General features: G+C 71.0%; 220 protein-coding genes, 3 rRNA genes and 2 pseudogenes (1 of these 225 only partly in view). 98 read left to right on the top strand and 127 right to left on the bottom strand.

From position 1 onward, the window contains the following. Positions 1-182 precede the first annotated feature (182 nt). Positions 183-1,166 carry an EamA family transporter RarD gene (gene rarD, locus OG276_RS14650; RefSeq protein WP_266905552.1) on the top strand — a complete coding sequence of 328 codons (984 nt, stop codon included), beginning with the start codon at positions 183-185 and terminating at the stop codon, positions 1,164-1,166. Positions 1,167-1,248: 82 nt separating this feature from the next. On the opposite strand, the gene OG276_RS14655 is transcribed toward rarD, so the two are convergent. Then, the gene (locus tag OG276_RS14655) at positions 1,249-1,647 is read right to left on the bottom strand and encodes a DUF6193 family natural product biosynthesis protein (RefSeq protein ID WP_266905554.1); all 399 of its coding nucleotides are present in this window, start codon (positions 1,645-1,647) and stop codon (positions 1,249-1,251) included. A 529-nt stretch (positions 1,648-2,176) separates the two neighbouring features. Here OG276_RS14655 and OG276_RS14660 point away from each other — a divergent pair. The 13 genes from OG276_RS14660 (at position 2,177) to OG276_RS14720 (ending at position 15,000) form a co-directional block, all read left to right on the top strand. Further along, on the top strand, positions 2,177-2,845 hold the full coding sequence (locus OG276_RS14660) for a hypothetical protein (RefSeq protein ID WP_266905556.1): 669 nt from the start codon (positions 2,177-2,179) through the stop codon (positions 2,843-2,845). 186 nt (positions 2,846-3,031) lie between these two features. Next, positions 3,032-3,655 carry an isochorismatase family protein gene (locus OG276_RS14665; protein WP_266905558.1) on the top strand — a complete coding sequence of 208 codons (624 nt, stop codon included), beginning with the start codon at positions 3,032-3,034 and terminating at the stop codon, positions 3,653-3,655. After that, positions 3,652-5,556, top strand: a complete 1,905-nt coding sequence (locus OG276_RS14670) for an anthranilate synthase family protein (RefSeq protein ID WP_266905560.1) — start codon at positions 3,652-3,654, stop codon at positions 5,554-5,556. The genes OG276_RS14665 and OG276_RS14670 overlap by 4 nt, the downstream gene beginning before the upstream one ends. Next, a complete protein-coding gene (locus OG276_RS14675) occupies positions 5,553-5,900 on the top strand; it encodes a hypothetical protein (protein ID WP_266905562.1) in 348 nt (115 codons plus the stop codon). Before OG276_RS14670 ends, OG276_RS14675 begins: the two co-directional genes overlap by 4 nt. Beyond that, entirely contained in the window at positions 5,897-6,517 is a 621-nt protein-coding gene (phzG, locus tag OG276_RS14680; protein ID WP_266905564.1) for a phenazine biosynthesis FMN-dependent oxidase PhzG, read from the top strand. The genes OG276_RS14675 and phzG overlap by 4 nt, the downstream gene beginning before the upstream one ends. Before the next feature lie 44 nt (positions 6,518-6,561). Next, the gene (asnB, locus tag OG276_RS14685; RefSeq protein WP_266905566.1) at positions 6,562-8,400 is read left to right on the top strand and encodes an asparagine synthase (glutamine-hydrolyzing); all 1,839 of its coding nucleotides are present in this window, start codon (positions 6,562-6,564) and stop codon (positions 8,398-8,400) included. A gap of 22 nt (positions 8,401-8,422) precedes the next feature. Further along, the gene (locus OG276_RS14690; protein WP_266905568.1) at positions 8,423-8,926 is read left to right on the top strand and encodes a PhzA/PhzB family protein; all 504 of its coding nucleotides are present in this window, start codon (positions 8,423-8,425) and stop codon (positions 8,924-8,926) included. 62 nt (positions 8,927-8,988) lie between these two features. Next, entirely contained in the window at positions 8,989-9,399 is a 411-nt protein-coding gene (locus OG276_RS14695) for a VOC family protein (protein WP_266905570.1), read from the top strand. 140 nt (positions 9,400-9,539) lie between these two features. Then, positions 9,540-10,565 (top strand): methyltransferase, encoded by a 1,026-nt coding sequence (locus OG276_RS14700; RefSeq protein ID WP_266905572.1) that lies wholly within the window; start codon positions 9,540-9,542, stop codon positions 10,563-10,565. A gap of 25 nt (positions 10,566-10,590) precedes the next feature. After that, positions 10,591-11,067: a DUF488 domain-containing protein gene (locus tag OG276_RS14705; RefSeq protein WP_266912812.1), complete on the top strand. Its 477-nt coding sequence runs from the start codon at positions 10,591-10,593 to the stop codon at positions 11,065-11,067. Then, entirely contained in the window at positions 11,067-12,740 is a 1,674-nt protein-coding gene (locus OG276_RS14710) for an asparaginase domain-containing protein (protein WP_266905574.1), read from the top strand. The genes OG276_RS14705 and OG276_RS14710 overlap by 1 nt, the downstream gene beginning before the upstream one ends. A 22-nt stretch (positions 12,741-12,762) precedes the next feature. After that, on the top strand, positions 12,763-13,614 hold the full coding sequence (locus tag OG276_RS14715) for a PhzF family phenazine biosynthesis protein (protein ID WP_266905576.1): 852 nt from the start codon (positions 12,763-12,765) through the stop codon (positions 13,612-13,614). 45 nt (positions 13,615-13,659) lie between these two features. Continuing rightward, positions 13,660-15,000 carry a replication-associated recombination protein A gene (locus OG276_RS14720; protein ID WP_266905578.1) on the top strand — a complete coding sequence of 447 codons (1,341 nt, stop codon included), beginning with the start codon at positions 13,660-13,662 and terminating at the stop codon, positions 14,998-15,000. 65 nt (positions 15,001-15,065) lie between these two features. Here the strand turns inward: OG276_RS14720 and OG276_RS14725 are convergent, their stop codons facing one another. After that, the gene (locus OG276_RS14725; RefSeq protein WP_266905580.1) at positions 15,066-15,461 is read right to left on the bottom strand and encodes a RidA family protein; all 396 of its coding nucleotides are present in this window, start codon (positions 15,459-15,461) and stop codon (positions 15,066-15,068) included. Between the two features lie 138 nt (positions 15,462-15,599). Between OG276_RS14725 and OG276_RS14730 the strand changes: the two genes are divergently transcribed. The 3 genes from OG276_RS14730 (at position 15,600) to OG276_RS14740 (ending at position 18,581) form a co-directional block, all read left to right on the top strand. Continuing rightward, positions 15,600-16,583: a YafY family protein gene (locus OG276_RS14730; protein WP_266905582.1), complete on the top strand. Its 984-nt coding sequence runs from the start codon at positions 15,600-15,602 to the stop codon at positions 16,581-16,583. 197 nt (positions 16,584-16,780) lie between these two features. Further along, positions 16,781-18,097 (top strand): M28 family metallopeptidase, encoded by a 1,317-nt coding sequence (locus tag OG276_RS14735; protein ID WP_266905584.1) that lies wholly within the window; start codon positions 16,781-16,783, stop codon positions 18,095-18,097. A 58-nt stretch (positions 18,098-18,155) separates the two neighbouring features. Continuing rightward, on the top strand, positions 18,156-18,581 hold the full coding sequence (locus OG276_RS14740) for a hypothetical protein (protein ID WP_266905586.1): 426 nt from the start codon (positions 18,156-18,158) through the stop codon (positions 18,579-18,581). On the opposite strand, the gene OG276_RS14745 is transcribed toward OG276_RS14740, so the two are convergent. From OG276_RS14745 to OG276_RS14760, 4 genes are all read right to left on the bottom strand, one after another. Continuing rightward, the gene (locus OG276_RS14745) at positions 18,555-18,971 is read right to left on the bottom strand and encodes a hypothetical protein (RefSeq protein WP_266905588.1); all 417 of its coding nucleotides are present in this window, start codon (positions 18,969-18,971) and stop codon (positions 18,555-18,557) included. The genes OG276_RS14740 and OG276_RS14745 overlap by 27 nt on opposite strands. Further along, complete coding sequence (locus OG276_RS14750) at positions 18,968-19,171, bottom strand: ribbon-helix-helix domain-containing protein (protein WP_239516343.1); 204 nt, start codon at positions 19,169-19,171, stop codon at positions 18,968-18,970. Before OG276_RS14750 ends, OG276_RS14745 begins: the two co-directional genes overlap by 4 nt. A gap of 118 nt (positions 19,172-19,289) precedes the next feature. Beyond that, on the bottom strand, positions 19,290-20,540 hold the full coding sequence (locus OG276_RS14755) for a DUF2092 domain-containing protein (RefSeq protein ID WP_266905594.1): 1,251 nt from the start codon (positions 20,538-20,540) through the stop codon (positions 19,290-19,292). 271 nt (positions 20,541-20,811) lie between these two features. Continuing rightward, positions 20,812-21,822 carry a polyprenyl synthetase family protein gene (locus tag OG276_RS14760; RefSeq protein WP_266905596.1) on the bottom strand — a complete coding sequence of 337 codons (1,011 nt, stop codon included), beginning with the start codon at positions 21,820-21,822 and terminating at the stop codon, positions 20,812-20,814. 201 nt (positions 21,823-22,023) lie between these two features. Between OG276_RS14760 and OG276_RS14765 the strand changes: the two genes are divergently transcribed. Both OG276_RS14765 and OG276_RS14770 read left to right on the top strand, forming a co-directional pair. Beyond that, positions 22,024-23,541, top strand: a complete 1,518-nt coding sequence (locus OG276_RS14765; RefSeq protein WP_266905598.1) for a peptide MFS transporter — start codon at positions 22,024-22,026, stop codon at positions 23,539-23,541. A gap of 65 nt (positions 23,542-23,606) precedes the next feature. Continuing rightward, positions 23,607-25,613 carry a CocE/NonD family hydrolase gene (locus OG276_RS14770; RefSeq protein ID WP_266912814.1) on the top strand — a complete coding sequence of 669 codons (2,007 nt, stop codon included), beginning with the start codon at positions 23,607-23,609 and terminating at the stop codon, positions 25,611-25,613. Between the two features lie 42 nt (positions 25,614-25,655). On the opposite strand, the gene OG276_RS14775 is transcribed toward OG276_RS14770, so the two are convergent. Together OG276_RS14775 and OG276_RS14780 are read right to left on the bottom strand one after the other, a co-directional pair. Next, on the bottom strand, positions 25,656-25,850 hold the full coding sequence (locus OG276_RS14775) for a DUF397 domain-containing protein (RefSeq protein WP_266905600.1): 195 nt from the start codon (positions 25,848-25,850) through the stop codon (positions 25,656-25,658). Further along, positions 25,847-26,674 carry a helix-turn-helix transcriptional regulator gene (locus OG276_RS14780; protein WP_266905602.1) on the bottom strand — a complete coding sequence of 276 codons (828 nt, stop codon included), beginning with the start codon at positions 26,672-26,674 and terminating at the stop codon, positions 25,847-25,849. The genes OG276_RS14775 and OG276_RS14780 overlap by 4 nt, the downstream gene beginning before the upstream one ends. A gap of 106 nt (positions 26,675-26,780) precedes the next feature. Here OG276_RS14780 and OG276_RS14785 point away from each other — a divergent pair, with 106 nt between their 5' ends. Genes OG276_RS14785 through OG276_RS14795 form a run of 3 tightly spaced genes read left to right on the top strand, consistent with a single transcriptional unit; the run spans position 26,781 to position 27,564 of the window. Further along, entirely contained in the window at positions 26,781-27,014 is a 234-nt protein-coding gene (locus OG276_RS14785; RefSeq protein WP_266905604.1) for a hypothetical protein, read from the top strand. Further along, the gene (locus tag OG276_RS14790; RefSeq protein ID WP_266905606.1) at positions 27,011-27,253 is read left to right on the top strand and encodes a hypothetical protein; all 243 of its coding nucleotides are present in this window, start codon (positions 27,011-27,013) and stop codon (positions 27,251-27,253) included. Before OG276_RS14785 ends, OG276_RS14790 begins: the two co-directional genes overlap by 4 nt. After that, positions 27,250-27,564: a hypothetical protein gene (locus tag OG276_RS14795; protein WP_266905608.1), complete on the top strand. Its 315-nt coding sequence runs from the start codon at positions 27,250-27,252 to the stop codon at positions 27,562-27,564. Before OG276_RS14790 ends, OG276_RS14795 begins: the two co-directional genes overlap by 4 nt. A gap of 20 nt (positions 27,565-27,584) precedes the next feature. Here OG276_RS14795 and OG276_RS14800 read toward each other — a convergent pair whose 3' ends face one another. Continuing rightward, entirely contained in the window at positions 27,585-28,034 is a 450-nt protein-coding gene (locus OG276_RS14800) for a hypothetical protein (protein ID WP_266905610.1), read from the bottom strand. 172 nt (positions 28,035-28,206) lie between these two features. Further along, positions 28,207-28,794 (bottom strand): TetR-like C-terminal domain-containing protein, encoded by a 588-nt coding sequence (locus OG276_RS14805; protein ID WP_266905612.1) that lies wholly within the window; start codon positions 28,792-28,794, stop codon positions 28,207-28,209. A 19-nt stretch (positions 28,795-28,813) separates the two neighbouring features. Here OG276_RS14805 and OG276_RS14810 point away from each other — a divergent pair, with 19 nt between their 5' ends. Next, the gene (locus tag OG276_RS14810) at positions 28,814-29,245 is read left to right on the top strand and encodes a DUF6463 family protein (protein WP_266905614.1); all 432 of its coding nucleotides are present in this window, start codon (positions 28,814-28,816) and stop codon (positions 29,243-29,245) included. A 296-nt stretch (positions 29,246-29,541) separates the two neighbouring features. On the opposite strand, the gene OG276_RS14815 is transcribed toward OG276_RS14810, so the two are convergent. Continuing rightward, complete coding sequence (locus OG276_RS14815) at positions 29,542-30,348, bottom strand: HAD family hydrolase (RefSeq protein WP_266905616.1); 807 nt, start codon at positions 30,346-30,348, stop codon at positions 29,542-29,544. Positions 30,349-30,488: 140 nt separating this feature from the next. Here OG276_RS14815 and fahA point away from each other — a divergent pair, with 140 nt between their 5' ends. The 8 genes from fahA (at position 30,489) to OG276_RS14855 (ending at position 40,462) form a co-directional block, all read left to right on the top strand. Beyond that, on the top strand, positions 30,489-31,724 hold the full coding sequence (gene fahA, locus OG276_RS14820) for a fumarylacetoacetase (protein WP_266905618.1): 1,236 nt from the start codon (positions 30,489-30,491) through the stop codon (positions 31,722-31,724). Between the two features lie 150 nt (positions 31,725-31,874). Beyond that, a complete protein-coding gene (locus OG276_RS14825; protein ID WP_266905620.1) occupies positions 31,875-32,645 on the top strand; it encodes a GntR family transcriptional regulator in 771 nt (256 codons plus the stop codon). A 40-nt stretch (positions 32,646-32,685) separates the two neighbouring features. After that, positions 32,686-32,913: a ferredoxin family protein gene (locus OG276_RS14830; protein WP_030710222.1), complete on the top strand. Its 228-nt coding sequence runs from the start codon at positions 32,686-32,688 to the stop codon at positions 32,911-32,913. 14 nt (positions 32,914-32,927) lie between these two features. Then, positions 32,928-34,319, top strand: coding sequence for an ABC transporter substrate-binding protein (locus OG276_RS14835; RefSeq protein ID WP_266905622.1), 1,392 nt, complete (start codon positions 32,928-32,930; stop codon positions 34,317-34,319). Continuing rightward, the gene (locus OG276_RS14840; RefSeq protein WP_266905624.1) at positions 34,316-35,137 is read left to right on the top strand and encodes an ABC transporter permease; all 822 of its coding nucleotides are present in this window, start codon (positions 34,316-34,318) and stop codon (positions 35,135-35,137) included. The genes OG276_RS14835 and OG276_RS14840 overlap by 4 nt, the downstream gene beginning before the upstream one ends. 696 nt (positions 35,138-35,833) lie before the next feature. Then, a complete protein-coding gene (locus tag OG276_RS14845; RefSeq protein ID WP_266905625.1) occupies positions 35,834-36,574 on the top strand; it encodes an ABC transporter ATP-binding protein in 741 nt (246 codons plus the stop codon). Between the two features lie 10 nt (positions 36,575-36,584). After that, complete coding sequence (locus OG276_RS14850) at positions 36,585-39,254, top strand: fumarate reductase/succinate dehydrogenase flavoprotein subunit (RefSeq protein ID WP_266905627.1); 2,670 nt, start codon at positions 36,585-36,587, stop codon at positions 39,252-39,254. 611 nt (positions 39,255-39,865) lie between these two features. After that, positions 39,866-40,462, top strand: coding sequence for a hypothetical protein (locus OG276_RS14855; RefSeq protein ID WP_266905629.1), 597 nt, complete (start codon positions 39,866-39,868; stop codon positions 40,460-40,462). A gap of 80 nt (positions 40,463-40,542) precedes the next feature. Here OG276_RS14855 and nuoN read toward each other — a convergent pair whose 3' ends face one another. Genes nuoN through OG276_RS14925 form a run of 14 tightly spaced genes read right to left on the bottom strand, consistent with a single transcriptional unit; the run spans position 40,543 to position 56,410 of the window. Beyond that, on the bottom strand, positions 40,543-42,162 hold the full coding sequence (gene nuoN, locus OG276_RS14860) for an NADH-quinone oxidoreductase subunit NuoN (RefSeq protein WP_266912816.1): 1,620 nt from the start codon (positions 42,160-42,162) through the stop codon (positions 40,543-40,545). Positions 42,163-42,197: 35 nt separating this feature from the next. Continuing rightward, positions 42,198-43,799 (bottom strand): NADH-quinone oxidoreductase subunit M, encoded by a 1,602-nt coding sequence (locus OG276_RS14865; RefSeq protein ID WP_266905631.1) that lies wholly within the window; start codon positions 43,797-43,799, stop codon positions 42,198-42,200. A gap of 1 nt (position 43,800) precedes the next feature. After that, entirely contained in the window at positions 43,801-45,696 is a 1,896-nt protein-coding gene (nuoL, locus tag OG276_RS14870; protein ID WP_266905633.1) for an NADH-quinone oxidoreductase subunit L, read from the bottom strand. 9 nt (positions 45,697-45,705) lie between these two features. Beyond that, positions 45,706-46,005 (bottom strand): NADH-quinone oxidoreductase subunit NuoK, encoded by a 300-nt coding sequence (gene nuoK, locus OG276_RS14875; RefSeq protein ID WP_112449176.1) that lies wholly within the window; start codon positions 46,003-46,005, stop codon positions 45,706-45,708. Further along, a complete protein-coding gene (locus OG276_RS14880; RefSeq protein WP_266905636.1) occupies positions 46,002-46,811 on the bottom strand; it encodes an NADH-quinone oxidoreductase subunit J in 810 nt (269 codons plus the stop codon). Before OG276_RS14880 ends, nuoK begins: the two co-directional genes overlap by 4 nt. Beyond that, the gene (nuoI, locus tag OG276_RS14885; protein WP_266905638.1) at positions 46,808-47,422 is read right to left on the bottom strand and encodes an NADH-quinone oxidoreductase subunit NuoI; all 615 of its coding nucleotides are present in this window, start codon (positions 47,420-47,422) and stop codon (positions 46,808-46,810) included. Before nuoI ends, OG276_RS14880 begins: the two co-directional genes overlap by 4 nt. After that, positions 47,415-48,785, bottom strand: coding sequence for an NADH-quinone oxidoreductase subunit NuoH (nuoH, locus tag OG276_RS14890; RefSeq protein WP_266905640.1), 1,371 nt, complete (start codon positions 48,783-48,785; stop codon positions 47,415-47,417). The genes nuoI and nuoH overlap by 8 nt, the downstream gene beginning before the upstream one ends. After that, on the bottom strand, positions 48,782-51,289 hold the full coding sequence (locus tag OG276_RS14895; protein WP_266905642.1) for an NADH-quinone oxidoreductase subunit G: 2,508 nt from the start codon (positions 51,287-51,289) through the stop codon (positions 48,782-48,784). The genes nuoH and OG276_RS14895 overlap by 4 nt, the downstream gene beginning before the upstream one ends. Continuing rightward, positions 51,286-52,653 carry an NADH-quinone oxidoreductase subunit NuoF gene (gene nuoF, locus OG276_RS14900; RefSeq protein ID WP_266905644.1) on the bottom strand — a complete coding sequence of 456 codons (1,368 nt, stop codon included), beginning with the start codon at positions 52,651-52,653 and terminating at the stop codon, positions 51,286-51,288. The genes OG276_RS14895 and nuoF overlap by 4 nt, the downstream gene beginning before the upstream one ends. Then, positions 52,653-53,369, bottom strand: a complete 717-nt coding sequence (gene nuoE / locus OG276_RS14905; RefSeq protein ID WP_266912818.1) for an NADH-quinone oxidoreductase subunit NuoE — start codon at positions 53,367-53,369, stop codon at positions 52,653-52,655. Before nuoE ends, nuoF begins: the two co-directional genes overlap by 1 nt. A gap of 35 nt (positions 53,370-53,404) precedes the next feature. After that, the gene (locus tag OG276_RS14910) at positions 53,405-54,745 is read right to left on the bottom strand and encodes an NADH-quinone oxidoreductase subunit D (RefSeq protein ID WP_266905647.1); all 1,341 of its coding nucleotides are present in this window, start codon (positions 54,743-54,745) and stop codon (positions 53,405-53,407) included. After that, positions 54,745-55,485, bottom strand: coding sequence for an NADH-quinone oxidoreductase subunit C (locus OG276_RS14915; RefSeq protein ID WP_266905649.1), 741 nt, complete (start codon positions 55,483-55,485; stop codon positions 54,745-54,747). The genes OG276_RS14910 and OG276_RS14915 overlap by 1 nt, the downstream gene beginning before the upstream one ends. Further along, a complete protein-coding gene (locus OG276_RS14920) occupies positions 55,482-56,036 on the bottom strand; it encodes an NADH-quinone oxidoreductase subunit B family protein (protein ID WP_243339941.1) in 555 nt (184 codons plus the stop codon). Before OG276_RS14920 ends, OG276_RS14915 begins: the two co-directional genes overlap by 4 nt. A 14-nt stretch (positions 56,037-56,050) precedes the next feature. Next, positions 56,051-56,410: an NADH-quinone oxidoreductase subunit A gene (locus OG276_RS14925; protein ID WP_030010013.1), complete on the bottom strand. Its 360-nt coding sequence runs from the start codon at positions 56,408-56,410 to the stop codon at positions 56,051-56,053. Between the two features lie 910 nt (positions 56,411-57,320). Here OG276_RS14925 and OG276_RS14930 point away from each other — a divergent pair. Beyond that, positions 57,321-58,184 carry a C40 family peptidase gene (locus OG276_RS14930; RefSeq protein WP_266905651.1) on the top strand — a complete coding sequence of 288 codons (864 nt, stop codon included), beginning with the start codon at positions 57,321-57,323 and terminating at the stop codon, positions 58,182-58,184. 234 nt (positions 58,185-58,418) lie between these two features. On the opposite strand, the gene OG276_RS14935 is transcribed toward OG276_RS14930, so the two are convergent. Continuing rightward, on the bottom strand, positions 58,419-58,832 hold the full coding sequence (locus tag OG276_RS14935) for a hypothetical protein (protein WP_266905653.1): 414 nt from the start codon (positions 58,830-58,832) through the stop codon (positions 58,419-58,421). Between the two features lie 410 nt (positions 58,833-59,242). On the opposite strand from OG276_RS14935, the gene OG276_RS14940 reads away from it, so the two are divergent. Continuing rightward, positions 59,243-59,569, top strand: a complete 327-nt coding sequence (locus OG276_RS14940) for a hypothetical protein (RefSeq protein ID WP_266905655.1) — start codon at positions 59,243-59,245, stop codon at positions 59,567-59,569. A gap of 52 nt (positions 59,570-59,621) precedes the next feature. On the opposite strand, the gene OG276_RS14945 is transcribed toward OG276_RS14940, so the two are convergent. Then, positions 59,622-60,623, bottom strand: a complete 1,002-nt coding sequence (locus tag OG276_RS14945; protein ID WP_266905657.1) for a hypothetical protein — start codon at positions 60,621-60,623, stop codon at positions 59,622-59,624. Between the two features lie 189 nt (positions 60,624-60,812). On the opposite strand from OG276_RS14945, the gene OG276_RS14950 reads away from it, so the two are divergent. Then, positions 60,813-61,094, top strand: a complete 282-nt coding sequence (locus OG276_RS14950; protein WP_266905659.1) for a hypothetical protein — start codon at positions 60,813-60,815, stop codon at positions 61,092-61,094. On the opposite strand, the gene OG276_RS14955 is transcribed toward OG276_RS14950, so the two are convergent. Next, a complete protein-coding gene (locus tag OG276_RS14955) occupies positions 61,060-62,343 on the bottom strand; it encodes a geranylgeranyl reductase family protein (protein ID WP_266905661.1) in 1,284 nt (427 codons plus the stop codon). The two genes, OG276_RS14950 and OG276_RS14955, sit on opposite strands and share 35 nt — an antisense overlap. Before the next feature lie 104 nt (positions 62,344-62,447). On the opposite strand from OG276_RS14955, the gene OG276_RS14960 reads away from it, so the two are divergent. Next, entirely contained in the window at positions 62,448-62,978 is a 531-nt protein-coding gene (locus OG276_RS14960) for a GNAT family N-acetyltransferase (protein WP_266905663.1), read from the top strand. 37 nt (positions 62,979-63,015) lie between these two features. Here the strand turns inward: OG276_RS14960 and OG276_RS14965 are convergent, their stop codons facing one another. The 6 genes from OG276_RS14965 to OG276_RS14990 all read right to left on the bottom strand — a co-directional run bounded on the left by OG276_RS14965 (position 63,016) and on the right by OG276_RS14990 (position 68,937). Next, positions 63,016-63,927 (bottom strand): glutaminase, encoded by a 912-nt coding sequence (locus OG276_RS14965; protein WP_266905665.1) that lies wholly within the window; start codon positions 63,925-63,927, stop codon positions 63,016-63,018. Positions 63,928-63,942: 15 nt separating this feature from the next. Beyond that, entirely contained in the window at positions 63,943-64,638 is a 696-nt protein-coding gene (locus OG276_RS14970; RefSeq protein ID WP_266905667.1) for a demethylmenaquinone methyltransferase, read from the bottom strand. Positions 64,639-64,896: 258 nt separating this feature from the next. Beyond that, entirely contained in the window at positions 64,897-66,144 is a 1,248-nt protein-coding gene (locus OG276_RS14975) for an ABC transporter permease (RefSeq protein WP_266912820.1), read from the bottom strand. A gap of 5 nt (positions 66,145-66,149) precedes the next feature. After that, positions 66,150-66,836, bottom strand: a complete 687-nt coding sequence (locus OG276_RS14980) for an ABC transporter ATP-binding protein (RefSeq protein WP_266912822.1) — start codon at positions 66,834-66,836, stop codon at positions 66,150-66,152. Positions 66,837-66,916: 80 nt separating this feature from the next. Next, positions 66,917-68,383, bottom strand: coding sequence for a peptidoglycan-binding protein (locus OG276_RS14985; RefSeq protein WP_266905669.1), 1,467 nt, complete (start codon positions 68,381-68,383; stop codon positions 66,917-66,919). Then, positions 68,380-68,937 carry a hypothetical protein gene (locus OG276_RS14990; RefSeq protein WP_266905671.1) on the bottom strand — a complete coding sequence of 186 codons (558 nt, stop codon included), beginning with the start codon at positions 68,935-68,937 and terminating at the stop codon, positions 68,380-68,382. The genes OG276_RS14985 and OG276_RS14990 overlap by 4 nt, the downstream gene beginning before the upstream one ends. Positions 68,938-69,196: 259 nt before the next feature. On the opposite strand from OG276_RS14990, the gene OG276_RS14995 reads away from it, so the two are divergent. The 4 genes from OG276_RS14995 (at position 69,197) to OG276_RS15010 (ending at position 71,951) form a co-directional block, all read left to right on the top strand. Then, on the top strand, positions 69,197-69,595 hold the full coding sequence (locus OG276_RS14995) for a hypothetical protein (RefSeq protein WP_266905673.1): 399 nt from the start codon (positions 69,197-69,199) through the stop codon (positions 69,593-69,595). 96 nt (positions 69,596-69,691) lie between these two features. Next, entirely contained in the window at positions 69,692-70,645 is a 954-nt protein-coding gene (locus OG276_RS15000; protein ID WP_266905675.1) for a hypothetical protein, read from the top strand. Positions 70,646-70,678: 33 nt separating this feature from the next. Beyond that, on the top strand, positions 70,679-71,521 hold the full coding sequence (locus tag OG276_RS15005) for a DUF3152 domain-containing protein (protein WP_266905677.1): 843 nt from the start codon (positions 70,679-70,681) through the stop codon (positions 71,519-71,521). Between the two features lie 106 nt (positions 71,522-71,627). After that, entirely contained in the window at positions 71,628-71,951 is a 324-nt protein-coding gene (locus OG276_RS15010; protein ID WP_266905679.1) for a response regulator transcription factor, read from the top strand. On the opposite strand, the gene OG276_RS15015 is transcribed toward OG276_RS15010, so the two are convergent. From OG276_RS15015 to OG276_RS15035, 5 genes are all read right to left on the bottom strand, one after another. Continuing rightward, complete coding sequence (locus tag OG276_RS15015; protein WP_266905681.1) at positions 71,917-72,579, bottom strand: hypothetical protein; 663 nt, start codon at positions 72,577-72,579, stop codon at positions 71,917-71,919. The genes OG276_RS15010 and OG276_RS15015 overlap by 35 nt on opposite strands. Positions 72,580-72,585: 6 nt before the next feature. Beyond that, positions 72,586-73,785: a cyclic dehypoxanthinyl futalosine synthase gene (gene mqnC, locus OG276_RS15020; protein WP_266905683.1), complete on the bottom strand. Its 1,200-nt coding sequence runs from the start codon at positions 73,783-73,785 to the stop codon at positions 72,586-72,588. A gap of 247 nt (positions 73,786-74,032) precedes the next feature. Further along, entirely contained in the window at positions 74,033-74,833 is an 801-nt protein-coding gene (locus OG276_RS15025; RefSeq protein ID WP_266905685.1) for an A24 family peptidase, read from the bottom strand. Positions 74,834-75,010: 177 nt separating this feature from the next. After that, positions 75,011-75,826 (bottom strand): MBL fold metallo-hydrolase, encoded by an 816-nt coding sequence (locus tag OG276_RS15030; protein WP_266905687.1) that lies wholly within the window; start codon positions 75,824-75,826, stop codon positions 75,011-75,013. 219 nt (positions 75,827-76,045) lie between these two features. Then, the gene (locus tag OG276_RS15035) at positions 76,046-76,909 is read right to left on the bottom strand and encodes a menaquinone biosynthetic enzyme MqnA/MqnD family protein (protein ID WP_266905689.1); all 864 of its coding nucleotides are present in this window, start codon (positions 76,907-76,909) and stop codon (positions 76,046-76,048) included. Positions 76,910-77,146: 237 nt separating this feature from the next. On the opposite strand from OG276_RS15035, the gene OG276_RS15040 reads away from it, so the two are divergent. The 3 genes from OG276_RS15040 to OG276_RS15050 all read left to right on the top strand — a co-directional run bounded on the left by OG276_RS15040 (position 77,147) and on the right by OG276_RS15050 (position 79,109). Further along, positions 77,147-77,350 carry a cold-shock protein gene (locus tag OG276_RS15040; protein ID WP_112451444.1) on the top strand — a complete coding sequence of 68 codons (204 nt, stop codon included), beginning with the start codon at positions 77,147-77,149 and terminating at the stop codon, positions 77,348-77,350. Positions 77,351-77,646: 296 nt separating this feature from the next. Next, positions 77,647-78,240: a TetR/AcrR family transcriptional regulator gene (locus OG276_RS15045; protein ID WP_266905691.1), complete on the top strand. Its 594-nt coding sequence runs from the start codon at positions 77,647-77,649 to the stop codon at positions 78,238-78,240. Next, complete coding sequence (locus OG276_RS15050; RefSeq protein WP_266905693.1) at positions 78,237-79,109, top strand: alpha/beta hydrolase; 873 nt, start codon at positions 78,237-78,239, stop codon at positions 79,107-79,109. The genes OG276_RS15045 and OG276_RS15050 overlap by 4 nt, the downstream gene beginning before the upstream one ends. Here OG276_RS15050 and OG276_RS15055 read toward each other — a convergent pair. Then, complete coding sequence (locus tag OG276_RS15055) at positions 79,106-80,803, bottom strand: lytic transglycosylase domain-containing protein (protein WP_266905695.1); 1,698 nt, start codon at positions 80,801-80,803, stop codon at positions 79,106-79,108. The genes OG276_RS15050 and OG276_RS15055 overlap by 4 nt on opposite strands. A 305-nt stretch (positions 80,804-81,108) precedes the next feature. Here OG276_RS15055 and OG276_RS15060 point away from each other — a divergent pair, with 305 nt between their 5' ends. The 3 genes from OG276_RS15060 to OG276_RS15070 all read left to right on the top strand — a co-directional run bounded on the left by OG276_RS15060 (position 81,109) and on the right by OG276_RS15070 (position 85,043). Beyond that, positions 81,109-81,918 (top strand): thioredoxin domain-containing protein, encoded by an 810-nt coding sequence (locus OG276_RS15060; protein ID WP_266905697.1) that lies wholly within the window; start codon positions 81,109-81,111, stop codon positions 81,916-81,918. 126 nt (positions 81,919-82,044) lie between these two features. Then, a complete protein-coding gene (locus tag OG276_RS15065) occupies positions 82,045-82,569 on the top strand; it encodes a hypothetical protein (protein ID WP_266905699.1) in 525 nt (174 codons plus the stop codon). Positions 82,570-82,640: 71 nt separating this feature from the next. Continuing rightward, complete coding sequence (locus tag OG276_RS15070) at positions 82,641-85,043, top strand: tetratricopeptide repeat protein (protein ID WP_266905701.1); 2,403 nt, start codon at positions 82,641-82,643, stop codon at positions 85,041-85,043. 70 nt (positions 85,044-85,113) lie between these two features. On the opposite strand, the gene OG276_RS15075 is transcribed toward OG276_RS15070, so the two are convergent. Further along, a complete protein-coding gene (locus OG276_RS15075) occupies positions 85,114-85,521 on the bottom strand; it encodes an ATP-binding protein (protein WP_266912824.1) in 408 nt (135 codons plus the stop codon). A gap of 139 nt (positions 85,522-85,660) precedes the next feature. Here OG276_RS15075 and OG276_RS15080 point away from each other — a divergent pair, with 139 nt between their 5' ends. Both OG276_RS15080 and OG276_RS15085 read left to right on the top strand, forming a co-directional pair. Next, positions 85,661-86,530, top strand: a complete 870-nt coding sequence (locus tag OG276_RS15080; protein WP_266905703.1) for a helix-turn-helix transcriptional regulator — start codon at positions 85,661-85,663, stop codon at positions 86,528-86,530. Further along, positions 86,527-86,775 carry a DUF397 domain-containing protein gene (locus tag OG276_RS15085; protein ID WP_266905705.1) on the top strand — a complete coding sequence of 83 codons (249 nt, stop codon included), beginning with the start codon at positions 86,527-86,529 and terminating at the stop codon, positions 86,773-86,775. Before OG276_RS15080 ends, OG276_RS15085 begins: the two co-directional genes overlap by 4 nt. A 50-nt stretch (positions 86,776-86,825) precedes the next feature. Here OG276_RS15085 and OG276_RS15090 read toward each other — a convergent pair whose 3' ends face one another. From OG276_RS15090 to OG276_RS15105, 4 genes are all read right to left on the bottom strand, one after another. Further along, positions 86,826-87,161, bottom strand: coding sequence for a hypothetical protein (locus OG276_RS15090; protein ID WP_266905707.1), 336 nt, complete (start codon positions 87,159-87,161; stop codon positions 86,826-86,828). Beyond that, the gene (locus tag OG276_RS15095; RefSeq protein ID WP_266905708.1) at positions 87,158-87,679 is read right to left on the bottom strand and encodes a DUF6232 family protein; all 522 of its coding nucleotides are present in this window, start codon (positions 87,677-87,679) and stop codon (positions 87,158-87,160) included. The genes OG276_RS15090 and OG276_RS15095 overlap by 4 nt, the downstream gene beginning before the upstream one ends. Before the next feature lie 764 nt (positions 87,680-88,443). Beyond that, the gene (locus OG276_RS15100) at positions 88,444-88,953 is read right to left on the bottom strand and encodes a hypothetical protein (RefSeq protein WP_266905710.1); all 510 of its coding nucleotides are present in this window, start codon (positions 88,951-88,953) and stop codon (positions 88,444-88,446) included. A gap of 105 nt (positions 88,954-89,058) precedes the next feature. Continuing rightward, positions 89,059-90,840 carry a long-chain fatty acid--CoA ligase gene (locus OG276_RS15105; protein ID WP_266905712.1) on the bottom strand — a complete coding sequence of 594 codons (1,782 nt, stop codon included), beginning with the start codon at positions 90,838-90,840 and terminating at the stop codon, positions 89,059-89,061. Positions 90,841-90,959: 119 nt separating this feature from the next. Here OG276_RS15105 and OG276_RS15110 point away from each other — a divergent pair, with 119 nt between their 5' ends. From OG276_RS15110 to OG276_RS15120, 3 genes are all read left to right on the top strand, one after another. After that, positions 90,960-92,039: an AraC family transcriptional regulator gene (locus tag OG276_RS15110; RefSeq protein ID WP_266905714.1), complete on the top strand. Its 1,080-nt coding sequence runs from the start codon at positions 90,960-90,962 to the stop codon at positions 92,037-92,039. Positions 92,040-92,112: 73 nt separating this feature from the next. After that, positions 92,113-93,747 carry a hypothetical protein gene (locus OG276_RS15115; protein WP_266905716.1) on the top strand — a complete coding sequence of 545 codons (1,635 nt, stop codon included), beginning with the start codon at positions 92,113-92,115 and terminating at the stop codon, positions 93,745-93,747. Between the two features lie 120 nt (positions 93,748-93,867). After that, on the top strand, positions 93,868-95,517 hold the full coding sequence (locus OG276_RS15120) for a hypothetical protein (protein ID WP_266905718.1): 1,650 nt from the start codon (positions 93,868-93,870) through the stop codon (positions 95,515-95,517). A 65-nt stretch (positions 95,518-95,582) separates the two neighbouring features. Here the strand turns inward: OG276_RS15120 and OG276_RS15125 are convergent, their stop codons facing one another. From OG276_RS15125 to OG276_RS15135, 3 genes are read right to left on the bottom strand one after another with little or no spacing between them, the layout of a single operon-like run. Then, positions 95,583-95,960: a hypothetical protein gene (locus tag OG276_RS15125; RefSeq protein ID WP_266905720.1), complete on the bottom strand. Its 378-nt coding sequence runs from the start codon at positions 95,958-95,960 to the stop codon at positions 95,583-95,585. Continuing rightward, on the bottom strand, positions 95,957-96,604 hold the full coding sequence (locus OG276_RS15130; protein WP_266905722.1) for a DUF6232 family protein: 648 nt from the start codon (positions 96,602-96,604) through the stop codon (positions 95,957-95,959). The genes OG276_RS15125 and OG276_RS15130 overlap by 4 nt, the downstream gene beginning before the upstream one ends. Then, positions 96,601-97,281, bottom strand: coding sequence for a DUF6232 family protein (locus tag OG276_RS15135; protein WP_266905724.1), 681 nt, complete (start codon positions 97,279-97,281; stop codon positions 96,601-96,603). The genes OG276_RS15130 and OG276_RS15135 overlap by 4 nt, the downstream gene beginning before the upstream one ends. 573 nt (positions 97,282-97,854) lie before the next feature. On the opposite strand from OG276_RS15135, the gene OG276_RS15140 reads away from it, so the two are divergent. Beyond that, the gene (locus OG276_RS15140) at positions 97,855-99,036 is read left to right on the top strand and encodes a lipase family protein (protein WP_266905726.1); all 1,182 of its coding nucleotides are present in this window, start codon (positions 97,855-97,857) and stop codon (positions 99,034-99,036) included. A gap of 67 nt (positions 99,037-99,103) precedes the next feature. Here OG276_RS15140 and OG276_RS15145 read toward each other — a convergent pair whose 3' ends face one another. Further along, a complete protein-coding gene (locus OG276_RS15145) occupies positions 99,104-100,726 on the bottom strand; it encodes an alpha/beta hydrolase (RefSeq protein ID WP_266905728.1) in 1,623 nt (540 codons plus the stop codon). A gap of 453 nt (positions 100,727-101,179) precedes the next feature. After that, positions 101,180-103,027: a long-chain fatty acid--CoA ligase gene (locus tag OG276_RS15150; RefSeq protein ID WP_266912826.1), complete on the bottom strand. Its 1,848-nt coding sequence runs from the start codon at positions 103,025-103,027 to the stop codon at positions 101,180-101,182. Positions 103,028-103,309: 282 nt separating this feature from the next. Here OG276_RS15150 and OG276_RS15155 point away from each other — a divergent pair, with 282 nt between their 5' ends. Next, entirely contained in the window at positions 103,310-103,957 is a 648-nt protein-coding gene (locus OG276_RS15155) for a DinB family protein (protein WP_266905729.1), read from the top strand. Between the two features lie 15 nt (positions 103,958-103,972). Here the strand turns inward: OG276_RS15155 and OG276_RS15160 are convergent, their stop codons facing one another. Together OG276_RS15160 and OG276_RS15165 are read right to left on the bottom strand one after the other, a co-directional pair. Beyond that, positions 103,973-104,605 (bottom strand): hypothetical protein, encoded by a 633-nt coding sequence (locus tag OG276_RS15160; protein WP_266905731.1) that lies wholly within the window; start codon positions 104,603-104,605, stop codon positions 103,973-103,975. A gap of 187 nt (positions 104,606-104,792) precedes the next feature. Next, positions 104,793-105,386 (bottom strand): CGNR zinc finger domain-containing protein, encoded by a 594-nt coding sequence (locus OG276_RS15165; RefSeq protein WP_266905733.1) that lies wholly within the window; start codon positions 105,384-105,386, stop codon positions 104,793-104,795. A gap of 139 nt (positions 105,387-105,525) precedes the next feature. On the opposite strand from OG276_RS15165, the gene OG276_RS15170 reads away from it, so the two are divergent. After that, on the top strand, positions 105,526-106,806 hold the full coding sequence (locus tag OG276_RS15170; protein WP_266905734.1) for an MFS transporter: 1,281 nt from the start codon (positions 105,526-105,528) through the stop codon (positions 106,804-106,806). Here OG276_RS15170 and OG276_RS15175 read toward each other — a convergent pair. Then, positions 106,803-107,207, bottom strand: coding sequence for an SgcJ/EcaC family oxidoreductase (locus tag OG276_RS15175; RefSeq protein WP_266905736.1), 405 nt, complete (start codon positions 107,205-107,207; stop codon positions 106,803-106,805). The two genes, OG276_RS15170 and OG276_RS15175, sit on opposite strands and share 4 nt — an antisense overlap. Positions 107,208-107,562: 355 nt before the next feature. Between OG276_RS15175 and OG276_RS15180 the strand changes: the two are divergent. Further along, positions 107,563-108,207: pseudogene (locus tag OG276_RS15180) on the top strand (MerR family DNA-binding transcriptional regulator). A gap of 79 nt (positions 108,208-108,286) precedes the next feature. Beyond that, on the top strand, positions 108,287-108,865 hold the full coding sequence (locus OG276_RS15185; RefSeq protein ID WP_266905738.1) for an O-methyltransferase: 579 nt from the start codon (positions 108,287-108,289) through the stop codon (positions 108,863-108,865). A gap of 105 nt (positions 108,866-108,970) precedes the next feature. Here the strand turns inward: OG276_RS15185 and OG276_RS15190 are convergent, their stop codons facing one another. The 6 genes from OG276_RS15190 to OG276_RS15210 form a co-directional block, all read right to left on the bottom strand. Next, positions 108,971-110,371 carry a dicarboxylate/amino acid:cation symporter gene (locus OG276_RS15190; RefSeq protein WP_266905740.1) on the bottom strand — a complete coding sequence of 467 codons (1,401 nt, stop codon included), beginning with the start codon at positions 110,369-110,371 and terminating at the stop codon, positions 108,971-108,973. Between the two features lie 115 nt (positions 110,372-110,486). Continuing rightward, positions 110,487-110,594, bottom strand: coding sequence for a putative leader peptide (locus OG276_RS40815; protein ID WP_323182336.1), 108 nt, complete (start codon positions 110,592-110,594; stop codon positions 110,487-110,489). 199 nt (positions 110,595-110,793) lie between these two features. Beyond that, on the bottom strand, positions 110,794-111,105 hold the full coding sequence (locus OG276_RS15195; protein ID WP_266905742.1) for a DUF4229 domain-containing protein: 312 nt from the start codon (positions 111,103-111,105) through the stop codon (positions 110,794-110,796). Between the two features lie 108 nt (positions 111,106-111,213). Further along, entirely contained in the window at positions 111,214-111,738 is a 525-nt protein-coding gene (locus OG276_RS15200; protein ID WP_266905744.1) for a GNAT family N-acetyltransferase, read from the bottom strand. Positions 111,739-111,857: 119 nt separating this feature from the next. Beyond that, the gene (gene mqnE, locus OG276_RS15205; protein WP_266905746.1) at positions 111,858-113,021 is read right to left on the bottom strand and encodes an aminofutalosine synthase MqnE; all 1,164 of its coding nucleotides are present in this window, start codon (positions 113,019-113,021) and stop codon (positions 111,858-111,860) included. Positions 113,022-113,117: 96 nt separating this feature from the next. After that, positions 113,118-113,573, bottom strand: a complete 456-nt coding sequence (locus OG276_RS15210; protein ID WP_243340137.1) for an Lrp/AsnC family transcriptional regulator — start codon at positions 113,571-113,573, stop codon at positions 113,118-113,120. Between the two features lie 130 nt (positions 113,574-113,703). Here OG276_RS15210 and OG276_RS15215 point away from each other — a divergent pair, with 130 nt between their 5' ends. Further along, on the top strand, positions 113,704-113,838 hold the full coding sequence (locus OG276_RS15215; RefSeq protein ID WP_266905748.1) for a hypothetical protein: 135 nt from the start codon (positions 113,704-113,706) through the stop codon (positions 113,836-113,838). On the opposite strand, the gene OG276_RS15220 is transcribed toward OG276_RS15215, so the two are convergent. Beyond that, on the bottom strand, positions 113,835-114,521 hold the full coding sequence (locus tag OG276_RS15220) for a UbiX family flavin prenyltransferase (protein WP_266905750.1): 687 nt from the start codon (positions 114,519-114,521) through the stop codon (positions 113,835-113,837). The two genes, OG276_RS15215 and OG276_RS15220, sit on opposite strands and share 4 nt — an antisense overlap. Before the next feature lie 94 nt (positions 114,522-114,615). Between OG276_RS15220 and OG276_RS15225 the strand changes: the two genes are divergently transcribed. Next, the gene (locus OG276_RS15225) at positions 114,616-115,248 is read left to right on the top strand and encodes a rhomboid family intramembrane serine protease (RefSeq protein WP_266905752.1); all 633 of its coding nucleotides are present in this window, start codon (positions 114,616-114,618) and stop codon (positions 115,246-115,248) included. Here the strand turns inward: OG276_RS15225 and OG276_RS15230 are convergent. The 4 genes from OG276_RS15230 to OG276_RS15245 all read right to left on the bottom strand — a co-directional run bounded on the left by OG276_RS15230 (position 115,245) and on the right by OG276_RS15245 (position 119,009). After that, positions 115,245-115,829: a Uma2 family endonuclease gene (locus OG276_RS15230; RefSeq protein WP_266905754.1), complete on the bottom strand. Its 585-nt coding sequence runs from the start codon at positions 115,827-115,829 to the stop codon at positions 115,245-115,247. The two genes, OG276_RS15225 and OG276_RS15230, sit on opposite strands and share 4 nt — an antisense overlap. Positions 115,830-115,907: 78 nt before the next feature. Beyond that, positions 115,908-116,828: a menaquinone biosynthesis prenyltransferase MqnP gene (gene mqnP / locus OG276_RS15235; protein ID WP_266912831.1), complete on the bottom strand. Its 921-nt coding sequence runs from the start codon at positions 116,826-116,828 to the stop codon at positions 115,908-115,910. Next, positions 116,828-117,295, bottom strand: coding sequence for a hypothetical protein (locus OG276_RS15240; protein ID WP_266905756.1), 468 nt, complete (start codon positions 117,293-117,295; stop codon positions 116,828-116,830). Before OG276_RS15240 ends, mqnP begins: the two co-directional genes overlap by 1 nt. 256 nt (positions 117,296-117,551) lie before the next feature. Further along, positions 117,552-119,009, bottom strand: a complete 1,458-nt coding sequence (locus OG276_RS15245) for a menaquinone biosynthesis decarboxylase (protein WP_266905758.1) — start codon at positions 119,007-119,009, stop codon at positions 117,552-117,554. 117 nt (positions 119,010-119,126) lie between these two features. Between OG276_RS15245 and OG276_RS15250 the strand changes: the two genes are divergently transcribed. After that, positions 119,127-119,426 (top strand): PLD nuclease N-terminal domain-containing protein, encoded by a 300-nt coding sequence (locus tag OG276_RS15250; protein WP_266905760.1) that lies wholly within the window; start codon positions 119,127-119,129, stop codon positions 119,424-119,426. A 9-nt stretch (positions 119,427-119,435) separates the two neighbouring features. On the opposite strand, the gene OG276_RS15255 is transcribed toward OG276_RS15250, so the two are convergent. Then, positions 119,436-120,359, bottom strand: a complete 924-nt coding sequence (locus OG276_RS15255; protein ID WP_266905762.1) for a LysR family transcriptional regulator — start codon at positions 120,357-120,359, stop codon at positions 119,436-119,438. 122 nt (positions 120,360-120,481) lie between these two features. Between OG276_RS15255 and OG276_RS15260 the strand changes: the two genes are divergently transcribed. Next, positions 120,482-121,948 carry an MFS transporter gene (locus tag OG276_RS15260; protein WP_266905764.1) on the top strand — a complete coding sequence of 489 codons (1,467 nt, stop codon included), beginning with the start codon at positions 120,482-120,484 and terminating at the stop codon, positions 121,946-121,948. A gap of 12 nt (positions 121,949-121,960) precedes the next feature. On the opposite strand, the pseudogene OG276_RS40820 reads toward OG276_RS15260, so the two are convergent. Further along, positions 121,961-122,137 (bottom strand): annotated as a pseudogene (locus OG276_RS40820) (cupin); the annotation flags it as partial. A 145-nt stretch (positions 122,138-122,282) separates the two neighbouring features. On the opposite strand from OG276_RS40820, the gene OG276_RS15265 reads away from it, so the two are divergent. Beyond that, the gene (locus OG276_RS15265; protein ID WP_266905766.1) at positions 122,283-122,759 is read left to right on the top strand and encodes a MarR family winged helix-turn-helix transcriptional regulator; all 477 of its coding nucleotides are present in this window, start codon (positions 122,283-122,285) and stop codon (positions 122,757-122,759) included. Positions 122,760-122,826: 67 nt separating this feature from the next. Here the strand turns inward: OG276_RS15265 and ccsB are convergent, their stop codons facing one another. From ccsB to hemL, 7 genes are all read right to left on the bottom strand, one after another. Next, on the bottom strand, positions 122,827-123,915 hold the full coding sequence (gene ccsB / locus OG276_RS15270; protein WP_266912833.1) for a c-type cytochrome biogenesis protein CcsB: 1,089 nt from the start codon (positions 123,913-123,915) through the stop codon (positions 122,827-122,829). Further along, positions 123,915-125,687, bottom strand: coding sequence for a cytochrome c biogenesis protein ResB (locus OG276_RS15275; protein ID WP_266905768.1), 1,773 nt, complete (start codon positions 125,685-125,687; stop codon positions 123,915-123,917). Before OG276_RS15275 ends, ccsB begins: the two co-directional genes overlap by 1 nt. Positions 125,688-125,700: 13 nt before the next feature. Then, complete coding sequence (locus tag OG276_RS15280) at positions 125,701-126,462, bottom strand: cytochrome c biogenesis CcdA family protein (protein WP_266912836.1); 762 nt, start codon at positions 126,460-126,462, stop codon at positions 125,701-125,703. 37 nt (positions 126,463-126,499) lie between these two features. Next, entirely contained in the window at positions 126,500-127,126 is a 627-nt protein-coding gene (locus OG276_RS15285) for a TlpA disulfide reductase family protein (protein ID WP_266905770.1), read from the bottom strand. Positions 127,127-127,193: 67 nt separating this feature from the next. Continuing rightward, positions 127,194-128,426 carry a hypothetical protein gene (locus tag OG276_RS15290; protein ID WP_266912838.1) on the bottom strand — a complete coding sequence of 411 codons (1,233 nt, stop codon included), beginning with the start codon at positions 128,424-128,426 and terminating at the stop codon, positions 127,194-127,196. Positions 128,427-128,640: 214 nt separating this feature from the next. Then, on the bottom strand, positions 128,641-129,363 hold the full coding sequence (locus tag OG276_RS15295) for a histidine phosphatase family protein (protein WP_266905772.1): 723 nt from the start codon (positions 129,361-129,363) through the stop codon (positions 128,641-128,643). Continuing rightward, positions 129,360-130,682, bottom strand: coding sequence for a glutamate-1-semialdehyde 2,1-aminomutase (gene hemL / locus OG276_RS15300; RefSeq protein WP_266905774.1), 1,323 nt, complete (start codon positions 130,680-130,682; stop codon positions 129,360-129,362). Before hemL ends, OG276_RS15295 begins: the two co-directional genes overlap by 4 nt. Before the next feature lie 293 nt (positions 130,683-130,975). On the opposite strand from hemL, the gene OG276_RS15305 reads away from it, so the two are divergent. Then, complete coding sequence (locus OG276_RS15305) at positions 130,976-131,413, top strand: hypothetical protein (RefSeq protein WP_243340142.1); 438 nt, start codon at positions 130,976-130,978, stop codon at positions 131,411-131,413. Between the two features lie 57 nt (positions 131,414-131,470). Here OG276_RS15305 and OG276_RS15310 read toward each other — a convergent pair whose 3' ends face one another. Then, entirely contained in the window at positions 131,471-132,370 is a 900-nt protein-coding gene (locus OG276_RS15310; protein ID WP_266912840.1) for an NADP-dependent oxidoreductase, read from the bottom strand. A gap of 183 nt (positions 132,371-132,553) precedes the next feature. On the opposite strand from OG276_RS15310, the gene OG276_RS15315 reads away from it, so the two are divergent. Continuing rightward, positions 132,554-132,979, top strand: coding sequence for a helix-turn-helix domain-containing protein (locus tag OG276_RS15315; RefSeq protein WP_266905776.1), 426 nt, complete (start codon positions 132,554-132,556; stop codon positions 132,977-132,979). A 125-nt stretch (positions 132,980-133,104) separates the two neighbouring features. Then, complete coding sequence (locus OG276_RS15320) at positions 133,105-133,854, top strand: Mut7-C RNAse domain-containing protein (RefSeq protein WP_266905778.1); 750 nt, start codon at positions 133,105-133,107, stop codon at positions 133,852-133,854. Positions 133,855-133,932: 78 nt separating this feature from the next. Here the strand turns inward: OG276_RS15320 and OG276_RS15325 are convergent, their stop codons facing one another. After that, a complete protein-coding gene (locus OG276_RS15325; protein WP_266905780.1) occupies positions 133,933-134,454 on the bottom strand; it encodes a hypothetical protein in 522 nt (173 codons plus the stop codon). 105 nt (positions 134,455-134,559) lie between these two features. Between OG276_RS15325 and OG276_RS15330 the strand changes: the two genes are divergently transcribed. Together OG276_RS15330 and OG276_RS15335 are read left to right on the top strand one after the other, a co-directional pair. Continuing rightward, entirely contained in the window at positions 134,560-134,895 is a 336-nt protein-coding gene (locus tag OG276_RS15330; protein WP_266905782.1) for a YnfA family protein, read from the top strand. Between the two features lie 62 nt (positions 134,896-134,957). Beyond that, complete coding sequence (locus OG276_RS15335; protein ID WP_266905784.1) at positions 134,958-135,719, top strand: SDR family NAD(P)-dependent oxidoreductase; 762 nt, start codon at positions 134,958-134,960, stop codon at positions 135,717-135,719. Between the two features lie 11 nt (positions 135,720-135,730). Here OG276_RS15335 and OG276_RS15340 read toward each other — a convergent pair whose 3' ends face one another. Together OG276_RS15340 and OG276_RS15345 are read right to left on the bottom strand one after the other, a co-directional pair. After that, positions 135,731-136,462: a polysaccharide deacetylase family protein gene (locus OG276_RS15340; protein WP_266905785.1), complete on the bottom strand. Its 732-nt coding sequence runs from the start codon at positions 136,460-136,462 to the stop codon at positions 135,731-135,733. A 41-nt stretch (positions 136,463-136,503) separates the two neighbouring features. Beyond that, entirely contained in the window at positions 136,504-137,460 is a 957-nt protein-coding gene (locus OG276_RS15345; RefSeq protein WP_266905787.1) for a hypothetical protein, read from the bottom strand. 394 nt (positions 137,461-137,854) lie between these two features. On the opposite strand from OG276_RS15345, the gene OG276_RS15350 reads away from it, so the two are divergent. Further along, on the top strand, positions 137,855-138,688 hold the full coding sequence (locus OG276_RS15350) for a hypothetical protein (protein ID WP_266905789.1): 834 nt from the start codon (positions 137,855-137,857) through the stop codon (positions 138,686-138,688). Positions 138,689-138,737: 49 nt separating this feature from the next. Here the strand turns inward: OG276_RS15350 and OG276_RS15355 are convergent, their stop codons facing one another. After that, complete coding sequence (locus OG276_RS15355) at positions 138,738-139,931, bottom strand: RtcB family protein (RefSeq protein ID WP_266905791.1); 1,194 nt, start codon at positions 139,929-139,931, stop codon at positions 138,738-138,740. Positions 139,932-140,101: 170 nt separating this feature from the next. On the opposite strand from OG276_RS15355, the gene OG276_RS15360 reads away from it, so the two are divergent. From OG276_RS15360 to OG276_RS15370, 3 genes are all read left to right on the top strand, one after another. Further along, positions 140,102-140,995: a DUF3558 domain-containing protein gene (locus OG276_RS15360; RefSeq protein WP_266905793.1), complete on the top strand. Its 894-nt coding sequence runs from the start codon at positions 140,102-140,104 to the stop codon at positions 140,993-140,995. A gap of 147 nt (positions 140,996-141,142) precedes the next feature. Further along, a complete protein-coding gene (locus OG276_RS15365; RefSeq protein WP_266905795.1) occupies positions 141,143-141,928 on the top strand; it encodes a DUF3558 family protein in 786 nt (261 codons plus the stop codon). A gap of 170 nt (positions 141,929-142,098) precedes the next feature. Continuing rightward, entirely contained in the window at positions 142,099-143,523 is a 1,425-nt protein-coding gene (locus OG276_RS15370) for a DUF2637 domain-containing protein (RefSeq protein WP_266905797.1), read from the top strand. A gap of 86 nt (positions 143,524-143,609) precedes the next feature. On the opposite strand, the gene lysS is transcribed toward OG276_RS15370, so the two are convergent. After that, the gene (gene lysS / locus OG276_RS15375; protein WP_266905799.1) at positions 143,610-145,349 is read right to left on the bottom strand and encodes a lysine--tRNA ligase; all 1,740 of its coding nucleotides are present in this window, start codon (positions 145,347-145,349) and stop codon (positions 143,610-143,612) included. A gap of 202 nt (positions 145,350-145,551) precedes the next feature. Here lysS and argS point away from each other — a divergent pair, with 202 nt between their 5' ends. The 5 genes from argS to OG276_RS15400 all read left to right on the top strand — a co-directional run bounded on the left by argS (position 145,552) and on the right by OG276_RS15400 (position 149,850). Then, entirely contained in the window at positions 145,552-147,336 is a 1,785-nt protein-coding gene (gene argS / locus OG276_RS15380) for an arginine--tRNA ligase (RefSeq protein WP_266905801.1), read from the top strand. 179 nt (positions 147,337-147,515) lie between these two features. Continuing rightward, positions 147,516-148,313: a VOC family protein gene (locus OG276_RS15385; protein WP_266912842.1), complete on the top strand. Its 798-nt coding sequence runs from the start codon at positions 147,516-147,518 to the stop codon at positions 148,311-148,313. 117 nt (positions 148,314-148,430) lie between these two features. Continuing rightward, complete coding sequence (locus OG276_RS15390; protein ID WP_266905803.1) at positions 148,431-148,862, top strand: DUF3995 domain-containing protein; 432 nt, start codon at positions 148,431-148,433, stop codon at positions 148,860-148,862. Positions 148,863-148,864: 2 nt separating this feature from the next. Next, positions 148,865-149,401, top strand: coding sequence for an RNA polymerase sigma factor (locus OG276_RS15395; RefSeq protein WP_266912844.1), 537 nt, complete (start codon positions 148,865-148,867; stop codon positions 149,399-149,401). Beyond that, positions 149,398-149,850: a hypothetical protein gene (locus tag OG276_RS15400; RefSeq protein ID WP_266905805.1), complete on the top strand. Its 453-nt coding sequence runs from the start codon at positions 149,398-149,400 to the stop codon at positions 149,848-149,850. Before OG276_RS15395 ends, OG276_RS15400 begins: the two co-directional genes overlap by 4 nt. On the opposite strand, the gene OG276_RS15405 is transcribed toward OG276_RS15400, so the two are convergent. The 3 genes from OG276_RS15405 to OG276_RS15415 are packed head-to-tail and all read right to left on the bottom strand — an operon-like array spanning position 149,840 to position 153,072. Next, complete coding sequence (locus tag OG276_RS15405) at positions 149,840-152,269, bottom strand: tetratricopeptide repeat protein (RefSeq protein ID WP_266905807.1); 2,430 nt, start codon at positions 152,267-152,269, stop codon at positions 149,840-149,842. The genes OG276_RS15400 and OG276_RS15405 overlap by 11 nt on opposite strands. After that, a complete protein-coding gene (locus tag OG276_RS15410) occupies positions 152,266-152,640 on the bottom strand; it encodes a hypothetical protein (protein ID WP_266905808.1) in 375 nt (124 codons plus the stop codon). Before OG276_RS15410 ends, OG276_RS15405 begins: the two co-directional genes overlap by 4 nt. Positions 152,641-152,676: 36 nt before the next feature. Next, entirely contained in the window at positions 152,677-153,072 is a 396-nt protein-coding gene (locus OG276_RS15415) for an ATP-binding protein (protein WP_266905809.1), read from the bottom strand. A 111-nt stretch (positions 153,073-153,183) separates the two neighbouring features. Between OG276_RS15415 and OG276_RS15420 the strand changes: the two genes are divergently transcribed. Together OG276_RS15420 and OG276_RS15425 are read left to right on the top strand one after the other, a co-directional pair. Beyond that, on the top strand, positions 153,184-154,008 hold the full coding sequence (locus OG276_RS15420; RefSeq protein ID WP_266905811.1) for a helix-turn-helix transcriptional regulator: 825 nt from the start codon (positions 153,184-153,186) through the stop codon (positions 154,006-154,008). Continuing rightward, positions 154,005-154,190 (top strand): DUF397 domain-containing protein, encoded by a 186-nt coding sequence (locus OG276_RS15425; RefSeq protein ID WP_266905813.1) that lies wholly within the window; start codon positions 154,005-154,007, stop codon positions 154,188-154,190. The genes OG276_RS15420 and OG276_RS15425 overlap by 4 nt, the downstream gene beginning before the upstream one ends. On the opposite strand, the gene OG276_RS15430 is transcribed toward OG276_RS15425, so the two are convergent. Next, positions 154,168-154,929, bottom strand: a complete 762-nt coding sequence (locus tag OG276_RS15430) for a TetR/AcrR family transcriptional regulator (RefSeq protein ID WP_266905815.1) — start codon at positions 154,927-154,929, stop codon at positions 154,168-154,170. The two genes, OG276_RS15425 and OG276_RS15430, sit on opposite strands and share 23 nt — an antisense overlap. A 113-nt stretch (positions 154,930-155,042) precedes the next feature. Between OG276_RS15430 and OG276_RS15435 the strand changes: the two genes are divergently transcribed. Together OG276_RS15435 and OG276_RS15440 are read left to right on the top strand one after the other, a co-directional pair. Beyond that, entirely contained in the window at positions 155,043-156,005 is a 963-nt protein-coding gene (locus OG276_RS15435) for an ATP-binding cassette domain-containing protein (RefSeq protein ID WP_266905817.1), read from the top strand. 89 nt (positions 156,006-156,094) lie between these two features. Further along, positions 156,095-156,838: an ABC transporter permease gene (locus tag OG276_RS15440; RefSeq protein WP_266912846.1), complete on the top strand. Its 744-nt coding sequence runs from the start codon at positions 156,095-156,097 to the stop codon at positions 156,836-156,838. Between the two features lie 68 nt (positions 156,839-156,906). Here the strand turns inward: OG276_RS15440 and OG276_RS15445 are convergent, their stop codons facing one another. The 8 genes from OG276_RS15445 to OG276_RS15480 form a co-directional block, all read right to left on the bottom strand. After that, positions 156,907-157,176, bottom strand: coding sequence for a DUF1876 domain-containing protein (locus OG276_RS15445; RefSeq protein ID WP_266905819.1), 270 nt, complete (start codon positions 157,174-157,176; stop codon positions 156,907-156,909). A 71-nt stretch (positions 157,177-157,247) separates the two neighbouring features. Continuing rightward, positions 157,248-158,438, bottom strand: coding sequence for an acyltransferase (locus tag OG276_RS15450; RefSeq protein ID WP_266905821.1), 1,191 nt, complete (start codon positions 158,436-158,438; stop codon positions 157,248-157,250). A gap of 182 nt (positions 158,439-158,620) precedes the next feature. After that, entirely contained in the window at positions 158,621-159,622 is a 1,002-nt protein-coding gene (hemB, locus tag OG276_RS15455) for a porphobilinogen synthase (protein WP_266905823.1), read from the bottom strand. Positions 159,623-159,777: 155 nt separating this feature from the next. Beyond that, the gene (locus OG276_RS15460) at positions 159,778-161,445 is read right to left on the bottom strand and encodes a bifunctional uroporphyrinogen-III C-methyltransferase/uroporphyrinogen-III synthase (protein WP_266905825.1); all 1,668 of its coding nucleotides are present in this window, start codon (positions 161,443-161,445) and stop codon (positions 159,778-159,780) included. After that, positions 161,442-162,410 (bottom strand): hydroxymethylbilane synthase, encoded by a 969-nt coding sequence (gene hemC / locus OG276_RS15465; RefSeq protein ID WP_266905827.1) that lies wholly within the window; start codon positions 162,408-162,410, stop codon positions 161,442-161,444. Before hemC ends, OG276_RS15460 begins: the two co-directional genes overlap by 4 nt. Beyond that, positions 162,407-164,248 carry a glutamyl-tRNA reductase gene (locus OG276_RS15470; protein ID WP_266905829.1) on the bottom strand — a complete coding sequence of 614 codons (1,842 nt, stop codon included), beginning with the start codon at positions 164,246-164,248 and terminating at the stop codon, positions 162,407-162,409. The genes hemC and OG276_RS15470 overlap by 4 nt, the downstream gene beginning before the upstream one ends. After that, positions 164,245-165,063, bottom strand: a complete 819-nt coding sequence (locus OG276_RS15475; protein ID WP_266905831.1) for a redox-sensing transcriptional repressor Rex — start codon at positions 165,061-165,063, stop codon at positions 164,245-164,247. The genes OG276_RS15470 and OG276_RS15475 overlap by 4 nt, the downstream gene beginning before the upstream one ends. 273 nt (positions 165,064-165,336) lie before the next feature. After that, complete coding sequence (locus tag OG276_RS15480) at positions 165,337-165,615, bottom strand: glutaredoxin family protein (protein ID WP_266905833.1); 279 nt, start codon at positions 165,613-165,615, stop codon at positions 165,337-165,339. Between the two features lie 95 nt (positions 165,616-165,710). Between OG276_RS15480 and OG276_RS15485 the strand changes: the two genes are divergently transcribed. From OG276_RS15485 to OG276_RS15500, 4 genes are all read left to right on the top strand, one after another. Beyond that, positions 165,711-166,946: a transposase gene (locus OG276_RS15485; protein WP_266905835.1), complete on the top strand. Its 1,236-nt coding sequence runs from the start codon at positions 165,711-165,713 to the stop codon at positions 166,944-166,946. A 123-nt stretch (positions 166,947-167,069) separates the two neighbouring features. Beyond that, the gene (locus OG276_RS15490) at positions 167,070-168,059 is read left to right on the top strand and encodes an HAD family phosphatase (RefSeq protein ID WP_266905837.1); all 990 of its coding nucleotides are present in this window, start codon (positions 167,070-167,072) and stop codon (positions 168,057-168,059) included. Between the two features lie 361 nt (positions 168,060-168,420). After that, positions 168,421-169,239, top strand: coding sequence for an ECF subfamily RNA polymerase sigma factor, BldN family (locus tag OG276_RS15495; RefSeq protein WP_266905839.1), 819 nt, complete (start codon positions 168,421-168,423; stop codon positions 169,237-169,239). A gap of 287 nt (positions 169,240-169,526) precedes the next feature. Then, positions 169,527-170,735 carry a DUF5667 domain-containing protein gene (locus OG276_RS15500; protein WP_266905841.1) on the top strand — a complete coding sequence of 403 codons (1,209 nt, stop codon included), beginning with the start codon at positions 169,527-169,529 and terminating at the stop codon, positions 170,733-170,735. A gap of 84 nt (positions 170,736-170,819) precedes the next feature. On the opposite strand, the gene OG276_RS15505 is transcribed toward OG276_RS15500, so the two are convergent. The 11 genes from OG276_RS15505 to OG276_RS15555 all read right to left on the bottom strand — a co-directional run bounded on the left by OG276_RS15505 (position 170,820) and on the right by OG276_RS15555 (position 183,103). After that, positions 170,820-171,818, bottom strand: coding sequence for a lysophospholipid acyltransferase family protein (locus tag OG276_RS15505; protein ID WP_266905843.1), 999 nt, complete (start codon positions 171,816-171,818; stop codon positions 170,820-170,822). Then, a complete protein-coding gene (locus tag OG276_RS15510; RefSeq protein WP_266912848.1) occupies positions 171,818-172,873 on the bottom strand; it encodes an NAD-dependent epimerase/dehydratase family protein in 1,056 nt (351 codons plus the stop codon). Before OG276_RS15510 ends, OG276_RS15505 begins: the two co-directional genes overlap by 1 nt. A gap of 95 nt (positions 172,874-172,968) precedes the next feature. Beyond that, positions 172,969-173,067 carry an AURKAIP1/COX24 domain-containing protein gene (locus OG276_RS15515; protein ID WP_003948845.1) on the bottom strand — a complete coding sequence of 33 codons (99 nt, stop codon included), beginning with the start codon at positions 173,065-173,067 and terminating at the stop codon, positions 172,969-172,971. A gap of 142 nt (positions 173,068-173,209) precedes the next feature. Beyond that, positions 173,210-173,419: a helix-turn-helix domain-containing protein gene (locus OG276_RS15520; protein ID WP_162688852.1), complete on the bottom strand. Its 210-nt coding sequence runs from the start codon at positions 173,417-173,419 to the stop codon at positions 173,210-173,212. Between the two features lie 114 nt (positions 173,420-173,533). Then, entirely contained in the window at positions 173,534-174,364 is an 831-nt protein-coding gene (locus OG276_RS15525) for a phosphatase (RefSeq protein WP_266905845.1), read from the bottom strand. A gap of 338 nt (positions 174,365-174,702) precedes the next feature. Beyond that, a complete protein-coding gene (locus tag OG276_RS15530; protein ID WP_266912850.1) occupies positions 174,703-175,854 on the bottom strand; it encodes an acetoin utilization protein AcuC in 1,152 nt (383 codons plus the stop codon). Next, complete coding sequence (locus OG276_RS15535) at positions 175,826-177,052, bottom strand: MFS transporter (RefSeq protein WP_266905847.1); 1,227 nt, start codon at positions 177,050-177,052, stop codon at positions 175,826-175,828. The genes OG276_RS15530 and OG276_RS15535 overlap by 29 nt, the downstream gene beginning before the upstream one ends. Positions 177,053-177,111: 59 nt before the next feature. Further along, a complete protein-coding gene (locus OG276_RS15540; RefSeq protein WP_266905849.1) occupies positions 177,112-177,810 on the bottom strand; it encodes an HAD family phosphatase in 699 nt (232 codons plus the stop codon). Between the two features lie 168 nt (positions 177,811-177,978). Continuing rightward, positions 177,979-178,096, bottom strand: a 5S ribosomal RNA gene (rrf, locus tag OG276_RS15545). Between the two features lie 74 nt (positions 178,097-178,170). Then, positions 178,171-181,294 (bottom strand): 23S ribosomal RNA (locus OG276_RS15550). A gap of 284 nt (positions 181,295-181,578) precedes the next feature. Next, positions 181,579-183,103 (bottom strand): 16S ribosomal RNA (locus tag OG276_RS15555). Together the 16S, 23S and 5S rRNA genes form the textbook arrangement of a ribosomal RNA operon. A 933-nt stretch (positions 183,104-184,036) precedes the next feature. Here OG276_RS15555 and trpS point away from each other — a divergent pair. Next, positions 184,037-185,035, top strand: a complete 999-nt coding sequence (gene trpS / locus OG276_RS15560) for a tryptophan--tRNA ligase (protein ID WP_266905851.1) — start codon at positions 184,037-184,039, stop codon at positions 185,033-185,035. Positions 185,036-185,106: 71 nt separating this feature from the next. On the opposite strand, the gene proC is transcribed toward trpS, so the two are convergent. The 6 genes from proC to OG276_RS15590 form a co-directional block, all read right to left on the bottom strand. After that, positions 185,107-185,916 carry a pyrroline-5-carboxylate reductase gene (proC, locus tag OG276_RS15565; protein ID WP_266905853.1) on the bottom strand — a complete coding sequence of 270 codons (810 nt, stop codon included), beginning with the start codon at positions 185,914-185,916 and terminating at the stop codon, positions 185,107-185,109. Between the two features lie 118 nt (positions 185,917-186,034). After that, complete coding sequence (locus tag OG276_RS15570; protein ID WP_266905855.1) at positions 186,035-186,772, bottom strand: ABC transporter permease; 738 nt, start codon at positions 186,770-186,772, stop codon at positions 186,035-186,037. Next, positions 186,769-187,569: an ABC transporter ATP-binding protein gene (locus OG276_RS15575; protein WP_266905857.1), complete on the bottom strand. Its 801-nt coding sequence runs from the start codon at positions 187,567-187,569 to the stop codon at positions 186,769-186,771. The genes OG276_RS15570 and OG276_RS15575 overlap by 4 nt, the downstream gene beginning before the upstream one ends. A 118-nt stretch (positions 187,570-187,687) precedes the next feature. Beyond that, positions 187,688-188,212: a hypothetical protein gene (locus tag OG276_RS15580; RefSeq protein ID WP_266905859.1), complete on the bottom strand. Its 525-nt coding sequence runs from the start codon at positions 188,210-188,212 to the stop codon at positions 187,688-187,690. A gap of 77 nt (positions 188,213-188,289) precedes the next feature. Then, a complete protein-coding gene (locus tag OG276_RS15585) occupies positions 188,290-188,583 on the bottom strand; it encodes a peptidase (RefSeq protein WP_266912852.1) in 294 nt (97 codons plus the stop codon). 83 nt (positions 188,584-188,666) lie between these two features. After that, positions 188,667-188,969, bottom strand: coding sequence for a peptidase (locus OG276_RS15590; RefSeq protein ID WP_266905861.1), 303 nt, complete (start codon positions 188,967-188,969; stop codon positions 188,667-188,669). Positions 188,970-189,075: 106 nt separating this feature from the next. Between OG276_RS15590 and OG276_RS15595 the strand changes: the two genes are divergently transcribed. Further along, positions 189,076-191,196, top strand: a complete 2,121-nt coding sequence (locus tag OG276_RS15595) for a serine/threonine-protein kinase (RefSeq protein ID WP_266905863.1) — start codon at positions 189,076-189,078, stop codon at positions 191,194-191,196. 60 nt (positions 191,197-191,256) lie between these two features. Here the strand turns inward: OG276_RS15595 and ilvD are convergent, their stop codons facing one another. From ilvD to OG276_RS15615, 4 genes are all read right to left on the bottom strand, one after another. Next, positions 191,257-193,110, bottom strand: a complete 1,854-nt coding sequence (gene ilvD / locus OG276_RS15600) for a dihydroxy-acid dehydratase (RefSeq protein WP_266905865.1) — start codon at positions 193,108-193,110, stop codon at positions 191,257-191,259. Positions 193,111-193,291: 181 nt separating this feature from the next. Beyond that, the gene (locus OG276_RS15605) at positions 193,292-193,933 is read right to left on the bottom strand and encodes a TetR family transcriptional regulator (protein WP_266905867.1); all 642 of its coding nucleotides are present in this window, start codon (positions 193,931-193,933) and stop codon (positions 193,292-193,294) included. Continuing rightward, a complete protein-coding gene (locus OG276_RS15610) occupies positions 193,930-194,763 on the bottom strand; it encodes a sugar phosphate isomerase/epimerase (protein WP_266905869.1) in 834 nt (277 codons plus the stop codon). Before OG276_RS15610 ends, OG276_RS15605 begins: the two co-directional genes overlap by 4 nt. 596 nt (positions 194,764-195,359) lie before the next feature. Beyond that, on the bottom strand, positions 195,360-196,307 hold the full coding sequence (locus tag OG276_RS15615; RefSeq protein ID WP_266905871.1) for a Ppx/GppA phosphatase family protein: 948 nt from the start codon (positions 196,305-196,307) through the stop codon (positions 195,360-195,362). Positions 196,308-196,370: 63 nt separating this feature from the next. On the opposite strand from OG276_RS15615, the gene OG276_RS15620 reads away from it, so the two are divergent. Further along, positions 196,371-197,207 carry a hypothetical protein gene (locus OG276_RS15620; RefSeq protein WP_266905873.1) on the top strand — a complete coding sequence of 279 codons (837 nt, stop codon included), beginning with the start codon at positions 196,371-196,373 and terminating at the stop codon, positions 197,205-197,207. 9 nt (positions 197,208-197,216) lie between these two features. On the opposite strand, the gene OG276_RS15625 is transcribed toward OG276_RS15620, so the two are convergent. After that, positions 197,217-199,043, bottom strand: coding sequence for a hypothetical protein (locus OG276_RS15625; RefSeq protein ID WP_266905875.1), 1,827 nt, complete (start codon positions 199,041-199,043; stop codon positions 197,217-197,219). 196 nt (positions 199,044-199,239) lie between these two features. On the opposite strand from OG276_RS15625, the gene radA reads away from it, so the two are divergent. Both radA and disA read left to right on the top strand, forming a co-directional pair. Further along, positions 199,240-200,655, top strand: coding sequence for a DNA repair protein RadA (radA, locus tag OG276_RS15630; RefSeq protein ID WP_266905877.1), 1,416 nt, complete (start codon positions 199,240-199,242; stop codon positions 200,653-200,655). A gap of 249 nt (positions 200,656-200,904) precedes the next feature. Continuing rightward, a complete protein-coding gene (gene disA / locus OG276_RS15635; RefSeq protein WP_266905879.1) occupies positions 200,905-202,029 on the top strand; it encodes a DNA integrity scanning diadenylate cyclase DisA in 1,125 nt (374 codons plus the stop codon). 132 nt (positions 202,030-202,161) lie between these two features. On the opposite strand, the gene OG276_RS15640 is transcribed toward disA, so the two are convergent. Beyond that, complete coding sequence (locus OG276_RS15640) at positions 202,162-202,992, bottom strand: hypothetical protein (protein WP_266905881.1); 831 nt, start codon at positions 202,990-202,992, stop codon at positions 202,162-202,164. A 168-nt stretch (positions 202,993-203,160) separates the two neighbouring features. Here OG276_RS15640 and OG276_RS15645 point away from each other — a divergent pair, with 168 nt between their 5' ends. From OG276_RS15645 to OG276_RS15675, 7 genes are all read left to right on the top strand, one after another. Next, positions 203,161-203,769, top strand: coding sequence for a phosphatase PAP2 family protein (locus OG276_RS15645; protein ID WP_266905883.1), 609 nt, complete (start codon positions 203,161-203,163; stop codon positions 203,767-203,769). 74 nt (positions 203,770-203,843) lie between these two features. Further along, positions 203,844-204,773, top strand: a complete 930-nt coding sequence (locus OG276_RS15650) for an A/G-specific adenine glycosylase (protein ID WP_266905885.1) — start codon at positions 203,844-203,846, stop codon at positions 204,771-204,773. A gap of 179 nt (positions 204,774-204,952) precedes the next feature. Beyond that, positions 204,953-205,513, top strand: coding sequence for a SigE family RNA polymerase sigma factor (locus tag OG276_RS15655; protein WP_053678383.1), 561 nt, complete (start codon positions 204,953-204,955; stop codon positions 205,511-205,513). Between the two features lie 38 nt (positions 205,514-205,551). Then, positions 205,552-206,208: a hypothetical protein gene (locus OG276_RS15660; RefSeq protein WP_266905890.1), complete on the top strand. Its 657-nt coding sequence runs from the start codon at positions 205,552-205,554 to the stop codon at positions 206,206-206,208. A gap of 123 nt (positions 206,209-206,331) precedes the next feature. After that, the gene (gene cseB, locus OG276_RS15665) at positions 206,332-207,033 is read left to right on the top strand and encodes a two-component system response regulator CseB (protein ID WP_266905892.1); all 702 of its coding nucleotides are present in this window, start codon (positions 206,332-206,334) and stop codon (positions 207,031-207,033) included. Between the two features lie 49 nt (positions 207,034-207,082). Beyond that, entirely contained in the window at positions 207,083-208,396 is a 1,314-nt protein-coding gene (cseC, locus tag OG276_RS15670) for a two-component system sensor histidine kinase CseC (protein WP_266905894.1), read from the top strand. A 154-nt stretch (positions 208,397-208,550) separates the two neighbouring features. Further along, on the top strand, positions 208,551-209,930 hold the full coding sequence (locus OG276_RS15675) for a LamG-like jellyroll fold domain-containing protein (RefSeq protein ID WP_266905896.1): 1,380 nt from the start codon (positions 208,551-208,553) through the stop codon (positions 209,928-209,930). Here the strand turns inward: OG276_RS15675 and OG276_RS15680 are convergent, their stop codons facing one another. Beyond that, on the bottom strand, positions 209,931-210,545 hold the full coding sequence (locus tag OG276_RS15680) for a M23 family metallopeptidase (protein ID WP_266905898.1): 615 nt from the start codon (positions 210,543-210,545) through the stop codon (positions 209,931-209,933). It abuts the gene before it with no gap. Between the two features lie 369 nt (positions 210,546-210,914). Between OG276_RS15680 and OG276_RS15685 the strand changes: the two genes are divergently transcribed. Continuing rightward, the gene (locus tag OG276_RS15685) at positions 210,915-213,923 is read left to right on the top strand and encodes an NACHT domain-containing NTPase (RefSeq protein WP_266905900.1); all 3,009 of its coding nucleotides are present in this window, start codon (positions 210,915-210,917) and stop codon (positions 213,921-213,923) included. An 81-nt stretch (positions 213,924-214,004) separates the two neighbouring features. Here the strand turns inward: OG276_RS15685 and OG276_RS15690 are convergent, their stop codons facing one another. Beyond that, the gene (locus OG276_RS15690) at positions 214,005-216,530 is read right to left on the bottom strand and encodes an ATP-dependent Clp protease ATP-binding subunit (protein ID WP_266905902.1); all 2,526 of its coding nucleotides are present in this window, start codon (positions 216,528-216,530) and stop codon (positions 214,005-214,007) included. Positions 216,531-217,017: 487 nt separating this feature from the next. Here OG276_RS15690 and OG276_RS15695 point away from each other — a divergent pair, with 487 nt between their 5' ends. Further along, entirely contained in the window at positions 217,018-217,689 is a 672-nt protein-coding gene (locus OG276_RS15695) for an SCO3374 family protein (RefSeq protein ID WP_266905904.1), read from the top strand. Here OG276_RS15695 and OG276_RS15700 read toward each other — a convergent pair. From OG276_RS15700 to OG276_RS15720, 5 genes are all read right to left on the bottom strand, one after another. Beyond that, positions 217,671-218,009 carry an Lsr2 family protein gene (locus tag OG276_RS15700; RefSeq protein WP_254385652.1) on the bottom strand — a complete coding sequence of 113 codons (339 nt, stop codon included), beginning with the start codon at positions 218,007-218,009 and terminating at the stop codon, positions 217,671-217,673. The genes OG276_RS15695 and OG276_RS15700 overlap by 19 nt on opposite strands. A 167-nt stretch (positions 218,010-218,176) precedes the next feature. Continuing rightward, entirely contained in the window at positions 218,177-218,707 is a 531-nt protein-coding gene (locus OG276_RS15705; protein WP_266905907.1) for an amino-acid N-acetyltransferase, read from the bottom strand. Positions 218,708-218,716: 9 nt separating this feature from the next. Further along, the gene (locus OG276_RS15710; RefSeq protein ID WP_266905909.1) at positions 218,717-219,172 is read right to left on the bottom strand and encodes a BlaI/MecI/CopY family transcriptional regulator; all 456 of its coding nucleotides are present in this window, start codon (positions 219,170-219,172) and stop codon (positions 218,717-218,719) included. A gap of 112 nt (positions 219,173-219,284) precedes the next feature. Next, entirely contained in the window at positions 219,285-219,458 is a 174-nt protein-coding gene (locus tag OG276_RS15715) for a hypothetical protein (protein ID WP_266905911.1), read from the bottom strand. 13 nt (positions 219,459-219,471) lie between these two features. Further along, complete coding sequence (locus OG276_RS15720) at positions 219,472-220,065, bottom strand: hypothetical protein (protein ID WP_266912854.1); 594 nt, start codon at positions 220,063-220,065, stop codon at positions 219,472-219,474. A gap of 168 nt (positions 220,066-220,233) precedes the next feature. Between OG276_RS15720 and OG276_RS15725 the strand changes: the two genes are divergently transcribed. Both OG276_RS15725 and OG276_RS15730 read left to right on the top strand, forming a co-directional pair. After that, the gene (locus OG276_RS15725; RefSeq protein ID WP_266905913.1) at positions 220,234-220,653 is read left to right on the top strand and encodes a hypothetical protein; all 420 of its coding nucleotides are present in this window, start codon (positions 220,234-220,236) and stop codon (positions 220,651-220,653) included. Further along, the gene (locus tag OG276_RS15730) at positions 220,650-220,961 is read left to right on the top strand and encodes a transcriptional regulator (RefSeq protein ID WP_266905915.1); all 312 of its coding nucleotides are present in this window, start codon (positions 220,650-220,652) and stop codon (positions 220,959-220,961) included. The genes OG276_RS15725 and OG276_RS15730 overlap by 4 nt, the downstream gene beginning before the upstream one ends. Before the next feature lie 29 nt (positions 220,962-220,990). Here the strand turns inward: OG276_RS15730 and OG276_RS15735 are convergent, their stop codons facing one another. From OG276_RS15735 to OG276_RS15760, 6 genes are all read right to left on the bottom strand, one after another. Beyond that, the gene (locus tag OG276_RS15735) at positions 220,991-221,185 is read right to left on the bottom strand and encodes a DUF397 domain-containing protein (protein WP_266905917.1); all 195 of its coding nucleotides are present in this window, start codon (positions 221,183-221,185) and stop codon (positions 220,991-220,993) included. Positions 221,186-221,460: 275 nt separating this feature from the next. Further along, on the bottom strand, positions 221,461-222,270 hold the full coding sequence (locus OG276_RS15740) for a type III pantothenate kinase (RefSeq protein WP_250752787.1): 810 nt from the start codon (positions 222,268-222,270) through the stop codon (positions 221,461-221,463). Between the two features lie 3 nt (positions 222,271-222,273). Beyond that, entirely contained in the window at positions 222,274-223,278 is a 1,005-nt protein-coding gene (nadC, locus tag OG276_RS15745; protein ID WP_266905920.1) for a carboxylating nicotinate-nucleotide diphosphorylase, read from the bottom strand. Between the two features lie 2 nt (positions 223,279-223,280). Continuing rightward, entirely contained in the window at positions 223,281-225,074 is a 1,794-nt protein-coding gene (locus OG276_RS15750; protein WP_266905922.1) for an L-aspartate oxidase, read from the bottom strand. Beyond that, the gene (gene panC / locus OG276_RS15755) at positions 225,071-226,057 is read right to left on the bottom strand and encodes a pantoate--beta-alanine ligase (RefSeq protein WP_266912856.1); all 987 of its coding nucleotides are present in this window, start codon (positions 226,055-226,057) and stop codon (positions 225,071-225,073) included. Before panC ends, OG276_RS15750 begins: the two co-directional genes overlap by 4 nt. A gap of 23 nt (positions 226,058-226,080) precedes the next feature. Next, on the bottom strand, positions 226,081-226,699 hold the 3' portion of the coding sequence (locus tag OG276_RS15760; protein ID WP_266905924.1) for a Rossmann-like and DUF2520 domain-containing protein. 386 nt of this gene lie beyond the right edge of the window; 619 of the gene's 1,005 nt are visible here — the last part of the coding sequence; the start codon falls outside the window, past its right edge — the gene reads right to left on this strand; it ends in the stop codon at positions 226,081-226,083.

Raw genomic sequence — 226,699 nt, forward strand, 5'->3', positions numbered from 1 at the left:
CATCCGCCGCGGCCCACCGCAGCTCACCGAAGCCCGGACCCGCAGGGAGGGTCCGGGCTTCGTCGCGTCCCGGCCGCCGGGCGGCCACCCAAGTGTCATGAGCATCTCGCCAGACACTAATGACTTTCGGCGCGTGCGGCGCTACCGTCGTCAGGTTGGCTTGAAGTAGCTCTGGAGGTCCCGTGAAGGCACAGAACGACCAGCGCACGGGGTTGCTCTACGGCTTCGCCTCGTACGGAATGTGGGGGATCGTGCCCCTCTTCTGGCCGCTCCTCCAGCCCGCCGGGGCGATCGAGATCCTCGCCCACCGCATGGTGTGGTCCCTGGCCGTGGTCGGTCTGGCGCTGCTGGTTCTGCGGCGCTGGGGATGGATGGCGGAGCTGCTGCGCCAGCCGCGCAAGCTCGCCCTCACCGCGGTGGCCGCCGCCCTGGTCACCGTGAACTGGGGCGTCTACATCTGGGCGGTCAACAACGGCGCGGTCGTCGAGGCGAGCCTCGGCTACTTCATCAACCCCCTGGTCACCATCGCCCTCGGCGTCCTGGTCCTCGGCGAGCGCCTGCGCCGCACGCAGTGGGCGGCGGTCGGGATCGCCGTCACCGCCGTACTGGTCCTCGCCGTCGGGTACGGGCGGCCGCCGTGGATCTCGCTGATCCTGGCCGTCTCCTTCGCCCTGTACGGGCTGATCAAGAAGCAGCTCGGCATGGGCGGCCTGGAGTCGCTGACCGCCGAGACCGTGATCATGTTCCTGCCCGCCCTCGGCTACCTGCTGTGGCTCGGCTCGCGGGGCGAGTCCACCTTCACCGCCCAGGGCCCGGGGCACGCCGCCCTGCTGGCCTCGGCCGGTCTGGTCACCGCGATCCCGCTGATCTGCTTCGGCGCGGCCGCGATCCGGGTCCCGCTGTCCACCCTCGGGCTGCTCCAGTACATGGCCCCGGTCTTCCAGTTCGGGCTCGGCGTCCTCTACTTCCACGAGGCCATGCCGCCCGCCCGCTGGGCCGGCTTCTCCCTGGTCTGGGTCGCCCTGTCGATCCTCACCTGGGACGCCCTGCGCACCGCTCGGCGCTCCCGGGCCCTGCGCCTGGATGCCCTGTCGGCGCACCTGCCGAGCTCGGTCCCGAGCCCCGTCCCGAGCCCCCTTCCGACCCCGGAGCGCGAGACCGCGTAACACCGCTCGGAGCATCGACGGGCGCGTCTTCGGACGCGCCCGTCCGCATGTCCACCCCTGTCGGCCGTACCCCCGCCCCGGCCTACGCGTCCATCGGCAGCCCCGTCGTGGCGAGCCGGAGGCTCGGCGGTGCGTGCGCGGCCACCAGGTCCACGGCCTCCCCGGCCGTGGCGACCTCGCCGACCTCCCCGAAGGGATCGCGCCGCACGACGCGGAACCGCCCGTCGGGCAGCGGGATCACGAAGGGGACCGCCACCTCGTAGGGGAAGCGGGTCGTGCTGCTGAAGTGCACGTGGCAATGGCTCGTGTACGGGTACAGCTGCCGCAGCAGCGGGTGCGCGTGGGCCGCCTCCAGCACCGCGATGGTGCCGAGGCGCCAGACCTTGGGCCCGAGGCGCTCCAGGCCGTCCGCCCATGTCCGCCGCCTGTCGATCCACTGCGCTTCGACGACCGCCGCACGGGTCTCTTCGTTCACGTTCATCCCCCCAGTGTGCTCTTGTACCGGCCCTGTGAGCGGCTCCGTACGCTTTCCGAACGGGTCTGACCGGGTTGAGGTCTTGACGGACTGTCATGCTCTTGCCGACCAGGCCGTCCTCCAGGGGCGCGACGCCGACTCCCGGCCCGTACGCCTCCCGCCTCCGGCCGCCCCGCCCACACCGGCCGCACGGCCGTACGGTCCGGCGGAATCCAGGTTTCCCTTTATTGCGTCGGTCACCTCCGCCCCCTCGGCCGCATCCCGCCGGCCGAGTTCCGAGACGAGCGATCGCCGCAGGTCATTACGGCCCGGCCGATATTCCACTTCCCGATCCGGCCGGACCGGCTTCCCGCCCCGGCCGCACTTAATTGCACACCAGCGACATAGGCATTTTTAGCCTCGTTGACAACCCCAAGTTCCTGACGGTTATATGAAGTCATCGAAGGGGGGGATGGCGAATGAGGGCCAGCCGAAAGACCCAATTCCGCAACCGAATTGCATTAACCCATTGCCATCTCCAATTTGAGGAGATGAAATGAGCATAATCAAGCACACGCTTCCGCTCGCCGCCGCCGCCATCGCGCTGACGGTCGGGAGCATCGCAGGGCCCAGCCTCATCCAGGCCCAGGCGGCCGCCTCGAGCACGTCGGCCGTCGCCGAGACGCCGGCAGCCGCCGCGGCTCCCGCGGCCACCGAGGCCCCGGCGGCCACCGAGGCTCCGGCCGACTCCGCGGGCCAGGCGGGCGGCATCTTCAACCCGCGGCCGGTCGCGCGAACCCCCGAACAGCTGCTCCAGCTCCTGGGCGAGCGGATCAAGGCCAAGGACATCGAGGGCATCATCGCCCTGCACGAGCCCGAAGCGGCGATCGTCGACTGGGACCTCTCGGTCATCAGGGGCCACGCCGCCATCAGGACCTTCTACGTCGGGTGGTTCAACCTGAACCCGGTGCTCACCGTCAACGCCCGCCAGACCGTGGCGACGGGGGGATGGCGCGGCTGGGACGGCGTGGTGCGCCAGCGCACGGCGTCCATCATGGGCGACTACAGCCTGGAGCAGGCCGGGACGGACGGCACCCGCGTGAGCTTCACCGGCAACTTCTGCGACACCGTGGAAGAGCAGCTGGACGGCACGTGGCTGTACGTCCTGGACAACCCGTACCCGCCCCACGGCGGGGGCACGCCGGCGGCTGCCTCCCACCACTGATCCGGGCATCTCAGCGGTCTCGGCCTTTTCTGCTCAGCCCGCCGGCCGGTGAATTCTTCCCGCGCATCGCGCGCTTTATCCACCGCACCGAAAAGCAAGCAGGGTGAGGAAATTCCGCCCACCCATGGGGGATCTGACCATCCCCATGGGTGGCCGGCCACCACTCAATCAACCCGAGGGGGAACCGTGCCGGGCATAGCCCCGATCTCGTCATACCAGCTGCCGACGGCGGCCGAACTGCCCGCCAGCAAGGCCCCGTGGAAACCCGACCCCGACCGAGCGGCCCTGCTCGTGCACGATATGCAGCGCTACTTCCTCGCACCGTTTCCCGCGGAGATCCGCGATCCGCTGGTACGCCACTGCGCGCTCCTGCGGGAGCGCTGCGCCGCCCTCGGGGTGCCGGTGTTCTACACCGCGCAACCCGGAGGCATGACCGACGGGGAACGCGGGCTGCTCAAGGACTTCTGGGGTCCGGGCATGAGGGTGGACCCCGTCGATCGTCAGATCGTCACGGAACTCGCGCCGCGGCCCGCGGACCAGGTGCTCACCAAGTGGCGCTACAGCGCGTTCTTCCGCTCGGACCTGCTGGCCCGGATGCGCGCCCAGGGCCGCGATCAGCTGATCGTCTGCGGGGTGTACGCGCACGTCGGCGTGCTGGCGACAGCCCTGGAGGCGTTCACCAACGACATCCAGCCGTTCCTGGTCGCCGACGCCGTCGGTGACTTCTCCGCCGAGTACCACCAGCTGGCCCTCGACTACGCGGCCGCCCGCTGCTCGGTGGTCACCACCACCGAGGAGGTCTTCCGATGAACCCGACGCAGCTGCTCGAACACGTGCTGGGCTCCGATCCGGGTCCCTTCGCCCTGCTGCACCGCCCCGAGTCGCTGGGCGCGGACCGCGTGGAGATCCTGCTGGGCGAGATCGGTACGCCGGCCCGGCTGGCCGACATCCCGCTCGCCGACGGGAGCGGGCGGCCCGGCGGGCCCCGGCACGAGGCGCTGGTCCTGGTGCCCCACCAGCAGATCACCGAGCGCGGCTTCATCGCCGCCGCGGACGGCTCACCGCTGATCGCGATGTCGGTGACCGACCAGGGGCAGATCGCCACGTCGCAGGCGCTGAGATCCCTGCCGGACGAGCCGATCACCCTGGACGGCGGGCATTTCGACACCGAGGACGAGGCCTACGCCGACACGGTCCGCGCGGTCCTCGACAACGAGATCGGCACCGGCGAGGGCTCCAACTTCGTCATCAAGCGCTCGTTCGTCACCACCATCACCGGGTACTCGACGCGCAGCGCGCTCAGCCTGTTCCGCCGGCTGCTCACCCGGGAGAGCGGCGCCTACTGGACCTTCATCGTGCACACCGGCACGCGGACCTTCGTGGGCGCCACTCCCGAGCGCCACGTCAGCCTGCGGGACGGCGTCGCGGCGATGACCCCGATCAGCGGCACCTACCGCTACCCGCCCACCGGACCGGTCCGCTCGGAGGTCATGGAGTTCCTCACCGACGGCAAGGAGACCGACGAGCTGTACATGGTGCTGGACGAGGAACTCAAGATGATGGCCCGGGTCTGCCGGGGCGGCGGCCGGGTGAGGGGACCGTTCCTGCGGGAGATGGCGCACCTCGCGCACACCGAGTACGTCATCGAGGGGCGCAGCGACCTCGACCCCCGGGACATCCTGCGGGAAACGATGTTCGCCCCGACGGTGACCGGCAGCCCGCTGGAGAACGCCTGCCGGGTGATAGCCCGCTACGAGCCGCGCGGCCGCGGGTACTACGGCGGAATCGCGGCCCTCATCGGCCGCGACGCCGACGGCGCGCGCACCCTGGACTCGGCCATCCTCATCCGCACCGCCGACATCCGTGCCTCGGACGCCGACGACAGCGCCCACGTGGAGGTCGGGGTGGGCGCGACCCTGGTCCGGCACTCCGACGCCGGCGCCGAGGTCGCGGAGACCCGTACCAAGGCCGCGGGCGTGCTCGCGGCGCTGGGCGCCGCGAACCGGCTCGTCGAGGACCCGCTGATCCAGAAGGCCCTGGGGAGCCGCAACGAGACGATCGCGCGCTTCTGGCTCAGCGACGCCGAATCGCGGGCGCGGCCCCACCCGATGCTCGCCGGCCGCCGGGCCCTGATCATCGATGCCGAGGACACCTTCAGCTCGATGCTGGCCCACCAGCTGAGCGCCATCGGACTGACCGTCGAGCTCGCCGCCTTCGACGCGGCCCACCGCTTCGACGACCACGACCTCGTCGTCATGGGCCCGGGACCCGGCGACCCGCGGGAGGCCGGCGACCGCCGGATGGCCCATCTCACCTCGGCGATCGAGGAGTTGCTCTCCCGGCGCATCCCCTTCCTGGCCGTGTGCCTGAGCCATCAGCTGCTGTCCCGGCACCTCGGGCTCGACCTGAGGCGCCGGGACGTCCCGAACCAGGGCACCCAGCGCGAGATCGACCTGTTCGGCTCGCGGGAGCGGGTCGGCTTCTACAACTCCTACGAGGCCCGGTCGCGGGCCGAGCACCTGGAGTGCCCCGGCGTCGGCGAGGTGAAGGTGAGCCTCGACCCCCGCACGGGAGAGGTGCACGCCCTGCGCGGAGCGCACTTCGGATCCGTGCAGTTCCACCTCGAATCCGTGCTCACCCAGGACAGCGAGCGCGTCCTGACCGAGCTCCTCGTCCCCCTGCTGGAAGCCGCGGAGGTGGTGAAGGTATGAAGGCCGCCGTCTCCTGGTGGGACCTCTCCGGGTCCCACCAGACCATCGACTCCTTGCGCGTCTACCTGCGCGACGAGGGAGTGGACCCGTGGACCGAGGTCCGCGGCATGCGACTGAAGTTCTGGATCTCCGACCGGCAGCTGAACCGGTGGGGCGCGGTGATGCTGTGGGACTCCGACGCCGACCTGACGCAGCCGATGCCCCCGAACCGGGCCACCGAGCTCATCGGGTACCCGCCGACCGACCGGATGATGACCGCGGTCGAGGCGATCGTCGAGGGCCTCCACTCGGGTGCGACGTCCGAGCGCGGCCTGGCCTTCGAGACCGCCGGGAACGCCTCGTGAGCGCCCCGGCCCGGCCCCTGACGGCCGATGAGTTCACCGCCCCGCCCGCCGAGCCGATGGACCTGCTGCGGACCTGGTTCGACAGCGCCGTCGCGAACGCCGTACGCGAACCGGGCGCACTGGCCCTGGCCACCGCCGATGCCCGCGGCCGCGCCTCCAACCGGATCGTGCAGGTGCTCTCGGTACGCGGTACGGGGCTGGTGTTCGCCAGCCACTCCGACAGCCGCAAGGCCCGGGACTTCGACGAGACGGGCTGGGCGTCGGGCGTCTTCTACTGGCGCGAGGCCGGCCGCCAGGTGAGCGTGAGCGGCCCGGCCCGCCCGCTGCCCGACGAGGAGTCCGACGCCCTGTGGGCCGCCCGGCCCGCCGCCGCGCACCCGATGTCGGTGGCCTCGTACCAGAGCGCACTGCTGCCGGACGAGGACGAGCTGCGCGAGCGGGCCAGGGAACTGGCCCGGAGCGGCACCGCACTGACCCGCCCGGACCGCTGGCTGGGCTACCTGCTGGAGCCGGCCTCGGTCGAGTTCTGGCAGGCCGACCAGGCGGACCGGCTGCACCGGAGGCTGCGCTACGAGCGCGACGGCTCCGGCTGGCGTACGGACCGGCTCCAACCTTGACCGTGCTCCGAACCCCTTAGACCAAGTGAGAGAAAGGCAAGCCGATGTGTGGAATTACGGGCTGGATCTCGTTCGACCGTGATCTGGAGCAGCAGCGCACCCAGCTGGACGCGATGACGCAGACCATGGCCTGCCGGGGACCGGACGCCGGCGGCGCCTGGATCGAGCGGCACGCGGCCTTCGGGCACCGGCGGCTGTCGGTCATCGACCTGGAGGGCGGCGCCCAGCCCATGGTGGTGCCGACCGACAACGGGCCGGTGTCGATCACCTACAGCGGTGAGGTCTACAACTTCAAGGAGCTGCGGGCCGAGCTGGTGCGCCGCGGCCACCGCTTCCGGACCGACAGCGACACCGAGGTGGTGCTCAACGGCTACGTCGAGTGGGGCGAGGCCCTCGCCGACCGGCTCAACGGCATCTACGCCTTCGCCATCTGGGACTCCCGCGTCGAGAAGCTCGTCCTGATCCGCGACCGGATGGGCGTCAAGCCCCTCTACTTCTACGAGACCGAGGACGGGGTGCTGTTCGGCTCCGAGCCGAAGGCGATCCTCGCCAACTCGCTGTCGGAGCGGGCGGTCGACCTCGCCGGGCTGCGGGAGCTGGTCAGCTTCACCCAGACGCCGGGAAGCTCGCTGTGGGTCGGGATGCGCGAGGTGGTGCCGGGGGGCATCGTCATCGTGGACCGCGCCGGCCTGCGCGAGCGCCGCTACTGGACGCTGCCCACCCGGCAGCACACCGATGACCTGAAGACCACCATCGGCAACGTGCGGGACCTGCTCGAGGACATCGTGAACCGCCAGGTCGTCTCCGACGTACCGCGGTGCACCCTGCTCTCCGGCGGTCTGGACTCCAGCGTGATCACCGCGCTGGCCGCCGCCAAGCTCGGCGAGTCCGGCGAGAAGGTGCGCAGCTTCGACGTCGACTTCGTCGGACGGGCGGACGACTTCGTCGCCGACGAGCTGCGCGGCACGACGGACGCCCCCTACGCCCGGGAGGTGGCCGCCCGCGCCGGAACGCAGCACCAGTCGATCGTGCTCGACCACGCCTCGATCGCCGACCCGGACATCCGGCGGAAGGTCATCACCGCGCGGGACAGTCCGCTCAGCCTCGGCGACATGGACACCTCGCTCTACCTGCTGTTCCAGGCCATTCGCCAGCACTCCACGGTGGCCCTGTCCGGGGAGTCCGCGGACGAGGTCTTCGGCGGGTACCGGTGGTTCCACCAGCCGGAGGTCCAGGCCGCGAAGACCTTCCCCTGGATGGCGGTCTTCGTCAGCGGTGCCAAGGCCCAGGTGTCCGACCGGTTCAACCCGGGCATCACCGCCGCCCTCGACCTGCCGACGTACATCGCCGACCAGTACTCCGCCGCGGTCGGGGAGGTCGAGCGGGCGGAGGGCGAGAGCGACCACGAGATGACCATGCGCACGATGAGCCACCTGCACCTGACCCGTTTCGTGCGGATGCTCCTGGAGCGCAAGGACCGGATCAGCATGGCGGTCGGGCTGGAGGTCCGGGTCCCGTTCTGCGACCACCGGCTCGTGGAGTACGTCTACAACGCGCCGTGGTCGATGAAGACCTTCGACGGCCGGGAGAAGAGCCTGCTGCGCGCCGCGACCGCCGACCTGCTGCCCCAGTCGGTGCTGGAGCGGACGAAGGCCCCCTACCCGGCGACGCTGGACCCGCAGTACACGAGCGCGCTGCTGCAGCAGTCCAAGGAACTGCTGACGACCGACGACCCGGTCTTCGACATGGTCGACCGCAGCTGGCTGCAGGACATCGTCCAGCAGGACTCGGCCAACATGCCGCTCGACGTCCGCAACGGCATGGAGCGCGTGCTCGACCTGAGCACCTGGCTGGACATCTACCGCCCCGAACTGCGCCTCTGACACGGGAATTGAGGAAATCGAGATGGGAACGAACCACGCTCGGCCCGAGGGGCTCGAGACCGACTCCGAGACCGACTCCGACCTGCGCGCCCGGCACCGTGCCGTCGTGGCCGACTACATGAGCCGCAAGGGCGAGACCCGCAAGACGCGCTACCTGCTCTTCGCCGAGGACGGCAGCGCCGGCCTGTGGACCAGCGACACGGGGCAGCCGATCACCTCCCAGGGGCACGAGAAGCTCAAGGCGCACGGCGAGTGGTCGCTGCGCATGTTCCCCGACTGGGAATGGTCGAACGTCCAGATCTTCGAGACGCAGGACCCCAACCAGTTCTGGGTCGAGTGCGACGGGGAGGGCCAGATCCTCTACCCCGAATACGAGCCCGGCCACTACACGAACCACTTCATCCACTCGTTCCTGCTCGAAGACGGAAAGATCAAGCAGAACCGCGAGTTCATGAACCCGCTCCAGCAGCTGCGAGCGCTGGGCATCGAGGTGCCGAAGGTCAACCGCGGCGGCATCCCCACCTAGGCCGTCGCCTTCGGCCCCCTTGCCGGATTCGGGCCGCCCACACTCACGACAAGGAGAATCCGATGGGATCTCAGCTCAACCCCTACATCGCCTTCGACGGGGATGCCCGGCAGGCGCTGGAGTTCTACCACGACATCCTCGGCGGAAAGCTGGAGCTGGGGACGTTCGGTGACTTCGGCAATCCGGAGTCGCCCGATGCCGACAAGATCATGCACGCCACGCTCAGCACCGCGGACGGTTTCACGGTGATGGCGTGGGACGTCCCGGAGCGGGTCCCCTTCAACCCGGGCACCAACGTCGCGCTCTACCTCGGCGGCGACGACGCCCGCCTCCGCGAGTACTTCGAGAAGCTCGCCGCCGGCGGCACCGTGGTGATGCCCCTCAAGCAGCAGAGCTGGGGCGACGAGGCGGGCACCCTCGTCGACAAGTTCGGGATCACCTGGATGTTCAACATCACCCAGGGCCGGTCCTGACCGGACCGCCGGGGTGCGGGGCGGGGCCGTCCGACGGCTCCGCCCCGCACCGGGAGCACGCAGCTTTATGTCCTGCCGCGGAAGACCGCGGCGAAGCGGTCCGGCCGGCAGTGGCCGGGAGTGGGGATGGTGAGGGATCCATGACAGTCGACGTCGACGTACAGGCCACCCGGAACGTGGTCGACCTGATCACCGGTGGGTGGAGGGCGCAGGCGCTCTACACCGCGGTCAAACTCGAACTGCCCGACCACATAGCGGCCGGCCGTGACTCCGGCGCCGAGCTCGCGAAGGCGACCGGGGCCAACGAGCAGGGCATCCACCGCCTGATGCGCCTCCTGGTGGCCATGGGCGTGTTCGAGGGCAGCGAGTCCACCGGCTACCGCGGTACCCCGGTGAGCGCGGCCCTGCTCGACGGCCCGCAGTCCCTGCGCGACATGTGCCTGCTGTACGGCGAGGAGTTCTACTCCGCGTGGAGCCACGCCCACCACGCCATCAGCACGGAGAGCTCGGGATTCGAGGTCGCCTACGGCCAGTCGCTCTACGAGTACCTCGGTCAGGACGCGGCCACCGCCCGGCGCTTCCAGCTCACCATGAACGCCGCGAGCATGTTCTTCCACCAGGTGCCCGAGGTCTTCGACTTCGCGGGCAAGACGGTCGTGGACGTGGGCGGGGGCGGCGGGCACCTGCTCGCCACGATCCTCGGCGCCGTCCCGGACGCCCGGGGCGTGCTCTTCGACCGCGAGCACATGATGCCGAAGGCGCGCGAGCACCTGGCCGCCACCGTCGGCCTGGACCGCGCCGAACTGGTCGGCGGCGACATGTTCGAGGACGTCCCGGCGGGCGGCGACGTCTACGTCCTGTGCCGCGTCCTGGCCGGCCACGACGACGAAGCCGTCGTCGGCCTCTTCGAGAGCATCCGCCGCGCCATGGCCGACTCCTCGTCGCGGGTGCTGATCCTCGACCGATTCGTCGAGGACGAGGACCCCACCGTGCTGCCCGCCCTGTGGGACCTGCACCTCCTGGTGACCACGGGCGGCGAACACCGCACCCTCGACCGGATCACGCGGCTGCTGCACCGGGCCGGCCTGGAGATCGACCGGGCCGCGGAGCTGCCCAGTGAGACGACCGCCCTGATCGTCGCGCCGCGCACCCCCGCGCACTCCTAGGGAAAGGAGACCTCCGGTGCTCACGATGGCCACCATCGGCGTCTACGGCTTCGACGCCGATTCCTACCTGCAACGACTTCAACAGGCCGGTGTGCGCCTGGTGCTCGACGTGCGCCAGCGCCGCGGCGTCCGCGGCCCGGACTACGCCTGGGCGAACTCACTGCGGCTGCAGGCCGCCCTCGCCGAGGCCGGGATCGCCTACGAGCACCACCGCGAACTCGCTCCGACCACCGAGCTGCGCCACCTCCAGTACGCCGAGGACGACCGCCAAGGCGTCGGAAAGCGCTCCCGCCACGAGCTCGCCGCCGAGTACACCCGCCGCTACACCAGCGAGATCCTCGACCCCGTCGACCTCGACCCGATCGTGTCGCGGCTGCCGGGCGACGGGACCGCCGCGCTGTTCTGCGTAGAGCGCGACGCGAAGGCCTGCCACCGGTCGCTGGTGGCCCGGCGCCTTGCCGAGGAGCACGACGTGGCGATCGAACACCTGGGGCCGCTGTGATGGACGAGATGCTTCCGCGCCCCGCGCGGCGACCGCGGATCGCGGTGTTCGCCGGACCGACGGCGACGATCCTGAACACACCGGACCTGGTCACGTCGAACAAGGCACGGGTGCGCCACGGTCTGCCGCTGCTCCCCTCCCGGTTCGACGTCCTGCGCTCCCAGCGCCTCGCGGCGCCCGTGACCCTGTACGTCGAGGCGTTCAGCGCGCACCCGCTCGAACGGGAGTCGGCCGACCTGTACGCCCCGCCGGACGGCTGGCTCGACAAGGAGGGAACGTTCCACCAGGAACGACCCTTCGACGACGCCACCCCGGTGTACGTCGTCGAACTCGATCCGGCCGACGGTCTCTACCCCCTCCCCTACATGGGCAGGCAGGCGGACGGGTCCGCCTGGGAGGAGACCTCGGCGGCACCCTTCGCACCGGCGGCGGCTTCCCGGCAGACCTTCTACCCCGATGCCGGGCGGCTGTACGAGGAGATCGAACGGTTCGCACTCGCCGACCTCGGAAAGCCCGTCGAGCTCGGTTCGCTCGCCGACTTCGACTTCTTCCGCGCCGCTCCGTCGGGCGGATACACCACGGGCCCCGACGGCGAACGCCTCGGGCAGGACTTCTTCGTCTACTACCCGTACCACCTCCAGAGCGAGCCGGGCCTGGCGAACCTGGCCGAGGCCACCAACCAGGTCCAGGCCGTCCTCGACACGGGAGGGTTCACCGGTGTCCAGTGGCTGGAAGGGAGCCCGACCGTCGACGAGACCCTGTACTGGCTCGGGCTGCTGATCGACACCACGGTGCCGCTCGTCGGGCACGCGGCCCAGCGCCGCCACCAGTCCGCGAGCGCCGACGGCGACCGCAACGTGGTGGACGGCGTGAAGTTCATCGCGTCGGGCGTCGCCCTGGACGAAACGGGCGTGGACCGCATCGGTGCCTGCGTGATCGTCGACGAACTCGTGTACTCGGCCCGCGACGTGACCAAGGTCGACGCCCGGCCCGGCGGGTACGAGGTCACCGGCGGGCACGGAGGCGTGGTCGCCGACATGGGCGGCTACGGTCCCCCGCAGCTCACCTACCTTCCGGCGCGCAGGCACACCCACCGCTCGGAGCTGCGCCTGAGCGTGCTCCCCGACCGGGTGAGCGGCGTCACCGGGGCCCTGGACACCGGCGTGTCCCTGGTCGACGTGGAGACGAAGGACGCCGGCGGGCTCGTCGCCGCCGCCATGCCGCACGTCTCGATCACCAAGTACAGCCGGTACGCGGCCACGGGCGCGGCCTGCGACCATCCGTCCCTCTCCGACGACGAGGTCGAGATCCTCGCCCGGATCGACGCCGGCCTCGCGGGCGCCCCGCTGACCGGATTCGTCTGTGAGGGCATGTCACCGTTCGGGATGGCCGACCCGGCGAAGAACGCGGCGCTGGGCGTCGCCGTCTTCGCCGGCATGCCGGTGGTCCGTACCGGTCGCGGCAACACCGGGGGCATGGCGTACCGGATGGATCCGGCGTTCATCTCGGGCAACAACCTCACGGCCACCAAGGCGCGCCTGCTCCTGATGGCGGCGCTGCTCAAGTTCGGTGCCCTGCCGCCGGCCGCGGACCCGTTCAACCCGACTCCCGCCGAGTACGCGGCCACCGTACGGGCGGTCGCCCGGTACCAGGTCCTGTTCGACACACACTGACACCACTTCTGGGACGGAACGCATGGATACGTACGAGTACGTGGTGGCCGACGTCTTCACCAAGGTCCCGCTGGAAGGAAATCCGACCGCTGTCTTCCTGGACTCCTCCGGCCTGTCCGGCGAGCGCATGCAGCAGATCGCGAAGGAGATGCACCTGTCCGAGACGGTCTTCGTCCTCCCCGCGGAGGACGACGGCGATGTGCGGGTCCGCATCTTCACCCCCGTCAACGAGCTGCCGTTCGCCGGGCATCCGACCCTGGGCACGGCCATCGTGCTCGGCGAGTCGCACGCCCCGAAGGAGCTCCGGATGGAGACCGCCATGGGCACCGTCGCGTTCGAACTCGAACGGAACGACGAGGGCCGGGCCGACGCGGCCGGCATGTGGCAGCCCGTCCCGACGTGGGAGGCCTACGACCGCGCGGACGAGCTGCTCGCCGCGCTCGACCTGACGGCCACCGGCAGCACGCTGCCGGTCGAGGTCTACTACAACGGGCCGCGGCACGTGTTCGTCGGCCTGGACGGCGTGCCCGCGCTCTCCGCCCTGAAACCGGACCACAGGAGTCTGTCGAGGCTGCCCGACATGGCCGCCAACTGCTTCGCCGGCTCGGGCACCCACTGGAGACTGCGGATGTTCTCGCCCGCCTACGGCGTGGTGGAGGACGCGGCCACGGGCTCGGCCGCCGGGTCGCTCGCCGTACACTTGGCCCGGCACGGCCTGATCCCCTTCGGGGAGTGGATCAGCATCCGCCAGGGGGTCGAAATGGGCCGCCCCTCGACGATGCACGCCCGGGCCATGGGGACGCCGGAGCGGATCGATTCGGTGCATGTGGCGGGATCCGCCGTGGTCATCGCACGGGGAACGCTGTACGCGTGACCGGTCCACAGAGGAAGGGCGCCGCACGTGTCCGATGGTGACGGGTTGTTCGAGTTACCGACGTACGAAGCCGCCCCGCCGCCCACGGAGACCGCGGGGGCCACCGCGCCGCTGGCGGCGCGGATGCGGCCCCGGACGCTCGCCGAGGTGGTCGGCCAGGCGCACCTGCTGGGTCCCGGCGCGCCGCTGCGGCGGCTGGCGGAGGGCGGCGAGGCCTCGTCCGTCCTGCTCTACGGGCCCCCCGGCACCGGGAAGACCACGATCGCGCGGCTGCTCGCCGCCGTCGACACCCGCCACTTCGTCGCCTTGTCGGCGCTGTCCAGCGGGGTCAAGGAACTGCGCGAGGTGATGAACGAGGCGCGCCTGCGCCGGGACCGCCAGAACCGGCGGACCGTGCTGTTCATCGACGAGGTGCACCGCTTCTCCAAGAACCAGCAGGACGCCCTGCTCGGGGCAGTCGAGGACCGGCTGGTGCTGCTGGTCGCCGCCACCACGGAGAACCCGTCGTTCTCGGTGGTGACGCCGCTGCTCTCGCGGATGCTGGTGCTCCAGCTCCAGTCCCTGGACGAGGAGGACCTCCGCGCCCTGGTGCGGCGGGCGGTGAAGGACGAGCGCGGCCTCGCCGGTTCGGTCTCGCTGTCCCCCGAGGCCGAGGACGCCCTGGTGCGCCTCGCGGCGGGCGATGCCCGCAGCGCGCTGACCGCGCTGGAGGCGAGTGCCGACGGGGTGAGCGACACCGGCGGCACCGTGATCGACGTACCGGCCGTTGAACGGGCCGTCGCCGGGACCATCGTGCGCTACGACCGGCAGGGCGATCAGCACTACGACGTCATCAGCGCGTTCATCAAGTCGATCCGCGGCTCGGACCCCGACGCCGCGCTGCACTACCTGGCCCGCATGCTCGTGGCCGGGGAGGATCCGCGGTTCATCGCGCGCCGGCTGCTGGTGCACGCCAGTGAGGACGTCGGACTGGCCGACCCCACGGCGCTGCAGGCGGCCGTCGCGGCGGCGCAGACGGTCCAGCTGATCGGCATGCCCGAAGCCCGCCTCGCCCTCGCGCAGGCCACCGTGCACCTGGCCACGGCACCGAAGTCGAACGCGGTGATCACCGCGATCGACGAGGCCATGGCGGACGTCCGGGCGGGTGCCGTCGGCGAGATCCCCGCCCACCTGCGGTACGGCCGCTACGCGGGCGCCCGGGAGCTGGGCAACGCCATCGGCTACCGCTACCCCCACAAGGCCCCGGACGGGGTCCAGGAGCAGCAGTACCCGCCGGACGGACTCGTGGGGAAGGACTACTACCGCCCCACGCGGCACGGCGGGGAGCACATCCTGCACGAGCGCCTCGCCAAGCTCCGCCGTGTGATCCGGGGGGACCGGGGGTAGACCGGGGATAGCCCACTGCCCGTGCCGGTTCGACGGGCGCGGGCAGCGGGACGGACGCGGTCGCGTTACGCGACGGCGGTGCCTTCGAGCTCGACCAGCTGGCCGGGGATCGCCAGACGCGACACACCGAGCATGGTGGTGGTCGGCGCGACCTGGGCGGCACCCAGCTTGCCCGCCAGCACGCCGTAGTGCTGGAAGAGCAGGTCGACGTCGGTCGTGTAGACGTTGAGACGGACGAGGTTGGCGAGGGTCATGCCGGCCTCGGCGAGCACGGCTTCGATGTTGGCGATGCTCAGCGCGAGCTGGGCGGCCATGTCACCGTCGTGCTCGGGCTTGCCCTCGCTGCTCATCGCGGTCTGTCCCGAGATGTACAGGGTGCGCGAGTGTCCGGAGACGACCTCGCCCTGGTTGAAGCCCATCTCTACCGACCACGACACCGGGTTGACCGCAGTTCGTTCCATGTCGCACAAGCTCCATTCGGTTCACGTGAATGTACGGACGCCCATCGGCTCGGCAGCCGCCCAGCTCTGACGTCGTGTGAGCGAGCCTTGCAACTAAATACGACACCCTCGGTCATGTATTTCAGTTAAAATTCCTATGTGCGCGCTGACCGATTAGTCTCCTTAGTGCTACTTCTGCGCCAGCGCGGCCGGATGACCGCCGACACCCTGGCCCGCGAGCTGCGCGTGTCCACCCGTACGGTGCTGCGCGACGTGGAGGCACTGTCCGCGGCCGGCCTGCCGGTCTATGCCGAACGCGGCCGGCACGGCGGTTTCTCGTTGTTGCCCGATTTCCAGACAGCGCTCACCGGGCTGAATCACGATGAGGCGCTCGCCCTGGTGGTCGCCGGATCGCGGCGCGGATCGCAGCTGTTCGGCCTCGGCTCGGCGCTCGCCTCGGCCATGCTCAAACTGGTCGACGCACTGCCCGAAGGCCTTCGGGACTCGGCGGCCGGCGCGGCACAGCGGTTGCTCATCGACCCGGAGACCGACCTCCTCTCGCGCCGGGTGGTCGCGGACGAGGTGTCCGACAGCATCGTGGCGGAGATCCGCCACGCGGTGTTCGCCGGACGCAAACTGAACCTCAGTTACGCGGCGCAGGGCCAGGTCCCCAATTGGCGCACGGTGGACCCGATCGGCCTGGTCACCGTGCGCGGCCAGGGCTATCTGCTGGCCACGAGGTACGGCGCGGACCGCACGTACCGGCTGTCCCGGGTGCTGGCCGCCAAGGCGCTCGACGAACCCGCGCAGCGCCCGGACACCGTCGACCTGGACCGGGCCTGGCAGGAGCGGAACGCGCAGTTGCGGACCGGGGGCGACCAGGTCACCGTGCTGGTCCGGGTGGACCCGGCGCGGCGGGACCACCTGGTGGACACCGCGCTGGCCGTCCGTGACGAGGAGGCCCATGCGGACGGCTGGCTGAGGATGAGCGTGGTGTTCCAGGACGTGCGGCACGCCGAATGGGCCCTGTGGCAGCACGCCACGTACGCCGAGGTCCTGGCCCCGCAGGGGCTGCGCACTTCCCTGCACCATCGCGCCGCCACGATCGCCATCCGCTACGGGGGCGGACACGCCCCCCAGTAGGGGCCCGTCCGGTTTTCGAACAGGGTTGACCGAATTACGTTCTTGACGGACAGTCACCCTCTCGCCCAACATCAGGGCTCGCACTGACGCACGACGCACTGCCGTACCCACGCAGTAGCGCCTGCGCGCAGGCATGCTCACCCGCGCCACCCGCACGTTCCGCACACATCCCCAGTACGGAATCTCGGAGCCCCCACATGAGCCTGTCCGTCTCCCGGCGCATCGCCACCGTGACCGCCCTCGCGGTCGCCGGCCTGTTCGCCGCCACCGCCCCCGCCGCGCTCGCCTCGCCGACCTCGGTCGCCGCCGCGCCCACGCCGCCCGACATCCCGCTGGCCAACGTCAAGGCGCACTTGACGCAGTTGCAGTCGATAGCCACCGCCAACGGCGGCAACCGCGCGCACGGCAAGGCCGGTTACAAGGCCTCGATCGACTACGTGAAGGCCAAGCTCGACGCGGCCGGCTTCACGACCACCCTGCAGACCTTCACCTCCAGCGGTGCCACCGGCTACAACCTGATCGCCGACTGGCCGGGCGGCGACCCCAATTCGGTCCTGATGTCCGGCGCCCACCTCGACTCGGTGTCCTCCGGCGCGGGCATCAACGACAACGGCTCCGGCAGCGCGGCCGTCCTGGAGACCGCGCTCGCCGTCTCCCGGGCCGGCCTCACGCCGACGAAGCACCTGCGCTTCGGCTGGTGGGGCGCGGAGGAGCTGGGCCTGGTCGGGTCGAAGTACTACGTCACCAACCTGCCGACGGCAGAGCGGGCGAAGTTCTCCGGCTACCTGAACTTCGACATGATCGGCTCGCCGAACCCGGGCTACTTCGTCTACGACGACGACCCCACGATCGAGCAGACCTTCAAGAACTACTACGCGGGCCTCGGTGTCCCCACCGAGATCGAGACCGAGGGCGACGGCCGCTCGGACCACGCGTCGTTCAAGAACGTCGGCATCCCCGTGGGCGGCCTGTTCACCGGCGCCAGCAACAGCAAGACGGCGGCGCAGGCGACGAAGTGGGGCGGCACCTCCGGTCAGGCCTTCGACCGCTGCTACCACTCCTCGTGCGACAACACGTCGAACATCAACGACACCGCCCTGGACCGCAACTCCGACGCCATCGCCTACGCGATCTGGAACCTCGGGTTCGCCGTCCCGGTCCCGCCGGGCCCGTCCTTCGAGAACACGGCCGACGTGAACATCCCGGACTCCCCGGCCGCCGCGGTGAACTCGCCGATCACGGTCTCGGGCGTCACGGGCAACGCGCCGGCCACCACCAAGGTCGACGTGAACATCGTCCACACCTACATCGGTGACCTGGTGGTCGACCTGGTCGCCCCCGACGGCACCCTGTACAACCTGCACAACCGCACCGGCGGCAGCGCGGACAACATCGTCAAGTCCGTCACGGTCAACGCCTCCTCCGAGGTCGCCAACGGCGTCTGGAACCTCCGGGTCAAGGACGTCGCGGCGCAGGACGTCGGCTACATCAACAGCTGGAAGATCACCTTCTAGGGCACCAACCCCTGAAGTGGTCTAGTCCTTTGGGGCTCCGGTGTGATCTCATCGGATCATGCCGGAGCTCCTCGCTGCCCTGTTCACCCTGATCGCCCAGGCTCTCGCGGCCCTCAACCCCGCACTGCTCGTGCGCAGGCGCCGCCGGCTGGCGCGGCTGGCGGACCACGCGCAGGGCCTCCCCGTCCTCGTCCCCTGCGATCTGCGCGACCGCGAACTGACGGGGAGCGCCTGGTCCGAGGGCCACCTGAAACTGCCGCTGGGCACCACGGGCGAGCCGGTCCGCTGGCTCGCCGAGGACACCGCAAGCACCGTGGGCTCCACCACGCCGGTGCCGGTGGACTTCCCGCCCCTGGAGGCCGTCTCCGCCGACGAGCTCAGCGTCGCGTTCCGCTCCGCCGACGGGGCCACCGAGCTGCGGCTGCACCCGGACGAGGCCCCGATGGTGCTGCGTGTCCTACGTGTCCTGCGCGAGGCCCCGTAGCGAGGCCGACAGCGGCTCCTGGATCCGGGCGCGCAGCTCCTCCGCGACCGCCTCGACATCCGCGCGGCCCAGCTTCGCGGCCTCGACCAGATCGCCGAGTTCCTCCGGCGAGGGCAGCTGCTTGGCCCCGGCGACCCGCAGGTACGAGCGGGTGGCGGCGGCGGCGTAGAACTCGTTCATCGGGGATTCCAGCGCCGGGCACACGGCGAGGGTGTGCAAAAACGCGGCGGCCCGCCACGCGGTGTCCGGGGCGGGCTGTTCGGGGACCAGGACGAGGTCGTTCTGGTGGCGGGCCACGGCGGCGGCCACTCCGGACGGATCCCATACGGCGGGATCGGACGGGAGATGGTGGGCCAGAGCGGTCCAGGCCCACTCCATGGTGATCTTCAATGCCCGAACCGCTCCTGGAAGTAGCCCCAGTGGTCGGCGAACTCCTCGATCCCGGACAGGAAGTTCTTCCGGTCCTCGTCGAGCTCGCGTTCCGTGACTTCGGTGATCAGCGCGGTGACCGTCGTGCCCAGGGCCGCCGCGCGCGCCTTCAGGCGTTCGTGGAACTCTTCTTCCAGGCGGATGGTGACGTGTCTCGACATGCTTTTCACGGTACAGCGGGGCTGCTGTACACAGGGCCGGAACGGCCCAAGGGTGGGCAGGGACACAGTCCCCGCCCACCCTTGGGTGCCGGTATCGCCTACGCGTCGGCGTCGGCCCCTACTTGTTGGCGTCGGCCGCCTTCACCAGCTCGGCCTTGGTGACCGCGCCGACGTAGACCTTGCCGTCGTCGGTGATCAGGGCGTTGACCACGCGGGTCTTCAGGACGCGGCCCTCGCCGAACTTCCCGGAGACCTTCTCCCCGAGCGAGTGGAGGAACTGCGAGGCACCCTTGGGGGCGTTCTTGTCCTTGGCCGCGTCGTCCAGACCCTTGAGGGTGTTGGTCGCGCCGGTCTCGATCCGTGCGATCGAGGTCCAGCCCTCGCCGAGGACCTTCGGCTCGCCCTTGGCACCCGCGGCGCCGCCGGTCAGGCCGTCCAGACCGGGGATGGCCCCCAGCGCGTCCAGGCCCTTGTCCTTGCCGTCCTTGCCGTCCTTGCCGTGCTCGCCGGCCGCGCCCTCGGTCACCTTGGCGTCCTTGGGCGGGGTGAAGGCGAAGGTGTCGGCGGCGGGCTTGGCGAAGTCCACCTTGGTGAAGCCGGCGTCCACGATCGGCTTGCCGCCGTCGGTGGAGAGCAGCTGCACGCGCAGCGGCATGCCGTTCTTCGCGTCCACCGCGATCTTCACCGAGGCGACCGTCGAACCGGTCCCCTTCGGCTTCAGGACCAGCTGGTAGGCGTCGCGCCCGGCCACCTGGGCCGTGTCGCCGACGCTGACGTCGGTGGTCGGTCCGGCGGCCTCCAGGATCTCCTGGGCGATCTCCTGCGGGGTGCCCGGGAGCCCCTCGCCGGTCTTGCGCTCGGAGCTCTTGCCGCCCTTGTCGGCGTCGGCCTTGTCGCCCTTGTCGGAGGGAGCCTTCTCGTGGAAGACCTCCTTCGACTTGGAGTCGTATCCCCAGACGTCGTCGCCGTTGTGGACGAGGCTGTACTCGTCCTTGCCGTCGACGAAGGTGAGCTTCTGGCGGTCCGGCCCGTCGGCGGCCACGCGGAAGGTGTGGGTGCCGCTCACCAGCTGGGAGAGCTTTTCCTGCGGGTCCGCGGAGCCGCCGGTCACGCCGCCACCGCCGCCCAGCAGGCCGGCCGGCAGGCTCGGCAGTCCCAGGTCCGTGCTGATCTTGGCGCTGCCGGACAGCTGCTGCACGTCCGAGGCCGCGATCTTCTCGATGAGCTGCTGGGCCGTCACCTTCGGAAGGTCCGGTCCCCCGGCGTTCGCGAAGGCCGGAACCATCGCGATCGTGCCGGCGACCACACCGAACACCGCGACCGGTACGGCGTACCGAGCGGCCTTGCGGGTCTTTGCGTTCGTTCCCATGTCTGTCTGCCCTACCTCTGTGTGTACGGCGGCGACCTACCCGTCTTGTATGTGGTCGACAAACGCGACCACGTCCACCCCTCGCCGCCACTCTCACCCGATCTGGTGGGGATGTGCCTCTATCTGACCAAAGAAGAGGGGGTCGGGGCGTCAGCCCCCGGAGCCAACTGTGCGTACGCCCCAGGGATGACATGACGAGGGCCCGGCCTCCCCCACCCGTAGGGGTTGCCGGGCCCTCGCCCCTGCTTTCTGCTTGCCCGGTGCCCCGCGATCAGCCCGCGCGGTGGACCACGGCGTCGCAGAGCTCCACCAGCGCCGACTTCGCGAAGCAGTCGGGCAGCGGGGCCAGCGTGGCCCGCGCCTCCTCCGCGTACCGCACGGTGTCCTTGCGGGCCCGTTCCAGGGCCGGGTGGACCCGCAGCCGGGCGAGCACCTCGGCGTGCCGGGCGTCGTCCGTCAGATCGCCGTCCAGGAGCCGTACGAGCTCCAGGTCGTCGGGGTCGCCGCCCTGGGCCGCCATCTCCCGCAGCCGCAGGACCGGCAGCGTCGGGATGCCCTCGCGCAGGTCGGTCCCGGGGGTCTTGCCGGACTCGTGCGAGTCGGAGGCGATGTCCAGGACGTCGTCGGCGAGCTGGAAGGCGGTGCCGAGCCGCTCGCCGTACTGGGTCAGGATGTCGACGACCGACTCGTCGGCGCCGGACATCATCGCGCCGAAGCGGCCGGAGACCGCGATCAGCGATCCGGTCTTGCCGGCGATGACGTCGAGGTAGTGCTCGACCGGGTCGCGGCCGTCGCGCGGGCCGGCCGTTTCCAGGATCTGGCCCGTCACCAGGCGCTCGAAGGCCTCGGCCTGGACCCGTACGGCCTCGGGACCGAGGTCCGCCAGGATGTGCGAGGCCCGGGCGAACAGGAAGTCACCCGTCAGGACGGCCACGGAGTTGCCCCAGCGGGCGTTGGAGCTCTCCACGCCGCGGCGCACGTCCGCCTCGTCCATGACGTCGTCGTGGTAGAGCGTCGCCAGGTGGGTGAGCTCCACGACCACGGCGGAGGGGACGATCCCGGGTGCGTAGGGATCGCCGAAGCGGGAGGCGAGCATCACCAGCAGCGGCCGGAACCGCTTGCCGCCGGCGCGGACCAGGTGCTGTGCGGCCTCGGTGATGAAGGGGACTTCGCTCTTGGTGGCTTCCAGCAGACCCGCCTCGACGGCGGCCAGTCCGGCCTGGACATCGGTCTCAAGAGCCTGGTCCCGCACGCTCAGTCCGAACGGCCCGACGACGGTCACGAGGGGTACTCCTGTCTGCTGACGATCACCTTGACGATCACACGGATTGTCGATGTGTCGCTGCCATCACTCAAGCCAGCGTATCGGGTCTGTTTTCGATCACCCAGGGCACCCGTCCGGCCACGTGCCGCGTACCGACCGGGCGGCGCCCCATGCGCCCCGGTATGTTCTAGAGCAGCCGAAACAACCGGAGAATGCGTTTTGTCCAGAACTTCTACCGAAATAGACGAGCCTTCCGACCCGGAGGCCGACCAGCCGCCGCCCGGCGACGACCACGCCTTCCTCGGGCACCCCAGGGGCCTGGCCACGCTCTCCGGACTGGAGGTCTGGGAGCGCTTCTCGTTCCTGGGCATGCAGGCCATCCTCGTCCTGTACTTCGCGGACACGGTGGCCAACGGCGGCCTGGGGATGAATCCGGGCACCGCGGCCTCCGTCTCGGCGGCCTACGGGACCATGGTCTACCTCGTCTCCGTCGCCGGCGGGTGGCTCGCCGACCGGATCCTCGGTTCGTACCGCGCCGTCCTCTGGGGCGGCATCCTGATCGCCTGCGGCCACTACGCGATGGCCGTGCCGACCGCCGCCATGACCTGGGTGGGCCTCGGCCTGATCAGCGCCGGCACCGGCCTGCTGAAGCCGAACGTGGCCAGCATGGTCGGCAAGCTGTACAAGACGGACGACGACCGGCGCGACGCCGGCTTCGCCCTCTACTACATGGGCATCAACATCGGCGCCTTCGCCGGCCCCCTGATCACCGCCTGGCTCGGCGAGCACCAGGGCTGGCACTGGGGCTTCTCGGCCGCCGCGATCGGCATGACCGCCGGCCTGATCCAGTACGTGGTCGGCCGCCGCCACCTGGCGGGACGCAAGCACTCCGCCGAGTTCGCGCTGGCGCCCGACGCGATGCGCTCGGCTGTGATGAAGATCATCGGCGGGATCCTGCTCTTCGCCGCGCTCGCCACTCTTCTGGCCCTGCTGGGCTGGCTGACGATGGACCGGTTCGTCGACCTGCTCACCCTGATCTCGGTGATCGCACCGATCGTGTACTTCGCGATCATGTTCCGCAGCGACCGGGTGACGCCCGCCGAGCGCGGCCGCCTGCGCCCCTACGTCGTGCTCTTCCTCGCCTCGGTGGCCTTCAACTTCATCCTCTTCCAGGCGTACTCGACGATGATGCTGCTCGCGTCGACGAACGCCCGCACCGAGATCCTCGGCTTCGCCTTCCCGGCCGGCTGGTACGCCTCCGCGCTCGGCGCGTTCGAGGTGCTCCTGGCCCCGGTCGTCGCCGCGCTGTGGGTCCGGATGGGCCACAAGCAGCCGCATGCCTCCAACAAGATCGCCATCGGCGTGATCCTGGGCGGCCTGTCCTTCCTCCTGATGGTCATCCCCACCTCGGGGCACACGGGCGACACGTACAAGATGGCCGCCTGGTGGATCGTCGGCTCCTACCTGCTGCTCGGACTCGGCGACGTCCTCCTCGAAACCTCCGGCATGTCGGCCACCACGAAGCTCGCCCCCAAGGCCTTCGCCAGCCAGACCATGGCCCTGTGGTTCCTCTCCCTCGCCCTGGCCAACGGCATCCAGGCGCAGGTGGTCAAGCTCTACGACCAGGTCTCCCACCCCGCCTACTTCGGCGTCAACGGCGCCATCGCCGTCGCGGTGGGACTGGCCGTGATCGCGCTCGCACCGTGGCTCAAGCGCACGATGCACCCGGTCCACTGACGCCCCTTGTTCGCCGACCCCGGTTGTCCACTGACCCTCCCGAGGAGATGGGCGAGATAACTCCGATGATCATCCGTACCGATTTCCCCTACGGGACCACCCACGAGGACGTCCGGATCCCCCTCCCGGACGGCACCGAGCTGTACGCCCGCATCTGGCGGCCGGTCACCGACGAGCCCGTCCCGGCGCTGCTGGAGTACCTCCCGTACCGCCTCACCGACTGGACCGCCCCGCGCGACTGGCAGCGCCACCCCTGGTACGCGGGCCACGGCTACGCCTCCGTACGGGTCGACGTGCGCGGCCACGGCAACAGCGGCGGCGACCCGGGCGACGAGTACGACGCCCAGGAACTCGCCGACGGCGTCGCGGTCGTCGAATGGCTGGCGGCCCAGCCCTGGTGCACGGGCTCGGTCGGCATGTTCGGCATCTCCTGGGGCGGCTTCAACAGCCTCCAGATCGCCGCCCTGGCCCCCGAACCCCTCAAGGCGATCGTCACCGTCTGCTCCACGGACGACCGCTTCGACAACGACGTGCACTACATGGGCGGCTCCCTCCTCGCCGTGGACATGCACGCGTGGGCGGCGACCATGCTCGCCTTCGCCTCCCGCCCGCCGGACCCGCTCTACGCGGGCGAGGGCTGGCGCGACCAGTGGCTCTCACGCCTGGGCGCGGTGGAACCCCTCCTCCACACCTGGCTCTCCCACCAGACCCGCGACGCGTACTGGCGCCACGGCTCCGTCTGCGAGGACTACGCCGCGATCGGCGCGGCCGTCCTGGCGGTCGGCGGCTGGCACGACCCGTACCGCGACACGGTGCTCCGCCTGGTCTCCGCCCTGCCCGCCGACCGGGTCCGCGGCCTGATCGGCCCCTGGTCGCACCAGTACCCCGACCGGGGACTGCCCCCGGGCCCCGCGATCGGCTTCCTCCAGGAGACCCTGCGCTGGTGGGACCACTGGCTCAAGGGCAAGGACACCGGCGTCATGTCCGAACCCCTCCTCCGCTCCTGGATCTCCGAGTCCCACCCACCGGCGACCACCTACCCGACCCTCCCCGGCCGCTGGGTCGGCGACCCGTCCTGGCCCTCGCCGAACGTCGACCCCGTCACCTACGCCTTCCAGGGCGCGCCGGTGGTCGTCGCCTCCCCCCAGCACACGGGCCTGGACGCGGGCCGCTTCTTCCCCTTCGGCAACGACGCCGACCTGCCGCCCGACCAGCGCGAGGAGGACGCGAAGTCGGCCTGCTTCGAGTTCCCCGTCGGTGACGGCTCCGCCCCGGTCGAGATCCTGGGCCGCCCGGTGGTCAGACTCCGCCTGCGCATGGACGTCCCGTACGGCCAGGTCGTGGCCCGCCTCTGCGACGTGGCCCCGGACGGCTCCTCGACCCTGGTCACCCGCGGCGCGCTCAACCTCTCCGCCCGCCAGGGCCGGGACAAGGCGGTCCCGTGGCCGGTCGGCTCGTACGAGGACGTCGTCTTCGACCTGAACGGCATCGGCCACTCCTTCCCGCCCGGCCACCGCATCCGCCTGGCCCTCTCCTCGGCCTACTGGCCCTGGATCTGGCCCCGCGCCGGCTCGGAGGCGGGCTGGACCCTGGACCCGGCGGGCAGCGCGGTGGAACTCCCGGTCCGCGACGCCTCTGCCGAGGGGGACGCCATCCTCTTCGAGGCGCCGGAACAGTCGGAGCCCTTGGGCGTCTCGTACCCGGCGACCCTGGACGCCCCCCGGCCGGAACGGCTGGTCGTACGGGACGTCGCGCGCGGGGTGTGGCGCCTGGAGGTCGACCCGCGCTACGGCGGCACCCGGGTCTACCCCGACGGACTGGAGTTCAGCGAGGACGCGCTGGAGATCTACGAGATCCAGGAGTCGGACCCCTTGTCCGCCCGGACCCACTCCACCTGGACGGTGCGACTGCACCGGCCGGAGCTGGCCTGGGACGTCTCGGTGGTGACCCGCTCGGAAATCACGTGCGACGAGGGCGGCTTCCTGACGTCGAACGAGGTGGTGTGCCGCGAGGGCGACGAGGTCCTCTTCCACCGCACGTGGGAACGCCGGCTGCCGCGGGCGGCGGTGTAGCCGACCTCGGGGCCCCGGCGGCTGCCCGGGGCCCGGCGGCCGTCAGACGGCCTTGACGCCGTCCACGAAGGCCGCGAAGGCGGCGGCGGAGACGTCCAGCACGGGGCTGTCCGAGAGCTTGGAGTCGCGGACCGGCACGACACCGCGCGAGGCGACGAGGTTGGTGGCGACCTCGACGCACGCGCCGCCGTTCTCGCTGTAGGAGGACTTGAACCAGCGGGGGGTTTCGGTCGTCACGAGGTGCCCTTTCGTAGCTGACGGATCAAGGCCACCGATTCGGCTTGCGACGTGGCCTCAGCCTGAAGCTGATGGTAGGCGGTCAGCAAGGGCACAACAGAGGCGCTGTCCCGCTCAAGTTGCCCCCGCTGGGCGGACTCCGCATAGGAAACCAGGGAGCGGTTCTGCATGGTCAGAATGTAGAGCGGCAAGCTGAGTGGACGGCGGTCCCCCATGCTGAACCGTGCGATCTGGAGCACGGTGTTCGGCAGCGCCGCGAAGTCGATCAACTTGGCCAACTGGGCATCCATGGTGGCCGGGTCACCCACGGGTCGAAGCAAGCAACTCTCGTCCAGCACCACGAAGACCAGCGGCAGGGGAGTCCGGAGAAGTGCCGCCTGCCTCGCCGCTACGAGCGAGATCCGTTCCTCCGCCTGCTCTGCAGTGCTCGCGCCGCGCTCGACGGCCCGTTCGTTGAGGGCTGTCGCGTACTGCGGGGTCTGAAGGATTCCCGGCATGACGCCGACCTCGTAGAGCCTGATCTCCGCCGCCCGCGCCTCGTGCGTGACGTACTCCGGGAACCCCTCCAGGAGCGCCGTACTGCGCACGGCCCGACTCTGACGTTCGAGCCGGTCTCCGGTCCCGAACACCCTGTCACCACTTGCCGCAAAGCGATGAGTTGGGGAACGCCGACCGGTTTCCACTGCGGAAATATGCGATCCGGAGCACCCCATCCGCTCCGCGAGCTCGTCCTGCGTCCAACCGCGCTCATCCCGCAGTGCGCGCAGGCGCTGGCCAAACGCCGCTCCTGGGGACTTCTCGGGGTCCAGCTCTTTCCGATTCAACGAAGATCACCCAACTCCCCGGACAGATTGCGCAAGTTGAAGACCGTCCGACTCTAAGTCACGCTGAACTCGCTTGGTAGTGGAACAGCTACGGAGAGGCACCGACATGCGCGAAGCGGACTACCCTCCTGCCCCCGGAACCCTCGTGGTGGACACCAGCCGCGGCGACCTGGTCGGGGAGTTCCGGGGCCTCGCCGGCCCCTATTGGGCGCTGCGGCCCGTGCGCGGCGGGCCGGAGTGGGAGGCGGAGCCTCGTGACGTACGGCCCGCCGACCCGATGGAGCGGCTCCGCGCGGAGACGGCCCGGCGCAACGCGCGGAGCGCGGAGGGGCTGTTGTGAGCGACGGCCCGCTGGGCGAACTGCGGCGGATCGAGTCGGACCCCGCCTACCGGGAGCGGTTCCGCGAGCTGCTGGACGCGGCGCTGGTACGGCGGGCCGTCGCGGATGCCGTACGGGCACTGCGGGGGCTACTGGAGGCCCGTACGGCGGAGGAGACCTCGACCCTTGCCGTGACCCTCGGGGCGGTCGCCTGGACCTGCTGCCTGGCGTTCGCCGCCGCCCGGGGCGGGATCACGTGAGCGACGCGTGCGGCGCCTCCGGCGCGCTGTCCGCCGTCCACCTGGACGCGCTCGCCCGGCGGCCCGGAATCCTCCGGGAGGTACTCGACGCCGGACCGGAGCTGCGGTGCTCCCTGGGCCAGCACACCGGGCCCCACATGGACGTCCTCCACGAGGACCCGGCCCCGGGGAACACGCTATGGGCCCGCTGGCCCGGGGACGCGGTCCTCGCCCTCCCCGACTGCCCGGCGACCGGCTCCGGCGAGGGCTGCGGCCAGTACCTGTCCCACCCGGGCGGCCACACCTGGCAGGTCGCGGACCCCACGCTCTGAGGCTCTCGCCCCCACGTCCGTCAGCGCGGGGCAGGGCCGCGTATCCACCGGGCGGGCACGGCTCCCGCCCGGGCCGAGCTGCTTGCCCGGATGCCCGAGTCCTTGACCACGAGGTCCACACTGCACGGAGGGACCGTCTCGTGACCCGGGAGGTCCACGTGCACCGTCCGGGGCTCGTCGACGTCGCCGAAGACCCACGTGGCCTCAACCGAGCGGCCGTCGCTCCACATCACCACCGCGCAGCCCTTGGCTTGGGCCTCCCCCGAAACCTCAGCCGATCCGTCCGCACGGATGAGCAGGCGAGCCCTGCTGTCGTCCTCCGCCGTCCAGGTCCCTTCCACGTCGGCCACGCGGAGGGGAGCCTCGTCCTCACCGCCGACGACCCCGTGGACGAAGCTCGCGAGCACGGCGACGACGGCCACCCCCGCGAGGCCCGCCACCAACAGCGGCGTGCGCGATCTGTCGTCCATGGGCGTCCCCGTCCGTCGGGCGGCCGGTCGATCGGCGCAACCGATCACCCGGATAGGGACCCCATCGTGGAGCCGCCGTCCGGACCGCGTCCAGTGCCGGGCCGGGCCCCGGGTGCGCCGCTGCGCGCAGCGAACTCCGTTGCATCCAGCAGGAGTCGGGCCATCACGTCGGTCAATCGCCCCGGGCGGCCGCTTCGCCGAGCGCGGCGAGGTGCGACGCCAGGGCGGGAGTGGGCGGCTGGTCGAGGAGGAAGAGCCAGCCGTACGCGGTGCCGAGTACGGCGGCGTGCACCAAGGCGGGGTCCGCCGGCGCGGTCAGTTCACCTCGCTGGTGGGCGCGTTCCAGCATCTCGGCGATCTGCGCGCGCTCTTCGGCGATGAAGGTCTCCTGGAACCGGGCCGCGACGTCGGGCTGCTGCCGCACGTCGGCGAGCAGCCCGGGGGCGGCCGCGGCGGTCACCGGATCGGAGAAGATCCCCAGGATCAGGCCGGCGAGCGCGGTGAGGTCGCCGGTGAGCGTTCCCGTGTCGGGCAGGTCTGGCGATCTCCTCCCGTGGACGAGGACGGAGAAGACGAGTTCGCCGCGCGAGCTGTGGCGGCGGTAGATGGCCGCTTTGCCGATGCCCGCCTTGGCGGCGATGGCATCCATGGTGAGGCCGGCATATCCCACGCGTGGCACCAACTCGCGTACGGCGTCGCGGATTGCGGCGTCCACGCGGGTTTCGCGCGGTCGGCCGGTGGGTTGCTTCGGAGACTGCATTGGCCCATCATACGGAACTATGAGTATCGGAACTGGCCGTATCGAAACCTCGTCCGCCGGCGGCAGCACGCGCGTCCGCACCCTGACCCTGTGGGCAGGCCGCAGCGCGGTGTCCATCGGCGCCCTCCACACCGCGCTCTTCGCCGTAGTGTCCCGGTCGGAATGGAGCGGCTGGCTGTCGGGCGAATTGCGGGGCGCGGACCCGGACACCAACGCCGAGTCGGCGGTTCTGTTCTGGGCGCTGCCGGGCGGTTTCGCCGTGCCGCTGATCCTGCTGGGCCTCCTGCTGTCGCGGATGGCCCGCACCGGCCAGGAGGTCCCGCGCTACGTGGGATGGGCCCTGGCGGGCTGGGTGGTGCTGGCCGGGTGGATCTTGGGGCCGTCCGGGTTCCCGCTGGGCCTGATACCGGCCGTGCTGCTGATTGCCGCGTCACGGAAGCGGTGGTCCTGATCTGTCACTGACCACGCGGGCGCGGCCAGAGACTGCCAGGGCCGGGGACGGGGGCGGGGTGGGGTGGGGTGTTGGCCAGGACGTAAAGCGTGATTTGTGGCGCCAGAGCACGCCGCGCCCTGTCGGAGTACGGCACAGGGCGCCTAAATCATGCAGTCCAGGCCGACACCCCACCCCGCCCCCGGCACCGGCCCACCCGCAGCCACCAGGCCGACGCCGGCACAACCCAGCCCCGCCGGCGTTTGAGGCGCAGGGGTCCGGGGACTGGTCCCCGGCAACGGCGCCGCACCGCACGGCTAGCCGAACAGCCGCTCCAGAACCACCGCGATGCCGTCCTCCTCGTTCGAGAGGGTGACCTCGTCCGCTACGGCGAGCAGCTCCCTGTGGGCGCCCGCCATCGCCACCCCGTGCGCCGCCCACGCGAACATCGGGATGTCGTTCGGCATGTCGCCGAAGGCGATCGTCGACGACCCGGTGACGTCCAACAGCGCCGCCGCCACCGCGAGCCCGCTCGCCTTGTCGATCCCCGGCGGCTGGAGCTCCACGGTGTGCTCCCCCGCCATGGTGACGTTGACCAGGTCCCCGACCACGCCCCGGGCGATCTCCGTCAGCTCGTCGTCCGAGAGGCGGGGGTGCTGGAGGAGCACCTTGTTGATCGGGGAGGTCCAGAGGTCGGACCGCCGGGCCACCGGCACCGTCGGGAGGTGGGGGTGCCACATCCGGTAGCCCGGCCCTATCAGCATCTCCGCGTCAACGCCCTCCTGGTTGACCGCCGCGTAGACCTCCCCGACCTCCGCCTCGATCTTCCCGAGGGCGACCTCGGCCAGCTCCCGGTCCAGGGCCACGGAGTGCAGGAGGAGCCCGGCCGCCGCGTCGTAGACCTGCGCTCCCTGCCCGCACACCGCCAGCCCCGCGTAGCCGAGGCCGTCCAGGACGTGGCGGACCTGCGGGACGGGGCGGCCTGTCACGATGATGTGGCGGGCGCCGGCCGCGCGGGCGGCGGCGAGAGCGGCATAGGAGCGGGCCGAGACGGTGTCTCCGGCGCGCAGCAGAGTCCCGTCCAGGTCGGTGGCCACGAGTGCATAGGGGAGGGCGGAAGTCACGTGTCAAGGATACGGACCCCCTCGGACAAGTCCTACAAATAGTGCCCGAATCCGGCCTCCCGCACGCCCCACCAGCCCCGTAACGTGTCAACCAGCCCCCGGGACACCCCCGGGCCGCGTCGAAAGCGAGGCAGCACCCCATGCCCCAGCAGAGCCCCCTCGACCTCCCCGAGGGCGACCCGTTCGGGCCGCACAACCTCCCCTACGGCGTGTTCTCCACCGCCACCGCCGGCGACGGGGAGGCGCGCCGCCGCATCGGTGTCCGCATCGGCGGACACGTGCTCGACGCCGGGGCGGCCGCGGCCGCGCTCGGATCCCCGTACGCCGGACTGCTCGGGCAGCCCTCGCTCAACCCGCTGCTCGCCGCGGGCCGCACCGCCTGGAAGGACGTGCGCCGCGCGCTGACCGCCTGGGTCACCGACCCCGGTCACCGGCCCTCCGTGGAGCCGCACCTGCTGCCGCTCGAAGACGTCACCCTGCACCTCCCGTACGAGGTCGCGGACTACGTCGACTTCTACGCGAGCGAGCACCACGCGACGAACGTGGGCAAGATCTTCCGGCCGGACGGGGACGCCCTGACCCCGAACTGGAAGCACCTGCCCATCGGTTACCACGGCCGCGCCGGGACCATCGTCGTGTCCGGGACCGACGTCGTACGCCCCTCCGGCCAGCGCAAGGCGCCCACCGACCCCGCGCCCGTCTTCGGCCCGTCCGTGAAGCTCGACATCGAGGCCGAGGTCGGCTTCGTCGTCGGCACCCCCTCGGAGCAGGGCCGTCCCGTGGCCCTCGGCGACTTCGAGGAGCACGTCTTCGGGCTGTTCCTGCTCAACGACTGGTCCGCGCGCGACATCCAGGCCTGGGAGTACGTCCCGCTCGGCCCCTTCCTCGGCAAGTCCTTCGCCACCTCCGTCTCCGCCTGGGTCACCCCGCTGGAGGCCCTGGACGCGGCCCGGGTCGCCCCGCCGGCCCGGGACTTCCCGCTCCTGCCCTACCTGGAGGACTCCGGCGCCGACCGCCCCGGCGGCTTCGACCTGCGCATCACCGTCTCCATCAACGGTCAGGAGGTGGCGCAGCCGCCGTTCGCGTCGATGTACTGGACCGCCGCCCAGCAGCTCGCCCACATGACCGTCAACGGCGCCTCGCTGCGCACCGGCGACGTGTACGGCTCGGGCACCGTCAGCGGCCCGGAGACCGACCAGCGCGGCTCGCTGCTGGAGCTCACCTGGAACGGCCGCGACGCCATCGAGCTCGCCGACGGCAAGCGCACCTTCCTGGAGGACGGGGACACCGTCACCCTCACCGCGTGGGCGCCGGGCGCCGACGGCACCCGCGTGGGCCTCGGCGAGGTCACCGGCCGCATCGTGGGCACCCGCTAGTCCACATCGCGGGACGAGCACCGACGGCGGGGTGGCGGATCTTTCCGTCGCCCCGCCGTTCTCGCAGGTCGTAGCCCTACGCGGACACCCGCGGGTGGCGCAACACTGCCGCAACACCACCGGCCCGGCCCCCTCGGTATGTTCCGTGCCATGCCAGCCGAACGCACCCGCGAACACACCGTCCCGGTCGCCGCCGCGCGCCGCCGGCGGCTGCGCGCGGACCAGGCGCGACAGCTCGCCGACCTGCTGCGCCACCAGATCCTGGCGGGCGGCTACCCCACCGGCGTCCTCCCCCTGGAGGACACCCTCGCCGCCGACTACGGAGCCGGCCGCAACACCGTGCGCCAGGCCCTGGACCTGCTGCGCGGCGAGCAGCTCGTCGAGCGCCGCCCCGGCGTCGGCACCGTCATCGTCTGCGCCAAGTACCCGCACGGCCTCGACCGGCTCCAGGGCCTCGCCGAAACCCTCCACGAACACGGCCGGGTCACCAACGAGGTCCGCACCGTCGGCCCCGTCCGCGCCCCGGCCCCCGTCGCCGGGCGGCTGCGCCTGCCCGAGCACTCCGACGTGCTCTACATCGAGCGGCTGCGCCGCCTGAACGGGCTGCCGCTCTCGCTCGACCTCACGTACGTCCCCCTGGACATCGGCGCGGACCTGATCGGCTGCGACCTGGAGAACACCGACGTCTTCCGGCTGCTGGAGTCCCTGACCGGGCAGCCGCTCGGCCACGCCGAGATCACCCTCGAAGCCGTCAACGCCGACGCGCACTCCGCCGCCGTCCTGCAGGCCCCGCGCGGGGCCGCCGTCCTGATGCTGGAGCGCCTCACCCACCTCGGCGACGGCCGGCCCGTGGACCTGGAGTTCATCCGCTTCCGCGGCGACCGGATCACCATGAGCGGCCTGCTGCACCGCGGCGCGTAAGTCCTCGTAGCCCCCTCCTCCCCCCTTCCTGGAGACAGCCATGCCTCTGGTCCCCCAGCGCGGCGACGTGCCCGTGACCATCGACGAGTCCCTGTGCATCGACGGCTGCACCCTCTGCGTCGACATGTGTCCGCTGGACTCGCTCGCGATCCGCGAGGACAACGGCAAGGCCTACATGCACGTGGACGAGTGCTGGTACTGCGGCCCGTGCGCCGCCCGCTGTCCCACCGGCGCGGTGACCGTCAACATGCCCTACCTGCTCCGGTGAAAGGTCCTCCCACGATGCGTACGCGTACGAAAGCCCCGGCTCCGAGAGCCCTGGCTCCGAAAGCCCTCGCTCCCGTCCTCCTGCTGAGCCTTCCGCTGGCCACCGCGTGCGGTGGCGCCTCCGGCGCGGACGGGGGCTCCAAGACGGTCACCGTGACCGTCGGCTACCAGTCCAAGACCATCAACACCGTCACCGCAGGTACGCTCCTGCGCTCCCTCGGGTACTTCGAGCAGGAGCTCGCGGCGCGCGGCAAGAAGGACGGGGTCACCTACAAGGTCGACTGGCAGGACTACGCCACCGGCGCCCCGATCACCGCCCAGATGACCGCCGGGAAGATCGACATCGGCTCCATGGGCGATTTCCCCCTCCTCATCAACGCGGCGCGCGGCAAGGAACTGAAGCAGCCCACCCACCTCGTCTCCGTCACCGGCTACAACCTGCGCGGCGGCCTCAACACCGTGGTCACCGCGCCCGGTTCGAAGCTGGAGTCGCTGACGGACCTGCGGGGCAAGAAGGTGTCCACCTCGGTCGGTTCGGCCGCCGACGGGACGCTCGTACGGGCCCTGCAGCGCGCCGGAATCGATCCGGAGAAGGGCATCGAGAAGCTCAACCAGCAGCCCAGTGTGGGTGCTTCGGCCCTCCAGGCGGGCAGCGTCGACGCCCTGTCGCAGTTCGTGGCCTGGCCGGGCCAACTCGCCTTCGAGGGACGGGCCAAGGCCCTGTACGACGGGGCCGAGCTGAACCTGCCGACCTTCCACGGGGTCACCGTCCGTGAGAAGTTCGCGGCCGAACGCCCCGCCGTCCTGGACGACTTCCTGCGCGCCCAGCGCAAGGCGACCGAGTACCTGCGCACCCGGCCGGTGGCCGCCGCCGAGTCGGTGGCCAAGGAGACCGGGCTGCCGGCGGAGGTCGTGTACCTCTACAACGGGGCCAACGGCATCGCGACCTTCGACCCTGCCCTGCGTCCCGAGCTGCTGGCGGCGCTGAAGGAGGACGTGCCGGTCCTGAAGGCGGCCAAGCTGGTGGACTCCGTCGACGTCGACGCCTTCGTGGACCCGGAGCCGCTGAAGCGCGCGGCGGCGGGCACCCAGGAGTACGCGGCGGCCGCGCCGGCCCGCCCGGAGCTGTGGCTGAAGGAGGGCAACCGTACGCAGGCCTATCAGACTCCGGCGGCCCTGCTGAAGGCGCTCGCGGCGGCGGGGCCGGGCGGCGGCGTCCGGGCGGCCTACGTCCCCGACGCGGTGACGGGCACGCTCTGGTTCGCCGACAAGGCGGTCTGGGTGGCGGAGGGCTCCGAGCTGCGGGCGTTCGTCACCGTGGCGGGTGCGAAGGCGTACGTGGAGCAGCACGCGGGGGCCGGGGCGCGGATCGTTTCCTTCGCCGAAGCGGGAGCCCTCGCGTCATGACGGCCCGCCGCCGGCTCCTGCGGCTGGCTTCGCTCGCCGGTGCTCTGGTCGCCTGGCAGCTGCTGACCTCGCTGGACGTCAACCTGTGGCTGCGCTTCGAGCAGTTCCCGACGGTGGGTGAAGTGGCCTCGGCGTTCGCGGAACGGGCGACGATCGGTTCCTATTGGCAGGACCTCGGCTTCAGCCTGCGGCGCATCGTGACGGGCTTCGTGCTGGCGGCCCTCCTGGGGGTGGCGGCGGGCACGGCGATCGCCCGATCCCGGCTCGCGGCGGACCTGCTGGGCCCCGCCCTCGAAGTCCTGCGGCCGATACCGGCGATCGCGCTGGTCCCGGTGGCGATCCTGCTCTTCCCGTCCAACGAGCAGGGGATCGTCTTCATCACCTGCGCGGCGGCCTTCTTCCCGGTCCTCGTCTCCACGCGGCACGCGGTGTCCGCGCTGGCTCCGGTCTGGGAGGAGGCCGTCCTGACGATGGGCGGCGGCCGGGCCCGGCTCCTCTTCTCCGTGGTCCTGCCGGGGGCCCTCCCGGGCATCTTCGGCGGGCTCTCGGTCGGGATCGGGGTGTCCTGGATCTGCGTGATCTCTGCCGAGATGATCTCGGGTGAGTACGGGGTCGGGTACCGGACCTGGCAGGACTACACCGTCGTGGACTACCCCGGGGTCTTCGTCGGCATGGCCACGATCGGTGCGCTGGGCTGGCTCACCTCGACGGCGGTCGAGCGGACGGGCCGGCATCTGACGCGGTGGCTGCCGTCCCGGGCGGCGCCTGGGCGGCGGGCGGGGGCTGCGGCTAGCGGGTCTGCTCGGCTGGGCACGTGAGGCCCTGCGGGCCTCCGGGGGCGGTCGTCTGGTGCGGCGCCGTTGCCGGGGACCGGTCCCCGGACCCCTGCGCCTCAAACGCCGGCGGGGCTGGGGTTTGCCTGGGTCCGGCCCGGCTGCGGACGGGGGCCGGTGCCGGGGGCGGGGTGGGGTGTCGGCCTGGACTGCATGATTTAGGCGCCCTCTGTTCCGCTTTGACAGGGTTCGGGCTGTACCTGCGCCACAAATCACGCTCTACGTCCAGGCCGACACCCCACCCCGCCCCCGTCCCCGACCCCGGGCCGCCACCAGCCGCCCCCGACCGGGCGAATATTTCAGCCCGGCCGCCTTATCCAGCCCGGGCCGCGCCAATCCAGCCGTCCGGCGTTTGAGGACCGGGGTCTGGGGCGGAGCCCCAGGGGTCCGGGCACAGCCCGGGGCCCCTTCCCGGGCGGAGCCCGGGGGCATCTCCAGCCCCGCCGGCGTTTGAGGCGCGGGTCCGGGCTGGCCCGGGGAACGGTGGAAGGGCGGGTAGGGGACTTCGCCCCGCGCAGCGGCACCCGCGCAGCCGGGGCAGGGGCCTTGGCCCGCGCAGCGGCACCCGCGCAGCCCGGCCGCACGCGCCGGGCCCGGGCCCCCGATGTCAGATCCGGATCCAGGACCCCGCGCCGGGGGGACCAGAGCACTCACATACCGCCACAGCCATAGGAAGGGACCATGGTCACAAATACCCTCGCCCCCGCCCCACCCACCGGCGCCGCCCTCCACCTCAAGGACGTCCGTCTCGGTCGCCCCGCCTCCGCCCCGCTCCTCGACGGTCTCGACCTGTCCGTCGCCCCCGGCGAGATCCTCACCGTCGTCGGCCCCTCGGGCTGTGGGAAGTCCACCCTGCTCCGTACCCTCGCCGGGCTCCTGCCCCCGCTCGCCGGCACCGTTACCCAGGACGGCACCCCGGTCACGGGCCCGCACGCCGACCGGGCCCTGGTGTTCCAGGACGACGCCCTCCTCCCCTGGCGCACGGTCCGTGCCAACGTCGAACTGCCCCTCGCCATCCGCAAGACGCCCCGGCCCGACCGCCGCCGCATCGCCACGGACTGGCTGACCCGCGTCGGCCTCGCCGAGCACGCGCACAAGCATCCGCACCAGCTCAGCGGCGGCCAGCGCCAGCGCGTCCAGCTGGCCCGGGCCCTCGCGGCCGCGCCGCGGGCCGTTCTCATGGACGAACCGTTCGGCGCGCTCGACGCCCAGACCCGCGCCGGGATGCAGGACCTGCTCGTGTCCGTCCTCGCCGGCAGCGGCGCCACCGTCGTCTTCGTCACCCACGACGTGGACGAGGCCCTGCACCTCGGCGACCGCGTCGCGCTCCTCGCCTCCGGCGAGCTGATCGACGTACCGCACCCCCGTTCGCGGACCGCGGACCGTTCCGCGCTCCGCCGCCGCATCCTCGACTCCCTCTGAAAGGCCCCCCATGGACATCCCCGCGATCGCCGACGCCGAGGAACTGACCTGCGACGTCCTCGTCATCGGCGGCGGCACCGCCGGCACGATGGCGGCGCTGACCGCCGCCGAGGCCGGCGCGCGGGTGCTGCTCCTGGAGAAGGCGCACGTACGGCACTCCGGCGCCCTCGCCATGGGCATGGACGGGGTCAACAACGCCGTCATCCCGGGCCGCGCCGAGCCCGACGACTACGTCGCCGAGATCACCCGCGCCAACGACGGCATCGTCGACCAGTCCACGGTCCGCCAGACGGCGACCCGCGGGTTCGGCATGGTCCAGCGCCTGGAGTCGTACGGGGTGAAGTTCGAGAAGGACGAGCACGGCGAGTACGCCGTCCGCCAGGTGCACCGCTCCGGCTCGTACGTGCTGCCCATGCCGGAGGGCAAGGACGTCAAGAAGGTCCTCTACCGGCAGCTGCGCCGCCGCGAGATGCGCGAGCTGATCCGGATCGAGAACCGGGTCATGCCGGTCCGCGTCCTGACCTCCCCCGAGGACGGCCGGGCGATCGGCGCGGCCGCCTTCAACACCCGTACCGGCGCCTTCGTCACCGTGCGGGCGGGGGCCGTGATCCTGGCGACGGGGCCGTGCGGACGGCTCGGGCTCCCGGCCTCCGGATACCTCTACGGGACGTACGAGAACCCCACCAACGCCGGTGACGGCTACGCGATGGCGTACCACGCGGGCGCCGCGCTCACCGGCATCGAGTGCTTCCAGATCAACCCGCTGATCAAGGACTACAACGGCCCGGCGTGCGCGTACGTCGCGAACCCCTTCGGCGGCTACCAGGTCAACCGGCACGGCGAGCGGTTCGTCGACTCCGACTACTGGTCGGGGCAGATGATGTCGGAGTTCGCCGCCGAACTCGCCTCCGACCGGGGCCCGGTGTACCTCAAGCTGAGCCACCTCCCCGAGGAGACCGTCGCCGCCGTCGAATCGATCCTGCACACCACCGAGCGGCCCACGCGCGGCACCTTCCACGCGAACCGGGGCCACGACTACCGCACGCACGACATCGAGATGCACATCTCGGAGATCGGCCTGTGCGGCGGCCACTCGGCCTCCGGCGTACGCGTCGACGACCACGCCCGCACCACCGTGCCCCGGCTGTACGCGGCCGGGGACCTGGCCTCCGTACCGCACAACTACATGATCGGCGCCTTCGTCTTCGGCGACCTGGCGGGGGCGGACGCCGCCCAATACCAGCCGTACGACGGGGACTTGCCAGCCGACCAGCTCGCGGCCGCCCACGAACTGATCTACCGCCCCCTCCTCCACCCGGACGGCCCGCCGCAGCCGCAGGTCGAGTACAAGCTGCGCCGGTTCGTGAACGACTACGTGGCCCCGCCCAAGACCGGTGCCAAGCTGTCCCTCGCCGTGGAGGCCTTCACCCGGATGGAGCGGGAGATCGGCGAAATGGGCGCCACGACCCCGCACGAGCTGATGCGCTGCGCGGAGGTCTCCTTCATCCGGGACTGCGCGGAGATGGCGGCGCGGGCCTCGCTCGCCCGTACGGAGTCCCGCTGGGGGCTGTACCACGAACGCCTCGACCACCCCGAGCGCGATGACGCGGGCTGGCTGCACCACCTGGACCTGCGCAAGTCCCCGTCCGGGGCGATGGAGTTCACGGCGCGCCCGGTCGACCCCTACCTGGTCCCGGTCGCCGAGTTCACCCCGCCGGGCGGGCCCTCCCGGCACCTGGGCGAGGTCGAACTGGTCGGCGTGGCCCTGGCCGGAGGCCCGGCGGCGGCCCCCGCCCCGGCCGGCCGGGACACCGGATCCGCGCCCGGCTCGCCCCGGATCCTGGAGCTCCTCTCCCTCGCGGAGGAAACCCCGGACCTCCCCGCCCTCCTCCCCTACCTGGACGACCCCGACCCGGCGGTCCGCGCCACGGCGGTGGCGGTGCTCGGCGAAACCGTCCCGGCGGGCGCCGGTCCCGCCCTCGGGGCACGGCTCGCCGACCCCGACCCGGCGGTCCGCGCGGCCGCGGCGGCCGCGCTGCGCGAACTGCTGGAGGTGCTCGAACCCGACCCCGCCCTGGCCGCGGCCCTCCGGGCGGGCCTCGCGGTGCCGGATCCCGCCGTCCGGTCGGCGGCGCTCGAAGCCCTACGGGTCCTGCGGCTCGGGGAGCCCGGCCTCTACGAGCGGTCCCTGCGGGACGCCGACGTGGACGTCCGGATCCAGGCGGTACGGGCGCTGGTCTCGGTGGACGCGGTGGCCCCCCTGACTCCGGCCGCCGGGGACTCCTCCCGGGAGGTCCGCGTCGCCGTGGCCAAGGCCCTGGGCACCCTGCGCGCCGGCTCCGCGCTGACCCCGCTCCTGTCGGACCCCGACCCACTGGTCCGGGCGGCGGCCCTGACCTCGGTCGCCTCCACCGGCGGCCACACGGCGAGTGCGGTCGCCTCCCTCTCCGACCCCGCGTGGCAAGTCCGCGCGGGGGCTGCCGCCGGCCTGTCCTCGTCCCCTCCCTCCCTTGCGGTGCCGCCCCTGTCCCTAGCCCTGTCCGACCCGAACGCGGACGTCCGCAAGGCGGCGGTCCTCTCCCTACGCACCCACCGCCCGGACCCCTCCGCGGTGGCGGCCCTGTCCACGGCCGCCTCCGACCCCGACGCGGACGTCCGCGCGTACGCCACCCGCCCCTAGCCTCCGGCCCCACCCGCAGCCCCGGCCACGGCTGCACCGCTACGCGGGCCGAAGTTCCCCGACCCGCCCTTCCACCGTTCCCAGGGCCGGCCCTGCCCCGGTCCTCAAACGCCGGACGGGCTACAAGCGGGGCCCCGGGCTGCGCCCGGACCCCCTGGGGCTCCGCCCCAGACCCCGCGCCTCAAACGCCGGCGAGGCTGAATTGGGCAGGCCGGGCTGGTTAAGGCGGCCAGGCTGAAACATTCGCCCGGCCGGGGTCGGCAGGGTGCGGCCCGGGGTCGGGGACGGGGGCGGGGTGGGGTGTCGGCCTGGACGTAGAGCGTGATTTGTGGCGCAGGTACAGGCCGCGCCCTGTCGGAGTTCAGGAGAGGGCGCCTAAATCATGCAGTCCAGGCCGACACCCCACCCCCCCCCCGGCACCGACCCACCCGACGCAGCCAGCCCGCACCCAGACCACCCCCAGCCCCGCCGGCGTTTGAGGCGCAGGGGTCCGGGGACTGGTCCCCGGCAACGGCGCCGCACCAGACGACCCCCGTTCGGAGCCCCGCCACGTGCAGCCCCGCCGCCACGCCGGGATGGTGGACGAAAGTCCCCGAACGGCAGGAGTCCCCATGCCTCTCCGCCCCCGCAAGGCCTTCCTGACCTGCGCGGCCGCCATATCCCTCGGGCTGGCCGCCACCGCCACCGCCCCCGCCCACGGAGTCGACGGCCCCGCGCCCGACCCGAAGAACGCGAAGGCGATGCGCGACATGGCGACGGCGATCCGGGTATCGGCCAAGTACGCGGACGAGCAGCAGGCCCTGAAGGACGGGTACGTGCCGCACGGCACGGAGTGCATGACCAACCCGTTCGGGGTCGGCTCCATGGGCTACCACTACGTCAAGGAGGCCTACTGGGGTTCGACGGATCCCGGCAAGCCGGCGGCCCTGCTCTACAGCACCGAGAAGGACGAGCACGGCCGCCGCAAGCTGGAGGCCGTGGAGTGGATGTCCGTCGACCGGGACCAGGACTTCAAGACCACCGACGACCGCCCGAGCATGTTCGGGCTGCCCTTCGACGGACCCATGCCGGGCCACTGGGCGGGGATGCCCAAGCACTACGACCTCCACTTGTGGGCGTACCGCGACAACCCGGCCGGCCGCTTCCACAACTGGAACCCGGCCCTGACCTGCCCCAAAACCACCACCCCCGCACCCCACCCCCACTGACCCCCGGGGCAATCCGCACGGCAAAGGAAAGGGCCCGGCCCCCACAAGGGGAAGCCGGGCCCAGGCCGTACTCCGTACGGTCAGCGCACGAACGTGCTCGCGCTCCCCGCCAGATCCAAGAAGTACTGCGGAGCCACACCCAGCACCACCGTGACCGCGACACCCACCGCGATCGTCGTCATCGTCAGCGGGGACGGCACGGCGACCGTCGGGCCGTCCGCCTTCGGCTCGCTGAAGAACATCAGGACGATCACCCGGATGTAGAAGAACGCGGCGATCGCGGACGAGATGACACCGACCACGACCAGCGCTCCCGCGCCCCCCTCCGCCGCCGCCTTGAACACGGCGAACTTGCCGGAGAAGCCGGAGGTCAGCGGGATGCCCGCGAAGGCGAGCAGGAAGACCGCGAAGACCGCCGCGGTCAGCGGCGAACGACGTCCCAGCCCCGCCCACTTGGACAGGTGCGTGGCCTCGCCCCCCGCGTCGCGCACCAGCGTGACCACCGCGAAGGCGCCGATCGTCACGAAGGAGTACGCGCCCAGGTAGAAGAGGACGGACTGGATGCCCTCCGCCGAGGTGGCGATCACACCGGCCAGGATGAAGCCGGCGTGCGCGATCGAGGAGTAGGCGAGGAGCCGCTTGACGTCGGTCTGGGTGACGGCGATGACCGCTCCCGCCAGCATCGTGACGATCGCGACGCCCCACATGACCGGCCGCCAGTCCCACCGCAGGCCGGGCAGCACCACGTACAGCAGGCGCAGGAGCGCGCCGAACGCCGCCACCTTCGTCGCCGCCGCCATGAAGCCGGTGACCGGGGTGGGGGCGCCCTGGTAGACGTCCGGGGTCCACATGTGGAAGGGGACCGCGCCGACCTTGAAGAGCAGGCCCATCAGGATCAGCGCGCCGCCGATCAGCAGCAGCGCGTCGTTGCCCATCGTGTCGGCGAGCGCCGGGTCGATGTTCGCCACGGTGCCGTCGACGACCTCCGCGATCGTCGCGTACGAGACCGAGCCCGCGTAGCCGTACACGAGCGCGATGCCGAAGAGGAGGAAGGCGGAGGAGAAGGCGCCGAGCAGGAAGTACTTGACGGCCGCCTCCTGCGACATCAGCCGCTGGCGGCGGGCGAGGGCGCAGAGCAGGTACAGCGGGAGGGAGAAGACCTCCAGGGCCACGAAGAGCGTCAGCAGGTCGTTGGCCGCGGGGAAGATCAGCATCCCGGCGACCGCGAACAGCGCGAGCGGGAAGACCTCGGTGGTGGCGAAGCCCGCCTTGACGGCTTCCTTCTCGCTCTCGCTGCCCGGTACGGACGCCGCCTGTGCGGCGAAGGAGTCCACCCGGTTGCCGTGGGCGGCCGGGTCCAGACGCCGCTCGGCGAAGGTGAAGATCGCCACGATCGAGGCCAGGATGATGGTGCCCTGCAGGAAGAGCGCCGGGCCGTCGACGGCGATGGCGCCCATGGCCGCGATGTGCGCCTTGGTGCTGCCGTACCCGCCGGCGGCGAGTCCGACGACCGCCGCGAAGGCCGAGGCCAGCGCGGCGACGGCGAGGAACACCTGCGTGTAGTAACGGGCCTTGCGCGGGACGAAGGCCTCTACGAGGACTCCGATGATGGCCGCGCCCAGCACGATGAGCGTGGGCGACAGCTGGGCGTACTCGATCTGCGGGGCCGGGATCTTGTCGATCGGCGCCGCGGCCGCCAGGTTCGGCAGCAGGCTCTGGGCAGCAGTCAGGGTGCTCACTTGGCCGCCTCCCCATTCTCGGTGTGCTTCGCTTCGACGGCCACCTCGGGCTTCGGATCCGTCTGCTTGACGTCCGACATGGTGTGCTTCACCGCCGGGTTGACGATGTCGGTCAGGACCTTCGGGTAGACGCCCAGTCCGATCAGCAGCGCGATCAGCGGGGCGACCACCAGGACCTCCCGCAGGCGCAGGTCCGGCATGGTGCGGACCTCCTCCTTGACCGGACCGGTCATGGTGCGCTGGTAGAGGACCAGCGTGTAGAGCGCCGCCAGCACGATGCCGAAGGTGGCGATGATGCCGACGACCGGGTACCGGGCGAACGTGCCGACCAGGACCAGGAACTCGCTGACGAACGGGGCGAGGCCGGGGAGCGACAGGGTCGCGAGGCCACCGATGAGGAAGGTGCCGGCCAGGACCGGGGCCACCTTCTGCACGCCGCCGTAGTCGGCGATGAGCCGGGAGCCGCGCCGCGAGATCAGGAAGCCGGCGACCAGCATGAGCGCCGCCGTCGAGAGCCCGTGGTTCACCATGTAGAGCGTCGCGCCCGACTGGCCCTGGGAGGTCATCGCGAAGATGCCCAGGATGATGAAGCCGAAGTGCGAGATGGAGGCGTACGCCACCAGCCGCTTGATGTCCCGCTGCCCGCAGGCGACCAGCGCGCCGTAGACGATGCTGATCAGGGCGAGGACGAGGATCACCGGTGTGGCCCACTTGCTGGCCTCGGGGAAGAGCCCGAGGCAGAAGCGGAGCATCGCGAAGGTGCCGACCTTGTCGACGACTGCGGTGATCAGGACGGCGACCGGGGCCGTGGCCTCGCCCATCGCGTTCGGCAGCCAGGTGTGCAGCGGCCAGAGCGGGGCCTTCACCGCGAAGGCGAAGAAGAAGCCGAGGAACAGCCAGCGCTCGGTGTTGGTCGCCATGTCGAGCGTGCCCGCGGCGCGGGCGGCGGCGATCTCCTGGAGCGAGAAGTTCCCGGCGACCACGTACAGCCCGATGACGGCGGCCAGCATGATCAGGCCGCCGACCAGGTTGTAGAGGAGGAACTTGACCGCCGCGTACGAGCGCTGCGCGGCCGCGTTCTCATCGGACCCGGAGTGCGCCCGGTCACCGAAGCCGCCGATGAGGAAGTACATCGGGATGAGCATGGCTTCGAAGAAGATGTAGAAGAGGAAGACGTCGGTGGCCTCGAAGGAGATGATCACCATCGCCTCGACCAGCAGGATCAGGGCGAAGAAGCCCTGGGTCGGCCGCCAGCGGGAAGAGTGCGTCTCCAGCGGGTCGGCGTCGTGCCAGCCCGCCGCGATCACGAAGGGGATGAGCAGCGCGGTGAGTGCGATCAGCACCACCCCGATGCCGTCGACGCCCAGTTCGTAGCGGACGCCGAAGTCCGCGATCCAGGAACGCGATTCGGTGAGCTGGTAGCGGTCGCCACCGGGCTCGAAGCGGACCGCGACGAGCACGGCCAGGGCCAGGGTCGCCAGTGAGAAGAACAGGGCGAGCCATTTGGCGGCGGTCCGGCGGGCGGCCGGGACGGCCGCCGTCAGGATCGCACCGACCGCGGGGACCGCGGCCGTCACCGTCAGAAGCGGGAAACTCATCTCACACCGCCCTCATCAGCAGGGTCGCGGCGATCAGGATCGCCGTGCCTCCGAACATCGAGACCGCGTAGCTGCGGGCGTAGCCGTTCTGCAGCTTGCGCAGCCGGCCCGACAGCCCGCCGACTCCGGCGGCCGTCCCGTTGACCACGCCGTCGACCAGGCTGTGGTCGACGTAGACGAGGGAGCGGGTCAGGTGCTCCCCGCCGCGGACCAGGACCACGTGGTTGAAGTCGTCCTGGTAGAGGTCCCGTCGGGCCGCCCGGGTGAGGAGCGAGCCGCGCGGGGCGACGACCGGGACGGGCTTCCTGCCGTACATCACCCAGGCGATGGCGACGCCGATGACGAGGACCACCATGGTGGCCAGCGTCACCGTCAGCGCGCTGATCGGCGGGTGTCCGTGCTGGTGTCCGGTGACGGGCTCCAGCCAGTGCAGGAAGCGGTCGCCGATCCCGAAGAAGCCGCCCGCGAAGACCGAGCCGAAGGCCAGGATGATCATCGGGATGGTCATGGACTTCGGGGACTCGTGCGGGTGCGGCGCGTGGCCTTCCGCGTTCGGCTGCCAGCGCTTCTCGCCGAAGAAGGTGAGGAGCATGACGCGGGTCATGTAGAAGGCGGTGATCGCCGCGCCCAGCAGGGTCACCCCGCCGAGGATCCAGCCCTGGGTGCCGCCCTTCGCGAAGGCGGCCTCGATGATCATGTCCTTCGAGAAGAAGCCCGACAGGCCCGGGAAGCCGATGATGGCGAGGTACCCCAGCCCGAAGGTCACGAAAGTCACCGGCATGTACTTGCGCAGGCCGCCGTACTTGCGCATGTCGACCTCGTCGTTCATCCCGTGCATCACGGAACCGGCGCCGAGGAAGAGGCCCGCCTTGAAGAACCCGTGCGTGACCAGGTGCATGATCGCGAACACGTACCCGATGGGGCCGAGGCCGGCCGCCAGGATCATGTAGCCGATCTGCGACATCGTCGAGCCGGCGAGGGCCTTCTTGATGTCGTCCTTGGCGCAACCGACGATCGCACCGAAGAGGAGCGTGACGGCGCCGACCACGACCACCGCGGTCTGCGCGTCCGGGGCCCCGTTGAAGATGGCGCCCGAGCGGACGATCAAGTACACGCCCGCCGTCACCATCGTCGCCGCGTGGATGAGGGCCGAGACCGGGGTCGGGCCCTCCATCGCGTCGCCGAGCCAGGACTGCAGCGGCACCTGGGCCGACTTGCCGCACGCGGCGAGCAGCAGCATCAGGGCGATCGCCGTCAGCTTGCCCTCGCCGGCCTCGGACACCGATCCGAGGACCGGGCCGAAGGCGAAGGTTCCGAAGGTGGTGAACATCAGCATGATGGCGATCGAAAGGCCCATGTCGCCGACCCGGTTGACCAGGAAGGCCTTCTTCGCGGCGGTGGCCGCGCTGGGCTTGTGCTGCCAGAAGCCGATGAGGAGGTACGAGGCGAGGCCCACGCCCTCCCAGCCGACGTACAGCAGGAGGTAGTTGTCGGCGATGACCAGGAGCAGCATCGCGGCGACGAAGAGGTTGAGGTAGCCGAAGAAGCGGCGGCGGCGCTCGTCGTGCTCCATGTACCCGATGGAGTACACGTGGATGAGCGTGCCCACCCCGGAGATCAGCAGGACGAAGGTCATCGACAGCTGGTCGAGCTGGAAGCCGATGTCGGCCTGGAAGCCCTCCACCGGGATCCAGCTGAACAGCCGCTGGTGGAAGGTCCGGTCCTCGGCTCCCTTGCCGAGCATGTCGGCGAAGAGGGTGAGGCCGATGCCGAAGGAGACGGCGGCGAGCAGCGTGCCGATCCAGTGGCCGGTCTTGTCGAGACGGCGGCCGCCGCAGAGCAGCACCACCGCTCCGAGCAGGGGCGCTGCTACCAGCAGCGCGATCATGTTCTCCACAGCGACCCCTTACAGCTTCATCAGGCTGGCGTCGTCGACCGAGGCCGAGTGGCGGGTACGGAACAGCGACACGATGATCGCGAGGCCCACCACGACCTCGGCGGCGGCGACGACCATCGTGAAGAACGCGATGATCTGGCCGTCGAGGTTGCCGTGCATCCGGGAGAAGGTGACGAAGGCGAGGTTGCAGGCGTTGAGCATGAGCTCGACGCACATGAACAGCACGATCGCGTTCTTCCGGATCAGGACGCCCGCCGCACCGATGGTGAACAGCAGCGCGGACAGGTACAGGTAGTTGACCGGGTTCACTTCGAGGCCTCCTCACGGCCGAGCCGCTCGGACGACCGCTGCTCCAGGGCCTTCAGGTCGTCCAGGGCCTTGCCGGAGACGTCCCTGATCTGGCCGCGGGCGCGCAGCGTCTGGTTGACGGTGAGCTCGGAGGGGGTGCCGTCCGGCAGCAGGCCCGCGACGTCCACGGCGTTGTGCCGGGCGTAGACGCCGGGTGCGGGCAGCGGCGGGAGCTGTACGCCCTCGCGTACGCGGCGCTCGGCGAGCTCGCGCTGGGTGGCGGCCCGCTCGGTGCGCTCGCGGTGGGTGAGCACCATCGCGCCGATGGCCGCCGTGATCAGCAGGGCGCCGGTGATCTCGAAGGCGAACACGTACTTGGTGAAGATCAGCGTGGCCAGGCCCTCGACGTGCCCGCCGGAGTTGATCCGGCCGAGTCCGTTGAAGTGGGTGAGCTTGGCGTTGCCGATGCCCGCGATGAGCAGGATGCCGAAGCCGAGTCCGCACAGGGCGGCCAGCCAGCGCTGCCCCTTGATGGTCTCGGTCAGCGAGTCCGCGGCGGTGACGCCGACGAGCATGACGACGAAGAGGAAGAGCATCATGATCGCGCCGGTGTAGACGACGACCTGGACGATGCCGAGGAAGTACGCCCCGTTGGCGAGGTAGAAGACCGCCAGGATGATCATCGTCCCGGCCAGGCTCAGCGCGCTGTGCACGGCCTTCTTCATCAGGATCGTGGCCAGCGCGCCGATGACGGCGACCGTGCCGAGGATCCAGAACTGGGCCGCCTCACCGGTGGAGGTGAGGGAGGCCGCGGCGATGGCGCTCACGCCCCCACCCCCTCGGAAGCGTCTTCGGGAGCGGTCTCGCCCTTGGAGACGGCCACCTGGCGGACCGTGCCGGGAGCCGCCCCGGTCACCAGCCCGCGGTAGTAGTCCGTGTCGTCGGTGCCGGGGAAGATCGAGTGCGGTGCCTCGACCATGCCCTCGGTGAGCCCGGAGAGCAGCTGCTCCTTGGTGTAGATGAGCGCTTCGCGGCTGGAGTCGGCCAGTTCGAACTCGTTCGTCATGGTCAGCGCCCTGGTCGGGCACGCCTCGACGCACAGCCCGCACAGGATGCAGCGGGCGTAGTTGATCTGGTAGACCCGGCCGTACCGCTCACCCGGGGAGTAGCGCTCCTCCTCGGTGTTGTCCGCGCCCTCGACGTAGATCGCGTCGGCGGGACAGGCCCAGGCACACAGTTCGCACCCGATGCACTTCTCCAGACCGTCCGGGTGGCGGTTGAGCTGGTGCCGCCCGTGGAAGCGGGGTGCGGTGGTCTTTTCCTGCTCCGGGTACTGCTCGGTGAGGCGCTTCTTGAACATGGCCTTGAAGGTCACGCCGAAGCCGGCCACCGGGTTCTGCCACTTCTCGCCCTGCTCGGCGTCAGACTTGTCAGACATTCTCAGCACCCTCCTCTCGGTCACTGTCAGTATTCGCCGCGCCACTGACAATGAGCTCCCGCTCACTGCGGGGCCGCCTGCGCGGTACGGGTGCCAGGTGCTGGCCGGGCTTGGGCGGTACGGGGAATCCGCCCGCCAGGGGGTCGAAGGGTTCGGCGGCGGCCGCCAGTTCGGCGTCCGCGAGAGCCGTCTTCTCCTTCTTGTCGCGGAACAGGTCCGCGACGAAGGACAGCAGCAGGAGCGCGATGACCCCGCCGCCGACGTAGAGCACGATCTCCTGGAAGTCGTAGTTCTCGTTGCGCAGCGCCCGGACGGTGGCGACCAGCATCAGCCACACCACGGAGACCGGGATGAGCACCTTCCAGCCGAGCTTCATCAGCTGGTCGTAGCGCACGCGCGGGAGCGTGCCGCGGAGCCAGATGAAGAAGAACAGCAGCAGCTGGACCTTGAGGACGAACCAGAGCATCGGCCACCAGCCGTGGTTCGCGCCCTCCCAGTACGTGGAGATCGGCGCCGGGGCCCGCCAGCCGCCCAGGAAGAGGGTGACGGAGACCGCGGAGACGGTGACCATGTTGACGTACTCGGCGAGCATGAACAGCGCGAACTTGATCGAGGAGTACTCGGTGTTGAAGCCGCCGACCAGGTCGCCCTCGGACTCCGGCATGTCGAAGGGGGCGCGGTTCGTCTCGCCGACCATCGTGATGACGTAGATGATGAAGGAGACCGGCAGCAGGATGATGTACCAGCGGTCCGCCTGGGCTTCGACGATCGCCGAGGTCGACATCGACCCGGAGTAGAGGAAGACCGAGGCGAAGGCCGCGCCCATCGCGATCTCGTACGAGATCATCTGCGCGCAGGAGCGCAGGCCGCCGAGGAGCGGGTACGTGGAGCCGGAGGACCAGCCGGCCAGCACGATGCCGTAGATGCCGACCGAGGCCACCGCGAGGATGTAGAGCATCGCGATGGGCAGGTCGGTCAGCTGCATCGTGGTGCGCTGGCCGAAGATGGAGACCTCGTTGCCCGAGGGACCGAAGGGGATCACCGCGATGGCCATGAAGGCCGGGATCGCCGCGATGATCGGGGCCAGGACGTAGACGACCTTGTCGGCCCGCTTGACGATCAGGTCTTCCTTGAGCATCAGCTTCACGCCGTCGGCGAGCGACTGGAGCATGCCCCAGGGCCCGTGCCGGTTGGGGCCGATGCGCAGCTGCATCCAGGCGACGACCTTGCGCTCCCACACGATGGAGAAGAGCACGGTCACCATCAGGAAGGCGAAGCAGAACACCGCCTTGACGACGACGAGCCACCAGACGTCCCTGCCGAACAGGGAGAGGTCTTCGGCGGCGATCTGAACGGTGTTCACGCGCCCACCTCCGCAGGGGAGTCGCTGGTGTCGGCGGGGGTGGCCGGGCCGATGCGGACCAGGGCCCCCGGGCGGGCTCCGGTGTCGGCGAGGACCCCGGAGCCGGTGGAGTTCATCGGGAGCCAGACCACCCGGTCGGGCATCTCGGTGATGCGCAGCGGCAGTTCCACGGAGCCGGCGGGGCCGGTCACGCTGAGGACGTCGCCGTTCTTGACGCCGGTCTCGGCGGCCGTGGCGGCCGAGAGACGGGCGCTGGCCTCGTGCCGGGTGCCGGCCAGGGCCTCGTCGCCGTCCTGCAGCAGGCCCTGGTCGAGGAGGAGGCGGTGTCCGGCGAGGACGGCCTCGCCCGCGCCGGGACGGGGCAGCAGCTCCCGGTCCCCGGACTGTCCGGCGGCGCGCTCCCCGGCCCACGGGCCGAGCCGGTCGATCTCCTGCCGTACGGCGTGTACGTCGGGCAGGGCGATCGGGCGGTCGGCCGCGTCGGCCAGCATGTGCAGCACGCGGGAGTCGGCGGGGGCGAGGCGCCGGGTCATCTGCTCGGGCTTGAGCGCGGCCTCGAACGGCCGGACCCTGCCCTCCCAGTTGATGAAGGCGCCCGGCTTCTCGGCGACGGCCGCGACCGGGAAGACCACGTCGGCGTGGTCGGTGACCTCGCTGGGCCGCAGTTCCAGGGAGACCACGAAGGCCTCCTGGAGCGCGGCCCTGGCGCGGGCCGGGTCCGGCAGGTCGGCGAGCTCGACGCCCGCGACCAGCAGGGCGGAGAGCTCCCGGGTGGCGGCGGCCTCGACGATCTGGCCGGTGTCGCGGCCGTAGCGGTGCGGCAGCTCGTCCAGGCCCCAGGCGGCGGCGACCTCGTCGCGGGCGCGCGGGTCGGTGGCGGGGCGGGCGCCCGGCAGCAGGGACGGCAGTGCGCCCGCCTCGACGGCGGCCCGCTCTCCGGCCCGGCGCGGGATCCACACCAGGGTGGCGCCGGTGGCGCCCGCGACCCGTACGGCCGCGGTCAGCGCGCCGGGCACGCCCGCGAGGCGCTCCCCGACCACGATGACGGCGCCGGGCAGGCGCAGCGCGTCGGAGGCGGCCTGGCCGCCGTCCTCCAGGCCGGTGTCGGAGGCCAGGGCGTTCAGCCACTCGGGCTCGGTGCCGGGGGCGGCGGCCAGCAGGGTGCCGCCCGCCTTCTCCAGGCCGCGCGTGGCGAACGGGGCGAGGGCGAAGGTCCGCTGCTTGTGCTTGCGGTGGGCCTTGCGCAGCCGCAGGAAGACGCCGGGGGCCTCCTCCTCGGCCTCGATGCCGACGAGGAGCACGGCCGGGGCCGCCTCCAGCGAGGCGTTCGTGACGCCGTGCCCGTCGAGGTCCTTGCCGGTGCCGGCGACGGAGGCGGCCAGGAACTCGGTCTCCTCCGCGCTGTGCACGCGGGCCCGGAAGTCGATGTCGTTGGTGTCGAGCACGACCCGGGCGAACTTGGCGTACGCGTAGGCGTCCTCGACGGTGAGGCGGCCGCCGGTCAGCACTCCGGCGCGGCCGCGCGCGGCGGCGAGCCCGTTGGCCGCGGCCTCCAGGGCCTCGGGCCAGCTCGCCGGGGCGAGGACCCCGTCGGTGCCGCGCACCAGCGGGGTGGTGAGCCGGTCGGGGCGCTGTGCGTAGCGGAACCCGAAGCGGCCCTTGTCGCAGATCCACTCCTCGTTGACCTCGGGGTCCTCCGCGGCCAGCCGGCGCAGCACCTTGCCGCGGCGGTGGTCGGTGCGCGTCGCGCAGCCGCCCGCGCAGTGCTCGCACACGCTCGGGGAGGAGACGAGGTCGAAGGGGCGGGAGCGGAACCGGTAGGCGGCCGAGGTGAGGGCGCCGACCGGGCAGATCTGGATGGTGTTGCCGGAGAAGTACGACTCGAAGGGGTCGTCCTCGCCGGTGCCGACCTGCTGGAGCGCGCCGCGCTCCAGGAGTTCGATCATCGGGTCGCCGGCGATCTCGTTGGAGAAGCGGGTGCAGCGGGCGCAGAGCACGCAGCGCTCGCGGTCCAGCAGCACCTGCGTGGAGATCGGGACGGGCTTCTCGTAGGTGCGCTTCTTGCCCTCGAACCGCGACTCGGCGTTGCCGTGGGACATCGCCTGGTTCTGCAGCGGGCACTCGCCGCCCTTGTCGCAGACCGGGCAGTCCAGCGGGTGGTTGATGAGCAGCAGCTCCATCACCCCGCGCTGGGCCTTGTCGGCGACCGGGGAGGTCAGCTGCGTCTTGACGACCATGCCGTCGGTGCAGGTGATGGTGCAGGAGGCCATCGGCTTGCGCTGGCCCTCGACCTCGACGATGCACTGGCGGCAGGCGCCGGCCGGGGAGAGGAGGGGGTGGTCGCAGAACCGGGGGATCTCGATGCCGAGCTGTTCGGCGGCCCGGATGACCAGGGTCCCCTTGGGCACCGACAGTTCGATGCCGTCGATGGTCAGGGAGATCTGGTCCTGCGGCGGGACCGCTGCCTCTCCGCCGCCGGAGGCTGCCGTAGTGGTCACGGTCATGCGGTCACCTCCGTGTCGGCCCAGAGGGTCGACTTCTTGGGGTCGAAGGGGCAGCCCTTGCCCGTGATGTGCTGCTCGTACTCCGCGCGGAAGTACTTGAGCGAGGAGAAGATGGGGCTGGCGGCGCCGTCGCCGAGCGCGCAGAACGACTTGCCGTTGATGTTGTCGGCGATGTCGCCCAGCTTGTCGAGGTCGGACATGACCCCCTTGCCCGCTTCGATGTCGCGGAGCAACTGGACCAGCCAGTACGTGCCTTCGCGGCAGGGCGTGCACTTGCCGCAGGACTCGTGGGCGTAGAACTCGGTCCAGCGGGTCACCGCCCGCACCACGCAGGTCGTCTCGTCGAAGCACTGCAGGGCCTTGGTGCCGAGCATGGAGCCGGCCGCGCCGACGCCCTCGTAGTCGAGGGGGACGTCGAGGTGCTCCTCGGTGAACATCGGGGTGGAGGAGCCGCCCGGGGTCCAGAACTTCAGCCGGTGCCCGGGTCGCATGCCGCCGCTCATGTCGAGGAGCTGGCGCAGGGTGATCCCGAGCGGGGCCTCGTACTGGCCGGGGCCGACGACGTGTCCGGAGAGCGAGTACAGGGTGAAGCCGGGGGACTTCTCGGTCCCCATCGACTTGAACCAGTCCTTGCCCTTGTTCAGGATCGCGGGAACCGAGGCGATGGACTCCACGTTGTTCACGACAGTGGGGCAGGCGTAGAGCCCCTCGACCGCGGGGAAGGGCGGACGCAGCCGGGGCTGGCCGCGCCGGCCTTCGAGGGAGTCCAGGAGGGCCGTTTCCTCGCCGCAGATGTAGGCGCCCGCTCCCGCGTGCACGGTGATGTCGAGCTTCAGCCCGCTGCCGAGGCCGCTCTTGTCGCGATGTTCAGCCTCCCCGAGGTAGCCGGCCTCGTACGCCTCGCGCACCGCCTCGTGCAGGCGGCGCAGGACCGGCACGGTCTCGCCGCGCAGGTAGATGAAGGCGTGCTCCGAGCGGATCGCGTAGCAGGCGATGATCATTCCCTCGATGAGGGAGTGCGGGTTGGCGAAGAGGAGCGGGATGTCCTTGCAGGTTCCCGGCTCCGACTCGTCCGCGTTCACCACGAGGTAGTGCGGCTTGCCGTCGCCCTGCGGGATGAACTGCCACTTCATGCCGGTGGGGAAGCCGGCGCCGCCGCGGCCGCGCAGGCCCGAGTCCTTCACGTAGGCGATGAGCTCGTCCGGACTCATGGCGAGTGCCTTGCGCAGACCCTCGTAGCCGCCATGCCTCTTGTAGGTCTCCAGCGTCCACGACTGCGGCTCGTCCCAGAACGCCGACAGGACGGGCGCGAGGAGCTTCTCCGGACTCGTGCCGTTCTTACTCAGTTCGGTCGACACGGTCATCACTCCCCTCCCTCGATGGTGGCCTCGCCGCGCGGGTGCACGATCGGGGTGTGCGGGACCTCGCCGCGCGCGATGCGCAGGCCGATCAGGGACGCGTGACCCGCGCCGCCGCTGGCCTCGACAGCGCCCTCGCGCTCGTCGGGGAAGCCCGCCAGGATCCGGGCGGTCTCCTTGTACGTGCACAGCGGCGCGCCCCGGGTCGGCTCCACGGTCCGGCCGGCCAGCAGGTCGTCGACCATGGCCTTGGCGGACTCGGGGGTCTGGTTGTCGAAGAACTCCCAGTTGACCATCACCACGGGGGCGTAGTCGCAGGCCGCGTTGCACTCGATGTGTTCGAGGGTGACCTTGCCGTCGGCGGTGGTCTCGTTGTTGCCGACGCCGAGGTGCTCCTTGAGCTCCTCGAAGATGGCGTCCCCGCCCATGACCGCGCACAGGGTGTTCGTACAGACGCCGACCTGGTAGTCCCCGGAGGGCTTGCGCCGGTACATCGTGTAGAAGGTCGCCACGGCCGTGACCTCGGCGGTCGTCAGGCCCAGCACCTCGGCGCAGAACCGGATGCCGGTGCGCGAGACGTAGCCCTCCTCGGACTGGATGAGGTGGAGCAGCGGCAGCAGCGCGGAGCGGCTGTCGGGGTAGCGGGCGATGACCTCCTTCGCATCCGCTTCGAGCCGGGCGCGCACGTCGGCCGGGAAGTCGGGTGCCGGAAGCCGGGGCATGCCCAGGCTCACCCCTGATACGGGCTGATTGGCCGTCATCGGTCGACGCCTCCCATCACGGGGTCGATGGAGGCGACGGCCACGATGACGTCGGCGATCTGGCCGCCCTCGCACATCGCCGCCATGGCCTGCAGGTTGGTGAAGGACGGGTCGCGGAAGTGGACCCGGTAGGGGCGGGTGCCGCCGTCGGAGACGACGTGCACGCCGAGCTCGCCCTTGGGCGACTCCACGGCCGCGTAGGCCTGGCCGGCCGGTACCCGGAAGCCCTCGGTCACCAGCTTGAAGTGGTGGATGAGGGACTCCATGGAGGTGCCCATGATCTGCTTGATGTGGTCGAGCGAGTTGCCGAGGCCGTCGGGGCCCATCGCGAGCTGCGCCGGCCAGGCGATCTTCTTGTCGGCGACCATGACCGGGCCCGGCTCCAGCCGGTCCAGGCACTGCTCGACGATCCGCAGGGACTGGCGCATCTCCTCCAGGCGGATCAGGAACCGCCCGTAGGAGTCGCAGGACTCGGTGGTCGGCACGTCGAACTCGTAGTTCTCGTAGCCGCAGTACGGGTCCGTCTTGCGCAGGTCGTGCGGGAGGCCGGCGGAGCGCAGGACCGGGCCGGTGGCGCCGAGCGCCATGCAGCCGGTGAGGTCGAGGTAGCCGACGTCCTGCATGCGGGCCTTGAAGATGGGGTTGCCGGTGGCGAGCTTGTCGTACTCCGGCAGGTTCTTCTTCATGGTCTTCACGAACTCGCGGAGCTGGTCCACGGCGCCCGGGGGCAGGTCCTGCGCGAGGCCGCCGGGGCGGATGAACGCGTGGTTCATGCGCAGGCCGGTGATCAGCTCGAACACGTCGAGGATCAGCTCGCGGTCGCGGAACCCGTAGATCATGATCGTGGTCGCGCCCAGCTCCATGCCGCCGGTGGCGATGCACACCAGGTGGGAGGAGAGCCGGTTGAGCTCCATCAGCAGGACGCGGATGGCGGAGGCGCGGTCCGGGATCTGGTCGGTGATGCCGAGCAGCTTCTCGACGCCCAGGCAGTACGCCGTCTCGTTGAAGAACGGCGTCAGGTAGTCCATGCGCGTGACGAAGGTGGTGCCCTGCGTCCAGTTCCGGTATTCGAGGTTCTTCTCGATGCCGGTGTGGAGGTAGCCGATGCCGCAGCGGGCCTCGGTGACCGTCTCGCCGTCGATCTCCAGGATCAGGCGGAGCACCCCGTGCGTGGAGGGGTGCTGGGGGCCCATGTTGACGACGATCCGCTCGTCGTCGGCTCGGGCCGCCGACTGGACGATCTCGTCCCAGTCGCCGCCGGTGACGGTGTAGACGGTGCCTTCGGTGGTTTCCCTGGCGGAGGCGTGATCTGCTGCGTGATTCGAGTTGGGGGACATCAGCTGTACGACCTCCGCTGGTCGGGAGCCGGGATCTGGGCGCCCTTGTACTCGATGGCGATGCCGCCGAGCGGGTAGTCCTTGCGCTGCGGGAAGCCCTGCCAGTCGTCCGGCATCATGATCCGGGTGAGGGCCGGGTGCCCGTCGAAGATCAGGCCGAAGAAGTCGTACGTCTCGCGCTCGTGCCAGTCGTTCGTCGGGTAGACCGAGACGATCGAGGGGACGTGCGGGTCGGCGTCCGGGGCGGTGACCTCCAGCCGCACGAGCCGGCCGTGGGTGAGCGAGCGCAGGTGGTAGACGGCGTGCAGCTCGCGGCCCTTGTCGTCGGGGAAGTGCACCCCGCTGACCCCGGTGCAGAGCTCGAAGCGCAGGGCCGGGTCGTCGCGCAGGGTCTTCGCGACGAGGAGGAGGTGCTCGCGCGCGATGCGCAGGGTCAGCTCCGCCCGGTCCACGACGACCTTCTCGATCGCGTTCTCCGGGACCAGGTCCTGCTCCTCCAGCGCCCCTTCGAGCTCGTCGACGACCTCGTCGAAGTACGAGCCGTACGGGCGGGCGCTCGCGCCGGGCAGGGCCACGGTGCGCACGAGGCCGCCGTAGCCGCTGGTGTCGCCGCCGCCTCCGGCACCGAACATGCCCTTGCGGACGCCGATCACCTCGGGGCCGGCCGCGCCCCGGGGCGCGGGCACGTTGTCGCCGTTGCCGGCTTGGGGGCCGTTCTGCACGGCCGGGTCCTCGCTCACCGCAGGAGCCCCTTCATCTCAATGGTGGGGAGCGCCTTGAGGGCCGCCTCCTCCGCCTCTCGGGCCGCCTCTTCCCGGTTCACGCCGAGCTTGCCGCCCTGGATCTTCTGGTGGAGCTTGAGGATCGCGTCGAGCAGCATCTCGGGCCGGGGCGGGCAGCCGGGCAGGTAGATGTCCACGGGGACGATGTGGTCGACGCCCTGGACGATCGCGTAGTTGTTGAACATTCCGCCCGAAGACGCACAAACACCCATAGAGATGACCCACTTGGGAGCGGGCATCTGGTCGTACACCTGCCGCAGCACCGGCGCCATCTTCTGGCTGACCCGGCCCGCCACGATCATCAGGTCGGCCTGGCGCGGTGATCCGCGGAAGACCTCCATGCCGAAGCGGGCCAGGTCGTACCGGCCCGCTCCGGTGGTCATCATCTCGATGGCGCAGCAGGCCAGGCCGAAGGTGGCCGGGAAGACGGACGCCTTGCGCACCCACCCCGCGGCCTGTTCGACGGTGGTCAGCAGAAAGCCGCTCGGCAGCTTCTCTTCCAGTCCCATGGAAATTCAGCCCCTCAGTCCCATTCCAGGCCGCCGCGGCGCCATACGTAGGCGTAGGCGACGAAGACGGTGAGCACGAAGAGGAGCATCTCGACGAGCCCGAAGATCCCCAGCGAGTCGAAGGTGACCGCCCAGGGGTAGAGGAAGACAACCTCGATGTCGAAGACGATGAAGAGCATCGCCGTCAGGTAGTACTTGATGGGGAAGCGACCGCCGCCGGCCGGCATGGGAGTGGGCTCGATGCCGCACTCGTAAGCTTCAAGTTTTGCCCGGTTGTACCGTTTTGGGCCGATCAGCGTGGCCATGACCACGGAGAAGATCGCAAACCCTGCGCCGAGGGCGCCGAGCACGAGGATGGGCGCGTACGCATTCACGCTCCTCGCTCCTTCCAGTCGTCCTTGACCGTTGGACCGCTGCTCCGGCGCCGCGCGCCCCGCCTCCCACGTCTCGCATGTGAGGCAGTTCACAAGCCGGACTGGTGCGCATCTTATGCCCGCCCATCTGTGATCTGCGACACGGGTTACAACAACGAGTTTGTGATCTCCACCACCTGACGAACGATCATGAAGCCCAATGAGTGGTGATCTTCATACGTGAAGCATCCACATGATCACCAAAGGTGACATCCGCACCCGTCGTTGCAGGTGGAAGGCCTGCCGCACTATCAAACCGTGGCCCCTGCATGCAAATTGGCACGGTGGTGCGCGTGATGATAAAGGGATCGGCGTCCCCCGGTCGGGGGACCTCGCGCGGACGGGAGTGGACGCGTGCATGCGTTCACTAAGTCGGGGCAGAGGGGAGTCAGGGGTCGAGCGGAGGCGATCCGGGGGCGACCCGGAGAAGTGACCCGGAGAGGTGACCCGCAGAGGCGACCCCGGGGTGGGTCGCACGCCCCCTTCCGGTGGATCGCGACCGGGTCCCGACCCGGCCTCGACCCGGCCTCGACCCGGTCCCGCCCCCACGCCGACCCGACGGCGGCTTCACGGTTCGGTCACAGGAGGGCCACAGTGTCCGCATCGCGTGACGCTTCTGTGACCTGCGCCACTCGGAATTCTCGGTACCGAAAGAGGACTTGGCCATCAGTGCAGGTGGATGGTAGGCCCGGGATCAATTCGGACTTATTTCGGAAACCCCATGATCACAGCCTCGCGGACGGCTGTCCGATTCGCCCGTTACGGCGTCAATAAGAGGTCCGACGCGCCCGGTTAGCCCGCTTCGCGCACAACTGTGGCGCAGACCACGTTTCTTGAAGGGAGCCGGGGCGCCCTGATAGCGGTTGTACCCATGTCCCTCACCGCTCACATACCCAGCCACCGGAAGCCCCGCCGCAGCGCCTCGAAGCTCGCGGTCCGCGCCGGAGTTGCCGGTGGCGTCCTCAGCACCCTGGCCATGGCCGGCACGGCGAGCGCCACCCCCTCCGCCGAGCCCGTGCACGAGACCACCCTCGAAATGCCGGTCCTCGACCTGGACCTGAGCGCCGAGGTGTCCTCGCACCTGGCCAAGGCCGCGGAGAACACCCGCGCCGCCGCCGTCGACGGCGAGCTCAACGCCCTGGAAGAGACGGCCCGCACGGGCGCCGCCGCCGAGGCCAAGCAGCTCAAGGCCGACGCCCAGGAGAAGGCCGACGCCGAGAAGAAGGCGAAGGAGGACGCGGACCGCAAGGCCGAGTCCGAGCGCGCCAGCCGCAGCACGGCCCGCACCTCGCTCCAGAGCAACTCCGGATCCTCCTCGTCGGGGTCCTCCTCCTCGGGGTCCTCCTCGCAGGGCAAGGGCACCGTCACGGCCCCCGCGACCGGCTCCGCCGCCGCCATCGTCAACTTCGCCCGCGCGCAGGTCGGCAAGGCGTACGTCATGGGCGGCACCGGCCCGTCCTCGTTCGACTGCTCGGGCCTCGTCCAGGCCGCGTACCGCCAGGCCAACATCAGCCTGCCGCGCATGTCGCAGGCGCAGTCCACCGCCGGCACGTCGGTCTCCCTGAGCAACCTCCAGGCGGGCGACATCCTGTACTGGGGCTCCAAGGGCAGCGCGTACCACGTCGCCATCTACGTCGGCGGCGGCAAGTTCGTCGGCGCGCAGAACTCCGGCACCGGCATCGTCGAGCGCTCCCTGAGCTACGACAAGCCGACGGGCGCCGTTCGCGTCCTCTGACATCTCCCCGCAGTCCCGGGCCGCTCCCGGTGACGCACGAAAGGCCGGTACTCCCCCGCTCGGGGGTGGAGTACCGGCCTTTCGGCCGTCCTGGAGGCTCCCGGAAGGCTCCCGGAGCTCTCGGAGGCTCCTGACGGCTTTGCGGCTCCTCGCGGCTCCCGGAAGCCGCCGAGGGCTGCCCCAGTGCCGTCCGGCGGCGCGGGGAGGCCGCGGAGGCGGCCCCGCACCGCTCCGTCAGTCGAGGAACGTGGCCGAGGTGATCTTGTTCTTGAAGTTCACGCTGGCGTTGCCCGTGTAGCCCGGGGGGAGCGAACCGATCAGACCGGTGAGGTTCACCTCGGTGGCCACCTTCCACGTGTAGGTGTCCCGGTTCCGGTAGGACGCGGTGTCGTCGTTCGTCACCCGGTTCCGGCCGACGCAGTTCTCGGGCCCGACGAAGAGGTCGTTGAAGAAGTTCCAGTCCGAGGACATCAGGTCGAAGACACAACCCCCTTGGTAGGAGTTGTAGTAAAGGCCGAACTCGCTGGTTTCCAGATAGCCGTTCCGCTCCGTGTTGGCGGCGGCCGGCCCGGCTGCCACAAGGAGAACGGCGCCGACGGATACCGCTGCGGCGCAACCGGTGGCGAGTTTGTTGAGGACCTTGCTCATGGGAGATTTCTCCATCTTCAGGGGAATTGATTCCGGCCGGGATTAAACCTTCCGGGGCACCGCAGGGCAAGGGGCTTCTCGGCTGTTCAGGCCACAACCGGCATGGCGGGTAACGGACTTGTCCGCATTCCGGGCATCCGATTACGATCTCCCGCGGCCTTCGGCCCCTCTTCCGTACCACTTCCGCATCTCTTCCGCACCAACGCGCCCTTCCACTCCGCCGATCGCAAGGGAAACGCCTCGTGCGTGTACGCGAAATATCCTCGTCACTCCTTTTGTGCCTCGTACTGACCGGATGCGGAGGCGGGGAACTCCCGGGGAAGAACTCCGGAGCGGGAAAGCCGGGAGTTGCGGCCGCGCCCACCGCCACACCCTCGATCACGGCGGCGGACATGCCGTTCTACACGTGCATGCAGCAACACGGAATGACCCTCTCCTACGGGGACGACGGGGCCCCGCACTTCGTGGAGAAGGAGAGCCCGCAGTTCCCCCCGGCACAGGAGGCCTGCCTGCCGCTGCTCCCGCCCCCCTCCCCCGTCCAGGCGGGCCCGCAGGAACTCGCCGCCGCGCGCGAGGCCTCCGCGTGCATGCGGGCGAAGGGCGTCTCCTGGTATCCGGACCCGGATCCGGTCACCGGCGAGGTGCAGCAGAAGGACGGCGGCACCTCCGAGCAGTGGCAGGAGCTCAAGCGGAACCACCGCGACGCGTACCGGGCCTGCATGCCCCGGCCCTCCTGAGGCGCGCGGCCCTCCTGAGGCGCCCGGCCCTCCTGAGGCGCGCGCGTACGGCTCAGAGGAGCCCGGCCGCGAGCTTGTAGCGGGCCTCGCGCTGCTTCTTGTACAGCGCGAGGGTCTCGGCCTGCTCCTCCACCAGCCGCTTCTGGTACGCGGTTTCCACCGCCGCCCAGACGCCTACGAGGTTCACCTCGCGCTTGCAGGCGACGTCGGCCTTGGCCGCGGTGACGGCTTTGGGGCCGCCCGGATCCGCCTCCAGGCCCAGCTTCTGGACGACCTCGTAGGGATCCTTCAGGCCGGTGTACCCCGACTTCTCCATGCACGCCGACCAGTTCTTCAGCACCCCGGCCACCCGCGAATCGCCCTTGGAGCGTTCGTGCGCCTCCGAGGCCAGCCCGAACGGGAACAGCAGGTCCACGCTGTTCTTCGTCGGCGCGTACAGCTTGCGGTACGCCTCCCGGATGCATCCGCCGGGCGGCACCTTCTGCCCGCCGACGTCGATGCCGCTGTCCACCCGCGCGGCCTCCTCCTCGCTCGCGGCGTCCGGGGGCTGCGCGGCGCCCTGTTCCCCGCCCGGCCGTTCGCCGTGCATGACCAGGGTGGCGCTCTCGCTCAGGGGGGTCGCCGGGGGCTTGACCGGCCGCCCCTTGCCCGCGGTCATGTCGTAGCCGTGGGCCGCCGCGAACACCGGATCGGCCGCACCGAAGAGCGCACCGTGCCGGCCCTGCGGCCCCTGGGCGCCGGCCGGATCGGACGGCCTGACCTCCTCGTACGGGAACCCGTACCGCGCCATGCACCGGGAGAGCAGCCGCTGCTGCACCTGCCCCATGCGGACCGTCTCGGCCTCGGTGTCCGTGTACGCGTCCAGGGGCAGCGAGAGCGAAGCCGCGGCCGGGGCGACGGCGACCTCGCCGATTTCCGGCTCGCCGTGCGCGTCGGCTCCGTCCGGATCCGAGCAGCCGGCCAGCACGAGCGCCAGCAGGACGGCGGCCGGGAGGGCGGGACGGAGGGCGGGACGACGGAGCGGACGGGAGCGCATCGCGGAAGACCTGTTCACGCTCGGGAATTGAACAGCCCGGCCGGTACCGGGGACAAGGCCTTCTCACCTGCTGGTCAGCCAAACTTCTTGCCTGGAAACCAACTTGCCGGTCCGTCCCTCCTGACGGACATCCCGTGCCGAACGGCCCGGGCCCTGCCAAGATGGCCGGGGCGAGCACGCCCGAGTCGCCCCAGGAAGTGGTGATCCGTGACGCCCGGCCCGTCCGACGAAGCACCCGGTCCAGACCCCACCGCCGCCCCGGCCGCCGCCGGGCTCGGACTCCTGTCCCTCGGCGGCTGGCTGCTGACCACCACCCGCCCCTGGCAGAAGCCCGGCTCTCCCCTGACGCTCACGCTGGACTGGACGGCATCGGGCACCCTGATGCTCTGCGGCCTGCTCCTGCTGATCCACTGCATCCGCCGGGTCCACGACCCGGCGGAGCCCGCGCTCGGGGTCAGGCCTTGGGGGCGACCTTCGAAAGGCCGTTGATGACGCGGTCCATCGCGTCGCCGCCCGTCGGGTCGGTCAGGTTGGCCAGCATCTTCAGCGTGAACTTCATCAGCACCGGGTGGCTCAGGCCCCGCTGGGCGGCGATCTTCATGATCTTCGGGTTGCCGATGAGCTTCACGAAGGCACGGCCCAGCGTGTAGTAGCCGCCGTAGGTCTCCTTGAGGACCTTCGGGTAGCTGTGCAGGGTCAGTTCGCGCAGGGCCGGGGTGGCGCGGGAGTGGGCCTGGACGATGACGTCGGCGGCGATCTGGCCCGACTCCATCGCATAGGCGATGCCCTCGCCGTTGAACGGGTTGACGAGCCCGCCCGCGTCACCGACGAGCAGCAGCCCCTTGGTGTAGTGCGGCTGGCGGTTGAAGGCCATCGGCAGGGCCGCACCGCGGATGGGCTGCGTCATGTTCTCCGGGGTGTAGCCCCAGTCCTCCGGCATCGAGGCGCACCAGGCCTTGAGGACCTCGCGCCAGTCCAGCTCCTTGAAGGCGGAGGAGGAGTTGAGGATGCCGAGGCCGACGTTGGAGGTGCCGTCGCCCATGCCGAAGATCCAGCCGTAGCCGGGCAGCAGCCGGTCCTCGGCCCCGCGCCGGTCCCAGAGCTCCAGCCAGGACTCCAGGTAGTCGTCGTCGTGGCGGGGCGAGGTGAAGTACGTACGCACGGCCACGCCCATCGGGCGGTCCTCGCGGCGGTGCAGGCCCATCGCCAGCGACAGCCGGGAGGAGTTGCCGTCGGCCGCGACCACCAGCGGGGCGCTGAAGGTGACCTGGGTCTTCTCCTCGCCGAGCTTCGCCGTCACTCCGGTGATGTGGCCGGTGCGGGGATCGCGTACGGGCTCGCCCACATTGCAGCGCTCGTACAGCCGGGCGCCGGCCTTCTGTGCCTGGCGGGCCAGGGTCTCGTCGAAGTCGTCGCGCTTGCGGACGAGTCCGTAGTCCGGGAACGAGGCCAGCTCCGGCCAGTCCAGCTGGAGCCGCTGGCCGCCGCCGATGATCCGCAGGCCCTTGTTGCGCAGCCAGCCGGCCTCTTCGGAGATGTCGATGCCCATCGACACGAGCTGCTTGGTGGCGCGCGGCGTCAGGCCGTCACCGCAGACCTTCTCGCGCGGGAACGCCGTCTTCTCCAGGAGCAGGACGTCGAGTCCGGCCTTGGCCAGGTAATAGGCAGTCGTCGAGCCGGCGGGCCCGGCCCCGACGACGATCACGTCCGCGGAGTGCTCGGAGAGGGGCTCGGTCACGACGGGTCTCCCGAAGGCTCGATAACTCGATAAGGGTGCCCAACGGCACAAGAACACGTGCAGTCTATGCAGCGAGAGAGAACGCGATCCGAAGGGCTGCCCCTGTGACCACCTCGCCGACCCGGCCGCTCCCCGTCGTCCAGCTCCGTGTGCCCACGGACGAGGACGCGCACGCCTGGTACCGGGTCTTCCGCGACCCCGACGTCATGGAGTTCCTCGGCGGTCCGGCCGAGCTCTCCTTCTACGAGGAAATCACCGCGCGGCAGCGGATGCACGACGCGCGGCTCGGCTTCTGTCTGTGGACGCTGCTGGACGGGGACGGGGAGGTCCTCGGCTTCACCGGGGCCCAGCCGTGGCCCGCTTCGAAGGCGTGGGGCCCGGTGGGGGAGATCGAGATCGGATGGCGGCTCGGTCGCTCCGCGTGGGGGAAGGGGTACGCCTACGCGGCTGCGCTCGCGACGGTCGAGCGGGTGCGGGGGGCCGGGGTGCCGGATGTCGTGGCGATGATCGACGATGCGAATGTCCGCTCGATCGCGGTGGCGGAGCGCCTCGGCATGACCCTGGCGGACCGCTTCCCGCTGCCCGGCGGCCAACGCCGCGCCCGCCGCTACGCCCTGACCCTGACCCCTTCCTGACCCCGGCTGCGCGGGGCCGCACCGCGCGAGTGGCGCGTCAGAAGACGGAAAGGCCCGTCAGGGTCGTGAAGCGGTCCAGCGCTGCCACCGCGGCCACCGAGTTGCCCTGGGCGTCGAGACCGGGGCTCCACGCGGCCAGCGTGCACGCGCCGGGCACGACCGCGACGATCCCCCCGCCCACGCCGCTCTTGCCGGGCAGGCCCACCCGGTAGGCGAACTCCCCCGCCGCGTCGTACGTCCCACACGTCAGCATCACCGCGTTGACCTGCTTCGCCTCGCTGCGCGTGAGGAGACGCGAGCCGTCCGCGCGCAGTCCGTGCCGGGCCAGGAAGCGGCCGGCGCGGGCCAGGTCGGCGCAGCTCATCTCGATGGAGCACTGCCAGAAGTAGTGCTCCAGCAGCGTCGGCACCGGGTTGTCGATGTTCCCGTAGGCGGCCATGAAGTGGGCCAGGGCCGCGTTGCGGTCCCCGTGTTCCTGCTCGGAGGCGGCGACCTCCGCGTCGAAGCCGACGTCGGGGTTCTGGCTCTCCTCCCGGAGGAAGCGCAGGAGTTCGCTGCTCGCGTCGCCGGTCAGCGTCTGGAGCCGGTCGGTGACGACGAGCGCGCCCGCGTTGATGAAGGGGTTGCGCGGGATGCCGCTCTCGTACTCCAGCTGCACGAGGGAGTTGAAGGGGTTGCCGGAGGGTTCCCGGCCCACCCGCTCCCACAGGCTGTCGCCGCCCTCGGCGAGCGCGAGGGCCAGCGCGAAGACCTTGGTGATGGACTGCGTGGAGAACGGCGTGTGCCAGTCCCCCACCCCGAACACGTTGCCGTCGAGGTCGGCGATGGCCATGCCGAACTGCCGCGGGTCCACGGACGCCAGCGCCGGGATGTACTCGGCGGTGGCGCCGCTGCCGATCAGCGGGGCGATGTCGGTGGCGACCTGTTCCAGCAGTGCCTGGTAGTCCATCTCCGCAGCCCCGTACTACACGTGCTTCGTGCCGCGGTGCAGGGCCACGATGCCGCCGCTCAGGTTGCGCCAGGCCACCTCGGACCAGCCGGCCTTCTGCAGCAGTGCGGCCAGTGCCGGCTGGTCGGGCCAGGCGCGGATGGAGTCGGCGAGGTAGACGTACGCGTCGGGGTTGGAGGAGACGGCGCGGGCGACGGGCGGCATCGCGCGCATCAGGTACTCGGTGTACACGGTCCGGAAGGGGGCCCAGGTGGGCTGCGAGAACTCGCAGATCACGACCTTGCCGCCGGGCTTGGTGACCCGGTACAGCTCGCGCAGCGCGGCGTCGGTGTCCTGGACGTTGCGCAGGCCGAAGGAGATGGTGACGGTGTCGAAGGAGTCGTCCTTGAAGGGGAGCTTCGTCGCGTCGCCGGCCGTCAGCGGGAGCCAGGGGTTGCGCTTCTTGCCCTCGCGGAGCATGCCGAGGGAGAAGTCGCAGGGCACGACGTACGCGCCGGTCGCGGCGAAGGGCAGCGAGGACGTGGCCGTGCCGGCGGCCAGGTCGAGGACCAGCTGCCCGGGGCGCGCGCCGACCGCCTTGGCGACCTCCTTGCGCCACAGGCGGGCCTGCCCGAGCGAGAGGACGTCGTTGGTGAGGTCGTAGTTCGCCGCCACGCCGTCGAACATGGAGGCGACTTCGTGCGGCTGCTTGTCCAGGGAAGCGGATGTCACTGGCGTGGGCCCCTCGGGTGCGGTGCGAATGGTTCGGCGAACGGTTCGGCAGGGTCCTGCGGACCGCCCCGCCATTCTCGCAGGCCCCCCGGGCACCGCACCCGGCCGCCCGTACGGTGCCCGCGGCACGGCGCGGCGGGACGCCACGGAGGCCGGCACGACGGGACGCCACGGGGGCCGCCGCGGCCGGACGCCACGGAGGCCGCCGCGGCGGCACGGCCGCAGCGGCGGGCCACCGGGACCGGGCGGCGGCCCCGCTCACCGCCGCAGGGCCTCCGCCGGTTCGATGCGGGAGGCCCGCCACGCCGGGTAGAGGCCCGCCAGGAGGCCGGTCAGGAGCCCGATCGCGGGGGCGGCCAGGGCCGTGGCCGGGTGGATCACCGGGGTCCAGTCGCGGAACACCGCCACCAGCACCACCGTCATGCAGCCCAGCGAGGTCCCGACCAGCCCGCCGAGTGCGCCGAGCGCGCCCGATTCGGCGAGGAACTGGCCGCTGATGTGCCGGCCCCGCGCTCCCAGGGCCCGGCGCAGGCCGATCTCCCCGGTGCGCTCCAGGACGGCGACCAGTGTCGTGTTCGCGATGCCCACGGCGCCGATGATCAGGCAGATGCCGGCCAGGACGAGGAAGAGCCGGCCCAGGTCCGAGGAGACGTTGGTGCGCAGCGAGCGCGGATCGGGCGGGGCCACGGCCTTCAGGTATTCGGGGTGGTCGGGGCGCAGCGCCGTAGGGACCAGCCGGGCCACCTGCTGGGCCGCGCCGAGCTCGGTGGCGATGAGCATGCGGGCGCCGTCGCCCTGCGGGGGTCCCCAGATCTCCTCGGCGGTGGTGCGCGGGACCATGACGGACAGGAGCAGGTCCGCCTTGCGCTCCACGTCGCCGATGATCCCCACCACGGTGAAGGGCTCGTCCCCGATGAACACGGCGGGCGCGGTGTCCAGCGTGGTGATGCCGAGCCGGGCGGCGACGGCGGCGCCCAGGACGGCGACCCGCTGGCGGGTGCCGGAGTGGTAGGCGTCGTAGAGCCGCCCCCGGTCGATCCGGGGAACGGCGGCCCGCAGGGCGCCCGGTGAGGCGGCGATGACGTCGGTCCTCTCACCGCGCGCGGCGCCGCCGACCGGGGCCGCGCGGACGGTCCCGTCGGCGGGCAGCCGGACGGTGTAGTAGACGCCCGCGTCCCGGACCCCGCCCAGCCGCTCGGTGCGGTCGTCCGCGTCGGCGGGGAAGCCGGGGCCGGTGAACTGGTCCTGGCTGCGGGCCACGTCCTCGACGGTGACCTCGGTGGCGCCGAGCACGCTGAAGCGGGCGTCGATCTGGGAGGAGGTCGTGGCCGTCAGGCCGAGGATGGCGACGAAGGATCCGACGCCGAGTACGGTGCCCAGCGCGGTCAGCGCCGAGCGGGCCGGCCGCTGCACCAGCCCGGCGAAGGCCTCGCCGAGGATGTCGCGCGGTGCGAGGCGGGTGGGCCGCTCGGGCGGGGGCAGGGGGCGCGGAGGCCTGCGCGGCAGGAGCCTCACAGCGCCGCTCCCGCGACCGATGGCCGGTCCTCGGCGAGCACGCCGTCGCGGATGCGGACCGTACGCGCTCCCCTGGCCGCCACCTCCGGATCGTGGGTGATCACCAGGACGGTCATGCCGTCCGCGTGCAGTTCGTCGAGGAGCTCCAGCACCGTTCCCGCGTTCTCCGAGTCGAGATTGCCCGTCGGTTCGTCGCACAGCAGCAGCGAGGGGCGGGTCACCAGGGCCCGGGCGATGGCGACCCGCTGCCGTTCGCCGCCGGAGAGCCGGGTGGGCAGGGCGTCGACGCGGTGCCCGAGGCCGACCCGCAGGAGGGCTTCGCGGGCGCGCGGTGCGCGTTCCCGGCGGGGGAAGCCGTTGTAGAGCATCGCGAGGGCCACGTTCTCCAGGGCGGAGCGGTGGGAGAGGAGGTGGAAGGACTGGAAGACGAATCCGATGCGGCGGCCCCGCAGCGCCGCCCGGCCGCTGTCGGCGAGCGCCCCGGTGTCCACCCCGTCCAGCAGGTACGTGCCGGTCGTGGGGGCGTCGAGCAGCCCGGCGATGTTGAGGAAGGTGGACTTGCCCGATCCGGAGGGCCCGACGACGGTGACGAACTCGCCGCGGCGCACCACCAGATCGCAGCCGGTGAGCGCGGCGACGGGCGGCGGGCCCGGGTAGGCGAGCCCGACGCCCCGGAACTCGATGACCGCCTCGCCGGGTCCGCCGGTACGGTCCTGCGGCCCCGGGCCGACAGCCGCCCCTGCCGGCTCCTCCCCCGCCGGGGTCACGGCGTCTTCCCTCCGCCGCCCCCGCTCAGGCCCGGGTTGACCCCGGTGACGACGTTGTCCCCTTCGGAGAGCGCCCCGGCCCCGGTCGGCTTCACCTCCACGTAGCCGTCGCCCGTCGTGCCCGCCTGGACCTCCACCTGCCGCCGCTTGCCCGCGGAGTCGACGACGGACACGCTGGTGCGCCCGTCGGCGCCCGCCGAGACCGCGCTCACCGGGACGACCAGCGCGTCACCGGAGGTCGCGGCCGCCTCCACGGTCAGCCGTACGTCCTGTCCCGCGAGCGCGGGGTCCAGCGGGCTGTCGGGCTCCACGACCATGGCGTAGCCCGGGGCTCCCGGCGGGGCCTGCTGCTGGCCGTCCCCGGTCCCGCCCTGCGGCTGCGCGGCCGGGGCCGCGGCCGTGTCGGCCACCGAGGCGACCTTGGCCGTGGCCGTCACCCCGCTGACCTCGGACCTGATCTCCACGCGCTGGCCCGCCCGGACCAAGCCCTTCTGGTGTTCCTGCAGTTGGCCCCGGACCACCAGCGCCCCGGCGGACAGCGTCAGCGCGGGACCGGTGGCCACGGAGCCGACCCTGGTGTTGACCGTGGTGATCCGCGCGGGGAATCCCTCCAGGAACACGACCTCGCCGGCCGGGAGCATCGGACCCGCGACCTCCTGCGCCTCGGTGAGCTTGCGCCGCGCCTTGGCCAGGTCCTCCTCGGCCCGGCGCACGGCGCGCGAGGAACCCGGGTTCGAAGCGGCTTCCACGGCAGGGGAGTTCGCCGTCGAGCCGGCGGCGCCGCCCTTCGCCCCGCCGGCACCGCCGGCACCGCCTGCCCCGCCGTCCCCGGCTCCCGCCCCGGCCCGTACGTCCTCCAGCGCCCGCCGGGCCGCGGTCACCGCCTCCTCCGCGGCCTCCACCGCCTCTCCGCCGTCGGCGAGCGCGGGCAGCGCGTCGTAGCCGATCGAACGGTAGAAGGCGGCGAGTGCCGTTTTGGTGCCGGCCCCGAAGGTCCCGGCCTTGTCGGCGCCCGTCGGGTGTCCCCGCCCGGCCAGCGCCTGCTGGAGCTGTCTGACGTCCTCCCCGGTGGCCCCCGGCTTGAGGTCCCGGTACACGGGCAGCTTGCCCGGCAGGACGAACACCGGCCGCCCCGACACCTCCAGCAGCACCCGCCCCGCGTCCACCGCGCTCCCGGCGGTGGCCGCCACCTTGGTGACCACCGGCGCCGCCGCGCCCTCGGCCCGCGCGGTCGGCGTGACCTGCACGGTCTGGGTGGCGGTCGCGGTGCCGCGCAGGACGACGGTGTCGCGCAGCACCCGCTTCTCGACCCGGGCCACCAGGACGTCCATCGGGGGCGGCCCCGCGTCGGCCGCCACCTGCGCGGGGGACTTGATCACCGCCGAGGCGCCGACTCCGGCGCCCGCGAGCAGGACCGCCCCGCCGGCCACCGCGAAGACCCACTTACGGTGCTTCGCGCTCATCCACCCACCACGCCCGAGGACGAACCCGCCGGGGCCTTCTCCGCGCACTTGAGGAGGGCGGCAGCCGCCTTCGGGTCCGTCTTGAGCCCGGCGTCGACCCCGGAGTCACCCGTGACCGGGTCGGGGTCGGGGAAGTCCCGGGCCCCGTTCGCGCGCATGCACGCGGTGAACTCCTTCGCCTTCGCGAGCGTCGCCGCGTCCGCCTGGGGCTGCACCCGCTTGGCCGCGCAGGCCGTCTCGGCCGCCCGCACCTTGGCGGGGTCGGCCTTGGCCGGGTCCACGACCTGTATCCCCGAGGGGGTGTCCTTCATCGGCAGCCCCTGGTCCTTCAGGCAGGCGAAGAACGCCGCCAGCTTGGGATCGGCGGCGTCCTTGCCGGTCGGAGCCGGCGAGGTGGCCGTCGGCGTACCCGTACCGGTGGCTCCGGACGGGGCGGCGCCCCCGGCGTCCGGCTCTCCCCCCGAGCAGCCGGACACCAGGAGCACCACCGACATCAGGGACGCCAGGGACAACAGCACCGGCGCGGAAGCGGACCGGACGCGTGGAGATGACACAGGAATCGACCCCTTCGTACGCTCCCGCCGCGAGCCGGCTCCGGAGCGGGCGCCGTACGGCAACAGGGCGCCTCCGCCTACACCGTAGGAGTCACCCACCCCAGACGTAACTGGCCCGAAGGCTAGTTGTCGCCCCGGCCCGGACCCCGTTGACTCAGCCCGGTCCGATGGGCCCATCACCTGCCGGATCCGGTGTCTGCAGGCACTCGCCCGGTACCGACGCTGTCAACGTCCACGCTCCCCACGGAAAGGCACAGCCATGCGCTCTCGCATCGTCATGCGCGCCGCCGTCACAGCAGCGCTCGCCCTGTCCGCCGTAGGCCTCTCGCTCGGCTCGGCCTCCGCCGCCGAGAAGGACGGCTGGATCACGTCCGGCGAGTTCGGCCTCTTCTGCTTCCAGAACCAGGGCAACTCCGTGTTCGACCTCGTCCTCGACGACGTCAACTTCGCGGACGACTACTTCAAGGGCTCGCAGTCCTGCGCGGGTCACACCACCAACGACTGGACGGAGTCCTACCGCAACCTGGACTCGTTCACCTGGGACGTCTACACCGACTGGAACCGCGGCGGCTCCCACGGGACCCTCCCCGCGGGCTACGCGGGCAACGCCAGCGCCACCTTCAAGAACCGCATCTCCTCGGCGTACTGGGTCCGCTGACACCACGTCACTCATGCGCAGCACAAGCGCCGCTCCGCCCGCAACCATCGGGCGGAGCGGCGCGCCCACATCTTCTCATCTCCCTCCGGAGCCCACATGCCCTTCTCCCGCCGCTTGCTGCGACCTCTCGGCGTCGCCTTGTTGCCCCTGGCCCTCGCGGGGTGCGGCGGCTCGGACCCGGACGGCGGTCCGTCCGCCGAGGAGCCCCCGACCGGCGCCGCGCCGACCCTGCTGGCCAGCGCGGACCTGCGCTTCCCGCTCGACGCGTACGTACCGACCGGGGAGCAGAACTCCCAGCTGACGAAGGCCCAGGACAAGCTGGTCGACCAGTGCATGCAGCGCTACGGGTTCCGGTACGAGTCCCCGCGCGCCGGGTCCGCGGCGCAGCCGCGCGACGAGAGCAGGCGCTACGGGCTCTCCGACGCCTCGGTAGCCACCCGCTACGGCTACAACAACCCGGTGCTGGAGAACCGTCCGCCCAAGCCGGTGGCGAAGCAGCTCGGGCCGAACGAGAAGCTCTTCCTGCACGGTGAGGAGCAGGTGGATCCCGCGAAACCCATCCCCATGAGCCAGGAGGAATCCGAGAAATCCGGGCTGGGCTCGCTGACCGTCGACGGAAAGAAGGTTCCGTCGGGCGGCTGCCTGCGGGAATCCTTCCTCAAGCTCTACTCCCCGGTGAAGAACTCCGTGGACATCATGGTCCCGCAGAACTTCGGATTCGACGCCTACGGGCGCTCCCGGCAGGACAGCCGGGTGGAAAAGGCGATCAAGGAATGGTCTGCCTGCATGGCGGAAAAAGGTTTCTCGACCGACAATCCGGTCAGCCCCGAACTGGGATTCAACGACGCCACCCTGGGATCTCCGCAGGCGGTCACCGCCGCGCAGCAGGACGTGGCCTGCAAGCAGCGCACCAACCTGGTGGGCATATGGTTCACGGTCGAAGTCGCCTACCAGAAACGGCTGATCGAGCAGAACGCCGAGGTACTGGCCCTGGCCAAGACGCAGTTGGAGGAGCGGATGCGGCTCGCCGCCCAGCTCACCTCCGCCTGATCCACGACACGCTGCGAACGACTCGGCTCTGACATGACGAAACACCGCTCCACCCGCCGCCGGCCCGCACGGCTGGTCCTGCCGCTCGTGCTCTGCTCGGGGGCCGCCGTCGCGGCGGCCATGGCGGGGATCCTGCCCCAGGCCTCCGCACCCCGCGCGGACCTCTCCGCCCCGCAGCCCCCGCCGTCCGGGCGGACGGCCGCGCTCGACCCCGTGCCCGTACCCACACCCACGCCCTCGCCCACGTCCGTACCGGCGCCCACGCCCACGCCTCCCCCGTCGCCGACGCCCACCCCGAGCCCCCCGGCCGTCCCGGAGACGGGGCCCGGCACCTTCCGGGCCTCCACCGTCTCCGGCCCCCGCCACGGCTCCGGACCGGTACGGCGCTACCGCGTCGAGGCCGAGGACGGCTCGGGCATCGATCCGGACGAGGCCGCCCGCGCGGTCGACGCCGTGCTCGGCGACCCGCGCGGCTGGACCCGCGACCCGCGGTACGCGTTCCGGCTGACCGGGTCCGGCCCGGTGGAGTTCACGGTGCGCATCGCCACCCCGGCCACCACGGACCGGCTCTGCCAGGTGGTGACCCCGGAGCTGAAGGGGGAGGCGAACTGCCGCAGCGGGCACCAGGTGATCGTCAACCTGCGGCGCTGGCAGCTCGGTTCGCCCCAGTTCGACGGCTCGCCCGCCGAGTACCGGGCGCTGATCATCAACCACGAGGTGGGCCACGAACTGGGCCGCGGCCACGAGACCTGCCCCGGCCCGGGCCTGCCCGCGCCGGCGATGATGCAGCAGCTCAAAGGGCTGCTGGGGTGCCGGTCCAACGCCTGGCCGTTCGACTCGCGCGGGAATTACGCGAGGGGACCGCTCGTCCCTTGATCGGCCACACACACCGGATCATCACAGTTCTGACCGAAACCAGCCATTCCCCCCTCCAGCACTGCAGTTACAATGAAAAATCGATCGAAACATCCCGGGGGGGATCATGGAAATCGACAACGGCATGACCATCAGTCTGCCAGGCACGTTCCAGTCCGGTCCGGAGTCCGGCAGCGACTGCGGACCGCGGGAAGAAATTCAGCTCACACGCCAAGAGTCGGTCGTATTCATCAATTTATGCACGGGTGCGAGCAACTCGGAGCTGGCGAAGAAGCTCACGCTGTCCGTCGGCACCGTCAAATTCCACGTGTCCAACATCCGCGAGAAGCTGGGCGGGCTCAGCCGCCTCCAGGTCTGTCTGCTGTCCGCCCTCACCCAGACGGAATCCGCCGAGCTCAGCGCCGGCGGTGGAGCAGTCTGCCGCCGATGACCGTGGCCACACAGGTCGTCGGGCCCTCCACCAGCAGTTCCACCGGACCGGCCACCGCGAACACCGCGAACCGCGCCGGGGCGCCCGGCTCCAGGACGCCGTGGAAGGCCTGCCCGGCCGCGGTCCGGCCGGCGAGCGGGTCCAGGGAGGCCGGACCCTCGTAGGGAGCGGGCGGGACGACGGTCAGCCCGGAGCGGACCACGGCCGTACGGACGGCCGGGCTGGTGAAGCGGCCCGCCACCGCGACCACCCCGCGGGCGAGCAGCTTCTGCGTACCGCGCCGCGCGCTGTTTCCCCAGCGCGGCTCCGTCATCTTCAGGTCCGCCAACGCCGCCGCGCCGCTGATCGGTTCGGCCCCGAGCTCGGTGATCTCGTACGGGTCGTCCGGATAGTACGTGCGCTCCAGCAGCTCGTCGCCGCCGCGCACCAGCAGCCCCGGGGTCAGCACCCCGGGCCAGCTGCGGGCGCGCGCGTGCGGATAGGCCGCGGCGAGCTCCTCGTACGGGCCCACCCGGGCGATGCGGTCGCCCTCGACCAGGACCGCGCCGCCGGGCAGCGGCGCCGGTCCCGGGCCGGGTCCGGCGGCGAGCCCCGTGACGAGGAGTTCGGCGGTGTGGATCGTCAGCACGGGCGCTCAGTTCGAGGAGATGAGCTTCAGCTCGGGGTGGGCCGTACCGCCCTCGATGGCGGTGGAGGAGATGTGCGAGACCACGCGGTCGTCGACCGGGTCGTTCGCCGGGTCCTCGTGCACGAGGAGGTGCTCGTACGTCGTGGCGCGCTGCGCCGGGACGCGGCCCGCCTTGCGGATGAGGTCGATGATCTCCATGCGGTTGGAGCGGTGCTTGGCACCGGCCGAGGAGACCACGTTCTCCTCCAGCATGATCGAACCGAGGTCGTCGGCGCCGTAGTGCAGGGAGAGCTGGCCCGCCTCCTTGCCGACGGTGAGCCAGGAGCCCTGGATGTGGGCGATGTTGTCGAGGAAGAGCCGCGCGATGGCGATCATGCGCAGGTACTCGAAGACGGTCGCCTGGGTGCGGCCCTTGAGGTGGTTGTTCTCGGGCTGGTAGGTGTACGGGATGAAGGCGCGGAAGCCGCCCGTACGGTCCTGGGTGTCCCGGATCATCGCGATGTGCTCGATGCGCTCGGCGTTGGTCTCGCCGGTGCCCATCAGCATGGTGGAGGTGGACTCCACGCCCAGCTTGTGGGCGATCTCCATGATCTCCAGCCAGCGCTCGCCGGACTCCTTGAGCGGGGCGATCGCCTTGCGCGGCCGCTCCGGGAGCAGCTCGGCGCCGGCGCCCGCGAAGGAGTCGAGACCGGCGGCGTGGATGCGCTGGATGGCCTCCTCCGCAGACACCTTGGAGATGCGGGCCATGTGCTCGACCTCGGACGCGCCGAGGGAGTGGATGACCAGCTGCGGGAAGGCCTGCTTGATGGCGGAGAAGTGGTGTTCGTAGTACTCGACGCCGTAGTCCGGGTGGTGGCCGCCCTGGAACATGATCTGCGTGCCGCCCAGCTCGACGGTCTCCGCGCAGCGGCGCAGGATGTCGTCGAGGTCGCGGGACCAGCCCTTCTTCGCGTCCTTGGGGGCCGCGTAGAAGGCGCAGAACTTGCACGCCGTCACGCACACGTTGGTGTAGTTGATGTTGCGCTCGATGATGTACGTCGCGATGTGCTCGGTACCGGCGTAGCGCAGCCGGCGGGCCGCGTCGGCGGCCTGTCCCAGCGCGTGCAGGGGCGCGTGACGGTAGAGGTCGAGCGCCTCTTCCTTGGTGATCCGGCCCCCAGCGGCGGCTCGGTCGAGGACTGACTGGAGAGCGGCCTGGTCGGTCACCGGTGCGTCACCTTTCGGCTGTGTCGTTCGGCTGGCGCCCGGCTGCGGTCGAAATTCCCGGACCGATCCAGCCTACGCCAGCCCCTCCGGCTCCCGGTCTGGCCCCCTGCGGGATGTCCCGAAGAGTGCGGATCCCGGACCCGGCCCGGGAACCCGCCTCACGGGACCCACCTCACGGGACCCACCTCACGGGACCGGCTCACCTGCTTACCTGCTCGCCTGCTCGCCTGCTCGCCTGCTCGCCTGCTCACGGAACCGGGCCGGCGCCCAGGACGGGGCCCAGCCCCAAGTCGGGCCCCAGCCCCAGGCCCGCGTAGATCACGCCCGCGAGGGCTCCGGCGGCCATGAACGGGCCGAAGGCGATCGAGCTCCCGCGCTCCACCCGGCGCAGGGCGAGCCGGGCGTACCCGTGCACGGTGGCCGCGAGGAACGCGGCGAAGGTGCCCGCGATCAGCTCGAACCACCCGTACCAGCCCAGGACCTGCCCCACGGTCAGGGCCAGGGTGACGTCGCCGAACCCCATGCCGGGCGGGTGGATCACATGCAGGACGAGGTACACGGTCCAGAGGGCGAGTCCCCCCAGCAGAGCGCGCGTCCAGGATCCGCCGGCGCCCGCGAACAGGGCGGCCACGCCGAGTGCGGCCGCGGTGGTGGCGGCCAGCGGCAGGGTCAGTACGTCGGGCAGCCGGTGCACGGCCTGGTCGACGAAGCAGAGCAGGACGGTGATCGGCGCCAGCAGCAGCCAGGCGGCCAGTTCGGGCCGCGCCCCGACCCCGGCCCCGAGCGCGAGGCAGACGAGGGTGGTGGCCAGCACCGCTCCGGCAGCGGGGGCGTAACCACCGCGCCACCGGCCAGCGGGCACGCACCGGGGGCACACCGCGCGGCCCAGCCAGCCTCGGGCGGGGCCGGTCAGCGGGTGGCCGGCCGGGCAGGCCGAGCGCCAGGGCAGGCCCGCCTCGACGGAGAGGCGGTAGGCGGCCCGGGGCAGGAAGAGACCGGCCGCCGCGCCCCAGAGCGTGACCCCGGCCACGAACAGCGTGATGCCCACGTCAGCCCGCCACCGCTGCCCGGCGGCCCGGAGCGGCTGCCCGTAACCGGATCCTCATCCCACGCCCCCGCCCCAGCCCCGCGCCCCATGACTTGGCGACGCACGCTAGCAGCGGCCACGGCCCCCCTCAAGGCCTGTGGATGCGCCACCGGGCACCCCCAGGGGGTGTCTTGCCGATCAGGCCGGGCCCGCGGGTTCGAACCCGGCCAGCATCTGCTCCAGCGCCTGCTGGTCCGGGCCCACGAAGGGGTCGAGGCCCGGGGCGAGGCCCACGGTGTCGAGCATCCGGGCGATGAGTGCGACCCCGGCGGCCGGCGGCAGGTGGGTGGAGAGCACGAGCTCGGGGTCCATCTCCCGGAGCGGCCGGACCGTGGCGAGGAACTTCTCCCGGTCGGCGACGGTCACCCAGGGGCTGTCCAGCGAGGCCCAGAACAGCTGGGCGGCCCGCAGGTCCTCGGGCCCCACCGCCCCGGCCTCGCCGCCGGCCGCGAGGTCGCCGTCGGGGAGGGGGGCGCCGAAGCAGTCGGAGCTGAAGCAGGCCCGCGACCGGTCGTCGTAGAAGCCCACGGTCGCGGGGTTGTCGAAGAGGGGCGGCCGGAAGGCGGTGAGGGAGCGGTCGCCGACGTCGAGCCGCTGGCCGGGGTTGAGGAAGTAGACCCGGTCCATCGGCAGCGGGCGCTCCGTGGTCATCTCGCCGGCGCCGAGGAAGGTGGTCACCACGCGGGCCTCGGGGGCGGCCTCCAGCAGGGCGAAGATCCCGCCGGTGTGGTCCCGGTCCGGGTGCGTCAGCCAGATCCACCGCACGTCGGCGGGGTCGACGGCCTCGGACAGGGTCTTCAGGAAGTCACGGTCGGGCAGGCCGAGGCCGGTGTCGACCACCACGGGCTCACGGGCGTGCAGGACGAAGGCGTTGACCGGGATGAAGCCGACCCCGGGCGCTTCCAGGGCGTCCCCGAGGACCGTGATGTCCCGGCCGAGTGTGCGTGTGGTCATGGCGGAGCTCCGATGGCCCCCTGGATGAGCACGCTCGCGACCGCCCGGGCTCCCCCCGGCCCGCCCTCCCTCTCATCGTGTCCCCGCAAGGCCCCGTACGCACGCCCGCGCGGGCGAGGTGAAAGGACAACGCATTCCCGGTGAACGGCGGGCATTCGCCTTTCCGCCCCTTATACCCGGGCGGAAAGAAGCGGAAGGCGAATACCCCCATAAACCTTGCTAATGACCCGGCACGGCCACCGGCAGGAGCTCCACGTTCACATCGGGCGCATAGCCCGTCGTGAGTCCCGTCCGCCGCGCGAATTCGCGTACGCCGGCCAGTTGGTCGGGGCCGAAGCGGAAGTCGAGCGTCGTGAAGTAGCGCTCCAGGAGTTCCGCGTCGAAGGCCTCCCAGCGGGCCGCCTGCTCGGCGACCTTGCCGACCTCCTCCAGGGAGACGTCACGGGAGGCGAGGAAGGCCTCGTGGACCTTCCGCACCACCTCCGGCTCACGCTCCAGGTACTCCTTGCGGGCGGCCCAGACGGCGAAGACGAACGGCAGTCCGGTCCACTCCTTCCACATCGCCCCCAGGTCGTGGACGGTGAGCCCGAGCCGGGGCGCGTCGTGCAGCGAGGCGCGCAGCGCGGCGTCGCCGATCAGCACCGCCGCGTCCGCCTCCTGCATCATCAGCCCCAGGTCGGGCGGGCAGGTGTAGTAGTCGGGCCGTACGTCGTACTTCTCCGCGAGCAGCAGCTGGGCCAGGCGCACGGACGTTCTCGACGTGGATCCCAGAGCGACGCGGGCGCCGTCCAGCTGGTCCAGGGGGACCTGCGAGACGATCACGCAGGACATGACGGGACCGTCGCAGCCGACCGCGAGGTCGGGGAAGGCGACGAGCTCGTCCGCGTTGCGGAGGAACTCCACGAGGGTGATGGGACCGATGTCCAAGCCGCCCTGGACGAGGCTCGCGCTGAGCTTCTCCGGAGTGTCCTTGGTCAGCTCCAGGTCCAGCAGCGTGCCGGTTCTGGCCAGCCCCCAGTAGAGGGGCAGGCAGTTCAGGAACTGAATGTGGCCGACACGGGGCCGGCTGCGATAGGCGTCCACATCGCGAGACTAGCCCCCGTGTCTCCGTCAGCCGTCTGGCGGGTCTCAAACGTCCGAGTGACGTGATCTTTCCCTCTGGTCTCGGCCGGGATGTGCGTGCTAGGCTCGACGCAAGTTGCAGTTTGGTTTCCCTTGCAGTACGAGGCCTGCGGAGAATGTGACCCGCAGGCTTTTGTAGTTTTCAGACTTCTTAGCAGGTTCTGGAGCAGGGCGACCCTTTGGCCCATAGGAGGGCTCATGGCTACCGGAACCGTCAAGTGGTTCAACGCTGAAAAGGGCTTCGGCTTCATCGCCCAGGACGGCGGCGGCCCGGATGTCTTCGTCCACTACTCCGCGATCAACGCCGCCGGCTTCCGCTCCCTTGAGGAGAACCAGCTGGTGAACTTCGACGTCACCCAGGGCCCGAAGGGCCCGCAGGCGGAGAACGTCACCCCGGCCTAGTCGCCTGGGCCAACCAATCGCGGTTGGATATGCAGTACCCAAGGAGCCCTGTCTTCTCTGCGCGAGCAGAGTCGACGGGGCTCCTGCCTTTTCCCTGGCCGGGTCGTCGGACCGGACCAGCGGCGCAGCGCCCCCGGCACCCTTCGACGGTGCCGGGGGCGCTGCGCCGTATCCGACCGTGACATATCCGGCAGCACGGAGCGAAACGGCCCCCTCTCCTCCTCTCCTAGGCCCCCTAGGGTCATACCTAGGACTCCTAGGTATAAGTTGTGGGGACTGAGCAACGGGAGGGGCACATGGTGCGGATGGGGTTGACAGCCGAGCGGGTCACCGTGGTGGGGGCCGAGGTGGCGGATGACGTGGGGCTGCACCGGGTGACCATGGCGCAGGTCGCGCGGCGGCTCGGGGTGCAGGACGCGAGCCTCTACGCGCACGTCCGCAGCCTGGAGGACCTCCGCGGGCGGATCGCGCTGCTGGCGGCGGACGAGAAGACGCTGCTCATCGCGGAGGCGACCGCCGGGCTCGCGGGACGGGACGCGCTCGTCGCGTACGCCAACGCCTGGCGGGAGTACGCCCACCGGTTCCCCGGCCGCTACGCGGCGACGCAGGCCCCGATCAAGATCGACCCCGAGCTGGCCGCGAAGGCCCCCGGGCCGCGCCGCGCGGTCGCGCTGACCTACGGCATGCTGCGCGGCTACGGACTGGCGGAGCCCGATCTGACCGACGCGGCCCGGCTGCTGCGCAGCACGTTCCACGGGTTCGTCGCCCTGGAGGCCTCGGGCGGTTTCGCCCACGCGCGGACGCCGCAGGCTTCCTGGCTCTGGTCCCTCGACTCCCTGGACCTCCTGCTGAAGCACCGCGCCGCTCCCCGCAGGGGAGCCTCCGCGTGAGCGCCCCGACCACCGGCAGCCTGCGCGTGCCCGGCGCGACCCTGTACTACGAGGTGCGCGGCCGGGGCCCGCTCCTGCTGCTGATCCCCGGCGGGACCGGTGGGGCGGCCGCCTTCGACGGCGTCGCCGACGCGCTGGCGGCCGAGTACACCGTCGCGTCCTACGATCCGCGCGGCATGTCCCGCAGCCCGCTGGACGAACCGGAGGCCGTGCAGAGCGTGGCCGAGCACGCCGAGGACGCGCTGCGGCTGCTGGACCTGCTGTCGCCGGACGAGCCCGCCCGGGTGTTCGGCTCCAGCTCGGGCGCGATCGCGGCGCTCCACCTGCTGACGACCCGGCCCGAACGCCTCGTACGCCTCGTCGCGCACGAGCCCCCGGTGGTGGAGGTGCTGCCGGACGCTTCCGCGCACCGCGCGTTGCTCGTACGCGTACGGGACACCCTGGACGCGGAGGGGCTCATGCCGGCGATGGCCGTGTTCGCGGCGGGGCTGCGGAAGGACGGCGACGCGCCTGCTCCGGGCCCTGCCCGGGCCCCGGCCCCTGCCCCGACGGCCCTTCCGCCGCACGCGGCGGCCCGGGCCGAGCGGACGATGGCCGACCTGCCGTACTTCCTCGGGCGGATCGTGCCGGGCTTCATGGCGTACTCCCCCGACCTCCGGCGGCTGGAGGCGGTCTCGGACCGGCTCGTGCTCGCCGGCGGCCGGGACTCGCGGGGCGAGCTCCCCTACCGGCCGGCCGCGTTCCTCGCCGAGCGGTTCGGCAGGGAGCTGCTGCACTTCCCCGGCGGGCACACCGGCCTGACCACGCACCCCGCCGAGTTCGGCGGGGCGCTGGGGCAGGCCTTCGGGGACCAGGTCGAGACGGACTAGCTCTTGCCGGTCGGCTGGTCGGTCGCCGGGGGCTCGGTGACCGGGGGCTCGGTGACGGTGATCTCCAGGAAGAGCACCACCTGGTCCGAGATCCGCACGCGGAGCGTGTAGGTGCCCGCGGCGACGCCGGTGGTGGACAGTTCCGGCAGGTCGATCTTGCCGTCGGCCGCCGTCGCCGGGAGCGCCAGCTCCGTCAGCTTCTTGCCGTCCTTGTCCAGGAAGTACGGGGTCTCCCCCGCCTTGGCCGGGTCCGCGGGGACCCACTTCCCGTCCTTGTCCTTGGTGCCGAGCCCGGCCGTGGCCTTGGCCTCGGCGACCGGCTTGTCCTTCGCCGTCGCCAGGAACTGCACGCCCTTGATCGCGGTTCCGGCTTCCGCGGTGAGCGCCTTGCCGGCGTTCGCGTCGCTGCGGACGAGCTTGTCCGCCTCCGGGACGGGTACCGGCTTGGCCGGGGTGACCTTGGCGCCGAACCGCACGGAGACCTCGGCCGAAGCGGCGTAGGCCGTGGCGCGCAGGGTGAAGGTGCCCGCCTTGAGGCCGGCCTTCAGCTTCGGGACCCTGACCAGGCCCTTGGCGTTGGTGCGCAGGACCGCGAAGTCCTTGCCGTCGGCCGCGAAGACGGTGCGGCCGGTGGTGTCGTCGTCGACCGAGAACACGATCGCCTGGTCGACGGCCGGCATGCCGTCGGTCAGCACGGCCTTGATGAGCGGGAGGCGCTCGAACTCGGTCCCGGCCTCGGCCGTGACCTCGGCGGTGCCGATCCGGACCAGCTTGCCCAGGGTCGGCTTCGGGGTGGGGGTCGGCGTGGGAGTCGGCGGCTTCGGGGTCGGCGTCGGCGTCGGGGTCGGCGCGGGTGCCGGCGCGGGCGGCGGCGCGGGCAGGGTCGGCGGGTTCGGCGTCGGGTAGTTGCCGGACGGCGGGTTCGGTACCGGGGTCGCGCCCTGACCGGCCTGGTACTGGCGCATGTAGCCGAGCACCGTGTTCACGTACTCGCGCGACCTGTTGTAGCTGAGGATCGCCTTGTCGAGGTCGCCCGCGTCGGAGAGGTTGCGCTGGCCCGCGCAGAGGTAGAGGCCGGCGCCCAGTGCGGCGTCGTAGATGTTGTTCGGGTCGCGCTTGCCGTCGGCGTTGCCGTCGGCGCCCCAGGTCGACCAGGTGGAGGGGATGAACTGCATCGGGCCGACCGCGCGGTCGTACTCGGCGTCCGCGTCCCACTCGCCCTTGTCGGTGTCCTTGATCTCGGCGAAGCCGTTGCCGTCCAGGCGCGGCCCGCGGATCGCCTTCTCGGTGTACCCGTCCGCCTTGAGCCCGTAGCCGGAGGCGTGCACGGACTCCACCCTGCCTATGCCCGCGAGCAGTTGCCAGGGCAGGTGGCAGCCGGGAAGCGCGGCGGCCACCGAGATCCCGGCGCGCTTGTAGGCGTCGAGGGCGGTCGCGGGTATGCCGGCGGTGGCCCCGTCCGGGCTGGCGGCGCCGGGGGGCGCCGGCGGCGGGTCGGCGACCAGGTCCGGGAGCTCCAGCCGGGCGTCACCGCGATCGGTGGCCTGGGGGCTGTCGGGGGTCGGCTCGGCTTCCCCCGCACCCGCGATCGGTGTGTTGGTCACGACCGCGGCGGTGGTCAGGCTGGCCGCGAGGGCGGCCGTGCACATGACCTTGCGCGAGGTGTTGACGAGGTGACGGTGAAGTGGCTTCACAGTGCGGCGATCCCCCCAGAGCGGGGGCCGGTCCGGCCCCCGTAAAACGTAAAAAAAGTCATATAACGCTCCGCACGCCCCGAAACATCCTCGCGCGGACGGCCGATCGGGCCGTTGAGGTTAACTGTCTATCAGTTCTTCGCGCGCGACTCACCGCCGCCCCGGGAGATGTGCCCCACCCTTCGCCGGGCCTTCACAGGACCTTTCACGGGAGCTCGCCCGGAACCGGACAAAGGACTTAAGTCCCCGCCCGATTCGTACCAATGACACCTACTTGAGTGCTCTACGGTCTTTATCCTTGGGGAATGGCAAGCAGCAAGAAGGACCAGCGGCGCGCGGCCCGCGACCGGATGCGCGAGGAGCGCGAGGCCCTGGCCCGACGCGAGAAGCTGCGCGGGCGCGTGCTGATCGGTGGCGCGCTGGTCGCCGTACTGGCCCTCGCGGTCGGCATCGGCATGTACGCGGCGAACTCCTCCGGCTCCGCGGACTCCGCCGACGAGGGGGCCGGCAAGCCCTTCGTCCAGCCGGCCAACACCACCGGCAAGGACGGGATCGTGATCCCGTACGGCAAGGCCGACGCGAAGAACGTCCTCTCCGTCTGGCTCGACCCCCGCTGCCCCTACTGCGCGGGCGTCGAGACCGGCCTCGGCACGACCATCAAGGAGCAGGCGGACGCGGGCACGTACCGCGTCGAGTACCACTTCGCCACGTTTCTGGACAAGGCGCTGGGCGGCGGCAAGGGCTCCAAGCGGGCGGTCAACGCGCTGGGCGCTGCGGTGAACGAGGGCCCGGAGAAGTTCATGGAGTACCTCCAGGTGCTCTACAAGAACCACCCGGAGAAGGAATCGGACGACAAGTTCGGCTCCACCGCCACCCTGCTGGAGCTCGCGGAGCAGGTCCCGGGCCTGCGGACGCCCGCCTTCAACCAGGCGGTCAAGGAACTCACCTACATGCCGTGGGTCGAGAAGGTCGGCCAGGCCTTCTACGACCAGGACATGCAGGGCACCCCGGACGTCTCCATCAACGGCAAGAAGCTCACGGTGAACTCGGGGCAGGGCATCGACTCGATCACCCCGGACGCCTTCAAGAAGCTGATCTCCGAGAACCTGAAGTAGCCGGACGGCGGCCGGCGGTCAGGCCGGCTCCGCCGCTCCGGCCGCCGCCACCCGCGGCCCGGCGCCCTCTTGGGCGAAACGGCCGTGCGCGCTGCTGCGTGGAAGTACGTTCAGATGCAGCTCGTCATGGGTCCTGGACGAGGGATGCGGGAACACGGGGGTGGGTGCGAGGTGCTGGCCGAATCATTGGCGGCGTTGGCCGCGGCGGGAGGCGCCGCGGTCGTACAGGCCGCGACGACGGACGCGTGGACGGAAGTCCGCGACCGGGTCGCGCGGTGGTTCGGCCGGGGCGACGGTGAGCTGGAGCGGGTCCAGCTGGAACGCCTGGACCGGAGCGCGGCCGAACTCGTGGCCGCCGGCGGGTCGGATCAGGAACAGGAGCAGGCCCTCCAGGCGAGGGTGTGGCGGACCCGTATCGAAGACCTCCTGGAGAGCCTGGACGACGACGCGGAGCGGGAGCAGGCGGCCACCGAGCTGTGCGCCCTGCTGGAGGACACTTCAGCAGCCGGCGGGGTCTCGGCCGGAACCGGCGGCGTGGCCGCAGGACGGGACGTCAGCGTGAAGGCCGAGGGCGGCTCGATCGCGGCGGCCGTCCTGCACGGAGGCGCGCACATCGGCCCCCCTCCGGTGCCGGATCCGTCCCGGGGCTGACCGGACCGGCGTTCCCAAGCCTCCCCACGCCACCGGTCGGTGGCGTGCAGGTCCACGCCGCGCAGGGAAGCATGGCTGCGTACCGCGTCGACCACATCACCTACCAGGCCGCTCCCCGGCATGCCGTCTCCTGGCCGCACCAGGTCGGGGTGATCCCCCGCCGGGCCGGTTCGTTCCAGGACCGGGCCGAGGTGCATCACCTGCGCTCCGCCGTGGAGGGCGGGGGCGCGGCGGTCCCCTGCCAGGTCCTGGCCGGGATGGGCGGGGTGGGCAAGACCCAGCTCGCGGCCGACCACGCCCGCCACGTCTGGGCCGACGGACAGGTCGACCTGCTGGTCTGGATCACCGCCGCCACCCGCCAGGCCGTCATCGACGCCTACGCCCAGGCGGCCGCCGACATCCTGCACACGGACCCCGCCGACCCGGAGCGGGCCGCGCGGGCGTTCCTGGCCTGGCTCGAACCCAAGCCCGTACCCGGCCCCCGCTGGCTGATCGTCCTGGACGACGTCGCCGACCCGGGCGACCTGCGCGACCTGTGGCCACCGGCCCATCCACACGGCCGGACCCTGGTCACCACCCGCCGCCGCGACGCCGCCCTCGCCACGCACGGCCGTCTGGTCCCGGTGGGCCTGTTCACCCCGGCCGAGGCCACCGCCCACCTCCAGCAGGCCCTGGCCGCCCAGGGCCGCCGCGAACCCGAAGCGAACCTCGCCGCCCTGGCCCACGACCTCGGTCACCTGCCGCTCGCCCTGTCCCAGGCCGCCGCCTACCTCACCGACACCCACATCACGGTCGCCCGCTACCGGGCCCGCCTCGCCGACCGCGCGCGCCGCCTGGCCGACCTGCTCCCCGAGCCCGGCGCCCTGCCCGATGACCAGCCGACCCCCGCGGCGGCCGCCTGGTCCCTGTCCGTGGACCGCGCGGACGAACTCCGCCCGGCCGGACTGGCCCGCCCCATGCTCGAATTCGCCGCGATGCTCGACCCGAACGGGATCCCGCACCGGGTCCTGACCTGCGATCTGGTCCTCAGGTGCCTCACGGTCCAACGATCCCTCCGCAACAGCCACGGCCCCGCCCAGGAACTCCCCGCGGGCACCGAGGAGGAGGCGGTCACCGAGGAGGAGGCGGTCGACGCCCTGCGGGCCCTGCACCGGCTGAGCCTGATCGACCACTCCCCCGCCGAAGCCCACCAGGCCGTACGCGTCCACCAGCTCGTCCAGCGGACCGTCCGCGACCCCCTCGACCCCGACCACCGGGTCCTGCTCGCGCACATCGCCGCGCAGGCCCTGACCGACACCTGGCCCGACACCGAGCTCGACGCCGGCCTGGCCAGCGCCCTGCGCGCCAACACCACCGCCTTGATGGCGTGCGCCGGAAGCGCCCTGTACCAGCCCGTCGTCAACCCGGTGTTGTACCGCCTCGGTGAAAGCCTCGGAGAGTCCGGGCAAGTGGCCGCGACCATCCGCCACTTCCAGCACCTCACGGACACATCCACCCGCCTCGTGGGCCCGGACGACCCCGGCACGCTCGCCTGCCGGTCCTACCTCGCCACGTGGCGCGGGGAAGCGGGGGACACCGCCGGGGCCGCGGAGGCGGCCGCCCTCCTGCTGGAGGACGAGCTGAGGGTTCTCGGCCCCGACCACCCCAACACCCTCGCCACCCGTTCCAGCCTCGCCGGTCTTCAGGGAAGGGCGGGGGATCCGGGCGGAGCCGCGGCCGCGTTCGGCGCCCTGTTGAAGGACCAATTGCGGGCCTTGGGCCCGGACCACGCCTCCACCCTCGCCGGCCGGAGCAACCTTGCCCAGTGGCTCGGCGAGGCCGGGGACGCGACCAGGGCCGCGGCCGCGTTCGCCGACCTCGTGCAGGACTACCTGCGGGTACGGGGCCCGGACCACCGCGGCACCCTCACCATCCGGAGCAACTGGGCGAGCTGGCACGGTCACGCGGGTGATCCGGCGGGAGCGGCGGCCGCATTCGCCGACTTGCTGGAGGACCGCCTGCGGGTACTGGGCCCGGACCACCCCGACACCCTCTCCACCCGGCACAACCTGGCCAACTGGCACGGGGAGGCAGGCAATCCGAGCGGGGCCGCCACCACACTCGCCGTCCTACTGGAGGACTACCTGCGGGTACTGGGCCCGGACCACCCGCACACGCTCACCACCCGGGCCCAACTCGCCGAATGGCAGGGGGTGGCAGGGGATCCGGGTGGGGCCGCCGAGGCAACCGCGGCACTCCTGGAAGACCAGCTGCGCATATTGAGCCCGGACCACCCGGAAACCCTCACCACCCGGCTCCAACTCGCCTGCTGGCAGTTGACGGCGGGGGATACGGAAGCGGCCGTCAAGGCGACCATGGCACTCCTGAGGGACCAGCTGCGCGTACTGGGGCCGGACCACCCCGACACCCTCGCGGTCCAGGCCCTGGTCGCCGACTGGCGTCGTGCGGCGGGGGTTGCGACCGGGGAGCTCTGAGGGTCGCCCGCACAAGGCGGACACCGTCCCGGTGTTGCGCGGGCATCGGCCGCGACTGCGCTCCCCGCCCTCACAAGCACGCCCACACCGTCTTCCCCGGCCCGCCCTGCGCCCTCGGCGTGACGCCCCACTCCCGCGCCAGGGCCCGTACGAGCACCAGCCCGCGCCCGCCCTCCGCCGACCAGGGGTCCACCGCCGCCTCCCCCTCGGGCGGCAGCCGGTCCCCCCGGGCGTCGCTCACCTCGATCCGGACCCGCAGCCCGTCGTAGCCGAGCCGCACCTCGAAGTCCCGGCCGGACACCCGCCCGTGCAGCACGGCGTTCGCGGCCAGCTCCCCCACCACCAGCTCCGCGTCCTCGGCGAGGCCGCAGCCGTGCGGGATCCCCCAGGCGGCGAGCTGCACCCCGGCCAGCCGCCGGGCGAGCCGGGCCCCGCGCGGGGTGGCGGAAAGGCGCTGCCGGAACTCCGCCGGTGCCATGTCACTCAATTCGGTCGTCACCTCACCGAGCGTGGCCGGTCCGCCGTACGCTTTCCAGCAACGGCGGCGCTACGGGGAACCCCCGTAGGACCGGCGGCGGTTGCGTGTACGGCCCGTACGGACGAGGGCGGATCAGCCTATGAACGACCTGTCGGAGCGCGAGGAAGAGCCGGAACGACCCGTGGAGGTCGACGGCACCGCGTACCTCTTCAAGGCGCTCGGCAAAATCATCAAGGTGCTGCGGGAACGGGCGGGCCTCCAGCAGAAGGAGCTCGCGGCGCTCGTACACGTGGGAGAGGACCTGGTGTCCTCCATCGAGCGGGGCGTACGGACACCCCAGCCGGACTTCCTGAAGAACGTCGACAAGGCGCTCGGCGCCGAGGGCGTCCTGCTCGCCGCCATCCCGGACGTGACGGAGGCGTTGAAGCGGGCGCGGACCCGGCATCCGGACTGGTTCCGGAAGTTCGCGGACGCGGAGGCGGGGTCAGTGGCGCTGCACTACTACGCCGCTCAGGCCATACCCGGACTGCTCCAGACCGAGGCATACGCGCGGGCCGTATTCCGGCATCGCCGGCCGGTACTGGACGAGGGAACCATCGAGAAGCGGGTGTCAGACCGACTAGCCCGACAGGCAATCCTTGAACAGTGGCCTGCCCCCACGTTCAGCTTCGTCCTTGAACACTCCATCCTGCTCCGCCTCACGGGCGGACCGGAGGTCCGGCGGGAGCAACTGCAGCGCCTCCTCCAGATCGGCCGGCTCCGCACCGTGCACCTCCAGGTGATGCCGACCGAATTGGACGAACACCCGGGCCTGGAAGGTGCGTTCACCCTTCTCCGACCCAAAGGACGCAACGAGGTTGCCTACACGGAGACCTACGGCCACGCGAACCTCATCACGGACCCCGAACGGGTGCGGATCTACACCGAGCGCTATGGGATCATCCGGGCACAGGCACTCACGCCACACGAGTCACTGGCCCTGATCGAGAAGTTGCTGGGAGAACTATGAACACCACACACCTGGCCTGGTTCAAAAGCAGCTACAGCGGCGGCGAGGGTGGCGAGTGCCTCGAAGTCGCCTTCGACTGGCGGAAGTCGAGCTACAGCAGCGGCGAAGGCGGCCAGTGCGTCGAGATCGCCGCGTGCGCGGACTCCGTCCACATCCGGGACTCCAAGGTGACGGCCGGCCCCCAACTCGCCGTCGCCCCCGGCGCCTGGGCCGCGTTCCTCGGCGGGGTCACGGTAGGGGCATAGGACCAGGGGGCCACCGCACACGCGTGGCCCCCTCGCCTTCCGCTTCCCGCTCAGGCCAGCAGGGCCTTGACCGCCGCGATCACCGGAACTCCCGCTTCCCCGACGAGTGTCGCAATTCCGGAGAACGTCCCGAGGATTCTCCTGAATCTCGCCTCGGGGGGATTGGTCTGGAGCTCTTCCACCGCAGCGTCGATTTCCGCCCGGTCCATGTCGTCCAGGTGCTGCCTCATCGCCTGGACTTCCTCGATGAGCTTTTCCACCTCCGAAGCCTCCGGCGGATTTCCGCCGACGTATTTGCCTCCGGCCACGATGTCTCCGGAGCCCGAATGCTTGGCGCTTCCGATGGCCCCGGCACCGGTCACCCTGTACTGATCGCCGGCCATCATCGGCCACCTCCCCTGATGTCTCCCGCACCGCTGTGCTGGGCCTGGCCGATGGCCCCGGCTCCGTAGACCTTGAACTGGTCTCCCATCACCGCTTCCTTGATGTTGATGGTCACCGGGGCGGCGTCCGGCCGGCCGATGGCCTTGGTGATCTCGTATACGAGGTTCTCGATCTCGGCGCGGTCCAGTGACCACACGGCGTCGCGCTGGGTGCCGGAGGTGTTGAGGACGAGGCCGTACACCGGGGGCGTACCGATCACCTTCACGAGCTGCCAGATCAGCAGCCCGAAGACGGCGACCGCGATGACCCCGGCGACGTTCCCGAAGATGGCCACCGCGATGGCGCCGATGACGATGCAGAGCGCCGCCCGGCCGATGAACCTGCGCCAGGCCGCACCCTTGTCCACCTCCAATACACGCTGCCCCACGTGGGAGATGTTGTGCAACGGATAAGCCTCACCGTCGACCCACAGCACGCCCTCTTGCACACGGACTTGGACCGTCGAATTGTTAACCGCCATTTCGCGCCCCCCTGGCTCTTTTTGGCGTTGACGGCACGAAGTGTAGAGCGGGTAAGACCGGTCAAGTAGGGATTGGACCATTTCGACGTAGTCATGATCCATTCCGGATTCCGCTTGACATTCCCGGCGGCGGAATCACTGCTCCCCCGGGCGATTCCGGTCGTCGCGCACGGCCGCCTCCCGGCAAGCGCGCGTGCGCCATGCTGCCGGTACCGGATCTGGCCGCAGCCCCCGTACCGGCCCACCCGAGGATGCGCGGATGGGGGCCAGTGACGGGCTGCTGATCCTGGGGCTGGTCGCGGGAGGCGTGCGTGTGGTGCGGCGGCGCGAGGACCAGGGAATGCGCCGTGCACCCGCACGGCCACGCCGGCCACGCCGGCCACGCCGCAGGCCCGGGCGGCCACGCGGGGTCAGCCGCGCGGTCGTACGGCAGGCCCATCGGCTCCGGGAAAGCGCGGCGCAGCTCCGCGAGGACCACCGCCGTGCGACGGCAGCGGTGGTGGAGGCCCGGCGCCCGCTCCACGACGCGCAGGTGTACGGATCCCCTAGTCGGGCGGCCGCCGCCGAGGAGTGCGCCGAGGGCGTCGTACGCCTCGACGCGGAACACCCGGGACCGGACACCATCGCTCTGCTGCGTGCACTGCACGTCCTCGTGGTCGCGGGGCCACAGGCGCGCAGAGCGGTCGAGCGGGCCCGGGCCCTCGGCTACCGCCTCACACCCGAGCTGATCGCCACCGCCGCACCCAGCAGTCGGCCGGACCCGCTCAGCCGAGGCCCTGCTCCTGCGCGCAGGCGGTGTCGAAGGCCGTCAGCCCGAGCGTGCCGTGGATTTCCTGGTACTCGGCGACGATCCTCCAGCCGCGCTGCTCCAGGAGCACCCTGGACTCGTACACCTTGCCCTTCTTGTCCTTCTTCTGCGTCTTCTTCCCGGCGTCCTTCCAGTCGCGCCTGCCCAGCTCGCGCACCGTGTCATCGAAGCGGGCCAGGTCGGCCGGAATGGCCTCGGTGAAGAACCCCCTGAAGGAGACGACGCACAACCCGGAAGCACTCTCCTCGCCCACCTTGCGCCAATCCGGGTCGGTCGCCGGCGCGCCCGCAGCCGCCGCCGAGGTGTCGATGTCCGTCTGCACGACCTCCCGCGCGAGCGGCCCGGTGCCCTCCGGCCGGGGTGACACCGGGCCGGACTTGGCCCCCGCCCCCGTACCGCTGCCGCAGCCCGCGGCTCCGAGCGCGATGACCGCTGTCACCACAACTGCCCACTTCGTCCTGATCATGGCCCCGCCCCCAGGTCAGGGGGTCGTTCGCCCCCGTGTTCGAGGGAGGGAGTCTGCCACGGTGCACCGGTGGAGCCGCCCCCGGCCCCTCCGGCAGGAGCCGGGTCAGCCGTACAGTTCCTCGATCTCGCGCGCGTACCGCTCCGCGACCGCCCGGCGGCGGAGCTTCAGGGTCGGGGTGAGGGTGCCCGCCTCGACGGTGAACTCCTCGGGCAGGACCCTGAAGGCGCGGACGCGGGCCGGGCGGGAGACCGTGGCGTTGGCCGCCTCGACCGCTCCCGCGACGAGGGCCCGTACGGCCGGGTGGTCACCGGGGGCGGCGGGGTCCAGGGTCACCGACTCGCGGGCCGCCCAGGCGGCGATCTCCTCCGCGTCCAGGGTGATCAGGGCCACCGGGTGGGGGCGGCGGTCGCCGATCATGACCGCGCGCGAGACGTAGCGGGAGCGCTGGACGGCGAACTCCAGCTCGGTGGGGGTGATGTTCTTGCCCGCCGAGGTGATGATCAGCTCCTTCTTGCGGCCGGTGATGTGGAGGTAGCCGTCCGCGTCGACCTCCCCCAGGTCACCGGTGTGCAGCCAGCCCTCCCCGTCCAGCGCCTCCGCCGTCGCGGTGCCGTTGGCGTGGTACCCCGGGAAAATCATCGGGCCCCGGGCCAGCACCTCCCCGTCCCCCGCGATGCGGACCTCGCAGCCGGCGATCGGTCGGCCCACCGATCCGTAGCGGAGCCCGTCCGGGTGGTTGAGGCTGATGACCCCGCCCGACTCCGTCATGCCGTACCCCTCGAAGACCGCGATCCCGCAGGCCCGCAGGAAGTCGAGGGTGGCCGGGGCGATCGGGGCCCCGCCCGTCAGCGCCCATTTCAGGCGGCCCCCGAAGGCGCCCCTGACCAGGGAGTACAGGGACTTGTCGGCGGCCTCGTACGCCTCACGGTCCTCGGCCGGCAGTCGGCCCTCCGCGGCCAGCACCCCGAGCCGGACCGCCTCCGCGAAGCGGGCGCCGCCGCCCTCCTGGGACTCCGCGAGGGAGAGCACCACGGAGTGCAGCTTCTCGAACAACCGCGGTACGGACGGCAGATGGGTCGGCCGGGCCTCGGCGAGCTCGCCGATGACGTCCTCGATGCGGCCGCCGAAGTAGCAGAGCTCCCCGCCCTCCAGGAGGGTGGTGAACTGGATCAGCTGGGCCAGCAGGTGGGCGAGCGGCAGGTAGAGGTACGTGGAGTCCCCCGGGCCGCCCTTGACGAGCGGGAGGGTGGCGTCCTGGATCGCGCCGAGGTTGGCGTGCGTGAGGCGGCAGCCCTTGGGCAGGCCGGTGGTGCCCGAGGTGTAGACGATGGAGGCGTCGGCCGCGGGGTCCACCGCCGCGGCCCGGGCCAGCAGCTCGGCTTCCGGCGCCGGGCCCGGGAGGGCGCGCAGCCCGTCCATCTCCACCACCGCGCGCAGCGCGGGGAGCTGCGCACGCAGCGCCTCCACCCGGGCGGCCTGCGCGGCGTCGTCGCAGACGACCATCACGGCGGCGGAGTCCGACAGCACCCAGGCGAGCTCCTCCTCCCCGGCCGTCGGGTACACCGGCACGAGGACGGCTCCCGCGGCCAGGACCCCGAAGTGGGTGTACGTCCACTCCGGCCGGGTCTCCGCGAGCACCGCGACGCGCTCGCCGGGGGCGACCCCGAGGCCGAGCAGAGCGCGCCCGGACTCCCTTACACGGGCGCGGAGTTGACCGTAGGAGACCGTGCTCCAGCCGCTGGATGCTCCCTCCCCGCCCTTGTGGCGCAGCGCCGTCTCGGCCGCGTACCGCTCGCCCGTCCACTCCGTGAACAGCGCCAGCGTGCGCGGCCGCACGGCTCCGTCCGTCTCGCTCACCGGTTCCATCGGGCTCCTCGAACTCATCGGGGTCGCCTCCCCCTCGGGTCGTACCGATGACGCTAGGCACCGGGGTGGCGTCCGCGGCATGACCGGAAGCGTCACCCCCGCTGACCTCAGCGCTCATTGCGGCTACCGTCGGACCCATGGGGAGGCGGACGGTCACCGTGCACCACGTGCGTGCCGTGCTCGCGGGGGCGCGCGGCAGCGGGCTCGACACCGTGCCGCTGCTCCAGGAGGCGCAGATTCCGCCTCTGCTGCTGGGCGACGACCGGGCGCGGGTCACGCCCGCGCAGTTCGCGCGGCTGTTCCGGGCGCTGTACCGGACGACGCAGGACGAGTTCCTGGGCCTGTCCACCGTCCCCAGCCGGCCCGGGACCTTCGCGATGATGTGCAGGGCCGCCCTGGGCTGCCGCGACCTCGGCGCGGCGGTGGAGCGCTCCGCCACCTTCTACGGACTGTTCCCGGGCGGGCCGGAGCTGGCGCTCGAAGTGGACGGCGGGCAGGCGTGGTTCGCGGTGCGCAACGATTTCGCGCGGGACGAGGAGCGCTTCCTCACCGAGTGCGTGCTCGCCATCTGGCACCGGCTGAGCAGCTGGCTGATCGGCCGGCGCATCCCGCTGGCCCACGCCTCCTTCGCGTATCCGGCGCCGCCGCACGCGCAGGAGTACGAGCTGCTCTTCGACTGCCCGGTCCGCTTCGGCGAGGCGCGCACGGGCGCGGCCGTGGCCTTCGACGCGCACTGGCTGACGGCGCCGCTCATCCGCGACGAGGCCGCGCTCGACGCGATGCTGCGGCGGGCCCCCTTCGACCTCCTGTCCCGGCCGGCGTACGGGACCACGGTCGCGGAGCAGGTCCGCCGGACCCTGACCCAGGCCCTGCGCGGATCGCCGCGGCTTCCCGAACTGGGCGAGGTGGCCGGGCGGTTGGCGGTGTCACCGGCGACGCTGCGGCGGCGGCTGCAGCAGGAGGGCACGTCCTTCCAGCAACTGAAGGACCACGTACGGCGCGATGCGGCGATAGCCGGCCTGGCGGAGAGCGGCGAACCCATCGCGGAACTGGCGGCCCGGCTGGGCTTCTCGGAGGACACCGCCTTCCACCGGGCCTTCCGCCGCTGGACGGGCACGACGCCGGGGGCGTACCGGATCGCGTCGGGGGCCGAGAGCCCGGGCTCCCCATCGGGGCCCGAGGCCCCGGGCTCCTCGTACAACCATCGGGCGGGGTGAGCGGTCTCTTCACCGGTCGGTCCAGGGACCGACCACCGACCGCATCGAAGGTTCCGAAGGTTCCGGGGGACACATGAAGAAGCGCATCCTTGCCATGCTCTGCGCGGCGACGGCCACGGGGGCCGTACTGGCCGTGCCCACGACCGCCCAGGCGGCCGACCCGCACGCGTGGGGCTTCGAGGCACAGGTGGAGCAGGAGAACGTCGTCCTGTACTTCAAGACCTTGGAGCAGCCCAAGGGCCTCAAGGTGCACCTGCGCAAGAAGGGCACGGCCGCGCGGGTCGCCACCATCACGACCTTCTCCACGCGAGACCAGTGCCACCTCGGCTGCGACATCGGAGAAGTCACTTCCCGGTACTTCCTGACCGGCCCGCTGAAGCTCGCCGCGCTCGGGGAGTACGCCGTCGACGTGGAGTACGAAGGCACCGAGGGCGAGGCCGTCCTCCGCAAGGACGCGGCGGCCCTGAACTACCGGCTCCGGCCCGTCTTCGAGAACCTGAGGACCTCGAACGGGGTGTCGCTCGCGCGGCGGGACACGGTGCTCTCGGGTGACCTCAAGATCCACGACCCGCGCAACGGCTCGCGCAAGCCCTACGCGGGCGGCGCGATCACGCCCTCGGGTGTCGTCGCCACACCCTTCAAGGCCGATGTGCAGGGGCACTTCAAGTCCAGGATCACCTTCTCGGGCAACGAGGACGTCCGCCCGCGCGTGGAGGGCGGGATCGACCTCGCGAACATCGACCTCGCGACCGAGCTGAACGGCGTCAAGGAACAGAGGTCCGTACAGGTCGCCGTGGCGTCCGCGGAAGCGCGCATCACCCTGGATTCCCCGGAGCTGACCGGCGCCTACGCGATGCGGGGCAAGGTCGGCGGAGCCGTCACCTGGAAGGCCGCCGACGGCACGTGGAAGCCGGCGCCCGCCGGCAGCTCGGTCTGGGGCGAGTCGGTCGGCACCGTCACGGACGACGCGGGCCGATTCGCCCTGTCCCCCCAGTTCCACGGGGACGGCACGTGGTCGGTCAGGGAGTACTCGGGGTGGCTGACCGCGGCCCCCCAGGAGGTGAAGGTGGACACCACGTCCGGCACCCACCTCTGGAACCTCGCGGCCACGGTCGACGCGAACAAGACCGTCAGGGTGGAGGCCGTCTTCGATCGTTTCGAGATCCCGGCCGGCATCACCTCCCTGAAGGTGGAGATCCAGCACTCGGCGGACGGCAAGACCGGCTGGACCACCCGCAAGAGCGTGGATGTCGCCACCCAGGCCGGCACCAACCCGCGCACGTACCTCGACACGACGCTGCCCTACCCGGGCGCCGGCCACATCCGGCTGCTCCACGCGAGCACGAAGGGCATCCACGGCTGGATCACCCCCACCGTGAAGGTCGCCCGGACGGAGACGGCCATCCCCTCCTTCAACGCCGCGCCCGAGCCGGTCCAGAAGGGCCGGCCGCTGACCGTCACCGGCAAGCTCAACCAGGCCGACCCCACCTGGAAGCCCTTCGCCGGCCAGACGGTCCACTACTACTTCCGGCCGACCGGAAGCACCACGTGGAAGGCCGGGGGTACCTCCAAGACCACCGCCGACGGCACCTTCACCAAAACCTTCACCGCCACCGCGACCGGCTCCTGGACCGCCCGCTACGAACAGACCGACGCGGCCCACTTCTCCACCACGAGCCGCATCGACGACGTCATCGTCAGCCCGTAACTCCGAGCCCGACCGGGGCCCGAGTCCCCGGGCTCCGCGTACAACCATCGGGCGGCGTGAGCGGTCTCTTCAGCGGTCGGTCCAGTGTGACCGACCGCTGAACCGCTCCCCGGGGGACACATGAAGAAGCGCATCAGCGCCGTGCTCTGCACGGCGACAGCCTTGGGGGCCATGCTGGCCGCGCCCACGGCCGCCCACGCCGCCGACTCCCATCCGGGTTTCGGTACCGACGCCTCCAGTTGGGGCGTCGACCTCGCGTTCGGCACCACGGAGCAGCCCAAGGGCCTCAAGGTGCACGTGCGTGCGAAGGGCGCGTCCACCCCGGTCGCCACCATCACGAGCTTCTTCCGGAAGGAGCGCTGCGTGATGTGGTGCGACAACGTAGCGCCCCTGTACGAGGATCTCTTCGCGACCGGCCCGCTGCGCCTCCCCGCACTCGGGCAGTACGTCGTCGACGTGGAGTACGAGGGGACCGAGGGCGAGCCCATCCTCCGCCAGGACCGGGCGACCTTCGACTATCAGCTGGAGCCCGTCTTCGAGAACCTGAAGACCTCAAACGGGGTGGTGTCGCTCGCGCAGCCGGACACGGTGCTCTCGGGTGACCTCAAGATCCACGACCCGCGCGACGGCTCGCGCAAGCCCTTCGCAGGTGGCGCGATCACACGCCGGGTCGACGCCGTCACCACCCCGTTCAACGCCGACGCACAGGGACACTTCCAGCACAAGGTCGCTTTCACAGGTGTCGAGAACGTTCTTGTGTCCGGGAACGATCTCGATTACGGGTCCACCTTCGCGAACATCGACCTTGCGACCACACTGAACGGCGTCAAGGAACAGCGGTCCGTGCGTGTCGACGTGTCGCCCACGTCGGCCCGCATCACCCTGGATTCCCCGAAACTGACCGGCGCCTACGGGACGCTGGGCAAGATCAGCGGCACCCTCACCTGGAAGGCCGCCGACGGCACCTACAAGCCGCCCCCGGCGGGCTTTTACGTCCAGGTCGGATCGAGGGGCGTGCAGACGGACGCCGCGGGCCGCTTCACCCGGCCCGTTTCGTTCCTCACGGACACCCAGTGGACGGTCGCCGAGTCCTCGGATTGGCTGTACGAGGCCCCCTCGCAGGTGACCGTGGACACCACGGCCGGCACCCTCTTCACCGGCTTCACGGCCGCGGCGGACAAGAACAAGACCGTGAACGTGAAGGCCGGCTTCGCCCGCGGGCAGATCCCGGCCGGCGTCACGTCCCTGAAGGTCGACGTGCAGACCTCCGCGGACGGCAAGACCGGCTGGACCACCCGCAAGAGCGTGGACGTCGCCACCAAGCCCGGCGACAACACCGCGGCGTCGATCGACACGACGCTCCCCTACCCGGGACCGGTCCACGTACGACTGCAGTACGCGGGCACCACCGCCATCCACGGCTCCGTCACCCCCGCCGTGAAGGTCGCCCGGACGGCGACGGCCATCCCGGAGTTCAACGTCAACCCCGAGCCGGCCAAGAAGGGCCGGCCGCTCACCGTCACCGGCAAGCTCAACCACGCCGACCCCACCTGGAAGCCCTTCGCCGGCCAGACCGTCCACTACTACTTCCGCCCCGCCGGAACCACGACGTGGAAGGTCATGGGCAACTCCAAGACCACCGCCGACGGCACCTTCACCAAGACCTTCACCGCCGACGTGACCGGCTCCTGGGCCACCCGCTACGACCAGACCGACGCGACCCACTTCTTCGCCGTGAGCCGCATCGACGACGTCATCGTCAGCCCGTAGCTCCAAGTCCGCCCCGGGCCCGGATCCGGGCCCGGGGCGGATGCCGGTACAGGTGCCTGTCTCGGCTAGGCCAAGCCCAGCAGCTCCAGCACCCGGCCCACCGCCTCGATGATCGGCAGCCCGATCTCGCCCGCGAGCGTCGCGATGCCCAGTACGGCCATCAGGGCCCCGTGCCGCGCCTCCGGGCCGCTCTCCGGGGAGACGATCACCGGCAGGTTGGTGTCGATCGTGCCCGCGCCGGCCGGCGTGACCTGGGGACGGAGCTCCAGGAGCAGGCGCTCCAGCTGCCGGAGCGCCTCCTGCGGGGTGACCGGAGCCGCCTGCGGGCCGACGATGGTCGGGGACTGGTTCTTGACGATGCCGATGACGCCCTGGCCGCCGTTGATGGTGACCCGGTCGCCGTACTGGATGCCGCCGTCCGCGTCCCTGCCGCTGTCCGTCACTTCAGTATCCCCTTGTTTCCGTTGCCGCCGTTGATGTTGACGGTGTCGCCGAAGTGGTAGTCCCCGAGCTTCACCTGCAGCTGGTGCACGTAGATCGAGAACTCCTTCTCGGGGTGCTCGATGGCATCGACGATGCGCCGTACCAGCCCGCGCAGGTCATCGAGGCGGGCCAGCGTCACCACCGCCAAGGGCGTCCCGGAGGTCTCCACGGCCATGGCGAACACGTTCGGCCTGGTCAGCCTCCACACGAGCTGCGCGACGAGGAGGATCATCACCAGGACGATGATGAGGGGCACTCCGCTCCCGCTGATCGACTTGGACAGCGAGGCGAGCACCAGCATGACGACCATCCACAGCCCGAACTGGAGCGCCGCCTTCGTCCGGTTGGGCTTGAGTACGAAGCTCTGCACCCGGACGACGTTGTGCAGCGGGTAGACGGCTTGCCCCACCCAGAGGAGGCGCCGGCTGACCCGCAGGGTGACACCGAATTCGTCGACCCCCTCGCCCCACCCCGGGACCTGCGACTCCGGGCCCTGCGAGTGCGCCAACGACCGCGGTACGGGAGGCAGCGCGGGAGGTACGACGGGAGGTGCCACCGGTGGCTGAGGTGTCTCCTGCGGCGGCTCCTGCGGCGGAACGGTCATGTCTTCACCACACCCGTGTTGCCCACACCGCCGTAGATGTTCACGCTGTCGCCGAGGTGGTAGCTCTTCAGGTTCAGCTCCACCTTCTCCATCCGGATGGAGAACTCCGCCTCCGGGTGGTCGATGGCGTGGACCAAGTTCTGCACTACTGCGTCCAGTTGGCTTTCGTCCTCCATCGTGACCAGCGCGATGGAGGCGCTGGTCACCTCCACGACCATGGCGTGCACGTCCGGCCTGCTCAGCCGGTAGACGAGCTGCCCCAGGAGGCAGATCCCCACGATGATCGCGACACCCCTCATCGCCTCGACGTCGGAGTCCTCGTCACCCGAGTAGCCCGAGCCGGCGTCGGCGAGCAGTGCGACCAGGACGTAGGCCGCGATCAGGACGCCCGCCCACTTCAGGAACTGGACGACGGCCTTCTCCCGGTCGGGCGTCAGCACGGTGGTCTGCACCCGGACGATGTTGTGCAGCGGATAGGCGGCCCGGCCCACCCACAACAGCCGTCGGCTGATCCGCAGATGGACGCCACGGGCCCCCGAGCCCCGCGGCAGTGGCGGCAGCGCCGGTCCCTGCGGTGGCCGCGGTGACGGCGAGGGCGGCTGCACGGGTGGCTGCGAAGGCTGCCGCGAAGGCGGCTGCTGTGGTGGCGGCGGTGCTGTGGCCCCGTTGGATTCCATGACTCCCCCAGTCGACCGCACAGGTGTGTGACTGCGCGGAGAACCATTAAGCACCCGGAGCCCTCACGGTGCGAGCGTCATTTACTCGCCAACTCGCAAGTAAATTAGTGCTGTTGGCGCCCATAAGGAACCAGTGGGACCGGTGGGGCCAGTGGGGCTGGAGGGGTCGCCCGGACCACCGGCACCACCCCAGCGCCGCCAGGTGGACGATGGTGATCCACAGCGCCGGCTTGCCGTACGCCCGGTCGCCCAGGGCGCGGGCCTCGCCCTGGTAGGCCGGCTTGCCCGAGCCGTCGCGGGCGATCTCGTCCGCGTACGCGTACGCGTACGAGTACAGCGCGCTGGTCCGCATGGCTGAATTCCGCCCTGTGTCTCGCGCGTTGGTGCCGCACCCGCGGTCACCCCGACAAGGTGGGCGGGCCGCCGAGGTGGGGCGGGCAGGGCGTGCGGCACGGCAGGGGTGCGGCCCCGGGTCAGGAAAGCTGAGCTGTGCGGTCAGCGACGTTCCTACCGGTCGGTCACTACCTTCTCCTCACCTACCACCCCCACCCGGACCCTTGGGAGAGCCGCCCCATGCGCATCCGAAGCTCAGCACTCGCCGCAGTGGCCACCCTGGCCCTCTCGGCCGCGATCCCCGGCACGGCCGACGCCGCCCAGGAGAGCATCACCACCTCCGAGGCCGCGAAGACCGCCACCGCCCGCCCCGGCGACATCGTCGGCAGCGCGCCGTCCGCGTTCCACCCGCTGCCCGGCCAGCCCACCCACACCAAGGCCTGGAAGATCCACTACAACTCCACGACCGCCGACGGAGCCCCGAACGTGGTCTCCGGCACCGTGATCGTCCCGCAGGACGGCCGCACCGGCCCGCGCCCCCTCATCACCTACGCCGTCGGCACCGTCGGCATGGGCGATTCCTGCGCGCCGAGCAACAACCTCCCGTACGGCACCGCCCTGGAGGCCAACCTCATCCAGCAGCTCACCCTGCGCGGCTGGGCCGTCGTCGTCACCGACTACGAGGGCCTCGGCACCCCCGGCGTGCACACCTACACCGTCGGCCCCTCCGCCGGCCACGCCGTGCTCGACGCCGCCCGCGCCGCCACCCGCCTGCCCGAGGCCGGGCTGTCCGCCGACACGCCCGTCGGCATCATGGGGTACTCCCAGGGCGGCCAGGCCAGCAGCTGGGCCGCCGAGCTGCAGGGCTCGTACGCACCGGAGTTGCAGGTCAAGGGCACCGCGACGGGCGGCGTCCCGGCCGATCTGCTCAAGGTGGCCGACTTCAACAACGGCTCCTACGGTTCCGGCCTCATCTTCATGGCCGCCGCCGGCCAGGACGCGGCCTTCCCGGAGCTGAAGCTCGACTCCTACCTCAACCCGGCCGGGAAGCTCCTGGTGGGCGCCATGAAGGACAACTGCGTGGCCATCGACTCCATCGCCGGCTCCTTCAAGCGGATCTCCGACCTCACCACCCGCAACCCGCTCGCGCAGCCGGACTGGCAGGCCCGGCTGAACCAGAGCAAGCTCGGGCGCACCGCCCCGGCCGCGCCCGTGTACCAGTACCACGCCCTCGGCGACGAGCTCATCCCGTACGCCGTCGGGAGCCGGCTGCGCTCCGACTGGTGCGCGCGGGGCACGAACCTCGAATTCGACACCATCTGGATCGGCGAGCACGTCAGCGGCGTGATCACGCAGTCCCTGGCGGCGGGCAACTGGCTCGCGGACCGCTTCGCGGGCCGTACGGCTCGCCCCAACTGCTGAGCTGACGGCGGCCGTTGCCGCAGCCTTGGTGCTGTTGCCCCGTCGGGAGGAAGCCGTTTCCGCGGCCTCACTCCTCGGCGGGGCAGGAGCGCGTCCCGGACGGCAGCCGGCCGTCGATCAGGAAGTGGTCCACGTACCCCTGCACGCAGCGCGAGGCGACGTATCCGGTGTGGCCGTCGCCCTTGTAGTCCACGACCACGGTGTTGCCGAGCCGCTTCGCCGTCTCCTCCGTCCACTCGTACGGGGTGGCCGGGTCTCCGCGCGTACCGACGAGCAGGATGCGCGGAACCCCGGCGGGGCGGTCGATCCTGCGGATGAAATCGGTGCCGGCGGGGCGCCCGTAGCAGGCCAGCACCGTCATCAGCTGGCGCGGGCCGAAGATCGGCGAGGCGGCCAGGAAGACCGGCCGGAGCTCCGCCAGCTCCCGCGCGACGGCCGCCGGGGAGGCCTTGGCGTCGCCGCGGTCCGGGTCATCGGCGCAGTTCACGGCGACGAGCGCGGCGGTGGCGTTGTCGGCGGGCACGGCGGGGAGGGCGTCGGCGTCGGGCTCCTCCCGGAGGGATGACGGGGGCGGAGGGGGAGGGGGAGGGGGAGGGGGAGGGGGAGGGGGAGGCGGAAGCGGTTCGTCCGGACCGCCGAGCTGCATCAGCCCCACCGGGTCACCGCTGCGCTCGACCAGCGCGAGGGCGTCCGCGAGGTCGGGCCAGGCCTTCTGCGAGTACAGGGCGGCCCCGATGGCGTCGGCCACGTCCTGCCCGGTGAAGCGCAGTCCGCCCTCGCCGGTCAGCGGCGCCGCGTCCAATCGGGTGATGAGGGCCTGGACCTTCTCCTTGGCGGTACGGGTGTTCGTGCCGTAGACGCAGCCCTGCCGGTGGGCGCACCAGACGAGGAAGTTGTCCAGCGCCCGCTGCTGGCCGACCGCCGACAGCAGGGCCTGCTCGCCGAGCGGCTCGGTAAGGGTGTCGACCCCGTCGAGGACCATCCGGCCGGTGCGGCGCGGGAACAGCGCGGCGTAGACCGCGCCGAGGCGCGTGCCGTAGGAGAAGCCGAGGAAGTCGAGCTTCTCCTCCCCGAGGGCCTGGCGCAGCAGGTCCATGTCGCGGGCCACGCTGACGGTACCGACGTACGGGAGCACCGGGCCGGAGTCCAGCGCGCAGCGCTTGGCTGCGGCGCGCAGGGCGGCGAGCTCCTCGGCGGGCCCGTCGGGGGCCGCGTCCCCGGCTCCGGCCGCTCCTCCACAGGTGAGGGGGGCGCTGTGGCCTACGCCGCGGGGGTCGAAGACGACGAGGTCGTAGCGCTTGTTGAGCTCCGCGAAGGCGTTGGGGTCGGCGGCGAGCGTGGAGACTCCGGGGGCGCCGGGGCCGCCGAAGTTCAGGACGAGGGAGCCGAGGTGTTTGCCGGTGGGTGCGGTGGCGGGGAGCTTGGCCACGGCTATCCGGACCGTTGCCTTGGCCGTGGCTTGGCCCTGGCCCTTGGCTTCGTAGTCGAGCGGCACGGTGAGGGTGCCGCAGCGCATGCCGGCGGGCACGGGCTTCTCGGGGCATGCGCCCCACTGGATCCGCGTACTCGCGGGGGCCGGAGCGGGGGCGGCGGCGAGGAGGGATCCGGCCAGGGCGGCGCCCATGGCTCCGGCGGCCATCCGGGTGCGGGCCCTCGAAGCCGAGCGGGAACGGGAACGGGAACGGTGCACTGCACCCTCCTGGAGCGGCCCCCCGGACCAGTGAGCCTCACCATAAGCGCGGCCCGCGCGGCCCGCTCCGCAGGCCCATCACCCATCCGGCCCCTTGACGCGTCGGCGCGTCACCGCTGCGCGGGGCCTGTCCCCTCCCCGCCCTTCCCCCGTTCCCCGAGCTGCGCCCGGACCCCCTGGGGCTCCGCCCCAGACCCCGCGCCTCAAACGCCGGCGAGGCTGGACTTGGCCGGCGCCTGCTCGGACCTGCGGGCAGTTCCGGCTCCGCCCCAGACCCCGCGCCTCAAACGCCGGCGGGGCTGGACTTGGCCAGCGCCTCAAACGCCGGAGAGGCTGGATTTGGCAGACGCCAGCTCGGACCTGCGGGGCATTCCAGCCCCGCCTGCGTTCGAGGCCCTGGGGCCGGCCCCAGGCGACGGCTCCGCGCGGAGCATGGCGGGTCGCCCCGGCCCGTCAGGTCCGGTACAGCGCGTCGATCTCCCGTGCGTAGTCCCGGACGATCACGCCCCGCTTCAGCTTCAGCGAAGGCGTCAAGTGGCCGCGCTCCTCCGTGAAGTCACCCGCCAGGACCGCGAACCGCCTGATCGACTCCGCTCGCGACACCAGCCGGTTCGCATCGTCCACCGCCCGTTGGAGGTCCGCCCGCAGGTCCTCGTCCCCGACCAGCTCCCTGATCGGGATGCCCGTCTTCTTGTGCATCTGCCGCCAGTGCTGGAGGCCCTCCGGTTCCAGGGTGATCAGGGCGGTGACGTAGGGCCGGTTGTCGCCGACCACGATGCACTGGCCGACCAGCGGGTGGGCCCGTAGCCAGTCCTCCAGGGGCGCGGGGGCCACGTTCTTGCCGCCGGAGGTGATGATCACGTCCTTCTTCCGCCCGGTGATCGTCAGGTAGCCGTCCGCGTCGAGCTCCCCGATGTCCCCCGTGTACAGCCACTGTTCCCCGCCCACCGCGATGCCGCTGTTCCAGTACCCCGCGAACACGTGCGGCCCCCGCAACAGTACCTCCCCGTCGTCCGCGATCCGTACCGCCGTCCCCGGCAGCGGCCACCCCACCGTGCCCAGCCGGGGCCGCAGCGGCGGGGTGACGGTCGCGGCCGCGGTCGTCTCCGTGAGGCCGTAGCCCTCGAAGACCTCGATGCCCGCGCCCGTGTAGAAGGCGGCGAGGCGCCGGCCGAGCGGGGAGCCGCCGCTGAGGATGTACCGGACGCGCCCGCCCAGTGCGGCCCGGATCCGCCGGTACACGAGCGGTTCGTAGAGGGCCCGGGCCACCCGCAGGCCGAGCCCCGGCCGCTTGCCCTCCACGACCGCGATCTCTCCGAGGCTGCGCGCGATCCGCGCCGCCCGGTCGAAGGAGGAGGCCCGGCCCATCTTCTCGGCCGTCGCCCGCGCGGTGTTGTAGACCTTCTCCAGGACGTACGGGATCGCCAGCAGGAACGTCGGCCGGAAGCCGGCCAGGTCCGCGAGCAGGTCCTCGCTGCTGATGCTCGGCGCGTGCCCCAGCTTCACCCGCGCCCGCATGCAGCCGACGGCCACCATCCGTCCGAAGACGTGCGACAGCGGCAGGAAGAGCAGGGTCGAGGCCGGGTCCTTGCTGACCGACTTGAAGACGGGGTGCAGCAGCTCCACAGAATTGTCGACCTCGGCGAAGAAATTGGCGTGCGTCAGCACGCACCCCTTGGGCTGGCCCGTGGTCCCGGAGGTGTAGATCAGCGTCGCGACGGACTCGGGCGCGCACCCGGCCCGCCGGGCCGCGACGACCTCGTCGGGCACGTGCTCCCCGGCCTTGACCAGCCGGGCCACGGCCCCCGTGTCGAACTCCCAGAGGTGGCGCAGCCAGGGCAGGTTGGCCCGTTCCGAGCTGATGATCCGCGCCTGCACCTTGTCCTCCACGGCGCAGGCCACGGCGCCCGAGTCCTGGATGATCCAACGCGCCTGGATCGCGGAGGAGGTCGGGTAGACCGGTACGGTGATCAGCCCGGCCGCCCAGCCCGCGAAGTCCAGCAGGGTCCACTCGTAGGTGGTCCTCGCCATGATGGCCAGCCGGTCGCCGGGCCGCAGCCCTTCGGCGATCAGCCCCTTCGCGACGGCGAGCACCGCCCCGGCGAACTCGGCTGCGGTGACGTCCCGCCAGGTCCCGTCCGGCTGCTTGCGCGCGAGTACGGGCTCCCTCGGCGCCTCCCGGGCATTGTCGAAGGGGATGTCCCCGAGGGATCCGCGGACCGGCACCGGCGCCAGCGGGGGCACCCACACCTCACGAACCCGGCCCTCGATCACGGTCTTGACGGGCTCGACGGCCTTCAGCGGCTTGTGTGGCTGGGCGACCCTCACCAGGCTCGATTCGGCGGTCACGGCATGCCTCCCTGGCAGGACGGAGTGTTACCGCCGGTAATTTACTTAGCGGTAACCAGCCTGAACACCCCTGTGCCCTCCTTTTCACCGATGCTCCACGCCACGCCACCCGCACCCCCACCTCACGCCCACGCCGCCCGAGCCCTTGGCGCCGGCCCTGCCCCCTGACGCTCGGGCTCACGGGTGCCGCGTAAACCCGATGCCCGAAGATCACCCGTCCGGAAGACTGCTTCCATGACCACACAAGACCCCGCCACCACCCCAGCCCCAGGGCCGGCCGCAGACCCCAAGGCGGACCTCCACTTCTACCTCCGGTCCGCCCGTGAAGCCCTCCTCTGGAAGCTGGAAGGCCTCTCGGAGTACGACGCCCGCCGCCCCCTGACGCCCACCGGCACCAACCTCCTGGGCCTGGTGAAGCACGCGGCCACCACGGAGCTGGGCTACCTCGGCGACACCTTCGCCCGCCTCTCCGGCGAACCCCTCCCCTGGGTCGCGGAGGACGCCGAACCCAACGCGGACATGTGGGCCACCCCGGACCAGTCGCGCGCGGACATCGTGGCGCTCTACCACCGCGCCTGGGCGCACGCGGACGCGACGATCGACGCACTCCCGCTGGACACGATCGGCACGGTCCCGTGGTGGCCGAAGGACGACAACGAGGTCTCGCTGCACCACGCCGTGGTCCGCGTCATCGCCGACACCCACCGGCACGCCGGCCACGCCGACATCCTCCGCGAGCTGCTGGACGGCGCGGTGGGCATGCAGCCGGCCAACAACGGCCTCCCCCAGGCCGACCCGTCCTGGTGGAAGACCCACCACGACCGCCTGGAGCAGGCGGCCCGGGACGCCGAAGCGATCGACCGGGACACCCACCCCGCCTAGGCCGTCACTTTCACATCAGGCGGCCTTCTTGATCAGGTCGACCTGGAGCGTGGCCATCCGCAGCGCGCTGCCGTTGTCCTCGCTCACGCTCGCCAGGACGTACGCCACGACATTGCCGACGCGCATGACGACGTCGGTCCTGTTCCTGCCGTTGGTGAACGCCTCGGTTTCGTCCGCGCCGGCCGCGAGCTTCGTCGGCTGGGGTGCGGGCTCGCGGCTGGCCATCTTGGCCGCCAGACCCTTCACCGCGGCGCTCGCGGCTTGTTGCGAATCGAAGGAGAAGAGGGTGAACTCGGCCCTGTCGCTGCTCGCGTCCCCCCTCACCGCGGCCTCCTTGTGGCCCGCGGCCACCACCCCGTTGCACGCGGTGCCGGTCTCTTCGGCGCAGGCTTGGCGCGCCCGCTCCCCGTCGATCACGGCCAAGTCATCTCCGACCCAGACGTCACCCAGGGCCTCATTGGTCGGGAGCGCCGACCAGAGCTGCGGCACGGACAGCGTGCCGGACTTCTTCTTGCCCTTCTCGCCGCCGCCTCCGATTCCGACGACGCCTACGGCCGCACCCGCATCGGCGTCCCCGCCACCCCCACAACCGGTCAGCGCCGCCATCAGCGCCACCCCACACACGGTCCCCCGCACGACGGACTTCACCCTGAACTCCCAACTTTTCCGCACATCTTGAAGATCCCTACTTAATCACCCGGGGCCCGTCCGACCTGCTCCGGGATGGGAAGGGGGCGCCACGGAGGCGGAAGCCGGGGGCGGGAGTGGGGAGTCGGGAGTCGGGACACGCCACCCCCGATCGAGTGCGCGCGAATGCCCCGTGGGTGACGGACCGTCAGGACTGGAGGCCCTTCGCCTTCTGCCGGGCGTAGTAGGCGCGGGCGCGGTTGCGGTCGCCGCAGTCCTTCGTGTCGCACCAGCGGCGGTTGCGCCGCGGTGACGTATCGAGGTACACCCAGCCGCACTTGGCGTCTTCGCATTGGTGGAGGCGGTCGAGGTCCTCGCGCTGGGTGAGGGTCACGAGCCCGCGGACGATGCGATCGCGGGGCGTACGGAGGCCTGCCTCCCGGTCCTGCCACTGCCAACGGCGGCCCATGCGGACCAGGTCGGCTTCGGCGATCGCCGCCCGGTACATGCTCGCGAGGTCCGCGGCGGCTTCGGGATCGCCGTCGAAGAGGACTCCGTAGGCCCTCTCGCGGGCTTCGACGACCTGCTGCCGCTCCCGCTCGGCCAGGGCGCCGTCCCGGCCGGCGAGGTCGTGCAGCACCGCGGCCTCGTCCGCGCCGAGCAGGTCGGATTCGACGCACCACTCGACGACGTCGGAGTAGGCCTTCAGGGCCTCGGTGCGTTCGGGTCCGCCGAGCCGCCAGGCAACGGTGTTCACCAGGTCGAGCATGCGGTCGCCCGCGATGTGGCCGAACCTCACCATCAGCTCCCCTCGCCGGCTAAGGCGCTCGTGCCCGCGAGGCGACTCTCATGGGCAAATCCATTATTGCATGTGAGGTGATCTTCTGGGCATCATGCCCAATCAGGCAATCACCCATGAGGTCATCACGAGGAGGACGACCGTGTCCGTGACCGCCCCCCGACCGTTCACCGCACTGTGGGCGTCCCAGGCGTCCTCGAACCTCGCCGACGGGGTGCTGCAGGCAGCCGCACCGCTGCTCGTCGCCACGCTGACCCGCGACCCGCTCGTGGTGGCGGGCATGACGGTGGTGCAGTTCCTGCCCTGGCTGCTCGCGACCCTCCCCGCCGGCGCCCTGGCCGACCGCATGGACAGGCGCCGGATCCTCGTCCTGGGCAACGGGCTGCGCGCGGCGGGCTTCGCGCTGCTCGCCCTCGCCCTGGCCGGCGGATGGCACCACGTCGCCCTTCTCTACGCCGCGGTGTTCATCGCCGGCTGCGCCGAGACGATGGTCGACAACGCCGCCCTGGCCATCCCGCCCCGGCTCCTGCCCCGCGAGAAGCTGGAGCGCGCCAACGGCAGGCTGTTCGCCACGCAGTCCGTCATCAACACCTTCATCGGGCCGCCCGCCGGCGCGGCGCTGTTCGCACTGGCCGCCTCGGCGGCCTTCTACACCGGCGCGACCGCCTTCGCACTCGCCGGCCTGGCGGCCCTGCTGCTGCCCGCACTGCGCCCCACCGGCAAGGAACACGAGCACCAGCGCTCGAACCCGACCACCCTCACCCAGGACATCCGCTCCGGATGGACCCACTTCTGGGGCCACGAACTGCTGCGCCGCGTCGCGTTCATCTCGGCGGCGATCAACTTCTTCGGTGCGGCCACCGGTGGACTCCTCGTCCTGCTGATCACCGGCCCGTACCACCTGGCCATGTCGGGCTACGGCCTGTTCATCGCCGTCCCCGCAGCCGGCGCGATCGCCGGCTCGCTGCTCGCCGAAAAGGTCGTACCCCGCATCGGAGGCGGCCCCACCACCTGGCTCGCCGCCCTCGCCCCGGCCGCCGGCTACGCCGTCCTCGGGCTGGGCCACAGCACACCCCTGGCCCTGGCGGCCATGTTCGCCGCCGCCCTGGCCACTTCACTGAACCAGATCGTCGTCAGCACCCTGCGCCAGGCGGCGGTCCCCGACGAGCTCCTCGGCCGCGTCACCGCCGCCTACCGCCTCATCGTCCTGGGCGTCGTCCCCCTCGGAGCCCTCGGCGGCGGCCTCCTCGCACGCGGCCTGGGCCTCCGCGCCACCTTCCTCGCCGCAGCCGCCGGACTCGCCCTCGCCGCGATCCCCCTCGCCTCCCGGGTCACCACCCAAGGCCTCCGCGACGCGGAAACAACCCCCTCGGCGCCGCAACCGTCGCCCTCCGCCTCCTCGCCGGATCGACGGGCAGGCTAACCGGCGACGACCCCGGTGTTCTGGCAGGCGGTGAGCAGCCAACGGCCGTCGTCCTGCTTGGAGATCACGTACAGCGGGGCGCCCTCGCCCTCCTCGCCCGGAGACAGGTACCGCTGGCGGACCTTGACCGCCGCGACGTCGGGGCGGATGAAGAGCACGTGGGCCACCTCGTAGGTGACCTCACCGTCCCAGTTCGCCGCGGGCAGGACCTTGCGGGTGAACTCCGAGATCGCGTCGAGCCCGATCAGGACCTTGCCGTGGGCCGTCGTCCAGATCGCGTCCGGGTGAAAGAGGCCCAGGAACTCCTCGGGGTCCTTGTTCCGCTGGGAATGCTCGACGGTGGCGACGAGCCGGCCGATGGCTTCGATGTCTGCCGCGTGGTGCGTGGATTCCGTGGTCATGTGAATGATCGTCACACCTCAAGCCCGCTTGAGGTCAAGTGCGCGATCGCATCACACCACGAGCCCGACCGTCAGGACCCTCCAGCGGTGCGGCGCCGGCGCGCCGGTCACCCCCGGCCTCGCCCCCACCCCCGTCCGGCGCCTTCCGCAGAACCCACCAGATGGGCAGAACGGCCATCCCCGCCGCTGCCACGATCCACTTCCGCTGATCCAACACGCCACCTCCGTAACGGACTTCGGGGCAGCCTAGCGCCACGACCGGCCGTGGGTCACCGTGTCGGCGGCGGAGCCCAGCGGCCCTCGACCCTCACGTGGCGTCAGGCCGCATGGTCGTGGCGTGGAAGATCACTGGACCGTGGGACGCGTGGCCGAGCGGGCCGGCGTGAGCGTCCGTACGCTGCACCACTTACGACGCGATCGGGGTCGTGCGGCCCCCGGCGCGGACCGCGGCCGGATACCGGGCCTACGCGCCGGGCGACGTGGAACTGCTGCGGGAGGTACTGGCCTACCGGCGCTTGGGCCGCGGATCGCCGCGCAGATCTGGGATGCGCACCACTGGGGGGATCCGCTGGCGGGGTTCCGTGAGATGCGGCGCGTGGCCCGCCGGGTGGTGGTGCTCACCTTCGATACCGACGAGCCGGGATGGCGGGACCGCTTCTGGCTCACCCGCGGCTACCTGCCCGAGTTCTCCGCCGTCCTCGCGGACTTTCCCCCGCTCGCCGGGATGGCCGAGGCGATCGGCGCCCGCGCCGAGCCGGTGCCCGTCCCCCGGGACTGCGCCGACGGCCTGTTCGAGGCGTACTGGCGCCGGCCTGAGGTGTACCTGGAGGAGCACGTGCGCCGTGCGATGTCGGTGTGGACCAGGGTCGGGCCGCAGGCCGAGCAGCGGGCGGTACGCAGCCTCCGCGACGACCTCGACTCCGGCCGGTGGGCCGAGCGCAACAGCGAACTCGTCGGCCTCGACGCGGTGGATCTGGGCCTGCGCCTGCTCACTGCGTGAACCCCGCCCCAGCGGCCGACCACCCCGACGGCGCCTGCCGGGCCTTGCCCGGCAGGCACGACCCTCGCATGATCACCGCATGGACGATACGCCGAACCAACTCCCCTCCACCCTCCCCACGTTGCGCGCCAAGGCGGTCGAGGCGGGCTTCACGATGTCGAGCGAGGACCGTACGGGCAGCTTCCTGGCGGCCCTTGCCGCGGGCCGGCCCGGGGCCCGGATCCTGGAGCTCGGCACCGGTACGGGCGAGGGCGCCGCCTGGCTCCTCAGCGGCATGGACCGCGCCTCCCGCCTGACCACCGTCGAACTCGACCCCGGCGTCCAGGCCATCGCCCGGGAACAGCTGGACGCGGATCCGCGGGTGACCTTCGTGACCGGAGACGGCGGTACGTGGCTGGAGGAGTTCGACGGGCCTCCCTTCGACCTCGTCTTCGCCGACACCTGGCCGGGCAAGTTCACCCACCTGGACCGGGCCCTGGAACTCGTCGCTCCCGGCGGGACCTACCTGATCGACGACCTCCTCCCCAAGCCCGACTGGCCACAGGACCACGAGGCCTCCGTCGCCCGCCTGCTGGCCGAGCTGGACGAGCGCAAGGACTTCCGCTGCGTCCGCCTGGCCTGGGCCAGTGGCCTGCTGATGGCGGTACGCACAACCTGAGCCGACCGCCCGCGATCCGGCCGCCCACCGGCACCCCGCGCGTGCCACAAAGCCGCAGCCCCCGCCCGGACGGGGGCGGGGGCTGCGGCGGTTGGGTGGCGGGGCTCAGGCGGTGACGAGCACCTTCGCCGGGTCGGCGTCGGCGTCGGCATCGGCGTCCGTGGACGCGGGCTTCACCGGGGCCGGCTCGTCCAGCAGGGACGAGGAGGCGGTCGCGTAGGCCGCCTTGTCCAGGATGCCTTCACGGGCCGCGACGATGACCGGGACCAGCGCCTGACCGGCCACGTTGGTGGCGGTGCGCATCATGTCCAGGATCGGGTCGATCGCCATCAGCAGGCCCACGCCCTCCAGCGGGAGGCCCAGCGTGGAGAGGGTCAGGGTCAGCATGACCGTGGCGCCCGTCAGACCGGCCGTGGCGGCGGAGCCGATGACCGAGACGAAGGCGATGAGGAGGTAGTCGGTGATGCCGAGCTGCACACCGAAGATCTCCGCGATGAAGATCGCGGCGAGCGCCGGGTAGATCGCGGCGCAGCCGTCCATCTTCGTGGTGGCGCCGAACGGGACGGCGAAGGAGGCGTACTCCTTCGGGACGCCGAGGCGCTCGGTGACCTTCTGGGTGACCGGCATGGTGCCGACGGAGGAGCGGGAGACGAAGGCCAGCTGGATCGCCGGCCAGGCGCCCTTGAAGAACTGGAGCGGGTTGACCTTGGCGACGGTCCACAGGAGCAGCGGGTAGACGCCGAACATCACGAGCGCGGAGCCGACGTACACGTCGACCGTGAAGGTGGCGTACTTGCCGAGCAGGTCCCAGCCGTACGTGGCGATCGCGGTGCCGATCAGACCGACGGTGCCGATCGGGGCGAGGCGGATGACCCACCACAGGGCCTTCTGGAGCAGCTCCAGAACGGACTCGGCGAGGTTCAGCACCGGCTGGGCCTTGCTGCCGAGCTGGAGGGCGGCGATACCCGCGACGGCGGCGAGGAAGACGATCTGCAGGACGTTCAGCTCGGTGAACGGCGTGATGATGTCGGTCGGCACGATGCCGGTCAGGAAGTCCAGCCAGGACCCCTCGCGCTTCGGCAGCTTGCCGTCCTGCGGGGTGAGGCCGGTGCCGGAGCCCGGGTTGGTGAGCAGGCCGATGGCGAGGCCGATGGCCACCGCGATCAGCGACGTGACCATGAACCAGAGCAGCGTGCGGGAGGCGAGCCGCGCGGCGTTGTTCACCTTCCGGAGGTTGGTGATCGACACCAGGATGGCGAAGAAGACGAGCGGGGCGACGGCCAGCTTCAGGAGCTGGACGAATATGTCGCCGATCTGCTCCAGGGTCGTACCGAGCCAGCTGATCTCCTGGCTGCGGGAGACCCAGCCGAGCAGAACGCCGAGCACGAGGCCGGTGACGATCTGGGCCCAGAAGGGGAACTTGAACGACGAGGACTTCTTCGCCGGGGCGGGGGCCTCTACGGGGGCCTCGGCGGCAGGGGTCTGCGGTGACGCGGACACGGACACTCTCCGGGTGGTTCTGCGGTTTCTGCGGTGGGGTGGTGGTGCGGTGCGGCAGCACCCGGAAAAGCCAAGAGCCGGGCGGGCGGGACCGCTGCTGTGCCAGGGCTGGTCGCGGGACTCAGCGACAGCAGCAACAGGCCGCGGACGCGCGGCGGCAGAGGTCGACGTGCAGGCGCGCCACGAGCGGAACGCTCGGGGTCATCTGGTGCGCGGCTGTCGTCAACATGTTGAACACGCTAACACTTCACCTTTGGGAATCTCAAAGCCTCCCTTTGGGTCAACTGGGCCGCCGCAGGCCCGAAACCCCCCGAACCCCCCGGTGGACCCCCCTGAGAAACGCCGAAAGCCCCGGCATCACGGGTGGCGAACCCGGTGCCGAGGCATTTCGGTGTGTGATGAAGCTAACTGCCTTGCCAACTGCCTTGCTAACTGGCGCGCGCGGCCTCGTCGACCGCGTCGTCCTCCTGGCTGCGGTTCGCGGCGAGCTTGTCCTTCGCGCCCGCGACGCGTCCGGCGATGACCGCGGACATCTCGTCGCGCTGCTTGCGCAGCAGCACGAAGGAGAGCGGAGCGGAGAGCACGAGGGCGAGCAGCACGACCCAGGCGGGGTTGGCGTCACCCAGACCGGAGGGCACCCAGCCCAGCCGGACCAGACCGGCGACGAGGACGAGGCACCCGACGAAGATCCCCAGGCGCATCGCGGTGTATCGGATCGTCGCGCTCGGCTTGAGGGACACGGTGACCCCTTCTCTCTCGTCGTCCTACGGCGGTACGTGCCCGTCCAGTGAAGCACGCCGGACCCCCTCCCCGGCCCGCCGGGGTCGCGCCCCGCGGGGTCCCGCAGGTCAGTACAGCGGCAGCAGCATCGTGATGTCGTCGCGGTCGTCACCGGGGGCCACGCGGACCGCGCCGGGGACGCGGCCGACCTCCTTGTAGCCGCAGGACTCGTAGAAGCGTTCCAGGCCCATCCCGCCCCGGCAGCCGAGGCGGATCGCCTCGATGCCCTCCATCGTGCGGGCGGCGTCCGCGACGGCCTCCATCAGCGCGCGGCCGGCGCCGTGGCCCTGGAGGGCGGGGTCGACCATGACGGTGTAGACCCAGACCCAGTGCGCGTCGAGCTGCTGCCGGTTGAGCGCGATGACGGCGGTGGCGCGCACCCGCCCTGCGGCGTCCCGCCCGACGAGCAGCCGACTGCGGCCCTCGGAGGCCGCGGCGAGGTGCCCGTCCAGTTCGGGGCGGATGTCCTCGATGGTGACGGGCGGTACGAAGCCCACCGCGCCACCGGCGTTGGACACGTCGGTCCAGAGTGCGGCGAACTCCTCGACCAGGGCGGGGTCGACGACCGGATCGAAGGCGTAAGTAAGGGTCATACTGTTAGTTTAGCTATTACTTGATGGAGTGCGCAAAGAGCCCCGGCCCCCCGCCAGGGGGAACCGGGGCCACACAGCACAGCACGGCGCACCGGACGCCAGGCGTCAGGCGTCAGGCGTCAGAGCCGCATCGCCTGCGGCGTCTCGCGGAGCTCCGCGTCCGGGCCGGGGTACTCGCGGATGATCTCGTAGCGCGTGTTGCGCTCGACCGGGCGGAAGCCCGCCTCGCGGATCAGTTCGAGCAGGTCCTCGCGGCCCAGCTTGTTCGGGGTGCCGTAGTTGTCCGCGTCGTGCGTGATCTTGTACTCGACGACCGAGCCGTCCATGTCGTCCGCACCGTGCTGGAGGGCGAGCTGGGCGGTCTGCACGCCGTGCATCACCCAGAAGACCTTCACGTGCGGGACGTTGTCGAAGAGCAGGCGGGAGACCGCGAAGGTCTTCAGCGCCTCGGCGCCCGTCGCCATCGTCGTGCGCGCCTGGAGCTTGTTGCGTACCTTGCCGTCCTTCATGTCCACGAAGTCGTGCTGGTAGCGCAGCGGGATGAAGACCTGGAAACCGCCGGTCTCGTCCTGCAGTTCGCGCAGCCGGAGCACGTGGTCCACGCGGTGGCGCGGCTCCTCGATGTGCCCGTAGAGCATCGTCGCCGGGGTCTTGAGGCCCTTGGAGTGCGCGAGGCGGTGGATGCGCGACCAGTCTTCCCAGTGGGTGCGGTGGTCGACGATGTGCTGGCGGACCTCCCAGTCGAAGATCTCGGCGCCGCCGCCGGTGAGCGATTCCAGGCCCGCGTCGATCAGCTCGTCCAGGATGTCGGAGGCCGACATGCCGGAGATCGTCTCGAAGTGGTGGATCTCGGTCGCCGTGAACGCCTTCAGCGAGACGTTCGGCAGCGCCTCCTTCAGCGCGGAGAGCGAGCGCGGGTAGTACCGCCACGGCAGGCTGGGGTGCAGGCCGTTGACGATGTGCAGCTCGGTGAGGTTCTCGTTCTCCATGGTCTTGGCCAGGCGAACGGCTTCCTCGATGCGCATCGTGTACGCGTCCTTCTCGCCCGGCTTGCGCTGGAACGAGCAGTACGCGCACGAGGCCGTGCACACGTTGGTCATGTTGAGGTGGCGGTTGACGTTGAAGTGGACGACGTCGCCGTTCTTGCGCGTGCGCACCTCGTGGGCGAGGCCGCCCAGCCAGGCCAGGTCGTCCGACTCGTAGAGGGCGATGCCGTCCTCACGAGTCAGCCGCTCGCCGGAGCGAACCTTGTCCTCCAGCTCACGCTTGAACCCAGCGTCCATGCCGGTCCTCTCCTCTGTCCTCATGCCTGCCCTGCCCGGTACGCGGCGCGGTACGCGCGCCCCACGACCGCGTCCCCAACCGTACTCTCAGCGCCCTCAGGCCTCCTCCGGCAGGCCCCCGACCCGGTTCTCCCACTTGGTGGAGAGCACGATCGTCGTGCGGGTGCGCGAGACGCCCTTGGTGCTGGAGAGCTTGCGGATGATCCGCTCCAGCCCGTCCACGTCACCGGCCCGGACCTTGAGCATGTACGAGTCGTCGCCGGCGATGAACCAGCAGTCCTCGATCTCCGAGAGGTCGCGCAGCCGGCGGGCCACGTCCTCGTGGTCCGCGGCGTCGGACAGCGAGATGCCGATCAGCGCCGTGACGCCGAGGCCGAGCGAGGCCGCGTCCACGGTCGCGCGGTAGCCGGTGATGACTCCGGCCGTCTCCAGCCGGTTGATCCGGTCGGTGACGCTGGGGCCGGAGAGGCCCACGAGCCGGCCCAGCTCGGCGTACGAGGCGCGTCCGTTCTCACGAAGTGCCTGGATGAGCTGCTTGTCCACCGCGTCCATGTACCTGGAACCTTCCATTATTCGGCATTCCCTCAAGTTTACGTATAGAATCAAAGGCGCACAGGGTCGACACCCTGTGAATCTTTCAACAGATCAAAGACGATCTGACAATCTTCAGGAGTGGTTCACCGTGTACACGATCGAGATGGCCTACGCGCACATGCGACAGCTCCAGGAGCTGGCCAACCGATCCCGCACCGACCAGCCCGTCGCCGCGCACCGCGTCGACAAGATGCGCAAGCCGGGGCGCGCCAAGAAGCGCTAAGCGCCACCGCTTGCCTCCCGGGGACGGGAGCCTCCGAGCTCCCCTTCCCACCGGCGGTACAGCCCGTGCGGCACCCCTGCCGCGTCGAGCACCCGCCCCGCGACGAAGTCCACCAGATCCTGGATGTGCGTCGCACCCGCGTAGAACGCCGGAGAGGCGGGCAGCACCACTGCGCCCGCCTCGTCCAGGCTCACCAGATGCTTCAGCGTCTGCCCGCTCAGCGGGGTCTCGCGAACCGTCACCACCAGCCGTCGCCGCTCCTTGAGCGTCACGCTCGCGACCCGCTGGAGCAGGTCCTTCGACAGCCCGAGCGCCACCCCGGCCACACAGGCCGTGGACGCGGGCACGATCAGCATCCCCAGAACCGGATACGAGCCGCTGCTCGGCCCGGCCGCCAAGTCGCCCGCGGGCCAGTAGCGCACGCCGTCCAGGTCCGGGCGCGCGAAGGTCGCGGGCTTGCCGTCGGCCCCCCGCTCCAGCCACTCCCCCAGGTCTTCCCGCCAGTGCGCGTCGCGGAAGGCGATCCCGGTCTCGTCCAGCAGGGTCAGCCGGGACGCCCGGCTCACCACCAGGTCCACGCTCTCGCCCGCCGCCAGCAGCCCGCGGATCACCGCGGCCGCGTACGGCGTCCCGGACGCCCCGGAAACCCCGACCACCCACGGGGTGCGCTTGCCCTCAGTCATACCTCCGAGACTATCCGGCCACCGCCGACGGGCACTGACTAAGGTGTGCGCACGTTCAAGGGGTGGACACGGCGGAGCAGGGGGCAGGGGCGTCATGAGCGGAAGCGGCGGGAGCGGAACCGGTACGGGCACCAGCGCGGGCACGGGCCGGTGGAGCCGGACCGGCCGGGTCACGGCGGCGGCGAAGCTGATGCTGGGCTGGGTGGCCCTGCTGTGGCTGATCGAGGCCGTCGACCACGCCACCGGCCACGCGCTCGACTCCTACGGGATCACCGCGCGGGAGGCCGACGGGCTGAGCGGGATACCCCTGGCGCCCTTCCTGCACTTCGGCTTCGACCACGTCGCCTCCAACAGCGTCCCGCTGCTGGTCCTCGGCTTCGTCACCGCACTGAGCGGCATCGGCCGCTTCCTGGCCGTCTGCGCGGCCATCGTCCTGGCCGACGGCTTCGCCGTCTGGCTGATCTCCCCGCCCCACAGCATCACGGCGGGCGCCTCCGGCCTGATCTTCGGCCTCTTCGGCTACCTGCTGATCCGCGGCTTCGTGGAGCGCAGCCCGCTGGGCGTCGCGGTCGCCGTGGTCATCGCCGCCGTCTGGGGCACGACCTTCCTGGCCGGAGCCCTCCCGACGGACTCGATGGTCAGCTGGCAGGCCCACCTCTTCGGCCTCCTGGCCGGCGCGGCGGTCGCCCTGATCGCCCGCCCCCGACCGGAGGTCGCGGCGCTCTAGCCCGCGGCGCCGGGGTCGACGGGGAGGGCCGACGTGTCCAACGAGACCTCGCCGATGCCGGTACGCACGGTGACCTTCTCCCCGTACGGGAACACGTCGCGCCCCCGGTAGCCGTCGGGCCCCGGATTCCAGAGGGTCGTGCACTGCGCCTTGTACGGGTCGAGGATCAGGTAGTACGGGATGCCGCGCCGCGCGTAGGCCCGGTCCTTGACCTCGTAGTCGTTGCGCACGCTGCTCGGGGAGACGACCTCGATGACGAGTTCCACGAGGTCCGGCGGGTAGGCGCTGAGGTTCTTGTCCGCCTCCACACCGGGGATGACGGCGAGGTCGGGACAGAACTCGTTGTCTCCGTCGAAGGGGACGGCCACGTCGCTGATGAACCCCCACTCCGGCGGAATCTGGTCTTCCAGCGTGTTCCACAGCAACCGGATGGTCCTGGCGTGGTGCGGCTTCAGCGGACTCATCACGATGGCGCCCTCGACAATCTCCATCCGGTAACCGGGGAACATGTCCTCGAACCGGCTGAGCTGTGAGTGCAGGCGCTTGGTCTCCGAGACGGTCACGTCGGCCTCCCTGTCCATGCACTCGATGGTATGCCGCACGCTAGCCACCGGGGCAGGGCGCGAACCGCCGGTTCAGACGGGGCACACACGATCGAGCTACAGCGACAGTCCCCGCACCACCAGGTCCAGCAGCGCGCACACGAACAGCGCCATCCCGATGAAGCCGTTCACCGTGAAGAAGGCGCGGTTCAGGCGGGACAGGTCGTGCGGGGTGACGATGGTGTGCTCGTAGACGAAGGCCGCCACGACGATCAGCAGGCCGAGCCAGAACGGCCAGCCCGCGTCCGTCGCCACCGCGTACCAGGCCAGCAGGCCCGTGGTGACGACGTGTGCGCCGCGCGCGCCCCACAGGGCGGCCGGGATGCCGAAGCGGGCCGGGACGGACTTGACGCCCTCCGCGCGGTCCGCGGCCACGTCCTGGCAGGCGAAGATCAGGTCGAAGCCGCCGATCCACACGCCCACCGCGAGGCCGAGGATCACCGCGTCCCAGGACCACTCGCCGGTGATCGCGATCCAGGCACCGACCGGGCCCATCGCCTGGGCGATGCCGAGGATGGCGTGCGGGAAGTTCGTGAACCGCTTCCCGTACGGGTACACCACCATCGGCACCACGGCGACCGGCGCCAGCATCAGGCAGAGCGGGTTCAGCAGCGCCGCCGAGCCGAGGAAGACGGCCAGGGCGATCCCGGCCCCGGTCCAGGCGGAGCGGACCGAGACGGCGCCCGTCACCAGCTCGCGCCCGGCGGTCCGCGGGTTCCGCGCGTCGATCTCCCGGTCGATGATCCGGTTGGCGGCCATCGCGAAGGTCCGCAGCCCCACCATGCAGACGGTGACGAGCAGCAGCTCGACCCAGTGCATCCGCTCGTCGAGCGTGTACATGGCGGTGAGCGCGGCGATGTAGGCGAAGGGCAGCGCGAAGACCGAGTGCTCGATCATCACGAGCCGCAGGAACGCCTTGACCTTGCCGTTGGCCTGCGGCGCGGGACCGGATCCGACGACCTCGTCGGCGGTGGTCATCATGCGAGGGTTCTCCGGAAGTCTTCGAGGTCCGACAGCAGGTCTGCCGTGGGGAGCGTGCCGAGCTCCAGGGTCCACGGGCCCGCGTCGTGACCCTCGGGCGGGGTGACGTGGGCGGTCAGCTGCCAGGTGGTGGGAGACGGGCGCGCCTCCAGGCGCAGGAAGTTCCCGGCCTCGGCGGTGAACGGCTCGCCCGCGACCAGGGCGCGCTGGAGCTGCTCCGCGAAGTCGTCCGCCTCGATGTCCCGCGCGCCGGGCAGCTCGAAGCCGTCGCCCTCGCCGTCCTCGTCGAGCATCAGCGCCCAGACGTTGCCGGGGCCGGCGAACTCTTCCGGCGAGACGCCCGCCTCCGCGGCGGCCTCGCGGACGCCCGGGTCGGCCGGGTCGAGCTCCGGACGCACCAAGGCCACGTAGACCTCATCTGTGCCGATGAAGAGGGCGGGCCCTCCCGTCTCGATGTCGCTCACTGGGAGCCTCCTAGGGCAGAAAATGCCGTTTTGCCCCCAGGGCAGAACGCCACCGGGTAGCGTGCGTGTCGTGCGTTGCGAGAACCAAGCGCGTACAACGTGTCGCGCGAGAACCAAGCCGGCACGGCAACCTCCACAACTGCATACACCCGGGCTGGTTTCAACCCGGCTGGTGTTGATCGCGGAAGACTCGGTCGCTCGCTGAGCGACCGAGCGGCGTGAGCCAGGAATCCCCTTTCTTCGGTCAGGGGAGGATTCAAAGTCCGTATTCCTTCCAGCGGCGGTCCACGAGGGCCGCCGTTGTTGGGTCGGACTCGACCATGTCAGGCCAGCCGCCGTCGCGGGTGTAGCCCTCCGTCGGCAGCTTCTTCGTGGCGTCGATGCCCGCCTTGCCTCCCCAGAACTGCTGGTAGGAGGCGTGGTCCAGGTGGTCCACCGGGCCCTCCACGACGGTGAGGTCGCGGGCGTAGTCCGTGTTGCCGAGCGCGCGCCAGGAAACCTCGTGGAGGTCGTGGACGTCGCAGTCCTTGTCCACCACGATGATCAGCTTGGTCAGCGACATCATGTGCGCGCCCCAGATGGCGTGCATGACCTTCTGCGCGTGCTTCGGGTACTTCTTGTCGATCGAGACGATCGCGCAGTTGTGGAAGCCGCCCGACTCGGGGAGGTGGTAGTCCACGATGTCCGGGACGATGATCTTCAGCAGGGGGAGGAAGAAGCGTTCCGTCGCGCGCCCCAGCGGGCCGTCCTCGGTCGGCGGGCGGCCGACGACGATCGACTGGATCAGCGGACGCTTGCGCATCGTCACGCAGTCGATCGTCAGCGCGGGGAACGGCTCCTGCGGGGTGTAGAAGCCGGTGTGGTCGCCGAAGGGGCCCTCGGGGAGGGTCTCGCCGGGCTCCAGCCAGCCCTCGATGACCACCTCGGCGTTGGCCGGGACCTGGAGCGGGACCGTCTTACAGTCCACCATCTCGATCCGCTTGCCCGCCACGAACCCGGCGAACAGGTACTCGTCGATGTCGCCCGGCAGCGGCGCGGTCGAGGCGTACGTGACGGCCGGCGGGCAGCCGAAGGCGATCGCGACCGGCAGCCGCTCACCGCGCGCCGCGGCCACCGCGTAGTGGTTGCGGCTGTCCTTGTGGATCTGCCAGTGCATGCCGATGGTGCGCTTGTCGTGGCGCTGGAGGCGGTACAGGCCGAGGTTGCGCACGCCCGTCTCCGGGTGCTTGGTGTGCGTCAGGCCGAGGTTGAAGAAGGAGCCGCCGTCCTTGGGCCAGGTGAAGAGCGCCGGCAGCTGGTCCAGGTCCACGTCGTCTCCGGTGAGGACGACCTCCTGGACGGGCGCGGCATCGCCCTTCACCTTCTTCGGCGGCACGTGCACCATCGAGCCGAGCTTGCCGAAGGCCTCGCGGACGCCGATGAAGCCCTGCGGCAGCTCCGGCTTGAGCAGGCCGCCGATCTTCTCGCTGATCTCGGCGTACGACTTCAGCCCGAGGGCCTTCAGCAGGCGCCGGTCGGTGCCGAAGACGTTCATGGCCAGCGGCATCGCCGAGCCCTTGACGTTCTCGAAGAGCAGCGCGGGTCCGCCCGCCTTGTTCACTCTGTCGACGATCTCCCCGACCTCTAGGTACGGGTCCACTTCGGCCTTGATGCGCTTGAGGTCGCCCTCCCGCTCGAGGGCCCGGAGCAGCGAGCGGAGATCGTCGTAAGCCATGCGGGCAATTGTGGCATCCCCGCTCAGAGCCCGAACCGCGGCGGGCCCTCTACCCTGGAAGAGTCCACGGCGGGCCCGCCCGGCCCGCACCGTTCTTCTGGGGGTCGGTCCCACACCGTGCTGCGCTATCTGCCGTTCCTGCTGATCATCGCGCTGACCATCTACACCTTCATCGACTGCCTGAACACGCCGGAAGAAGAGGTCAAGCACCTTCCGAAGGTCGTCTGGGTCCTGATCATCCTGCTCTTCTCGATCGTCGGTCCGATCGTGTGGCTCTTCGCGGGCAAGAAGCGGGTACCCGGCGGCCCCGGCCGGCCGCGCCCGGGCCGCCGCACGTGGGTGGCGCCCGACGACAACCCGGAGTTCCTGAAGTCCCTGCGCGAGGAGCAGGACGAGAAGGACAAGGACAAGGAGTAGGGCCGGGTCCTACGGGGCTCCCGCGCCCGGCCGCGCCGGCGCCCGCTGCGCCGCCCGCTGCGCCGCCTGCGCGAAGGCCCGTACGGCGCCGGTGTCCTCGCCCGCGCGCCAGACCAGCCCGTACCCGACCGGCTCGGCGTCGGCCACCGGTACGTGGGTGATCCCGGGCCGGGCGTGGTAGGCCGCGGCGTGGGCCGAGGTCAGCAGGGCGCCCTGACCGGCCGCGACCAGCATCAGCGCCTCCTGCAGGTTCGTCACCTCCGGGCCGCGCCGGATCGGCCGGCCGCCCGGGGTGCGCGCCGGGGCCTGGTGTTCGCGCAGGTACGCGGGCAGGTCCCCGGCGACGCTCAGCAGCGCGACCCCCGCCAGCTCCTCCAGCGTCACGGAGTCCCGGGCGGCCAGCGGATGCCCGGCGGCCACGGCCAGCGCCCGCGCCTCGGTCAACAGCGCCGGCCCCTCCCCCAGATCGGGTTCGCGTACGGGGAACTCGGCGAAGGCCACGTCGAAGGCCCCGCCGCGCAGTTGCCCGTACGGGTCCGAGAGCGGCACCTCGCACACCTCGACGGTGATCCCGGGGTGCGTGGTGCGCAGGGCCTGCGCGGCGCGCAGGACGAGCTCGCCGGCGGGCGGGGTGGTGAAGCCGACGTGCAGCACCCCGTCGGCGGCGCGGGCCGTCGCCGCGGCCCGGTCCAGGGCGGCGGCGATCCCGCGGTGGTGGGGTTCCAGGTCGGCGCGGAGCTGGGCGCCGAGCGAGGTGAGGGCGACGCTGCGGCTGGTGCGCAGGAAGAGCGGGGCGCCGACGCGCCGTTCGAGGCGCTGCACCAGCTGGCTGACGCGGGCCCGGGAGAGCAGCATGCGCTCGGCGGTGCGGCCGAAGTGCAGTTCCTCGGCCAGGATCAGGAAGCAGTCCAGCTCATCGCGATCGGTAAGCATGGCTGAACGAACGTTGAGATCTTCGCCGTTGTTCCCGAACGGGCGGCAGGCGAGGGTGGTTGAGCCGGCAACTTCCCGCTCTTCCTTCCCTTGCTCCTCCTTCCGTTCTGCGAGGTCTCTCCATGGAAACCATCCGCGGGCGCCGACTCGGCGTCCTGCTCGTCCTGTGCGGCGCCATCTTCCTCGAAGGCATCGACGTCGCGATGCTGAACGTGGCCCTGCCGTCGATCCGCGCCGACCTCGGCCTCGAAACCGGCACGCTCCAGTGGGTGATGAGCGCCTACGTGCTCGGCTACGGCGGCTTCATGCTGCTCGGCGGCCGGGCGGCCGACCTCTTCGGACGCCGCCGGATGTTCATCGGCTGGCTGACGGTGTTCCTGCTCTTCTCCGGGCTCGGCGGATTCGCCACCGAGGGCTGGCAGCTGATCGCCGCCCGCTTCGTGACGGGGGTCGCCGCCGCCTTCATGACCCCGGCGGGCCTCTCCATCATCACCACCGGCTTCGACGAGGGCCCCCAGCGGGACAAGGCGCTGCTCGTGTACTCCGGCACGGCGGCGGCCGGGTTCTCCGTCGGGCTGGTCGCGGGCGGGCTGCTCGCCTCGGTGGGCTGGCGCTGGGTGTTCTTCGCTCCCGTGGCGCTGGCCGCGCTGATCCTGGCGGGCGCGCTGGCCTTCGTACCGAAGGAGGCCGGTTCCGAACGGGCCGCGCGCCGTGAGCGGGGCCGGATCGACGTGTGGGGCGGAGTGCTCGTCACCGCGGGCGTCGTACTGCTGGTCCTCGGCGTGGAGGAACTCGCGGCGCTGCCGGTGGTGGCGGGGCTGGCCCTGCTCGGGGCGTTCGCCCTCGTCGAGCGGCGCACTCCCGAGCCGCTGGTCCGGCTCGGCATCCTGCGCTCGCCCGGGCTGCTGCGGGCCAACGCGGCCGCGCTGCTGTTCTCGGCCGCGTTCTTCGGCTTCCAGTTCTTGGTGGTGCTCTACCTCCAGGAACTGCGCGGCTGGTCCACCCTGCAGACCAGCCTCGCGATGCTGGTGATCGGGATCGACGCGGTCCTCTCGCCGACCGTGGTGCCGAAGCTGCTGGCACGGTACGGGAACGGCCGGCTGATCTTCGGCGGCCTGCTGCTGGCGGCGCTGGCGTACGGGCTGTTCCTGCCGCTCGGCGCCGACTGGTCCTATCTGCTGATGCTGCCGAGCCTGATCCTGCTCGGCCTGGCCTTCGCCCTGGTCTACGGGCCGCTGACCATCGTCGCCACCGAGGGGGTCGCGGAGGAGGAGCAGGGCCTGGCGGGCGGTCTCCTCTACACCGCGTTCCAGTTCGGCGCGGCGCTCGGGCTGGCCGGGGTGACGGGGGTCGCCGCCGGCGCCGCCGACCCCCTGGAGGGGTTCCGGGCGGCGCTGATCGTCCCCTTCGTGGCGGTGCTGGTGGCCGCGGCCGTCAGCCTGCCGGGGCTCCGGCGGGGCTCACACCGCCCAGGGCAGGGGGCGGGTGCCCTCGGTGCCGGGTACGGAGACGAGGCCGTCGGCGCGCATGGCGACGTACACCTCGGTGTCGGCGAGGGCGTGGACGTGGCGCAGGAGGTCCGGGGGTAGCACCACGGCCTCACCTGCGGCGACCGTCTCGGTGCGGCCGCCGCAGGTGACGTCCAGGGCGCCGACGGTGACCGTCCAAACCTGCTCGCGGCTGACGGAGTGCTCGGGGCCGGTGATTCCGGCGGGGATGGCGGCGTGCCAGGTGCTCAGCTCGGCGCTGCCCCGGCTGGGGGAGGCGAAGCCGGTCATGGTCGCGTTCGGGGTGGTGATGACCTGGTCGGGGGACGGGGTGATGACGCGCACGGCGGGCCCTTCGCTTTCTCCGGCAGAGTGAGTCAAGCTGCTTTACTCACACGAGTAAAGCAGCTTGACTCACTTGTGTCACCATGTTTCCGTGACCGACCAAGACATCGCCGCACCGGACATCGAGCTGACCTTCCTCCTCGGCCTCGGCTTCCAGCTCCTTCTCGGCGAGTTCACCCGCCGCCTCGACGAAGCCGGGTACGCCGACGGCCTGCGCCCCCTGCACGGCATGGCCTTCCAGGCCCTGGGGCCCTCCGGCGCCACCGCGACGGAGCTCGCCGAGCGGCTCGGGGTGACCAAGCAGGCCGCCGGGCAGCTCGTGGACGACCTGGAGCGGCGCGGCTACCTGCGCCGCACCCCGCACCCCGAGGGAGGCCGCCGCAAGCTGGTGGTCCTGACCGAGGCGGCGACCGCCCACCTGGGGGCCGCCGGCCGGGTGCTGCACGCACTGGAGGCCGAGCTCGGCCGCGGCAGCGTCGACCTCGGCGCCCTGCGCACGGAACTGGGCCGCCTGGTCCACACCCTGAACGGGGACGGCCCCCTCCCGCCGCTGCGCCCCGCCTGGTGACGGAACGCCGGAGGGGCCGGGCCGCCTTTCGGCTGCCCGGCCCCTCCGGCGTTCCGTACGACCCGCGTCAGACGCCCGCGTACGAGTGCTTGCCGCTCAGCAGGATGTTCACGCCGTAGTAGTTCCAGATCCAGCAGGCGAACGCGAAGAGCGCGAGGTACGCGGCCTTGCGGCCCTTCCAGCCGGCCGTGGCACGGGCGTGCAGGTAGCAGGCGTACGCCACCCAGGTCACGAAGGACCAGACCTCCTTGGGGTCCCAGCCCCAGTAGCGGCCCCACGCGTCGCCGGCCCAGATCGCGCCCGCGATGATCGTGAAGGTCCACAGCGGGAAGACGGCCGCGTTGATGCGGTACGAGAACTTGTCGAGCGAGGCCGCCGACGGGAAGCGCTCCCAGACCGAGGTGGCGAACTTGCCCGGCTTGTCGCCGCGCGCGAGCTTCGCCTCGTAGGAGTCGCGGAAGAGGTACATGACCGCGCCGGCCGCGCCGATGTAGAAGACCGCGCCGCAGATGATCGCCGTGGAGACGTGGATCAGCAGCCAGTACGACTTCAGCGCGGGGACCAGCTGGTCGCTGTCGGTGTAGAGCACCGTGGTGGCGATGCCGAGGTCCAGCAGGACCGTGGTGACCAGGAACAGGCCGAGCCAGCGGACGTTCTTCTTCAGCGCGAGGAGCAGCAGGTACGCGCCGACGGCCACCGTGGAGAAGGTGATCGAGAACTCGTACATGTTGCCCCAGGGGGCCCGCTCCACCGACATCGCGCGGGCGACGACCCCGCCCGCGGCGAGGAGGAAGCCGAGGGTGGTCAGCGAGATCGCGATGCGCCCGTACAGGTCGCCCTGGACGGTGCCGCCGGCCGCGCCGGGGCCGTCCGGGACGTCACGGGTGCCGGAGGCGCTGCGCGTGACCACCTTGGGCTTGTCGAGGACGGCGGTGCCGGCCTTGCCCCGCACCTGGACGGCGGGGGCCGCGGCCGCGGCGGACGCGGGCCCGGAGCTGGTGAGCGCGGCGGCCGTACGGGCCACCTTGCTGCGGCTGCCGAAGATCCACTCGGCGATGTGGGCGAAGAAGGCGAGGGTGTAGACCGCCATGGACGCGTAGATCAGGTTGTTGCTGAGGTGAGCCAGACTCTCGTTGGCTGCGGCCGCGAGCTGCATCACGCGCGCTCCCCTTCGACTTCTTCGGCTTCTTCGGCAGGTTCGGGTTCGGGGTCGGTATCGGCGGCAGGTGGCGCGGGCGCCGCGCTCGGCGCCCGCTCGTGGAGCGCGCCGGCCAGGACCGCCAGCTCCTCCGGCACCTTGGCGGACTCGCTGCGGCCGAGGCCCGCCATCTCGACGACGGTCACGCCGTCCTCGCCGCGGACCGCACGCACCCAGACCCGGCGGCGCTGGATGAACAGGGAGCCCGCGAGTCCGGCGATGGCGGCGACGGCGCCCGCGAGGGCGAGGCCGCTGCCGGGCTGGTGGGTGATCGAGAAGGTCGCCCAGCGCTCGATGCCCTCGAACTTCACGGTGCCCTGGCCGCCGGGCAGTTCCATGGTCTCCCCGGGCAGCATCCGCTTGGCGAGCGGCTGGCCGTCCTCGGTCTTGAACTGCTGCATCTTGGAGGTGTCCAGCTGGTACACGTTCTGCGGCAGGCCCGAGTCCACCCCGAGGCTGCCGTGCCACGCGTTCAGCGCGAGCGCCGGGAAGTCCAGCTCCGGGAACTGCGAGAACATCGTGCCCTGGCCGGCGCCCGCGAAGGTCGGAACGAACATGGCGGCGAAGCCGAGCTGCGTCGTCTTCCCGTCCTTGTCCTTGTAGCCGTCGGTGACCTTGACGGCGCCGGTGGAGGTGAGGTTGCCGTCCTGCGGCAGCATCGGCACGGCGTCCTTGTAGACCACCTTGCCGGTGGAGTCGGTCACCGAGATGACCGGCGCGTAGCCGTGGCCGAGCAGGTAGACCTTGGAGCCGTCCACCTCCAGCGGCTTGTTGACCTGGATCTCGCGCTTCTCCGGCTTGCCGTGCGCCCCGTTGCTGAAGGTGACGTACGCCTTGAAGTCGCGCGGGGTGCCCTTCTGCGGTCCCGTGCGCTCGAAGGTGGCGTCGAACTTGTCCAGGGTGAAGGAGAAGGGCGGCAGGTCGTCAGGGTCGAAGAGGCCGCCGGCCTTGAAGTCGTCGTACTGGGTGAGCGTGTTCGAGAAGCCCTTGCCGCGCAGGACGAGCTTGCCGCCCTCGGACTTGAAGTACTGGCCCCAGGCGAAGGCGATCAGCATGACGATCAGCGCCACGTGGAAGATCAGGTTCCCGGCCTCGCGCAGGTAGCCCTTCTCCGCCGAGACCGATCCGGCGCCGGTCTCCGTACGGAAGCGGCGGCGGCCGAGCAGGCCGTGCGCGGTGGAGAGCACCTCGTCCGGGGAGACGTCCGTGCGCCACGTCGTGTACGCGGGCATCCGGTCCAGCCGCTTGGGCGCGGCCGGCGGCCGGCCGCTGAGCTGGCCGACGAACTGCCAGGAACGCGGCAGGATGCAGCCGATCAGCGAGATGAACAGCAGCAGGTAGATCGCGGAGAACCACACCGAGCTGTAGACGTCGAAGAGCTGGAGCTTCTCGGCCACGCCCACCCAGGAGGCGTGTTCCTTCTTCCAGGCGGCGACCTTCATCAGGTCGACCTGGTTCTGCGGGACCAGCGAGCCGGGGATGGACGCCAGCGACAGCATGAAGAGCAGGATCAGCGCCACCCGCATGGAGGTGAGCTGACGCCAGAACCAGCGGGCCCAGCCGAGCACCCCGATGCCCACGGGGCCGCCGGGGGCGTCCTCCAGGGGGGCGGTGGACAGCTGCGCGCCGGCGGCCGCCTCGGCCGTGGCTTCGGCTTCGGCGGAAGCGGAATCCTCGGACTCCGGGGCATCGTGCGGCGCCTCGGTGGACGCCTTGTCGGTCGTACTCATGTCCGTGTAGTCCTCAGATCCCCACCGTGAAGCCGCTGGTCCAGCCCTGCATGTCGCTGACGATGCTGCTCCAGATTCCTGTGACGAGCAGCAGACCGGTCAGGATCAGCATGCCGCCGCCGATCCTCATCACCCACGCATAGTGCTTCTTCACCCAGCCGAAGGCGCCGAGCGCCTTGCGGAAGGCGAGGGCGGTGGCGATGAACGGCAGCCCCAGCCCCAGACAGAAGACCACGGTCAGCAGCGCGCCGCGGCCGGCGGTGGCCTGCTCGATGGAGAGGGTGCCGACGGCGGCGAGGGTCGGGCCCATGCAGGGGGTCCAGCCGAGGCCGAAGAGCACGCCGAGCAGGGGTGCGCCGAGCAGTCCGACGGTCGGCTTCTTGTGGAAGCGGAACTCGCGCATCGTCAGACCGGGGATGGCGCCCATGAAGAACAGGCCGAGCAGGATCACCAGGCCGCCCAGGACCCGGGAGATGACTTCCTTGTTCGCGTCGAGGGTCTGCCCGAAGTAGCCGAACAGCGCGCCGGTCGAGACGAACACGGCCGTGAAGCCGAGGACGAACAGGCTCGCGCCGCCCAGCATCCGGCCGCGGCGGGCCTCGGCGAGGTCGGCGCCGCCGATGCCGGTCACGTAGGAGAGGTAGCCGGGGACCAGCGGCAGCACGCAGGGCGAGAAGAAGGAGATCAGCCCGGCGAGCAGGGCGATCGGCAGGGCCAGCAGCAGGGCGCCGTTGAGGACGGTCGTGTTCACGCCGGTCGCTTCGGCGGCGAGCACGGACCCTGAGAGCGCGGAGAGCTCGGTGACCACTGGGTCACTTCTCCGCGAGCAGCGGGTCGATCATCGAGCGCAGTTTCGCCTCGCTGAGCGCGGCCAGGGTGCGGGAGGCGATCTTGCCGTCCTTGTCGAGGACGAGCGTGGAGGGGATGGCGTTCGGGTTGAGCGTGCCCTTGGGGAACCGGAGCATCAGCTTGCCGTCCGGGTCGAAGAGGCTCGGGTAGGTGATCCCGTAGGTCTCTTCGAAGGAGAGGGCGTTCTGCTTGGTGTTGTCGCGGGTGTTGATGCCGACGAAGGCGACGGGCTGGCCGGCCGCCTCCAGTTCCTTGGCGACCTTCGCGAAGGACGGGGCCTCGGCCCGGCACGGCGGGCACCAGGAGCCCCAGACGTTGAGGACGACGACCTTGCCCTTGAGGGTGGTGGTGTCCAGGGTCTTGCCGTCCACCGTTTCCCCGTCGAGCTTGGGGGCGTCGGTGCGGTCGGCCTTGGCGACGGTGGAAATGCCGCTGGAGCCCGTCACGTAGTTGCCCCCGGCGGAACCGGAGGTCTTGCCGCCGTCGTCCCCGCACGCCGTGAGGGTGAGGGCGCCGGTGAGGGTCACCACGGTCAGCAGGGTGGCGCGGCCGCTGATCGAGCGGCTCCGAGGGGCGCGGCTAAAGCTCATGTGAAAAGTTTCGCATGAGCGCTTTGCGGATCTTCCGCGCCCCCCGGGGGGTGTGCTAAGCCGCTGGTCAGGCGCTGGCGAGATACGTGCCCCAGCCACCGGTCGGTGCCTGGCCGGGTCCGAGCGTGCGCAGTTTGGCCAGAACCTTGGGGTCCTGGACGTCCAGCCAGTCGGCGAACTGCCGGAAGGATACGAGGCGTACGTCCTTTTTGTCCGCCATGCCCTTGAGGGATTCCTCGACGGCGTCCATGTAGATGCCGCCGTTCCACTCCTCGAAGTGGTTGCCGATGAACAGGGGCGCGCGGTTGCTCTCGTAGGCCCGCTTGAAGCCGCCGAGGTAGGCGGCGGTGGCCTGGGTGCGCCAGGCCGGGTAGTTGGAGGGGACGCCCTTGGTGGTGTTCTTGGACTGGTTCGCGAGGATGTTGTAGTCCATCGACAGCACCTCGAAGGAGTGCCCGGGGAACGGCAGCGACTGCAGCGGCAGGTCCCACAGGCCTCCGCGCTTTTCCGGCCACTGCTGGAGGCCGCCGGGCGAGCTGGAGTCGTAGCGCCAGCCCAGCTTCCGCGCGGTGGGCAGCAGGTTGTCCCGGCCGAGCAGGCAGGGGGTGCGGGCGCCGGTCAGCTCCTTGCGGTAGTCGAAGGGCAGTGGTTCGAGGTCCGTCCAGCCGGTGTTGGTGCGCCAGTTGGTGACGAAGGACACGGCCTGGTCGATCTCGCTCTGCCAGTCCTCCGGAGTCCACTTGCCGACCGAGCCGGAGCCGCCGCAGAAGTGCCCGTTGAAGTGGGTGCCTATCTCGTGGCCGTCGAGCCAGGCCTCGCGCACGTACTTGAGGGTGTTGCGGACGTTCTCGTCCTTGAGGTAGCCGATGTCGGAGGCGCCGACGGGGTTGTTCGGGGGCCGGTAGAGGTGCTTCTTCGACTCGGGCAGGAGGTAGATGCCGGAGAGGAAGAAGGTCATCGCCGCGCCGTGGTCCTTGGCGAGCTTGAGGAACCGGGGGAAGAGGCCGTTGCCGATCTCGCCCGCGCCGTCCCAGCTGAACACCACGAACTGGGGCGGGGTCTCGCCCGGCTGGAGGGGTACGGGGGCGGCCGGCTGGTGCGGCTGCGGCCCGGTGTCGGCGGTGGATCCGTCGCCGATGGGCTTGACCACCGGGCCGGACGGCAGGGCGGGTCCGGTCGGGTTGGCCGGGCCCGGGTTGCCCGTTTCGGACGGGCCGCCGACGCTGCAGCCGGCGATGCCGGCCGCCGCGGCGGCTCCAAGTCCGAGTCCGAGTACTCCCCTTCGGCTGAAGCCGCGCATATCGCTCATGTAATTCATACAAACGGACATTTCGACGATGTCTAGGGGCGACACGACCGCGTCCGGCAACTTGTATGAAATTAGGCAGAGTCTTGACCAAACGGGCACGGCCCGAGGGCTTGCGCCTCGAACCGGGATGCGCCCCGGGACTCACGACTCCGGGCCCGGCCCCCAGGGGGGACGGGCCCGGCCATCGGTACCGCGCGGCCGGGGCTTAGGCCCCGAACGCCTTGGACTTGCCCTTCACCGGCTTCGCCCCCGCGAGGAGGTGCGCCGGGACCAGGTCCCGGGCCGGCTCGCTGTAGCCCACCGACACCAGCCGGTCGCCCTGGTACGTGAACGAGGTCAGCGAGGCCAGCGTGCACTGGCGGCGGCGCGGGTCGTGCCACAGCCGCCGCTTCTCCGCGAAGCTCCGTACGATCCAGATCGGCAGCTGGTGGCTGACCGCCACCGCCTCGTGGCCGCGGGCCGCGTCACGGGCGGTCTCGATCGCGCTCATCATCCGCACGACCTGCTCGACGTACGGCTCGCCCCAGGACGGCTTGAACGGGTTCGTCAGGTGCTTCCAGTTGTCGGGCCTGCGCAGCGCGCCGTCGCCGACCCCGAAGGTCTTGCCCTCGAAGACGTTGCCCGCCTCGATCAGCCGGCCGTCGGTCGCCAGCTCCAGCCCGTGCGACTTCGCGATCGGCGCCGCCGTCTCCTGGGCCCGCTCCAGCGGGGAGGCCACGACGTACGTCACGTCGCGGTTCTCCAGGTGCTCCGCGACCCGGTCCGCCATCTTGCGGCCCAGCTCGGAGAGGTGGTAACCGCCGCGGCGGCCGTAGAGGACCCCGTCCGGGTTGTGCACCTCGCCGTGGCGGACCACGTGGACGACGGTGATCTCGTTGCCCTCGGCAGGAGCCCCCGCGCTCGCTCCGGCACTCGCTCCGGCGCTCATGCGGTGGCCTCCGCGGCGGCCCGGGCGGCGGCCGGCAGCGCGGCCGCGATGCGCTCGATCGCCTTGTCGTCGTGGGCGGTGGACACGAACCACGACTCGAACGCCGACGGCGGCAGGTAGACGCCCTGCGCCAGCATCGAGTGGAAGAAGCCGTTGAAGCGGAAGGCTTCCTGCTTCTTCGCGTCGTCGTAGTTGCGGACCTCGTCCGCGGTGAAGAACACCGAGAACATGTTGGAGGCGGTCTGCAGCCGGTGCGCGACGCCCTCCTTGGTGAGCGCCTCGGTCACCAGCCCCTGGATCTGGAGCGACACCGCGTCGACCTTCTCGTACGCCGCCTCGTCCAGCAGCCGCAGCTGCGCGAGACCCGCGGCCGTCGCGATCGGGTTACCGGACAGCGTGCCCGCCTGGTAGACGGGACCCGCGGGCGCCAGGTGGCCCATGACGTCCGCACGGCCGCCGAACGCCGCCGCCGGGAAGCCGCCGCCCATGACCTTGCCGAAGGTCATCAGGTCGGGCTTGACCCCGTCCACGCCGTACCAGCCGGCGCGCGAGGTACGGAAACCGGTCATGACCTCGTCGGAGATGTACAGGGCGCCGTTCGCCCGGCACAGGTCGGCGAGCCCCTGGTTGAAGCCCTCCCCCGGAGTCACGACGCCCATGTTGCCGGGCGCCGCCTCGGTGATCACACAGGCGATCTCGCCGGGGTGCGCGGCGAAGGCCGCCCGGACCGATTCCAGATCGTTGTACGGGAGCACGATCGTGTCCCCGGCCTGCGCGCCCGTCACCCCCGGGGTGTCCGGCAGCGCGAAGGTCGCGAGCCCGGAGCCGGCGGCGGCCAGCAGCGAGTCCACGTGCCCGTGGTAACAGCCGGCGAACTTCACGATCTTGGCTCGGCCGGTGAACCCGCGGGCGAGACGGATCGCCGACATGGTCGCCTCGGTCCCGGAGGACACCAGACGCACCTGCTCAACGGGCTCGATCCGCGCGACGATCTCCTCGGCGAGCGCGACCTCGCCCTCACCGGGAGTACCGAAGGAGGTGCCGCGGACGACGGCGGCCTGGATGGCCTCCACCACGGCCGGGTGGGCATGGCCGAGGATCATCGGCCCCCACGAGCAGACCAGGTCGACGTACTCGCGCCCGTCGGCATCGGTCAGGTACGGACCGGTACCGGACACCATGAACCTGGGCGTTCCGCCCACGGCGCGGAAGGCGCGCACGGGAGAGTTCACGCCGCCAGGCGTCACGAGGGACGCGCGGTCAAAGAGAGTCTGCGAGACTTTGGCTTCATACGGGTACGGGTAGCTCACACCAGCCATGGTCTCATCAGGCCGCGACTGACTTGCGGACGGGCGTTTCACCGCGCCGCCCCGGGGGAGGTCACTGCCATGATGATCAGGCTGCGTGGCGGGGGTCACGGGGCCGGGGCAGGCAAGACACGTCGGGTGGAGATATGCAACGCGGTGGTGGACCGGGCGAGGGCACGGACGGCCTGGACCCGCAGCGCGCCCGCGAACGGCGCCGCGGCAAGCACCGCCGTCGTGCCACGGACGCGGCAGAACACGTACCGGGCCCCACGCAGGACCCCGACGGCCTCCCCAGGGGCCGCGGCATGGGCGTGACGTATAAATACTTCGGCGCCCCCGACGGGGCCACGGCCGCGCGCGTCCCCGTGACGATGCGCCCCGAGGAGCTCGGCGGCGACGAGCTCGGCATGGGCGGCATGTTCTCCAAGATCAAGCCAGAAACGGTCGCCGCGATGGTCCTGACCGGCATCGAGGGCATACCCCTGCACAAGGTGCCCCCGCTGGAACTGGTCGTCCTCCACCCCGACTACGCGGTCGTCAAACTCCCCATGACCGTCGTCGACCCGCTGCGCGGCATCGGCGAGGAATCGGTCGGCGCCGCCGCCTTCATCTGGTCCACGGTCCCCGACCGCGGCGGCCCCCGCGACGCCTTCAACGTCTACCAGCTCCTCCACGAGTGGCAGGACTTCAGCCACCGCCTCCACGAGGCGGGCCACCAGCCTTACTGCCTGGTCTGGCCTTAGGGGCCGCCCGGGGCTCACGGGCCCCGGTCGAGGTGCGCGGGCCCTGGAGCCGGTCGGTCAGGACACCGTCAGGATGATGCGGCCTCGGGAGCCGCCTTCCGACAGGCGGGCGTAGGCCTTCGGCGCCTCGGCCAGGGGGAACGACTCCGCCGTCCGCAGCGTGAGCTCCCCCGCGTCGACCAGCTTCACCAGCTGCGCCAGGTGCGCGCCGTCCGCCGCGACCTCCTGTTCCACCACGCGGACGCCCCGCTCCGCCGCCGGGGCCGCGCCGGGGATCAGGCCGATGTAGGCGCCGCCGTCCCGGACGAAGGCCAGGGCCGGTGCGCCGAGGACCGCCGTGTCCACGACCCCGTCCACCGCGGCGGCCGGAGCCGAGCCGCGCGGGACGAAGTGGGCCGCGCCCAGGGAGCGTACGAGGGCCTCGTCATCGGGTCCCGCCAGGGCCGTCACCACGTAGCCGGCCCGCGCCGCCAGCTGGACCGCGAGTCCGCCGACCGCTCCCGCCGCGCCGGTGACCAGGACCGAAGCCCCCGGGGCCAGGTCCAGCAGGTCCACCGCGCGGGCCGCGGTCAGGCCGCTCAGCGGCAGCGCCGCCGCCGCGACCCGGTCGACCGTGACGGGGGCCGGAGCGAGCGCCGACGCATCGAGCACCGCGTACTGCGCGTGCGTACCGAGCGGCTTGACCGTCCCGTAGTGCAGGCCGACCACCCGGTCGGACACCGCCCAGCCGTCCGTGTCCGCGCCGAGCTCGTCGATCTCGCCCACCAGGTCCCAGCCGAAGCCGAGCCGCTGCCCCTCGCCGCCGAAGACCCCGGCCAGTACCGCACCGTCGACCGGGTTCAGGCCGGCCGCCCGGACCCGTACGCGGACCTGCCCGGCGCCCGGCTGCGGGATCGCCACCCGTACGACCTCGATCCGGTCGGGGCCGCCGAAGCCCTCGGCCACTGCCGCCGACATCGTCGCCGGGCCGGTGGTGGTGGTGCTGGTGCTGGTGCTGGTCATCGCCATCGCCTCTTCCGCAGGTTCGCTCACTCGTTCGTTCTTTCCGGTGTTCCCGGTGAGAACTAACCTAGGGAGAGTTACTCTCGAATCGTAAGTACGTACTTCGGAGTGCGTACCCGACCCGGAAGTGGGGCACCCATGGCCACCCGTACCGCCGAGGCCCGCCGCGAAGAGGCCCGCGAGGCCTACGACGCCTTCCTCAAGGAGTGCCCCACCAGCCAGCTCCTGGCCCGCATCAGCGACAAGTGGGTCGGCCTCATCGTCAGCGCACTCACCCAGGCCGAGGACCGGACCATGCGCTACAGCGAGCTCGGCCGCAGGATCCCCGGCGTCAGCCAGAAGATGCTGACCCAGACCCTGCGCTCCCTGGAGCGCGACGGCCTCGTCGCCCGCACCGTCACACCCACCATCCCCGTCCGCGTCGACTACCGGCTCACCGACCTCGGCGGCAACCTCGGCTGCCTGCTCAGCTCGGTGAAGGAGTGGGCCGAGAACCACTTCGACGAGGTCAACGCCCACCGCCGGCTCCACGACGCCGCGACCGCGGCGACTGCGGACGCGTAGGGCCCCGCCCCTCGGCGCCGATCACCGGCGCCGGCCCCGGCCTCGCCCCCGGCCGTACGGGGACCCGCGCGCGCGGCCGCGTAAATCCGCGGCCGACCACCACCCCGCGATGGCATGCTGGCCCGGTGAACGGACCCGGCATTCAGCTCACCCTCGCCCCCGAACTGCACGTGTTCGCCGCGCCCGCGCGCCGCGGCACCCGCGTACCGACCACCACCGACGGCGCCTCCAGCCTCGGCCACGTCGTCGAATCGGCCGGCGTCCCCCTCACCGAAGTCGGCAGGATCCTCGTCGACGGCGCCGAGACGCCCCTCGCCCACGTGCCCCGAGCCGGCGAGTCCGTGGAGGTCTTCGGCGTCGACCGCCCCCAGCACCTCCCCGGCGTCCCCGGGGACACCCCGCTGCGCTTCCTCCTCGACGTCCACCTCGGCACCCTCGCCCGCCGCCTGCGGCTGCTGGGCGTCGACGCCGCGTACGAGAACGAGGACATCGGCGACCCGGCCCTGGCCACCCGCTCGGCCGCCGAGCAGCGCGTCCTGCTCTCCCGCGACCGCGGACTGCTGCGCCGCCGCGAGCTGTTCGCCGGCGCGTACGTCTACAGCGACAACCCCGACGAGCAAGTCCGCGACATCCTGGGCCGGTTCGCCCCGGCCCTCGCACCCTGGACCCGCTGCACCGCGTGCAACGGCACCCTGCGCGAGGCCGACAAGGACAGCGTCGGCGACCGGCTGGAGGGCGGCACGCAGCGCTCGTACGAGGTCTTCGCCGAGTGCGCCGCCTGCGAGCGCGTCTACTGGCGCGGCGCCCACCACGCCCGGCTGGAGCGGATCGTCGACGAGGCCGTGGCCGAGTTCGGCGAAGTCGGCACCCCGTAGCAGCGCATGCGTACGGGGCCGCACGCATGCGGCCCCGACTGCCCCTCCAACCCCGAAGGCCCCTCCGGCCCCGACAGGTCAGAACGCGTACGTGTCCCCCGTGTCCAGCGCCAGCACCACGTGCTCGTTGTTGGTCCGGTTCCGGTCGGTCGCGCCGCCGTTCCACCACGTGTCGACCCGCACCACCACCTCCGCGGCCGGCTCCTTCAGCCGCAGCGCCAGGCCGATGTGCCGCCCCCGACCGTGCAGCGGCAGTTCCCCGGTCTCGCACACCACCTCGCGCAGCCCGGCCCGCGCGCAGCCCTCCGCCAGCTCCTGCCGGTCCGCGAGTTCGGCCGACAGGCGCAGCCGTACGGTCGCGTTCGCCAGCGCGGACGGCCCCTCGTTCTCCGGGACCAGCAGGATCCGCAGCCGGCCCGCGGTCAGGGCGACCCGCCCGTGATAGGCCACATCGGCCTCGGCCTCGGGCCCGAACGCAGCCCCGTCCCCGGCCCCGGCGCGGGCGTTCCCCACACCGCTCCCCAGCCCGCCGAGCAGCACCAGCAGCCCGGCCATCACCACACTCCGTACGGCACCTCGGCGCACCGCGACCACCTCCACGCGCGGACGCTAGCCCTCCCACCCATCCGATGGTCGGACCATCACACGAACGAGGGCGAGCCCTCCTCCCCCACTCGCGCATTCGCCCCGCATAGGGTTCCGGCCATGCTCATCGCCCGTTCCGCCGCCCTCTTCGCCCTCGCCGCCCTCCTGGAGATCGGCGGCGCCTGGCTCGTCTGGCAAGGCGTCCGCGAGCACAAGGGCTGGGCCTGGATCGGCGCCGGAGTCATCGCGCTCGGCCTCTACGGCTTCGCCGCCACCCTCCAGCCCACGGGCGACTTCGCCCGCGTCCTCGCCGCCTACGGCGGGGTCTTCGTCGCCGGATCCCTCCTCTGGGGCGTGCTCGCCGACGGCTACCGGCCCGACCGCTGGGACATCGCGGGCGCCCTGATCTGCCTCGCCGGCACGGCGGTGATCATGTACGCCCCGCGCGGCCGGTGACCTGCGCCGCGACCCGCCTATGCTGGCGAGTACTCACCCGTACGAACGCACGAGGAGCCAGCATGAGCACGGCCACCCGAACCGCCGTAGTCACCGGCGCGAGCAGCGGCATCGGCGCGGCCACCGCCCGGCAGCTCGCCGCGGCCGGCTACCACGTCGTCCTCACCGCCCGCCGCAAGGACCGCATCGAGGCCCTCGCCGCCGAGATCACGGCCGCCGGCCACGAGGCGACCGCCCACGCCCTCGACGTCACCGACCGCGCCGCCGTCGACGCCCTCGCCGCCTCCCTCGACCGCTGCGACGTGCTCGTCAACAACGCCGGCGGTGCCATCGGCGCCGACCCCGTCGCCACCGGCGACCCCGCCGACTGGCGCACGATGTACGAGGTCAACGTCATCGGCACGCTCAACGTGACCCAGGCCCTGCTCCCGGCCCTGACCGCCTCCGGCGACGGCACAGTGGTCGTCCTCTCCTCCACCGCCGGCCACGCCACGTACGAGGGCGGCGCCGGCTACGTGGCCGCCAAGAACGGCGCCCGCGTCCTCGCCGAGACCCTCCGCCTGGAGATCGTCGGCCAGCCCGTCCGCGTCATCGAGATCGCCCCGGGCCTGGTCAAGACCGAGGAGTTCGCGAAGACCCGGTTCCGCGGCGACGCGGAGCGGGCGGAGAAGGTGTACGCCGGCGTGGCCGAGCCCCTCTCCGCCGACGACGTGGCCGACACCATCACCTGGGCGGTGACCCGTCCCAGCCACGTCAACATCGACCTCCTGGTGGTCCGCCCCCGCGCCCAGGCCTCGAACACCAAGCTCCACCGCGAGCTGTAACCCGTACGCGCCTACGGCACCAGCCCGGCGCTCTTCAGGTGCGGCATCAAGGCCGCCGGCTTCAGCCCGGCGGCCTTCGCCGCGTCCAGGGCCCGCTTCAGGTCCGCGCCGAGCGTCGGCGTGAAGTGCAGCAGCACGATGTCACCGGCGTTCAGCTGCGGCGTGGCCGGCGTCTCGCTCCACGTGGTGAAGTCGTGCGTCCACGTGATCAGCGCCTTGACCCCGCACGCCTTCGCGGCCAGCCGCACATCGTCGTTGACGGCCCCGTACGGCGGCCGCAGCAACTTCGGCTCCCGCCCGAACGCCGCGGCGACCTGCTCCCCGGCCCCGCACACCTCGGCGTCCTTGCCGGCGGCGTCGAGAGCGGTCAAATCGGGATGATTGACGGTGTGGTTCTCCACGTTCACCGCACGCCCCTGCGCGACCAGCCCGGTGAAGTACTGGGCGTCGTACGAGAACGCCCCCGGCAGCAGGAACAGCGAAGCGGGCACCCGCTGATCCACGAGCGCCTGTGCGACGGCGGGATCGTGCGCCCACCCGTCATCGATGGTGATGAACACGACCTTCTCGCCGGTCGGCACGTGCGACACGACGGGCGGCAGCCCGACGGCCCGCGACCCCGCGGCAGCGGCCGGAGCGGCCGGAGCAGCAGCCCCGGACCCGACGGCATCGGCCGCCTGAGCGGCACCAACGGTGAGCGACAACGACGCGAGCGCGGCAAGCACCGCACGGGATCTCCACATGCGGCACACCTTGGTCTAGACCAACTCCCGCCGTCAATCCCCTAGTAGGGAGTTCCTTTCGCGGAAAGCAGCTCCGCACCACGGGAGTTGACGGTCACCACATCGGCCGGCCCCTGCGCCGGAACCTCGATCACAGCCGTCACCGACCAGCGCCGGTCCGCGACCGTCCAGTGCCGGGAACCGCCCAGCATCCGCTCGACGTCGCTGCCCTTCTTGAACGCGAACCACCTCGTCCCCGGCTTGTTCTCCGAGTGCTCGGTCATCACGTACGTACAGGTCACCAGCGAAGCGCCGCCCGCCAGCCGCACCACCGGCAGGTCCCCGCCCGTGGGTGCGTAGGCCAAGCTGTTCCGCACCAGCCCGTCGACGAGCTCGTCCCTCGCGTTGTACGCGTCGACCACCCCACCCGTGAGGGGCCCCTGCACGAAGTGCTCGCTCGCACGCTCGCCGTTGGGGGCGGTGAAGCTCAAGTAGTCCCCGTACCGCCCGCACGCCTTGCGGTCCTCGGCGGCCCGCGACGAGAACACTGCGCCCGCGACCACCTCCGTAGCCGGGGCCTCGATCCCCTTCTCCCGCATAAGGAGGTTCTTGCCCTCCAGATACCGGGCCGGGGACGCCCCCGCCTTGACCGGCCCCCCGTACACCCAGGAGGTGGCGGCCGCCTTCCACGCACCCCCGGGCCCGTCCTGCACGAAGTGGTGCACCGCCGTCGCACGATCCTCGACATACGCATCGACCTTGCTGAACACGACGAACGAACGCGGATACCCCGGCTGCTCACGCTCCGTCGGGATCACGAAGACGGGCCGGGCGAAATCGGTGTCCCCGTCCCTGACGATCGAGTGCAGGTTCTTGCGCGCGTGCCGCGCCTTGCTCTCCTCCAGCAGCGCACCGGTCTGGATCTTGGAGATCGCCGCGAAGTCGGCCTTCCCCTCGGCCACCGAGTTCGCCCACCCGAAGTGGTTGAACACCTTCTCGGCATCGGCGACGGAAATCACGCGCGACAGCACCACGGGCGCGGCCGAAACGGACGCCGGCGCAGCCTTCGCCCCGCCCTCCCCCTTCGCACCCGAGCACCCGGAAACCCCCGCCACCACCACAACGGCGACCCCGAGCCCCCACCACCGACCAGCAACGCCACGTACCACGACAGATCCCCCCACGGGACTGGACAACCGGAACACCGCAGATCACATCACACCCGCAAACACCCGCCCCCGACTCCCCACCCGAAAGGGAATGTGACACCCCACCATGCGTTCGAGTGAAGCCACCCCAAAGCCCCGATAGCACCCCGAACCCCTACCTAAGTTCGGTGACAACACAAACGGCCCCCGCCCGGGATGGCAGTCCCGACCGAGGGCCTCACCGACAAGGAAGAGTGACTTCCCCATGGCTGACCAGGACCCTAGCGCCCCCGTGCGCTTCATGGACCTCGAAGACCCTCGCTACGCCTACATGTTCGGCTTCCTGCAGGCCGACGGGCACCTCGCGCAAGGCAGAGGGCAGAAGGGGCGACTCACCACCGAGATCAACGTTCGCGACATCCACATCCTCCGCGAGTTCCAGAAGCTCACGCCCTACTACAGCTCCATCACCGAGCGCGTCCGGAGCACGAACTTCGCCGAAAGGCATCACTCCGCGACCTGGTCCGTCAGCTCGCTCGAAGCCCGGACCATCGTCAACGAACTCGGCATCCCCTACGGCAAGAAGTCGCAGACCATCAAGCCACCACGCACGGACTTCTCACGTCCCGACTACCTCCGCGGAGTCATCGATGCCGACGGGTCCCTCGGCTGGACTGCCCAGGGATGGCCCTTCCTCTCCCTGGTCTCGGCCAGCACAGAAATCGCCGCCTACCTGTGCAAGTACGGCAAGGACCTCACAGGAACAGAGCGCACGACCTCACGCAATACGCGAGACGCCGTCTACAACGTCTGCTACTACAAGGAGACGGCGCAGCAGCTTGCCGCGCACCTCTACTACGACGGCTGCCTCGCCCTCGACCACAAGAAGGCCAAGGCGAACGCGATCCAAGGCTGGGTCCGTCCCGCGGACATGAAGATCGCCCCGCCGCGACGCCGCTGGACAGTGCAGGACGACCAGGAACTGGTCCGCCTCAACGACCCAGCCGCAGCAGCGGTCGCCTTGGACCGGACCGAACAGAGCTGTGCGATGCGTCTCTGGCGGTTCCGCACCGGACGCGTCCCCACCCCACCGCAGTAGACGAGGGCACCGCGAGAGGGGCACCGCATGTGCGGTGCCCCTCTCGGCTTCACCCCTTGATGCAGACGACCTGCCGGAGCTTGGCGACGACCTCCACGAGGTCCCGCTGCTGCTCCATGACCTGCTCGATCGGCTTGTACGCCGCCGGGATCTCGTCCACGACGCCCGAGTCCTTACGGCACTCCACGCCCTTGGTCTGGTCCGCCAGATCCTGCGCCGTGTACCGCTTCTTCGCCGCCGTCCGGCTCATCCGCCGTCCCGCGCCGTGCGAGGCCGAATTGAACGCGGCCTTGTTGCCGAGGCCCTTCACGATGTAGGTACCGGTGGCCATCGAACCCGGGATGATCCCGTACTCGCCGCTGCCCGCGCGGATCGCGCCCTTACGGGTGACCAGCAGGTCGACGCCGTCGTACCGCTCTTCCGCCACGTAGTTGTGGTGGCAGCTGATCTCCTGCTCGAAGGAGACCTTCGCCTTGCGGAACTGCTTGCGCAGGACCTCCTTGAACAGACTCATCATCACGGCACGGTTGTACTTGGCGTACTCCTGCGCCCAGTAGAGATCGTGGCGGTAAGCAGCCATCTCCGGAGTCGCAGCGAGGAACACGGCCAGGTCCCGGTCGACCAGCCCCTGGTTATGGGAAAGCCCCCGCGCGATGCCGATGTGATGCTCAGCCAATTGGTTGCCGATGCCTCGGGATCCGGAATGCAGGGTCAGCCACACTGCGCCCTGATTGTCCAAATTGAGCTCAATATAGTGATTTCCGAGGCCGAGACTCCCCATTTGCCGCAAAGCCCGCTCCCGCCGGAACTTCACCGCATCCGCGACATAGTCGAACCGCTCCCACAGATCCCCGAACCCCCGCTCCGAGAACCCGTACAGCCGCCCCGGATCCACCGCCTCCCGGTGCATCCCCGCCCCCACCGGGATCGCCTTCTCGATCTGCGAGCGCAGCCCCGACAGGTCCCCCGGGAGGTCGTTCGCGGTCAGCGACGTCTTGACCGCCGACATGCCGCAGCCGATGTCCACGCCCACCGCCGCCGGGCAGACCGCGCCCTTCATGGCGATGACCGAGCCGACCGTCGCGCCCTTGCCGTAGTGCACGTCCGGCATGACGGCGAGGCCCTTGATCCAGGGAAGGCCGGCGGTGTTCTGGAGCTGGCGCATCGCGCTGTCCTCGACCGACGCCGGGTCGGTCCACATCCGGATGGGAACCTGCGCCCCGGGAACTTCTACGTACGACATTTCACCCTCAACACCCCGTCAACACCACAAAAGTCTGATAACGCAAAAGCCTCGCTCATGGCCCTAAATACGACAGAGGACCGGCGCCGGCACCAGCGTGTGCGATAGACATTGTGTCCAGCCGCGCCCCAGCCGCGGCAACGCATTTTCCCGAAGGGAGCCGGTGGAGCGTGCAGCGCAAGACGGTACGAGTACGTGGAGTCCTGCCAGCCATCGCGATGCTCACCGCCCTCGCGGCCGGGCTCACCGCCTGCACCGACGGCGACGGCGGGATCGGAACCAAGAGCGACTCGAAGCCCGGTACGAACTCCGGCACGCTCGCCCAGCCCGGCAAGTACCGCATCCTGCCCATGCCCTGCAAGGCCGCCGACGAGAAGAAGGTCAAGGCGATGCTCCCGGCCGCCGAGGGCCTCGCCCCCGAGGCCCTCGAAGCGCTCTACGCCGGGGTCGCGGACGCCTCGTACGACGCCGACCGGCGCGTCGGCTGCCGCTGGACCGCGCAGACGCCGACCGAGACCCGGCTGCTGTCGGTGGGCTTCGAGCGCGTGGTCTCGTACGACCGGGCCACCACCAGCGACGACGACAAGGCGCGGCAGGTCTACGGCAGCCAGCTCACCGCCGCCAACCTGCCGCCCACCCCGGGGCCGTCCGCGAGCCCGACCCCGACCCCGTCCGGGTCCGGGGCACCGGCATCCGGGGCCCCCGGCGCGACGCCGAGCCCCGCACCTACTCCGAGCACGGGGGCGAGCACGGGCACGGGCACCAGCCCGGCCACGAGCACCAGCCCCGGCGCGTCCACCAGCCCCTCCGCCCCGCCCGAGCTCGGCTCCCGCGTCCTCGAAGGGCTCGGCGACGAGGCCTTCCTCGACGACAAGCTCGCCGCCGCCGGGGCCACCGCCGCCCAGGCGCGCACGGTCCGCATTGTGTTCCGTACCTCGAATGTCATCGTCACCGTCGAGTACAGCGTCCAGCCCGCGCTGCCCGGCACGGTCCCGCCCAGCGGTGAAACCCAGGACAGGGCAAGGCAGTTGGCGCAGGCCCTCGTGGAGCGGTTCAACGACTAGCCGGTCCCGTCCCAGGGGGGCGTACGGGACCGCCGTGACGGCGCGCACAGCAGCCGGGCGCCGGGTCGGGCTACGGTTGCTCGGGTCCCGCGCCCGCAAGAGGGACCGAACGAGCCCGCACGAAGACCCACAACGTCTGAAGGAATCATGCACCGATCAGCCTCGCGCCTCACCCGCGTCCTCGCCTGCGCAGCCGTCCCGGTGATCCTCACGGTCGCCGGCTGCTCGTCCGACTCGGGCGAGAAGTCGGGTGCCGACAGCGGCAAGAAGTCCGGCGCGTCCTCGTCCGCCAAGCCGAGCGCCAAGCCCTCCAAGGAGGCGCTGGAGAAGGCCGTGTACGCCACGCTGCCGGAGCCGTGCAAGGCGGTCGCCGCGAAGACCATCGAGACGATCGTCCCGAAGGCGAAGGACGCGAACGGCACCGCCGCCAAGTCCAACGACCTCACCAGCCGTGCCACCTGCACCTGGAACGGTCTGGACGAGGCCGGCCTGAAGGGCTCGCAGTACCGCTGGCTCTCGATCTCCCTGGTCCGCTACGACTCCCTCGCCTCGGTCGGCACCGGCAGCAAGCGCGCCGAGGACGAGTACGCCAAGCAGGTCGAGAAGGCGAAGGCCGTCGAGGGCGCGGAGAACGTGAAGCCGGAGGAGGCGGGCGGCATCGGCGACCAGGCCGCCACCGTCACCTTCACCACCAAGAAGGACGGCGACTTCTTCAACACCTCGGTCATCGCCCGCACGCACAACGTGGTCATCACCCTCGACTACAACGGCACGGCCTACGAGGGAGCGACCGCTCCCGACCAGGCCAAGCTGCTCCAGGACGCCATCGCGGCGACGAAGGAGACCGTGGCCTCGGTCGCGGCCGCCAACGAGGCGAAGCAGCCCGAGCAGTCGGGTCAGCCGGAGCAGTCGCCCTCGCCTTCGAACTCCTAGGACGTCTTGCCTTCGAACGCCTAGGACACCCCGCCTTCGAACTCCCAGGACCCACCGCGCCGTCGGCGGACCGGTGCCCGGAAGCCCCGGGTCCGGACCGCCGACGTCCCCTGGCCCGTACGCGCGTACGCTGTGCCCTGCCGTAGCTCGACAAGGGGAGGGGATCGCGGGTGGCCGCGATGCAGCTGACTCGTACGCACCGGATATTGATCGGTGTGGTGGTCGCCGGAGCCGTCGTCATCGCGGGGATCGGTTTCGCCGGTTCTTACTCCGCCGTGCGCGCCCTGGCCTTGCAGAAGGGCTTCGGTTCCTTCTCGCTGGTCTTCCCGATCGGCATCGACATGGGCATCTGCGTCCTGCTCGCGCTGGACCTGCTCCTGACGTGGATCCGGATCCCGTTCCCGCTGCTGCGCCAGACGGCGTGGCTGCTGACGGCGGCGACGATCGCCTTCAACGGCGCGGCCGCCTGGCCCGACCCCCTCGGGGTCGGCATGCACGCGGTGATCCCGATCCTGTTCGTGGTCACCGTGGAGGCGGCCCGGCACGCGGTGGGCCGGATCGCGGACATCACCGCGGACCGGCACATGGAGGGCGTCCGCATCACGCGCTGGCTCCTGTCCCCCGTCCCCACCTTCAAGCTGTGGCGCCGGATGAAGCTGTGGGAGCTGCGCTCCTACGAGCAGGCCGTCGGCATGGAGCAGGACCGGCTGATCTACCAGGCCCGCCTGCAGGCCCGCTACGGCCGCGCCTGGCGCCGCAAGGCCCCCGTCGGGGCCCTGATGCCGCTGAAGCTGGCCCGGATAGGCGTCCCCCTCGCGCAGACCGCCCCCGAGGGCCTGGCCGCGGCGGGCATCGACCCCCTCCTCATCCCCCCGGCCCCGAGCCCGGACCCGACGGCCCCGGCCCTCACGGCGGGCGCCGAGGCCGCGCAGCAGCCGGCATCGGGCACGGCTCCGGGCACCGCGCCGGGCACGGCCGTGGCGGTCGCGGGCCCCGGCCCCCTCCCCGCCGACGCCGGGCAGCCCCATCAGCTCGCCGGGCCGGATCCCCAGTACGCGCAGGTGCCGGGCGGGGCCTCCATGGCTGCTCAGGGTCATCCCGACGCCGCGCCGTTCGTGGTGGACCCGACCGCGATGCCGGCCGCGCACAACAGCGCGTGGTTCGCGGCGCCCCGCGCGCCGCAGGCCGCGTACGAGGGCGGCTACAACCCGCAGTACGTCGAGGGCCTGGAGCCGACCCCGGTCATGCCCCCGACGGGCCCGGAGCAGCAGGAGCCGGAGCAGGCCCAGGTGCAGGCCCCGGTGCAGGCCCACGAGCCGCAGGAGCTGCCGATACCGGGTCCCCGCCAGGAGGAGGCCTTCTTGGAGGGCGAGCCGCCGAGCGACGACGACGTGAAGTTCGCGGAGGCGGCGTACGAGGTCTTCCGTTCCCACCTGGAGGAGAACGGCGAGGTCCTGACCGCGGAGCAGCTCGACATAGTGCTGGCCGACCGGTACGGAGTGGTGCATCCGCGCAGCGCCTCGCTGATCCGCAAGATCTTCCCGCAGCTCAAGCAGCGCTACCAGACCGAGCTGGAGAACGAGCACATCGCGTAGCCCCGTGCCCCCGGGCCCCGGAGAGGGGCATGGGAAGGGCCCGCACCCCCGAGGGGTGCGGGCCCTTCCCGCGTCCGTGGGGAGCCTCAGCCGGCGAGCAGCTTGCGCACCCGGTCCGCCCCCACCGCGAGCAGCAGCGTGGGCAGGCGCGGCCCGGTCTCCCGGGTCACGAGGAGCCGGTAGAGCAGCGCGAAGAAGGTGCGCTGGGCGATCTTGAGCTCCGGCGTGGGCTTGGCGTCGGGTTCCAGGCCGGCCATCACCTTGGGCACGCCGTAGACGAGCGTGGTGAGCCCGTCGAGGGACCAGTGCGAGTCGAGTCCGTCGAGGAGGCGGCGCAGGGACTCGCGTCCTTCGTCGTCCAGGGAGGACAGGAGCTCTGCGTCGGGCTCCTCGCGCACGAGGGTCCGCTGGTCGGCCGGGACCTGGGTGGTGATCCAGTTCTCGGCGCGGTCCAGGCGCGGGCGGACCTCGTCGAGGGAGGTCAGCGGCCGCTCCGGCTCCAGGTCGCTGAGGATGCGCAGGGTCTGCTCGTCGTGTCCGCCGGTGATGTCGACCACCGAGGCGAGCGTCCGGTACGCCATCGGGCGCGGGGTGCGCGGCAGCTCGTGCGCGGCGACGCGTACGGCGCGGGCGTGGGCGGCGGCGTCGGCGGGCAGCACGGAGCCGTCGGCGACCTTGGCCTCCAGCTTGTCCCACTCGTCGTAGAGCCGCTGGATCTCCTGGTCGAAGGCGATCTTGAAGGACTGGTTGGGCTTGCGGCGGGCGTAGAGCCAGCGCAGCAGCTGGGGCTCCATGATCTTCAGCGCGTCGGCCGGGGTCGGGACCCCGCCCTTGCTGGAGGACATCTTGGCCATGCCGCTGATGCCGACGAAGGCGTACATCGGGCCGATCGGCTGCTCGCCGCCGAAGATGCCGACGATCTGGCCGCCGACCTGGAAGGAGGAGCCGGGCGAGGAGTGGTCGACGCCGGAGGGCTCGAAGATCACGCCTTCGTAGGCCCAGCGCATGGGCCAGTCGACCTTCCAGACCAGCTTGCCGCGGTTGAACTCGCTGAGCTTGACCGTCTCGGTGAACTCGTCCTCGGTGCAGACGTAGGTCAGCTCGGTGGTCTCGTCGTCGTAGGACGTCACCTTGGTGAAGTCCTTGCCGCACTCAGCGCAGTACGGCTTGTACGGGAAGTACTCCGTACCGTCGGCGCTGCCGTCGTCCTCGGCGGCCGCGCCGGAGCCTTCGGCGGCTTCCAGCTCGGCCTCGTCGACCTGCTTCTGCTGGGGCTTCTTGCCGCCGGGCTTCTGCTTGGTCCGGTACTGGTCGAGGATCGCGTCGATGTCGCCGCGGTGCTTCATCGCGAACAGCACCTGCTCGCGGTAGGTGCCGGCGGTGTACTGCTCGGTCTGGCTGATCGGGTCGTACTCGACGCCGAGCTCGGCCAGCGCCTCGACCATGGCGGCCTTGAAGTGCTCGGACCAGTTCGGGTACGCGGATCCCTCGGGGGCGGGCACGGCGGTCAGCGGGCGGCCGATGTGCTGGGCGTGCGATTCCTCGGTGACGCCGGGGATGCCCTTGGGGACCTTGCGGTACCGGTCGTAGTCGTCCCAGGAGATGAGGTGGCGGACCTCGTGGCCGCGGCGGCGGATCTCGTCCGCGACCAGGTGCGGGGTCATGACCTCGCGGAGGTTCCCGAGGTGGATCGGGCCGGAGGGGGAGAGGCCGGACGCGACGACGATCGTTTTGCCCGGGGCTCGGCGCTCCGCCTCGGCGATGACCTCGTCCGCGAAACGGGAGACCCAGTCGGTCTCGGTGCTGCTCGGGGCGCTCTGACCCACGACACGTCCTTCTCTCTCGAATGCTGGCTTCTCGCCATTCTCCCAGACGGAAGGGAGCACTCCGAGGTTTATCGGCGCGGCCCGATCCCCGGTATATCCCGGGATGTGGACAGCCCTCGCGTGGGATACTCGGCACTTGTCGGAACGCCCAAGTGCACCCACCGGCACAACGTCAGGCACGACCTCACAGGAACGGCAGCTCATGGCCTCGGTCCCTTCCCTCGCTTCTTCCGTCAACCAGCGCGTCGCCGACGCACTCGCCTCCGCCCTGCCGGACGCCGGTGCGAGCGACCCGCTGCTGCGACGAAGCGACCGGGCCGACTTCCAGGCCAACGGCATCCTGGCGCTCGCGAAGAAGGCCAAGGCCAATCCGCGCGAGCTGGCGACGACCGTGGTCGAGGGCATCGACACCGGTGACCTGATCCGGGAGATCGAGGTCTCGGGTCCGGGCTTCCTCAACATCACCATCACCGACCGGGCGATCGTCGAGACCCTGGCGGCCCGCGCCGCGGACGACCGTCTCGGTGTGCCGCTCGCGGCGAAGCCGGGTACGACGGTGATCGACTACGCGCAGCCGAACGTGGCCAAGGAGATGCACGTCGGCCACCTGCGGTCCGCCGTGATCGGTGCGGCGATGGTGGAGATCCTGGAGTTCACCGGCGAGAAGGTGGTCCGGCGTCACCACATCGGCGACTGGGGCACCCAGTTCGGGATGCTCATCCAGTACCTGCTGGAGCACCCGCACGAGCTGGACCACAAGTCCGAGGACGGCGCGGAGGTCTCCGGCGAGGAGGCCATGTCCAACCTGAACCGCCTGTACAAGGCCTCGCGCACGCTCTTCGACTCCGACGAGGAGTTCAAGACGCGGGCCAGGGCCCGGGTGGTGGACCTCCAGGCGGGCGAGCCGGAGACGCTGGCGTTGTGGCAGCGCTTCGTGGACGAGTCGAAGATCTACTTCTACTCCGTCTTCAACAAGCTGGACATGGACATCCAGGACCCGGACGTCATCGGCGAGTCCGGCTACAACGACATGCTGGTGGAGACCTGCAAGCTGCTGGAGGACTCGGGCGTGGCCGTCCGTTCCAACGGCGCGCTCTGCGTGTTCTTCGACGACGTCAAGGGTCCGGACGGCAACCCGACCCCGCTGATCGTCCAGAAGTCCGACGGCGGCTTCGGCTACGCCGCGACCGACCTCTCGGCGATCCGCGACCGGGTGGGCACGCTGGGCGCGACCGAGCTGATCTACGTGGTGGACGCGCGGCAGTCCCTGCACTTCAAGATGGTCTTCGAGACGGCTCGCCGGGCGGGCTGGCTGAACGACGAGGTCAAGGCCGTGCAGCTGGCCTTCGGCACCGTGCTGGGCAAGGACGGCAAGCCGTTCAAGACCCGTGAGGGCGAGACGGTGCGGCTGGTGGACCTCCTCGACGAGGCCGTCGACCGGGCCACGGCCGTCGTCCGGGAGAAGGCCGAGAAGATCGGTCTGAGCGAGGCGGAGATCGTCGAGAACGGCCAGTACGTGGGCATCGGCGCCGTGAAGTACGCGGACCTGTCCACCTCGGCCGCGCGCGACTACAAGTTCGACCTGGACCAGATGGTCTCGCTGACCGGTGACACGTCCGTGTACCTCCAGTACGCGTACGCCCGCATCAAGTCGATCCTGCGCAAGGCGGGCGAGGCGGGCGACCGCAAGCCGGTCGCGCACCCGGAGCTGGAGCTGGCGCCGGCCGAGCGCGCGCTGGGCCTGCACCTGGACCACTTCGGCGAGCTCATCGCCGAGGCGGCCGCGGAGCACGCCCCGCACAAGGTGGCGGCGTACCTCTACCAGCTGTCCTCGCTGTTCGCGACGTTCTACGAGCAGTGCCCGGTCGTGAAGCCCGAGCCCGAGCTCGTCGTCGGCGAGAACCGCCTGTTCCTGTGCGAGCTGACCGCGCGCACCCTCAGCAAGGGCATGTCCCTCCTCGGCATCCGCACCCCCGAGAAGCTCTGACCCCGGGGCTACGGCGCAACGGCGGCCCCCGTCTCCCCCACCGGGAGACGGGGGCCGCCGTACGTGCGGGCGTCGCCCGGACCCGGTTCACCCGTACGGTCCGATTTCAGCCACACCTGCCGGGTAGGGGACGGCCCGTCCATCCCCTACCCACCCCCACGGAGGGCCCCGTGCCCGACATGAACGGCCCCTACAAGGCCGGCACCCCCTGCTGGATCGACCTGATGGTTCCCGACCAGCAGGCCGCCATCGACTTCTACTGCGACCTCTTCGGCTGGCAGGGCGAGGTCGGCCCGCCCGAGACCGGCGGGTACGCCGTCTGCACCCTCAAGGGCAAGCCGGTCGCCGGAATCATGAAGGCGATGAACCCGGACGGCACGATCCCCGACCCGATGCCCCCGACCGTGTGGACCACGTACCTGGCCACGGACGCCATCGACGCCACCCTCAAGTCGGTCACCGACGCGGGCGGCACGGTCATGATGGGCCCGATGGACGTCATGGACCTCGGGCGGATGGCCGTCATCGTCGACCCGACCGGCGCCGTCGTCGGCCTGTGGCAGGCCGGCACCTTCGACGGAGCGGGCATCGTCAACGAGCACGGCGCGCTCATCTGGAACGAGCTGACCACCGGCGACGTCCCCGCCGCGGTCGCGTTCTACACCGCCGTCCTGCCCGTCACCACCGCCGAGTCCTCGATGCCGGGCGCCGACGGGTACACGGAGTTCCAGGTCGGCGGCCGCGCGGTCGGCGGGATGATGAACATGGACAAGCTTCCGCCGGGGGTTCCGCCGCACTGGATGCCGTACTTCCACGTCGATGACGTCGATTCCGTCCAGGCGGCCGCCGTCCGCGCCGGGGGCACGGTCATGGCTCCCGCCTTCGACATGGTGGCGGGCCGGATGGCGGTCCTCGCCGACCCGCAGGGCGGCGGCTTCTCGGTCATCACGGCGACCGCCCCGGAGCAGCCCGCCTGACCGGGCCGCCGCCCGCCTCCTGATGTGACGGGGCTCACGGGGGACGTTTCCCCCGTGGGCCCCCTCCTCTGTGTGCCGGAGCGTTGCCGGAGCGTTTCATCACCGAGGGGGCACACCATGAAGGACACGACACGCCTACGCACCGGGCGCGTGCTCGCCGCGCTGCTCGCCGCCGACGGGCTGGTCCACCTGTACTGGGCCACCGGCCTGACCTGGCCCGCCCCCGACGAGCGGACCCTGTCCCTGGCCGTGCTCGGCTCCGAGGTGTCCTTCGGCCCGCCCGTGGTCCTGCCGCTCGCCGCGCTCACCCTGACCGCGGCCGCCGCCGTACTCGCGCACGCGCACGGCCGGGCCGGGCGGCCCGCCCGCCTGGTGACGGCCGCCGTCGCCGCCGGGCTGGCCGTACGGGGCCTCGCGGGCCTGGGCTGGGCCGCCGGTCTCCTCGACAGCCCGGCGGACGGCCCGTTCCGTGCCCTCAACCTCGCCCTGTACACCCCCGCCTGCCTCGGCTTCGGCTGGGCCGCGGCCCGGCTGGCCCGGGCCCGGTGAGCATGCACGGCAGCCCCGCCGCGGGTCCCCTCACCCCCGCCGCCCGCGACCGCGGAGTCGCCCTCGCGCGCGCGGCCCGGGCCGGAGACACCCTCGCGCTGCACGACCTCCTCGACCACCTGACCCCGTACGTCGCCCGGATCTGCCAACCGATCGCCCTCGCGGACGGCCCCGACGCCACGCAGGAGGCGCTGCTCGCGGTCTTCCGGTCCCTGCGCTCGCTCCGAGACCCGGAGGCCCTGTACGGCTGGGTCCGGTCCATCGCCGTCCGCGAGGCCGTCGGCACCGCCCGGCGCGCCTCCCGCGACCGCCCGGCCGAACTGGCCGACGTACCCGCCCGGGACGATCCGCAGCTGGCCGCCGACATCGAGGACGTCCTGGCCCGCCTCTCCCCCGCCCACCGGGCCGTCCTCGTGCTCCGCGACGTCGAAGGCCTCGACGAGGAGTCCGCCGCCGCCCTGCTCGGCGTCCCGCCGGGCACCGCCAAGTCCCGGCTGCACCGGGCCCGTACAAGCTTCAGGAAGGCGTGGTCCGCATGACATCCGAACACGAAGTGGATCCGGTCGCCCGCCTGCGCATCATGGCGGCCGGCGTCCCGGGAGCCCGGGTCGTCGAAGCGACCCTCCCCGCCCCCCTGGAGGCCGTCTGGGCGGTGATGTCGGACCTGGAGGGCGAGTTCGGCCGCTTCCAGCCCGACATGCGCACCGTGCGGGTCCTCCGCCTCGACGGAGACCGCGTGGAGGCCCTGGCCCGCAGCACGTACGGCCTACGGGCCCACTTCCACGGCGTCCTGCGCCCGGGCTGGTGCTGGCTCCAGAGCCGCTTCCTGATCATCGGCATGGCCGCCACCCCGGAGCCCGGCGGCGGCACCCGGGTCGCCCTGACGGGCGGCCTCCGCGTCCCGGGCCGCGCGGCGATCGTCCCGCTGGGCGCGGAGCGGGAACTCCGCACGGCGATGGCCAGATTGGCGGTACGGCTCAGCGCCTGAGGCGGTCCCACCAGCGCCGGGGCGGCCGGACTTCGGTGAGCACAGCGAGCCGGACCGCATCGGCACACGCTGCTGCTTCCCCTTCGCCGTCGCCCGCAAGGGCGAACAGAGCGGCCGCCCGGTCGAGGGCTTCGACGGACTCGGCCCGTCGCCCCAGGCCCAGCAGCGCGGCTCCGCGACCCAATTGCGCCTGGGCTTCGCTCCTCCACTGCTCCGTGTCGGCCAGGAGGGACGCAGCCCTTTCGTACGACTCCAGCGCTTCCGTGAACCGGTGCTCCAGCAGGCAGATCGCGCCCAGGACGCCCGTCGTCACCGCTTCGCCCTGTTGGTCCCCGGTGGCCTCGAACAGGACCAGTGCTTCCGCGTAGCGCACGCGCGCTTCAGTCGATTGCCCGTCTTCCAACAGCGCTTTGCCCAGTTCCGTGAGCACATGCGCCACGGTTGTGCTGCGCCCCAGGCCGCGCAGCATCGAGAGCGTCTCTTCCCATACGGCCTGGGCCTCCTCCCGCTCCCCGGCCCCCCACAGCACTTTCGCAAGAAGCTGCGATCCGGAGGCCTCGCGGTGCCGGTCGCCGGTCTCGCGCATGCAACTCACCACCTGTCTGCACATTTCGACGGCCTCGGCCTGCTCCCCCAGGTCGTCCAGAGCGTTGGCGAGATGGAACAGGGCGAAGCCCTCCCCCTGCCGGTTCCCCAGCTCGCGGAAGATCTTCAGGGCCTCCTCGCTCCTTGCCCTGGCCTCTTCGAGTCGCCCCGTCTTCCGGAAGACGGCAGACAAGAGGTCCAGGACATTGGCCTCCCCTTCCCGCCCCTCAGCCTCACGGAAGACGGCGAGAGCCTCCGTCAACGGTCCGATCGCCTCCTCGGCCCGCCACGATTCGTTGAGCGCGCTGCCGAGGTTCGCCAGCATGCTTCCGGTCAACCAGCGATCACCGGTTGACCGTGCCACTTCGAGAGCATCCCCCGCCACCATCACCGCGTCCGGTGCATGACCGTAGACGGCGAGGTAGGGGCCCAGCGCGTCGGTCAGCGCGAAGACGGCCTCGGGCCAACCAGCCTCTGCGGCCCACCCCACGGCGGCGACCAGCACGGCGCGTTCCGCGTCCATCCAGTGAAGCGCCGCGGCCATCGGGGGAAGCTTCTCGTCCTCGGCCTTCGCGGGGCCGATGCCCAGCACGCGGACCGCCTTGCGGGTGGTGCCGAGGAAAGCGGCCATGAGTCGCTCGGCCGCCACTTCCCGGCCGTCCTCCTGCGCGCACTCCTCCGCCCGGTCCCGCGCGTACAGCCGCACCAGGTCGTGCATGCGCCAACGCCCCGAACCGACCGGCTGCTCCGAGAGGAGGCTCGCCCCCGCGAGAGCGGCCAGGGACGGCCTCACCTCGGCGTAGCCCTCGACCGAGGGCAGTCCCTCGTACCCGGCGAGCAGCCAAGCGAACGCGGTGGAACAGTCCGGCCCCGGCGCCACCGTCAGCAGCCGGAAGATCCGCGCCTGGTCCGCAGGCAGCCTTGCGTACGAGAGGTCGAACGCGGCCCGGACCCCGACCGGCACGTGGCCCTCGACGTGCAGCGTCTCCAGCCGGGTCCTCGCCTCGGCCAGTTGCCGCGCCAACTCACCCGCCGCCAGCCCCGGATCCCCCGCCAGCAGCGCCCCCGCCACCGTCAGCGCGAGCGGTAGCCGCCCGCAGAGGTCTGCCACCCGCGCCAGCGCCTCGGGCTCCCGCGCCGGGCGCGGATCCTCCGGCCAGGTCCGCCGCAGCGCACCGGCGATCAGCTCCGCCGCGGGCCCGGCCGACAGTTCGTCCAGCCCGACGACCCTCGCGGCGAACCCCGGCGCGACCAGCCGGTGCCGCGAGGTCACCAGTAGCCGATGCGTGCCGTCCGGCGGTACGAGGTCCTGCACCTGGGACACCGCCCCCGCGTCGTCCGCGACGATCAGCACCCGTTGCCCGGCCCGCGCCAGCGCGGCCAGCCGGGCCCGGTACAGCGCCACCTGCCCCTCGGGGGACGGCGGTACGTCCGCGTCCCCGACGCCGAGGTACCGCAGCATCTCCCGCACCGCCTGCGCCCCGCTCACCGCGCCGTTCGGGGCGTAGCCGTGCAGCTGGAGGAAGAACAACCGTTCCTCGAACCACCCGTACTCCAACGCCCGATGGGCCGTCGCGACGGCCAGCGCACTCTTGCCGACCCCCGGAAGCCCGGCCACGACGGTCACCGGAGCCCCGCCCTCGTCGAGCAGGTCCGCCAGCACCTTGACCGGCCCGTCCCGCCCCACGAGCGCGGCAGGCGGAGCGGGCAGCCCCGGCGCCGCCGGCGGCTGGGGTACGGGACCGGCCCCGGGCCCCGGGGCAGCGGTGTAGTCCCCAAACACCTGAATGACCGTCGAGGACCCCTCAGCCTGCGCCCGTTGCTCGACGCTCACGGAGCAGGTTCCGGATCCGGCTGCTCACCGCCGCCGGCGGCCGTCTGCTGGACGCGGGAGTCCCCGTCGGCGCGCGCCCGCTGGTCCACCGGGCCGGAGCCGCCGCCCCCGGTCTGCGTGACCTGGCTGGTGCCGGAGGCCCGCGCCCGTTGCCTCAGGGAGTTCTCCCCGCCGCCGCCGCCGGCCCACCACCCGCCGACCAGCGCACACACCGCGGCCATCGCCCCGCCGAATCCTGCGGCGGCCGACACCCGGTCGGAGTCCTTCTCCGGCAGCCAGCCGAACGGGTCCCACACCCCCAGCCGGAAGCCCACCAAGAAGGCGATCCCCGTCCCCACGACGACCACAACCCACCGCAGTGGACGCGACATTGATCCCCCTCGGCCAGGATTTCCCGAGAGTCGAAGCTAGCAGCCGGCCCCCCGGAATTCGCACCAGACGACCTTCCCCGGCGCCCGGGGCAGCACCCCCCACGCGTCGGCCAGCGCCCCGACCAGGAGCAGCCCCCGCCCGGCCGTCCGTTCCCCGATCCGCGACAGTCCGGGCCCGCTGTCGTGCACCTCGATGCGGACGGTCCCGTCGTACGTGAGCAGTCGCAGCAGGTAGCCCCGGCCGCGCGGGACCCCGTACCGCAGCGCGTTGGTCGCGAGCTCGCTCACGCAGAGCAACAGGTCGTCCCGCCGGGAGGCCCTGCCCCACGCGTCCAAGGTGTCACGTGTGAAGTGGCGTGCGGCGCGGATGGTTTGGGGTGAGCGCAAGTAGAGGCGCTCCTGCACCAGGGCGGGTTGAGTATGAAGGTTCACCCGCCGATCGTCGCGTTACGTGACTAGCGTGGAGCAGTACGGCAACCCGTACTCGTAATCAGTACGGGTTGGTACGGGTACTTCACCGGCGCAGGTGGGGAGTTCACATTCATGCCACCAAGGAAGCGGGCACGGCCCAATGCGACGGCGATGCGGATGGTCGGCGAGCAGCTCGCCGTCTGCCGGATCGCCAAGGGACTGACCCAGAAGGAGCTCGGCAAGCTGGTCGGACTCCAGGAGGAGAGCATCGCCTCCATCGAGCAGGGCAGACGACCGCTGATGCCGGACGTGGCCGTTCTGCTGGACCAGATCCTGGGGCTTCCCGGGGTGTTCGCGGTCGCCGCGCACAAGATGCCTCAGATCGACGTGATCCCGCCCTGGGCGGAGCCGCTGATCAACCTGGAGCAAAGGGCCGTCGCGCTGTCCTCGTACGAGAACCAGGTCATCCCCGGTCTGCTCCAGACCGAGGCGTACGCACAGGCCGTCTTCCGCAGCCGCACACCTCGTTACACCGAGGGCGAGATCGCGGACCAGACGGCGGCCCGGCTCGACCGCCAAACGACGCTGCGCCGCGAGAAGCCGATGCAAGCCAGCTTCGTCATCTGGGAACCCGCCCTCGCCTGCCCACTCGGCGGCCGGGCGGTCCTGCAGGAGCAACTCCGCCACCTGCTGACCTGCTCCGAATGGCGCGGCGTTTCGATCCAGATCCTGCCACTGGACCGTACCGGCCATCCAGCACTGGACGGTCCGTTCGTCCTGCTGGAGACCCCGAACTACCAGCACATCGCGTACGTCGAAAGCCAGCGAGGCAGCCTGGTCGTCTCTGACCTGGATGAGGTCAGCATCCTCGCCCAGAGGTATGCCATGCTGCGCACACAGGCCCTCAACCCCGAGGAAACCAGGGACCTGTTGAACCGGCTGCTAGGAGATCCATGAGCACCCACCTCACGTGGTTCAAGTCCAGCTACAGCGGCAGCGACGGCGGCAACTGCCTGGAGGTGGCGGTCGCAACCTGCGCGACCCGGATCCACGTCCGCGACTCGAAGGTCCCGCACGGTCCGGTGCTAAACCTGACCCCCGCCGCTTGGGCCACCCTCACGGAGTGGACCGCTCGCTGATCAGCGCGGCCAGGCCGTCCAGGATGCGGTCCAGGCCGAAGCGGAACTGGAAGTCCGGCTCGTCCGCGCCCGTGAACGCGTCGGACTCCAGCAGGCGCGTCACCGCCGGGTGCGTGTCCGGGGCGGTCATCAGGCGCAGGGTGCGTACGTACTGACCCAGTACCTGGTCCGGTGAGACGCCCGACTTCACGATGGCGGCGATCATGTCCGCGACCATCGTCGCCTCGTTGCGGACCAGCCCGCCGATGAGGATGATCGCCGAGACCTTCTCGCCCTCCCTCAGGGCGGTCCCGGCCATCGCCGCGAGCCCGCGTTCCATCCAGGCGAGCTGGTTGGGGCTGACCGGCGCTCCGCTGAGCGGAATGCGCACGATCCAGGAGTTGGCCATCAGGACGGCCCGCTGCGCGTAGGCCCACTCCGACAGCAGCTCCCGCCAGCCCGAAACCCCGGACGGCTCCGGCGGGGTGCCGACACCCGCGTCCGCCATCAGGATGTAGAGCTCTTCCTTCGCCGTGACGTACCGGTAGAGGGACATCGTCGAGACGCCCAGCTCCTTGGCGACCCGCCCCATGGAGACGGCGTCCATCCCCTCCCCCGCGGCGAGAGCGACCGCCGCGTCCACGATCCGCTGGAGCGTGAGGGTGGGGCGCGGGCCCTTGCCGGGCCGTTCGCGCAGGCCCCAGGCCATCGCCAGGCTCGCCGGGAGCCCGGTGCCGTCGTCGTCCGCTTCCTTCACCATGGCCGCTCCCTCCCCCGTCCGTCCGTCATGAGTCGTTGACGCACATCCTAGTTCTGTGTATTACTTACGCAATGGCGCGTAACCCATACGCAGAACGCAGAACGGAGTCCGCCATGGACGACCTCGGCATCCACGCCACTGCTCTGACCAAGTCCTACGGCGCCCTGCGCGTCCTCGACGGCATCGACCTCGCCGTCCCGCGCGGCAGCGTCCTCGCCCTCCTCGGACCCAACGGCGCCGGGAAGACCACCACCGTCCGGATCCTCGCCACCCTCACCGAGCCCGACTCCGGCACCGCGCGGGTCGCGGGTCACGACACCGCGTCCGAGCGGGCCCGCGTTCGCCGCTCCATCAGCCTCACCGGGCAGTCCGCGGCCGTCGACGAGCTCCAGACCGGCGCCGAGACCCTCCGCATGATGGGCCGGCTCCACGGGCTGCGGCCCCGCGCGGCCCGGGCGCGGGCCGACGAGCTGCTGGAACGATTCGGGCTCGCCGAGGCCGGCGGGCGCACGGCGAAGTCCTACTCGGGCGGCATGCGCCGCCGCCTCGACCTCGCCGCGAGCCTGGTCTCCCGACCGGAAGTGATCTTCCTGGACGAGCCGACCTCCGGGCTCGACCCGCGCAGCCGCCAGGACCTGTGGAACCTCGTACGGGAACTGCGCGCCGACGGCACCAGCGTGCTGCTCACCACCCAGTACCTGGAGGAGGCCGACCGCCTCGCCGACCGCGTGGCCGTCCTGGCCGGCGGACGGATCGCCGCCGAAGGCACTCCCGGGGAGCTCAAGTCCCGCGTGGCGGGCCACCGCCTCGACCTGACCCTCGCCAGCCGGACCGCCTACGACGCACTGGCCCCGCGCGCGCTCCGCCTCTCGGCGGGGGAACCCGCGGCCGTCGCGGAGGGCCTCACCCTCGCACCGGAGGAGCTCGGCCTCAGCCTGCCCACCGACGGCAGCGCCGCCCACGTCCGGTCCCTGCTCGACGAACTCGACCCCGACCACACGGCCGTGGACCGCTTCTCGGTCCGCGGCGCCACCCTCGACGACGTGTTCCTCACCCTGACGGGAGCCGCTCCGTGACCACTTCCACGACCACTCCAGCGACCACGTCCGCCCCCGCTTCCGCACCCGCTTCCGCTTCCGCGTCCGTGACGACCCGCCCCGGCGTCATCGCGGCCGCCCACACCCTCACCGGGCGCAGCCTGCGCATCAGCCGCCGCCAACCGGACGTCCTGATCACGGCGTTGATGCTGCCGGTCATGCTGATGCTGATCTTCGTCTACTTCTTCGGCGGAGCCATCGACACCGGCACGACCTACGTGACCTACGTGGTTCCGGGAGCGATGCTGCTCTGCGCCGGCTTCGGCGCGGCGAGCACCGCCGTCAGCGTCGCCACCGACATGAAGGAAGGCGTGATCGACCGCTTCCGGTCCCTGGACATCGGCGGCGTCCCGATCCTGGCCGGGCACGTCGCCGCCTCGGTCCTGCGCAACCTGGTGTCCACCGGCCTGGTCCTGGCCGTCGCCCTCGCCATCGGCTTCCGCCCCCAGGCCTCGCTGCGCGGCTACCTGGCCGCGGCCGCGCTCCTGGTCGCGTACATCACCGCGATCTCGTGGCTGGCCGCGACGCTCGGGCTGCTCGCCAAGACCCCGGAGGCAGCGGGCGGCTTCACCTTCCTGATGATGTTCCTGCCGTACCCGTCCAGCGCGTTCGTCCCCATCGACACCATGCCCGGCTGGCTCCACGGCTTCGCCGACCACCAGCCGCTGACCCCGGTGATCGAGTCCCTCCGGGCCCTGCTCCTGGCCCGGCCGGCGGGCGACGCCCCCTGGGTGGCCCTGGCGTGGTGCGCGGGCATCGGCGTGGTGTCCGTGGCCCTGTCGGCCGTGCTCTTCGAACGGCGGACGCGGTAGGCGGCGGACGGCGCGGGCGGGCGCGGTGCGCCGACACGGCACACCGCGCCCGCATCCCGACGCGTCGCTCAGTGCAGCGGGTACGAGTGCCGCCCCGTCGCCGCGTCGATCTCCGAGTGGGCCTTCTGCAGCATCTGGGACGCGATGTCCATCAGTGCGCGAGCGCCCGCGATCTCTTCCCCGACCCTCAGCTGCTCCGGGTCGGAGGGGTGACGCATGGCATAGCCGTGCGCCCGTATCTCGGAGCCGTCCCCGAGTCTGACCAGGGCCGCCGCACTGGTTCGGTGGCCCTCCTCGGTGAATTCGAGCTCCACATGCCACCCGACGAGCGTGGTCATGGCGCATCACCTCCGGGTTCGGTGCACCCTGTCTCCAGGGTGCACCTGCGCGGGAGGCGATGCGAATCGGCTCAGCCGGCGGTCTGCGTACGGCGGCGCGAGCGGCCGAAGCGGCGTACGAGCGGGGTCTCGACCCAGGCGAAGAGCCCCCAGGACATCAGGAGCGTGGCCGCTCCGACGCCCGCCAGCAGGCCCAGGGTCACGGGGAGCGAGTACATCTGGTCCTCGCCGAGCGCCCAGCGCAGCGAACACATCGTGATGTAGTGCAGCAGGTAGAAGGCGAAGGAGATCTCGCCCAGCCAGACCATCGCGCGGTGGCGGAACACACTGGGCCGCCCCTCGATGTCCGCGCTCGCGGCGGCCGCGATGAGCAGCACGATCGGCACGATCAGCACGGCGCGCTGGCCGTAGAGGTAGGGCACGTGGAAGGTCAGCCAGTAGCCGGCGGCCAGCAGCAGGCTCGACCGGATCATGCCGATGTTGCGCCAGCGCCCGTGCTTCACGGCGAGCGCCACCAGGATGCCGAGGGCGAAGTCGGCCATGCGGACCGGGGGCAGCACGTAGCTGAACCAGTACTGGGAGACCGAGCTGTCGTGGCCGCTGGGGATGCGGTCGCCGCTCGGGAAGAGGGCGTACGCGAGGGCGGGGGTGGCCACCACCGCGGCGATCGTGCCGGTGATCCAGTACTTCAGGCGGCCGGGGTCGATCCGCCGGAAGCCCGCCAAGAGGGCGGGGAAGCAGAGGTAGAACACCGCTTCCACGGCCAGGGACCAACTCGGTGCGTTCACACTGAAGTTGGTCATGAACTCGGGCCACCAGACCTGCACCATGAACAGGTTGGCCACCGCGACGCCCGCGGAGGTGTAGTACAGCGCGAACAGGGACAGGGCGAGCGCCCAGGTGACCACGTAGTTCGGGTAGATCTTCACGAACCGGCGCCGCCAGAACCCCGTCGTGGTGTCCCGGTCCCGGGCCGACCAGGTCAGGACGAACCCGCTGAGGACGAAGAAGAAGGTCACCCCGAGCCCGCCGGCCTGGGTGAACCAGCCGGCCAGCCGGTACTCGGTGGCGTCGTCCGCCAGCAGCCGCAGCGGGGGTATGGGGAGGAAGGCGTGATGGGCGAAGACCAGCAGCGCGGCGGGGAACCGCAGGCCGGTGAGCGAGTCGAGCCGGGTCGTACGGGGCGGCGGTGCGTCGGTACGGGGCGGCGCCGTTCTGGAGCGGGTCGGCGCAGAACCGGTCGAGATCTGGTCAGTGGCCATGGGCTTCCTTCGGGGATGTGGTCCTGCGGTGCGGCCCTGATTCGGCAGGTGAGCGCCTTTGTACCGGCGCCCGCTCGCGGCCCGCTCAACACGTCCGGCGGGCCGGTTCCGGCCGCTCCCCGTCGGCGCACGCGAAGGGGCCCGGGCATCCCCGCCCGGGCCCCTCCTCCGCCTGCTCGGACCTACCGCTCAGCCTGCAGCCACTGCGCGACCTCTGTCGCCCAGTACGTCAGGATCGTGTCCGCGCCCGCCCGCTTGATGCCGAGCAGGGTCTCCAGGATCGCCCGGTCGCGCTCGATCCAGCCCTTCTCCGCCGCCGCCTCGATCATCGCGAACTCGCCGCTGATCTGGTACGCCGCCACCGGGACGTCCACCGCCTGCGCGACCCGGTAGAGGATGTCCAGGTAGGGCCCGGCCGGCTTGACCATCACCATGTCGGCGCCCTCCTCCAGGTCGAGGGCGAGCTCGCGCAGCGACTCCCGGGCGTTCGCCGGGTCCTGCTGGTAGCTCTTGCGGTCGCCCTGGAGCGAGGACGCGACGGCCTCGCGGAAGGGACCGTAGAAGGCGGAGGAGTACTTGGCCGTGTACGCGAGGATCGAGACGTCCTCGTGGCCCGTCTCGTCCAGCGCGTCGCGGACGACGCCGACCTGGCCGTCCATCATCCCGCTCGGACCCACCACGTGGACGCCCGCGTCGGCCTGCACCTGCGCCATCTCGGCGTAGCGCTCCAGCGTCGCGTCGTTGTCCACGCGGCCGTGCTCGTCCAGGACCCCGCAGTGCCCGTGGTCGGTGTACTCGTCCAGGCACAGGTCGGACATGATCACCAGATCGTCGCCCACCTCCGCCTTCACGTCGCGGATCGCGACCTGCAGGATCCCGTCCGGCTCCGTGCCCGCCGTGCCCCGCGCGTCCTTGTTCTCGTCGGCCGGTACGCCGAAGAGCATGATCCCGGAGACCCCGGCCTCGACGGCCTCCACGGCGGCCTTCCGCAGCGTGTCCCGGGTGTGCTGGACCACGCCCGGCATCGCCGAGATGGCGAGCGGCTCGCTGATGCCCTCCCGGACGAACGCCGGGAGGATCAGGTCCGAGGGGTGCAGCCGGTACTCCGCGACCATCCGCCGCATCGCCGGGGTGGTGCGCAGCCGGCGGGGCCGCGAGCCGGGGAAGGATCCGTACGTGCTCATCTTCTAGTCGCCTCTTCGAGCTTCGACAGCAGTCGGGACAAGCCTAGGCGGTGTCCCGTCGATCGGGCCGGGGTCCGACACGGGCCCGAACATGCCACAGGGCCCGGGCGCGCATCGCACCCGGGCCCTGCCCACTAACACCGCTAAGGCGGCCATCAGGTCGTACGGCGCCTGCGCGCCCCCGGCCGCCGCTCGCTCGGCCGGTACACGTTCTCCCCGGCCTCCTTCGCGGCCTCGCGGCGCGCGGCCCCGTACTCCGCGAGGGCCTCCGCCAGCTTGCCCACGCTCGGCTCGGGCGACAGCACGTCGACCCGGAGCCCGTGCTCCTCGGCCGTCTTGGCCGTGGCCGGGCCGATGCACGCGATGACGGTGACGTTGTGCGGCTTGCCGGCGATGCCGACGAGGTTGCGCACGGTGCTCGACGACGTGAAGAGCACGGCGTCGAAGCCGCCGCCCTTGATCGCCTCACGCGTGTCCTGCGGCGGCGGCGAAGCGCGCACGGTCCGGTAGGCGGTGACGTCGTCGACCTCCCACCCGAGCTCGATGAGCCCGGCGACCAGGGTCTCGGTGGCGATGTCGGCGCGCGGCAGGAAGACGCGGTCGATCGGATCGAAGACCGGGTCGTACGGCGGCCAGTCCTCCAGCAGACCGGCAGCGGACTGCTCGCCGCTGGGCACGAGGTCGGGCTTGACGCCGAACTCCACCAGCGCGGCGGCGGTCTGCTCGCCGACGGCGGCGACCTTGATGCCGGCGAAGGCCCGGGCATCGAGCCCGTACTCCTCGAACTTCTCGCGCACGGCCTTGACGGCGTTGACGGAGGTGAAGGCGATCCACTCGTAGCGGCCCGTCACCAGGCCCTTGACCGCCCGCTCCATCTGCTGCGGGGTGCGCGGCGGCTCCACGGCGATGGTCGGCACCTCGTGGGGCACCGCACCGTACGAACGGAGCTGGTCGGAGAGCGAGGCTGCCTGCTCCTTGGTGCGCGGGACGAGCACGCGCCAGCCGAACAGCGGCTTCGACTCGAACCAGGACAGTTCCTCGCGGCGCGCGACGGCGCCGTGCTCACCGACCACGGCTATGACGGAGCGCGCGCCCTCGGGCGAGGGGAGGATCTTGCCCTGCTTGAACACCTGGGCGATGGTGCCCAGGGTCGCGCTCCACGTCCGCTGGCGGGTCGTCGTGCCGGCCACGGTCACGGTGAGCGGGGTGTCGGGCTTGCGCCCCGCGCCGATCAGCTCGGCCGCGGCCGCCGAGACGGTCTCCAGCGTCGCGGAGACGACGAGGATGCCGTCGCTGGCGCCCACCTCGGTCCAGCAGCGCGCGGAGGCGGTCCGCGCGTTCACGAACCTCACGTCCGCACCCTGCTTGCCGGCCAGCGGAACACCGGCGTACGCGGGCACGCCGACGGCGGTCGCGACGCCGGGGACGACCTCGAAGGGGATGCCGCCGGTGGCGCAGGCGAGCATCTCCTCGGCCGCGTTCCCGTCGAGCCCGGGGTCGCCGGTGACGGCACGGACGACCCGCCTGCCGGAGCGCGCGGCCTCCATGACAAGATTGGCGGCGTCTCGGATGACCGGGACACCGGCGGCTGCTGACTTCTCGTCAGCAACCGTCAGCTGTGGCGTGTCCACCCCCGCGCGCGCATGCGTACGTACGACTTCGAGCACCTCGGGCTCCGCGATCAGTACGTCCGCGGCGGCCAGGGCCTCCACGGCGCGAAGCGTCAGCAGTCCCGGGTCGCCCGGGCCGGCACCGAGGAAGGTGACGTGCCCCTGGACGGCGACGGACGGACACGCGGAGGTGGTTGGGCTTGTGGGGTTCAAAGCGACCGCTCCCCCATCAGACCGGCCGCGCCCTTGGCCAGCATCTCGTCCGCGAGTTCGCGGCCGAGCGCCATGGCCTCGTCGTACGACTGGGGCACGGGACCGGTGGTGGACAGCTGCACCAGCGTGGAACCGTCGAGGGTTCCCACGACTCCCCGCAGGCGCATCTCATTGACAATCTGCCCGTCGGCCAGCAGGTCGGCGAGCGCGCCCACGGGGGCGCTGCAGCCGGCCTCCAGGGCGCCGAGCAGGGCGCGTTCGGCGGTCACGGCGGCCCGGGTGTACGGGTCGTCGAGCTCGGCGAGCGCGGAGATCAGGTCCGTGTCGGACGCCAGGCACTCCACGGCCAGGGCGCCCTGGCCGGGCGCGGGCAGCATGTTGTCCACGGAGATCAGGTCGGTGGCCTCGTCGCCGCGGCCGATCCGGTTGAGCCCGGCGGCGGCCAGCACGACGGCGTCGAGCTCGCCGCTGCGCACGAACCCGATCCGGGTGTCCACGTTGCCGCGGATGGCGACGGTCTCGATGACCTTCCCCAGCGACTTGGCGTAAGCGTGCAGCTGCGACCTGCGCCGCGGCGAGCCGGTGCCGATCCGCGCACCGTCGGGCAGCTGCTCGAAGGTCAGGCCGTCGCGGGCGACGAGCGCGTCGCGCGGGTCCTCGCGCTGCGGCATGGCCGCGATCACGAGGTCGTCGGGCTGCGTGGTGGGCAGGTCCTTCAGCGAGTGCACGGCGAAGTCGACTTCGCCGCGCACCAGGGCCTCGCGCAGGGCGGTGACGAAGACGCCGGTGCCGCCGATCTGCGAAAGGCTCTCGCGGGACACGTCACCGTAGGTCGTGATCTCCACGAGCTCGACGGGCCGGCCGGTGATCGCCCGTACCGCCTCGGCGACATGCCCGGACTGGGACATGGCCAGCTTGCTGCGCCGCGTGCCGAGCCTCAGCGGCTGGTCGAGACGTGGATTCATGATGCCCGTCCTGAGTCGTGGTTCTTGTCAGCCTCGTCGGCCCGGCTGACGGAGGCCACCGTCTGCGGGTCGAGATCGAAGAGTTCGCGCAGCGCCTCGGCGTACCCGGCGCCGCCGGGCTCGCTCGCGAGCTGCTTGACGCGCACGGTGGGCGCGTGGAGGAGCTTGTCGACGACGCGCCGCACGGTCTGAGTCACTTCAGCCCGCTGCCGCTCGTCGAGATCGGGCACCCGTCCGTCGAGCCGCGCCACTTCCATGGCGACGACCTCGGCGGCCATGGCGCGCAGGGCGACCACGGTGGGCGTGATGTGCGCGGCCCGCTGAGCGGCCCCGAAGGCGGCCACTTCCGCGGCCACTATCGCGCGTACGGCGTCGACGTCGGCGGCCATGGGCGCATCGGCGCTCGCCTCGGCCAGCGACTCGATGTCGACGAGCCGCACGCCCGGAATCCGGTGCACGGCGGCATCGATATCGCGCGGCATGGCCAAGTCCAGCAGCGCGAGCCGTACGGGCTGCGCGTCCACCTGGCTCCGTACGCCCTTGCGCGGCTGCTGCCGCTGCGCGGCGGCCTCGCCCTGGTCGGCCCAGGTCCCGTGCAGCTCCAGCGACCCGGCGTCCACCCCGGCGAGCGCGGCCCGCCCATCGGCGGTCCGCCCAGGATCGGAAGCCAGCGCCTCGAGCCCCACAGGACACCCGTCCCGCTCCTCGACGACCACCTTGCTCCGCACGGCCCCGGCATCGGCAATCCGCCGCCCCTCCCCCGCCAGCACGGCAAGCCGCGCGACGAGAGCGGCGTCGACGGAATCCAGCCCCGCGACATCCTGCCGCTCAGCCGAATCCAGCCGCACGGACGAACCGGCCGCAGCCAAATCCAGCCCCGCCGGCGTTTGAGGCGCGGGGGTCCGGGGGCCGGCCCCCGGGAACGGCGCCGCACCCGCATCGGGTCCGGGGCGAAGCTCCGGGGAACGGTGGAAGGGCGGGTAGGGGACAGCCCCCGCAGGGCGCTCCTCCATGGCCGCGGCCACGTCATCCCCGGTCAGCACCAAGCCGGTGGCCCCGGTACAGGACACGACGACATCGACCCGGGCCAGCTCATCGGCGACCCCGGACATCGCAATGGCCGAAGCCGCCACCCCGGTGCCCGAGGCAACCAGAATCCCGGCCAACCGCTCCGCCCGCTCGGTGGTCCGGTTGGCGACCACGACCTCGGCGACGCCGACCCGCGCCAACGTCGCCGCCGCCAGCGAAGACATCGACCCGGCCCCGATGACGAGCGCCCGCTTCCCCGCGGCCCACTCCTCCACCGGCACCCGCACGGCGAGCTGCTCCAGCCCGAAGGTCACCAGCGACTGCCCGGCCCGGTCGATCCCGGTCTCGGAGTGCGCCCGCTTCCCCACACGCAGTGCCTGCTGGAAAAGATCGTTGATCAGCCGCCCGGCCGTATGGAGCTCCTGCCCCAGCGCCAGCGCGTCCTTGATCTGCCCGAGGATCTGCCCCTCGCCGACGACCATCGAGTCCAGCCCGCAAGCCACCGAGAACAGATGGTGGACGGCCCGGTCCTCGTAGTGCACGTAGAGATAAGGAGTGAGCTCCTCCAGCGCGACACCACTGTGCTGCGCCAGCAGCGTCGACAGCTCGGCGACACCGGCGTGGAACTTGTCCACGTCGGCGTACAGCTCGATCCGGTTGCAGGTGGCGAGCACCGCCGCTTCCGCCGCAGGCTCGGCGGCCAGCGTGTCGTGCAGCAGTTTGACCTTGGCATCGGCGGCCAGCGAAGCGCGCTCCAGCACGCTCACGGGCGCACTGCGGTGGCTCAGCCCAACGACGAGCAGACTCATGCCGGCATCACCGCCGGGACGTCCCCCTCGGGGCCGCCCTTCCGTGCGACGGCGGCGGCCCGTCCGGCGGGCGGCACGACGGCGGCGGCCGGAGCCGCACCGGTGCCGGTGCCCGGGGCGGGAACCCCGGCGGCAGCGGCGGCGGCCGCTTCCTCGCCGGCCTTGCGCTGCTCGTGGAAGGCCAGGATCTGGAGCTCGATCGACAGGTCGACCTTGCGCACGTCGACGCCCTCGGGGACGGACAGCACGGTCGGCGCGAAGTTCAGGATGGAGGTGACACCGGCGGCGATCAGCCGCTCGCTGACCTGCTGGGCGGCCCCCGCCGGGGTCGCGATGACCCCGATCGAGACGCCGTTCTCCTCGATGATCTTCTCCAGCTCATCGGTGTGCTGCACGGGCATGCCCGCCACCGGCTTGCCGGCCATGGCCGGGTCGGCGTCGATGAGCGCCGCCACGCGGAAGCCGCGCGAGGCGAAACCGCCGTAGTTGGCCAGCGCGGCGCCGAGGTTGCCGATGCCGACGATGACGACCGGCCAGTCCTGGGTCAGCCCGAGCTCGCGGGAGATCTGGTAGACGAGGTACTCCACGTCGTACCCGACGCCGCGGGTCCCGTAGGAGCCGAGGTAGGAGAAGTCCTTGCGGAGCTTCGCGGAGTTGACTCCGGCGGCCGCGGCCAGCTCCTCGGAGGACACCGTGGGCACCGATCGCTCGGAGAGCGCGGTGAGGGCACGCAAGTACAGCGGAAGCCGGGCGACAGTGGCCTCGGGAATACCTCGGCTGCGGGTCGCCGGTCGGTGAGTTCGGCCAGTTGCCACGATGCTCCTGCGGGATGAGCGGGGCTGCAGGTGGCCACTTGTCCCAGGACCACCCCGTCGAATGCAGGCTATGTCTTTGTGAACGCGTGCACAAAGATTGTGTCCGCTTTGTCCGACCAAAGTGACCGGGGTCACGCGCCTTGGGCGTATGGACCGGGAACCAACGACACGCCGAACCCGTTCAATTCCCGAAGGGGGCAAAACGGTACACACTCCTCACCAATACGCCCCCGAGACCCCATAAATCGCCCATGATGGTAACCGCCCGACGGCTCAAGCCTGCAATGCCCGTCGGAGCCGGTCAGGGTTCACCCTCCAGAAGGTGTGCTGTTCACCATCCACCAGCACGACCGGAATCTGCTCCCAGTGCAGCCGGTACAGCTCCTCATCCTCGGAAATGTCCTTCTTCTCCCACTGTGCGCCCGTCTCGGCGCACACCTTCTCCACCACTTCCTGGGCGTCATCACAGAGATGGCACCCCGGCTTCCCGATGAGCGTGACCACCCGCTCCTCGGGACGCTTCTTTCCGGCACGGCGCAGCAAAGGACTCATGCACCCATTCTCCCGCGCCGGCAGCTCGGTCACTCACTCGAGTGAGGTTCCAGTGTTCTAAGGATTGATGCGAGATCGGGCTCTACGTTGGCGTGATGGCGGCAACAACGGCGGCGGTGGCGGAGGGTGCCAAGGTTGCTCGGTTCACCTACCGGCTTCGTGTGTCATCGGCTGCGCTCGCCTTGCTGGTGGCCGAGTGGGACCGGTGCCGGTGGGTCTGGAACGAGTGCGTGGCCAAGTCCAAGCAAGTCCACACCGCAAATCGGGCCCTCCCTGAAGGCGTGACGAAGCAGACGTGCGGCCCGGCACAGCTCGACAGGATGCTGACTGATGCCCGCGCCCACACGCTGTGGCTGCGGAAGGGTGCGAGTGTCCCTCAGCAACAGCTGATCCGGGACTTCGGAAAGTCCCGGGCAAGAGCTCAGAAGGACATCAAGGACCGGTTGCCGGTGTGGCAGCGGGCCGGTCTGCCCCGATGGAAGAAGAAGCGCGATGCGGATCCGAGCCTGAACTACACCAAGCGCGGGTTCCGGATCAAAGATGGCCGCCTACATCTGGCGGGCGGGATCGTACTCACGGTGGTGTGGTCGCGCGATCTCCCAGGTGATCCGTCGTCGGTGCGCGTGTACAGGGACAGCATCGGCCACTGGTACTGCTCGTTCGTCGTGCCCACAACCACTGACTCCCTGCCCACCACCGGGCGAGTGATCGGAATCGATTGGGGAGTGACCGAGACCGCTACGACCACTTGTGACGCCCACGATCTGCCGCACCCGCAACACGGCAGGAGGGCTGCCGCGAGGTTGGCGCGATATCAGCGGGTGATGGACCGCCGCCATTCCCCGAAGGGCAAGAAACAGTCCAGGGGCTACCGGGAGGCGCGACGCCAGGCGGCGAAATTGCACAAGAAGGTCGCACGTCAGCGGCAGGACACCGCTCGCAAGTGGGCCAAGCGTGTGGTCCGCGACCACGACGCCCTGGCCGTCGAGGACTTCCGCCCCCAGTTCCTCGCCAAGTCGACCATGGCCAGGAAGGCCGCTGACGCCGCCATCGGCGCCACCAAGACGGCTCTGATCGAGATGGGCCGCAAGCACGGCCGCGCCGTGCATCTGGTCCACCCCGCGCACACCACGATGGATTGCGCGCAGTGCGGAGCGAGAGCCAAGCACACACTGCCGCTGGGTATGCGCACCTACACCTGCAACGCGTGCGGAGCTGTGTCCCCACGGGACAAGAATTCCGCACGCGTAATGCTCATCCGGGCAGGTCTGAACCCGGCCGGCGCCGAGAGCGGAAGACCTGACGAACCGCCGGTTCGTCGGGCAGCTTGAGCCGAAAATCCCCACATAGCCCGGGAGGCGCGGGAGTCCCGTTCACCTTCCAGGAGGGGAGCATTCAAACCACCGATTCCCATCGGTTCGGGAACTCCCGAACACAGTGGCTATGCTCGCGTCATGGCCGCTCTGGGATGGCTCACCCCCCGTAGGCGCTCCGCCACCGCGCGGAGCGTGCTGGCAGGCGAGGCCTCGGCCGAGGCCGCCCGCAAGACCGCGCTGGCCGACGAACCACACGGCGGCCCGGACTTCACCGGAACCACCGAAGCGGAACGCGCGGCGCAGGCGGAGCCCGAGGCTCCGCAGGAACCCGCCGTACCCGAGTTCCCCGTCGCCGGCGACGACCTGGCCGCCGCCTTCTTCGACCTCGACAACACCGTCATGCAGGGCGCCGCGATCTTCCACTTCGGCCGCGGCCTCTACAAGCGGGAGTTCTTCCGCCGCCGCGAGCTCGCCCGCTTCGCCTGGCAGCAGGCCTGGTTCCGGCTCGCCGGGGTCGAGGATCCCGAGCACATGCAGGACGCCCGCGACAGCGCGCTGTCCATCGTCAAGGGACACAAGGTCTCCGAACTGATGTCCATCGGCGAGGAGATCTACGACGAGTACATGGCGGTGCGGATCTGGCCGGGCACCCGCGCCCTGGCCCAGGCCCACCTCGACGCCGGACAGAAGGTCTGGCTCGTCACGGCCGCCCCCGTCGAGACCGCCACGATCATCGCCCGCCGGCTCGGCCTGACCGGAGCCCTCGGCACCGTCGCCGAGTCCGTGGACGGCATCTACACCGGCCGCCTGGTCGGCGAGCCGCTGCACGGCCCCGCCAAGGCCGAGGCGGTCCGCGCCCTGGCCGCCGCCGAGGGACTCGACCTCGAGCGCTGCGCCGCGTACAGCGATTCGCACAACGACATTCCGATGCTGTCACTGGTCGGACATCCGTACGCGATCAATCCCGACACAAAACTGCGCAAGCATGCCCGCACCAACGACTGGCGCCTGCGCGACTATCGGACCGGCCGCAAGGCCGTGAAGATCGGCGTCCCGGCCGCCGCGGGCGTCGGCGCGATCGCGGGCGGCACGGCCGCCGCGATCGCCCTGCACCGCCGCCGCAAGTAGTGCCTACGGGGCCCTGCCCGGCCTCCCGCCCCACCACGCCCGGCGCCCACCCATGCCCGGAGCATTCGCTCACCTCTACCCGCGCCCCCGGCGCGGCACTCCGCCCTGCCCTACTCGGTCGCGAGCCACCGTGGAAGCAGGCATTCCGCGCATCCAAGTGATCAAGAATCGATCACCATCCGTGCCTGAATATGCCCTCGACACGCAACAGAAGTGTCGTAACCGGTGATTTGAGCAACTGGGTGTAGCGCTGCCTGTACGAAGCGTTATTCTCCTCAAACGCATGCCACCGCCATCTGTCGCCACGACGGGTGAACGGTCCCGCACTGCACGTGATGGAAGCTCTGCCTCTGGGAGTCCCGTGTACCCACCTGTCGGGGTTGACGCCTCGGGCCTGGCTACGCTGCGCGCAACGGTCCTCGACCAGCTGCGCGGCTTCGTCCCCACCGCGTACACCGCCCCCGCATTCGCCACCGCGGTCCCCGCCGGACTCGGCCCGGCCGGTCCTTGCTACGCCCTGACCGACGGCGGGGCAACGGTGGGCAGACGCGGTCGCGCCGGCGGCTCGTCCGCCGGGGGCGCAGCCGCCGGGACCACCGCGCCCGCCGCCCGCCGTCCCACCGCGGACAGCGACCAGGCCCGCATGATGGACCTGGTCGAACGCGCCCAGGCCGGCGAAGCCGATGCCTTCGGTCGCCTGTACGACCAGTACAGCGACACCGTCTACCGCTACATCTACTACCGCGTCGGCGGCAAGGCGACCGCGGAGGATCTCACCAGCGAGACCTTCCTGCGCGCGCTGCGCCGCATCTCCACCTTCACCTGGCAGGGCCGCGACTTCGGCGCCTGGCTCGTGACGATCGCCCGCAACCTGGTCGCCGACCACTTCAAGTCGAGCCGCTTCCGCCTGGAAGTCACCACCGGCGAAATGCTCGACGCCAACGAGGTGGAACGGTCCCCCGAGGACTCCGTCCTGGAGTCCCTCTCCAACGCGGCCCTGCTGGAAGCCGTACGGAAACTCAATCCGCAGCAGCAGGAGTGCGTGACCCTGCGCTTCCTGCAGGGCCTCTCGGTCGCCGAGACGGCCAGGGTGATGGGAAAGAACGAGGGTGCCATCAAGACCCTCCAGTACCGGGCGGTCCGCACCCTGGCCCGCCTGCTCCCCGACGACGCCCGCTGACGCCGCCCTCCTCTCACATTTCGGTACCCCTCCCTGATGACCTTGATGACACCGACGTCACTGACGCCACGCACGACACCGACATCAGTGACGAATCCAACGACGCTGTGGTCCGATCATCCTTCGTCCGTAACCCAAGTGCCGCGCCGCTCGTTGTGGGGAATGCAGGCTCCCTGTGGACAAGCCCTGCCCGAAGCCGCTCACTCGAAAGTGTGGATGTGCTCAAGGAAGGCAACCTTCCGGACACCTTGGGGAGTCGATCGTCATGACGAGAGGAGGTGCCGCCAGTGATCGCGAACGTGACTCCGCACCGGCGGGCGAACGCCTTCGCCCAGGCCCTGGAGGAGCGGACCCCGTCCGACCTTTCTGAACCGGACCCGGCGGCCGAGCAGTCCGAGGCACCTGCCGAACCTGCCGACCACGACCGGTTGTTGGCCCTGGCGAGCGTGCTCGGCGAAAGAATGCCGCGCCCGGTGCTGGACCCCGAGGTCAAAGTGGTGCAACGAGCCCAGCTCATTGCCGCCATGGAAGCCAAGGTGATGGAAGAGAGGGCCGGGGGCGGCGTGGCCGCCGACCCTCAAGTGCCCGAACAGCGGACCGGCCGCGGCGCCCACCGGGCGACCTCGCTCCGGAAATTGCGGCCCCGCTCCCGCTGGTCCAAGGGCATCGCGGCAGGCGGTCTCACCGTAGGTGTGGCCGCGGGGGCCTTCAGCGGAGTGGCCGCTGCCAGCACGGACGCCCTGCCGGGTGACCACCTGTACCCCGTGAAGCGGGGCATGGAGGACATCCGGCTCGGGATGGCCGACGACGATTCGGACCGGGGCGAGCTCTATCTCGACCAGGCCTCGAACCGCCTGTCGGAAGCCCGCCGGCTCATGGAGCGCGGCCGTCTCGGCGCACTCGACCACGAGTCCCTCGGCGAGATCCGCCGGGCCCTCGCGGGCATGAAGCACGATGCCTCGGAGGGCCACCGGCTGCTCCAGGCCGCCTACGAACGGGACGGCTCGCTCGGCCCGATCCAGGCGCTGTCCTCGTTCTCCCGCTCGCACCGGGACGCGTGGGCCAAGCTCCGGGGCAATCTCCCGGCGCAGCTCACGGACGTGGGCGGTGAGGTGGAATCGGTCTTCCAGGCCATAGACCATGACGTGGCGCCGCTCCAGAGTCTGCTTCCAAAGCCTCCGGAACAGACCCGCGGCTCCGGGCCTTCCACGAAGCCGAGCGCCCCGGCGGGCAAGCAGCAGGCGACGCCCTCCCCGGGCGCCCCGTCCGCGGCCCCCAACCCGCCCACGGACCAGACGTCGGGTTCCCCGAAGGCTCCGCCTCCGGGCGGCGGCCTCCTGGGCGGTACGGGCAATCTCCTGGACCCGCCCAAGGGCGAGTCCACCCCGTCCGAACCGGGCGCCACCCCGACGCCCGCCCGCCCCGACATCACCCTCCCGCCCCTGCTCCCCGGCCTCCTCCCAGGCCTGGGCATCAGCGCGGAAGACGCCGACTAGGGCCGAACGACGAAGAGGCCGGCGGGGCTGGAAATCCAGCCCCGCCGGCCTCTTCGCTGCACCGACGCGTCATGCACGGGCCCGTCAGAAGAAGACGGACCTCCGCTGCACCAGCAGCTTGTACAACGTGTGCTGGATCTGCTCCCGCACCTGATCCGTCAGGTTGAACATCAGCATCGGGTCCTCGGCGGCCTCCGCCGCGTACCCGTCCGTCGGAATCGGCTCCCCGAACTGGATCGTCCACTTCGTCGGCAGCGGCACCGCCCCCAACGGCCCCAGCAGCGGGAACGTCGGCGTGATCGGGAAGTACGGAATCCCGAGCAGCCGCGCCAGCGTCTTCGAGTTGCCGATCATGGGGTAGATCTCCTCCGCCCCCACGATCGAGCAGGGCACGATCGGCGTCCCCGCCCGCAGCGCGGTCGACACGAACCCACCCCGCCCGAACCGCTGGAGCTTGTACCGCTCCCCGAACGGCTTCCCTATCCCCTTGAAGCCCTCGGGCATCACGCCCACCAGCTCCCCGGCCTCCAGCAGCCGCTGCGCGTCCTCCGCGCACGCCAGCGTGTGCCCGGCCTTGCGCGCCAGCTCGTTCACCACGGGCAGCATGAACACCAGGTCCGCCGCCAGCAGCCGCAGGTGCCGCTGCGCCGGATGCTGGTCGTGCACGGCGACCTGGAGCATCAGCCCGTCCAGGGGCAGGGTCCCGGAGTGGTTCGCCACGATCAGCGCGCCGCCCTCCTTCGGGATGTTCTCTATGCCCTTGACCTCGACCCGGAAGTACTTGTCGTACAGCGGCCGCATCAGGGACATCAGGACCTGGTCCGTCAGCTCCTTGTCGTAGCCGAAGTCGTCGACCTCGTACTCCCCGGTGATCCGGCGCCGCAGGAACGCCAGCCCGCCGGCGATCCGCCGGTCCCAGCCGTCCTCCGCCGCGGGCTCCGGTACGGCCTCCACCACCGGCTCCGCCGCCGGCTGCGCGACGGGCGCGAGCGGCGCCTCCGGCGCGACCCGTACCCGCCGGGCGGGCGAGGACCGCCGTCGCGGCCGGTCCTCGTCGAACGGAATGACCTTGGCGTCCGCCACTATCGCTTCGCTCCATCCATGTCCACGTCCAGCAACCCGGCCACCCGGTCCACGGCCCGCCCCACCCGCTCCGGCGGCAGCAGCCCGCCGCCCCGGCTCCGCGTGAAGTCGGCGAAGGTCTCGGCGGTCGTATACATCGGCTCGAATCCCAGGACCTCTCGCATCTGCGTGGTCTCCACGACCCGCCCGTGCGTGAGGAGCCTTATCTGCTCGGGCGAGAAGTCCGTCGCCCCGACCGCCCGCAGCGCCGAGCCCAACCAGGTCACCGCGGGCAGCAGCAGCGGCACCGTCGGCCGTCCCAGCCGCCGCGCGCACTGCGACAGCAGCAGCACGCCCTCGCCGGCGATGTTGAAGGTCCCGCTGAGCCCGCCGGGCCCACTGGTCTGCGAGGCCAGCCGCAGCACGTCCAGTACGTCGTCCTCGTGGACGAACTGCAACCGCGGGTCGTAGCCCAGCACGGTCGGGATCAGCGGCATCGAGAAGTACTCGGCGAGCGCCGAGTCGGCGAAGGGCCCCAGGATGTTCGCGAACCGCAGCACGCACACCGCGACGTCGGGCCGCCTGCGCGCGAAGCCCCGTACGTACCCCTCGACCTCGGTGGCGTCCTTGGCGAAGCCGCCCGACGGCAGCGACTTCGGCTGCGTGGTCTCGGTGAAGACGGCCGGATCCCGCGAGGTGCCCCCGTACACACTGGTACTGGACTTCACCACGAGCCGCCGTACCGTCGGGGACTTCTGGCAGGCTCCCAGGAGCTGCATCGTCCCGATGACGTTGGTTTCCTTGACGGTGCTGTACGAGCCGGAGCCCGCGCCCGTCGCCGCTCCCCCGGTGACCGCGAGGTGCACCACCGTGTCGACGGCGTTCTCGGCCAGCACCCGGGCGATGGCCGACTGCCTGATGTCCGCACGGACGAACTCGGCCGAGCCGAGCCGGTGCGGCGGGGTCACCGCGTCGACCGCGATCACCCGCTCCACTTCCGGGTCCCGCTGGATCCGCCGCACGAAGCGGCCTCCCAGTTGCCGGGCAGCCCCGGTGACCAGCACGACCTTCCCCACGAGCTCAGCGCCTCCCTCGAAGAAGTCCCCCGGCTGCACCACAGCCCCTCCACCAGAATGGTGGAGGGGCTGCGGTAAACACGTACAGCTGCCGTTTACTTCTTGTTACGGCGCTGGACGCGGGTGCGCTTGAGCAGCTTGCGGTGCTTCTTCTTAGCCATCCGCTTGCGCCGCTTCTTGATAACAGAGCCCACGACTACCCTCGCTCACTTCTCTTCATTCGGTGCGGGGCGTCGGGGCCCACACGACCTACGTCGGCCTAGCCTACCCGCCCGAGCTCTGAGCTTGTAATCCGCGTGCCCCCGAGGGGCAACCGCGGGCTCCCGACCCTTGCCCTCAGGCCGATTCCACCCCCACGAAGGACTCGCGGAGGTACTCGTGCACCGCGTTTTCCGGGACCCGGAAGGACCGGCCCACCCGGATTGCGGGCAGATGTCCGTTGTGCACCAAGCGGTACACGGTCATCTTCGACACTCGCATCACCGAGGCGACCTCCGCCACGGTCAGGAACTGAACCTCACTGAGAGGCCTCTCGCCAGCAGCCATGACACACCTTGACCTTCCGCGCATGACGGGCACCGGCTTCCCCTCCGGTTACGCCCCGTCGTCGCACGCTCACTCACCAGAGTAGGGGCGTGTGATACGAGTGGGGAAGAGGAGCTACGCCCACTCCTGCCGACCCGACAGACTCGCCCGATTGAGTACATAGCGAGTGAGCGGTCTGTAGTAGTCCGCGCGCACCGCGTCATCAAGCGGAACCGCCACCGACACCTGCCCCTCGGCTTCCCCCACGAACAGCGCGGGATCATCGGTATCGGCCAGCCCGATCGCCTCAACACCGAGCTGACCTGCACCGCAGACCCACCCGTGGTCCCCCACCACCAGCTCCGGCAACGGCCCGCCGGCCTCCGCCAGCGCCCCGAGCGCGATCCGAACCGGCAGCGGCGAATGGGAGTGCGCGCCGGTGTCACCCCCGTCCGGCCGCACGCCGTCTTCTCGCACCAGTGCGACCCCTCGTACGTAATCGATGCGGTGCGTGCGTACGCCGAACCGGGTCTGCACGTCGACAGGTACCCCCCGCGCCGGGGTGAGGACTTCACATCCCGCCGCCGACAACGCCCCCGCCAAGGTGGCGTAGAACCCCAGGAGCCGGTGCGGGTGCCCGGTCCCGAACAACACCGGGGCCCGCGCCTGCGCCACCGCCCGCAGCCTCCTCGCGAAGGCCTCCAGCCCCGCCACCGTCAGCTCGGGATCGATCACGTCCGGCCCGCTGACGTGCGCGGGATCCGCCGAGACCCCGCACTTCTGCGCCATCAGCCGCAGCAGATCACCCTCGCCCCACCCCCACGCGGGATCCAGCCCCAGCAGCACCCGCGGATCCCGCGCCGCGAACAGCCGGTAACTGCGCAGGCTCTTCTCCCGCGAGGTCGCGACGGGCCCGGCCAGTCGGGCGGCCAGCAGATGCGCACGCAACGCGCCGGTACTCAACACCCTCCCGATGCTCCCGCACCAACCCTGACCCCTCACCAGTTCCGGCCATTCCCCCACCCGTTGGCCCAACGCAAGTCCGGCCCACCAGTCCGCAGAACCGGCACATCCAGTCCAACGCCGGCCAAATCCAGCCCCGCCGGCGTTTGAGGCGCGGGGTCTGGGGCGGAGCCCCAGAGGGGTCCGGGCGCAGCCCGGCCCCCCTCAGCCCGTCCGGCGCTTGAGGACCGGGTCAGGGCAGGCCCTGGGAACGGTGGAAGGGCGGGTAGGGGACAGCCCCGCAGGGCCCACCACCCAGGCCACTCAGGCCACCCGGGCCACCCGGGCCACCCACGGCAGGCCTAGGCCAGCAACCCCCGCAGGGGGAACACCGCCCGCCGCGTGGCGAGCACGGCCTGGTCGATCCGATCGGCAGGGTCGTAACCACCCTCCCAGTCCCGCCACATCGGCACCCGCCCATCCGTCATCCGCCCGGGCGCCACCTCCCGCGTCCGCGCATACACCGCATCCCGCCAAGACCCCGGCACAGCCGTCTCAGGATCGATCGGCCGATGCCCGGCAATCGCGACCAGGTGCGTCCAGGACCGCGGTACGACATCCACGACGGCGTACCCGCCCCCGCCCAGCGCCAGCCACCGCCCGCCCTCCACCCACGCGTGCGCCAGCTCGTGGCACGCCTCCTGCACCGCCCGCTGCGCGTCCAAGGACACCGCCAGGTGCGCCAACGGGTCCTCGAAATGCGTATCGGCCCCGTGCTGAGTCACCAGCACCTGAGGCCGGAAGTCCTCCAGCAGCTCCGGCACCACCGCGTGGAAGGCCCGCAGCCACCCCTCGTCCCCGGTCCCGGCGGGCAGCGCGATGTTCACCGCCGAACCCTCCGCCGCCGGCCCGCCCGTCTCCTCGGGCCAGCCCGTCTGCGGGAACAGCGTCCGCGGATGCTCGTGCATCGAGATCGTCAGCACCCGCGGGTCGTCCCAGAACGCCGCCTGGACCCCGTCCCCGTGGTGCACGTCCACATCCACGTACGCGACCCGCTCGGCCCCGAGCTCCAGCAGCCGCGCGATCGCCAGCGACGCATCGTTGTAGACACAGAACCCCGCCGCCCCGCCCGGCATCGCGTGGTGCAGCCCGCCGGCGAAGTTCACGGCGTGCCCGGCCTCCCCGCGCCAGATCGCCTCGGCCGCCGCCACCGACTGCCCGGCGATCAGCGCGGACGCCTCGTGCATGCCGTGGAACGCCGGATCGTCCGCCGTCCCCAGCCCGAACGAGCCGTCGGCGACCCCGGGGTCGGCGGACACCTCGCGCACGGCCGCCACGTAGTCCTCGCGGTGGACGAGCCGCAGCGTCGACTCCCCGGCCGGCCGGCCCGCCCGTACCTCCAGCTCCCGGTCGAGCCCGAAGGCCCGTACCAGACCCATGGTCAGCTCCAGGCGCACCGGGTCCATCGGATGGCCCGGCCCGAAGTCATACTTCGTTACCGCCTCGTCCCACATCAACAGCCCGGTCACCGGTTCGCCGCTCATGCCGGACACCGTATCGGGCGGGCTCCGCAGCGAACGAGCGGGCATAGAAAAGAGTGACGAGGACCAGCACCATCGGCACCAGCATCGCTCCGCGGTAGCTCCAGGCGTCCCCGATCCCGCCCACGAGCGGCGCCCCGATGAGGAAACCGACGTAGTTGAAGATGTTGAGCCGCGCGATCGCGGTGTCGGAGGATCCCGGGAACAGCCGGCCCGCCGCCGCGAAGGTCTGCGGCACGATCACGCACAGCCCGAACCCCAGCAGCGTGAAGCCGAGCATCCCCACCCACGCCCCGGGCGCCGCCGCGACCACGGCGAACCCGCCCGCCGCGACGACCGTCCCGATCCGTACGACGGCCACGGCCCCGAAGCGCCGCACCCCGAGGTCGCCCACGGCCCGCCCGAGCAGGGTGGTCACCATGTAGACGTTGTAGGGGACGGTGGCGAGCTGCTCGGAGCTGCCGAGCACGTCCTGGAGATACTTGGCGCTCCAGTTCGACACCGTCGAGTCCCCGATGTACGCGCACGCCATCACCAGGCACAGCGGCAGCAGCAGCTTGAACCCGCCCGGCCCGAGCCCCTTGGCCTCGGCGGCGCCCGCCTTGGCGTCCTGGTCCACGTAGAACCGGCTGGCGAGGAGCGCGAGCGGCAACAGGACCACCACGGCGGGCAGATATGAGCTGAACAGCGACAGGTGCCAGTGCGCCCCCGCCCACGCGGCCGAGGCGCCCAGGATCCCGCCGAGACTGTAGGACGCGTGGAACCCGAGCATGATGCTGCGCCCGTACGCGCCCTGCAGACTCACCCCGAGCATGTTCATGGAGGCGTCGAGCGCCCCCACGAACAGCCCGAACGCCCCGAGGGACAGCGCCACGTGCCACATCTCGCTGCCGGCGCCGACCCCCAGCAGTGCGAGCAGCACGAGCGGCTGCGCCCACCGCAGTACGGTGCTGGGCGCGACCCGCTTCACCAGGTGCTCGGTGGCCACGCTGGACACACCGGCGAGGATCGGCACGGCGGCCAGGAAGGCGGGCAGCAGTGCGTCGGATATCCCGTACCGGTCCTGAATGGCGGGGATCCGCGTCACGAGCAGCGCGAAGGCCACGCCCTGCACGAAGAAACTGAACCCCAACGCCCCGCGCCCGCGGCTCAGCCGCACGTCTGCCGTCATGGCGGCTCAGCGTAGGCCCCGGTGCTACCGGTGGGTAGAGCGATCACATATCGATTGGGTCAGTGCGAGAACCCGCCGCTGTATCCCGTGTATCCGGACCCGGCGCCCTCGGCCAGCCCCAGCAGCCCGGCCAGCTGGTTCATGTCGCCGAAGTATCCGGTGGCGCCGGGCAGCCGGTCGGCGGGCACCATCGCGGTGTACCCGAGCACGTCCATCCCCGCGGCCAGCGCGGCCTGGACGCCCAGCGGGCTGTCCTCGACGACCACGCACCGGCCGGGTGCCACACCCATCTGGTCCGCGGCGTGCAGGAACAGATCGGGGGCGGGCTTGCCCTTGCCCACGTCCTCCGAGCTGAAGATCCACTCCTCCTCGAACCATTCGTCGAGCCCGGCCGCCCGGTGGCCGACCCTGATCCGCTCGTGGCTCCCGGAGGACGCGAGGCAGTACGCGGTCCCGCTCTCGACCAGAGCCGCCAGCACCCCCTCGACCCCGGGCACGGGCTTGAGCTCCCGCTCGAAGGCGGCGAAGGTGCGCGCGTGCAGCGTGCTGTCGAAGTCGGCCGGCAGGTCCTGCCCGGTCCGTTCGCGCACGAGGTCGTGGACCCGGTGGACCGCGGCCCCCATGTAGTCGCGGAGCGACTCCTCGTACGAGGTCGGGTGCCCCAGCTCGGTCAGGTACCCGGCGAGGATGCTGTTGGCGAGCGGCTCACTGTCCACCAGCACGCCGTCGTTGTCGAAGATGACGAGGTCGTAGCCCATGCGACAACCCTACGAGCCGTCAGGCCCAATCCATCCGGACCCCATGCCGGGCATCCGCAGGACATCCAAAGATCCTGACCCGCCCGCCCTCACCCTCAGCTAGGTTTTGGCCCAGAACGCAGAAAAGCCCCGTACCGGTTACCCGGTACGGGGCTTTCTACAATGATTGTTCGGCGGCGTCCTACTCTCCCACAGGGTCCCCCCTGCAGTACCATCGGCGCTGAAAGGCTTAGCTTCCGGGTTCGGAATGTAAACCGGGCGTTTCCCTAACGCTATGACCACCGAAACACTATGAAGTTAACCAAACCGGATATGACACAGTTCGTTACTTCAGAACTAACACAGTGGACGCGAGCAACTGAGGACAAGCCCTCGGCCTATTAGTACCAGTCAGCTCCACCCGTTACCGGGCTTCCACATCTGGCCTATCAACCCAGTCGTCTACTGGGAGCCTTACCCTCTCAAGGAGGTGGGAATACTCATCTTGAAGCAGGCTTCCCGCTTAGATGCTTTCAGCGGTTATCCCTCCCGAACGTAGCCAACCAGCCATGCCCTTGGCAGGACAACTGGCACACCAGAGGTTCGTCCGTCCCGGTCCTCTCGTACTAGGGACAGCCCTTCTCAATATTCCTACGCGCACAGCGGATAGGGACCGAACTGTCTCACGACGTTCTAAACCCAGCTCGCGTACCGCTTTAATGGGCGAACAGCCCAACCCTTGGGACCGACTCCAGCCCCAGGATGCGACGAGCCGACATCGAGGTGCCAAACCATCCCGTCGATATGGACTCTTGGGGAAGATCAGCCTGTTATCCCCGGGGTACCTTTTATCCGTTGAGCGACGGCGCTTCCACAAGCCACCGCCGGATCACTAGTCCCGACTTTCGTCCCTGCTCGACCCGTCGGTCTCACAGTCAAGCTCCCTTGTGCACTTACACTCAACACCTGATTGCCAACCAGGCTGAGGGAACCTTTGGGCGCCTCCGTTACTTTTTGGGAGGCAACCGCCCCAGTTAAACTACCCATCAGACACTGTCCCTGATCCGGATCACGGACCGAGGTTAGACATCCAGCACGACCAGAGTGGTATTTCAACGACGACTCCACAACCACTGGCGTGGCCGCTTCAAAGTCTCCCACCTATCCTACACAAGCCGAACCGAACACCAATATCAAACTATAGTAAAGGTCCCGGGGTCTTTCCGTCCTGCTGCGCGAAACGAGCATCTTTACTCGTAGTGCAATTTCACCGGGCCTATGGTTGAGACAGTCGAGAAGTCGTTACGCCATTCGTGCAGGTCGGAACTTACCCGACAAGGAATTTCGCTACCTTAGGATGGTTATAGTTACCACCGCCGTTTACTGGCGCTTAAGTTCTCAGCTTCGCCACACCGAAATGTGACTAACCGGTCCCCTTAACGTTCCAGCACCGGGCAGGCGTCAGTCCGTATACATCGCCTTACGGCTTCGCACGGACCTGTGTTTTTAGTAAACAGTCGCTTCTCGCTGGTCTCTGCGGCCACCCCCAGCTCACGGAGTAAATCCGATCACCAGTGATGGCCCCCCTTCTCCCGAAGTTACGGGGGCATTTTGCCGAGTTCCTTAACCATAGTTCACCCGAACGCCTCGGTATTCTCTACCTGACCACCTGAGTCGGTTTAGGGTACGGGCCGCCATGAAACTCGCTAGAGGCTTTTCTCGACAGCATAGGATCATCCACTTCACCACAATCGGCTCGGCATCAGGTCTCAGCCTTATATGAGGGACGGATTTGCCTACCCCTCGGCCTACACCCTTACCCCGGGACTACCACCGCCCGGGCTGGACTACCTTCCTGCGTCACCCCATCGCTTACCTACTACAAGTCTGGGTCACCGGCTCCACCACTTTCCTTTCCCCGAAGGGTCCGGAACGGCTTCACGGGCTTAGCATCGCCTGATTCGATATTGGGCGTTTCAAAGCGGGTACCGGAATATCAACCGGTTGTCCATCGACTACGCCTGTCGGCCTCGCCTTAGGTCCCGACTTACCCTGGGCAGATCAGCTTGACCCAGGAACCCTTAGTCAATCGGCGCACACGTTTCTCACGTGTGTATCGCTACTCATGCCTGCATTCTCACTCGTGAACCGTCCACAACTAGCTTCCGCTGCTGCTTCACCCGGCACACGACGCTCCCCTACCCATCACAGCGGGCGTTGGCCCTATTGCTGCAATGACACGACTTCGGCGGTACGCTTGAGCCCCGCTACATTGTCGGCGCGGAATCACTTGACCAGTGAGCTATTACGCACTCTTTCAAGGGTGGCTGCTTCTAAGCCAACCTCCTGGTTGTCTCTGCGACTCCACATCCTTTCCCACTTAGCGTACGCTTAGGGGCCTTAGTCGATGCTCTGGGCTGTTTCCCTCTCGACCATGGAGCTTATCCCCCACAGTCTCACTGCCACGCTCTCACTTACCGGCATTCGGAGTTTGGCTAAGGTCAGTAACCCGGTAGGGCCCATCGCCTATCCAGTGCTCTACCTCCGGCAAGAAACACGTGACGCTGCACCTAAATGCATTTCGGGGAGAACCAGCTATCACGGAGTTTGATTGGCCTTTCACCCCTAACCACAGGTCATCCCCCAGGTTTTCAACCCTGGTGGGTTCGGTCCTCCACGAAGTCTTACCTCCGCTTCAACCTGCCCATGGCTAGATCACTCCGCTTCGGGTCTAGAGCGTGCAACTCAATCGCCCTATTCGGACTCGCTTTCGCTACGGCTTCCCCACACGGGTTAACCTCGCTACACACCGCTAACTCGCAGGCTCATTCTTCAAAAGGCACGCAGTCACGACTGTATGTGCAAGCACATACAGCGACGCTCCCACGGCTTGTAGGCACACGGTTTCAGGTACTATTTCACTCCGCTCCCGCGGTACTTTTCACCATTCCCTCACGGTACTATCCGCTATCGGTCACCAGGGAATATTTAGGCTTAGCGGGTGGTCCCGCCAGATTCACACGGGATTTCTCGGGCCCCGTGCTACTTGGGAGATTCTTAAGCAAGCCGCTGATGTTTCGTCTACGGGGGTCTTACCCTCTACGCCGGACCTTTCGCATGTCCTTCGACTACATCAACGGTTTCTGACTCGCCGACCGGCCGGCAGACCGATCAAAAGAATTCCCACAACCCCGCATGCGCAACCCCTGCCGGGTATCACACGCATACGGTTTGGCCTCATCCGGTTTCGCTCGCCACTACTCCCGGAATCACGGTTGTTTTCTCTTCCTGCGGGTACTGAGATGTTTCACTTCCCCGCGTTCCCTCCACACTGCCTATGTGTTCAGCAGTGGGTGACAGCCCATGACGACTGCCGGGTTTCCCCATTCGGACACCCCCGGATCAAAGCTCAGTTGGCAGCTCCCCGGGGCCTATCGCGGCCTCTCACGTCCTTCATCGGTTCCTGGTGCCAAGGCATCCACCGTGCGCCCTTAAAAACTTGGCCTACAGATGCTCGCGTCCACTGTGTAGTTCTCAAGCAACGACCAGTCACCCATCACCCTCACCCATAAGGCGAAGTTCACTGGGGCCGGCATCGCGAAGATAAGACCTTTCGGCCGTACCCTCAGATACCCAACAACGTGCCAAGCACGATCCCCGCCACTCAAACCGTTTTCCACGCCGAAGCAGTACTCACAGAAGGTTTTGGAAACCGTGCCAACTAATCAACGTTCCACCCTGAGCTGACCGTGCAGAACGTTTGTCTGCAATCGGTACTGTGCTCCTTAGAAAGGAGGTGATCCAGCCGCACCTTCCGGTACGGCTACCTTGTTACGACTTCGTCCCAATCGCCAGTCCCACCTTCGACAGCTCCCTCCCTTACGGGTTGGGCCACCGGCTTCGGGTGTTACCGACTTTCGTGACGTGACGGGCGGTGTGTACAAGGCCCGGGAACGTATTCACCGCAGCAATGCTGATCTGCGATTACTAGCAACTCCGACTTCATGGGGTCGAGTTGCAGACCCCAATCCGAACTGAGACCGGCTTTTTGAGATTCGCTCCACCTCACGGTATCGCAGCTCATTGTACCGGCCATTGTAGCACGTGTGCAGCCCAAGACATAAGGGGCATGATGACTTGACGTCGTCCCCACCTTCCTCCGAGTTGACCCCGGCGGTCTCCTGTGAGTCCCCATCACCCCGAAGGGCATGCTGGCAACACAGGACAAGGGTTGCGCTCGTTGCGGGACTTAACCCAACATCTCACGACACGAGCTGACGACAGCCATGCACCACCTGTATACCGACCACAAGGGGGGCACTATCTCTAATGCTTTCCGGTATATGTCAAGCCTTGGTAAGGTTCTTCGCGTTGCGTCGAATTAAGCCACATGCTCCGCTGCTTGTGCGGGCCCCCGTCAATTCCTTTGAGTTTTAGCCTTGCGGCCGTACTCCCCAGGCGGGGAACTTAATGCGTTAGCTGCGGCACCGACGACGTGGAATGTCGCCAACACCTAGTTCCCAACGTTTACGGCGTGGACTACCAGGGTATCTAATCCTGTTCGCTCCCCACGCTTTCGCTCCTCAGCGTCAGTAATGGCCCAGAGATCCGCCTTCGCCACCGGTGTTCCTCCTGATATCTGCGCATTTCACCGCTACACCAGGAATTCCGATCTCCCCTACCACACTCTAGCTAGCCCGTATCGAATGCAGACCCGAGGTTAAGCCTCGGGCTTTCACATCCGACGTGACAAGCCGCCTACGAGCTCTTTACGCCCAATAATTCCGGACAACGCTTGCGCCCTACGTATTACCGCGGCTGCTGGCACGTAGTTAGCCGGCGCTTCTTCTGCAGGTACCGTCACTTTCGCTTCTTCCCTGCTGAAAGAGGTTTACAACCCGAAGGCCGTCATCCCTCACGCGGCGTCGCTGCATCAGGCTTTCGCCCATTGTGCAATATTCCCCACTGCTGCCTCCCGTAGGAGTCTGGGCCGTGTCTCAGTCCCAGTGTGGCCGGTCGCCCTCTCAGGCCGGCTACCCGTCGTCGCCTTGGTGGGCCATTACCCCACCAACAAGCTGATAGGCCGCGGGCTCATCCTTCACCGCCGGAGCTTTTAACCCCCGCCCATGCAGGCAGGAGTGTTATCCGGTATTAGACCCCGTTTCCAGGGCTTGTCCCAGAGTGAAGGGCAGATTGCCCACGTGTTACTCACCCGTTCGCCACTAATCCACCCCGAAGGGCTTCATCGTTCGACTTGCATGTGTTAAGCACGCCGCCAGCGTTCGTCCTGAGCCAGGATCAAACTCTCCATGAATGTTTACCGGTAATCCGGTGCACACGCACTTAGAGCGGGACAGTCATGTCGGAATAAGACCGACCGTCCACTGCGTCCTCGCTGTGTAATTGCCTGCAAGCGTCAGGGCCGAAGCCGCGACCTCACAGGTCTTTTTCAAAGGAACCTCATCCACCGAAATGGACGGGGTATCAACTTTTTGGCGTTGATTTTTGGCACGCTGTTGAGTTCTCAAGGAACGGACGCTTCCTTTGTACTCACCCTCAGTAACAATTACTGGGGCTTTCCTCCGGGCTTTCGTTCTGTTCTTGCGTTTCAGACTCTATCAGAGTCTGTCTCGCTTGTTTTCCGCCTTCCGGTTCTTCGCTTTCGCGTTTTCCCTTTCCGGCGATTTCGACTCTATCAGATCCTTTCGGGCCTGACTCCCAGTCAACGGGATTTGCCGTTCGGGCTGTTGGGCCCTTGCGACGAGTGAGACAGTAGCGGATTCCTTGCCCCCGAACCTAATCGGCGGCTGCGTCCGTGGACGCGGATTCCTCATTCGCAAATACGCATGAAAACGGGACGACAAAGTGAGTCGTTCGTTCGAATGTGTGGTGCGGGATGGCTGTCCGGGGACCGACCGGGGTCGGATGCTCACTTCGGACAACTCGAAGAACCTTACGGATCGGGCACAGGTGTGTCAACCCCTGGCTGACCAGCCCCGCCGGGCGCGCAAACCTGACGCCCTCCTCACGCCTCAGGGTCTAGCCTCTCCCTCATGACTACGCGTGCGCTCACGCTCGACCTTCGTTGGTGGGCCGCCTGACGGCGGCCGACCATCCACGCGAGCACGCACGCGCTCGACGGCCGCCGATCTCGGCGGCCGTTTCTGTTTCTCCCCTCCCGGGAGTGGCTCGGCCGCCCGACGCGGTGGCGTCGACGCCCACACCGACACGAGCAGGGAGCAGGGACATGACGAGGATCTTCAGCGGGGTCAAGCCGACGGGGCATCTGACGCTGGGGAACTACCTGGGGGCCGTACGGCAGTGGGTCGCCGCCGAGCAGGAGCCCGACGAGGCGCTGTTCTGCGTGGTCGATCTGCACGCCCTGACCGTCGAGCACGATCCGGCGCGGGTGCGCCGGCTCAGTCGGCAGGCGGCGACGCTGTTGCTCGCCGCCGGGCTGACTCCCGAGAAGTGCACGCTGTTCGTGCAGAGCCACGTGGACGAGCACGCCCGGCTCTCGTACCTGCTGGAGTGCACGGCTTCGGACGGGGAGCTGCGGCGGATGGTGCAGTACAAGGAGAAGGCGGCGAAGGCACAGGCCTCGGGGGAAGGCGTACGGCTGTCGCTGCTCACCTATCCCGTGCTGATGGCCGCCGATATTTTGGCGTACCGGACCGGTGAGGTGCCGGTCGGGGAGGACCAGCGGCAGCACGTCGAGCTGACCCGGGATCTGGCGGTGCGGTTCAACCAGCGGTACGGGTACACCTTCACCGTGCCCAAGGCCACGCATCCCGTGGTGGCGGCTCGGGTCATGGACCTGCAGGACCCTCGGTCGAAGATGGGGAAGTCGGGGGACGCGGGGCCCGGGGTGGTGTTCATCCTCGACGAGCCCGAGGCGGTGCGGAAGAAGGTGATGCGGGCCGTCACCGACAGCGGGGACGGCGGGGTGGTGTACGACCCCGCCGCGCGCCCGGGGGTCTCGAACCTGCTGGACGTCCTCGCCGCCTGCACCGGCGGTGATCCGGCCGCGCTCGCCGACGGGTACACCGGGTACGGGGCGCTCAAGCGGGACGTGGCCGACGCCGTCGTGGAGCTGCTGCGGCCGGTCCGCGTACGGCACGCGGAGCTGGCGGCCGATCCGGGGACGGTGGAGGCGGTGCTGCGCGCGGGGGCCGGGCGGGCCCGGGCGATCGCGCGGCCGGTGGTCGATGCGGCGTACCGGGCCATCGGGCTGCTGGAGCCCTGAGGGGAGAGGGAGAAGGGCTGGTCGTCGTCGTTACGGGGCTGCGCGCGCAGCCCCGTAACGGACGGTCGGTGTCAGCTGTTGCCGGAGGCGAGCTCGCGGCTGCGGTCGCGGGCCGCTTCGAGGGCGGCGATCAGGGCCGCTCGTACGCCGTGCTTCTCCAGCTCCACGATCGCGTTGATGGTGGTGCCGGCCGGGGAGGTGACGGCTTCGCGGAGCTTGACCGGGTGTTCGCCGCTGTCGCGGAGCATGACGGCGGCGCCGACGGCGGCCTGGACGATGAGGTCGTGGGCCTGGGCGCGGGGCAGTCCGAGGAGGATGCCGGCGTCGGTCATGGCCTCGACCAGGTAGTAGAAGTAGGCGGGGCCGGAGCCGGAGAGGGCGGTGGCCGCGTCCTGCTGGGATTCCGGGACGCGCAGGGTCTTGCCGACGCCGCCGAAGATCTCTTCGGTGTGCGCGAGGTGCGCGCCGGTGGCGTGGCTGCCGGCCGAGATGACGGACATGGCCTCGTCGACGAGGGCCGGGGTGTTCGTCATGACGCGGACGACGGGGGTGCCCTGGGCGAGGCGCTCCTCGAAGAAGGAGGTCGGGATGCCGGCCGCGCCGCTGATGACCAGCCGGTCGGCGGGGACGTGCGGGGCGAGCTCTTCGAGGAGCTTGCCCATGTCCTGCGGCTTCACGGTGAGGATGAGGGTGTCGGCGCGCTTGGCGGCCTCGGCGTTGGTGACGGCCTCGACGCCGTAGCGGGTGCGCAGTTCCTCGGCGCGTTCCGGGCGGCGGGCGGTGACGAGGAGCTTGGAGGCGGGCCAGCCGCCGCGGATCATCCCGCTGAGCAGGGCCTCGCCGATCTTGCCGGTACCGAGGACTGCGACTGTCTGGGTCATGCCCGATTCACCTCGCCGAACTGTTCGTGCACGCATGCATGCATGGTTTGCGTCCTCATCCTTGCACTCGTGCGCGGATGCGCGACGGGCTGTCCGCAGTCCGGTCAGGCGGCTCCGGTCAGGGCGTGCGGCGGCGGAGGGTGGCGGCGCCGAGGGTGAGGACCAGGAGGGCGCATCCGGCGACGATGCCGGCGTCGCGGACGAAGTCGGCGGTCATGTCGGTGTGGGTGAGGACCTGGTTCATGCCGTCGACGGCGTAGGACATGGGCAGGACGTTCGAGATCGCTTCGAGGACGGGCTGCATGGTGTCGCGGGCGGCGAAGAGGCCGCACAGCAGGAGCTGGGGGAAGATCACCGCCGGCATGAACTGGACGGCCTGGAACTCGGACGCCGCGAAGGCGGAGACGAAGAGGCCGAGCGCGGTGCCGAGCAGGGCGTCGAGGAGGGCCACGAGCAGGAGCAGCCACGGGGAACCGACGACGTCGAGGCCGAGGACCCAGAGGGCGACACCGGTGGCGAGCAGGGACTGGACGACCGCCATGGCGCCGAAGGCGAGGGCGTAGCCGGCGATGAGGTCGCCCTTGCCGAGCGGCATGGCGAGGAGGCGTTCGAGGGTGCCGGAGGTGCGTTCGCGCAGGGTCGCGATGGAGGTGATCAGGAACATCGTGATGAGGGGGAAGATCCCGAGGAGGGACGCGCCGATGCCGTTGAAGGTCCGCGGGTTGCCGTCGAAGACGTAGCGGAGCAGGACCAGCATCAGTACGGGGACCAGCAGCATCAGCGCGATGGAGCGCGGGTCGTGGCGGAGCTGGCGCAGGACGCGGGCTGCGGTGGCGACGGTGCGGGCGGTGCTCATCGGGTGCTCCCCTGGGGTGCGCTGGTGGTGGCTTCCGCGTTGGCGGCGTCGACGAGGTGGAGGAAGCCCTCTTCGACGGTGTCCGTGTGGGTACGGGTGCGCAGTGCCTCGGGGGTGTCCTGCGCGAGGATGCGGCCCTCGCGCATGAGGAGGAGGTCGTGGCAGCGCTCGGCTTCGTCCATGACGTGGGAGGAGACCAGGAGGGTGGCGCCTCGGGTGGCTGTGATCTCGTGGAAGAGGTTCCACAGGTCGCGGCGCAGGACCGGGTCGAGGCCGACGGTCGGCTCGTCGAGGACGAGGAGCTCGGGGCTGCCGAGCAGGGCGACCGCGAGGGAGACCCTGCTGCGCTGGCCGCCGGAGAGGTTTCCGGCGAGGGCGGTGGTGTGGGTGGCGAGGTCCACGTCGGCGATGGCCCGGGTGACGGTCTCGCGGCGGCGCTCGGCGGCGGCGCGGCCGGGGTCGAGGATCGCGGCGAAGTAGTCGAGGTTCTGCCGGACGGTGAGGTCGTCGTAGACGGAGGGCGCCTGCGTGACGTAGCCGATGCGGGAGCGGAGTCCGGGGTGGCCCGCGGGGTGGCCGAGGACGTCGAGGGTGCCGGTGACGTGGGCCTGGGTGCCGACGACGGCGCGCATCAGGGTGGACTTTCCGCAGCCGGAGGGGCCGAGGAGGCCGGTGATGCGGCCGCGGGGGACGTCGAAGGAGACGGCGTCGAGGACCGTACGGCGGCTGCGGCCGGTGCCGCGGCGGACGGTGAGGCCGTCGGCGCGGACGGCGGCGGCCGCTTGGTTATTCATCATGTGATGAATAATGCTCCCGGCTGTGCCACGGCGCAAGGCTCACGGTGGTGGGGCCGGGCGGGGTGGGGCCGGGCGGGGTCGGGTCGGGCCCGGGGCCGGGGTCGGCCCGTGGCCGGGGCTACTTCTTGCGCTTGGGGCGGCGGGCGGCCGGGTTGCCGGTGCGGGAGCCGCGGCGGCGGGCGAACTCGACGGAGGCGCGCTCGTACTCGGTGCGGCGCAGCTTCTCGCCGGGGGCCTCGACGAAGCAGCGCAGGAAGTACGCGATGAGGCTGCCGATGAAACCGATCGCCTTCAGGCCCTTGAGGGCCGTCTCGTCGGAGGACGGGGGCAGGCGGCGGCTGAAGGATTCCCAGGTCTTGACGAACGCGATGGAGCTGGCGATCGCGAACAGGATGACGACCGAGATGCTCAGGAAGGCGCCGACGTTGCCGATCTCCAGGCCCTCGTAGGAGAAGCGGAGCAAGAAGGCGCTGATGACGGCGAGAACCAGCGCACCGGCTGCCACGCCGACGCGGCGCGCGCCGTAGCCGCCGTCGTGGTCCACCCAGGTGGTGCCGAAGAAACGGATCGGCTCGGGCTCGGGGCCGGTGGGCACCGCGGGGGCCGGCTCGGCGGGGGTCTGGTCTCGCTGGTCGTCGCTCACACCAGCGATTATCCCCCGCCGGGCCGGGCGGGCCCGGGGTGTCTCACGGGGCGGGCCGCGGGATGGCCCGGATGGCGTCAGCCGCAGCGGCTGGTGATGTAGCCGTCGCTGCCCGTCTTCACATAGGCGTCGGAGATGAACTCGCCGTTGCCGATGCAGTCCCAGAGGTCCGTCGTGCCGTACGGGCCCGAAACGGTCATGCCTTCGCACTGGCAGCGGATGCCGACGGTGGCACCGAGCGGGAGAACGCGGACGATCGAGTAGTTGGTGCCGGGGCCACCGCGGACGTTCACGCGGTAGCCGGGCGCCACGGGGAACGTCGGGAATCCCGAGCCCCCGACGGCGGCTGCCTCACTCGCCCCCGCGAGCATGAGCGCGGGCACCGCGGCGATCACGGAGCCGCCCAGGCCGAGCACGCGTCGTCGACTGATCATTTCGTTCCTTCCGCGTGTACTCAGGCGCAGCGGGTGGCGACGTAGCCGTCGCTGCCCGTCTTCACGTAGGCGTCGGAGACGAAGCGGCTGTTCCCGATGCAGTCCCAGATGGATGTCGTGCCGTACGGGCCGGTGATGGTCGTCCCCTGGCACTGGCAGCGGATGGCGACCAATGCGCCGAGCGACAGAGTGTCGACGATCGAATAGTTGGTGCCGGGGCCACTGCGGACGTTCACCCGGTATCCCGGTGCGACCGGGAACGTCGGGAATCCCGACCCCGAGGTCAGGCTCTCGACTTGGCTTGAATCGCTCTCAACGGACATACGGAATAACCCCCCTAGGGCGTTGCCCTGCGCAACTCGCGCAGGGTAGCAGGACCTTGGAGATTCGCACGGACCATCGACTAGGCTCCGGCGGGGGTGGTGAGCGGTGCGTTCAGCACGGACGGACTACGCGGGTTTTCCGGAGTACGCCGGGCAGTACCGGCTTGAGTCCGTGCTCGGTTCCGGCGGCATGGGTGTCGTCCACCTGGCCACCTCCGAGTCGGGGCTGAAACTCGCCGTCAAGATCGTGCATCCGCAGCACGCCGTGGACCCGGAGTTCCGGGCGCGGTTCCGGCAGGAGGTCGCGGCCGCGCGGCGGGTGAGCGGAGCGTTCACGGCGCCCGTCGTGGATGCGGATCCCGATGCCGAACGGCCTTGGATGGCCACGCTGTTCATCGATGCCCCGACTCTCTCCGAGCGGGTACGGGAGCACGTGCTGGAAGCCAGGGAGCTCGCGCGGCTCGCCGCCGGGCTTGCCGAGGCGCTGAGGGACATCCACCGGGCGGGGGTCGTCCACCGGGACCTGAAGCCCAGCAACGTGCTGATGGCCCCGGACGGGGTGCGGGTCATCGACTTCGGGATCTCGCGGCCGGCGGACAGCGATCTGCGGACCGAGACGGGGAAGCTGATCGGGACCCCGCCCTTCATGGCGCCGGAGCAGTTCCAGCGGCCTCGGGAAGTGGGGACCGCGGCCGATGTGTTCGCCCTGGGTGCGGTGCTCGTGTACGCCGCGACCGGGCGGGGGCCGTTCGACTCGGACAGCCATTACCTCGTGGCGTACCAGGTGGTGCACAGCGAGCCCGACCTGACCGGTCTGCCGGAGCGGCTCGTGCCGCTGGTCGCGCAGTGTCTGGCCAAGGATCCGGCGGAGCGGCCGAGCGCGGACGCACTGATCGTGGCGCTGCGGGCGGTGGCGTACCCGACGGATCTGGACACCCAAGCCTTCGTCCCGCGGCCGAGGCAGCCGATGGCCGACGAGGAGGTCACGCACCGTCGGGAGCAGGCCACCGTCCCCCCTCGCGACCGCGGTCGGCGGGTCAAGCCCGCGGTGCTGGCGGCGGGACTCGGGCTGCTGCTCACGGTCGGGGCGGCCGGCGGGTACCTGGCGTTCGGTTCGTCCGCCCGGCCTGCCGAGCGGATCGCCGCGAAGGGAACGGGATCGCCGCCAACGGCGACGAAGGGCGCCACCTCGTGGTCAGTGGCGCTGGTCGAGCGCTCCGCATCCTGCTCCTGGGCATCCGCCGCCCTGTACTGCTCGGGGCCCGGCCTGACCGCCGCCCGGATCTCTCCGGCGGACGGTTCCGTGCTGTGGACCGTCCGGCCACCTGTACCCGGCACCAAGCCCACGACTGACAGTCCCCCTTCCCACGCGGCAGGCCTGGTTCTCGCCGTGGCGCCGGGCAGCGAAACGCTCCAGGCTCTGGACACCCGGACCGGCGTGGAGCGGTGGAGGCAGAAGCTACCGAGCGGCACACAAGTAGTGGTGGCAGGCAGCCAGGTACTGCTGGTCCGCGCAGCGGAGGGAAGGGCCACCGTCGTGGACCCGGCCAGCGGCAACGTTCGCTGGACGAAGCAGATCGGCGGGCCGGGATCCATCTGGTGGAGCGGCCCGGAGGAAGCCGACCAGGCCGTGCTGTACGTGGCGACCCCCGACAAAGGTGGGAGCTCGACGCGCGTTTCGGCCGTGGACCCGGTGAGCGGATCAGTGTCTTGGCAAATCCACACCACGGGGAAACTGAAGCCGGTCGGCACGGCCCGAGGCGGCCTGTACCTGCTGAGCATCGAGGAGCCGGCCAAAACGTCCACAGTCGTACGGGTGGACCTGGCGACCCGCACCCCACGGCGCGTGAAGCTCGCGTCTCCGCTGTACGAGGCGCAGGCGACCGTGGGACCCGACGGGGTCCTGTACGTCTTCGGGGCGACCGGCGCGCTCGCTGCCGTGGGCGCCACGAAGGAGGAGTGGCGGCTGGAGACGGGGGTGGCCGTGGCCTCCCGGCCGACACTCGCCGACGGGCGGGTCTACCTGAGCGCCTCCGACGGGCGGCTGCTCGCCATTGACGCGCGGGCGGGGAAGCTGCTCGGGCAGACCAAGCCCCGCATGGGCTCCGGGAAGGACACCTTCGCGGCGAGTCTGCCCGCGCCCGTCGTCGGGGACGGGCGGGTGTACGCCTCGGCGCCGGACGGGACCGTGTTCGCGGTGGCCGCCGGGGATCCCGCCGGGTGGTGAGACGGCGACGGCCCCGCCCGCGGGTGTCGGGCGGGGCCGGAGCCGGTGCGTGCGTGGGGGTCAGCGCTCCAGGAGGCTGACGTCGCGGACCGCGCCCTTGTCGGCGCTGGTGGCCATCGCCGCGTAGGCGCGCAGGGCCGCGGAGACCTTGCGCTCGCGGTTCTTCGGGGCGTAGACGCCGCCCAGGGCCGCGTGGCGGGCGGCCAGCGTGGCCTCGTCGACCAGGAGCTCGATGGAGCGGTTCGGGATGTCGATGCGGATCCGGTCGCCGTCCTCGACGACCGCGATGGAGCCGCCCGAGGCCGCCTCCGGGGAGGCGTGGCCGATGGAGAGGCCCGAGGTGCCGCCGGAGAAGCGGCCGTCCGTGATCAGTGCGCAGACCTTGCCGAGGCCGCGGCCCTTGAGGAAGGACGTCGGGTAGAGCATCTCCTGCATGCCGGGACCGCCGCGCGGGCCCTCGTAGCGGATGACGACCACGTCGCCGGCCTTGATCTCCTTGCGGAGGATCTTGTCGACGGCCTCGTCCTGCGATTCGCAGACCACGGCCGGGCCCTCGAAGGTCCAGATCGACTCGTCGACACCGGCGGTCTTCACGACGCAGCCGTCGACCGCGATGTTGCCGCGCAGGACGGCGAGGCCGCCGTCCTTGGAGTACGCGTGCTGGACGGAGCGGATGCAGCCGCCCTCGGCGTCGAGGTCGAGGGTGTCCCAGCGCTCGGACTGGGAGAAGGCGGAGGCGGAGCGCTGGCAGCCGGGGCCCGCGTGCCACAGCTCCATGACCTCTTCGGGGGCCGTGCCGGAGCGGGCGTCCCACTTCGCGAGCCACTCCTCCAGGTTGGCGGAGTGGACCGTGGTGACGTCCTTGTTGAGCAGGCCGCCGCGGTGGAGCTCGCCGAGCAGGGCGGGGATGCCGCCGGCCCGGTGGATGTCCTCCATGTAGTACGTGCCGCCGGGCGCCACGTTCGGCGCGACCTTGGCGAGGCACGGGACCCGGCGGGAGATCTCGTCGATGTCCGTGAGGTCGTACTTCAGGCCTGCTTCCTGCGCGGCGGCGAGGAGGTGCAGGATCGTGTTGGTGGAGCCGCCCATGGCGATGTCGAGGGCCATGGCGTTCTCGAAGGCCTGGCGGGTCGCGATGTTGCGGGGCAGGACGGACTCGTCGTCCTGCTCGTAGTAGCGCTTGGTGATCTCGACGATCGTGCGGCCGGCGTCCTCGTACAGGGCGCGGCGGGCGGTGTGCGTCGCGAGGACCGAGCCGTTGCCGGGGAGGGCCAGGCCGATGGCCTCGGCGAGGCAGTTCATCGAGTTGGCGGTGAACATGCCGGAACAGCTGCCACAGGTGGGACAGGCGTTCTCTTCGATGCGCAGGACGTCTTCGTCGGAGACGCTGTCGTTGGAGGCGTCCACCATCGCGTCGATCAGGTCGAGCTTGCGGACGGTGCCGTCCACGAGGGTGGCCTGGCCGGCCTCCATCGGGCCGCCGGAGACGAAGACGACCGGGATGTTGAGGCGCATGGCGGCCATCAGCATGCCGGGGGTGATCTTGTCGCAGTTGGAGATGCAGATCAGCGCGTCGGCGCAGTGCGCCTCGACCATGTACTCGACCGAGTCCGCGATCAGGTCGCGGGAGGGCAGGGAGTACAGCATGCCGCCGTGGCCCATGGCGATGCCGTCGTCGACCGCGATGGTGTTGAACTCGCGGGGGACGGCGCCGGCGGCCAGGATCGCGTCGGAGACGATGCGGCCGACCGGGGCCAGGTGGGTGTGGCCGGGGACGAACTCGGTGAAGGAGTTGGCGACCGCGATGATCGGCTTCCCGATGTCCGCGCTCGCTACGCCCGAGGCGCGCATCAGGGCACGTGCGCCTGCCATGTTGCGGCCGTGGGTGACGGTGCGGGACCTCAGCTCGGGCATCGGGTTCTCTCCCCATGTGTGCGGTGACGCGAGCGTCTGCCGCGACTGTGGATATGGCTCGGTTACGAGGCTACGCCCCCTGCCCGGGATCCGGACGGGCTGTCCGGATCCCGGGACGGGCGGCTCAGTAATTGGGCACGGAGCGGAGATTACGGGGCTGCGCGCACGGGCGCCTCATCCGTCACTCCTCGGTGAGGTAGCGCTGGAGGGTGGGGGCCACCAGGTCGATGATGGTCTCCGGGTCCGCCGATGCGAGGGGCTCGACCTGGACGACGTAGCGCAGGATCGCGATGCCGACCATGTGGGAGGCGGCGAGCTCGGCGCGGAAGGTCGGGTCGGGGACGTTGAGGTCGGCCGCGATCCGCTCCAGCAGGCGGTGCAGGATCAGCCGCCGGAGCACCTTCGCGGCGGCCTCGTGGGTGAGGGCCGAGCGGATCACGGCGAGCAGCGGGGTCCGGGTGACCGGGTTCTCCCAGACGCCGAGGAAGTAGCGGGCCAGGCGTTCGCCGATGCCGTCGGGGCCCGCGCCGATGATCTTGGGGAGGACGAGGGCCGGCTCCATGCTGAGCTCGATCGCGGCGGCGAAGAGGTCGTCCTTGCTGCCGAAGTAGTGGTGCACCAGGGCCGGGTCCACGCCGGCCGCCTTGGCGATCCCGCGGACCGAGGTCTTGTCGTAGCCGCGCGCGGCGAACTCCGTACGGGCCGCGAGGCGGATGCGCTCCTGGGTGCCGGGGCCGTCGTCGGCCTCGTCCTGGCGGGGGCGGCCGGGACCGCGGCGGGGCTTGGCGGGGTCCGGGGCGGGGTCCGGCAGGCGGGCGGTCACGGGTGCGGGGTCCTGGGTGCCGGGCCGGGGGCGGTCGCGAGGTGCAGGCGGGTGAAGGCCAGGGCCTCGGCGAGGTCGGCCTCGCGCTCGGCGGAGGACATCGCGCGGCGGGTGTTGACCTCGATGACGACGTGCCCGTCGAAGGAGGTGGCGGCGAGCCGCTCCAGCAGTTCGGCGCAGGGCTGGGTGCCGCGGCCTGGGACGAGGTGCTCGTCCTTCGCGGAACCGTTTCCGTCGGCGAGGTGGATGTGGGCGAGGCGGTCGCCCATCCGGTCGATCATCGCGGTCGCGTCGGTGCGGGCGGTCGCGGTGTGCGAGAGGTCGACGGTGAAGTGGCGGTAGTCGTCCTTGGTGACGTCCCACTCGGGCGCGTAGGCGAGCATCTCGCGGTCGCGGTAGCGCCAGGGGTACATGTTCTCGACGGCGAACTTGACGTCGGTCTCGTCCGCCATCCGCCAGATTCCGGTGACGAAGTCGCGGGAGTACTGGCGCTGCCAGCGGAACGGAGGATGCACGACGACCGTGCTCGCGCCGAGCTTTTCGGCTGCCGCCTGGGCGCGCTGGAGTTTGGTCCAGGGGTCGGTGGACCACACGCGCTGCGTGATGAGGAGGCAGGGGGCGTGGATGGCCAGGATCGGGACCCGGTGGTGGTCGGAGAGACGGCGCAGGGCGTCGATGTCCTGGCTGACGGGGTCGGTCCAGACCATGACCTCGACGCCGTCGTAGCCGAGGCGCGCGGCGATCTCGAAGGCGGTCGCCGTGGACTCCGGGTAGACGGAGGCGGTGGAGAGGGCGACTTTCGCGGTCGGGATCCGGACTGGTTTTGCCACGGGGACAGGGTATCGGGGTCCCCGTGACCCCGAACCCGCCCTACGAAGCCCCCGACGGGCCCGCCCTCCGGGGCGGCCGCCCCGGAGGGCGCTGCGCGCGGCTGTCCCCTACCCGCCCTTCCCCCGTTCCCAGGGCTCCGCCCTGACCCGGTCCTCAAACGCCGGACGGGCTGAAACAAAGGAGCCCCGGGCTGCGCCCGAACCCCTGGGGCTCCGCCCCAGACCCCGGTCCTCAAACGCCGGACGGCTGAAAAACCCAAACCCCGGGCGGCTGAAAAGGCCAAACCCCGGCCGGGGTCGGGAGGTGCGGCAGGGCGGGGACGGGGACGGGGTGGGGTGTTGGCCTGGACGTAGAGCGTGATTTGTGGCGCGAGAGCAGGCCGGGCCCTGTCAAAGTCGAGGGCAGGGCGCCTAAATCATGCAGTCCAGGCCAGCACCCCACCCCGGCCCCGGCCCCGCCCCACCCCACGCAGCAAACAGCGCACCGGCACACCCCAGCCCCGCCGGCGTTTGAGGCGCGGGGGTCCGGGGGCTGGCCCCCGTGCAGCGGCGGGGAGCGGGCGCAGGGCGGGCGGCACGGCCCCAGGGCTCAGGGCTCAGGCCCCGACGGGGCTGGACCTTCCGAGGTGGTCCAGACGGCGGAGGATGACGCCTTCGCGGAGGGCCCAGGGGCAGACTTCCAGGGATTCGACGCCCAGGAGATCCATCGCGCCCTCAGCCACCAGCGCTCCCGCGAGCAACTGGTTGGAGCGGCCCTCGGAGACGCCCGGGAGGGTGGAGCGCTGGGCGGTGGTCATCGCCGCCAGCCTCGGAACCCACTCCTCCAGGGACTTCCGGGTCAGGTCCCGCTGGATGTAGAGCCCTTCCGCGGAGCGGGCCGCGCCCGCGATCCGGGCCAGCTGCTTGAAGGTCTTCGAGGTGGCCACCACCCGGTCCGGCGGGCCGAAGCGGCTGAACTCGCCGACGGTCCGCGCGATCTGGGCCCGTACGTGACGGCGCAGCGCCCGGACGTCCGCCTGGTCGGGCGGGTCGCCCGGGAGCCAGCCCGCCGTCAGGCGTCCGGCGCCCAGGGGGAGCGAGACGGCCGCGTCCGGGTCCTCGTCGATGCCGTACGCGATCTCCAGCGAGCCGCCCCCGATGTCCAGGAGCAGGAGCTTGCCCGCCGACCAGCCGAACCAGCGCCGCGCGGCGAGGAACGTCAGGCGGGCCTCGTCGTCGCCGCTGAGGACGGGGAGGTCCACGCCCGTCTCGGCCTTGACCCGCGCCAGGACCTCGTCGGCGTTCGTGGCCTCCCGTACCGCGCTCGTCGCGAAGGGGAGGACGTCCTCGCACCCCTTGTCCTCGGCGGCCTGCACCGCGTCCCCGATGACGGAAACCAGCCGCTCGACGCCCTCGGGCGTCACCGCGCCGTGTTCGTCGAGCAGCTCCGCGAGCCGCAGCTCCACCTTGTGCGAGTGCGCGGGCAGGGGGCGTGCACCGGGGTGCGCGTCCACCACCAGCAGATGGATCGTGTTCGAACCCACATCAAGGACACCGAGTCTCATGAGGGGAAACGCTACTGGTCCAAAGGCGTAGGGGTGGAGTAAGGGGCGCTTAGGCTGGGGTTTGTGCCAAATACGAAGAAGGCCAACAAGTCCAAGACCAAGGTCGGCAAGGCCGCCAAGGGTGCCAAGGCCGCCGCCAAGGCGGACGAGAAGGGGCTCGATTTCCCGCGGGCCTGGGTGGAGTTCCCGGACCCCGCCGACGAGGAACAGGTCTTCCGCTGCGACCTGACCTGGCTCACTTCCCGCTGGACCTGCATCTTCGGCAGCGGCTGCCAGGGCATCCAAGCGGGCCGCGCCGACGACGGCTGCTGCACGCTCGGCGCGCACTTCTCCGACGAGGACGACGAGAAGCGGGTCGCCGAGAACGTGGCGCGGCTGACGCCGGAGCTGTGGCAGTTCCACGATGTCGGCAGCGAGACCGGGTGGACGCAGCACGACGACGACGGGGAGAAGCAGACCCGTCGCTGGGACGGTGCCTGCATCTTCCTGAACCGGCCCGGTTTCCCGGCGGGCGCCGGCTGTTCCCTGCACATCCTCGCGGTGCGCGGCGGCCAGGAGCCGCTGGAGACCAAGCCGGACGTGTGCTGGCAGCTGCCCGTCCGGCGGACCTACGACTGGATCGACCGGCCCGACGACACCCGCGTGCTGCAGGTGTCGATCGGCGAGTACGACCGGCGCGGCTGGGGTCCGGGCGGCCACGACCTGCACTGGTGGTGCACCTCGGCCACCTCCGCGCACGGCGCCGGCAAGCCGGTGTACGTGTCGTACCGCGCCGAGCTGACGGAGCTGATGGGCAAGGAGGCGTACGAGGAGCTCGTACGGCTCTGCGAGGCGCGGCTCGCCTCGCTGCTGCCGATGGCCCCGCACCCGGCCGACCCCGCGCCCGCGCCCGAGTCGTAGGCCGCAGCGCTACGGGGCAGGGGCCGGTGTCGGCTCCGGCTCCGCCGTGGCCCCGTCCGAGGGGCTCGGCGTCGGGGTCGGCGTGGGAGTCGGGGTGGGTGTCGGCGTCGGCTCGGGGGTCGGCGTCGGAGTCGGCGTGGGTGTCGGAGTCGGGGTGGGGGTCGGGGTCGGCTCCGGCCCGGGCGGGGTGGGTGCCGGGCGGCCCCGGCCCCGGATGGAGATCACCGCGCCGCCCGGGTCCACCCCGACCCGGGCGCTCCAGGCCCCTACGGGCTGGGCTGCGGAGTCCAGGGTGATCCGTAGGGTGACCGATTCTCCTGGCGCCAGCCGGCCCGAGGTCGTACTGGCGCGGAGCCACGGGGCGTCGGACCACAGCCGCCAGTCGACCGGGGCGCCGCCCGATGCGGTGAGGGTGAGCAGGGTGGTGGCTCCGTGGGTGGAGGCGGCCGCGGTGAGCCGGCCCGGTCCCCCGGGTGTGGGGCTCGGTGCGCCGCTGCTGATGACCTCCACGGAGACGTCGGGGTCGGCTGCGGACGGGGCGAAGCCGGGGCCGTCGGTGGTGACGGCGGCATTGCCCGCGTTCTCGTACGCCGTCAGCGGGCGGCCGTCGGTACGGGCCTGCGGGAGTTCCGCGTCGCTCGCCGAGATGCGCGTGGAGCCGTTGCCCACGGGTTCCCCGGTGCTCGGGGCGCCCCGGTAGGCCGCCCACAGCGCCAGCACCGGGGCCGCGACGACGGTGGCGACGACGGTGGTGGTCACGGCGCGGGCCCGCAGCCGCTCGCGGCGGGCCGCGCGGTCCTTGGGGTCCATCGGGAACCCGGTGCGGTCGAAGCGCGGGCCGGCTCCGGCGCCCCGGCGGCCGCCGGAGCGGAGCATCGCGGCGTGCACGGCGGTGCGCGGGGCCGGGACCAGCGGGAGGGCGGCGGTGTTGATGCCGCCCGAGCCGGGCCAGGGGCCGCCGGCGCCGACGCGTTCGGCGACGCGGCGGCAGCGCGGGCAGTCGTCGACGTGGCGGACGAGCTCGGCGCGCAGGGAGGAGGACAGGAGGAGGTTCCCGTCTCCCCCGCCCTCCCCGTCGTCTCCGGTGAGCCGGGACACGGTCGGGCAGTTGCCCGTCTCCACGACGGCGAGGGCGGCGCGGGTGCGCTCCACCTCGCAGGCGGCGCCGGTGAGCAGCTCGCGGGCCGCTGCCGGGGGCGTACCGAGGACGGCGGCGAGTTCGGGGACGCCCAGGCGGTGGCGGACGGCGAGTTCGAGTGCCTCGCGCTGCTCGGGGGTGGTTCCGGCGGCCTCCGGCCAGGCGAGGCGGGCGAGCTCGGTGCGGCGGTAGGCGTACACGTCGAGACCGCCGTGACCGGTGGGGGCGGCGGGGCCCGCGGAGCCGGCCTGGCCGGCCACCGCGGCGTTCGCCACCGCGTTCGCCGCGTTCGTGTCGGCGCTCGCCGTCGCGGGATCCGGCGCACGGCCGGCGTCCGTGTGCTCCGGTGCACGCCGGGCGGAATGCGCTCCCCCGTACCCGTAGCGCGTGCGCCGCCGCTCGGCCAGCCTGCGCAGGCAGGCCCAGCGGGCGAGGGCGTACAGCCAGGCCCGCCGGTGCCCCTCGTCGGGGCAGCGGCCGGGATGCCGGTCGGCGACGGCGAGGACGTCGCCGAGCACGTCGGTGGCGTTGTCGTGGTCGCACAGGACCGAGAGGCAGTACGTGAACAGCCCGTCCAGGTAGGGCTCGTACCGGAACGGTGGCGGCTGCTCCACCCTGGTCGCCTCGGGGGGAGTGCGCCCGTGCGCCCGGTGTGCGCCGGTGCGCGGTGCGGGGTGTCCCCGGTTGCTGCTGGTCACTTGGTGACCGTAGGCGGCGCGCCGGTGGCGCTCCGGAAGCCTTCACCAGTTTTAGCCCTTACGGGTGAACAGATCGGCGCCGTGCTGACGGCGCCCCTGACGGTGCACGCCACGGCGTACACGCCGGGACGGACGGAGGACCGTCCCGGGGGCCGTCCGGGGAGGGCTGTCGGTGGCGGCGGCTACCGTGGGCCGCATGGCTGCCCGTACATCTCGTTCATCCGCCAAGGACCGGCCGTCCTACCGTTGTACCGAGTGCGGGTACTCCACCGCCAAGTGGCTCGGCCGGTGCCCCGAGTGCCAGGCCTGGGGCACCGTCGAGGAGCTCGGCGGCGCCCCCGCCGTGCGGACCACCGCGGCCGGCCGGGTCACGACGGCCGCCGTGCCGATCGGGCAGGTCGACGTGCGGACGGCGACCGCGCGCAGCACGGGCGTGAGCGAGCTGGACCGGGTGCTGGGCGGCGGGCTGGTCCCCGGCGCGGTCGTCCTGCTCGCGGGCGAGCCGGGCGTCGGCAAGTCCACGCTGCTGCTCGACGTCGCGGCGAAGGCCGCCTCCGACGAGCACCGCACGCTGTACGTCACGGGCGAGGAGTCGGCGAGCCAGGTGCGGCTGCGGGCCGACCGGATCAACGCGCTCAGCGAGCACCTCTACCTGGCCGCCGAGACCGATCTGTCCGCCGTCCTCGGGCACCTCGACGCCGTGAAGCCCTCGCTGCTGATCATGGACTCCGTGCAGACGGTCGCCTCCCCCGAGATCGACGGCGCGCCCGGCGGCATGGCGCAGGTCCGTGAGGTGGCCGGGGCGCTGATCCGGGCCTCCAAGGAGCGCGGGATGTCCACGCTGCTGGTCGGCCACGTCACCAAGGACGGGGCGATCGCCGGTCCCCGGCTGCTGGAGCACCTGGTCGACGTCGTACTGAGCTTCGAGGGCGACCGGCACGCACGGCTGCGCCTCGTGCGCGGGGTGAAGAACCGGTACGGCACCACGGACGAGGTCGGCTGCTTCGAGCTCACCGACGAGGGCATCAACGGCCTCGCCGACCCGAGCGGACTGTTCCTGACCCGCCGCGCCGAGGCCGTCCCCGGCACCTGTCTGACGGTGACCCTGGAGGGCAAGCGCCCGCTGGTCGCCGAGGTGCAGGCGCTGACGGTGGACTCGCAGATCCCCTCGCCGCGCCGGACCACCTCCGGGCTGGAGACCTCGCGCGTCTCGATGATGCTGGCGGTGCTGGAGCAGCGCGGGCGGATCACGGCCCTCGGCAAGCGGGACATCTACACCGCCACCGTGGGCGGGGTGAAGCTCACCGAGCCGGCCGCCGACCTGGCCGTCGCGCTGGCCCTGGCCTCGGCCGCCAGCGACGTACCGCTCCCGAAGAACCTGGTGGCCATCGGCGAGGTCGGGCTCGCGGGCGAGGTCCGGCGCGTGACGGGGGTGCAGCGCCGGCTCGCGGAGGCGTACCGGCTGGGCTTCACCCACGCACTGGTGCCGACGGACCCGGGGAAGGTGCCGGCGGGCATGAAGGTGACCGAGGTCGCCGACATGGGCGACGCCCTGCGGGTCCTGCCGCGCGGGCGGTCGCGTACGCCGGCCAAGGAGCGGGCCACCGACTGACGCCGGCGGCCGCCGAAGGCCACCGGCGGCCACCGGCGGCCACCGGCGGTACCGAAGGGCGCCGAAGACATCCACGGGCGTCGCTCACCCCCACCCTGGACCCGAGAACAGCAGGTCAGCGGGGACGGACGGGGTGCGCGCCGGCCCGGCCGGGCCAAGGCACGACGGGCGCCGGGGCCGCGCCGGTAGACTTCGGGATGGTCCGCCCGGCCGTACGCAGGCGGTACATCCCGCGACCGGAGGAGTGCAGTGGCAGCCAAGGACGGGGCAGCAGCATCCGGAAAGTCGGGCGCGAGCTCCAAGCAGGACGCCATGATGCGCGCCTCGCTGAGCGCGGTCGCACCTGGTCAGCCCCTGCGTGACGGGCTCGAACGGATCGTTCGCGGCAACACCGGAGGGCTCATCGTCCTCGGCATGGACAAGTCCGTCGAGGCCATGTGCACGGGCGGTTTCGTCCTGGACGTGGAGTTCACCGCGACCCGGCTGCGCGAGCTGTGCAAGCTCGACGGCGCGCTGATCCTGGACAAGGACATCACCAAGATCCTGCGCGCGGGCGTCCAGCTGGTGCCCGACGCGTCGATCCACACGGAAGAGACGGGCACCCGGCACCGGACCGCGGACCGGGTCTCGAAGCAGTGCGGATTCCCGGTGGTGTCGGTCTCGCAGTCGATGCGGCTGATCGCGCTGTACGTGGACGGCGAGCGGCGCGTGCTGGAGGAGTCCGGGGCGATCCTGTCGCGGGCGAACCAGGCGCTGGCCACGCTGGAGCGGTACAAGCTCCGCCTGGACGAGGTCGCCGGAACGCTGTCCGCGCTGGAGATCGAGGACCTGGTGACGGTCCGCGATGTCACGGCGGTGGCGCAGCGGCTGGAAATGGTGCGGCGCATCGCGACGGAGATCGCGGAGTACGTGGTGGAGCTCGGCACGGACGGCCGGCTGCTCTCGCTCCAGCTCGACGAGCTGACGGTAGGGATCGAGCAGGAGCGGGAGCTCGTCATCCGGGACTACGTGCCGGAGCCGACGGCGAAGCGTTCCCGCACGGTGGAGGAGGCACTGCCGGCGCTGGACGCGCTCACGCATCCGGAGCTGCTGGAGCTGGCGATCGTGGCGAAGGCCCTCGGGTACACGGGCTCGCCGGAGACCCTGGACTCGGCGGTGTCGCCCCGCGGGTACCGGCTGCTGGCGAAGGTTCCGCGGCTGCCGGGCGCCATCATCGAGCGGCTCGTGGAGCACTTCGGCGGGCTGCAGAAGCTGCTCGCCGCCTCGGTGGACGACCTCCAGACGGTCGACGGCGTCGGCGAGGCGCGTGCGCGCAGCGTGCGCGAGGGGCTGTCGCGGCTGGCGGAGTCCTCCATCCTGGAGCGCTACGTCTAGGCTGCGGCCCCGCTCCGGGATGTCCGGCCGAGCGCCGCTCCCGGGGCGCCTCCCCGGACCCCGCTCCTCAACCGCCGGAGGGGCTGACCTTGCCCTGCGGCAATCCAGCCCCGTCCGGGGAAAACGCGCCGGCTACTCCGGCTTCAGGACGAACGAGGTTCGGGCCACCGGCATGCCGGGGGACTTGACCTCGACCACGTACGTGTCCGCCGCCGCCACCCCCGCCGGAGGCGTCTGGCACTGGGTCGCCTCGCTGAAGTGGCGGTCCCACTCCAGGGCTTGCGTGGTCTCGCCCTGCGAGGGCACCCGGTAGAAGACGTTGCCCGCGCCCGCCGGGCAGTCCGCCGAGGACCAGACCGGCTTGGCGTTGCTCGCCTGAGTGATGGTCAGAACCGCCTGCTTCGGGCCGAGATCGACCTTGCAGGTCGTTCCCGAGACATTGCGCGCGACGAGTTCGAGACGCGGCTTCTCGTTCGCCTCGTACTCGTTCTTCACGCTCTTGACCTCCCACTGCAGCGCACCGGGCGCGCACGTGGGCACCGGCGAGTCCGCCGGGACGGCCTGGCTCCCTCCGGAGCCGCCGGATCCGTTCGCCCCGCCCTGGTCCGCGGTGCCGGGCTCGGCGCCCGGTTCGCCGTTCTTGCCCGTGCCGGGGCTCGCACCGGGGCCGGAGCCCGTGCCGGTGCCGGCGCTCGTACCGCCGGAGCCGCCCGAGCCCGAGTCCCCGCGCCCGCCCGGGGCCTGACTGATCGCCGGACCGGAGCCCGAGGGTCCGGGGGTGATCTGGGTGACGGGACCGGAGCCGCCCTGGCCCTTGCCGTTGGTACTCGACTTGCCCGCACCGGAACTGACGGTCCATACGGCGAGCATCGCGAGGAGCGCGGCAACGGACGCCAGCACGGCCCTCCGTCGCCAGTAGATGGAGGAGGGGAGCGGCCCGACCGGATTGCGCAGAGATCCCACGGAGGGAACCTTACGAGAGTTCCCGGCGCGATCAGTGCCCCACATGCCGCACACTCGGCTTGTTTTGCCGATGATCATCCTGCGGGGTGATCCGGAGCGCCGAAATTCGGCCCGGAGACTCTGGAGACTGATGAGGACGTTATTCCGATTTAGGTACCTTCAGTGACCATGGACAGCTCCGGCCTCTACCTCGACGTCACCGATTTCGCCCACTCGACCCCCACCTGGGTGCAATCGGCGTTCGAGTTCTGGACCGAGTACGGGCTGCTCGTCTTCGGCGCCCTCTTCATAGCCGTGTGGTGGCGATCACGTGGCGCCCGCGACCCCCGCACGGTGGCGCTCGCGGTGCTCGCCCCCTTCGTCACCGCCCTGGCCTACGTCGCCTCCGAGCTGGTGAAGTCCAGCGTCGACGAGGAGCGCCCCTGCCGGGCCGTGGCCGGGGCGGCGGTCTCGCTCGTCAAGTGCCCGGCCACCGGCGACTGGTCCTTCCCCAGCAACCACGCCACCATCGCGGGCGCGGGCGCCGTGGCCCTGGCACTCGCCGTGCGCAAACTCGTGCTGCTGACCGTGCCGCTGGCCCTGCTGATGGCCTTCTCCCGGGTCTTCGTCGGCGTGCACTACCCGCACGACGTGGCCATGGGCCTGCTGCTGGGCGCGAGCCTCGCCGCCCTCGCCGGCCTCGCGCTCGCCGGGCCCGCGACCAGGGTCGTCTCCGCCGTGCGGACGAGCGGCGGCCGCACGGCCGTCCTGATCACCGGCCCGGACCCCGCCCGCTGACACCCGCCCCGGCCTGGCGCCGGGGAGCGACACGACACCCCGCGGGCCCGAAACGTGCCAGGATGCCGTCTGCCATGACTGCAACCATTCCCACCACCGCGCTGCACTCCCCCGTCATCGCGTGGTTCGAAGCACACGCCCGCGACCTGCCCTGGCGCCGCCCCGAGGCCGGCCCCTGGGGGGTGATGGTCAGCGAGTTCATGCTCCAGCAGACCCCCGTCAACCGGGTCCTGCCGGTCTACGAGCAGTGGCTCGCCCGCTGGCCCCGGCCCGCCGACCTCGCCGCCGACGCCCCGGGTGAGGCCGTCCGCGCCTGGGGCCGCCTCGGTTACCCCCGGCGGGCCCTGCGCCTGCACGGCGCGGCCGTCGCCATAACGGAGCGGCACGGGGGCGACGTACCGCGCGAGCACGCACAGCTGCTGGCCCTGCCCGGGATCGGCGAGTACACGGCGGCCGCCGTGGCCTCCTTCGCGTACGGGCAGCGGCACGCGGTCCTCGACACCAACGTGCGCCGGGTCTTCGCGCGCACCGCGACCGGGGTCGAGTACCCGCCGAACGCCACGACCGCCGCCGAGCGGCGCCTGGCGCGGGCCCTGCTGCCCGAGGACGAGGACACCGCGGCCCGCTGGGCTGCGGCCTCCATGGAGCTCGGGGCTCTGGTGTGCACGGCCAAGAGCCCGGACTGCGGGAGCTGTCCGGTGGCCGGGCTGTGCGCGTGGCGGCTGGCCGGGAAGCCCCCTCACGAGGGACCGCCGCGGCGCGGGCAGACGTACGCCGGGACGGACCGGCAGGTGCGCGGCAAGCTCCTCGCGGTGCTGCGCGAGGCGGTCGGCGCCGTGCCGCAGTCCCTCCTGGACACCGTCTGGGACGAGCCCGTACAGCGGGCCCGCGCGCTCGACGGGCTGGTCTCGGACGGGCTGGTGGAGCCGCTGCCCGGACTCATGTACCGGCTCCCGGCCGCCCCCGCCAAGGCTCCCACCGACCCGGCCACCGCAACTCCCTGAAACTGACTCAGGGATTCCGTTTGGCCGGAGAAACCGCAGCTCACGGGCGCTGTTACATAACCTATGGGTGTCCGTGCGTCCACCGAAGGCTCACCCGCACAGGGTCGTGACAACGCCTCCGTACCGTCGAATCCGTAAGGCAGCGGATGAGCGGTTGGTCGGAACGGAGGCGGTCTGAGATGGCGCACGGCGAGGTACTCGAATTCGAAGAGTACGTACGCACCCGGCAGGACGCGCTGCTGCGCAGTGCCCGTCGCCTGGTTCCGGACCCGACCGACGCACAGGACCTCCTGCAGACCGCGCTCGTGCGCACCTACGGCCGCTGGGACGGCATCGCCGACAAGTCCCTTGCCGACGCGTACCTGCGCCGTGTCATGATCAACACCCGTACCGAATGGTGGCGGGCCCGCAAGCTCGACGAGGTTCCCACCGAGCAGCTCCCCGACGCCTCCGTCGAGGACGGTTCGGACCAGCGCGCCGACCGCGCCCTGCTCATGGACATCCTCAAGGTGCTCGCGCCCAAGCAGCGCAGTGTGGTGGTGCTGCGACACTGGGAGCAGATGAGCACCGAGGAGACGGCCGCGGCGCTCGGCATGTCGGCGGGAACCGTGAAGAGCACTCTGCACCGCGCACTGGCCCGGCTCCGGCAGGAACTGGAGAGCCGGGACCTGGACATGCGCGCGCTGGAGCGCGGTGACCACACCATCCGGTACGAGGGGCGTGAGCGGTGCGCGGCCTGATTGGCCCAAGACTGAGCGGCAAGAGCTCGGTGGTACTCATGTCGGCGGGGACGATCGTCCTCGTCGGCACCGTGCTGTTCGCGGTCGGCTGCTCGACGGGGGGCACGGGGCTGCGGGACGGCGGCCCGGCCCGTACGGAGTCGGTGGCCAAGACCGCGGCCCCCTCCTCGGCGCCCTCGGAACACGACGCGAGCGCCGCCACCCCCCTCACCCCCCGGGCCTCCGGCAAGCCCGCCGCCAAGGTCGACCCGATCGCCCTGGTCAAGGCGGACCCCAAGGTCAGCTCCGAGGTCAAGCGGGACCTGAAGCCCTGCTCCGGCAACGAGTACCCGGTGGACGTCAGCTACGGGAAGATCACCGGCGGCCCCGAGGTCGACATCGTGGTCAACGTCCTGTCCTGCGCCGACGCGCTCGGCCGCGGATCGTTCGTGTACCGCGCGGACGGGGCCTCGTACGAGAATGTTTTCTCGGACGAGCAGCCGCCCGTCTACGCCGAGATCGACCGGGGCGACCTGGTCGTCACCAAGCCGGTCTACGGGAAGAGCGACGCGCTCTCCTACCCCTCGGGCGAAGACCTGATCACGTACCGCTGGAACGGGGAGCGGTTCACCGAGCAGGACCGGGTGCACACCGACTACAGCAGCGTGGTCGACGGCGGGACGGCCCCCGCCCCGGCCGTCAGCCCAAAGGGCTGAACCACCCGAAGAGCCGGACGAAGAACCACCCGAAGAGCCGGGCGACCTGAAGAACCCGGCATCCGAAAGACCGAAGCACCGAGCAACCGAAGCACCGAGTACCGAGGCGAGGCGAGGCTCCCGATGGCCGAGACCCATGTGCTGTTCGTGGAGGACGACGACGTCATCCGTGAGGCCACGACCCTGGCGCTGGAACGCGACGGGTTCGTGGTCACGGCCATGCCCGACGGGCTGTCCGGTCTGGAGTCCTTCCGGGCCGACCGGCCCGACATCGCGCTGCTCGACGTGATGGTGCCGGGGATGGACGGCGTGAGCCTGTGCCGCCGCATCCGCGACGAGTCCACCGTTCCCGTCATCATGCTGTCGGCGCGCGCCGACTCCATCGACGTGGTGCTGGGCCTGGAGGCGGGCGCCGACGACTACGTCACCAAGCCCTTCGACGGCTCCGTCCTCGTGGCCCGCATCCGCGCGGTGCTGCGCCGCTTCGGCCACGCCGGCGGCCCGCAGGGCGGCGGGTCCGAGGAGGACGCCGGCGAGCGCGGGGTGCTGCTCTTCGGCGACCTGGAGGTCGACACGGAGGGCATGGAGGTGCGCAAGGCGGGCGTCCCGGTGGCACTGACCCCCACCGAGATGCGGCTGCTGCTGGAGTTCTCCACCTCCCCCGGCACCGTGCTCTCGCGCGACCGGCTGCTGGAGCGGGTCTGGGACTACGACTGGGGCGGCGACACCCGCGTCGTGGACGTCCACGTCCAGCGGCTGCGCACCAAGATCGGCCAGGACCGGATCGAAACGGTCCGGGGATTCGGATACAAGCTCAAGGCCTGATGCCTTGAGGAGGACGAGCACGGGGGACGAGCGCGGGAATGAAATCTGAATGAAGCGGTTCACCCTGCGGACCGGGATCCGCTGGAAGATCACGCTCGCCATCGCGTCGGTGGGCGCGCTGACCGCCATCGCACTGAGCCTGGTGGTGCACAGCGCTGCCCGCGTATCGATGCTGGAGAGCGCGCGCGAGGTGCAGCTCGACCGGGTGCAGTTCATCTCCCGCATCGCCGAGGCCGGCCGCAAGCCCCTCATGGGCGCCAAGCTCAACGACCCGGACCTGCCCGGTGAGCTGCGCGAGAAGGCCCGGTCCGGGCGGCGCGGCACCTACGTCCAGGACAACCCGCGCGGGCTCCCCGAGGTGTGGGCGGCCGTACCGCTCGGCAACGGGCAGGTGCTGTCGCTGCACACGCAGTTCCGGGAGAGCGCCAACATGGTGCGCGACCTGGACCGGGCCCTGGTCATCGGCTCCCTGGCCGTGGTCATCGGCGGCTCTGCGCTCGGCGTGCTCATCGGCGGCCAGATCTCGCGCCGGCTGCGCAAGGCCGCGGCCGCCGCGCAGCGGGTGGCGCACGGGGATCCCGAGGTACGGGTGCGGGACGCGGTCGGGGGCGTCGTGCGCGACGAGACCGACGACCTCGCGCGGGCGGTCGACGCGATGGCGGACGCCCTCCAGCAGCGGCTGGAAGCGGAGCGGCGGGTGACCGCCGACATCGCGCACGAGCTGCGCACCCCGGTGACCGGCCTGCTCACGGCCGCGGAGCTGCTCCCGCCGGGCCGGCCGACCGAGCTCGTGCGGGACCGCGCGCAGGCGCTGCGGGCGCTGGTCGAGGACGTGCTGGAGGTGGCCCGGCTGGACAGCGCGTCCGAGCGGGCGGAGCTCCAGGAGGTGGCGCTGGGCGAGTTCGTGCAGCGCCGGGTCAGGTCGCTGATGCCGGAGGCGAGGGTACGGATCGTCGCCGACGAGATCGTCAGCACCGATCCGCGCCGCCTGGAGCGGATCCTCGGCAACCTGCTGGCGAACGCCGCGCGGTACGGGCGGGCGCCGGTCCAGGTGGATGTCGAAGGCCGGGTCGTACGGGTCCGGGACCACGGGCCGGGCTTCCCCGAGGCCCTGCTCCAGGAGGGCCCGAGCCGCTTCCGGACCGGGTCCACGGACCGGGCCGGGGTGGGGCACGGGCTGGGGCTGACCATCGCGGAGGGGCAGGCGCGGGTGCTGGGCGCCCGGCTGACGTTCCGCAACGTGGCGGCCCCCGGCGGCTTCGACCAGGGCGGCTCTGCGGCGGGGGCGGTGGCGGTGCTGTGGCTGCCGGAGCACGCGCCGACGGCGACGGGGAGCTTCCCGATCGTCCGCCGGGAGGACTGAGCGGGACGGAGCGGGACCGGGCGGGACGGAGCGGCACCCGGGCGGGACCGGGCAGGACCGGGCGGGGGGCCGGCGCCCGTACCGCCCGCGATCGGTGTCGTATCGCGACACTCGGCTGTTCGATTGAGGACGCCGATGTTTTAGCATCCGAACCATGACTGACGGTACGGATCGCCCGCACAGCCCCCAGCCCGAGCCCGCGCCGGAGAGCGGCGGCTACGGGTTCCCGCCGGGGATACCCGCGCCGGGCGGCTACGGGTTCCCGCCCGGCCGGCCCGAGCAGCACGACCCGCAGGACCCGTACGGCCAACACGAGCAGCACGGCCGGCAGGATCAGTACGGGCAACAGGACCAGCAGCCGGGCCCGCCCGCGCCCGGCGGCGGCCACGGCTACGGCTTCCCGCCCGGCCGGCCCGACGAGACCGCGCCCGGCGACGGCCAGGGCTACGGCTACCCGCAAGCCGGTGGTTACGGCTACCCGCAGGGCGGCGGCTACGGCTACCCGCCGAGCCCGCCCGCGGCCGGCGCCTTCGGTCCCCCGATGCCCTTCTTCGAGGAGCCCGGCCACAACGGACCCGGCCAGGACCTGCCGCCCGTGGCCTTCGGCGATCAGCCCGACTGGGAGGCGATGGCCGACCGGTCGGCCTCCGAGCGGCGCAAGAAGCGGCTGTGGATGGTGGGCGCAGCGGTGACCGTCGTCCTGCTGCTCGCCGGCGGCGGCACGTTCTTCGTGCTGCGGGACGGCAAGGCGGGCAAGAACGACGTGGCCGACAACGCTCCCGCCACGTCCGCGTCCCCGTCCCCGTCCGGATCCGGGTCGCCCGACCCCGACGCCTCACCGTCGAAGAGCTACTCCCCGACCGTGTCGAGCGACGTCTCCCTGCTCAGGGACGGCGTCGGCAAGACCAACATCCGCATGGGCCCCGATGCCGCGGTGCCCAAGGTGGACACGCGCTTCGAGCTCACCCTCAAGGGCAATCCGAACTCGTACGCCCAGGCCACCGAGCCGGGGGTGGACACGACCAAGAGCTTCTCCCTCTCGGCCCGCGTCAACAACGCCTCCACGGCGAAGGGCGCGCACATCGTGATGAGCCAGGGCACCGGGGATTCGTTCGCCTTCGAGCTCGGCGCCGACGAGGTGAACGGCAAGCAGGCCTGGGTGTTCCGCGTGCGGACCAACGAGAAGGGCGCCACGCCCACGGTGGTGACGGTCTCCTCCCAGGGGAGGAAGACGGTCAAGACCTGGGCGGTGCTGACGGCCGTCCACGACGCCGAGAAGAAAATGATCTACCTCTACGTGGAGGGCAAGAAGGCCGGCGAGGCCCCGGTCCCGGGGATCTGGCAGAACTCCGGCCCCCTGCAGCTCGGCCGGGCCCGTCACCAGGACGCGTGGGCCGGTGCGTTCAAGGGTGCGATGAACTACATCCGGATCTACGAATCGGCCTTCACGCCCGAGCAGGCCACCGCCTACCGCAAGGGCCAGCTGGACGCCGCGGCCCGCGCGACCGCGACCCACGCCTGGGTGACCGGCTGATCAGATGGTGACGCCGACCGTACGCAGGAAGGACACCGGGTTCACGGCCGAGCCGTAGTTCGGGGTGGTCCGGATCTCGAAGTGGAGGTGCGGGCCGCTCGAATTGCCGGTGTTGCCGGAGAGGGCGATCTGCTCGCCCTTGGAGACCTTCTCGCCGATCTTGACCTGGATCTTCGAGAGGTGCGCGTACTGGGAGTACGTGTTGTTCGCGTGCTTGATCACGATGGCGTTGCCGTAGGCCGGGCCGTCGCCGCCGCCGTTGGGGCCGGCCTTGACCACGGTGCCCGCCGAGACGGCGTCGACCGGGGTGCCGACCGGGACGGCGAAGTCCTGGCCGGAGTGCTTGTGCGACCACATGGTGCCGCCCTTGCCGAAGGTCGCGGAGAGCGTGTACTTCGACACCGGCTTCTCCCACAGGGCGGCCGGCTTCGCGGCGATCGCGGCCTGGGCGGCGGCCTGCTCGGAGACCAGCTGGACCGTACCGGTCAGCTCGGCCTGGGGCACCTCGTCGGCGAAGGCGGCGGTCGTTCCGGCACCGAGGGCCAGGGCCGCACCGAGGGCGGTGGCGCCGATGGCGATACGGGTACGACGGATGCTGACGCGCTTCGCGGACATGAAGGAGACCTCCGGGCCGGGGACGGGGAACGGTGCTGCGGGGTGCTGCGGAGTGCTGCGGGCAAGAAAGGACCCGGCACGCTGAGCAGGTGCCGGGCTTGCTTGCTCATCCTTGGTAACCCGGGCACCCCGGCTTCCCCAAACCTCCCCGGTACTACCCGGGCTCGTAGGTGCGGAGGGGGCTGTCAGCCCTGTTGACCGCCTCCCCACTGGCCCAGCGGTAGGGCAAATGGGACATGGATCTCTACGAATGCTCCTAGTAGGTCCGATTTGCCCTGTGCGGCTTGTCACCGGCCCGGGACCTCCGCCGACCCCCCGCCGGGACCAAAGCCCTGCGACCCACGTCACGCCGAAGCTACGCTCCGGCTCGTGGACGCATCCGTGATCGGGATCCGGCTGGCCTCGGGGTTCGTGGCCCCCCTCGTGAAACAGCTTTTCCGGGCGGAGGGAGCGGGCGCCGGCCTCGTGGACCGGCCCGTGCGGATCTCCGCGTACGTCTCCCTGCACGAGCAGCGCGTGCTGTCCCGGTACGACCTGCGCCGACTGGCCGACAAGCTCGTCAGGGGGGCCTTACGGGCCCCCGGCGAGGAACCGCTGCCGCCGGGCGAGGAGGCGGGCGTCGCGGCCGCGCTGGCCGCCACCCTGTACTCCCTCGGGACCCTGTCCCTGGAGGACGCCCAGGCGGTGGAGATGGGCGCGCGGGCCTTCGCCGCCGAACTGCGCAGGGCGGCGCCTGCCACGGGCCTGGGCCGGGACGCCGAGCTCTTCCACGACCGCCTGCTGGAGACCACCTGCCTGCACATCCTGCAGTTCTTCACGACCCGCTCCACCTACATCCCGAGGGCCCTGGTCGAGCAGGCCCGCCGCCTGGCCGAGCTGATCGCCAAGATCGACGTCCTGCTGGACCGGATCCCCCGCCAGGACGGCCGCGACGCGGAGTTCGAGGCGAGGTACCGGGAGTACCTCGCCCGACGGCACGGCACCCTGACGATCTTCGGGCTCGACCTGCCGCCCGGCTCGGCCCGCTGGCCGCTGGAGGCGGCGTACGTGAGCCTGGAGCTGGTCGCCCCCGGCCCGTCCTGGGGCGCCCTGGGCGCGGGGGGCGGCCTGTCCTTGACCGCGACTCCCCGGGGGCCGCACGCCGACTTACGCGCTTCCTCGGACCCGTGGATGGCCGAGGGCTTACGCGTCCTCCTGCGCGGCGAGGCCGGGTCCGGCAAGACCACGCTGATCCAGCAGCTCGCCGTCTCCGCCGGCCGGGAGGGGGGCGGGGCCGACGTCGTCCCGTACGTACTGCCCCTACGGACCCTGAGCAGGCACGAGGCGCCCCTGCCCGCCGCCAAGGACTTCCTGGCCGCCACCTCGCTCAAGGGGCAGGCTCCGGAGGGCTGGGAGGACCGGGTCCTGCGCGCGGGACGCGGCCTGGTCCTGGTCGACGGCATCGACGAGATCCCGGAGGGCGAGCGGGCCCGGGCCCGGGACTGGCTCGTCGACCTCTTCGCCGCCTACCCCGGCAACCGGTGGCTGGTCACCTCCCGGCCCTCGGCGGTCCGCCAGGACTGGCTCGCCGGCGAGGAGTTCGCCGAGCTGGCCCTCGTCCCCATGAACCGGGCCGCCGTGGCCGCCTTCGTCACCCGCTGGCACGCGGCGGCCGAAGCCGGCGAGCACCTCCGCGACCAGCTGCTGGAATCCCTGGCCACCAAACCGGAGCTGGCCCGGCTCGCCACCAACCCGCTGCTGTGCGGGCTGATCTGCGCCCTGCACCGCGAACGCCGGGGCTTCCTGCCCTCGGGCCGCAGGGAGCTCTACACGGCCGCCCTGTCGATGCTGCTGTACCGCCGCGACCGCGAGCGGGAGCTGCGCCTGCCGGAACTCGCCGAGGAGCCGCAGCTCCAGCTCCTCCAGCGGCTCGCGTACTGGCTGATCCGCAACGGCCGCACGCAGATCTCCCGGAAACGGGCCGAGGAGCTGATCGCCGCCGCGCTGCCCGCCGTACCCGCCGCGCAGGTGCTCGGCGACGCCCCGGCCGTACTGCAGCACTTCCTGGAGCGGACCGGGCTCCTGCGCGCGCCCACGGAAGACACCCTGGAGTTCGTCCACCGCACCTTCCAGGACTTCCTCGGGGCCCGGGCCGCCCTGGACGAGGGCGGTCTCGGCGAGCTGACCCGGCACGCGGACGACGATCAGTGGGAGGACGTCATCCGCATGGCGGTCGCCCAGGGCCGCCCCCACGACCGCGAGGCGATCATCGGCGACCTGCTGGTCCGCGACTCCGACCGGTCGGTGCTGCTGGCCCTCGCGTCACTGGAATACGCGGCCGAACTGGAGCCCGGTCTGCGCCAGGACGTCCACAAGGCCGCCCTGCGCCTCATTCCCCCGAAGAACGAGGAGGCGGCGCGCTCGCTCGGCCGGATCGGGCCGCTGGTCCTGGAGCTGCTGCCGCCCACCGGGAAGACGGTCCGCATCGCCCGCCTCTCGGTGATCGCGGCGGCGGAGACGCGGGCCGAGGCGGCGGTCGGCTACCTCGCCGGCTACTGCCTGCACCCCAACGAACAGGTCCGCGCGACACTGACCAAGGCCTGGGAACGGTTCGACAGCGAGCACTACGCGGCCCAAGTCCTCGCGCGCATGGTCCCTCCCCCCGGCGATCTCGTCATCACCCGGGACGCCGATCTCGCGGCGCTGACGGGCTTCACCGGCCCGCCCGGCCTGTACGTCAACCACGAGGTGAGCCGGGACGCCCTGACCCGCTTCCTGGCCCGCCAGCCCGTGTCGGGCCTCGTCCTGCGGCGGTTCTCCGGCGGGGCCGACGCCGGGTTCCTGCGCGGCCAGTCCTCGCTGCGGTCGCTCGAGATCACCGTATGGCCCGAGCTGCGGGACCTGAGCGCGCTGCACGGGCTGCCCCTGGAGGACGTGACCCTCGACCTCGGCAACGACGTCCCCCTCGGGCCGGCGCTCGCCGCCTGGCCCCGGCTGCGTGCGTTCACCCTGCACTCGGGGCAGGGTCCGTGGTCCTTCGCCGACTTCTCCCCCGAGGCCCCCCTAGAGGCGCTCCACCTGGACGACGCCGACCCGGACCTGGCCGGCCTGGGACGGCTGACGAGCCTGCGGCGGCTGTGGCTCGGCCGCGGGTGGCGCCCGAGCGGCAAGGCCGCGTGGGCCGAGCTCTCGGCGCTGGCCGGCCTGGAGGAGATCGCCGTGCACACCGCGGCGCTGGCCGGCCTCGCCGCGTACGCGCACCTGCCCGCACTCCGGACCGTCATGGTCTACGACGACGAAGCGTGGGACTCGGCCCTGCGGTCGCAGGTGGCCCGCAGTTTCCCGGAGGCGGCACTGAAGCCGGTGACGCAGGCCTACGAGGGCGCCTACGAGGAGTGAAGGGTGCCCACGGCAAAGGGGCGGCCCCGGAACCTTTCGGTCCCGGGGCCGCCCCTTCGTACCGCTGTGAGCGGCTAGCGCTTACGCACCCTTGGTGAGGTCCGGGCCGGAGCCCGACGCCTCGATGGGGGGAAGGTCCGAGATCGGAGTCTTCTCCTCACCGCGGAAGGTGAACTTGGCTTCGTCGCCCTCACCCTCCTTGCCGACGACCACGATGTGACCGGGGCGCAGCTCGCCGAAGAGGATCTTCTCCGACAGGATGTCCTCGATCTCGCGCTGGATCGTGCGGCGCAGCGGGCGGGCACCCATGATCGGGTCGTAGCCGCGCTTGGCCAGCAGTGCCTTCGCTTCCGTGCTGAGCTCGATGCCCATGTCACGGTCCTTCAGGCGGTCATCGACCTTGGCGATCATCAGGTCGACGATCTGGACGATGTCTTCCTCGGTGAGCTGGTGGAAGACGACCGTGTCGTCGACACGGTTGAGGAACTCGGGCCGGAAGTGCTGCTTGAGCTCTTCGTTGACCTTCGCCTTCATCCGGTCGTATCCGGTCTTGGTGTCTCCCTGGGCCGCGAAGCCGAGGTTGAAGCCCTTCGAGATGTCCCGGGTACCCAGGTTGGTCGTCATGATGATGACCGTGTTCTTGAAGTCCACGACCCGGCCCTGGGAGTCGGTCAGGCGACCGTCTTCCAGGATCTGGAGAAGGGAATTGAAGATATCCGGGTGGGCCTTCTCGACCTCGTCGAAGAGGACGACGGAGAACGGCTTCCGGCGGACCTTCTCGGTCAGCTGGCCGCCCTCTTCGTAGCCCACGTAGCCGGGGGGCGAACCGAAGAGACGGGAAACCGTGTGCTTCTCGCTGAACTCCGACATGTCGAGGGAGATCAGCGCGTCCTCGTCGCCGAAGAGGAATTCGGCGAGCGTCTTGGAGAGCTCGGTCTTACCGACACCGGACGGGCCGGCGAAGATGAACGAGCCACCGGGACGCTTCGGGTCCTTCAGACCCGCACGGGTGCGGCGGATCGCCTGGGAGAGCGCCTTGATGGCGTCCTTCTGGCCGATGACGCGACGGTGGAGCTCGTCCTCCATGCGCAGGAGTCGCGAGGACTCCTCCTCGGTCAGCTTGAACACCGGAATGCCGGTCGCGGTCGCCAGGACTTCGGCGATGAGCTCGCCGTCGACCTCGGCGACGACGTCCATGTCGCCGGCCTTCCATTCCTTCTCGCGCTTGGCCTTCGCCGCCAGCAGCTGCTTCTCCGAATCACGGAGGGAAGCCGCCTTCTCGAAGTCCTGGGAGTCGATGGCCGACTCCTTGTCGCGACGCACGTTCGCGATCTTCTCGTCGAACTCGCGGAGGTCCGGCGGCGCGGTCATCCGGCGGATGCGCATCCGGGAGCCGGCCTCGTCGATCAGGTCGATCGCCTTGTCCGGGAGGAAGCGGTCCGAGATGTACCGGTCGGCCAGGGTGGCCGCCTGCACGAGGGCCTCGTCCGTGATGGAGACGCGGTGGTGGGCCTCGTAGCGGTCGCGCAGGCCCTTGAGGATCTCGATGGTGTGCTGGAGGGAAGGCTCCGCCACCTGGATCGGCTGGAAGCGGCGCTCAAGGGCCGCGTCCTTCTCAAGGTGCTTGCGGTACTCGTCGAGCGTCGTGGCACCGATGGTCTGGAGCTCACCACGGGCCAGCATGGGCTTCAGGATGCTGGCGGCGTCGATCGCGCCCTCGGCGGCACCCGCACCCACGAGGGTGTGGAGCTCGTCGATGAACAGGATGATGTCGCCGCGGGTGCGGATCTCCTTGAGCACCTTCTTGAGGCGCTCTTCGAAGTCACCGCGGTAGCGGGAACCGGCGACCAGGGCACCCAGGTCAAGCGTGTAGAGGTGCTTGTCCTTGAGGGTCTCGGGAACCTCGCCCTTGACGATCGCCTGGGCCAGGCCCTCGACGACGGCGGTCTTGCCGACGCCGGGCTCGCCGATGAGGACCGGGTTGTTCTTGGTCCGGCGGGACAGCACCTGCATGACCCGCTCGATCTCCTTCTCGCGCCCGATGACCGGGTCGAGCTTGGATTCGCGAGCAGCCTGCGTGAGGTTGCGGCCGAACTGGTCCAGGACGAGCGAGGTCGAGGGCGTGCCCTCGGCCGGGCCGCCGGCCGTGGCCGACTCCTTGCCTCCGCCGGAGTAGCCGGAGAGCAGCTGGATGACCTGCTGCCGGACTCGGTTGAGATCGGCGCCCAGCTTCACCAGGACCTGGGCGGCGACGCCCTCGCCCTCGCGAATGAGGCCGAGCAGGATGTGCTCGGTGCCGATGTAGTTGTGGCCGAGCTGGAGGGCCTCTCGGAGCGAAAGCTCCAGGACCTTCTTCGCCCGCGGGGTGAAGGGGATGTGGCCGGAAGGGGCCTGCTGCCCCTGTCCGATGATCTCCTCAACCTGCTGGCGAACAGCCTCGAGCGAAATCCCGAGGCTCTCCAAGGCCTTAGCGGCGACACCCTCACCCTCGTGGATCAAGCCCAGGAGGATGTGCTCGGTGCCGATGTAGTTGTGGTTGAGCATCCGGGCTTCTTCCTGAGCCAGGACGACAACCCGCCGCGCGCGGTCGGTGAACCTCTCGAACATCGTTTATCGCTCCTCAGAGCGGTCGGGCAGTTCGGGGTCGGTCCCCGCCCTGTCCTTCCGCATGCTAGTCCCGCGGGGCGGGACAGCTCATTCCAACTGCCGACATCCGTCCGCGGCTCACCCTCACGTCCGTGGGAAAACCCGGCTGTAAGTGCCGACAACTGCTCCAACCCGATGGTGCGAGACGATGTTCCCGCAGGCCAGGCAGATACCCGTCACACGTGTACGCCGATGGCGAACGGAAGGCGGTCTCGGACCCTGCAAAACAGCGTGTCGCCCCGATCCACTAGGAATGTCTTACCCGTAAGAGCGGACAGTTCACGCTGGTGAACGACTGTTCCCTCCGCTACGGGCGAACACGCTTCCGTCCTGAATGTGAGACTCCGAGCACTCGGACGTTTACGTTCCGCATTGATGCGAGTGCGCTGCGTCACATCCCGCGTCCCCTCCCGCGTAACCCCGAAGCGTTTCCGCAGTTGCTCCGGACATGGCCCTCACCGCGCCGCCCCCCACCGTCCCGCTCCCCCGCGCTCCGATCGGGGCGCCCCCGGCCGGTTCCGCCACCGATGCGGCCGGAGCGCCGGCGTCCTGGTACGAACGCGTGCTCGGCTGGCCCGTGGCCGGCGGACCGCCCGGGCAGCTGGTGACCGGGGTGCGGTTCGACGTACTGGAGCTGCCTGCCGATGCCGGCGCCGCGGTGCTGCGCGGCCCCTGCGGCGGTGCCACGGGTCCGGTGGCGCTCATGGGACGCAGGATGCGGTTCCTGGTGGCCCCGGGGAGCGCCGACGAGCTGGAGGGGCTGCTCGACTGGCTGGAGTGGGGCGGGGTGGCCCTGGATCTCGCCGCCCTGGGTGCGGGTGGCCGGATCACCGCTCCGACGCCTCCGGGACACCTGGTGGGGCCCGGGGAAAACCCTCGGGGGGCCGCCGTGTGGCTGCGGCCCCCCGAGCAGGGGTGTGAGGCACTGCTGCCCGCCCTGCCCGCTGCGGGGCGGGGCTCCGGGCCCGGTCGTGGCGCGGACGCCTCCGGGCCCGGTCTCGTACGCCTGGTCGCGGCGGCGGCGACGGAATGCCACCGGGCGCGGCTGCGGCGGCGTACGGCCTCTGCGCATCGCATCGGCACCGCGGTGATGACCGGAGGTCAGCCGCGGTTCTCGTAAGCCTCGCGGATCTCCTGCGGAACGCGGCCGCGATCGTTGACGCTCATGCCCTGGGCCTTGGCCCAGGCGCGGATCTCGGCCGTGTCCGGGTTGCCGGACGTCGCGGCGGTGCGGCCGCCCTTGGTACGGCCCGCCGCGGCACGGCCACCGGTGCGGCGACCGCCCTTGGTGAACGGGTCGAGGAGGCCGCGGAGCTTTTCAGCGTTGGCGGTGGTGAGGTCGATCTCGTAGGTCTTGCCATCCAGAGCGAACGTCACCGTCTCGTCCGCCTCGCCGCCGTCGAGGTCGTCGACAAGAAGGACCTGAACCTTCTGTGCCACCGGGATTTCCTTTCATCGAAAAGCAGTACGCGGAAAGGAAACCGCTTTTGCCTGGAAAACACAAACCCCCCGTCACGGGTTCGGGTCCGCAACGGGTCGGGAAACGTGCGCGATTCGGACATAGGCCCCGGAGCCGGGGGCTCCTGTGAAATCCCCGCCGTGATCGATCAGAGGTGCAGAAGCATCCGACTGTTGCCCAAGGTGTTCGGCTTCACTCGTTCGAGACCGAGGAACTCGGCGACTCCCTCGTCATAGGAACGCAGCAGCTCCATGTACACATCGGTGTCGACCGGGGTCTCGCCGATCTCGGTGAAGCCGTGCTTCGCGAAGAAGTCCACTTCGAAGGTCAGGCAGAAAACCCGGCTGACGCCTACCCTCCGGGCGGTCTCCAGCAACTTGTCGAGCACCAGATGACCGACTCCCGCGCCCTTCAAGTCGCGGTCGACGGCAAGAGTGCGGACTTCGGCCAGGTCTTCCCACATCACGTGGAGCGCACCGCAGCCGACCACCCGGCCATCGGAGTCGCGTTCGGCGACCCAGAACTCCTGGATGTCCTCATAAAGGACGACCGGTGCTTTGTCCAGCAGGATCCGCTGCTGAACGTACTGGTCGAGGAGGTGGCGCAGCGCGGGAACATCACCGGTGCGCGCTCGGCGGATCGTCACTGTTTTTGCATGTGCAGCGGAAAACTCACCCATGCCCGGACGTTATCGCCCCGGCTCGGTGCCCGGCGCCACGGAGTCGCCTTCGGCATCGGGCGGCGCGGCCGGGGAGTCGGCGGCCTCCGGGGTCCCTTCGGGTTCCGCCGGCTGCACGATGCGTACGGCGTCCCTGAGTGCCTCGCGCTGTTCCGCGGACATCATGCCGAAGAAGGCCACGAGGGCGGCTGCGGGGTTGTCACTCGTCGACCAGGCTTCGTTCATCAGTGCGGCCGAGTAAGCGGCCCGGGTGGAGACCGCCGTATATCGATAGGCGCGGCCTTCCGCCTCGCGGCGGACCCAGCCCTTCTGATGAAGATTGTCCATAACGGTCATGACCGTGGTGTACGCGATGGACCGTTCCTGCTGGAGGTCTTCCAGGACTTCACGAACGGTGACCGGGCGGTTCCACTGCCACACCCGCGTCATGACTGCGTCTTCGAGTTCTCCCAAGGGGCGAGGCACACCAGCACGATAGTGCGGGTTGTGGTGAATTGCGCGGCTATCCGGGCGGCAAGGCGCAACAAAATCGGGCGTACGGCTGGGAAGCCGTACGCCCGTCCCCTGTCGAGGGGGCCTACTTCTGGGGCTGGGACTGGTGAGCGGCCTCGGCGCGGGCGAGCACGGCGTCCACGGCCGCGTCCTCCTTGGCCTTGTTGGCACCGCCCTGGCTCTTCACGATCGTCACGACGAGCGCGACGAAGAACACGGCCATCACGAAGGGGGGCACGAGCGCGGAAACGTAGTCCATGCCCCCAGCCTAGCTACCCTGCCGCGCGCCCGGCCTCCGGGGGCGGGCTGGGCTTGCGGCGCGGCGGGAAGACCTCGCCCGGGGTCGGGATGGGGCGTGCGGGGCGGTCGTCCGGGCGCGTTTCGGGCTTCGGGCGCGCGGGGTCGCCCTCCTTCTCGGTGCCGCCCTTGCCGGAGCCGCCCGTGTCGGTGCCGCCCGCGAGGGTCAGCAGCCGGGTGCGCGGTGCGGGCGCCGTGGACAGCCTGCGGCGTACGGAGCGCTCCGCGATGGTCTGGGCCCGCTCCAGCACTGCGGCGGCGACCGGGTTGGCGCGCAGCGCCCGTAGGGCCGCGAGATCGTCCGGCACCGGCTCGTAGCCGGCGGCCAGGGCGTCCTGCAGCAGCTCCAGGTAGCCGGAGAGGCTGCCGGGCAGGGCGGCTCTGTACCGCGCCAGGTCGGCCAGGAGGAAGGCTCTGAGCCTCCCCGCCTCCTGGACCGCGTCGTCCACCGACGCCGCGAGGCGCAGGCAGTCCTGGACCTCGACGGCCGTCAGTGGGGCCGTCGAGGACTGAAGGGCGTGAGCGAGCGAGCGCCTGAGCACGTGAAGCTCATCGGCGCCGAACGCCATGCCGCCGCGGGATCCGTAGGGCGTGGGCATGGGCCGAAGATACGCGCTAATCGGACAAAATCCCTTGAGTGGGCGCGGGAACGGCGCGGCGTATTTGTACTTGCCAAACTGGAAAGTGCACTCCAATCTAGAAAGAGAGCATCGGGCACCGGAGACGAGGGGGATCTCATGACCGAACACGCGGACGCCGTGGGGATGTACGAGAGCGCGGCGAAGACCGAGGCCGCCGCCCTGCGGCGGAGCGACTGGTACACGCGCTATCTATGGGTGTTCGCCGCCGGCCAGCTGGCGCTCGTCCCGCTGGCCGTCCTGTGGCACGGCCTCGCCTCGGCCCTGGCGTTCGGGCTGGGGAACACCCTCCTCGTGACGGGGCTGAGCGTGTACGCCGCGCGGCAGCGCGTGGTGCGGCGCGGGTTCGGCCTCAAGCACGGGCTGGTGATCGGCTCCTGGGCCGTCCTGTTCGCGCTGTCGGTCTCGCTCGGCACCACGGTCTTCGCGGCCGCCCCGGCCTTCGCGGCGGTCGCCGCGCCGGCATGCGCGCTGCCGCCCGCCGTGGGCGCCTGGCTCGAATCGCGGCGGGCGTCGTGACGGACGCAAAGCCGGGAAGCCATCCCCGCCACGCCCTCGCGCCACTGCTCAACGCGCCCGTACGCCTGTCGGTGACGGCGGCGCTGGCCACGGTGGACAGGGCCGAGTTCGCCTTCGTCCGCGACCTGGTCGAGGTGTCCGACTCGGTTCTCTCGAAGCAGGTGTCGGTGCTGGAGGAAGCGGGCTGGGTGGCCGTCGAGAAGGGCCGCGTGGCCCGCCGCCCCCGGACCTGGCTCTCCCTGACCCCGGAGGGCCGCACCGTCTACGGGCGCCACCTCGCGGCCCTTCGGGCCATCGCCGAGGGCTAGGAAGGGGCCGGGGAAGGGCCGGGGACGGGTTAGGCCCCGTCGGCCGTCGCCTTGACCGTCTGGAGGAACTCCGCCCACGCCGTGCGGGTGGCGGCGAGGACCAGGTGGGCCGGGTCGGCGCGGTCCGCCACGCGGACCAGGGTGCCGGGGGCTGCGCTGACGTACACGCAGTTGTCCCCCTCGCCGCAGAACGAGGACTTCTGCCAGGCGGGCCGAGCGGTCATGACGTCTCCTCCGGTCACAGGCGCTTCTGGCGCCGGGGACGGGCTCCCGGTACATGTCGTGGGGCGAAGGTAACCCCGCGGCCGCCGCGGTCCGGCCATTTCCGGGGAAATTGTCATGGCGGGCGTCAGGGCGCGGTAAAGGCGGCGGCGAGCCGAACGGGGCCCGGCCCGTGGCCCGTGGGACGCAAGCGGCCCCCGGCCTCCGGAGGGAGGGCGGGGGCCGTCGGGGCGCTCGGGCCGGCGGGCGGGGGGCGGGACCGGCGGTCCCGGCCCGGTCAGCCGAAGGCGGGCGCGTTGCGCTCGTAGACCAGCCGCAGGCCGATCAGGGTGAGCCAGGGCTCGTGGTCGTCGATGGCCTCGGCCTCGCCGAGGACGATCGGGGCCAGGCCGCCGGTGGCGATGACGCGGACGTCGTCCGGGACGCCGTTCGGGCCGGCCAGCTCCTTGGCCATGCGGTTCACGATCCCGTCGACCTGGCCGGCGAACCCGTAGACCACGCCCGACTGCATCGCCTCGACCGTGGACTTGCCGATGACGTTGCGCGGGCGGGCCAGCTCGATCTTGCGGAGCTGGGCCCCCCGTACGCCGAGGGCCTCCATGGAGATCTCGATGCCCGGGGAGATCACCCCGCCGACGTACTCGCCCTTGGCGGAGACCGCGTCGAAGGTGGTCGCCGTACCGAAGTCGACGACGATCGCGGGGCCGCCGTAGAGCTCGGCGGCGGCGACCGCGTTGACGATGCGGTCGGCGCCGACCTCCTTCGGGTTGTCCATCAGGATCGGGACGCCCGTCTTGGTGCCGGGCTCCACGATCACCGCCGGAACGTCGCCGTAGTAGCGCCGGGTCACCTCGCGGAGCTCGTGCAGCACCGCAGGCACCGTCGAGCAGATCGCGATGCCGTGGATGCCGTCGCCCAGTTCGTTGCCGAGCATCGGGTGCATGCCCATCAGGCCCTGCATCAGCACGGCCATCTCGTCGGCCGTGCGGCGCGGGTCGGTCGAGACGCGCCAGTGCTCGACGATCTCGTCACCGTCGAACAGGCCAAGGACCGTATGGGAGTTGCCCACGTCGATGGTGAGGAGCATCGGTTACACCGCCTCGCGCAGATCGAGGCCGATGTCCAGGATCGGGGAGGAGTGGGTCAGCGCGCCGACCGCGAGGTAGTCGACGCCGGTCTCGGCGTAGGCGCGGGCCGTGTCCAGGGTGAGGCGGCCCGAGGACTCCAGGGTGGCGCGGCCGGCGACCAGCGCGACGGCCTGCGCGGTCTGCTCCACGGTGAAGTTGTCGAGCAGGATCAGGTCGGCACCGGCCTCCAGGACCTCGCCGACCTGCTGCAGGGTGTCGACCTCGACCTCGATCGGGACCTCCGGGAAGGCCTCCCGCACGGCGGTGAAGGCCTGGACGACGCCGCCGGCCGCGACCACGTGGTTGTCCTTGACCAGCGCCGCGTCCGACAGCGACATGCGGTGGTTGACCCCGCCGCCGCAGCGCACCGCGTACTTCTCCAGGGAGCGCAGCCCCGGGGTGGTCTTGCGGGTGTCGCGGACCTTGGCGCCGGTGCCCTCCAGGGCCTCGGCCCAGCGGCGGGTGGCCGTCGCGACGCCCGACAGGCGGCACACGATGTTGAGGGCGCTGCGCTCCGCGGTCAGCAGGTCGCGGGTGCGCGAGCGCACCGACAGGAGCACGTCGCCGGCCTTGACGCTGTCGCCGTCCTCCGCGTGCCGCTCGACCTCGAAGGACTCGGTGCAGACGACCGAGAACACGGCCTCGGCGATGCGCAGGCCGGCCACGACGCCGTCCTCGCGGGCGACGAAGTCGGCGATCGCCTCGGCCTCTTCGGGGACGGTGGCGACGGTGGTGACGTCGACTCCGCCGTCGAGGTCCTCGGAGAGCGCCATGTGCGCGATGTCCTCGACCTCGATGGGGTCCAGGCCGGCTTCCTCCAGCAGCTCGGCGAGCGCCGGGTCCAGGCCGGACTCCTCGCCTTCGCCGCAGGCGCAGTCGTCGCCGCAGCCGCCGGCTTCGCTCTGGCCCACGAGGGGGAGCTCGGCGTGCTCGTGCTCGTGGTTGTGGTCGTGCTCGTGCGTGGTCACGGTTACGGCTCCAGGCTTTCGTTGCTGTCGGTGCTGTCTGTGGCGTCGGTGCTGTCGGTGCCGTCTGCGCTCAAGGGGACCCGTACGGACGGGAAGTCCGCCGAGTCCGTGGAGGTGACGACCAGGGCCCGCCGCTCGGTCTGCGACAGGCGCACGACCAGGTGGCGCCGCCAGTCGGTGTCGTTCCGGTCGGGGTGGTCCTCCCGCCAGTGGCAGCCGCGGGTCTCCGCGCGCCGCTGGGCGGCGGCGACCAGCACCCGGGCCACGCACAGGAGGTTGGTGGCCTCCCAGGTCTCGGTGCCGGGGACCGCCGTCTTGCCCCGGGTCTCCAGCTCCGTCAGCGCCGTCGCGTACAGGGCTTCGAGCGCGGCGGCGGCCCGGCGCAGGGACTCGGCGGAGCGGAGCACGCCCGCGCCGTCGGTCATGATGCGCTGGATCTCGTAGCGCGCCTCGGCGGGCTGGAGGGGGCCCGTGGCCGGGACGGGGATGCCGGGGCCGGTGCCCACGGGCGGGTTCCCGATGATGTCGTCGGCGATGCGCTCGGCGAAGACCAGGCCCTCCAGCAGGGAGTTGGAGGCCAGCCGGTTCGCGCCGTGCACTCCGGTGCAGGCGACCTCGCCGCAGGCGTACAGCCCGGGGACGGTGCTGCGGCCGTGCAGGTCGGTCCGTACGCCGCCGGAGGCGTAGTGCGCGGCCGGGGCGACCGGGATGGGCTCGGTGACCGGGTCGATGCCGTGCGAGCGGCAGGCCGCGAGGATGGTCGGGAAGCGCTGCTCCCACATCTCGGCGCCGAAGTGCCGGGCGTCCAGGTACATGTGCTGGGTGCCCTGCTCCTGCATGCGGCGCATGATGCCCTTGGCGACGATGTCGCGGGGGGCGAGCTCGGCGAGCTCGTGCTGGCCGGTCATGAAGCGGACCCCGTCCGCGTCGACGAGGTACGCGCCCTCGCCGCGGACGGCCTCCGACACCAGGGGCTGCTGGCCCTCGGCGTCGGCGCCGAGGAAGAGCACGGTGGGGTGGAACTGCACGAATTCGAGGTCGGAGACCTCGGCTCCGGCGCGCAGCGCCAGGGCCACCCCGTCGCCGGTGGAGACCGACGGGTTGGTGGTCGCGGAGAAGACCTGGCCCATGCCGCCGGTCGCGAGGATCACGGCGGGCGCATGGACGGCGCCGACCCCGTCGTGCTGGCCCTCGCCCATGACGTGCAGGGTGACGCCCGCGGTACGGCCCTGGGCGTCCAGGAGCAGGTCCAGGACCAGGGCGTTCTCCACCGTCTCTATGCCGGCGGCCTGGACGGCCTCGACGAGCGCCCGGGAGATCTCGGCGCCGGTGGCGTCCCCGCCGGCGTGCGCGATGCGGCGGCGGTGGTGGCCGCCCTCGCGGGTCAGCTCGATCTCGCCGGTCTCGGCGGAGGTGTCGAAGACGGCGCCCTCGGCGATGAGCCGGCGTACGGCGTCCGGGCCCTCGGTGACCAGGAGCCGGACGGCGGCCTCGTCGCACAGTCCGGCGCCCGCGACGAGGGTGTCGTCGAGGTGCTGTTCGGGGGTGTCCCCGTCGCCGAGGGCGGCGGCGATGCCGCCCTGGGCCCAGCGGGTGGAGCCGTCGTCGAGCCGGGCCTTGGTGACCACGACGGTACGGCGGCCCGCGGCGGCGCAGCGCAGCGCGGCGGTCAGTCCGGCGACTCCGGACCCGACGACCACGACATCGGCGTCCACGGACCAGCCGGGCGCCGGGGCGTGGAGCCGTATGCCGGTGCTGGTGCCCGCGGTTGCGGGGCCTCTGCCTGGGGTGCTCACGGTTGTGCTCCGAACTCCAATGGGATGTTGTCGATCAGCCGGGTCGCGCCCACTTTCGCGGCGACGGCCAGCACGGCGTGACCGGTGAAGCCGTGACCGGCCTCGGTGAAGTCCTGTGGGTCCACCAGCGCCAGGTAGTCCAGGACGAGCGGCGGATCGTGGCGGCCCGCCTCCTCCAGGACGTGCCGCGCGGCTGCCCGTACGGCCTCCGGCAGCCCGGCGCCCGCCGCGGCGACGGCGTGCGCGTCGGCGGAGGCGCGGATCTCGCCGAGCCGGGCCAGGCCCGTGGCCCGCTCGTCGCCGGCCGGCGGGGCCTGCGCCTCGGCGCGGGCGCGCAGCGCGGACTGCGCGGCGAGCCGGTCGCGGCCGGCGAACAGGGCGCGGGAGAGGGCGAGGGCGGTGCCGCGCTCCTTGGCGGAGAGGTAGCGGTTGCGGGAGGACAGCGCGAGCCCGTCCGCCTCGCGGACGGTCGGTACGCCGACCACCTCGACGGGGAAGTTCAGGTCGGTCACCATCCGCCGGATCAGGGCCAGTTGCTGCGCGTCCTTCTGGCCGAAGTAGGCCAGGTCGGGGCGGGTGAGGTGGAGCAGCTTGGCGACGACGGTCAGCATGCCGTCGAAGTGGCCGGGGCGGGTGGCGCCTTCGAGGCGGCCGCCCATCGGTCCGGCGGTGATCCGGACCTGGGGGTCGCCGCCGGGGTAGACCTCGTCGACGGCCGGGGCGAACACGGCGTCGGCGCCGGCCGCTTCGGCGATCGCCAGGTCGGCGTCGAGGGTGCGGGGGTAGCGGTCGAGGTCCTCGTTCGCCCCGAACTGGAGGGGGTTGACGAAGACCGTGACCACGACCTGGCCGGTGTGGCCGACCTGCTCGCGGGCGGTGCGGACCAGGGTGGCGTGGCCCTCGTGGAGGGCGCCCATGGTCATGACGACGGCGCGGCGGCCGGCGGTGTCCGCCTCGGTGGCGGCGCGGGGCAGCCGGTGCAGGGCGTCCGCGGTGTCGAGGAGGATCACAGCTCGCCGCCGCCTTCGTTTCCCTCGGGGCCGGGGCCGGGGCCGGTCGCGCCGTCCGCGAGTACGCCGAGGAGGTCCTCGGCCAGTTCGGGCTTGAGCAGGCCGTGCGCGAGGGCCCGGTCGGCGGTCGTACGGGCCATCGCGAGGTACCCGGCGACGGTGCCCGGGGCGTGCTTGCGCAGCTCCGAGACGTGCACGGCGACGGTACCGGCGTCACCGCGGGCCACCGGGCCGGTCAGGGCGGCGTCACCGGAGCGCAGGGCGTTGTCGAGGGCCGCGCCGAGGAGCGGGCCGAGCATCCGGTTCGGGTGCTCGACGCCGGCCTTGGCCAGCAGTTCCATCGACTGGGCGACCAGGGTGACCAGGTGGTTCGCGCCGAGGGCGAGGGCCGCGTGGTAGAGCGGGCGGTTCACCTCGGCGATCCACTCGGGCTCCCCGCCCATCTCGATGACCAGGGCCTCGGCGGCGAGCCGCAGCTCGTCGGGAGCGGTCACCCCGAAGGAGCAGCCCGCGAGGCGCTGCACGTCCACCTCGGTACCGGTGAAGGTCATCACGGGGTGCAGGGCCAGCGGCAGCGCGCCCGCACGGCGCGCGGGGTCCAGCACGGAGACCCCG

The sequence above is a fragment of the Streptomyces sp. NBC_00086 genome (assembly GCF_026343255.1).
Lineage (GTDB): Bacteria > Actinomycetota > Actinomycetes > Streptomycetales > Streptomycetaceae > Streptomyces.

Bases quoted from the DNA above. Each gene is read 5' to 3' on its own strand.
- OG276_RS15740 (WP_250752787.1), bottom strand. From the start codon at position 222,270: ATGCTCCTCACCATCGACGTGGGCAACTCCCATACGGTCCTTGGCCTG.
- OG276_RS15400 (WP_266905805.1), top strand. From the start codon at position 149,398: ATGACATCCGAACACGAAGTGGATCCGGTCGCCCGCCTGCGCATCATG.
- OG276_RS14830 (WP_030710222.1), top strand. From the start codon at position 32,686: ATGCCTCTGGTCCCCCAGCGCGGCGACGTGCCCGTGACCATCGACGAG.
- mqnE (WP_266905746.1), bottom strand. From the start codon at position 113,021: ATGGACGCTGGGTTCAAGCGTGAGCTGGAGGACAAGGTTCGCTCCGGC.
- nuoE (WP_266912818.1), bottom strand. From the start codon at position 53,369: ATGCCCCGGCTTCCGGCACCCGACTTCCCGGCCGACGTGCGCGCCCGG.
- OG276_RS15095 (WP_266905708.1), bottom strand. From the start codon at position 87,679: ATGGCGGTTAACAATTCGACGGTCCAAGTCCGTGTGCAAGAGGGCGTG.
- nuoI (WP_266905638.1), bottom strand. From the start codon at position 47,422: ATGTCTGACAAGTCTGACGCCGAGCAGGGCGAGAAGTGGCAGAACCCG.
- OG276_RS15220 (WP_266905750.1), bottom strand. From the start codon at position 114,521: ATGACTGAGGGCAAGCGCACCCCGTGGGTGGTCGGGGTTTCCGGGGCG.
- cseC (WP_266905894.1), top strand. From the start codon at position 207,083: ATGAAGCGGTTCACCCTGCGGACCGGGATCCGCTGGAAGATCACGCTC.
- OG276_RS15290 (WP_266912838.1), bottom strand. From the start codon at position 128,426: ATGCGCGGCTTCAGCCGAAGGGGAGTACTCGGACTCGGACTTGGAGCC.
- OG276_RS15185 (WP_266905738.1), top strand. From the start codon at position 108,287: ATGGACGATACGCCGAACCAACTCCCCTCCACCCTCCCCACGTTGCGC.
- OG276_RS15725 (WP_266905913.1), top strand. From the start codon at position 220,234: ATGACCGAACACGCGGACGCCGTGGGGATGTACGAGAGCGCGGCGAAG.
- OG276_RS15435 (WP_266905817.1), top strand. From the start codon at position 155,043: ATGGACGACCTCGGCATCCACGCCACTGCTCTGACCAAGTCCTACGGC.
- OG276_RS15355 (WP_266905791.1), bottom strand. From the start codon at position 139,931: ATGTCGTACGTAGAAGTTCCCGGGGCGCAGGTTCCCATCCGGATGTGG.
- OG276_RS15340 (WP_266905785.1), bottom strand. From the start codon at position 136,462: ATGTGGAGATCCCGTGCGGTGCTTGCCGCGCTCGCGTCGTTGTCGCTC.
- OG276_RS15715 (WP_266905911.1), bottom strand. From the start codon at position 219,458: ATGGACTACGTTTCCGCGCTCGTGCCCCCCTTCGTGATGGCCGTGTTC.
- OG276_RS15575 (WP_266905857.1), bottom strand. From the start codon at position 187,569: ATGATGAATAACCAAGCGGCCGCCGCCGTCCGCGCCGACGGCCTCACC.
- OG276_RS15285 (WP_266905770.1), bottom strand. From the start codon at position 127,126: ATGAGCTTTAGCCGCGCCCCTCGGAGCCGCTCGATCAGCGGCCGCGCC.
- OG276_RS14985 (WP_266905669.1), bottom strand. From the start codon at position 68,383: ATGAGCGCGAAGCACCGTAAGTGGGTCTTCGCGGTGGCCGGCGGGGCG.
- OG276_RS14755 (WP_266905594.1), bottom strand. From the start codon at position 20,540: ATGGGAACGAACGCAAAGACCCGCAAGGCCGCTCGGTACGCCGTACCG.
- OG276_RS14920 (WP_243339941.1), bottom strand. From the start codon at position 56,036: ATGGGACTGGAAGAGAAGCTGCCGAGCGGCTTTCTGCTGACCACCGTC.
- OG276_RS14655 (WP_266905554.1), bottom strand. From the start codon at position 1,647: ATGAACGTGAACGAAGAGACCCGTGCGGCGGTCGTCGAAGCGCAGTGG.
- OG276_RS15175 (WP_266905736.1), bottom strand. From the start codon at position 107,207: ATGACCACGGAATCCACGCACCACGCGGCAGACATCGAAGCCATCGGC.
- OG276_RS14690 (WP_266905568.1), top strand. From the start codon at position 8,423: ATGGGAACGAACCACGCTCGGCCCGAGGGGCTCGAGACCGACTCCGAG.
- OG276_RS14855 (WP_266905629.1), top strand. From the start codon at position 39,866: ATGCCTCTCCGCCCCCGCAAGGCCTTCCTGACCTGCGCGGCCGCCATA.
- OG276_RS15480 (WP_266905833.1), bottom strand. From the start codon at position 165,615: ATGAGTCCTTTGCTGCGCCGTGCCGGAAAGAAGCGTCCCGAGGAGCGG.
- OG276_RS14845 (WP_266905625.1), top strand. From the start codon at position 35,834: ATGGTCACAAATACCCTCGCCCCCGCCCCACCCACCGGCGCCGCCCTC.
- OG276_RS14740 (WP_266905586.1), top strand. From the start codon at position 18,156: ATGCCGGAGCTCCTCGCTGCCCTGTTCACCCTGATCGCCCAGGCTCTC.
- OG276_RS15335 (WP_266905784.1), top strand. From the start codon at position 134,958: ATGAGCACGGCCACCCGAACCGCCGTAGTCACCGGCGCGAGCAGCGGC.
- cseB (WP_266905892.1), top strand. From the start codon at position 206,332: ATGGCCGAGACCCATGTGCTGTTCGTGGAGGACGACGACGTCATCCGT.
- OG276_RS14725 (WP_266905580.1), bottom strand. From the start codon at position 15,461: ATGGAACGAACTGCGGTCAACCCGGTGTCGTGGTCGGTAGAGATGGGC.
- OG276_RS14965 (WP_266905665.1), bottom strand. From the start codon at position 63,927: ATGGACTACCAGGCACTGCTGGAACAGGTCGCCACCGACATCGCCCCG.
- OG276_RS14940 (WP_266905655.1), top strand. From the start codon at position 59,243: ATGCAGCAACACGGAATGACCCTCTCCTACGGGGACGACGGGGCCCCG.
- OG276_RS15070 (WP_266905701.1), top strand. From the start codon at position 82,641: ATGGCTGCGTACCGCGTCGACCACATCACCTACCAGGCCGCTCCCCGG.
- OG276_RS15000 (WP_266905675.1), top strand. From the start codon at position 69,692: ATGCCCTTCTCCCGCCGCTTGCTGCGACCTCTCGGCGTCGCCTTGTTG.
- OG276_RS15260 (WP_266905764.1), top strand. From the start codon at position 120,482: ATGGAAACCATCCGCGGGCGCCGACTCGGCGTCCTGCTCGTCCTGTGC.
- OG276_RS15130 (WP_266905722.1), bottom strand. From the start codon at position 96,604: ATGACCGTTCCGCCGCAGGAGCCGCCGCAGGAGACACCTCAGCCACCG.
- OG276_RS15295 (WP_266905772.1), bottom strand. From the start codon at position 129,363: ATGAGCGCCGGAGCGAGTGCCGGAGCGAGCGCGGGGGCTCCTGCCGAG.
- OG276_RS15410 (WP_266905808.1), bottom strand. From the start codon at position 152,640: ATGTCGCGTCCACTGCGGTGGGTTGTGGTCGTCGTGGGGACGGGGATC.
- ccsB (WP_266912833.1), bottom strand. From the start codon at position 123,915: ATGCAGCTCGCGGCCGCAGCCAACGAGAGTCTGGCTCACCTCAGCAAC.
- OG276_RS15485 (WP_266905835.1), top strand. From the start codon at position 165,711: ATGGCGGCAACAACGGCGGCGGTGGCGGAGGGTGCCAAGGTTGCTCGG.
- OG276_RS14865 (WP_266905631.1), bottom strand. From the start codon at position 43,799: ATGAGTTTCCCGCTTCTGACGGTGACGGCCGCGGTCCCCGCGGTCGGT.
- OG276_RS14825 (WP_266905620.1), top strand. From the start codon at position 31,875: ATGCCAGCCGAACGCACCCGCGAACACACCGTCCCGGTCGCCGCCGCG.
- hemB (WP_266905823.1), bottom strand. From the start codon at position 159,622: ATGAGCACGTACGGATCCTTCCCCGGCTCGCGGCCCCGCCGGCTGCGC.
- OG276_RS14670 (WP_266905560.1), top strand. From the start codon at position 3,652: ATGAACCCGACGCAGCTGCTCGAACACGTGCTGGGCTCCGATCCGGGT.
- OG276_RS15135 (WP_266905724.1), bottom strand. From the start codon at position 97,281: ATGGAATCCAACGGGGCCACAGCACCGCCGCCACCACAGCAGCCGCCT.
- OG276_RS15695 (WP_266905904.1), top strand. From the start codon at position 217,018: ATGGCCCTCACCGCGCCGCCCCCCACCGTCCCGCTCCCCCGCGCTCCG.
- OG276_RS14735 (WP_266905584.1), top strand. From the start codon at position 16,781: ATGAGCCTGTCCGTCTCCCGGCGCATCGCCACCGTGACCGCCCTCGCG.
- OG276_RS15310 (WP_266912840.1), bottom strand. From the start codon at position 132,370: ATGTCGGCGGCAGTGGCCGAGGGCTTCGGCGGCCCCGACCGGATCGAG.
- ilvD (WP_266905865.1), bottom strand. From the start codon at position 193,110: ATGCCCGAGCTGAGGTCCCGCACCGTCACCCACGGCCGCAACATGGCA.
- OG276_RS14810 (WP_266905614.1), top strand. From the start codon at position 28,814: ATGAGTATCGGAACTGGCCGTATCGAAACCTCGTCCGCCGGCGGCAGC.
- OG276_RS15490 (WP_266905837.1), top strand. From the start codon at position 167,070: ATGGCCGCTCTGGGATGGCTCACCCCCCGTAGGCGCTCCGCCACCGCG.
- OG276_RS15230 (WP_266905754.1), bottom strand. From the start codon at position 115,829: ATGGACAGGGAGGCCGACGTGACCGTCTCGGAGACCAAGCGCCTGCAC.
- OG276_RS15040 (WP_112451444.1), top strand. From the start codon at position 77,147: ATGGCTACCGGAACCGTCAAGTGGTTCAACGCTGAAAAGGGCTTCGGC.
- OG276_RS15535 (WP_266905847.1), bottom strand. From the start codon at position 177,052: ATGACGGCAGACGTGCGGCTGAGCCGCGGGCGCGGGGCGTTGGGGTTC.
- OG276_RS15065 (WP_266905699.1), top strand. From the start codon at position 82,045: ATGGGTCCTGGACGAGGGATGCGGGAACACGGGGGTGGGTGCGAGGTG.
- OG276_RS15010 (WP_266905679.1), top strand. From the start codon at position 71,628: ATGGAAATCGACAACGGCATGACCATCAGTCTGCCAGGCACGTTCCAG.
- OG276_RS15390 (WP_266905803.1), top strand. From the start codon at position 148,431: ATGAAGGACACGACACGCCTACGCACCGGGCGCGTGCTCGCCGCGCTG.
- OG276_RS14800 (WP_266905610.1), bottom strand. From the start codon at position 28,034: ATGGACGACAGATCGCGCACGCCGCTGTTGGTGGCGGGCCTCGCGGGG.
- OG276_RS15030 (WP_266905687.1), bottom strand. From the start codon at position 75,826: ATGACCACACGCACACTCGGCCGGGACATCACGGTCCTCGGGGACGCC.
- OG276_RS15530 (WP_266912850.1), bottom strand. From the start codon at position 175,854: ATGTGGGACGAGGCGGTAACGAAGTATGACTTCGGGCCGGGCCATCCG.
- OG276_RS14935 (WP_266905653.1), bottom strand. From the start codon at position 58,832: ATGAGCAAGGTCCTCAACAAACTCGCCACCGGTTGCGCCGCAGCGGTA.
- nuoF (WP_266905644.1), bottom strand. From the start codon at position 52,653: ATGACCGTGTCGACCGAACTGAGTAAGAACGGCACGAGTCCGGAGAAG.
- OG276_RS15140 (WP_266905726.1), top strand. From the start codon at position 97,855: ATGCGCATCCGAAGCTCAGCACTCGCCGCAGTGGCCACCCTGGCCCTC.
- OG276_RS15520 (WP_162688852.1), bottom strand. From the start codon at position 173,419: ATGGCTGCTGGCGAGAGGCCTCTCAGTGAGGTTCAGTTCCTGACCGTG.
- OG276_RS15045 (WP_266905691.1), top strand. From the start codon at position 77,647: ATGGTGCGGATGGGGTTGACAGCCGAGCGGGTCACCGTGGTGGGGGCC.
- OG276_RS15585 (WP_266912852.1), bottom strand. From the start codon at position 188,583: ATGCTCGCGGGGGCGAGTGAGGCAGCCGCCGTCGGGGGCTCGGGATTC.
- OG276_RS14995 (WP_266905673.1), top strand. From the start codon at position 69,197: ATGCGCTCTCGCATCGTCATGCGCGCCGCCGTCACAGCAGCGCTCGCC.
- asnB (WP_266905566.1), top strand. From the start codon at position 6,562: ATGTGTGGAATTACGGGCTGGATCTCGTTCGACCGTGATCTGGAGCAG.
- OG276_RS15720 (WP_266912854.1), bottom strand. From the start codon at position 220,065: ATGGCGTTCGGCGCCGATGAGCTTCACGTGCTCAGGCGCTCGCTCGCT.
- OG276_RS15080 (WP_266905703.1), top strand. From the start codon at position 85,661: ATGAACGACCTGTCGGAGCGCGAGGAAGAGCCGGAACGACCCGTGGAG.
- OG276_RS15680 (WP_266905898.1), bottom strand. From the start codon at position 210,545: ATGTCCGCGAAGCGCGTCAGCATCCGTCGTACCCGTATCGCCATCGGC.
- OG276_RS14785 (WP_266905604.1), top strand. From the start codon at position 26,781: ATGCGCGAAGCGGACTACCCTCCTGCCCCCGGAACCCTCGTGGTGGAC.
- proC (WP_266905853.1), bottom strand. From the start codon at position 185,916: ATGACCCAGACAGTCGCAGTCCTCGGTACCGGCAAGATCGGCGAGGCC.
- OG276_RS15305 (WP_243340142.1), top strand. From the start codon at position 130,976: ATGGGCGTGACGTATAAATACTTCGGCGCCCCCGACGGGGCCACGGCC.
- OG276_RS15060 (WP_266905697.1), top strand. From the start codon at position 81,109: ATGGCAAGCAGCAAGAAGGACCAGCGGCGCGCGGCCCGCGACCGGATG.
- OG276_RS15645 (WP_266905883.1), top strand. From the start codon at position 203,161: ATGGACAGCTCCGGCCTCTACCTCGACGTCACCGATTTCGCCCACTCG.
- OG276_RS15245 (WP_266905758.1), bottom strand. From the start codon at position 119,009: ATGGCTTACGACGATCTCCGCTCGCTGCTCCGGGCCCTCGAGCGGGAG.
- OG276_RS14715 (WP_266905576.1), top strand. From the start codon at position 12,763: ATGGATACGTACGAGTACGTGGTGGCCGACGTCTTCACCAAGGTCCCG.
- OG276_RS14910 (WP_266905647.1), bottom strand. From the start codon at position 54,745: ATGTCCCCCAACTCGAATCACGCAGCAGATCACGCCTCCGCCAGGGAA.
- radA (WP_266905877.1), top strand. From the start codon at position 199,240: ATGGCTGCCCGTACATCTCGTTCATCCGCCAAGGACCGGCCGTCCTAC.
- OG276_RS14930 (WP_266905651.1), top strand. From the start codon at position 57,321: ATGTCCCTCACCGCTCACATACCCAGCCACCGGAAGCCCCGCCGCAGC.
- OG276_RS15430 (WP_266905815.1), bottom strand. From the start codon at position 154,929: ATGGTGAAGGAAGCGGACGACGACGGCACCGGGCTCCCGGCGAGCCTG.
- OG276_RS15315 (WP_266905776.1), top strand. From the start codon at position 132,554: ATGGCCACCCGTACCGCCGAGGCCCGCCGCGAAGAGGCCCGCGAGGCC.
- OG276_RS15200 (WP_266905744.1), bottom strand. From the start codon at position 111,738: ATGACCCTTACTTACGCCTTCGATCCGGTCGTCGACCCCGCCCTGGTC.
- OG276_RS15255 (WP_266905762.1), bottom strand. From the start codon at position 120,359: ATGCTTACCGATCGCGATGAGCTGGACTGCTTCCTGATCCTGGCCGAG.
- OG276_RS15690 (WP_266905902.1), bottom strand. From the start codon at position 216,530: ATGTTCGAGAGGTTCACCGACCGCGCGCGGCGGGTTGTCGTCCTGGCT.
- mqnP (WP_266912831.1), bottom strand. From the start codon at position 116,828: ATGACCACCGCCGACGAGGTCGTCGGATCCGGTCCCGCGCCGCAGGCC.
- OG276_RS15350 (WP_266905789.1), top strand. From the start codon at position 137,855: ATGGCTGACCAGGACCCTAGCGCCCCCGTGCGCTTCATGGACCTCGAA.
- OG276_RS14710 (WP_266905574.1), top strand. From the start codon at position 11,067: ATGGACGAGATGCTTCCGCGCCCCGCGCGGCGACCGCGGATCGCGGTG.
- OG276_RS15420 (WP_266905811.1), top strand. From the start codon at position 153,184: ATGCCACCAAGGAAGCGGGCACGGCCCAATGCGACGGCGATGCGGATG.
- OG276_RS15650 (WP_266905885.1), top strand. From the start codon at position 203,844: ATGACTGCAACCATTCCCACCACCGCGCTGCACTCCCCCGTCATCGCG.
- OG276_RS15470 (WP_266905829.1), bottom strand. From the start codon at position 164,248: ATGAGTCTGCTCGTCGTTGGGCTGAGCCACCGCAGTGCGCCCGTGAGC.
- OG276_RS15110 (WP_266905714.1), top strand. From the start codon at position 90,960: ATGGGGAGGCGGACGGTCACCGTGCACCACGTGCGTGCCGTGCTCGCG.
- fahA (WP_266905618.1), top strand. From the start codon at position 30,489: ATGCCCCAGCAGAGCCCCCTCGACCTCCCCGAGGGCGACCCGTTCGGG.
- OG276_RS14700 (WP_266905572.1), top strand. From the start codon at position 9,540: ATGACAGTCGACGTCGACGTACAGGCCACCCGGAACGTGGTCGACCTG.
- OG276_RS15385 (WP_266912842.1), top strand. From the start codon at position 147,516: ATGAACGGCCCCTACAAGGCCGGCACCCCCTGCTGGATCGACCTGATG.
- OG276_RS15395 (WP_266912844.1), top strand. From the start codon at position 148,865: ATGCACGGCAGCCCCGCCGCGGGTCCCCTCACCCCCGCCGCCCGCGAC.
- OG276_RS15540 (WP_266905849.1), bottom strand. From the start codon at position 177,810: ATGGGCTACGACCTCGTCATCTTCGACAACGACGGCGTGCTGGTGGAC.
- OG276_RS14805 (WP_266905612.1), bottom strand. From the start codon at position 28,794: ATGCAGTCTCCGAAGCAACCCACCGGCCGACCGCGCGAAACCCGCGTG.
- OG276_RS14675 (WP_266905562.1), top strand. From the start codon at position 5,553: ATGAAGGCCGCCGTCTCCTGGTGGGACCTCTCCGGGTCCCACCAGACC.
- OG276_RS15210 (WP_243340137.1), bottom strand. From the start codon at position 113,573: ATGGACGCGGTGGACAAGCAGCTCATCCAGGCACTTCGTGAGAACGGA.
- OG276_RS14770 (WP_266912814.1), top strand. From the start codon at position 23,607: ATGATCATCCGTACCGATTTCCCCTACGGGACCACCCACGAGGACGTC.
- OG276_RS14850 (WP_266905627.1), top strand. From the start codon at position 36,585: ATGGACATCCCCGCGATCGCCGACGCCGAGGAACTGACCTGCGACGTC.
- OG276_RS15115 (WP_266905716.1), top strand. From the start codon at position 92,113: ATGAAGAAGCGCATCCTTGCCATGCTCTGCGCGGCGACGGCCACGGGG.
- OG276_RS15275 (WP_266905768.1), bottom strand. From the start codon at position 125,687: ATGAGTACGACCGACAAGGCGTCCACCGAGGCGCCGCACGATGCCCCG.
- OG276_RS15660 (WP_266905890.1), top strand. From the start codon at position 205,552: ATGTCGGCGGGGACGATCGTCCTCGTCGGCACCGTGCTGTTCGCGGTC.
- hemC (WP_266905827.1), bottom strand. From the start codon at position 162,410: ATGAATCCACGTCTCGACCAGCCGCTGAGGCTCGGCACGCGGCGCAGC.
- OG276_RS15615 (WP_266905871.1), bottom strand. From the start codon at position 196,307: ATGAGACTCGGTGTCCTTGATGTGGGTTCGAACACGATCCATCTGCTG.
- OG276_RS15450 (WP_266905821.1), bottom strand. From the start codon at position 158,438: ATGGCCACTGACCAGATCTCGACCGGTTCTGCGCCGACCCGCTCCAGA.
- OG276_RS15085 (WP_266905705.1), top strand. From the start codon at position 86,527: ATGAACACCACACACCTGGCCTGGTTCAAAAGCAGCTACAGCGGCGGC.
- OG276_RS15005 (WP_266905677.1), top strand. From the start codon at position 70,679: ATGACGAAACACCGCTCCACCCGCCGCCGGCCCGCACGGCTGGTCCTG.
- OG276_RS15445 (WP_266905819.1), bottom strand. From the start codon at position 157,176: ATGACCACGCTCGTCGGGTGGCATGTGGAGCTCGAATTCACCGAGGAG.
- OG276_RS15675 (WP_266905896.1), top strand. From the start codon at position 208,551: ATGACTGACGGTACGGATCGCCCGCACAGCCCCCAGCCCGAGCCCGCG.
- OG276_RS15425 (WP_266905813.1), top strand. From the start codon at position 154,005: ATGAGCACCCACCTCACGTGGTTCAAGTCCAGCTACAGCGGCAGCGAC.
- OG276_RS15365 (WP_266905795.1), top strand. From the start codon at position 141,143: ATGCACCGATCAGCCTCGCGCCTCACCCGCGTCCTCGCCTGCGCAGCC.
- argS (WP_266905801.1), top strand. From the start codon at position 145,552: ATGGCCTCGGTCCCTTCCCTCGCTTCTTCCGTCAACCAGCGCGTCGCC.
- OG276_RS14660 (WP_266905556.1), top strand. From the start codon at position 2,177: ATGAGCATAATCAAGCACACGCTTCCGCTCGCCGCCGCCGCCATCGCG.
- OG276_RS14840 (WP_266905624.1), top strand. From the start codon at position 34,316: ATGACGGCCCGCCGCCGGCTCCTGCGGCTGGCTTCGCTCGCCGGTGCT.
- OG276_RS14835 (WP_266905622.1), top strand. From the start codon at position 32,928: ATGCGTACGCGTACGAAAGCCCCGGCTCCGAGAGCCCTGGCTCCGAAA.
- hemL (WP_266905774.1), bottom strand. From the start codon at position 130,682: ATGGCTGGTGTGAGCTACCCGTACCCGTATGAAGCCAAAGTCTCGCAG.
- OG276_RS14695 (WP_266905570.1), top strand. From the start codon at position 8,989: ATGGGATCTCAGCTCAACCCCTACATCGCCTTCGACGGGGATGCCCGG.
- OG276_RS15165 (WP_266905733.1), bottom strand. From the start codon at position 105,386: ATGGTGAGGTTCGGCCACATCGCGGGCGACCGCATGCTCGACCTGGTG.
- OG276_RS15120 (WP_266905718.1), top strand. From the start codon at position 93,868: ATGAAGAAGCGCATCAGCGCCGTGCTCTGCACGGCGACAGCCTTGGGG.
- trpS (WP_266905851.1), top strand. From the start codon at position 184,037: ATGACGAGGATCTTCAGCGGGGTCAAGCCGACGGGGCATCTGACGCTG.
- OG276_RS14750 (WP_239516343.1), bottom strand. From the start codon at position 19,171: ATGTCGAGACACGTCACCATCCGCCTGGAAGAAGAGTTCCACGAACGC.
- OG276_RS15105 (WP_266905712.1), bottom strand. From the start codon at position 90,840: ATGAGTTCGAGGAGCCCGATGGAACCGGTGAGCGAGACGGACGGAGCC.
- OG276_RS15100 (WP_266905710.1), bottom strand. From the start codon at position 88,953: ATGATCAGGACGAAGTGGGCAGTTGTGGTGACAGCGGTCATCGCGCTC.
- OG276_RS15590 (WP_266905861.1), bottom strand. From the start codon at position 188,969: ATGTCCGTTGAGAGCGATTCAAGCCAAGTCGAGAGCCTGACCTCGGGG.
- OG276_RS14895 (WP_266905642.1), bottom strand. From the start codon at position 51,289: ATGACCGTGACCACTACGGCAGCCTCCGGCGGCGGAGAGGCAGCGGTC.
- OG276_RS15705 (WP_266905907.1), bottom strand. From the start codon at position 218,707: ATGGGTGAGTTTTCCGCTGCACATGCAAAAACAGTGACGATCCGCCGA.
- OG276_RS14705 (WP_266912812.1), top strand. From the start codon at position 10,591: ATGGCCACCATCGGCGTCTACGGCTTCGACGCCGATTCCTACCTGCAA.
- OG276_RS15075 (WP_266912824.1), bottom strand. From the start codon at position 85,521: ATGGCACCGGCGGAGTTCCGGCAGCGCCTTTCCGCCACCCCGCGCGGG.
- OG276_RS15330 (WP_266905782.1), top strand. From the start codon at position 134,560: ATGCTCATCGCCCGTTCCGCCGCCCTCTTCGCCCTCGCCGCCCTCCTG.
- OG276_RS15655 (WP_053678383.1), top strand. From the start codon at position 204,953: ATGGCGCACGGCGAGGTACTCGAATTCGAAGAGTACGTACGCACCCGG.
- OG276_RS15225 (WP_266905752.1), top strand. From the start codon at position 114,616: ATGAGCGGAAGCGGCGGGAGCGGAACCGGTACGGGCACCAGCGCGGGC.
- OG276_RS15090 (WP_266905707.1), bottom strand. From the start codon at position 87,161: ATGATGGCCGGCGATCAGTACAGGGTGACCGGTGCCGGGGCCATCGGA.
- OG276_RS15735 (WP_266905917.1), bottom strand. From the start codon at position 221,185: ATGACCGCTCGGCCCGCCTGGCAGAAGTCCTCGTTCTGCGGCGAGGGG.
- OG276_RS15155 (WP_266905729.1), top strand. From the start codon at position 103,310: ATGACCACACAAGACCCCGCCACCACCCCAGCCCCAGGGCCGGCCGCA.
- OG276_RS40815 (WP_323182336.1), bottom strand. From the start codon at position 110,594: ATGTTGACGACAGCCGCGCACCAGATGACCCCGAGCGTTCCGCTCGTG.
- OG276_RS15570 (WP_266905855.1), bottom strand. From the start codon at position 186,772: ATGAGCACCGCCCGCACCGTCGCCACCGCAGCCCGCGTCCTGCGCCAG.